Source organism: Mycobacterium sp. pUA109 (genome assembly GCF_041287095.1).
In the GTDB taxonomy this organism is placed as follows: Bacteria; Actinomycetota; Actinomycetes; order Mycobacteriales; family Mycobacteriaceae; genus Mycobacterium.
Genome location: NZ_JBGGKS010000002.1, coordinates 113,242 through 343,927, shown reverse-complemented (window position 1 = coordinate 343,927; position 230,686 = coordinate 113,242). Strand labels below are relative to the sequence as shown.

The 230,686-nt window shown below is 69.5% G+C and carries 209 protein-coding genes, 1 tRNA gene and 8 pseudogenes (2 of these 218 running past the window's edge); 117 read left to right on the top strand and 101 right to left on the bottom strand.

Features of this window, described 5'->3' with window-relative positions:
* Positions 1-672: the 3' portion of a deoxyribose-phosphate aldolase gene (gene deoC / locus ACAG26_RS03855; protein WP_370479531.1), read on the top strand. Its footprint begins 24 nt before the window's first position; the window shows 672 of its 696 coding nt (coding positions 25-696); its start codon lies off the left edge, out of view; the stop codon is at positions 670-672.
* Here deoC and ACAG26_RS03850 read toward each other — a convergent pair.
* From ACAG26_RS03850 to ACAG26_RS03835, 4 genes are all read right to left on the bottom strand, one after another.
* On the bottom strand, positions 648-1,418 hold the full coding sequence (locus ACAG26_RS03850; RefSeq protein ID WP_370479529.1) for a DUF2993 domain-containing protein: 771 nt from the start codon (positions 1,416-1,418) through the stop codon (positions 648-650). The genes deoC and ACAG26_RS03850 overlap by 25 nt on opposite strands.
* Positions 1,419-1,469: 51 nt before the next feature.
* Entirely contained in the window at positions 1,470-2,525 is a 1,056-nt protein-coding gene (locus ACAG26_RS03845; RefSeq protein WP_370479527.1) for an LmeA family phospholipid-binding protein, read from the bottom strand.
* A 22-nt stretch (positions 2,526-2,547) separates the two neighbouring features.
* A complete protein-coding gene (locus tag ACAG26_RS03840) occupies positions 2,548-3,345 on the bottom strand; it encodes a carbon-nitrogen hydrolase family protein (RefSeq protein ID WP_370479525.1) in 798 nt (265 codons plus the stop codon).
* Positions 3,346-3,483: 138 nt separating this feature from the next.
* On the bottom strand, positions 3,484-3,990 hold the full coding sequence (locus ACAG26_RS03835) for a DUF2505 domain-containing protein (protein WP_370479523.1): 507 nt from the start codon (positions 3,988-3,990) through the stop codon (positions 3,484-3,486).
* A 26-nt stretch (positions 3,991-4,016) separates the two neighbouring features.
* Here ACAG26_RS03835 and ACAG26_RS03830 point away from each other — a divergent pair, with 26 nt between their 5' ends.
* Positions 4,017-5,081, top strand: a complete 1,065-nt coding sequence (locus ACAG26_RS03830; RefSeq protein ID WP_370479521.1) for a UDP-N-acetylmuramate dehydrogenase — start codon at positions 4,017-4,019, stop codon at positions 5,079-5,081.
* 108 nt (positions 5,082-5,189) lie between these two features.
* Positions 5,190-6,458, top strand: coding sequence for an Ig-like domain-containing protein (locus ACAG26_RS03825; RefSeq protein ID WP_370479645.1), 1,269 nt, complete (start codon positions 5,190-5,192; stop codon positions 6,456-6,458).
* Here ACAG26_RS03825 and ACAG26_RS03820 read toward each other — a convergent pair.
* A complete protein-coding gene (locus ACAG26_RS03820) occupies positions 6,436-7,182 on the bottom strand; it encodes an SDR family NAD(P)-dependent oxidoreductase (protein ID WP_370479518.1) in 747 nt (248 codons plus the stop codon). The two genes, ACAG26_RS03825 and ACAG26_RS03820, sit on opposite strands and share 23 nt — an antisense overlap.
* A 269-nt stretch (positions 7,183-7,451) precedes the next feature.
* On the opposite strand from ACAG26_RS03820, the gene ACAG26_RS03815 reads away from it, so the two are divergent.
* Genes ACAG26_RS03815 through ACAG26_RS03805 form a run of 3 tightly spaced genes read left to right on the top strand, consistent with a single transcriptional unit; the run spans position 7,452 to position 10,689 of the window.
* On the top strand, positions 7,452-8,750 hold the full coding sequence (locus ACAG26_RS03815) for an ROK family protein (RefSeq protein ID WP_370479516.1): 1,299 nt from the start codon (positions 7,452-7,454) through the stop codon (positions 8,748-8,750).
* Between the two features lie 45 nt (positions 8,751-8,795).
* Entirely contained in the window at positions 8,796-10,136 is a 1,341-nt protein-coding gene (gene mshA / locus ACAG26_RS03810) for a D-inositol-3-phosphate glycosyltransferase (RefSeq protein ID WP_370479514.1), read from the top strand.
* A 49-nt stretch (positions 10,137-10,185) separates the two neighbouring features.
* Positions 10,186-10,689 carry a YbjN domain-containing protein gene (locus ACAG26_RS03805; RefSeq protein ID WP_370479512.1) on the top strand — a complete coding sequence of 168 codons (504 nt, stop codon included), beginning with the start codon at positions 10,186-10,188 and terminating at the stop codon, positions 10,687-10,689.
* On the opposite strand, the gene ACAG26_RS03800 is transcribed toward ACAG26_RS03805, so the two are convergent.
* Positions 10,690-11,457 carry a cutinase family protein gene (locus tag ACAG26_RS03800; protein WP_370479510.1) on the bottom strand — a complete coding sequence of 256 codons (768 nt, stop codon included), beginning with the start codon at positions 11,455-11,457 and terminating at the stop codon, positions 10,690-10,692.
* Positions 11,458-11,528: 71 nt separating this feature from the next.
* On the opposite strand from ACAG26_RS03800, the gene ACAG26_RS03795 reads away from it, so the two are divergent.
* The 3 genes from ACAG26_RS03795 to regX all read left to right on the top strand — a co-directional run bounded on the left by ACAG26_RS03795 (position 11,529) and on the right by regX (position 14,366).
* Positions 11,529-12,275 (top strand): phosphoglyceromutase, encoded by a 747-nt coding sequence (locus tag ACAG26_RS03795; protein ID WP_370479508.1) that lies wholly within the window; start codon positions 11,529-11,531, stop codon positions 12,273-12,275.
* Positions 12,276-12,427: 152 nt separating this feature from the next.
* Complete coding sequence (locus ACAG26_RS03790; RefSeq protein WP_370479506.1) at positions 12,428-13,633, top strand: sensor histidine kinase; 1,206 nt, start codon at positions 12,428-12,430, stop codon at positions 13,631-13,633.
* Between the two features lie 49 nt (positions 13,634-13,682).
* A complete protein-coding gene (gene regX / locus ACAG26_RS03785; protein WP_370479504.1) occupies positions 13,683-14,366 on the top strand; it encodes a two-component sensory transduction protein RegX in 684 nt (227 codons plus the stop codon).
* Positions 14,367-14,448: 82 nt separating this feature from the next.
* Here regX and ACAG26_RS03780 read toward each other — a convergent pair whose 3' ends face one another.
* On the bottom strand, positions 14,449-15,225 hold the full coding sequence (locus tag ACAG26_RS03780) for a hypothetical protein (RefSeq protein WP_370479642.1): 777 nt from the start codon (positions 15,223-15,225) through the stop codon (positions 14,449-14,451).
* Positions 15,226-15,345: 120 nt separating this feature from the next.
* Here ACAG26_RS03780 and ACAG26_RS03775 point away from each other — a divergent pair, with 120 nt between their 5' ends.
* From ACAG26_RS03775 to ACAG26_RS03735, 9 genes are all read left to right on the top strand, one after another.
* The gene (locus ACAG26_RS03775; protein ID WP_071029456.1) at positions 15,346-16,380 is read left to right on the top strand and encodes a Ppx/GppA phosphatase family protein; all 1,035 of its coding nucleotides are present in this window, start codon (positions 15,346-15,348) and stop codon (positions 16,378-16,380) included.
* A complete protein-coding gene (locus ACAG26_RS03770) occupies positions 16,377-17,408 on the top strand; it encodes a hypothetical protein (protein WP_370479500.1) in 1,032 nt (343 codons plus the stop codon). The genes ACAG26_RS03775 and ACAG26_RS03770 overlap by 4 nt, the downstream gene beginning before the upstream one ends.
* 28 nt (positions 17,409-17,436) lie before the next feature.
* Positions 17,437-18,273 (top strand): sugar phosphate isomerase/epimerase family protein, encoded by an 837-nt coding sequence (locus ACAG26_RS03765; RefSeq protein WP_370479498.1) that lies wholly within the window; start codon positions 17,437-17,439, stop codon positions 18,271-18,273.
* 19 nt (positions 18,274-18,292) lie between these two features.
* Positions 18,293-19,099, top strand: a complete 807-nt coding sequence (locus ACAG26_RS03760; RefSeq protein WP_370479496.1) for a thioesterase family protein — start codon at positions 18,293-18,295, stop codon at positions 19,097-19,099.
* A gap of 27 nt (positions 19,100-19,126) precedes the next feature.
* Positions 19,127-19,987 (top strand): pyrroline-5-carboxylate reductase, encoded by an 861-nt coding sequence (proC, locus tag ACAG26_RS03755; RefSeq protein ID WP_370479493.1) that lies wholly within the window; start codon positions 19,127-19,129, stop codon positions 19,985-19,987.
* A gap of 140 nt (positions 19,988-20,127) precedes the next feature.
* Entirely contained in the window at positions 20,128-20,391 is a 264-nt protein-coding gene (locus ACAG26_RS03750; protein WP_071028478.1) for a helix-turn-helix domain-containing protein, read from the top strand.
* A gap of 387 nt (positions 20,392-20,778) precedes the next feature.
* The gene (locus tag ACAG26_RS03745; protein ID WP_003402602.1) at positions 20,779-20,880 is read left to right on the top strand and encodes a 30S ribosomal protein bS22; all 102 of its coding nucleotides are present in this window, start codon (positions 20,779-20,781) and stop codon (positions 20,878-20,880) included.
* Between the two features lie 67 nt (positions 20,881-20,947).
* Complete coding sequence (locus ACAG26_RS03740; RefSeq protein WP_370479491.1) at positions 20,948-22,039, top strand: SDR family oxidoreductase; 1,092 nt, start codon at positions 20,948-20,950, stop codon at positions 22,037-22,039.
* A gap of 28 nt (positions 22,040-22,067) precedes the next feature.
* Positions 22,068-23,123 (top strand): lysophospholipid acyltransferase family protein, encoded by a 1,056-nt coding sequence (locus ACAG26_RS03735; RefSeq protein ID WP_370479488.1) that lies wholly within the window; start codon positions 22,068-22,070, stop codon positions 23,121-23,123.
* 74 nt (positions 23,124-23,197) lie between these two features.
* Here ACAG26_RS03735 and ACAG26_RS03730 read toward each other — a convergent pair whose 3' ends face one another.
* From ACAG26_RS03730 to ACAG26_RS03720, 3 genes are all read right to left on the bottom strand, one after another.
* Entirely contained in the window at positions 23,198-24,085 is an 888-nt protein-coding gene (locus ACAG26_RS03730) for a cyclopropane mycolic acid synthase family methyltransferase (protein WP_370479486.1), read from the bottom strand.
* A gap of 11 nt (positions 24,086-24,096) precedes the next feature.
* Positions 24,097-24,612, bottom strand: coding sequence for a MaoC family dehydratase N-terminal domain-containing protein (locus tag ACAG26_RS03725; RefSeq protein ID WP_370479483.1), 516 nt, complete (start codon positions 24,610-24,612; stop codon positions 24,097-24,099).
* Between the two features lie 215 nt (positions 24,613-24,827).
* On the bottom strand, positions 24,828-25,736 hold the full coding sequence (locus ACAG26_RS03720; protein WP_370479481.1) for an HAD family hydrolase: 909 nt from the start codon (positions 25,734-25,736) through the stop codon (positions 24,828-24,830).
* Positions 25,737-25,819: 83 nt separating this feature from the next.
* On the opposite strand from ACAG26_RS03720, the gene ACAG26_RS03715 reads away from it, so the two are divergent.
* From ACAG26_RS03715 to ACAG26_RS03675, 9 genes are all read left to right on the top strand, one after another.
* On the top strand, positions 25,820-26,083 hold the full coding sequence (locus ACAG26_RS03715; RefSeq protein WP_370479478.1) for a glutaredoxin family protein: 264 nt from the start codon (positions 25,820-25,822) through the stop codon (positions 26,081-26,083).
* Positions 26,084-26,298: 215 nt separating this feature from the next.
* A complete protein-coding gene (locus ACAG26_RS03710) occupies positions 26,299-27,696 on the top strand; it encodes a glutamyl-tRNA reductase (protein ID WP_370479476.1) in 1,398 nt (465 codons plus the stop codon).
* A gap of 24 nt (positions 27,697-27,720) precedes the next feature.
* On the top strand, positions 27,721-28,647 hold the full coding sequence (gene hemC / locus ACAG26_RS03705) for a hydroxymethylbilane synthase (RefSeq protein ID WP_370479639.1): 927 nt from the start codon (positions 27,721-27,723) through the stop codon (positions 28,645-28,647).
* 35 nt (positions 28,648-28,682) lie between these two features.
* Positions 28,683-30,320, top strand: a complete 1,638-nt coding sequence (locus ACAG26_RS03700; protein ID WP_370479473.1) for a uroporphyrinogen-III synthase — start codon at positions 28,683-28,685, stop codon at positions 30,318-30,320.
* Positions 30,321-30,324: 4 nt separating this feature from the next.
* On the top strand, positions 30,325-31,305 hold the full coding sequence (hemB, locus tag ACAG26_RS03695) for a porphobilinogen synthase (protein WP_370479471.1): 981 nt from the start codon (positions 30,325-30,327) through the stop codon (positions 31,303-31,305).
* Positions 31,306-31,416: 111 nt separating this feature from the next.
* Positions 31,417-31,953: a DUF3093 domain-containing protein gene (locus ACAG26_RS03690; protein ID WP_370479468.1), complete on the top strand. Its 537-nt coding sequence runs from the start codon at positions 31,417-31,419 to the stop codon at positions 31,951-31,953.
* Positions 31,950-32,207, top strand: a complete 258-nt coding sequence (locus ACAG26_RS03685) for a hypothetical protein (RefSeq protein ID WP_370479466.1) — start codon at positions 31,950-31,952, stop codon at positions 32,205-32,207. The genes ACAG26_RS03690 and ACAG26_RS03685 overlap by 4 nt, the downstream gene beginning before the upstream one ends.
* Positions 32,208-32,211: 4 nt before the next feature.
* The gene (locus ACAG26_RS03680) at positions 32,212-34,332 is read left to right on the top strand and encodes a heavy metal translocating P-type ATPase (protein WP_370479463.1); all 2,121 of its coding nucleotides are present in this window, start codon (positions 32,212-32,214) and stop codon (positions 34,330-34,332) included.
* Positions 34,333-34,478: 146 nt separating this feature from the next.
* Positions 34,479-34,835 carry a hypothetical protein gene (locus tag ACAG26_RS03675; RefSeq protein WP_370479461.1) on the top strand — a complete coding sequence of 119 codons (357 nt, stop codon included), beginning with the start codon at positions 34,479-34,481 and terminating at the stop codon, positions 34,833-34,835.
* Between the two features lie 10 nt (positions 34,836-34,845).
* Here ACAG26_RS03675 and ACAG26_RS03670 read toward each other — a convergent pair whose 3' ends face one another.
* Both ACAG26_RS03670 and ACAG26_RS03665 read right to left on the bottom strand, forming a co-directional pair.
* Complete coding sequence (locus ACAG26_RS03670) at positions 34,846-36,990, bottom strand: acyltransferase family protein (protein ID WP_370479458.1); 2,145 nt, start codon at positions 36,988-36,990, stop codon at positions 34,846-34,848.
* Between the two features lie 30 nt (positions 36,991-37,020).
* Positions 37,021-37,878 carry an alpha/beta hydrolase gene (locus ACAG26_RS03665; RefSeq protein WP_370479456.1) on the bottom strand — a complete coding sequence of 286 codons (858 nt, stop codon included), beginning with the start codon at positions 37,876-37,878 and terminating at the stop codon, positions 37,021-37,023.
* A gap of 124 nt (positions 37,879-38,002) precedes the next feature.
* Between ACAG26_RS03665 and ACAG26_RS03660 the strand changes: the two genes are divergently transcribed.
* The 5 genes from ACAG26_RS03660 (at position 38,003) to ACAG26_RS03640 (ending at position 42,722) form a co-directional block, all read left to right on the top strand.
* A complete protein-coding gene (locus ACAG26_RS03660; RefSeq protein WP_370479453.1) occupies positions 38,003-38,857 on the top strand; it encodes an oxygenase MpaB family protein in 855 nt (284 codons plus the stop codon).
* Entirely contained in the window at positions 38,835-39,437 is a 603-nt protein-coding gene (locus tag ACAG26_RS03655) for a TetR/AcrR family transcriptional regulator (protein ID WP_370479451.1), read from the top strand. The genes ACAG26_RS03660 and ACAG26_RS03655 overlap by 23 nt, the downstream gene beginning before the upstream one ends.
* 141 nt (positions 39,438-39,578) lie before the next feature.
* A complete protein-coding gene (locus ACAG26_RS03650) occupies positions 39,579-40,799 on the top strand; it encodes an FAD-dependent monooxygenase (protein ID WP_370479449.1) in 1,221 nt (406 codons plus the stop codon).
* Positions 40,800-40,828: 29 nt separating this feature from the next.
* Positions 40,829-41,476 (top strand): TetR/AcrR family transcriptional regulator, encoded by a 648-nt coding sequence (locus ACAG26_RS03645; RefSeq protein ID WP_370479447.1) that lies wholly within the window; start codon positions 40,829-40,831, stop codon positions 41,474-41,476.
* Between the two features lie 10 nt (positions 41,477-41,486).
* A complete protein-coding gene (locus ACAG26_RS03640) occupies positions 41,487-42,722 on the top strand; it encodes a hypothetical protein (RefSeq protein WP_370479445.1) in 1,236 nt (411 codons plus the stop codon).
* Here ACAG26_RS03640 and ACAG26_RS03635 read toward each other — a convergent pair.
* Positions 42,664-43,314, bottom strand: a complete 651-nt coding sequence (locus tag ACAG26_RS03635; protein WP_370479443.1) for a TetR family transcriptional regulator — start codon at positions 43,312-43,314, stop codon at positions 42,664-42,666. The two genes, ACAG26_RS03640 and ACAG26_RS03635, sit on opposite strands and share 59 nt — an antisense overlap.
* A gap of 150 nt (positions 43,315-43,464) precedes the next feature.
* On the opposite strand from ACAG26_RS03635, the gene ACAG26_RS03630 reads away from it, so the two are divergent.
* From ACAG26_RS03630 to ACAG26_RS03610, 5 genes are all read left to right on the top strand, one after another.
* On the top strand, positions 43,465-43,899 hold the full coding sequence (locus tag ACAG26_RS03630; protein ID WP_370479440.1) for an MmpS family transport accessory protein: 435 nt from the start codon (positions 43,465-43,467) through the stop codon (positions 43,897-43,899).
* Positions 43,896-46,760 (top strand): RND family transporter, encoded by a 2,865-nt coding sequence (locus ACAG26_RS03625; RefSeq protein ID WP_370479438.1) that lies wholly within the window; start codon positions 43,896-43,898, stop codon positions 46,758-46,760. The genes ACAG26_RS03630 and ACAG26_RS03625 overlap by 4 nt, the downstream gene beginning before the upstream one ends.
* 120 nt (positions 46,761-46,880) lie before the next feature.
* Positions 46,881-48,098 (top strand): MFS transporter, encoded by a 1,218-nt coding sequence (locus ACAG26_RS03620; RefSeq protein WP_370479636.1) that lies wholly within the window; start codon positions 46,881-46,883, stop codon positions 48,096-48,098.
* A gap of 63 nt (positions 48,099-48,161) precedes the next feature.
* The gene (locus ACAG26_RS03615; RefSeq protein ID WP_370479435.1) at positions 48,162-49,991 is read left to right on the top strand and encodes an amino acid permease; all 1,830 of its coding nucleotides are present in this window, start codon (positions 48,162-48,164) and stop codon (positions 49,989-49,991) included.
* A 20-nt stretch (positions 49,992-50,011) separates the two neighbouring features.
* Positions 50,012-50,785 carry a DUF2127 domain-containing protein gene (locus ACAG26_RS03610; protein WP_370479433.1) on the top strand — a complete coding sequence of 258 codons (774 nt, stop codon included), beginning with the start codon at positions 50,012-50,014 and terminating at the stop codon, positions 50,783-50,785.
* 59 nt (positions 50,786-50,844) lie between these two features.
* On the opposite strand, the gene ACAG26_RS03605 is transcribed toward ACAG26_RS03610, so the two are convergent.
* The 6 genes from ACAG26_RS03605 to ACAG26_RS03580 form a co-directional block, all read right to left on the bottom strand.
* Positions 50,845-51,282, bottom strand: a complete 438-nt coding sequence (locus ACAG26_RS03605; RefSeq protein WP_370479430.1) for a hypothetical protein — start codon at positions 51,280-51,282, stop codon at positions 50,845-50,847.
* Between the two features lie 50 nt (positions 51,283-51,332).
* Complete coding sequence (locus ACAG26_RS03600) at positions 51,333-54,230, bottom strand: RND family transporter (RefSeq protein ID WP_370479427.1); 2,898 nt, start codon at positions 54,228-54,230, stop codon at positions 51,333-51,335.
* Entirely contained in the window at positions 54,227-54,631 is a 405-nt protein-coding gene (locus ACAG26_RS03595) for an MmpS family transport accessory protein (protein WP_370479425.1), read from the bottom strand. Before ACAG26_RS03595 ends, ACAG26_RS03600 begins: the two co-directional genes overlap by 4 nt.
* A gap of 199 nt (positions 54,632-54,830) precedes the next feature.
* Positions 54,831-55,430 (bottom strand): TetR/AcrR family transcriptional regulator, encoded by a 600-nt coding sequence (locus ACAG26_RS03590; protein ID WP_370479422.1) that lies wholly within the window; start codon positions 55,428-55,430, stop codon positions 54,831-54,833.
* A 224-nt stretch (positions 55,431-55,654) separates the two neighbouring features.
* Positions 55,655-56,038 carry a nitroreductase family deazaflavin-dependent oxidoreductase gene (locus tag ACAG26_RS03585; RefSeq protein WP_370479420.1) on the bottom strand — a complete coding sequence of 128 codons (384 nt, stop codon included), beginning with the start codon at positions 56,036-56,038 and terminating at the stop codon, positions 55,655-55,657.
* Positions 56,039-56,040: 2 nt separating this feature from the next.
* Positions 56,041-56,424 carry a nitroreductase family deazaflavin-dependent oxidoreductase gene (locus ACAG26_RS03580; RefSeq protein ID WP_370479417.1) on the bottom strand — a complete coding sequence of 128 codons (384 nt, stop codon included), beginning with the start codon at positions 56,422-56,424 and terminating at the stop codon, positions 56,041-56,043.
* A gap of 190 nt (positions 56,425-56,614) precedes the next feature.
* On the opposite strand from ACAG26_RS03580, the gene hemL reads away from it, so the two are divergent.
* The 7 genes from hemL to ACAG26_RS03545 all read left to right on the top strand — a co-directional run bounded on the left by hemL (position 56,615) and on the right by ACAG26_RS03545 (position 63,978).
* The gene (gene hemL, locus ACAG26_RS03575; RefSeq protein WP_370479414.1) at positions 56,615-57,925 is read left to right on the top strand and encodes a glutamate-1-semialdehyde 2,1-aminomutase; all 1,311 of its coding nucleotides are present in this window, start codon (positions 56,615-56,617) and stop codon (positions 57,923-57,925) included.
* Positions 57,925-58,533 carry a histidine phosphatase family protein gene (locus ACAG26_RS03570; RefSeq protein ID WP_370479411.1) on the top strand — a complete coding sequence of 203 codons (609 nt, stop codon included), beginning with the start codon at positions 57,925-57,927 and terminating at the stop codon, positions 58,531-58,533. Before hemL ends, ACAG26_RS03570 begins: the two co-directional genes overlap by 1 nt.
* 2 nt (positions 58,534-58,535) lie before the next feature.
* The gene (locus tag ACAG26_RS03565; protein WP_370479409.1) at positions 58,536-59,147 is read left to right on the top strand and encodes a TlpA disulfide reductase family protein; all 612 of its coding nucleotides are present in this window, start codon (positions 58,536-58,538) and stop codon (positions 59,145-59,147) included.
* On the top strand, positions 59,144-59,926 hold the full coding sequence (locus ACAG26_RS03560; RefSeq protein WP_370479406.1) for a cytochrome c biogenesis CcdA family protein: 783 nt from the start codon (positions 59,144-59,146) through the stop codon (positions 59,924-59,926). Before ACAG26_RS03565 ends, ACAG26_RS03560 begins: the two co-directional genes overlap by 4 nt.
* A gap of 55 nt (positions 59,927-59,981) precedes the next feature.
* Positions 59,982-61,592: a cytochrome c biogenesis protein ResB gene (locus ACAG26_RS03555; protein WP_370479403.1), complete on the top strand. Its 1,611-nt coding sequence runs from the start codon at positions 59,982-59,984 to the stop codon at positions 61,590-61,592.
* Complete coding sequence (ccsB, locus tag ACAG26_RS03550) at positions 61,589-62,563, top strand: c-type cytochrome biogenesis protein CcsB (RefSeq protein ID WP_370479400.1); 975 nt, start codon at positions 61,589-61,591, stop codon at positions 62,561-62,563. The genes ACAG26_RS03555 and ccsB overlap by 4 nt, the downstream gene beginning before the upstream one ends.
* Positions 62,564-62,664: 101 nt before the next feature.
* The gene (locus ACAG26_RS03545) at positions 62,665-63,978 is read left to right on the top strand and encodes an AAA family ATPase (protein WP_370479397.1); all 1,314 of its coding nucleotides are present in this window, start codon (positions 62,665-62,667) and stop codon (positions 63,976-63,978) included.
* Between the two features lie 6 nt (positions 63,979-63,984).
* Here ACAG26_RS03545 and ACAG26_RS03540 read toward each other — a convergent pair whose 3' ends face one another.
* Entirely contained in the window at positions 63,985-64,143 is a 159-nt protein-coding gene (locus ACAG26_RS03540; RefSeq protein WP_370479395.1) for a hypothetical protein, read from the bottom strand.
* Positions 64,144-64,191: 48 nt separating this feature from the next.
* Here ACAG26_RS03540 and ACAG26_RS03535 point away from each other — a divergent pair, with 48 nt between their 5' ends.
* The 3 genes from ACAG26_RS03535 (at position 64,192) to ACAG26_RS03525 (ending at position 65,421) form a co-directional block, all read left to right on the top strand.
* Positions 64,192-64,500 carry a DUF4229 domain-containing protein gene (locus ACAG26_RS03535; RefSeq protein WP_370479393.1) on the top strand — a complete coding sequence of 103 codons (309 nt, stop codon included), beginning with the start codon at positions 64,192-64,194 and terminating at the stop codon, positions 64,498-64,500.
* A gap of 123 nt (positions 64,501-64,623) precedes the next feature.
* On the top strand, positions 64,624-64,851 hold the full coding sequence (locus ACAG26_RS03530) for a helix-turn-helix domain-containing protein (RefSeq protein WP_370479390.1): 228 nt from the start codon (positions 64,624-64,626) through the stop codon (positions 64,849-64,851).
* Between the two features lie 3 nt (positions 64,852-64,854).
* Positions 64,855-65,421, top strand: a complete 567-nt coding sequence (locus ACAG26_RS03525; RefSeq protein WP_370479388.1) for a Clp protease N-terminal domain-containing protein — start codon at positions 64,855-64,857, stop codon at positions 65,419-65,421.
* 178 nt (positions 65,422-65,599) lie between these two features.
* On the opposite strand, the gene ACAG26_RS03520 is transcribed toward ACAG26_RS03525, so the two are convergent.
* A complete protein-coding gene (locus ACAG26_RS03520; RefSeq protein ID WP_370479385.1) occupies positions 65,600-66,475 on the bottom strand; it encodes a 1,4-dihydroxy-2-naphthoate polyprenyltransferase in 876 nt (291 codons plus the stop codon).
* Positions 66,476-66,514: 39 nt separating this feature from the next.
* On the opposite strand from ACAG26_RS03520, the gene ACAG26_RS03515 reads away from it, so the two are divergent.
* Both ACAG26_RS03515 and ACAG26_RS03510 read left to right on the top strand, forming a co-directional pair.
* Positions 66,515-67,291 (top strand): S-methyl-5'-thioadenosine phosphorylase, encoded by a 777-nt coding sequence (locus ACAG26_RS03515; protein WP_370479383.1) that lies wholly within the window; start codon positions 66,515-66,517, stop codon positions 67,289-67,291.
* The gene (locus ACAG26_RS03510; protein ID WP_370479380.1) at positions 67,288-68,322 is read left to right on the top strand and encodes an NAD-dependent epimerase/dehydratase family protein; all 1,035 of its coding nucleotides are present in this window, start codon (positions 67,288-67,290) and stop codon (positions 68,320-68,322) included. Before ACAG26_RS03515 ends, ACAG26_RS03510 begins: the two co-directional genes overlap by 4 nt.
* Here ACAG26_RS03510 and ACAG26_RS03505 read toward each other — a convergent pair.
* Both ACAG26_RS03505 and ACAG26_RS03500 read right to left on the bottom strand, forming a co-directional pair.
* Positions 68,319-69,041, bottom strand: coding sequence for a cutinase family protein (locus tag ACAG26_RS03505; protein WP_370479378.1), 723 nt, complete (start codon positions 69,039-69,041; stop codon positions 68,319-68,321). The genes ACAG26_RS03510 and ACAG26_RS03505 overlap by 4 nt on opposite strands.
* A 77-nt stretch (positions 69,042-69,118) precedes the next feature.
* Positions 69,119-69,733 (bottom strand): TetR/AcrR family transcriptional regulator, encoded by a 615-nt coding sequence (locus ACAG26_RS03500; protein WP_370479375.1) that lies wholly within the window; start codon positions 69,731-69,733, stop codon positions 69,119-69,121.
* A 69-nt stretch (positions 69,734-69,802) separates the two neighbouring features.
* On the opposite strand from ACAG26_RS03500, the gene ACAG26_RS03495 reads away from it, so the two are divergent.
* The gene (locus ACAG26_RS03495; RefSeq protein ID WP_370479373.1) at positions 69,803-72,871 is read left to right on the top strand and encodes an MMPL family transporter; all 3,069 of its coding nucleotides are present in this window, start codon (positions 69,803-69,805) and stop codon (positions 72,869-72,871) included.
* On the opposite strand, the gene ACAG26_RS03490 is transcribed toward ACAG26_RS03495, so the two are convergent.
* Positions 72,858-73,337: an SRPBCC family protein gene (locus tag ACAG26_RS03490; RefSeq protein ID WP_370479370.1), complete on the bottom strand. Its 480-nt coding sequence runs from the start codon at positions 73,335-73,337 to the stop codon at positions 72,858-72,860. The two genes, ACAG26_RS03495 and ACAG26_RS03490, sit on opposite strands and share 14 nt — an antisense overlap.
* 43 nt (positions 73,338-73,380) lie before the next feature.
* Between ACAG26_RS03490 and ACAG26_RS03485 the strand changes: the two genes are divergently transcribed.
* From ACAG26_RS03485 to ACAG26_RS03475, 3 genes are read left to right on the top strand one after another with little or no spacing between them, the layout of a single operon-like run.
* Entirely contained in the window at positions 73,381-74,391 is a 1,011-nt protein-coding gene (locus tag ACAG26_RS03485; RefSeq protein ID WP_370479367.1) for an LLM class flavin-dependent oxidoreductase, read from the top strand.
* Position 74,392: 1 nt separating this feature from the next.
* A complete protein-coding gene (locus ACAG26_RS03480) occupies positions 74,393-75,043 on the top strand; it encodes a glycosyltransferase family 2 protein (protein WP_370479365.1) in 651 nt (216 codons plus the stop codon).
* The gene (locus ACAG26_RS03475) at positions 75,040-75,711 is read left to right on the top strand and encodes a DUF2064 domain-containing protein (protein ID WP_370479362.1); all 672 of its coding nucleotides are present in this window, start codon (positions 75,040-75,042) and stop codon (positions 75,709-75,711) included. Before ACAG26_RS03480 ends, ACAG26_RS03475 begins: the two co-directional genes overlap by 4 nt.
* Here the strand turns inward: ACAG26_RS03475 and ACAG26_RS03470 are convergent.
* Positions 75,683-77,032: a hypothetical protein gene (locus ACAG26_RS03470; protein ID WP_370479360.1), complete on the bottom strand. Its 1,350-nt coding sequence runs from the start codon at positions 77,030-77,032 to the stop codon at positions 75,683-75,685. The two genes, ACAG26_RS03475 and ACAG26_RS03470, sit on opposite strands and share 29 nt — an antisense overlap.
* 140 nt (positions 77,033-77,172) lie before the next feature.
* On the opposite strand from ACAG26_RS03470, the gene ACAG26_RS03465 reads away from it, so the two are divergent.
* The gene (locus ACAG26_RS03465) at positions 77,173-78,021 is read left to right on the top strand and encodes a hypothetical protein (protein WP_370479357.1); all 849 of its coding nucleotides are present in this window, start codon (positions 77,173-77,175) and stop codon (positions 78,019-78,021) included.
* Positions 78,022-78,081: 60 nt separating this feature from the next.
* On the opposite strand, the gene menE is transcribed toward ACAG26_RS03465, so the two are convergent.
* From menE to ACAG26_RS03400, 13 genes are all read right to left on the bottom strand, one after another.
* Positions 78,082-79,146 carry an o-succinylbenzoate--CoA ligase gene (gene menE, locus ACAG26_RS03460; RefSeq protein ID WP_370479633.1) on the bottom strand — a complete coding sequence of 355 codons (1,065 nt, stop codon included), beginning with the start codon at positions 79,144-79,146 and terminating at the stop codon, positions 78,082-78,084.
* A gap of 68 nt (positions 79,147-79,214) precedes the next feature.
* Positions 79,215-79,517, bottom strand: a complete 303-nt coding sequence (locus ACAG26_RS03455) for a DUF3349 domain-containing protein (RefSeq protein WP_370479355.1) — start codon at positions 79,515-79,517, stop codon at positions 79,215-79,217.
* Positions 79,518-79,556: 39 nt separating this feature from the next.
* Complete coding sequence (locus tag ACAG26_RS03450) at positions 79,557-79,838, bottom strand: hypothetical protein (RefSeq protein WP_370479352.1); 282 nt, start codon at positions 79,836-79,838, stop codon at positions 79,557-79,559.
* Complete coding sequence (locus ACAG26_RS03445) at positions 79,835-81,049, bottom strand: anion permease (protein WP_370479350.1); 1,215 nt, start codon at positions 81,047-81,049, stop codon at positions 79,835-79,837. Before ACAG26_RS03445 ends, ACAG26_RS03450 begins: the two co-directional genes overlap by 4 nt.
* A gap of 61 nt (positions 81,050-81,110) precedes the next feature.
* Positions 81,111-81,383, bottom strand: a complete 273-nt coding sequence (locus ACAG26_RS03440) for a hypothetical protein (RefSeq protein WP_370479347.1) — start codon at positions 81,381-81,383, stop codon at positions 81,111-81,113.
* Entirely contained in the window at positions 81,380-82,576 is a 1,197-nt protein-coding gene (locus ACAG26_RS03435; protein ID WP_370479345.1) for an anion permease, read from the bottom strand. The genes ACAG26_RS03440 and ACAG26_RS03435 overlap by 4 nt, the downstream gene beginning before the upstream one ends.
* A gap of 88 nt (positions 82,577-82,664) precedes the next feature.
* Positions 82,665-83,081: a VOC family protein gene (locus ACAG26_RS03430; protein ID WP_370479342.1), complete on the bottom strand. Its 417-nt coding sequence runs from the start codon at positions 83,079-83,081 to the stop codon at positions 82,665-82,667.
* 34 nt (positions 83,082-83,115) lie between these two features.
* Positions 83,116-84,000: an SDR family oxidoreductase gene (locus tag ACAG26_RS03425; RefSeq protein WP_370479339.1), complete on the bottom strand. Its 885-nt coding sequence runs from the start codon at positions 83,998-84,000 to the stop codon at positions 83,116-83,118.
* 116 nt (positions 84,001-84,116) lie between these two features.
* Positions 84,117-85,019: a 1,4-dihydroxy-2-naphthoyl-CoA synthase gene (locus tag ACAG26_RS03420; protein ID WP_370479336.1), complete on the bottom strand. Its 903-nt coding sequence runs from the start codon at positions 85,017-85,019 to the stop codon at positions 84,117-84,119.
* On the bottom strand, positions 85,016-85,714 hold the full coding sequence (locus tag ACAG26_RS03415; RefSeq protein ID WP_370479334.1) for a hypothetical protein: 699 nt from the start codon (positions 85,712-85,714) through the stop codon (positions 85,016-85,018). The genes ACAG26_RS03420 and ACAG26_RS03415 overlap by 4 nt, the downstream gene beginning before the upstream one ends.
* Positions 85,715-85,738: 24 nt before the next feature.
* Positions 85,739-86,419 (bottom strand): sensor domain-containing protein, encoded by a 681-nt coding sequence (locus tag ACAG26_RS03410; protein ID WP_370479331.1) that lies wholly within the window; start codon positions 86,417-86,419, stop codon positions 85,739-85,741.
* A gap of 171 nt (positions 86,420-86,590) precedes the next feature.
* Positions 86,591-88,192, bottom strand: a complete 1,602-nt coding sequence (fadD8, locus tag ACAG26_RS03405; protein WP_370479329.1) for a fatty-acid--CoA ligase FadD8 — start codon at positions 88,190-88,192, stop codon at positions 86,591-86,593.
* A gap of 33 nt (positions 88,193-88,225) precedes the next feature.
* Positions 88,226-88,918 (bottom strand): sensor domain-containing protein, encoded by a 693-nt coding sequence (locus tag ACAG26_RS03400; RefSeq protein WP_370479327.1) that lies wholly within the window; start codon positions 88,916-88,918, stop codon positions 88,226-88,228.
* 99 nt (positions 88,919-89,017) lie between these two features.
* Here ACAG26_RS03400 and ACAG26_RS03395 point away from each other — a divergent pair, with 99 nt between their 5' ends.
* Positions 89,018-89,977, top strand: coding sequence for an o-succinylbenzoate synthase (locus tag ACAG26_RS03395; RefSeq protein WP_370479326.1), 960 nt, complete (start codon positions 89,018-89,020; stop codon positions 89,975-89,977).
* Between the two features lie 4 nt (positions 89,978-89,981).
* Here the strand turns inward: ACAG26_RS03395 and ACAG26_RS03390 are convergent, their stop codons facing one another.
* Positions 89,982-90,665, bottom strand: a complete 684-nt coding sequence (locus ACAG26_RS03390) for a sensor domain-containing protein (protein WP_370479324.1) — start codon at positions 90,663-90,665, stop codon at positions 89,982-89,984.
* A gap of 132 nt (positions 90,666-90,797) precedes the next feature.
* Here ACAG26_RS03390 and ACAG26_RS03385 point away from each other — a divergent pair, with 132 nt between their 5' ends.
* The 3 genes from ACAG26_RS03385 to ACAG26_RS03375 are packed head-to-tail and all read left to right on the top strand — an operon-like array spanning position 90,798 to position 93,789.
* Positions 90,798-91,586 (top strand): alpha/beta fold hydrolase, encoded by a 789-nt coding sequence (locus ACAG26_RS03385; protein ID WP_370479322.1) that lies wholly within the window; start codon positions 90,798-90,800, stop codon positions 91,584-91,586.
* A gap of 35 nt (positions 91,587-91,621) precedes the next feature.
* Positions 91,622-93,259: a 2-succinyl-5-enolpyruvyl-6-hydroxy-3-cyclohexene-1-carboxylic-acid synthase gene (menD, locus tag ACAG26_RS03380; RefSeq protein WP_370479320.1), complete on the top strand. Its 1,638-nt coding sequence runs from the start codon at positions 91,622-91,624 to the stop codon at positions 93,257-93,259.
* Positions 93,256-93,789 carry a DUF3592 domain-containing protein gene (locus ACAG26_RS03375; protein ID WP_370479318.1) on the top strand — a complete coding sequence of 178 codons (534 nt, stop codon included), beginning with the start codon at positions 93,256-93,258 and terminating at the stop codon, positions 93,787-93,789. The genes menD and ACAG26_RS03375 overlap by 4 nt, the downstream gene beginning before the upstream one ends.
* On the opposite strand, the gene ACAG26_RS03370 is transcribed toward ACAG26_RS03375, so the two are convergent.
* The gene (locus ACAG26_RS03370) at positions 93,747-94,457 is read right to left on the bottom strand and encodes a thioredoxin domain-containing protein (protein ID WP_370479316.1); all 711 of its coding nucleotides are present in this window, start codon (positions 94,455-94,457) and stop codon (positions 93,747-93,749) included. The two genes, ACAG26_RS03375 and ACAG26_RS03370, sit on opposite strands and share 43 nt — an antisense overlap.
* A 139-nt stretch (positions 94,458-94,596) precedes the next feature.
* Here ACAG26_RS03370 and ACAG26_RS03365 point away from each other — a divergent pair, with 139 nt between their 5' ends.
* On the top strand, positions 94,597-95,724 hold the full coding sequence (locus ACAG26_RS03365) for a glycosyltransferase family 4 protein (RefSeq protein WP_370479314.1): 1,128 nt from the start codon (positions 94,597-94,599) through the stop codon (positions 95,722-95,724).
* 14 nt (positions 95,725-95,738) lie between these two features.
* Here the strand turns inward: ACAG26_RS03365 and ACAG26_RS03360 are convergent, their stop codons facing one another.
* The 6 genes from ACAG26_RS03360 to ACAG26_RS03335 are packed head-to-tail and all read right to left on the bottom strand — an operon-like array spanning position 95,739 to position 103,131.
* A complete protein-coding gene (locus tag ACAG26_RS03360; RefSeq protein ID WP_370479312.1) occupies positions 95,739-97,295 on the bottom strand; it encodes an MCE family protein in 1,557 nt (518 codons plus the stop codon).
* A complete protein-coding gene (locus tag ACAG26_RS03355; RefSeq protein WP_370479310.1) occupies positions 97,295-98,518 on the bottom strand; it encodes an MCE family protein in 1,224 nt (407 codons plus the stop codon). Before ACAG26_RS03355 ends, ACAG26_RS03360 begins: the two co-directional genes overlap by 1 nt.
* Positions 98,515-99,858 (bottom strand): MCE family protein, encoded by a 1,344-nt coding sequence (locus ACAG26_RS03350; protein ID WP_370479308.1) that lies wholly within the window; start codon positions 99,856-99,858, stop codon positions 98,515-98,517. Before ACAG26_RS03350 ends, ACAG26_RS03355 begins: the two co-directional genes overlap by 4 nt.
* Positions 99,855-100,931 carry an MCE family protein gene (locus ACAG26_RS03345; protein ID WP_370479306.1) on the bottom strand — a complete coding sequence of 359 codons (1,077 nt, stop codon included), beginning with the start codon at positions 100,929-100,931 and terminating at the stop codon, positions 99,855-99,857. Before ACAG26_RS03345 ends, ACAG26_RS03350 begins: the two co-directional genes overlap by 4 nt.
* Complete coding sequence (locus ACAG26_RS03340; protein WP_370479304.1) at positions 100,916-101,941, bottom strand: MCE family protein; 1,026 nt, start codon at positions 101,939-101,941, stop codon at positions 100,916-100,918. Before ACAG26_RS03340 ends, ACAG26_RS03345 begins: the two co-directional genes overlap by 16 nt.
* Positions 101,938-103,131, bottom strand: a complete 1,194-nt coding sequence (locus tag ACAG26_RS03335; RefSeq protein WP_370479302.1) for an MCE family protein — start codon at positions 103,129-103,131, stop codon at positions 101,938-101,940. The genes ACAG26_RS03340 and ACAG26_RS03335 overlap by 4 nt, the downstream gene beginning before the upstream one ends.
* 199 nt (positions 103,132-103,330) lie before the next feature.
* On the opposite strand from ACAG26_RS03335, the gene ACAG26_RS03330 reads away from it, so the two are divergent.
* From ACAG26_RS03330 to ACAG26_RS03265, 14 genes are all read left to right on the top strand, one after another.
* On the top strand, positions 103,331-104,932 hold the full coding sequence (locus ACAG26_RS03330) for an AMP-binding protein (RefSeq protein WP_370479300.1): 1,602 nt from the start codon (positions 103,331-103,333) through the stop codon (positions 104,930-104,932).
* Positions 104,917-105,753, top strand: coding sequence for a mycofactocin-coupled SDR family oxidoreductase (locus ACAG26_RS03325; protein ID WP_370479298.1), 837 nt, complete (start codon positions 104,917-104,919; stop codon positions 105,751-105,753). Before ACAG26_RS03330 ends, ACAG26_RS03325 begins: the two co-directional genes overlap by 16 nt.
* Positions 105,754-105,763: 10 nt before the next feature.
* A complete protein-coding gene (locus ACAG26_RS03320; RefSeq protein WP_370479296.1) occupies positions 105,764-106,825 on the top strand; it encodes a phosphotransferase family protein in 1,062 nt (353 codons plus the stop codon).
* A complete protein-coding gene (locus ACAG26_RS03315) occupies positions 106,822-108,042 on the top strand; it encodes a CaiB/BaiF CoA transferase family protein (protein WP_370479294.1) in 1,221 nt (406 codons plus the stop codon). Before ACAG26_RS03320 ends, ACAG26_RS03315 begins: the two co-directional genes overlap by 4 nt.
* Positions 108,039-108,446, top strand: a complete 408-nt coding sequence (locus ACAG26_RS03310; protein ID WP_370479292.1) for a Zn-ribbon domain-containing OB-fold protein — start codon at positions 108,039-108,041, stop codon at positions 108,444-108,446. Before ACAG26_RS03315 ends, ACAG26_RS03310 begins: the two co-directional genes overlap by 4 nt.
* A complete protein-coding gene (locus ACAG26_RS03305) occupies positions 108,443-109,639 on the top strand; it encodes a thiolase family protein (protein ID WP_370479290.1) in 1,197 nt (398 codons plus the stop codon). The genes ACAG26_RS03310 and ACAG26_RS03305 overlap by 4 nt, the downstream gene beginning before the upstream one ends.
* Positions 109,640-109,699: 60 nt before the next feature.
* A complete protein-coding gene (locus tag ACAG26_RS03300) occupies positions 109,700-111,166 on the top strand; it encodes an aldehyde dehydrogenase family protein (RefSeq protein WP_370479288.1) in 1,467 nt (488 codons plus the stop codon).
* Positions 111,163-112,362, top strand: coding sequence for an amidohydrolase family protein (locus ACAG26_RS03295; RefSeq protein WP_370479286.1), 1,200 nt, complete (start codon positions 111,163-111,165; stop codon positions 112,360-112,362). Before ACAG26_RS03300 ends, ACAG26_RS03295 begins: the two co-directional genes overlap by 4 nt.
* Positions 112,363-112,366: 4 nt before the next feature.
* The gene (locus ACAG26_RS03290) at positions 112,367-113,149 is read left to right on the top strand and encodes an SDR family NAD(P)-dependent oxidoreductase (protein WP_370479284.1); all 783 of its coding nucleotides are present in this window, start codon (positions 112,367-112,369) and stop codon (positions 113,147-113,149) included.
* The gene (locus ACAG26_RS03285) at positions 113,146-114,396 is read left to right on the top strand and encodes a cytochrome P450 (RefSeq protein ID WP_370479282.1); all 1,251 of its coding nucleotides are present in this window, start codon (positions 113,146-113,148) and stop codon (positions 114,394-114,396) included. The genes ACAG26_RS03290 and ACAG26_RS03285 overlap by 4 nt, the downstream gene beginning before the upstream one ends.
* A gap of 18 nt (positions 114,397-114,414) precedes the next feature.
* Entirely contained in the window at positions 114,415-114,849 is a 435-nt protein-coding gene (locus tag ACAG26_RS03280; protein ID WP_370479280.1) for a nitroreductase family deazaflavin-dependent oxidoreductase, read from the top strand.
* A 59-nt stretch (positions 114,850-114,908) separates the two neighbouring features.
* Positions 114,909-115,511: a TetR/AcrR family transcriptional regulator gene (locus tag ACAG26_RS03275; protein ID WP_370479631.1), complete on the top strand. Its 603-nt coding sequence runs from the start codon at positions 114,909-114,911 to the stop codon at positions 115,509-115,511.
* Positions 115,512-115,579: 68 nt separating this feature from the next.
* Positions 115,580-116,848, top strand: a complete 1,269-nt coding sequence (locus tag ACAG26_RS03270) for a cytochrome P450 (RefSeq protein ID WP_370479278.1) — start codon at positions 115,580-115,582, stop codon at positions 116,846-116,848.
* Positions 116,849-116,850: 2 nt separating this feature from the next.
* On the top strand, positions 116,851-117,357 hold the full coding sequence (locus tag ACAG26_RS03265) for a hypothetical protein (RefSeq protein ID WP_370479276.1): 507 nt from the start codon (positions 116,851-116,853) through the stop codon (positions 117,355-117,357).
* A gap of 98 nt (positions 117,358-117,455) precedes the next feature.
* Here the strand turns inward: ACAG26_RS03265 and ACAG26_RS03260 are convergent, their stop codons facing one another.
* Positions 117,456-118,754, bottom strand: coding sequence for a PE-PPE domain-containing protein (locus tag ACAG26_RS03260; protein WP_370479274.1), 1,299 nt, complete (start codon positions 118,752-118,754; stop codon positions 117,456-117,458).
* A gap of 128 nt (positions 118,755-118,882) precedes the next feature.
* On the opposite strand from ACAG26_RS03260, the gene ACAG26_RS03255 reads away from it, so the two are divergent.
* Positions 118,883-119,284 (top strand): hypothetical protein, encoded by a 402-nt coding sequence (locus ACAG26_RS03255; protein ID WP_370479272.1) that lies wholly within the window; start codon positions 118,883-118,885, stop codon positions 119,282-119,284.
* On the opposite strand, the gene ACAG26_RS03250 is transcribed toward ACAG26_RS03255, so the two are convergent.
* From ACAG26_RS03250 to ACAG26_RS03215, 8 genes are all read right to left on the bottom strand, one after another.
* Positions 119,281-119,724: a nitroreductase family deazaflavin-dependent oxidoreductase gene (locus ACAG26_RS03250; protein ID WP_370479270.1), complete on the bottom strand. Its 444-nt coding sequence runs from the start codon at positions 119,722-119,724 to the stop codon at positions 119,281-119,283. The genes ACAG26_RS03255 and ACAG26_RS03250 overlap by 4 nt on opposite strands.
* A gap of 4 nt (positions 119,725-119,728) precedes the next feature.
* Complete coding sequence (locus ACAG26_RS03245) at positions 119,729-120,418, bottom strand: class I SAM-dependent methyltransferase (RefSeq protein ID WP_370479269.1); 690 nt, start codon at positions 120,416-120,418, stop codon at positions 119,729-119,731.
* Positions 120,419-120,611: 193 nt separating this feature from the next.
* Positions 120,612-122,324, bottom strand: coding sequence for an acyl-CoA dehydrogenase family protein (locus tag ACAG26_RS03240; protein WP_370479268.1), 1,713 nt, complete (start codon positions 122,322-122,324; stop codon positions 120,612-120,614).
* 82 nt (positions 122,325-122,406) lie between these two features.
* Entirely contained in the window at positions 122,407-124,467 is a 2,061-nt protein-coding gene (locus tag ACAG26_RS03235; protein ID WP_370479267.1) for an MMPL family transporter, read from the bottom strand.
* Between the two features lie 13 nt (positions 124,468-124,480).
* Positions 124,481-124,930, bottom strand: a complete 450-nt coding sequence (locus ACAG26_RS03230; RefSeq protein ID WP_370479264.1) for a hypothetical protein — start codon at positions 124,928-124,930, stop codon at positions 124,481-124,483.
* Positions 124,931-124,954: 24 nt separating this feature from the next.
* Positions 124,955-125,722 (bottom strand): oxygenase MpaB family protein, encoded by a 768-nt coding sequence (locus tag ACAG26_RS03225; RefSeq protein WP_370479262.1) that lies wholly within the window; start codon positions 125,720-125,722, stop codon positions 124,955-124,957.
* 2 nt (positions 125,723-125,724) lie between these two features.
* Positions 125,725-126,636, bottom strand: coding sequence for an oxygenase MpaB family protein (locus tag ACAG26_RS03220; protein ID WP_370479260.1), 912 nt, complete (start codon positions 126,634-126,636; stop codon positions 125,725-125,727).
* 30 nt (positions 126,637-126,666) lie between these two features.
* Complete coding sequence (locus tag ACAG26_RS03215; protein WP_370479258.1) at positions 126,667-126,858, bottom strand: hypothetical protein; 192 nt, start codon at positions 126,856-126,858, stop codon at positions 126,667-126,669.
* Positions 126,859-127,184: 326 nt separating this feature from the next.
* On the opposite strand from ACAG26_RS03215, the gene ACAG26_RS03210 reads away from it, so the two are divergent.
* A complete protein-coding gene (locus ACAG26_RS03210; RefSeq protein ID WP_370479628.1) occupies positions 127,185-127,877 on the top strand; it encodes a demethylmenaquinone methyltransferase in 693 nt (230 codons plus the stop codon).
* A gap of 111 nt (positions 127,878-127,988) precedes the next feature.
* On the opposite strand, the gene ACAG26_RS03205 is transcribed toward ACAG26_RS03210, so the two are convergent.
* The 14 genes from ACAG26_RS03205 to menJ all read right to left on the bottom strand — a co-directional run bounded on the left by ACAG26_RS03205 (position 127,989) and on the right by menJ (position 141,303).
* Positions 127,989-128,264 carry a hypothetical protein gene (locus ACAG26_RS03205; RefSeq protein ID WP_370479256.1) on the bottom strand — a complete coding sequence of 92 codons (276 nt, stop codon included), beginning with the start codon at positions 128,262-128,264 and terminating at the stop codon, positions 127,989-127,991.
* A gap of 136 nt (positions 128,265-128,400) precedes the next feature.
* Positions 128,401-129,201, bottom strand: a complete 801-nt coding sequence (locus ACAG26_RS03200; RefSeq protein ID WP_370479254.1) for a mannan-binding protein — start codon at positions 129,199-129,201, stop codon at positions 128,401-128,403.
* Positions 129,198-129,806: an Mce protein gene (locus ACAG26_RS03195; protein ID WP_370479252.1), complete on the bottom strand. Its 609-nt coding sequence runs from the start codon at positions 129,804-129,806 to the stop codon at positions 129,198-129,200. The genes ACAG26_RS03200 and ACAG26_RS03195 overlap by 4 nt, the downstream gene beginning before the upstream one ends.
* A gap of 28 nt (positions 129,807-129,834) precedes the next feature.
* On the bottom strand, positions 129,835-130,491 hold the full coding sequence (locus tag ACAG26_RS03190; protein WP_370479250.1) for an Mce protein: 657 nt from the start codon (positions 130,489-130,491) through the stop codon (positions 129,835-129,837).
* A gap of 19 nt (positions 130,492-130,510) precedes the next feature.
* Entirely contained in the window at positions 130,511-131,782 is a 1,272-nt protein-coding gene (locus ACAG26_RS03185) for an MlaD family protein (protein WP_370479248.1), read from the bottom strand.
* A complete protein-coding gene (locus ACAG26_RS03180) occupies positions 131,779-132,894 on the bottom strand; it encodes an MlaD family protein (protein WP_370479246.1) in 1,116 nt (371 codons plus the stop codon). Before ACAG26_RS03180 ends, ACAG26_RS03185 begins: the two co-directional genes overlap by 4 nt.
* Positions 132,891-134,033, bottom strand: a complete 1,143-nt coding sequence (locus ACAG26_RS03175) for an MlaD family protein (protein WP_370479244.1) — start codon at positions 134,031-134,033, stop codon at positions 132,891-132,893. The genes ACAG26_RS03180 and ACAG26_RS03175 overlap by 4 nt, the downstream gene beginning before the upstream one ends.
* Entirely contained in the window at positions 134,030-135,049 is a 1,020-nt protein-coding gene (locus ACAG26_RS03170) for an MCE family protein (RefSeq protein WP_370479242.1), read from the bottom strand. The genes ACAG26_RS03175 and ACAG26_RS03170 overlap by 4 nt, the downstream gene beginning before the upstream one ends.
* A 5-nt stretch (positions 135,050-135,054) precedes the next feature.
* Positions 135,055-136,104 carry an MlaD family protein gene (locus ACAG26_RS03165; protein ID WP_370479240.1) on the bottom strand — a complete coding sequence of 350 codons (1,050 nt, stop codon included), beginning with the start codon at positions 136,102-136,104 and terminating at the stop codon, positions 135,055-135,057.
* Positions 136,101-137,630: an MlaD family protein gene (locus tag ACAG26_RS03160; protein WP_370479238.1), complete on the bottom strand. Its 1,530-nt coding sequence runs from the start codon at positions 137,628-137,630 to the stop codon at positions 136,101-136,103. The genes ACAG26_RS03165 and ACAG26_RS03160 overlap by 4 nt, the downstream gene beginning before the upstream one ends.
* 2 nt (positions 137,631-137,632) lie before the next feature.
* Complete coding sequence (locus ACAG26_RS03155) at positions 137,633-138,490, bottom strand: ABC transporter permease (RefSeq protein ID WP_370479235.1); 858 nt, start codon at positions 138,488-138,490, stop codon at positions 137,633-137,635.
* 3 nt (positions 138,491-138,493) lie between these two features.
* Positions 138,494-139,420: an MlaE family ABC transporter permease gene (locus tag ACAG26_RS03150; protein ID WP_370479233.1), complete on the bottom strand. Its 927-nt coding sequence runs from the start codon at positions 139,418-139,420 to the stop codon at positions 138,494-138,496.
* A 40-nt stretch (positions 139,421-139,460) separates the two neighbouring features.
* Positions 139,461-139,706 carry a hypothetical protein gene (locus ACAG26_RS03145; RefSeq protein ID WP_370479230.1) on the bottom strand — a complete coding sequence of 82 codons (246 nt, stop codon included), beginning with the start codon at positions 139,704-139,706 and terminating at the stop codon, positions 139,461-139,463.
* A gap of 370 nt (positions 139,707-140,076) precedes the next feature.
* On the bottom strand, positions 140,077-141,303 hold the full coding sequence (menJ, locus tag ACAG26_RS03140) for a menaquinone reductase (protein ID WP_370479226.1): 1,227 nt from the start codon (positions 141,301-141,303) through the stop codon (positions 140,077-140,079).
* Positions 141,304-141,318: 15 nt separating this feature from the next.
* On the opposite strand from menJ, the gene grcC1 reads away from it, so the two are divergent.
* From grcC1 to ACAG26_RS03120, 4 genes are all read left to right on the top strand, one after another.
* The gene (gene grcC1 / locus ACAG26_RS03135) at positions 141,319-142,326 is read left to right on the top strand and encodes a nonaprenyl/(2E,6E)-farnesyl/geranylgeranyl diphosphat synthase (RefSeq protein WP_370479220.1); all 1,008 of its coding nucleotides are present in this window, start codon (positions 141,319-141,321) and stop codon (positions 142,324-142,326) included.
* A 71-nt stretch (positions 142,327-142,397) separates the two neighbouring features.
* The gene (gene htpX, locus ACAG26_RS03130) at positions 142,398-143,258 is read left to right on the top strand and encodes a zinc metalloprotease HtpX (protein ID WP_370479218.1); all 861 of its coding nucleotides are present in this window, start codon (positions 142,398-142,400) and stop codon (positions 143,256-143,258) included.
* Positions 143,259-143,373: 115 nt separating this feature from the next.
* The gene (locus ACAG26_RS03125; protein WP_370479216.1) at positions 143,374-143,718 is read left to right on the top strand and encodes a type II toxin-antitoxin system HicB family antitoxin; all 345 of its coding nucleotides are present in this window, start codon (positions 143,374-143,376) and stop codon (positions 143,716-143,718) included.
* A 154-nt stretch (positions 143,719-143,872) separates the two neighbouring features.
* Positions 143,873-144,883, top strand: a complete 1,011-nt coding sequence (locus ACAG26_RS03120; RefSeq protein ID WP_370479214.1) for an LLM class flavin-dependent oxidoreductase — start codon at positions 143,873-143,875, stop codon at positions 144,881-144,883.
* Here ACAG26_RS03120 and ACAG26_RS03115 read toward each other — a convergent pair.
* The 3 genes from ACAG26_RS03115 to ACAG26_RS03105 all read right to left on the bottom strand — a co-directional run bounded on the left by ACAG26_RS03115 (position 144,880) and on the right by ACAG26_RS03105 (position 147,971).
* Positions 144,880-146,364 (bottom strand): SulP family inorganic anion transporter, encoded by a 1,485-nt coding sequence (locus ACAG26_RS03115; protein WP_370479212.1) that lies wholly within the window; start codon positions 146,362-146,364, stop codon positions 144,880-144,882. The two genes, ACAG26_RS03120 and ACAG26_RS03115, sit on opposite strands and share 4 nt — an antisense overlap.
* A 265-nt stretch (positions 146,365-146,629) precedes the next feature.
* Positions 146,630-147,655 (bottom strand): NAD(P)H-dependent glycerol-3-phosphate dehydrogenase, encoded by a 1,026-nt coding sequence (locus tag ACAG26_RS03110; protein ID WP_370479210.1) that lies wholly within the window; start codon positions 147,653-147,655, stop codon positions 146,630-146,632.
* A 49-nt stretch (positions 147,656-147,704) separates the two neighbouring features.
* Complete coding sequence (locus ACAG26_RS03105; RefSeq protein ID WP_370479208.1) at positions 147,705-147,971, bottom strand: hypothetical protein; 267 nt, start codon at positions 147,969-147,971, stop codon at positions 147,705-147,707.
* A gap of 140 nt (positions 147,972-148,111) precedes the next feature.
* Here ACAG26_RS03105 and ACAG26_RS03100 point away from each other — a divergent pair, with 140 nt between their 5' ends.
* Positions 148,112-149,467, top strand: a complete 1,356-nt coding sequence (locus ACAG26_RS03100) for a hypothetical protein (RefSeq protein ID WP_370479206.1) — start codon at positions 148,112-148,114, stop codon at positions 149,465-149,467.
* Positions 149,468-149,533: 66 nt separating this feature from the next.
* On the opposite strand, the gene ACAG26_RS03095 is transcribed toward ACAG26_RS03100, so the two are convergent.
* Together ACAG26_RS03095 and ACAG26_RS03090 are read right to left on the bottom strand one after the other, a co-directional pair.
* Positions 149,534-151,003: a flavin-containing monooxygenase gene (locus ACAG26_RS03095; RefSeq protein WP_370479204.1), complete on the bottom strand. Its 1,470-nt coding sequence runs from the start codon at positions 151,001-151,003 to the stop codon at positions 149,534-149,536.
* Positions 151,004-151,077: 74 nt separating this feature from the next.
* Positions 151,078-151,569, bottom strand: coding sequence for a YajQ family cyclic di-GMP-binding protein (locus tag ACAG26_RS03090; protein ID WP_370479202.1), 492 nt, complete (start codon positions 151,567-151,569; stop codon positions 151,078-151,080).
* 86 nt (positions 151,570-151,655) lie between these two features.
* On the opposite strand from ACAG26_RS03090, the gene ACAG26_RS03085 reads away from it, so the two are divergent.
* Positions 151,656-151,741: transfer RNA gene (locus ACAG26_RS03085), tRNA-Tyr, on the top strand.
* A gap of 51 nt (positions 151,742-151,792) precedes the next feature.
* Positions 151,793-152,662 (top strand): annotated as a pseudogene (locus ACAG26_RS03080) (glycosyltransferase 87 family protein); the annotation flags it as partial.
* 339 nt (positions 152,663-153,001) lie between these two features.
* Here the strand turns inward: ACAG26_RS03080 and ACAG26_RS03075 are convergent.
* Complete coding sequence (locus ACAG26_RS03075) at positions 153,002-153,448, bottom strand: pyridoxamine 5'-phosphate oxidase family protein (RefSeq protein WP_370479625.1); 447 nt, start codon at positions 153,446-153,448, stop codon at positions 153,002-153,004.
* Between the two features lie 39 nt (positions 153,449-153,487).
* Here ACAG26_RS03075 and ACAG26_RS03070 point away from each other — a divergent pair.
* The 4 genes and pseudogenes from ACAG26_RS03070 to ACAG26_RS03055 form a co-directional block, all read left to right on the top strand.
* Positions 153,488-154,222, top strand: a pseudogene (locus ACAG26_RS03070) (Mut7-C RNAse domain-containing protein); the annotation flags it as partial.
* Between the two features lie 21 nt (positions 154,223-154,243).
* Positions 154,244-154,711, top strand: coding sequence for a DUF309 domain-containing protein (locus tag ACAG26_RS03065; protein WP_370479622.1), 468 nt, complete (start codon positions 154,244-154,246; stop codon positions 154,709-154,711).
* 18 nt (positions 154,712-154,729) lie between these two features.
* Positions 154,730-155,662 (top strand): SAM-dependent methyltransferase, encoded by a 933-nt coding sequence (locus ACAG26_RS03060; RefSeq protein ID WP_370479200.1) that lies wholly within the window; start codon positions 154,730-154,732, stop codon positions 155,660-155,662.
* 423 nt (positions 155,663-156,085) lie between these two features.
* The gene (locus ACAG26_RS03055) at positions 156,086-156,874 is read left to right on the top strand and encodes a PIG-L deacetylase family protein (RefSeq protein ID WP_370479198.1); all 789 of its coding nucleotides are present in this window, start codon (positions 156,086-156,088) and stop codon (positions 156,872-156,874) included.
* On the opposite strand, the gene ACAG26_RS03050 is transcribed toward ACAG26_RS03055, so the two are convergent.
* A complete protein-coding gene (locus ACAG26_RS03050; protein ID WP_370479196.1) occupies positions 156,861-159,050 on the bottom strand; it encodes an FUSC family protein in 2,190 nt (729 codons plus the stop codon). The genes ACAG26_RS03055 and ACAG26_RS03050 overlap by 14 nt on opposite strands.
* A 21-nt stretch (positions 159,051-159,071) precedes the next feature.
* Here ACAG26_RS03050 and ACAG26_RS03045 point away from each other — a divergent pair.
* The 3 genes and pseudogenes from ACAG26_RS03045 to ACAG26_RS03035 all read left to right on the top strand — a co-directional run.
* Positions 159,072-159,137: pseudogene (locus tag ACAG26_RS03045) on the top strand (galactose-1-phosphate uridylyltransferase); the annotation flags it as partial.
* The gene (gene galT, locus ACAG26_RS03040; protein ID WP_370479620.1) at positions 159,114-160,142 is read left to right on the top strand and encodes a galactose-1-phosphate uridylyltransferase; all 1,029 of its coding nucleotides are present in this window, start codon (positions 159,114-159,116) and stop codon (positions 160,140-160,142) included. The pseudogene ACAG26_RS03045 and the gene galT, both read left to right, overlap by 24 nt.
* Entirely contained in the window at positions 160,139-161,218 is a 1,080-nt protein-coding gene (locus ACAG26_RS03035; protein ID WP_370479194.1) for a galactokinase, read from the top strand. The genes galT and ACAG26_RS03035 overlap by 4 nt, the downstream gene beginning before the upstream one ends.
* 96 nt (positions 161,219-161,314) lie before the next feature.
* On the opposite strand, the gene ACAG26_RS03030 is transcribed toward ACAG26_RS03035, so the two are convergent.
* Complete coding sequence (locus ACAG26_RS03030) at positions 161,315-163,681, bottom strand: YbhN family protein (protein ID WP_370479192.1); 2,367 nt, start codon at positions 163,679-163,681, stop codon at positions 161,315-161,317.
* 141 nt (positions 163,682-163,822) lie between these two features.
* On the opposite strand from ACAG26_RS03030, the gene ACAG26_RS03025 reads away from it, so the two are divergent.
* The 4 genes from ACAG26_RS03025 to ACAG26_RS03010 are packed head-to-tail and all read left to right on the top strand — an operon-like array spanning position 163,823 to position 167,579.
* Positions 163,823-164,644: a hypothetical protein gene (locus ACAG26_RS03025; RefSeq protein WP_370479190.1), complete on the top strand. Its 822-nt coding sequence runs from the start codon at positions 163,823-163,825 to the stop codon at positions 164,642-164,644.
* A 5-nt stretch (positions 164,645-164,649) separates the two neighbouring features.
* Complete coding sequence (locus ACAG26_RS03020; protein ID WP_370479188.1) at positions 164,650-165,636, top strand: hypothetical protein; 987 nt, start codon at positions 164,650-164,652, stop codon at positions 165,634-165,636.
* 24 nt (positions 165,637-165,660) lie between these two features.
* Entirely contained in the window at positions 165,661-166,950 is a 1,290-nt protein-coding gene (locus tag ACAG26_RS03015; RefSeq protein ID WP_370479186.1) for an adenylosuccinate synthetase, read from the top strand.
* The gene (locus tag ACAG26_RS03010) at positions 166,947-167,579 is read left to right on the top strand and encodes an NUDIX hydrolase (protein ID WP_370479184.1); all 633 of its coding nucleotides are present in this window, start codon (positions 166,947-166,949) and stop codon (positions 167,577-167,579) included. Before ACAG26_RS03015 ends, ACAG26_RS03010 begins: the two co-directional genes overlap by 4 nt.
* Before the next feature lie 171 nt (positions 167,580-167,750).
* Here the strand turns inward: ACAG26_RS03010 and ACAG26_RS03005 are convergent.
* From ACAG26_RS03005 to ACAG26_RS02990, 4 genes and pseudogenes are all read right to left on the bottom strand, one after another.
* Positions 167,751-168,212, bottom strand: a pseudogene (locus ACAG26_RS03005) (helix-turn-helix transcriptional regulator); the annotation flags it as partial.
* Positions 168,209-168,451: pseudogene (locus ACAG26_RS03000) on the bottom strand (hypothetical protein). The pseudogenes ACAG26_RS03000 and ACAG26_RS03005, both read right to left, overlap by 4 nt.
* A gap of 82 nt (positions 168,452-168,533) precedes the next feature.
* Entirely contained in the window at positions 168,534-169,010 is a 477-nt protein-coding gene (locus ACAG26_RS02995) for a hypothetical protein (protein WP_370479182.1), read from the bottom strand.
* Between the two features lie 10 nt (positions 169,011-169,020).
* A complete protein-coding gene (locus ACAG26_RS02990; RefSeq protein WP_370479180.1) occupies positions 169,021-169,881 on the bottom strand; it encodes an acyl-CoA thioesterase in 861 nt (286 codons plus the stop codon).
* A gap of 545 nt (positions 169,882-170,426) precedes the next feature.
* Here ACAG26_RS02990 and ACAG26_RS02985 point away from each other — a divergent pair.
* Positions 170,427-171,368: a hypothetical protein gene (locus ACAG26_RS02985; RefSeq protein WP_370479178.1), complete on the top strand. Its 942-nt coding sequence runs from the start codon at positions 170,427-170,429 to the stop codon at positions 171,366-171,368.
* Positions 171,369-171,464: 96 nt separating this feature from the next.
* Here ACAG26_RS02985 and ACAG26_RS02980 read toward each other — a convergent pair whose 3' ends face one another.
* Positions 171,465-171,866: a hypothetical protein gene (locus ACAG26_RS02980; RefSeq protein ID WP_370479176.1), complete on the bottom strand. Its 402-nt coding sequence runs from the start codon at positions 171,864-171,866 to the stop codon at positions 171,465-171,467.
* A gap of 76 nt (positions 171,867-171,942) precedes the next feature.
* Between ACAG26_RS02980 and ACAG26_RS02975 the strand changes: the two genes are divergently transcribed.
* The 5 genes from ACAG26_RS02975 to ACAG26_RS02955 all read left to right on the top strand — a co-directional run bounded on the left by ACAG26_RS02975 (position 171,943) and on the right by ACAG26_RS02955 (position 175,680).
* On the top strand, positions 171,943-172,254 hold the full coding sequence (locus ACAG26_RS02975) for a hypothetical protein (protein WP_370479174.1): 312 nt from the start codon (positions 171,943-171,945) through the stop codon (positions 172,252-172,254).
* 189 nt (positions 172,255-172,443) lie between these two features.
* Positions 172,444-173,214, top strand: a complete 771-nt coding sequence (locus ACAG26_RS02970; protein WP_370479172.1) for a hypothetical protein — start codon at positions 172,444-172,446, stop codon at positions 173,212-173,214.
* Between the two features lie 263 nt (positions 173,215-173,477).
* Entirely contained in the window at positions 173,478-174,293 is an 816-nt protein-coding gene (locus tag ACAG26_RS02965; RefSeq protein ID WP_370479614.1) for a transglycosylase SLT domain-containing protein, read from the top strand.
* Positions 174,294-174,374: 81 nt separating this feature from the next.
* Entirely contained in the window at positions 174,375-174,857 is a 483-nt protein-coding gene (locus ACAG26_RS02960; RefSeq protein ID WP_370479170.1) for a nuclear transport factor 2 family protein, read from the top strand.
* Position 174,858: 1 nt separating this feature from the next.
* Positions 174,859-175,680: an SDR family NAD(P)-dependent oxidoreductase gene (locus tag ACAG26_RS02955; protein ID WP_370479168.1), complete on the top strand. Its 822-nt coding sequence runs from the start codon at positions 174,859-174,861 to the stop codon at positions 175,678-175,680.
* Positions 175,681-175,734: 54 nt separating this feature from the next.
* On the opposite strand, the pseudogene ACAG26_RS02950 reads toward ACAG26_RS02955, so the two are convergent.
* Positions 175,735-176,715 (bottom strand): annotated as a pseudogene (locus tag ACAG26_RS02950) (ATP-binding protein); the annotation flags it as partial.
* A gap of 125 nt (positions 176,716-176,840) precedes the next feature.
* On the bottom strand, positions 176,841-177,962 hold the full coding sequence (locus ACAG26_RS02945) for a DUF6880 family protein (protein WP_370479166.1): 1,122 nt from the start codon (positions 177,960-177,962) through the stop codon (positions 176,841-176,843).
* Positions 177,963-178,129: 167 nt separating this feature from the next.
* Between ACAG26_RS02945 and ACAG26_RS02940 the strand changes: the two genes are divergently transcribed.
* The 9 genes from ACAG26_RS02940 (at position 178,130) to ACAG26_RS02900 (ending at position 194,589) form a co-directional block, all read left to right on the top strand.
* The gene (locus ACAG26_RS02940) at positions 178,130-178,633 is read left to right on the top strand and encodes a helix-turn-helix domain-containing protein (protein WP_370479164.1); all 504 of its coding nucleotides are present in this window, start codon (positions 178,130-178,132) and stop codon (positions 178,631-178,633) included.
* Entirely contained in the window at positions 178,630-179,304 is a 675-nt protein-coding gene (locus tag ACAG26_RS02935; protein ID WP_370479162.1) for a hypothetical protein, read from the top strand. Before ACAG26_RS02940 ends, ACAG26_RS02935 begins: the two co-directional genes overlap by 4 nt.
* On the top strand, positions 179,301-180,023 hold the full coding sequence (locus tag ACAG26_RS02930; protein ID WP_370479160.1) for an RES family NAD+ phosphorylase: 723 nt from the start codon (positions 179,301-179,303) through the stop codon (positions 180,021-180,023). Before ACAG26_RS02935 ends, ACAG26_RS02930 begins: the two co-directional genes overlap by 4 nt.
* 166 nt (positions 180,024-180,189) lie before the next feature.
* The gene (locus tag ACAG26_RS02925; RefSeq protein WP_370479158.1) at positions 180,190-181,653 is read left to right on the top strand and encodes a YdiU family protein; all 1,464 of its coding nucleotides are present in this window, start codon (positions 180,190-180,192) and stop codon (positions 181,651-181,653) included.
* A gap of 209 nt (positions 181,654-181,862) precedes the next feature.
* Complete coding sequence (locus tag ACAG26_RS02920) at positions 181,863-182,348, top strand: XRE family transcriptional regulator (RefSeq protein ID WP_370479155.1); 486 nt, start codon at positions 181,863-181,865, stop codon at positions 182,346-182,348.
* Positions 182,348-182,671, top strand: a complete 324-nt coding sequence (locus ACAG26_RS02915; protein WP_370479153.1) for a hypothetical protein — start codon at positions 182,348-182,350, stop codon at positions 182,669-182,671. The genes ACAG26_RS02920 and ACAG26_RS02915 overlap by 1 nt, the downstream gene beginning before the upstream one ends.
* A gap of 431 nt (positions 182,672-183,102) precedes the next feature.
* Positions 183,103-186,198, top strand: a complete 3,096-nt coding sequence (locus ACAG26_RS02910) for a DUF3427 domain-containing protein (RefSeq protein ID WP_370479151.1) — start codon at positions 183,103-183,105, stop codon at positions 186,196-186,198.
* 1,523 nt (positions 186,199-187,721) lie between these two features.
* The gene (locus ACAG26_RS02905; protein ID WP_370479149.1) at positions 187,722-191,294 is read left to right on the top strand and encodes a hypothetical protein; all 3,573 of its coding nucleotides are present in this window, start codon (positions 187,722-187,724) and stop codon (positions 191,292-191,294) included.
* Between the two features lie 109 nt (positions 191,295-191,403).
* The gene (locus tag ACAG26_RS02900; RefSeq protein ID WP_370479147.1) at positions 191,404-194,589 is read left to right on the top strand and encodes a helicase-related protein; all 3,186 of its coding nucleotides are present in this window, start codon (positions 191,404-191,406) and stop codon (positions 194,587-194,589) included.
* A 78-nt stretch (positions 194,590-194,667) separates the two neighbouring features.
* Here the strand turns inward: ACAG26_RS02900 and ACAG26_RS02895 are convergent, their stop codons facing one another.
* Positions 194,668-194,949: a hypothetical protein gene (locus ACAG26_RS02895; protein ID WP_370479145.1), complete on the bottom strand. Its 282-nt coding sequence runs from the start codon at positions 194,947-194,949 to the stop codon at positions 194,668-194,670.
* Between the two features lie 47 nt (positions 194,950-194,996).
* Here ACAG26_RS02895 and ACAG26_RS02890 point away from each other — a divergent pair, with 47 nt between their 5' ends.
* Complete coding sequence (locus tag ACAG26_RS02890; RefSeq protein WP_370479143.1) at positions 194,997-196,199, top strand: helix-turn-helix domain-containing protein; 1,203 nt, start codon at positions 194,997-194,999, stop codon at positions 196,197-196,199.
* A 122-nt stretch (positions 196,200-196,321) separates the two neighbouring features.
* Here the strand turns inward: ACAG26_RS02890 and ACAG26_RS02885 are convergent, their stop codons facing one another.
* Positions 196,322-197,461, bottom strand: a complete 1,140-nt coding sequence (locus ACAG26_RS02885; protein WP_370479141.1) for an HNH endonuclease — start codon at positions 197,459-197,461, stop codon at positions 196,322-196,324.
* Between the two features lie 270 nt (positions 197,462-197,731).
* Between ACAG26_RS02885 and ACAG26_RS02880 the strand changes: the two genes are divergently transcribed.
* On the top strand, positions 197,732-197,902 hold the full coding sequence (locus tag ACAG26_RS02880; RefSeq protein WP_370479138.1) for a hypothetical protein: 171 nt from the start codon (positions 197,732-197,734) through the stop codon (positions 197,900-197,902).
* Positions 197,902-199,339, top strand: a pseudogene (locus ACAG26_RS02875) (NERD domain-containing protein). The gene ACAG26_RS02880 and the pseudogene ACAG26_RS02875 overlap by 1 nt, the downstream one beginning before the upstream one ends.
* A 42-nt stretch (positions 199,340-199,381) precedes the next feature.
* Here ACAG26_RS02875 and ACAG26_RS02870 read toward each other — a convergent pair.
* Complete coding sequence (locus ACAG26_RS02870; RefSeq protein WP_370479136.1) at positions 199,382-199,768, bottom strand: hypothetical protein; 387 nt, start codon at positions 199,766-199,768, stop codon at positions 199,382-199,384.
* A 170-nt stretch (positions 199,769-199,938) separates the two neighbouring features.
* On the opposite strand from ACAG26_RS02870, the gene ACAG26_RS02865 reads away from it, so the two are divergent.
* Positions 199,939-200,928: a hypothetical protein gene (locus ACAG26_RS02865; protein ID WP_370479134.1), complete on the top strand. Its 990-nt coding sequence runs from the start codon at positions 199,939-199,941 to the stop codon at positions 200,926-200,928.
* A gap of 900 nt (positions 200,929-201,828) precedes the next feature.
* Here ACAG26_RS02865 and ACAG26_RS02860 read toward each other — a convergent pair.
* The gene (locus ACAG26_RS02860) at positions 201,829-202,164 is read right to left on the bottom strand and encodes a hypothetical protein (protein WP_370479132.1); all 336 of its coding nucleotides are present in this window, start codon (positions 202,162-202,164) and stop codon (positions 201,829-201,831) included.
* Positions 202,165-202,240: 76 nt separating this feature from the next.
* A complete protein-coding gene (locus tag ACAG26_RS02855) occupies positions 202,241-202,567 on the bottom strand; it encodes a hypothetical protein (protein WP_370479130.1) in 327 nt (108 codons plus the stop codon).
* Between the two features lie 269 nt (positions 202,568-202,836).
* Between ACAG26_RS02855 and ACAG26_RS02850 the strand changes: the two genes are divergently transcribed.
* A complete protein-coding gene (locus ACAG26_RS02850) occupies positions 202,837-203,361 on the top strand; it encodes a hypothetical protein (RefSeq protein ID WP_370479128.1) in 525 nt (174 codons plus the stop codon).
* A 59-nt stretch (positions 203,362-203,420) separates the two neighbouring features.
* Complete coding sequence (locus tag ACAG26_RS02845) at positions 203,421-204,911, top strand: bifunctional phosphatase PAP2/diacylglycerol kinase family protein (RefSeq protein WP_370479126.1); 1,491 nt, start codon at positions 203,421-203,423, stop codon at positions 204,909-204,911.
* 4 nt (positions 204,912-204,915) lie between these two features.
* On the opposite strand, the gene ACAG26_RS02840 is transcribed toward ACAG26_RS02845, so the two are convergent.
* Complete coding sequence (locus tag ACAG26_RS02840) at positions 204,916-205,326, bottom strand: hypothetical protein (RefSeq protein ID WP_370479124.1); 411 nt, start codon at positions 205,324-205,326, stop codon at positions 204,916-204,918.
* Between the two features lie 331 nt (positions 205,327-205,657).
* On the opposite strand from ACAG26_RS02840, the gene ACAG26_RS02835 reads away from it, so the two are divergent.
* Positions 205,658-207,244 carry an FMN-binding glutamate synthase family protein gene (locus ACAG26_RS02835; protein WP_370479122.1) on the top strand — a complete coding sequence of 529 codons (1,587 nt, stop codon included), beginning with the start codon at positions 205,658-205,660 and terminating at the stop codon, positions 207,242-207,244.
* A 9-nt stretch (positions 207,245-207,253) separates the two neighbouring features.
* Here the strand turns inward: ACAG26_RS02835 and ACAG26_RS02830 are convergent, their stop codons facing one another.
* Positions 207,254-208,405 carry an FIST N-terminal domain-containing protein gene (locus ACAG26_RS02830; protein WP_370479120.1) on the bottom strand — a complete coding sequence of 384 codons (1,152 nt, stop codon included), beginning with the start codon at positions 208,403-208,405 and terminating at the stop codon, positions 207,254-207,256.
* A 168-nt stretch (positions 208,406-208,573) separates the two neighbouring features.
* Here ACAG26_RS02830 and ACAG26_RS02825 point away from each other — a divergent pair, with 168 nt between their 5' ends.
* Complete coding sequence (locus ACAG26_RS02825; protein ID WP_370479118.1) at positions 208,574-209,140, top strand: nuclear transport factor 2 family protein; 567 nt, start codon at positions 208,574-208,576, stop codon at positions 209,138-209,140.
* 37 nt (positions 209,141-209,177) lie between these two features.
* Here ACAG26_RS02825 and ACAG26_RS02820 read toward each other — a convergent pair whose 3' ends face one another.
* Positions 209,178-209,411, bottom strand: a complete 234-nt coding sequence (locus tag ACAG26_RS02820) for a hypothetical protein (protein ID WP_370479116.1) — start codon at positions 209,409-209,411, stop codon at positions 209,178-209,180.
* A gap of 247 nt (positions 209,412-209,658) precedes the next feature.
* Positions 209,659-211,596 (bottom strand): annotated as a pseudogene (locus ACAG26_RS02815) (SEC-C domain-containing protein); the annotation flags it as partial.
* Positions 211,597-211,741: 145 nt separating this feature from the next.
* On the opposite strand from ACAG26_RS02815, the gene ACAG26_RS02810 reads away from it, so the two are divergent.
* Complete coding sequence (locus ACAG26_RS02810) at positions 211,742-213,109, top strand: FAD-binding oxidoreductase (RefSeq protein ID WP_370479113.1); 1,368 nt, start codon at positions 211,742-211,744, stop codon at positions 213,107-213,109.
* Here the strand turns inward: ACAG26_RS02810 and ACAG26_RS02805 are convergent.
* The 8 genes from ACAG26_RS02805 to ACAG26_RS02770 form a co-directional block, all read right to left on the bottom strand.
* Positions 213,106-214,098, bottom strand: coding sequence for an NAD-dependent epimerase/dehydratase family protein (locus ACAG26_RS02805; protein WP_370479110.1), 993 nt, complete (start codon positions 214,096-214,098; stop codon positions 213,106-213,108). The genes ACAG26_RS02810 and ACAG26_RS02805 overlap by 4 nt on opposite strands.
* A gap of 5 nt (positions 214,099-214,103) precedes the next feature.
* Positions 214,104-219,377 (bottom strand): amino acid adenylation domain-containing protein, encoded by a 5,274-nt coding sequence (locus tag ACAG26_RS02800; RefSeq protein ID WP_370479108.1) that lies wholly within the window; start codon positions 219,375-219,377, stop codon positions 214,104-214,106.
* Entirely contained in the window at positions 219,374-226,441 is a 7,068-nt protein-coding gene (locus tag ACAG26_RS02795; protein WP_370479106.1) for an SDR family NAD(P)-dependent oxidoreductase, read from the bottom strand. The genes ACAG26_RS02800 and ACAG26_RS02795 overlap by 4 nt, the downstream gene beginning before the upstream one ends.
* Before the next feature lie 20 nt (positions 226,442-226,461).
* On the bottom strand, positions 226,462-227,433 hold the full coding sequence (locus ACAG26_RS02790; protein WP_370479105.1) for an ATP-binding cassette domain-containing protein: 972 nt from the start codon (positions 227,431-227,433) through the stop codon (positions 226,462-226,464).
* Between the two features lie 3 nt (positions 227,434-227,436).
* Positions 227,437-228,480, bottom strand: coding sequence for an ABC transporter permease (locus ACAG26_RS02785; protein WP_370479610.1), 1,044 nt, complete (start codon positions 228,478-228,480; stop codon positions 227,437-227,439).
* Between the two features lie 15 nt (positions 228,481-228,495).
* Positions 228,496-229,455 carry a DUF1028 domain-containing protein gene (locus ACAG26_RS02780; protein WP_370479102.1) on the bottom strand — a complete coding sequence of 320 codons (960 nt, stop codon included), beginning with the start codon at positions 229,453-229,455 and terminating at the stop codon, positions 228,496-228,498.
* Complete coding sequence (locus ACAG26_RS02775; protein WP_370479100.1) at positions 229,452-230,318, bottom strand: NYN domain-containing protein; 867 nt, start codon at positions 230,316-230,318, stop codon at positions 229,452-229,454. Before ACAG26_RS02775 ends, ACAG26_RS02780 begins: the two co-directional genes overlap by 4 nt.
* 83 nt (positions 230,319-230,401) lie before the next feature.
* Positions 230,402-230,686: the 3' end of a hypothetical protein gene (locus ACAG26_RS02770; RefSeq protein ID WP_370479097.1), read on the bottom strand. Its footprint extends 480 nt past the window's final position; 285 of the gene's 765 nt are visible here — the last part of the coding sequence; its start codon lies off the right edge, out of view; its stop codon occupies positions 230,402-230,404.

Sequence of the window (230,686 nt, the reverse complement as noted above, 5' to 3'; positions counted from 1 at the left end):
GCCGCCGTCGTCGACCACACCCTGCTCAAACCCGAGGCCACCGCCGCCGCGGTGGTCGCGCTGGTGGGGGAGGCCGCCGAGCTCGGCGTCGCCGCGGTGTGCGTGTCGCCGTCGATGGTGCCGGTCGCGGTGGCGGCCAACGCCACCGCGGTGCCGATCGCCGCGGTGGCCGGCTTCCCGTCCGGCAAACACCTGCCGGCGGTCAAGGCGCAGGAGGCGGCGCTGGCCGTGGCCGCCGGCGCCGCCGAGATCGACATGGTCATCGACGTCGGCGCCGCGGTGGCCAAGGACCTGGCCGCGGTGCGGGCCGACATCGCCGCGGTGCGCGCCGCGGTGCCGGCCGCCGTGCTCAAGGTGATCGTGGAATCCGCGGTGCTGCTGGATCGGGCCGGGGACGCGGTGCTGGCCGACGTGTGCCGCGCCGCCGCGGACGCCGGCGCCGACTTCGTGAAGACCTCCACCGGGTTTCACCCCGCGGGCGGGGCGTCGGTGCAGGCGGTGACGCTGATGGCGCAAACCGTCGGTGACCGACTCGGAGTCAAGGCCAGCGGCGGGATCCGCACCGCCGCCGACGCCGTCGCGATGCTGGAGGCCGGCGCCACCCGGTTAGGCCTGTCCGGCACCCGCGCGGTGCTCGACGGGCTGGATCAGAGCCCGCTGAAGCAGTCCTGACCCGACTGCGGCTGCGACGACGACGCCGGGATGGTGGCGTTGCTGCTGGAGAAGGTGGCCTGCACCCCGCTATCGGTCACCTTCACGTTGTCGGCGTGGATGCCCAGCGGGTAGTTCTTGGTGGCCTTCGAGGTCAGGTCGTCCAGGTGCTGCTGCACCGACTGGGTGGACTTGTCGGAGCCCAGCGCCTTGAGCTGGACCACCTGCAGCGACAGCCCGTTGTCCACGATCTGCGGTTTGACGGTGGCGCTGTCCAGCAGGCCCTTGAGCTTGATGGTGCCGTCGCTGGGGTTGGTTTCCACGCTGCTGGTCACCAGGTCGCCGAGCACCGGGATGGTGTCCTGGATCGACTGTTTGATGCCGTCCGCCGACCAGGTGATGGTGCCGTTCAGCGCGCCGATGGTGCCCTTGGAGTCCCCGGAGCGGTTCACTTCGATGTTCTGGAGGTCCAGGTCGACGGTCATGCCCTTGGCGTCGCGCACCTGGTTGCCGGCGGTGTGCACCGAGATGTTGGTGTAGTGCCCGGTGAGGTACTGCCACAGCACCGGCGGTGTGGAACTGAACGACACCTTCGCGGTGTCTTGGACCTCGCACTGCACCGCGTCGGTGATCAGGCTGGCCGCGTGGTGCCGGGCGTAGACCTCGGTGCCGACCAGCCCGACGACCACCACCGCCAACGCGATCGCCACGATCAACACGATGGACTCCGGGCCGCGGATCAAACCGCGCTTCTGGGGTGTGGTCATCCGCGTGATTCTGCCCGATCAACCTGAACCGTCACTGAAGGGCTCCGTCGCTTAGAGGTTGGCAAAGCACGGGTTTTGACCGTGCGACGGGATGCTGGCGTTGCGGGACGAGAACTTCGCGATCACACCGGTATCGGTGATCTGCACGCTGTCCGGGTGCACACCCAGCGGATATTTGCTGGTCAACTTATTGGTGAACATGTCCAGCTCGGGCTGGATGTTTTCCGTCGCCAACGCCCCCGCGAAGCTGGCCAACCCCGTCAGCTTGACCAGCTGCAGCGACAGCTGGTTGTTCTGCACCTGGGGTTTGACGATGACACCGCCCAACGTGCTCTTCAGTTCGACGGTGCCGTCGTCGGGGTGGGTGGTGACGCTGTCCACCATCTTGCCCAACAGCGGAACCATGTTTTGGATGGTCTGCTCGATGCCGTTGGCCGACCAGGTCAGGGTGGCGTCCAGCGCGCCGATGGTGCCGCCGGAGTCGCCGGTGTCGTGCAACCGGACGTCGGAGATGCTCAGCTCGGCCGTCATCTCCTTGGCGTCCTTGAGCTGGTTGCCGGCGGTCTTGATGGAGATGTTGGTGTAGTGGCCGGTGATGTGCTGCCACAGGAACGGCGGCGACACCCCGAACGACGCCTTGGCCTTGTCTTCCACCTCGCACTCGGTGGCCTTGGTGATCTTGTCGTCGGCGATGTGCCGGGCGTACAGCTCGGCGCCGATCAGGCCGGCGACCACCAACGCCAGCGTGGTGACGAACACCAAAAAGATCGACAGCGGATCGCGCAGGAAGCCGAACAGGTTGCGCTTGGGTGGGGTCGGCGGCGCCGAGAAATCCATCGTCGTCGTCTGGCCGGTCGGTGGCTCCACCGGCAGGTCCTGCGTGGTGATCGGCGGCGGGCCGGGGATCCGACTGGTGGGGGGTTCGTGGGCGTCCCGGCCCACGTTCATCTGCCGGGTCGGGGACTCCGACGGCCGGCTGGACGACGGGCGCGGTTCCGGACCGGACGGCGGCTGCGGGTCCGGCGCGGGCCGCTTCGGCATCGGGGCGGTCGGGCGGGCCCAGGGCGAATGATCGCCGCCGTGCGGAGGTCCTGGTGGGTTGCTCACGTGCGCGATTCTGCCTTATCGGTTAATTGATGCGAACGAAGTCTGCGCGGTTACGCAGCACCGCGAGGGTGTCACGGGCGGCGACGACGGCGTCGACCTCCAGGTCGGCGACCACGAGCTCCGGCCCGGCGCCGGCGGCGGCCACCACCTCACCCCACGGGGAGGCGACCAGGCTGCCGCCAACCCCGGTCGGCGCTTTGGAGGCCAGGGCGCGACCCGGATCGGCCTGCCCGGCCGCGGCGATGTAGCTGGTGGAGTCCAGCGCGCGGGCGCGGGCCAGCAGCGTCCACTGCTCCAGCTTGCCCGGCCCGGACCCCCACGACGCGCACACCGTGATCAGCTGCGCGCCGCGGCGGGCCAACTCGGTGTAGAGCTCCGGGAACCGGATGTCGTAGCAGGTGCTCAACCCGACCCCGATGCCGTCGACGGTGATCACCACCGGCTGCGCACCCGGCGCCACCGTGCGGGATTCGGTGAAGCCGAACGCGTCGTAGAGGTGGATCTTGTCGTAGTGGGCGTCGGTGCCCGGACCGGTCGCGATCAGCGTGTTGGCGACCCGGCCGTCCGTCGCCGGGGTGAACATCCCGGCGACCACCGTGACGCCGGCCTCCGCGGCGATGCGCCGCACCCCGTCGGCCCACCGCCCGTCGGTGGGTTCGGCGATCGGTGTGAGCGGAACCCCGAACCGGCACATGGTGGCCTCCGGGAACACCACCAGCGCCGCGCCGGCCTCGACGGCCCGGCCCGTGTACTCGCGCACCAGCTCCAGGTTGGCCGCCGGGTCGGTGCCGCTGAGGATCTGCGCCAATGCGATCCGCATGCCCGCCACCCTACGAGGTCGCCGGGGGCGGTGCGCGCCGCGCGTCATTTGCGCGAGATTGCGTTCAGGTAGGAAAAGTTCGAGTGCGGACCTGCAGGGTTGCACTTTCGGCGCAGTTGGGCGGTCGGGGTCGGGGCCCTAACCGGCGTCGGCCACCCACCGCGTGGTGAACCGCTGCTCGGCGGTCATCAGCTCGGACAGCTTGGTGCCGATGATGCTCTCAATCTTGCCGCCCACCAATGGGATATCGACGTGGACCGTCGCGGTGAACGTCAACCGGCAGCCGGTCTCGGTGGGCGCCAGCTCCGCCTCACCCGACAGCGACACCGGCGCCGCCAGCACCTTGCCGGTGACCTGGGCGGACGCCTTGCCGCCGCGGACCGGGCTCCACGTTTCGCTGCGGACCACCTCCAGGTCGCCGCGGTGAAACTGGGTGGCCAGCGCCGGCAGCCGCTCCCGGTACAGGGCCTGCGTGGTGGTCACCGCGACCTGCCCGTCGGGCTCCACGGTCATCGAGTCCAGCGTCGCGGTGTCGGCCCCGGAATCGGCCAGCCGGGCCAGCCAATACGCCTCGTCGCAAAACGCCGCATGCACCTGTTCAACGCTGGCGTGGTATTCGGCCGACAAGTCGAATGAACGCGGCATAGCAGGTCAGGCTACCGTTACGGCCCGTGGTGGGAACACTGTTCGCCGGTGCGCGCGTCGCGGACGCGGTGCCGTTGGCGCCGTTGACCACGCTGCGGGTCGGTCCGGTGGCGCGGCGGGTGATTACCTGCACCAACGCCGACCAGGTGGTCGCCACGCTGGGCCACCTCGACGCCCACGCCGACGGCCCGGTGCTGGTGCTGGCGGGCGGCTCCAACGTGGTGATCGCCGACGACCTGACCGATCTGACCGTGGTGCGGCTGGCCGCCGACCGCATCCACATCGACGGCGTCGCGCTGCGGGTGGAGGCCGGCGCGGTGTGGGACGACGTGGTGGCCGCGACGATCGAGCGCGGTCTGGGCGGGCTGGAGTGCCTGTCCGGGATTCCCGGCTCGGCGGGCGCCACCCCGGTGCAAAACGTCGGCGCCTACGGCGTCGAGGTGGCCGACACCCTGACCCGGGTGCGGCTGCTGGACCGGCGCAGCGGTGCGGTGCGCTGGGTGCCCGCCGCCGAGCTGGGCTTCGGGTACCGCACCAGTGTGCTGAAACACTCCGCGGACGCCGTGGTGCTCGAGGTGGAGTTCGCGTTGGACGCGACGGGGGCCAGCGCGCCGCTGCGCTACGACGAGCTGACCGCCGCGCTGGGCGCCACCGGCGGGGACCGCGCCGACCCGGCGGCGGTGCGGGCCGCGGTGCTGGCGCTGCGCACCCGCAAGGGCATGGTGCTCGACCCCGCCGACCACGACACCTGGAGTGCCGGCTCGTTTTTCACCAACCCGGTGGTGGCCCCGGGGGTGTATCACCGCCTGGCCGACAGCCTCGACACCCCCGTCCCGCACTATCCGGCGCCGGACGGGGTGAAGTTGGCCGCCGGCTGGCTGGTCGAGCGGGCCGGGTTCGGCAAAGGCTATCCGGACACCGACGGGGCGCCGTGCCGGCTGTCCACCAAGCACGCGCTGGCGCTGACCAACCGCGGCCGCGCCACCGCCGCCGACGTGTTGGCGTTGGCCCGCACCGTCCGCGACGGGGTCGCCGATGTGTTTGGCATCACCTTGACCCCCGAACCGGTGCTGGTCGGCTGCGTCCTGTAGCTGGCGAATTTCCGGGGTGGTCGTCGCTGCCCGGTATCTTGGTTGCTCGTGAGCACCGCCAGCGACCCGCAGCCGATCAACCGGCGTAAGGCGTTGGCGGCGCTGACGATGGGGATCGCGGCGCCCGGGCTGCTGGCCGCCTGCTCCAAGGAGTCGGGCAAACAATCCGAGGACAGCAGCGCCCCGGCGGCGCCCAGCCTGACCTTTGCGCCGCAAGACGCCGCCACCGACGTGTTGCCCACCGCGCCGATCAGCGTGGAAGTCCGCGACGGCTGGTTTCAGCGGGTCGCGTTGACCAACCCGGACGGCAAGGTGGTGGCCGGGACGCTCAACCGGGACCGCACCCGCTACACCGTCATCGAGCCGCTGGGCTACGGCGCGGCCTACACCTGGTCGGGGTCGGTGGTCGGCCACGACGGCAAGGCCGTCCCGGTGGCCGGCAAGTTCACCACGCTCACCCCCACCAAGGTCATCGACGGCGGGTTTCAGCTGGCCGACGGGCAGACCGTCGGCGTCGCCGCCCCGATCATCATCCAGTTCGACGCCCCCATCTCCGATAAGGCCGCCGTCGAGCGGGCGCTGACCGTCACCACCGACCCGCCGGTGGAGGGCAGCTGGGCGTGGCTGCCCGACGAGGCACAGGGCGCGCGGGTGCATTGGCGCACCCGCGAGTACTACCCGGCCGGCACCAAGGTCAACGTCGACGCCAAGCTGTACGGGCTGGCGTTCGGCGACGGCGCCTACGGCAAGCAGGACTTCAGCCTGAGCTTCGCGATCGGTCGCCGGCAGGTGGTCAAGGCCGAGGTCTCCTCACACCGCATCCAGGTCGTCACCGACGCCGGGGTGATCATGGACTTCCCGTGCAGCTACGGCGAGGGCGACCTGGCCCGCAACGTCACCCGCAACGGAATCCACGTGGTCAGCGAGAAATACGCCGACTTCTACATGTCCAACCCGGCGGCCGGCTACTCCAACATCCACGAGCGGTGGGCGGTGCGGATCTCCAACAACGGCGAGTTCATCCACGCCAACCCGGCCAGCGCCGGCGCCCAGGGCAACAGCAACGTCACCAACGGCTGCATCAACCTGTCCACCGGCGACGCCGAGCAGTACTACGCCAGCGCCATGTACGGCGACCCGGTGGAGGTGACCGGCAGCTCGATCGAGCTGTCCTACGCCGACGGCGACATCTGGGACTGGGCGGTGGACTGGGGCACCTGGGTGTCGATGTCGGCGCTGCCGCCCAAGGAGGGCACCAAACCGGCGCCGGAAACGAAAATCCCCAGCACCGCGCCGATCACCCCGACCAACGCGCCCACCCTGTCGGGCACCCCGACCACGACGTCGACGTCGCCTAGCGCCCGACCCGGCGGGTAGCGCTGGCCTGATCGCGGGGCCGGATGACGATCTGGTCCAGGTTGACGTGCGGGGGCCGGGACGCCACGAACCCGATCACCTCGGCGATGTCGGCGGCCACCAGCGGGGTCATCCCGGCGTAGACGGCGTCCGCGCGCTGCTGGTCGCCGCCAAACCGCACCAGGGAAAACTCCGTCTCCACCGCGCCCGGTGCAATCTCGGTGAGCCGCACCGGTTTTCCGAGCAGTTCGCCGCGCAGGGTGCGGTGCAGCGCGCCCTGGGCGTGTTTGGCGGCGGTGTAGCCGGCGCCGCCGTCGTACACCTCGAACGCCGCGATCGAGGTGATGGTGACGATCAGCCCGTCGCCGGAGGCCACCAGCTTGGGCAGCAGCGCCCGGGTCACCCGCAGCGTGCCCAGCACATTGGTCTCCCACATCCAGCGCCAATGCTCCAGGTCGGCCTGTTCGACCGGCTCCAGGCCCTTGGCGCCGCCGGCGTTGTTGACCAGCACATCGACCCGGCTCAGCCCGGCCGCCAACGCGTCGACGGCCGCGGCGTCGGTGACATCGGCCACCACGGCGGTGCCGCCGATCTCGTCGGCCAGCGCGGTGATCCGGTCCGCCCGGCGGGCCACCGCGACCACGTGAAAACCTTGCGCGGCAAGGGTTCTTGCGGTCGCTTCGCCGATTCCGGCGCTGGCGCCGGTGACCACGGCAATCTTTTCGTGCGCCTGCGATGTCGCCATCTGGCCAACCTTAAGGCGTGTCGGGCGTCACCGCGCTGCGTGCTGCCCGGCGGCCCGGCGCCGCGCCGCCGGGGCCCCCTTACGGCCCGCAATGTCGGCACGCTAAATTTCTCGGTGTGTATCGCAGTGCCGAGTTCTCGCTAACGGCCGCCTGTCCCATGGGCGGTGCGTGTTGTTGCGCACCCCGCCGCACCTGACTTAGCACCGTCCCGCTGAGTCGCCAGGTGTGGCCCGAGCCCACCGTCGGAACTCAGGACAAAGGACATCGCGTGCGCACCACCTCCCTCACCACCCACTCCCACACCGCCACCGTTCGTCGGGCCCGGTCCCACCCGCACGTCGTGGCGCCGTCGCTGCATTTGGCCGACGGGGCCGCGGCGTCGGTGTTCTGGGCCGCGCGGGTGCGCGGACCGATCGCCCGGGACGCCATCGCCGGCGCCACCTCGCTGTCCATCGCCACGGTGAACCGCCAGGTCACCGCGCTGCTGGACGCCGGGCTGCTGCGGGAACGCGCCGATTTGGCGGTGTCCGGCGCGATCGGCCGCCCCCGGGTGCCGGTCGAGGTCAACCACGAGCCATACCTGACGTTGGGCATCCACATCGGGGCGCGCACCACCAGCATCGTGGCCACCGACCTGCTGGGCCGCACCCTCGACGTCGTCGAAACCCCGACGCCCGGCGGCGGGCACGCGCCGGCGCTGGCGGCGCTGGCCGGCAGCGCACGCCGCTACCTGAGCCGCTGGCACCGCCGCCAGCCGCTGTGGGTGGGGGTGGCGATCGGCGGGGCGGTCGACGGCGCCACCGGCCACGTCGACCACGCCCGGCTGGGCTGGACGCAGGCGCCGGTGGGGCCGGTGCTGGCCGAGGCGCTGGGGCTGCCGGTGTCGGTGGCCTCCCACGTCGACGCCATGGCCGGCGCCGAGCTGCTGCTGGGGATGCGACGGCTCGCGCCCAGCCCGGCAACCAGCCTGTACGTCTACGCCCGCGAAACCGTCGGCTACGCGCTGGTGATCGGGGGGCGGGTGCACACCCCGGCCAGTGGGCCGGGCACCATCGCCGGGCTGCCCGCCTCCTCGGAGCTGCTGGGCGGGTCGGGGCAGCTGGAGTCCACCGTCAGCGACGAAGCCGTGCTGGCCGCCGCCCGCCGGCTGCGGATTTTGCCCGCCGGCGCCCGCGCGGGCGGCTCCGGGGCCGCCCTGACCGGGCTGCTGAAGGCGGCGCGCGGCGGCGATGAGCAGGCCGTCGGGCTGCTGGCGGAGCGGGCCCGGGTGCTCGGGGAAGCCGTCGCGCTGCTGCGTGACCTGCTCAACCCCGACGACCTGGTGGTCGGCGGGCAGGCGTTCACCGAATATCCGGAGGGCATGGCGCAGGTGGAGGCGGCGTTCACCGAGCGTGCGGTGCTGCCGCCGCGGGCCCTGCGGGTGACCGCGTTCGGCAACCGGGTGCAAGAGGCCGGGGCCGGCATCGTGTCGCTGGGCGGGCTGTACGCCGACCCGGTCGGCGGGATGCGCCGGGCCCGGGCCCGCCGGCCCGGGCTGGTCACCGAGGTTCCGGAGGCAAGCGCGTGACCTGCGCCGTCGGAGCCCGTCGCGGCGGGCTGCAAAGATGGCCGTGTGTGGTTCGGCGAGATTTCCGAAATCGATGACCCGTTGAGCAGGCTGCGGCGGGTGGCGGTGTTGTCGGTGCACACCTCGCCGCTGGCCCAGCCCGGCACCGGCGATGCCGGCGGCATGAACGTCTACGTGCTGCAGAGCGCGCTGCACCTGGCCCGCCGCGGCGTGGAGGTGGAGATCTTCACCCGGGCCACCTCGTCGGCCGATCCGCCGATCGTGCGGGTGGCGCCCGGGGTGGTGGTGCGCAACGTGGTGGCCGGTCCGTTCGAGGGCCTGGACAAATACGACTTGCCCACCCAGCTGTGCGCCTTCGCGGCCGGGGTGCTGCGCGCCGAAGCCACCCACGAACCGGGCTACTACGACATCGTGCACTCGCATTACTGGTTGTCCGGCCAGGTCGGCTGGCTGGCCCGGGACCGCTGGGCGGTGCCGTTGGTGCACACCGCGCACACCCTGGCCGCGGTGAAGAACGCCGCGCTGGCCGACGGCGACACCCCCGAGCCGCCGCTGCGCGCGGTCGGCGAACAGCAGGTTGTCGACGAGGCCGACCGGTTGATCGTCAACACCGACGACGAAGCGCGCCAACTGGTTTCGCTGCACCAGGCCGACCCGGACCGCATTGACGTCGCGCATCCCGGGGTCGACTTGGACGTGTTCACCCCCGGTGACCGGGATGCGGCGCGGGCGGCGCTGGGGCTGGCGGTGGGCGAGCCGGTGGTGGCGTTCGTCGGCCGGATCCAACCGCTGAAGGCCCCCGATGTGCTGCTGCAGGCCGCCGCCAAACTGCCCGGGGTGCACATCGTGGTGGCCGGCGGGCCGTCCGGCAGCGGGCTGGCCGCCCCGGACGGGCTGGTGGCGTTGGCCGCCGAACTGGGTATCACCGACCGGGTGACGTTCTTGCCGCCGCAGTCCCGGGAGAATCTGGCCACCCTGTTTCGGGCCGCCAACTTGGTGGCGGTGCCGAGCTATTCGGAGTCGTTCGGGCTGGTCGCGGTGGAGGCGCAGGCGTGCGGGACGCCGGTGGTGGCCGCCGCGGTGGGCGGGTTGCCGGTGGCGGTGCGCGACGGGGTCAGCGGCACCCTGGTGCCCGGCCACGACGTGGACCGCTGGGCCGCGGCCATCGACGAGCTGCTGCAAGCCGGGGCCGGGCCGCGCGGCTGGGCGATGAGCCGGGCCGCGGTCAGCCATGCCGCGAAATTCTCCTGGGAACGCACCGTCGACGCCCAACTGGCTTGCTACGCCAAGGCGATCGACGACTTCACTGCCGGTCGCGCCGTGCGCGACTTCGGGGCGGCGCGGCGGGCCCGGCGCTGGACGGCGCGTCGGGAGGTGCGGGCATGAGCGGCGCCGGCGACGATGCAGAGCGAAGCGATGAGGAGGAGCGGCGCCTGTGAGTGACGTGCAGCAGCTGATCGAGGACACGCTGCAGGCCAACGAGCTGACCTACTCGCCGCACCAGGGTGCGCACGGCGGGCTGCCGGGGCTGATCGTGGAACTGCCCGGGGAACGCAAACTCACCACCAACACCTTGTTGAGCATCGGTGAGCACTCGGTGCGCGTCGAGGCGTTCGTGTGCCGCAAACCCGACGAGAACCACGAGGGCGTCTACCGGTTTCTGCTCAAACGCAACCGTCGGCTGTACGGGGTCGCCTACACCTTGGACAACGTCGGCGACATCTACCTGGTCGGCCGCATGTCGTTGGGGTCGGTGACCGCCGAGGAGATCGACCGGGTGCTCGGCCAGGTCCTCGAAGCGGTGGACACCGACTTTAATACGTTGCTGGAGTTGGGTTTTCGTTCCTCGATTCAGAAGGAATGGGAGTGGCGGGTGTCGCGCGGTGAGTCGCTGAAGAACCTGCGGGCCTTCGAGCATCTGATCGACGACGACGACTGATCAGCGGGCGTGCCAGCCGTGAAAGATGACGGGGGGAGCCGAGTCGGCTTCGATGCGGCGCGCCGCGAACGCCGCGGCCTCGGCGGGCATGCCGTTCGTCGGGTAATCCATATGCCCGAGCGGGAGGCCGTCGCCGCCGTCGCAGACGGTGTCGTTGCGGGCGCAGTACTCGCGGGTCTTGGCCGCATACAGTGGGCCGACCGTGACCGGCGGTGCGTCGTAGCGGCGGATGAACCTGGGTGAGGGTTTCCCGAACAGGATCACCGCCGCGACGTGATCGGCCACCACCTCCGGCATCGGCTGCGGGAGGTCCGGCACCAGCTCGGCCGGCACCCCGGTCGGCACCGACGGCGACGTGGTATACCCGGTGACGGCGGCGCCCTGGGAGTAGCCGCCCAGCACGATCCGCGTATCGGGGCAGTCCAGCGCCGTCCACTCGATATGGCTGGCCTCGTCGCGGATCCCGGCGATGACGCTTCGGTCGAAATCGATTCCGCTGCTCAAAGCGCTGGCGGCAGCGTAGTTGACCGGGTACACCGCGATCGACTGGTCGGTGTGCGCGGAGCGCAGCGCGTCGACGAACGCCTGCCCGACCTTGCCGACGCCGGGTGGCTCCTCGCTGCCGCGGGCGAAGATCACCTCGGTGCCGGCGCACGGCTTGGCGGCTGCGATCGGGGCCGCCAGCGTCGGCAGCACCGTCGACGTCGCCAGCAGCGCGACGGCCACGAGGCGGGGGCCGGGGCGCAATCGGCGTACGTTCACCGCCATACCTCCGATCCACCATGTTGGACCTTCCTACGACGGTAGCGCGAATTCGCGCTCGTGAGAGACTGTCGCGCATGACAGATTCCACGTTGGTGCTGCTGCGCCACGGCGAAAGCGAATGGAACGCGAGCAACCTGTTCACCGGGTGGGTGGACGTCGACCTGACCGACAAGGGCCGCGCCGAAGCGGTGCGCGGCGGGCAGCTGCTGGTCGACCACGACCTGCTGCCCGATGTGGTCTACACCTCGCTGCTGCGCCGGGCCATCACCACCGCCAACCTGGCGCTGGACACCGCCGGGCGGCACTGGATCCCGGTGCACCGCAGCTGGCGGCTCAACGAGCGCCACTACGGCGCGCTGCAGGGCCTGGACAAGGCGCAGACCCGGGACCGCTACGGCGACGAGCAGTTCATGGCGTGGCGGCGCAGCTACGACACCCCGCCGCCGCCGATCGAGGCCGGCAGCCAGTACAGCCAGGACACCGACCCGCGCTACGCCGACATCGGCGGCGGCCCGCTGACCGAATGCCTGGCCGACGTGGTGGCCCGGTTCCTGCCGTACTTCACCGACGTCATCGTGCCGGATCTGCGGGTGGGCAAGACGGTGCTGATCGCCGCGCACGGCAACTCGCTGCGCGCCCTGGTCAAACACCTGGACGGCATGTCCGACGAGGAGGTCGTAGGGCTAAACATCCCCACCGGCATCCCGCTGCGCTATGACCTGGACGCCGACCTGCGCCCGCGGGTGCCCGGCGGCACCTACCTGGACCCGGAGGCGGCGGCCGCCGGCGCCGCCGCCGTCGCCAGCCAAGGCGCCAAATAGGGCGGCCCGCCACGACGAGCGGCGTTACCGGTGGCTGTCCTGGGCAAACACCGCGTGAACGGCGGGGGAACACCTGCGCCCGGGACTGTGACATGTCCCGATTTGGCCGCACGCTGACCAGGTGACGTTCATCGGATGCGTACGATTTTGTCGTGTCTGTGATGTCAGCCCTGGTGCTGGCTGGAGTGTCGGCGATGCTGGCGCTCGCGGTCGGCGTCCTGGTGGGGGTCCGGCTGACGCCGCGGATCGTCGAGCGCCAACGGCGCGAGGCCGCCGAACGCGCCGGGATCACCGTCGGTCAGATGCTGCAGCGCATCGTGGCGCTGGCGCCGGTGGGCACCGTGGTGGTCGACAGCCATCGCGACGTGGTGTACCGCAACGACCGGGCCGGGGAGCTGGGCCTGGTGCATGACCGGCTCGTCGACGACCGGGCCTGGGTCGCGGCGCAACGGACGCTGGCCAGCGGCCAGGATGTCGAGTTCGACCTGTCGTCGAGCAAACGCGCCGCACCGGGCCGGTCCGCCTTGTCGCTGCGCGGCTACGCCCGGCTGCTGTCCGAAGACGACCGCCGCTTCGCGGTGGTCTTCGTCGACGACCAGTCCGAGTACGCCCGGATGGAGGCCTCCCGGCGTGACTTCGTGGCCAACGTCAGCCACGAACTCAAAACCCCGGTCGGCGCGATGGGCGTGCTGGCCGAGGCGCTGCTGGCGTCGGCGGACGACCCCGAGACCGTGCGCCGGTTCGGCGAAAAGGTGCTCGTGGAGGCCAACCGGCTGGCCGACATGGTCGGCGAACTGATCGAACTGTCCCGGCTGCAGGGTGCCGAGCCGCTGCCGGCGCTGGCCGAGGTCGAGGTCGACACCGTGGTCTCCGAAGCGATCTCACGCCACAAGGTGGCCGCCGACAACGCCGACATCAAGGTCAGCACCGATGCGCCCAGCGGGTTGCGGGTCCTCGGCGACGAGGCGCTGCTGATCACCGCGCTGGCCAACTTGGTGTCCAACGCGATCGCGTACTCGCCGCACGGGTCGTCGGTGTCGATCAGCCGGCGCCTCCGCGGCGAAAACGTGGAGATCGCGGTCACCGACCGGGGTATCGGGATCGCCCGCAAAGACCAGGAACGCGTCTTCGAGCGGTTCTTCCGCGGTGACAAGGCCCGGTCGCGCGCCACCGGCGGCAGCGGGCTGGGGCTGGCCATCGTCAAACACGTGGCGGCCAACCACAACGGCAGCATCAGGCTGTGGAGTCAACCCGGAACCGGGTCGACGTTCACCCTGTCGGTACCGGCGTACCAGGACAACGGGCAGCAGCACTCGGATCCATTGCCCGCCCAACGAAAGGAAGAAGTACGGCGATGACCCGCGCTTACGACGATGCAGAGCGAAGCGATGAGGAGGAGCTGCGCCGATGACCAGTGTGCTGATCGTGGAAGACGAGGAGTCGCTGGCCGATCCACTGGCGTTTCTGCTGCGCAAGGAGGGGTTTGAGGCCACCGTGGTGACCGACGGTCCCGCCGCATTGGCGGAATTCGACCGGGCTGGCGCCGACATCGTGCTGCTCGACCTGATGCTGCCGGGCATGTCGGGGACCGAGGTGTGCAAGCAGCTGCGCGCCCGGTCCAGCGTGCCGGTGATCATGGTCACCGCCCGGGACAGCGAGATCGACAAGGTCGTCGGCTTGGAGCTGGGCGCCGACGACTATGTGACCAAGCCGTATTCGGCGCGGGAGCTGATCGCGCGGATTCGGGCCGTGCTGCGGCGCGGCGGCGAGGACGACGCCGGTGTCGGCGACGGGGTGCTGGAGTCGGGCCCGGTGCGGATGGACGTGGAGCGCCACGTCGTCTCGGTGAACGGTGAGCAGATCACCTTGCCGCTCAAAGAGTTTGACCTCCTCGAATACCTGATGCGCAACACCGGTCGGGTGTTGACCCGCGGCCAGTTGATCGACCGGGTGTGGGGCGCCGACTACGTCGGCGACACCAAGACGCTCGACGTGCACGTCAAACGGTTGCGGTCCAAGATCGAAGTCGACCCGGCCAACCCGGTGCACCTGGTGACGGTGCGCGGCCTCGGCTACAAGCTCGAGGGGTAGCGGCGCAACGCCGAGCAGACGCAAAAGCCCCCATTTCGGCCCGGAAATGGGGGCTTTTGCGTCTGCTCGCGGGCCTCGGCGGCTACTCGGCGGCGCGGGTGGCCGGGTGCACCGCGATCAACCCCAGCCCGCTGCGCCGCCGGCACATCGCGGCCAGCTCGGCGTAGGCCTTCTCGCCGAGCAGTTCGGTGAGTTCGGCGGCCAGGCTTTCCCACACCTGCTGGGCACCGACGTGGGCGGCCGGGTCGCCGGTGCAGTACCAGTGCAGGTCGGCGCCGCCGGCGCCCCAGCCGCGGCGGTCGTATTCGGTGACCGTGGTCTTGAGGATCTCGCTGCCGTCCGGGCGGGTCACCCACTCCTGGCTGCGCCGGATCGGCAACTGCCAGCACACATCCGGCTTCATCGTCAGCGGTTGCACCCCCAGCTTGAGCGCCTTGCTGTGCAGCGCGCAGCCGGGCCCGGTCGCAAATCCGGGCCGGTTCAAGAAGATGCAGGCGCCCTTGTGCTTGCGGGTGCGCCACGCGGGTTCACCGTCGTGTTCGTCACGTTCCAGATACCCCTTGCGGCCCAAGCCCTTCTCGCGGAACTGCCAGTCGTCGTCGGTGAGCTGCGTCACCGCGGCGTCGAGCCGGGCGCGGTCGTCGTCGTCGGACAAAAACGCCCCGTGCGAACAACATCCGTCGTCGGGGCGGTCGACCACCGTGCCCTGACAGGCCGGGGTGCCGAACACGCAGGTCCACCGCGACAGCAGCCAGGTCAGATCGGCGGCGATCAGGTGTTCGGGGTTGTCCGGGTCGTAGAACTCCACCCATTCGCGGGGGAAATCCAGTTCGACCTCGCCCGGGTGGGCTGGATCCAGGGTTGCCACGGCTCCCACGGTACCGGCTGAACGGACGCAAAATCGCACGGTCACGGCCACAAACATGCGATTTTGTGTCTGCTCGCCGGGTGACGCCGCGCACCGGATAGGTTGTCTTTCGTGCGATTGGGTGTGCTCGACGTGGGCAGTAACACGGTGCATCTGCTGGTGGTGGATGCCCGCCGGGGCGGTCATCCGACGCCGATGAGCTCCACCAAGGCCGCGCTGCGGCTGGCCGAGGCCACCGACAGCTCCGGCAAGATCACCCGCAAAGGCGCCGACAAACTGATCTCCACGATCGACGAGTTCGCCAAGATCGCGGCCAGTTCGGGCTGCGCCGAGCTGATGCCGTTCGCCACCTCCGCGGTGCGCGACGCCTCCAACTCCGAGGACGTGCTGGCCCGGGTCCGGGCCGAGACCGGGGTGGAGTTGCAGGTGCTGCGCGGGGTCGACGAGTCCCGGCTGACCTTCCTGGCGGTGCGCCGCTGGTACGGGTGGAGTGCGGGACGCATCATCAACCTCGACATCGGCGGCGGCTCGCTGGAGGTGTCCAACGGCGTCGACGAGGAACCCGAGGTGGCGTTGTCGCTGCCGCTGGGCGCCGGGCGGCTGACCCGGGAATGGCTGGCCGAGGATCCGCCCGGCCGGCGTCGGGTGGCCATGCTGCGGGACTGGCTGGACACCGAGCTCGCCGAGGCCAGCGCCACCGTGCTCGACGCCGGGCGCCCCGACCTCGCGGTGGCGACCTCGAAAACGTTTCGCTCGCTGGCCCGGCTCACCGGGGCGGCACCGTCGGCGGCCGGGCCACGGGTCAAGCGGACACTCACCGCCAGCGGTCTCAGACAGCTCATATCATTCATCACTAGGATGACCACTGCTGACCGTGCCGAATTGGAAGGAGTCAGTGCCGAACGAGCGCCGCAGATCGTGGCAGGAGCTTTAGTAGCGGAGGCGAGCATGCGAGCGCTGTCGATTGAGACGGTGGACATCTGCCCGTGGGCGCTGCGAGAGGGCCTGATCTTGCGGAAACTCGACAGTGAAGCCGACGGAACCGCCTTTATGGAAACTTGGTCCATGGAGACCTCCGTGCGCGATGCTGGAAGCCTGGCAGTTGATCGGAACGTGGCTGACCGATCGAGAGGCGACAAACGATGACTGGACCACACTTCGACACCGAGGACCCGGGGACCGGTGGGACCCGGCCGATTTCGGTTGCCGAGCTCCTGGCCAAAAACGGCACCATCGGCTCCCCGCCGGTCACCGGGCGCCGCCGCCGTCGGCGCGGCAACAGCGATGCGGTGACGGTCGCGGAGCTGACCGGTGAGATCCCGGTCATCGACGGCGAGGACGACGAGGACCACCCGCCCGACGACCAGCCCGACCCCGGCCCGCAACCGCGCCCGCAGCGACCCAACGGCACCGCGCGGCTCGACGACGCCCCGCCGCCCCGGCCACCCCGCGAGGTCGAGCGCCGCCCCGAGCCGGTGACCTGGTCCGAGCCCGGCCCGCGGTGGCCGTCGTCGCCGCCGCAGCCCCGGCGCGGACCCGGCCCGGAGCGCAGCGCCTACCCGCGCCCGATCCGCCGCGGCGAGGCATACGGGCGACCGGGCGTGGAATCCGGCGCCGAGCAGATGAGCCCGGATCCGGTCGACAACTACGCCGACATGGAAGTCGACGTGATGGACACCGACGTCCGCGACGCCGAGCTGCCCACCGACGATTCCGCCTACGTGCGGTCCTACCTGGGGTCGGCCCGCAACTTCTTCGGCAAGCGACGCGGCGGCCACGACGTCGACGACGACCTGGCCGACCTCGACGAGGATCTCGGCGATGAGGACCTGGTGGACCTCGACGAGGACCACGACGATATCGAGGACGACCTGGTCGACGACGTCGCCGACGCGCACCCGCTGACCCGGCGCGAGGAGGTGCTGCGCGGCGGCTGGGTGGTGTTGCAGTCCATCCTGGCGGTCGCGTTCGGCGCCGGGCTGTTCTTGGCCTTTGACCAGCTGTGGCAGTGGAACAAGATCGTCGCGCTGGTGCTGTCGGTGCTGGTCACCTTGGGCCTGGTCGCCGCCGTTCAGGTGGTCCGCAAGACCGTCGACACCACCAGCACGCTGATCGCAGTGGCCGTCGGCCTGCTGATCACGTTGGGACCACTGGCCCTGTTGCGATCCGGCTAGGCGCCCGCCAGACAACTAAGACAACCCAGTGCGCCCCGCCATCAAGGTCGGCCTGTCGACGGCCTCGGTCTACCCGTTGAGGACCGAGGCCGCCTTCGCGTACGCCGCCAAACTCGGCTACGACGGCGTCGAGCTGATGGTGTGGGGGGAGGGGGTCAGCCAGGACATCGCCGCGGTCGCCAAGCTGTCCCGGCGCTACGGGGTGCCGGTGCTGTCGGTGCACGCGCCCTGCCTGCTGATCTCGCAGCGGGTGTGGGGCGCCAACCCGATTCCCAAGCTGGAGCGCAGCGTGCAGGCCGCCGAACGGCTCGGCGCGCAGACCGTCGTGGTGCACCCGCCGTTTCGCTGGCAGCGGCGCTACGCCGAGGGCTTCGCCGATCAGGTGGCGGCCCTGGAAGCCGGCAGCGACGTCATGGTGGCGGTGGAGAACATGTTCCCGTTCCGGGCCGACCGGTTCTTCCGGGACTCGATGGAGCGGATGCGGCGCCGCGGCGGCGGGCCGGGGCCCGCGATCTCGGCGTTCGCACCGTCCTACGACCCGCTGGACGGCAACCACGCGCACTACACGCTGGACCTGTCGCACACCGCCACGGCGGGCACCGATGCGCTGGAGATGGCCCGACGGATGGGCTCGGGGCTGGTGCACCTGCACCTGTGCGACGGCAACGGGATGCCGGCCGACGAGCACCTGGTGCCCGGGCGCGGCAGCCAACCCACCGTCGAGGTGTGCCAGATGCTGGCCGGCGGGGACTTCGCCGGCCACGTCGTGTTGGAGGTGACCACCTCGGGGGCGCGGTCGGCGCACGAGCGCGAAGCGCTGCTGAAAGAGTCGTTGCAGTTCGCCCGCACCCACCTGCTGCGCTGACCGGCCAAGGAGATTCTCGATGAGCTCGACGCTGTTCACCGACGCCATGAAGCTGGCGCGGGTCGACGACGACACCTTCGCCGGCGAGCTCAACGAACACTGGACGATCGGCCCCAAGGTGCACGGCGGGGCGATGCTGGCGTTGTGCGCCAACGCCGCCCGCACCGCCCACGGTGATGCGTTGCAGCCGGTCGCGGTGTCCGGCAACTTTCTGTGGGCGCCCGACCCGGGCCCGATGCGACTGGTGACCTCGATCCGCAAACGCGGCCGCCGGATCAGCGTCGTGGACGTCGAACTCAACCAGGGCGACCGCACCGCCGTGCACGCCGTCATCACGCTGGGGGAGCCCGAACACCACGCGCCGCCGCTGCTGTCGTTCAACCCGGTGGTGCCGCTGATGACCCCGGAACCCCCGCCGGGGCTGGCCGCGATCGGGCCGGGGCATCCGATGGAGCACATCGTGCACCTGGCGCACGGCTGCGACATCCGGCCCGCGCTGACCACGCTGGGCCCGCGCACCGACGGCGGACCGCCGGTGATCGAGATGTGGGTGCGGCCCAAAGACGCCGCGCCCGACGTGCTGTTCGCGTTGCTGTGCGGCGATGTGTCGGCCCCGGTGACCTTCGCGATCAACCGCACCGGCTGGGCGCCCACCGTGCAGCTCACCGCCTACCTGCGGGCGATGCCGGCCGACGGCTGGCTGCGGGTGATCTGCACCACCGTGCAGATCGGGCAGGACTGGTTCGATGAGGACCACACCGTGGTGGACTGCGAGGGCCGCATCATCGTGCAGAGCCGGCAGCTGGCGATGGTGCCCGCGCCGTAGCCCGTGTGGTCTGCCATGCTGTCGGCCATGGCCAGAATCGCACTCATCGGTGGCGGCAGCATGGGCGAGGCCCTGCTGTCGGGCTTGCTGCGGTCCGGGCGCCAGGTCAAAGACCTGGTGGTCGCCGAGAAGCTGCCCGCCCGCGTCAAGTACCTGTCCGAGACCTATTCGGTGCTGGTGACGTCGCTGGCCGATGCGGTGGAGACCGCGACGTTCGTCATCGTCGCGGTCAAACCGTCCGACGTGGAAGCGGTGATCGGCGAGGTCGCCGACGCGGCCGCCCAAGCCGCCGAGGACAGCCCCGAGCAGGTGTTTGTCACCATCGCGGCCGGTGTCACCACCGGCTACCTGGAATCCAAGCTGCCGGCCGGGACGCCGGTGGTGCGGGCGATGCCCAACGCGCCGGCGTTGGTCGGCGCCGGGGTCAGCGTGCTCGCCAAGGGGCGCTTCGCCACGCAGGAGCAGCTCAAGGAGGTCGCGGCGCTGTTCGACAGCGTGGGCGACGTGCTGACCGTGCCCGAGACGCAGATGGACGCGGTGACCGCGATGTCGGGCTCGGGACCGGCCTACTTTTTCCTGATGGTGGAGGCCCTGGTGGACGCCGCCGTCGGCGTCGGCCTGACCCGCCGGGTGGCCACCGACCTGGCGGTCAAGACCATGGCCGGTTCGGCGGCGATGCTGCTGGAGCGCATCGAGCAGGACCGGCAGGCCAGCGAGGCGGGGCTGGACACCACCCCGGCGCAGCTGCGGGCGACAGTTACCTCGCCGGGCGGTACCACCGCGGCGGCGCTGCGCGAACTCGAGCGCGGGGGTTTGCGGGCGACGGTCGACGCCGCCGTGCAGGCCGCAAAAAACCGCTCTGAGCAGCTAAGAATTACAACGGAGTAATTCAGGAATTTTTGACTAATTACCCCACACCAGTCGCAGTAACCCCATTGGTCCCGCTATTCTCCTTTCTGGAAGCACTTGTGCGTGCCAGCGGAGGGGAAGCCGCTGGGGCTGCAGGTGCCTGATTGGATTGGGTTGCGATGACGTCAATGAACGGGCCTTCGGCGCGGGATTCGGCTAGTGGAAAATCGGTGCGAGACTCCAATGCACCAGACAGTCAGCAGGGCAGAACTCAATTTCTCACCGTGGCCGAGGTAGCCGCGCTGATGCGGGTCAGCAAGATGACGGTGTACCGCTTGGTGCACAACGGTGAGCTGCCTGCGGTACGAGTCGGGCGATCCTTCCGGGTGCACGCCAAAGCCGTGCATGACCTGTTGGAGAGCTCTTTCTTCGACGCGGGCTGAGCTTCGGCGACCACACCACACCCGGCCCGTGGGGGCCGGGCGATCGGCATGCCCATCGACCCTGCGGCTGCGGCGGCGAGTCTGCGGCTGCGGCGTCGAGCCTGCGGTCAGGGCTACATCCGGCCTCGACGGCGCGCCCTCATCGCAGAGTCGACGCCCCCACCGCAGCCTCAAGACGGTGGACGCAGCCTCGAGACCCCCACCGCAGCCTCGCCGCGGCCCAGGAGCGCGACGGCGGCACCCGCCCGTCCGGCCCACCATCGCCGACCCCCACGCCCGCGGCCGGGTGCGCGGTTTTCCGTTCCGTGCACCCGCCCAGGTAAGGTAGCCAGGTCGATTCAGCAGCCAGCCACAGTTAGGCGCAGGCAGAGTTAGATAGCGGAGTTCATGGGTTCAGTCATCAAGAAGCGGCGCAAGCGCATGTCGAAGAAGAAGCACCGCAAGCTGCTTCGTCGCACCCGGGTGCAGCGCAGAAAACTCGGTAAGTAGCCCCCGCGTTTTGCCGCGGTTCGCGGCTCGTCCTGCCCAACTGCCGTCCGGCCGTTAGGCTATCGGCGTGGATTCGGCGGGGCCCCCAACCGGCGGCGGCAGTGACATCCGGCATTACCCCAAGGTGGTGTTGGTAACCGGCGCCTGCCGGTTCCTGGGTGGCTACCTGACCGCGCGGTTGGTGCAAAACCCGTTGATCAGCCGGGTCATCGCGGTGGACGCGATCGCGCCGAGCAAGGACATGCTGCGCCGGATGGGCCGCGCCGAGTTCGTCCGCGCCGACATCCGCAACCCGTTCATCGCCAAGGTGATCCGCAACGGCGAGGTCGACACCGTGGTGCATGCCGCGGCGGCGTCCTACGCCCCGCGATCCGGGGGCGGGGCGGCGTTGAAAGAACTCAACGTGATGGGCGCGATGCAGCTGTTCGGGGCCTGTCAGAAGGCGCCGTCGGTGCGCCGGGTGATCTTGAAGTCGACGTCGGAGGTCTACGGGTCCAGTTCGCGCGATCCGGTCGCCTTCACCGAGGACAGCACCAGCCACCGTCCGCCCAGCGAGGGGTTCCCGCGGGACAGCATCGACATCGAGGGCTATGCCCGCGGGCTGGGGCGGCGCCGGCCGGATATTGCGGTCACCATCTTGCGGTTGGCGAACATGATCGGCCCGGCGATGGATACCGCATTGTCGCGGTACCTGGCTGGCCCGCTGGTCCCGACGGTGCTCGGCCGCGACGCGCGGCTGCAGCTGCTGCACGAGCAAGACGCGCTGGGCGCGCTGGAGCGCGCCACCATGGCCGGTAAACCCGGCACCTTCAACATCGGCGCCAGCGGCATCATCATGATGTCGCAGGCGATCCGGCGGTCGGGTCGAATCCCGGTGCCAGTGCCGGGTTTTGGGCTGTGGGCGGTGGATTCGTTGAGACGGGCTAACCGCTACACCGAGATCAATCGTGAACAACTTGAGTATTTGAGCTTTGGTCGAGTGATGGACACGACTAGAATGCGTGACGACCTTGGCTACAGCCCGAAATGGTCCACAGCCGAGGCCTTCGATGATTATTTGCGGGGTCGTGATCTCACTCCGATCATCGACCCGCAATGGGTACGCTCGTTGGAGCGCCGCGCCGTGGCGGCAGCTCAGCGTTGGGGCAGCCGCGCATAGTTTCTCGATCGGGGGAGGGGAGGTAGGCATGGTGGCGGGCGATTCGAAGGCGAAAGTCATTCCGTTGCACTCGAATTCGAGTCGTGCAACGGCGCAGCGGCGCGCCGACGCGGCGCGCCGGCATCCCTCGGTGGCCCACGACGGCAAGGGCCGGGCCTCGGCCGAGGAGATCGCCGCCGTCGTCCGCGAGATCGACCAGCGCCGCGCCGCCAGCGGTGCCATGGCGGCGCAACCCTCCGCCAACGAATTCGCTGAACGGGTCGCCGCGATCGCCCAGTTCATCCGGGAACGGATCACCGGGGACTACAGCGTCGACGAGTACGGCTTCGACCCGCACTTCACCAACGCCGTCGCGCTGCCTTTGCTGCGGTTCTTCTTCAAGTCATGGTTCCGGGTCGAGGTCAGCGGTGTGGAGAACCTGCCGGACACCGGGGCGGCGCTGGTGGTGGCCAATCACGCCGGGGTGCTGCCGATCGACGCGCTGATGACCTCGGTGGCTGTGCGCGACGAACACCCGGCCCACCGGGATTTGCGGCTGCTGGCCGCCGACCTGGTTTTCGACCTGCCGGTGATCGGCCCGGCCGCCCGCAAGGCGGGCCACACCATGGCGTGCACCGCCGACGCCCACAAGTTGCTGGCCGCCGGCGAACTGACCGCGGTGTTCCCGGAGGGTTACAAGGGGCTAGGCAAACGCTTCAAGGATCGCTACAAGCTGCAGCGCTTCGGCCGCGGCGGTTTCGTGTCGGCCGCGCTGCGGGCCAAGGCGCCGATCGTGCCGTGCTCGATCGTCGGCTCCGAGGAGATCTACCCGATGCTGGCCGACGTCAAATTGCTGGCCCGGCTGCTCGGGGTGCCGTACTTCCCGATCACCCCGCTGTTCCCGCTGGCCGGCCCGGCCGGGCTGGTGCCGCTGCCGTCGAAGTGGCATATCGCGTTCGGTGAGCCGATCCCCACCGTCGACTACGACGAGTCCGCCGCCGACGACCCGATGGTCACCTTCGAGTTGACCGACCAGGTGCGCGAGACCATCCAGCAGACGCTGTACCGGCTGCTGACCGGCCGGCGCAACGTGTTCTTCGGCTGAGTTCCGCGGCCGAGCAGACGCAAAAGCACCCTATTTCGGCACGAAATGGGTGCTTTTGCGTCTGCTCGCGGGGGCTACTTGACCAGGGTGAACTGGCAGACGTTGGTGTTGCCGTTGCGGAACAGGTCGGCGCAGCCGGTCAGGTACTTCATGTAGCGGTCGTAGACCTGCTGCGACTGGATCGCGATGGCCTCGTCGCGGTGCGCCTCCAGCGCCGCGGCCCACATGTCCAGCGTGCGGGCGTAATGCGGGCGCAGCGGGTGCACCCGCGCCACCGTGAAACCCGCCTTGGTGGCGTGCGATTCCACGTTGGCCACCCGCGGTAGCTGACCCCCGGGAAAGATCTCGTCCATGATGAACTTGATGAACCGCACCAGCGTCATGGTCAGCTTCAGCCCGAGTTCCTCGGCCTCTTCCGGGCTCACCATCGTGATGGTGTGCAAGAGCATCACGCCGTCGGCGGGCAGCAGCCGGTAGGCCCGGGCGAAGAAGTCGTCGTAGCGGTCGTAGCCGAAGTGCTCGAACGCGCCGATCGACACGATCCGATCCACCGGCTCGTCGAACTTCTCCCAGCCCTCCAGCAGCACCCGTTTGCTGCGCGGGCTGTCGATGGTGTCGAACAGGTTCTCGACGTGAACCTGCTGGTTTTTGCTCAGGGTCAGGCCGATGACGTTGACGTCGTAGCGTTCGATGGCCCGCGCCAGGGTGGCGCCCCAGCCGCAGCCGATGTCGAGCAGGGTCATGCCGGGTTGCAGGCCCAGCTTGCCCAGTGACAGGTCGATCTTGGCCAGCTGTGCCTCGTGCAGCGTCATATCGTCGCGTTCGAAGTAGGCGCAGCTGTAGGTCTGGGTCGGGTCCAAAAACAGCCGGTAGAACTCGTCGGACAGGTCGTAGTGCGACTGGACGTCCGCGTAATGCGGTACCAGTCCGGCGTCGGGTGAGCGCTCTCCCCGGTCGGTCATAGCCGCCGAGGTTAGGCCTGGCCGCGGATCGATGCAATCGCGGCGATGGTCGCCGCTTCGGTGTCGGCGTCCTGGTTCGCCGACTCACCGAGCATGGTGACCACGCTGGTCATCACCGGCTGACCGTCGGCGTCGGTGACCTCGCTGCGGATCTCGCTGATCACCGTGCCGTGCGACTCGATCACCGAATCGAGGTAGGTGTCGAAGTACAGCTTGTCGCCGGCCTGGATCGGCCGGTGGAACTCGAACTTCTGGTCGCGGTGGAAGACCCGGGCGATGTTGATCGGGATGTCGAACTTGGTGAAGATCTCCAGCTGCACGCGACGCCCGGCGACCGCGAGGAACGTCAGGGAGGCGACCAGGCTGTCGTAGCCGGCCTCCTGGGCCGCGGACTCTTCGAAGTGGGTCGGGTGGTCGTCTTTGACCGCGGCGGCGAACTCGCGGATCTTTTCCCGGCCGACCTGGAAATAGTCCGGGAACCGGTAGTGAGTACCGATGATTCCCTGCGATTCTGTGTGCACTGACATGCCCGGTCGCCCTCCGCTCGCAATAGTGCCCGGCGGCGGAAGCCTATCAGCGCGCAGGAGCGCCCCGCCTAGCCGCGACGCAGCCGCGGCCTCACCTGCCCCCGCCGTCCGCGAATGGCACTTTCACGACGCGTCTCCGGCGAGTCGCATCGTGAAAGTGCCACTGGGCACCATGCGTCCTGCGACAGCCGCTTGCGAACGGAAATCGCGCCCTCTCAGCGGTCGTGGCGACGCGACACGGCTGCCGCCAGCGCCCCGCCGGCGGCCCCCAGCGCCAGCGCCGACGGCACACCGATCCGGGCCGCCTTGCGGGCGGTGCGGAAATCGCGGATCTCCCAGCCCCGCTCCCGGGCCAGCTCCCGCAGCGCGGCGTCGGGGTTGATCGCCACCGCGGTGCCGACCAGCGACAGCATCGGCACATCGTTGAAGCTGTCGGAGTAGGCGGTGCACCGTTTGAGGTTGAGCCCCTCCCGGATCGCCAACGACCGCACCGCGTGCGCTTTGCCCGCGCCGTGCAACAGTTCGCCGACCAGCCGGCCGGTGAACACCCCGTCCACCGACTCCACCACGGTGGCCAGCGCCCCGGTCAGCCCCAGCCGGCGGGCGATGGTCTCGGCCAGCTCGTAGGGGGTGGCGGTGACCAGCCACACCTGCTGGCCGGCGTCCAGATGCATCTGGGCCAGCTCCCGGGTGCCCGGCCAGATCTTGTCGGCGATGATCTCGTCGTAGATCTCCTCGCCCAACGCGGCCAGCTCCGCGGTGGTGCGGCCCTCGACGAACGCCAGCCCCTGGCGCCGACCGGCCGCGACGTCGTCGCTGTTTTCCCGCCCGATCACCTGGAACTTGGCTTGCGCGTACACGAACCGCAGCACGTCGCGGTAGGTGAAGTAGTGGCGGGCCGCCAAGCCTCGGCCGAAGTGCAGCAGCGAGGACCCCTGCACCAAGGTGTTGTCCACGTCGAAGAACGCGGCGGCGGTCAGATCGACCGGTGACGGGCTGTCCGCCGGGGGCACGGCCGCGTCGGCGGCCACGCCCTCCACCGCGCGTTCGGCGCTGGCGTCGGCGGCCACCGTGTCGGCAGCGGCCACGGCCGGATCCGCGCTGCCCGGGTCGGAGAACGCCATCACGGACTCCTTCAAATGTGTGCCGCAGTGTTGGCTCAACCTTATCTGGCACCCGCGTGGCCACCGGTGCCACACTGGTCGCCGTGAACCAGCCGCAGCGCCCGCAGGTGGAGTTGCTGACCCGCGCCGGCTGCGCGGTGTGCGCCCGGGTGTACGCCCGGCTGGGCGAGTTGGCCGGCGAGCTGGGCTTCGACCTGACCGCCACCGACGTCGACGCGGCCGCCGCGGCGGGTAACGCCGCAGCGCGGGCCGAATACGGGGACCGGCTGCCGGTGGTCCTGCTCGACGGCCGCGAGCACAGCTACTGGGAGCTCGACGAGGACCGGCTGCGCGCCGACCTGGCCTGATCCGCCGGCCTGTGAGCAACCTCGCAGCGGCTGTGCGGTCTCATACGCTTTCGGCGGCCAAACCGTATGAGATCGCACACTCACCGGCCGGCAGCCGCCGGCCCGGGCGAGCAACCAACGGGCACGCAAATTTGGTAGCCCAGCTGGTAAACGTTTACCGTGGAGGTCAGTTCGTTCACTGGTGAATGCGAGGGAGCAGGCCAGGTGATTAAGCCGTGAGCGTCCTGCTCTTCGGGGTTTCGCACCGCAGCGCGCCGGTCTCCATCCTGGAGCAGCTGAGCACCGACGAAGCCGATCAGGTCAAGATCATCGACAAGGTGCTGCAGTCGCCGCTGGTGACCGAGGCCATGATGCTGTCCACCTGCAACCGGGTCGAGGTCTACGCCGTGGTGGACGCCTTCCACGGCGGGCTGTCGGTGATCGGGCAGGTGCTCAGCGAGCACGCCGCCATCTCGATGGCCGACCTGACCAAATACGCCTACGTCCGCTACAGCGAGGCCGCCGTCGAGCATCTGTTCGCGGTGGCCAGCGGCCTGGATTCGGCGGTGGTCGGCGAACAGCAGGTGCTCGGGCAGGTGCGCCGCGCCTACGCCTCCGCCGAGACCAACCGCACCGTCGGCCGGGTGCTGCACGAGTTGGCGCAGCGGGCGCTGTCGGTGGGCAAACGGGTGCACTCCGAAACCACGATCGACGCCGCCGGGGCCTCGGTGGTGTCGGTCGCGCTGGGCATGGCCGACGCCAAGCTGGGCGGGCTGGCCGGGAAAACCGCCGCGGTGATCGGCGCCGGGGCGATGGGCGCGTTGTCCGCGGCGCACCTGACCCGGGCCGGGATCGGTCACATCCACGTCGTCAACCGGTCCTTGCCGCGCGCGCAGCGGCTGGCCCGCAAGATCCGCGAATCCGGCACCCCGGCCGAGGCCCTCACCCTGGACCGGCTGGCCGCCGCCCTGGCCGACGCCGACGTGGCGGTGAGCTGCACCGGCGCGGTGCGCCCGGTGGTGACGCTGGCCGACGTGCACCACGCGCTGGCCGGCGGCCACCGCGACGAGGTGGCGCAGCCGCTGGCGTTCTGCGATTTGGGCATGCCCCGCGACGTCGACCCGGCGGTGGCCGGGTTGCCCGGCGTGTGGGTGGCCGATATGGACCGGATCCAGCGGGAACCGTCGGCGCGGGCGGCCGCCGCCGACGCCGAGGCCGCCCGCCAGCTCGTCGCCCGCGAGGTTGCCACCTACCTGGCCGGGCAGCGGATGGCCGAGGTCACCCCGACCGTGACCGCGCTGCGGCAACGCGCCGCCGACGTCGTCACCTCGGAGTTGCTGCGGCTGGACAACCGGCTGCCCGGGCTGGACAGCGCCCAGCGCGAGGAGGTGGCCCGCACCGTGCGCCGGGTCGTCGACAAGCTGCTGCACGCCCCCACCGTGCGGGTTAAACAGTTGGCCGGCGCCCCCGGCGGCGACAGCTACGCCGAGGCGCTGCGTGAGCTGTTCGAGCTCGACCCGCAAGCCGTCGACGCGGTGGCCACCGCCGGCGAATTGCCGCTGGTATCAACGGGGTCCGACATCCCCGACCCTACGGACAGCATCTCGGGTGGCAGCACCGAGTCGCGGCAGTAGCCGCGTGGAGCCGTCTTGGCCGATGTGATCCGGATCGGAACGCGGGGCAGCGCGCTGGCCACCACCCAGGCCGGTACGGTGCGCGACGCCCTGATCGCCAACGGCCATCCCGCGGAGTTGGTGATCATCCGCACCGTCGGCGATCAGTCGATGGCGCCGATTGCCAGCCTCGGGGTGGGGGTGTTCACCGCCGCCCTGCGCGAGGCCATCGACGACGGCCGCGTCGACGCCGCCGTGCACTCCTACAAGGATTTGCCCACCGCCGCCGACGCCCGGTTCGCCATCCCGGCCATCCCGGCGCGGCAAGACGCCCGCGACGCGGTGGTGGCCCGCGACGGGCTGGTGCTGGCGGAGTTGCCGACGGGCTCGCTGGTGGGCACGTCCTCCCCGCGGCGGGCCGCACAGCTTAGAGCACTGGGTCTCGGTTTGGAAATTCGCCCCCTACGAGGCAACCTAGATACCAGGTTGAACAGGGTAAGCAGCGGTGATCTCGACGCCATCGTGGTAGCCCGGGCGGGTCTGGCCCGGCTGGGCCGCCTCGAGGAAGTCACCGAGACGCTGGAGCCGGTGCAGATGTTGCCAGCCCCGGCTCAAGGTGCGCTCGCCGTCGAGTGCCGCGCCGGCGACACCGCGCTGGCGGCGGCATTGGCGGAGCTCGACGACGCCGATAGCCGCGCGGCGGTCACCGCCGAGCGAGCCCTGCTCGCCGAACTGGAGGCGGGTTGTTCCGCACCGGTGGGCGCGATCGCCGAGGTGGTCGAGTCCATCGATGAGGACGGGCACGTCTTCGAGGAGCTGTCGCTGCGCGGCTGCGTGGCGGCGCTGGACGGATCCGATGTGATCCGCGCGTCCGGCATCGGCACCGTGGGCCGAGCCCGGGAGCTGGGGCTCTCGGTGGCCGCGGAGTTGTTCGAGCTGGGTGCGCGGGAACTGATGTCGGACGCGCGGTGAGACACCCGCGTACGAGAGGTGACTGGGAGTAACTGATGACGACGCGAGGGCGTAAGCCGAAGCCGGGCCGCATCGTGTTCGTGGGGTCGGGTCCTGGTGACCCGGGCCTGCTGACCATGCGGGCGCGGACGGTGCTGACGAACGCCGCCCTGGTGTTCACCGACCCCGACGTGCCCGAGTCGGTGCTGTCGCTGATCGGTGCCGACCTGCCGCCGGTCTCCGGACCGGCACCCGCCGACGCCGAGGCCGCCGACGACGCTGCGGCGGACGCCGCGGTGGCCGGGGGTCCCGACATCCGCCCCGCGTTGGGGGACCCGGCCGAGGTGGCCAAGACCCTGACCGCCGAGGCGAAAGCCGGGGCCGACGTGGTGCGGCTGGTCGCCGGCGACCCGCTGTCGGTGGACGCCGTCATCGCCGAGGTGAACGCGGTGAGCCGCAGCCACCTGCACTTCGAGGTGGTGCCCGGGCTGCCGGCCAGCAGCGCGGTGCCCACCTACGCGGGGCTGCCGCTGGGTTCGTCGCATACCGTGGCCGACGTGCGCGGCGACGTGGACTGGTCGGCGTTGGCCGCCGCCCCCGGCCCGCTGATCCTGCAAGCCACCGGCTCGCATCTGGCCGAAGCCGCACGCACCCTGGTCGAATATGGGCTGGCCGACTCCACCCCGTGCGTGGTGACCGCCAACGGCACCACCTGCGCGCAGCGGTCGGTGGAGACCACCCTGCAGGGCCTGACCGACCCCGCCGTGCTGGGCGGCACCGACCCCGCCGGCCCGCTGACCGGTCCGCTGGTGGTGACCATCGGCAAGACGGTGAGCAACCGGGCCAAGCTGAACTGGTGGGAAAGCCGGGCGCTGTACGGCTGGACCGTGCTGGTGCCGCGGACCAAGGACCAGGCCGGCGAGATGAGCGAACGGTTGGTGGCCCACGGCGCGCTGCCGATGGAGGTGCCCACCATCGCCGTCGAGCCGCCGCGCAGCCCGGCCCAGATGGAAAGGGCCGTCAAGGGTTTGGTCGACGGCCGGTACCAGTGGGTGGTGTTCACCTCCACCAACGCGGTGCGCGCGGTGTGGGAAAAGTTCGGCGAGTTCGGGCTGGACGCGCGGGCGTTCTCCGGGGTGAAGATCGCCTGCGTCGGCGAGGCCACCGCCGATAAGGTCCGCGCCTTCGGGGTCAGCCCCGAGCTGGTGCCGGCCGGAGAACAGTCCTCGCTGGGGCTGCTGGATGAATTCCCGCCGTACGACAGCGTTTTCGACCCGGTGAACCGGGTGCTGCTGCCGCGCGCCGACATCGCCACCGAGACGCTGGCCGAGGGTCTGCGCGAACGGGGTTGGGAGATCGAGGATGTCACCGCCTACCGGACGGTGCGCGCCGCCCCGCCGCCGGCGGCCACCCGCGAGATGATCAAAACCGGTGGGTTCGACGCGGTGTGCTTCACCTCGTCGTCGACGGTGCGCAACCTGGTCGGCATCGCTGGTAAGCCGCACGCCCGCACCATCGTCGCCTGCATCGGCCCCAAAACCGCCGAGACCGCCGCCGAATTCGGGTTGCGGGTCGACGTGCAGCCGGAGACCGCGGCGGTGGGCCCGCTGGTGGAGGCGCTGGCCGAGCACGCCGCCCGGCTCCGCGCCGAGGGGGCGCTGCCGCCACCGCGTAAGAAGAGCCGCAGGCGCTAGCTCGATGGCGTATCCGCGGCAGCGTCCGCGCCGGCTGCGTTCGACGCCGGCGCTGCGCCGCTTGGTTGCGCAAACCTCGCTGGAGCCACGGCAGTTGGTGCTGCCGATGTTCGTCGCCGACGGGATAACGGAGCCTCGCCCCATCCCGTCTATGCCCGGCGTGTACCAACACACCCGGGATTCGTTGCGGGCGGCGGCCGCCGACGCCGTCGCCGCCGGGGTGGGCGGGCTGATGCTGTTCGGGGTGCCCCGCCCGGGCGACAAGGACGCGGTGGGGTCGGCCGGCACCGACCCCGACGGCATCCTCAACGTCGCACTGCGGGATTTGGCCAAGGACCTTGGCGATGCCACGGTGTTGATGGCCGACACCTGCCTCGACGAGTTCACCGACCACGGGCACTGCGGCGTATTGGACGCGCGCGGCCGGGTGGACAACGATGCGACCTTGGCCCGCTACGTCGAACTGGCGGTGGCCCAAGCCGATTCGGGGGCGCACGTGGTGGGGCCCAGCGGCATGATGGACGGCCAGGTCGGCGTCATCCGGGACGGGCTGGACGCGGCCGGACACACCGACGTGGTGATCCTGGCGTACGCCGCCAAGTTCGCGTCGGCGTTTTACGGCCCGTTCCGCGACGCGGTGGACTCCAGCCTGGCCGGCGACCGGCGCACCTACCAGCAGGAGCCCGGCAACGCCCGCGAGGCGCTGCGCGAGGTGATGCTGGACCTCGACGAGGGCGCCGACCTGGTGATGGTCAAACCCGCGCTGGGCTATCTGGACGTGGTGGCCGCGGCCGCCGAGGTGTCGCCGGTGCCGGTGGCCGCCTATCAGGTGTCCGGGGAGTACGCGATGATCTCCGCGGCGGCGGCCAACGGCTGGATCGACGGGCCGGCGGCCGCGCTGGAGTCGCTGATCAGCATCCGGCGCGCCGGCGCCGACATCGTGCTGACCTATTGGGCCGCCGCGGCGGCCGAGTGGCTGACGTGATGCGCGCCGTTGGCGCCGTTGAGACTGCGCGGAGGGCTGTTGATTCGCGAAATTCGCGACCCTGGATGCAATCTCACCGCAGTGACCCGAGCCCGCTACTCTGACCCGAGCATGCAAGCCGACCCGCCCGTCCCGCCGCCGCATCCCGCGCCGCTGTTCCACGAACGCGGCGCCAGCTGGTATTGGGTGCTGGCCGGCCCGGCGTCGGCGGTGACGATGCTGCTGATCCAGGCGCACAGCGGCTACGGGTTCAACCTGTTGATGCCCAGCATCTTCCTGGTGCTGGTGTCGGGGTTCGTCGGCCTGCAGGTCAAGGCGGCCCGGATCCACACCTCGGTCGAGTTGACCGCAGACACCCTGCGCCAGGGCACCGAAACCATCCCGGTCGGCGACATCATCAAGATCTATCCGGAGGCCGACAACAAGGCGGCGGCGGAGGAAGAGGTGGTGGCCTGGCAGTCGGCCCGGGCGCTGGGCGAGCTGACCGGGGTGCCGCGCGGACGCGTCGGGATCGGGTTGCGGCTCACCGGCGGCCGCAAGGCGCAGGCCTGGGCCCGGCACCATCGTCAACTGCGGGCGGCGCTGGCCCCGCTGGTGGTGGAGCGCACCGAACCGGTTAACGACGACGACGAGGAGTCGCGGTGGTGACCGCCAAGGTCCGCGCCGCCGTCGAACTCGGTTTGGCCGCGGCGGCGGCGGTGGGTTGCGCGCTGAGCTGGTCGCAGGTGCGCTCGACGGTGGCCGTCGCGCCGATCAGCGCCGGGCAGCCGGCCACCACCTCGGTGGTCTACGACCCGCCGATGTTGCTGCTGACCCTGCTGCTGGCGACGCTGGCCGGGGTGTTGGCCGTGGTCGGGGTGGCCCGGCTGTGGCGAAGCAGACATACCATTAATACCCCCTAGGGGTATGATCGTCGGCATGGTGACCACCGATCTGCAGCTGCGCGGCATGACCTGTGCCGCGTGCGCGGCGCGGATCGAGCGGGGCCTCAACCAGCTCGACGGGGTGCAGGCCACGGTGAACTTCGCCGTCGAACGCGCCCACGTCCAACACGAATCCGGCGTGTCGGTCGCCGACCTGATCGCTGCGGTGCAGTCGTCGGGCTACCAGGCATCGGTGGTGGGCGCCGCCGCCGACCAGGACACCACGGGGACCGGGCTGCGGCCCCGGCTGATCGGGTCGGCGGTGCTGGCCGTGCCGGTGGTCGCGCTGTCGATGGTGATGGGCTGGCAGTTCCCCGGCTGGCAGTGGCTGGTGTTCGCGTTGACCACGCCGATCGTGCTGTGGGGCGGTGCCCCGTTCCACCGCGCCGCGCTGCGCAACGCCGTGCACGGCGCCTCCACGATGGACACCCTGGTGTCGCTGGGGACGCTGGCCGCCTACGGCTGGTCGGCGGTGGCGGTGCTCGCCGGCCGCGGCCATGTGTATTTCGAGGTCGCCGCGGCGGTCACGGTGTTTTTGCTGGCCGGGCGGTACGCCGAAGCGCGCGCCAAACGGTCCGCCGGGGCGGCGCTGCGGGCGCTGCTGACCCTGGGCGCCAAGGACGCCGCGGTGCTGCGCGACGGGGTCGAGGTGCGGGTGCCGGTCGACGAGCTGCACGTCGGCGACGTGTTCGCGGTGCGGCCCGGCGAGCGGGTGGCCACCGACGGGGTGGTGGTCGACGGCGCGTCGGCGTTGGACACCGCGGCGCTGACCGGGGAGTCGGTGCCGGTCGACGTCGGCCCCGGCGACCAGGTGTTGGGCGGTGCGCTGAACACCTACGGCCGAGTGCTGGTGCGCGCGGTCAAGGTCGGCGCCGACACCCAGCTGGCCCGGATGGCCAAACTGGTCAGCGACGCCCAGAGCGGCAAGGCCGCCGTGCAGCGGCTGGCCGACCGGGTCTCGGCGGTGTTCGTGCCCGCCGTGTTGGTGATCGCCGCGCTGACGTTGGCCGGGTGGCTGCTGGCCGGGCAGGGCGCCGCGGCGGCGTTCACCGCGGCGGTGGCGGTGCTGATCATCGCCTGCCCGTGCGCGCTGGGGCTGGCCACCCCGACGGCCATCCTGGTCGGCACCGGCCGCGGCGCGCAGCTGGGCATCCTGATCAAGGACCCGCAGGTGCTGGAGACGGTCCGGCACATCGACACCGTCGTGCTGGACAAGACCGGGACGGTGACCACCGGCGTGATGGCCGTGACCGACGTGGCGCCCCGGCCCGGCGAGGACGCCGACCTGCTGCTGGCCCGCGCCGCGGCCGTCGAATCCGCCTCCGAGCACCCGGTGGCCGCCGCGATCGTGGCCGCCGCCCGCGATCGGGGACTGGACCCGGCGGTGCCCGACGCCTTCGTCAACGAGCCGGGCACCGGGGTGTCCGGGCTGGTCGACGGGGTGCGGGTGCGGGTGTCGCGGGCCGGGTCGCTGGCCGGGGTGGACCTGCTGGCGCCGGCGCCGGCGCAGCGCGGCACGACGGTCGAGGTCGGCTGGGACGACCGGGTGCGCGGCGTGATCACGCTGGCCGACACCGTCAAACCCAGCAGCGCCGCCGCGATCGCCGAGCTGAAGGGGATGGGCATCACCCCGGTGCTGCTGACCGGCGACACCGCCGCCGTCGCGCAGCGGGTGGCCGCCGAGGTCGGCATCGACCGCGTCATCGCCGGGGTGCTGCCCACCGATAAGGCCGACGCCGTCAAGGCGCTGCAGGCCGACGGCGCCCGGGTGGCGATGGTTGGCGACGGCGTCAACGACTCGGTGGCGCTGGCCACCGCCGACATCGGGATGGCGATGGGCACCGGCACCGACGCCGCCATCGAGGCCGGCGACCTGACCCTGGTGCGCGGCGACCTGCGCACCGTGCCGACCGCGCTGCGGTTGTCGGCGCGCACGCTGCACACCATCCGGGTGAACCTGCTGTGGGCGTTCGGCTACAACGTCGCCGCGATCCCGCTGGCCGCCGCCGGGCTGCTCAACCCGATGATCGCCGGCGCGGCGATGGCCTGCTCGTCGGTGCTGGTGGTCACCAACAGCCTGCGACTGCGCCGGTTTGGCCGCTAGCCTGCGCTCATGGCGCCGAGCCTGTACTCAGAGCGTCTGGGCGCCGCGAAACACGCCCTGATTACAGTCTCGGCGCCGTAGATTCAGCCTCGACGGTCGGCATCGACCAGGAACACGACCGAGGGAGCAATACGGTGAATCCTGCAATGGTTTCCGGTGTCCGTCGCCGCATCGCCAAGACCGCGGCGCTGGCCGTCGTGATCGCCGCACCGGTCCTCGCCGTGGCCGGCCCCGCGCAGGCCGATCCCGCCAACCCCGACCCGTTCAACCCCGGCGATTGCATGGCCAATGCGAACGCGGTCTGCAATCTCGGGCCGTACGGCCCGAACAGCCCGACGAACCCGGCGAATATCAATAGCCCGCTCAATCCGAATAATCCGGCCAACCCGGCCAGCCCGATGAACCCCAATAATCCGGCCAACCCGATGAGCCCCGATAACCCGGCCAACCCGGCGAGCCCGCTGAATCCGAACAACCCGGCGAACCCCAGTTTCCCGGGCTAATGGCTAGCGGCTAGTTGGGGGCCTGCGCGCTGTCGACCAGTTCGCCGATCGCGGGCCCCAGCGTCGTCGCGTACTGGCCGGTGAGGTGGTTGTCGTCGCGGAACACCAGCTGGTCGCCGACGATCACCGGGCACACCTCGGCGGTGCAGAACAGCGCGGTCAGATCGGCGTAGTGGCCGCCGCCGGCCGTGGTGGCGGCCCGCTCGGCGTCGATGCCGGCCTGGTGGACCGCCGCCGACCGGGTCGGCGCGCAGGCGCTGGCGTCGTCGAGGTGCGCCGACAGGCAGGCCGGCACCGCGGTCTGCGGATCGGGCACCGGCCCGAGCACCACCACCGACGCGCCCAGGCCGCGCAGTGCCGCCACCGCGCGGGTCAGCGCGCCCAGCCACGCCGCATCGTAGGAGGCGAAGCTGAAGTCCGGGGCGTAACGGCGGCTCATGGTCAACACGACCAGCTGCGGGTGCTCGGCGGCTAGCCGCGCCATCATCTCGCCGCGCCACTGTTCACACTCGCGGTACGGCCGACCCAGGTACGGGCTGAGGATCGGCAGGCCCAACAGCGGGCAGGTGACCTTGGTCAGCGTCTCCAGCCGCCAGCCGCGCTGCGCGGCGACGGACTGCAGGGCCGGATCCCACATCGCGGCGTGCGAGTCGCCGACCAGCACCACCCGGGTGGGGGAGCCGGGGTCGCCGGACGCGCAGTCGCCGTGCCCGACGTCCAGCCAGGACCGCAGGCAGCCGTCGACGAACACGGCCGGTTTATCGGCGGCGGCGTCGGCCAGCGGCGGCGACAGGTTGGCCGGGACCGGCCGCGCGGTGGTCGCCGCCGCCACCGCCGCCTGGATCTGCGCGGTCGGGGACCGCGGGACCGCATCGGTGCCGGGCGCCGCGGTCACCGCCGGCGCGGCGGCACCGTGGCCGGCCGGAACGGGGACCAGCATCTGCAACACCAGGGCGGTGCCCACCCACACCGTGACGGCGCCGGCGCCCACCGCCAGGCTCTTCCCCGGCGAACCGCGCAGCGGCGCCGCGAACCGGGCCGGGTTCTCGATCAGGTGCAAGGTCAGCACGGCCAACCCGGCCGCGACGCCGGCCGCCGCCACCCGGCCGGCCAGCCCGAGCGGGTGACCCAGCGCCAGCGGCGCCAACAGCAGCACCGGCCAATGCCACAGGTACCAGGAATACGACATCCGGCCGACCGCGCGCAGCGCCGGCACCGCCAGGACGCGGCCCGCCCCGGCCGCCGGGTTTGGGCCGCCGGCGCCGAGCACCAACGCGGTGCCCAGCACCGGCGCCAGCGCCGCGGTGCCCGGATAGGCGGTCGTGGGCCCCAACTGGACACAGGACAGCGCCACCAACCCCAGGCCGCCCCAGCCGGCGACCGCGGCGCACGGCCCGGGCAGCCGCCGCCACCGGCCGGCGCTCAGCGCCACCAGGCCGCCGGCGGCCAACTCCCAGGCCCGGGTGGGCAGCGAAAAGAACGCCCACGGCGGCGACGTGCGGGTCCAGGTCAGCGACAGCACCAACGACCCCGCCGCGACCAGGCCCAGCGCCAGCAGGTACGGGCGCGTCGACGTCGCGGCCCGGATTCCCAGCTGGCGCCGCAGATGCCAGGCCGTGCCGAGGATCAGGACCGGCCACAGCAGATAGAACTGCTCCTCCACACCCAGCGACCAGTAGTGCTGAAACGGCGACGGCGTCGCGTCGGCGGCCAGGTAGTCGGTGCCAACGATGGCGAACCGGTAGTTGCCGACGTAGAGCGCGCTGGCGATGCCGTCGCCCAAGACGCCGCGAGAGGACAACGGCGGCAGCAGGATTGCCGCGCTCACCGCGGTGGCGACGCCGACGGTGGCCGCCGCCGGCAACAGGCGGCGGGCGCGGGCCGCGTAGAACCGGCCCAGCCGCACCGTGCCGGTGTCGGCCACGTCGGCCCACAGCAGCCCGGTGATCAAGAACCCGGAGATCACGAAGAACACGTCGACGCCGACGAAACCCCCACGGACGCCGGGGACCTCGGCGTGAAACAGCACCACGGCCAGCACCGCGACCGCCCGCAGCCCCTCGATGTCGGGGCGAAACCCGGGCCGTGGGACCGCTCCACCGGGCTCTTCCCGGCGGGAAGCGCGAGCGTGGTCGAGCTGTCGCACTGTCACCAAATAGCGGTGACCTCGTTTCCGGTTGGCGCGTTAGGAGCCCAACCAGGCTAGCTCGTCGGGCAGGTGTTGCCGCCAGAACGACACGTCGTGTCCGCCGGGGGAAAACCCGCCGGCCGGTTTGGTGGGCAGCTGGTCGACGAATTGTTTGGTGGCCGCCGAGAAGCGGTCGCCGGTGCCGCAGTCGACCCGGATCGGGATCGACGCCAGCGCCGGCTGGCCGAACACCGAGTTGCTCCGCCAGTCCTCGACGCTGTCGAACGCCGTCTGCCCGGAACCCCAATACGTCAGGAACAGCGCCGGGCTGACCGCGCAGATCCCGGCGGTGCGCGCCGGACCCAGCCGCGACCCCAGCAGCAACGCCCCGTAGCCGCCCATCGACCAGCCGATGAAGCCCACCCGCGAGGTGTCCAGCCCCTTGCTGGCCAGCATCGGGATCAGCTCGTTGAGCACCATCGCCCCGGAGTCCTCGCCGGAGGCGCGTTTGTGCCAGTAGCCGTCGCCGCCGTCGACGCTGACCACCGCGAACGGCGGTCGGCCGGCCCGGGCCAGCGCGGCCAGGCCGTCCTCCACGCCGAGGTCCATCACCCCGGCCGCGTTGCCGCCGAAGTGGTGCAAGGCGATCACCGGGCGCAGCGTGCCGGTCTGGCCCGGCGGCCGCGCGATGATCCAGTTGGTTTCGACGCCGCCGCGCGCCGCGGACACGAACGAGCCCGAGTCGCGGGTCGGCAGCGCGCTGCTCGCCGGCGCGGGGTCGCTGGGGCCGGGGGCGGCGCGGGGTCGGGGCGGATCGAGCAGGGCGCCCAGCGCGAGGAGGCCCGCGGTGCCGGCGCCCGCGACCGCACCGGTGACACTCAGACGCAGTGCGTCCCTGCGGGTCAGCGATTTCACCAGCGCATCATGCCAAGCCGACGCGAGCCGCGGGTCTCGGTGCGCCACACGATCCGGCCACAGCCCGATAACGGTGACCCGCACCACGTTGGTACAAAGTGCAAAATGTGTAACACTGTTCCGCATGACCGAGCTCGCGGAAACCACGCCGGACACCGACGCCCTGCCGCTGGGCCCGCAGTCGCTGGTGTGGCGGTACTTCGGGGACAACCGGATGTTCTTGATCGGGCCCCGCCCGGCGGTGCTGCAGAACATGCTGGCCGAACTGGGCCAGGGCGTGCTGGATCACTCGGTGTTCTTTGCCGACACCGCCGCCCGGGTCAAGCGATCGCTGCCGCCGATCTTCATGACCGTCTACGGCTCGGAGTCCGACAACACCGGCCAGCGGGTGCGCGACTTCCACCACAACATCAAGGGCGAGATGCCCGACGGCAGCCGCTACCACGCGCTGGACCCCGACACCTACTTCTGGGCGCACGCCACCTTCGTCGACCAGGTGCTGTACTTCGCCGACACCTTCGTCAAGCGGCTGACCCGCGCCGAAAAAGAGCAGATCTACGCCGAATCCAAGACCTGGTATCGCCGCTATGGCGTCAGCGACCGGCCGATGCCGGTCGACTACGCCGCGTTCGAGCAGTACTGGAACCGGATGCTCGACGAGGTCGTGGTGCCGCACAAGACCGCGCGCTACGGCGTCGGGTATGTCACCAAGGGATTCCCCTGCCCCAAAGGGGTGTCCCCGGCGGTGTGGCGGGTCGTGTCGGCGGTGTTCAACCCGATCGCGGCGTTTTTGACCACCGGCGGGATGCCGCCCAACACCCGCGCGCTGCTGGGGCTGCCGTGGAGCGACCGGCAGGACCGCCGCTACCGGCGCTTCGCCGCGGTGTGCCGGTCGCGGCCGGTCAACTGGATGTGGGATCATCTGCCGATGCGGCTGCGCTACAACAAGTTCGCCTGTGCCGGCTACGCCCGGGGCTGACTCCGCCACCACCGCCATCCTCGACGCCGCGGTCGTCGAGTTCGAGCGGCACGGCTTCCGCCGGGTCGCCCTCGACGACGTGGCCCGGCGCGCCGGGGTCAGCCGCACCACCATCTACCGCCGGTTCGCCGGCCGCGACGAGCTGGTCGCCGCCGTCATCGACCGGGAGAACGCGGTGCTGTTCGCCGACATCGCCGCCGAGTTGAAAAATACTGGGCCGCAGTCGAATTACTACGTCGAGGCGTTTGTCTCGGCGATTCTGCGGTTCCGCCGGCATCGGGTGCTGAACCGGATGATCAACGACGAACCCGGGCTGATGCTCGAGCTGGCCGGGCAGCACTGGGCTCCGGCGGTCGGGCGAATTGCGGCCGCGTTGCGGGTGATATTTCCCGCCGGGTTCGCTGAACGCATCGGCGAGCAGGCCGTCACCGACCTGGCCGACACCATTTTGCGGTACGCCGCGATGGCGCTGTTGTTGCCGACGCGCGAGCCGTTGGCGACCGCCGAGGACATCCGCGCGTTCGCGACCACGCATTTCCTGCCCAGCCTGCCGGCGGCACTGCGATCCGTGCCGGTGTAACGGGAGACGCCGCGCCGCTCATCACCTTCCTGTAACGGTGCCCACATCGTGGTTGGCAACAGGTTGCGCACCAGCCGCCGTCACCCTAATATCGGAATCGATATTCGCATTCTGGTTTCTGATAGAGGGGTTCACGGGGCGATGGCAAACACCTCCGCGGGGCGGCGCGCCCTGGTCGTGGGGCTGGGTATCAGCGGTATGGCCACAGCGTTGCGGTTGCATCAGCTCGGGTGGACACCGGTGCTGGTGGAGCGCGCCGCGGGCCGGCGCACCGGCGGCTATTTCGTCGGGATCTTCGGTTCGGGCCGGGCGGCCGCCCAACGGTTGGGCCTCGCCGGGCACCTGCACGACCGCCGCCCGCCCGGGGTCGCCTTCGACTATGACCGGCGCGGCAACCGACGGGTCGGGATGAGTTTCGCCGACCTTCCCGGCGAGGCGTGGACGGCGCTGCGCGGCGACGTGGAGGCCGCGGCGTTTTCGGCCCTGCCCGATGACGTCGAGATCCGGTATTGCACGGTGCCGACCAAGATCGACCAGCACGAAACCGGCGTCACGGTGACGTTGACCAACACCGCCGACGGCACGGTGACCAGCGAGGAATTCGATCTGGTGGTAGGTGCCGACGGGCTGCGCTCCACCGTCCGCTCGTTGGTGTTCGGCCCGCACGAGAAGTACCTGCGCCGACTCGACCACATGATCGCCACGTTCGAACTGCCCTCCAAGCTGAGTGATCTGGCGATCGGAGATGGCGCATTTCTGATGGAGTCCGGTCGCTCACTGATCGTCTACCCGTTCAAGGATCACCCGCCGACGGCGTTGTTGACCTATCACACCGACGATGTCGACGCCGAGTTCGGTGAGGCTCCCGCGGCGCGGCTGCGCACGGTGTTCGGGCCGCAACCGTTGGGGCGGCTGCTGAGCGAGGTGATCGATGCGTTCGAGGCCGCCGACGAATATCTTTTCGACTCGGTCGAACAGGTGCACATGGACAGCTGGCATGACGGCCGGGTGGTGCTGGTCGGCGACGCGGCGTGGTGCGAGACACTGTATTCGGGGTTGGGGGTGTCCTCGGCACTGGCCGGCCCCGACCTGCTGGGCAGCATGCTGGAGCGCTACCCGCACGACCTCAACCGGGCGCTGATCGAATGGGAGCGCGGCCTGCGCCCGTTCGTCGACGCCTACCAGCGCTTCGGTGTGCGGCAGCGGTTCTTTTTCAGCCCGGACAACCGGATCGAGCTGCTATTCCGGCAGGGGATGGCCCGGCTGCGGCAAATCCCGCTCGCGATGCCGCTGTTCACGCGTCTCGCCCAAGGCAGCACCACCGCGCAGCTCAAAGACCAAGACATCGCGTCGGTGGCCTGACCCGGCGCCAGCGAGATAAGGAGCAGGCTATGTCACCCACAGCAGCACCGCGGGCCTCCTCGGGGGTGCGCCCGCCGCAGCAGGCCCGCAGCCGCGCGGCGCTGCAACGCCTCCTCGCGTCGGCCGAGCACGTGCTGATCAACGACGGCTTCGAGGAGTTCACCATCGCTCGGGTCGCCGAGCACGCCGGGGTGTCGGTCGGTGGCGTCTACCGGCGCTTCGCCAGTAAAGAGCAACTCATCGACGCGGTACGGCGGGAGTTGTTGGCGCGGTTGGAAACCGGCATGACCGACGCGCTCGATGCGGCGCAGCCGTCGCTGGCCGGCGTCCTGGATGCGCTTACCGCGGCGCTGAGCCAGACCCTGGCAGACAGCGGCCGCGTCATTCCCGCGATCTTGGCCGGTGGACCCAGCGCCGAGGCGCCCGAGCAAGCGCTGCGCATGCTCACCACCCTGCAGCGACGATTTTTCGATGCGGCGGCGCCGCACCGTGACCAGATCCGACACCCCGATCCCGACACCGCGCTGACCCTGGCTTTTCGCAGCGTGATCGCCGCCAGCGTACACCGCGCCGCTGTATCACCGGTGTGGCCCGACGGCCTGACCTGGCCGCAGTGGGCCCGCGAAATCGCCGGCATGACAACGGCTTATCTGACCGCAGAGCGCCCGCACCGTTAGGACGTCCACCATGACCACCGTGGCACCATCCACCGCACCGCCGGCCAAGCCGTGGCTCAAGCCGCTGGCCGCTGTCGGAGGCACCGCGATGCTGTTGGCGATTCTGGTGATCGCCTTCGCCCTGCCCGCGTCCAAGTCCGGACCTCATGACGTGCCGATCGGCGTCGTCGGGGCACCCGCCCAGATCGTCGCCTTCGAAAAGGCGGCGCAGGGATTCGACGTCCACATCTACGCCTCGGAATCCGACGCCCAAGCCGCGATCACCGACCGGGAGATCTACGGCGCACTGATGCTGGACTCACCGAGCGACGTCAACGTGCTCTACGCCACCGCCGCCAGCCCGGCGGTGGCCGCCATGGTGCAGTCGGTCGGCCAGCACCTCGCCGATGCCACGCACCGCACCGCGCACCTGACCGACCTGCGGGCCTTTCCCGACCGCGATCCCAAGGGCACCGGACTGGCGGCCGGCGCGCTGCCGCTGGCGCTGGGCGGCTGGATGGGCGCCATGATCATCATGTTGTTGGTGCCCAGCCCGCGCGGCCGGATCCTGTCCGCCCTCGGGGTAGCCGTCGTCGGCGGGCTGACCATCGTCACCATCTTGCGGTTTGTGATCGGCACCTTCGACACCAACTTCTGGCTCATCAGCGTGGCCGGCATGTTCGGTATCGCCGCAACCTGTTTCACCGTCCTGGGATTGCGTGAACTGCTCGGCGGCGCCGGGCTGGGCGTCGCCGCGGTGCTGCTGGTGCTGCTCGGCAACCCGCTGTCCGGGCTGGCCAGCGCCCCGGAGATGCTGCCCCGGCCCTGGGGGCGGCTGGGGCAACTGCTGCCGCCCGGGGCCACCGGCGCGTTGATGCGCGACGTCGGCTTCTTCGACGGCCACGGTGCCACCCGACCTCTTATCGTCCTGGCTTGCTACCTGATCGTCGGCGTGGACCTCTACCTGCTCGGTTTGGCCCGCGCCCGACAAAACGACACCGTCGACGTCGACAAAATCGAATTCGACCACCGGCCAAGGCATCCCGCCGTGCCGCCGAACGGGGCTCCGGCGATCACCGAACCTATCGATGCTCGGTGCCCGCAGGGCCCGAGCCGGCGGGTCGGTCCCGCCGCGGCCGCAGTCGCCCGGCCACCGCACGCATCGCCGCGTCAGCGACAGCCGAGCTTCCGGGACGAAGGCCGAAGCTTCAGCCCCGCCGGTCCGCACGCGTACGCACCGCGGCCGCTGGTTCGGGATCGCTGGTGAAGAAGGTCTGCAGGAGCGCGGCGGCTCGTTGGATGTAGGGGGCGGGGGAGTCGTCGTTGCCGTCGACGGGCTGGGTGGCCCAGCGCTCCAGCCCGGCGCGCACCGTGGCGATGGCCAGCGCGGCGATCAACACCGGTACTTCGTCGTCGGGGGCAACGTTGATGCGTTGTGCCACCACCGACGCTAGGCCCTGGTGCAGGGTTTCGAACTGGGTCAGCGCCGCCGAGGTCACCGCCGCGCTGCTGTGCGCGATGGCCAGCATGTCGGCCATGTCGGTGCGGTGCGGTGGGTTGCGTTCGAACTGTGTTGCGGTTAAGCCGATTAACTCGGCGAGCACCACCGGGTTCGGTGCCGGCCCGGCGGCGATGAAATCGCTGGCCAAATCCGCGGACATGTCCAGGGGGACGTAGACGATCGCCGATTCCTTGTTGGGGAAGTAGTTGAAAAAGGTGCGGGGTGATACGCCGGCCGCGCTGCTGATTTCCTCGACCGTGACGTTGTCGAAGCCGCGTTCCCGGGCGGAACGCAGTGCCGCGTCGTGTATTTCGAGCTTGGTCTGCCGGCGACGTCGCTCGCGTAAGGAAGGCGTCACACCTGCATGGTCGCACATCATCGGCTCACTTCCGTCAAGGGCCGCGCCAACAAAGCTGCACTTGCTGTAATTACTGCACATACTGCAAAATAGACGGGTGATGCAATCAGGTGGGTTCGCGGGGCCGTCTGGATACGGGTGGGACGGTCGATGATCGCGGCGATACGGCGGTCCTGGTTGCCATTGCTGGCGCTGCTGGCGGTGGCGGTCGGTGGGTTCGTGGTGTTCCGGTTGCACGGGGTCTTCGGGTCGACCGACCAGACCAGGCGGGAAGGTTCCGGGATCCTCAACGACGCCAAACCGTTTAACCCCAAGCGGGTGACCTACGAGGTGTTTGGCCCGGCGGGCGCGGTCGCGACCATCAACTACCTCGACCTGTCGGCGAATCCGCAGAGTCTCAAGGACGCGCCGCTGCCGTGGTCGCTGACCCTGACCACCACCGCACCAGCCACCAGCCCGAACCTGATCGCGCAGGGCGACGCCGAGACCATCGGGTGCCGCATCACCGTCGACGGTGAGGTCAAGGACGAGAAAACGAGCCACGGTGTCGACGCGTTCACTTTCTGCCTGGTGAAGTCGGCATGACCCGCCGCGACGCGGCCTCACGTCCGATCCTGCCCCGGTTCATCCGAATCTTCGCGCTGCCGATCCTGCTGGGCTGGGTGGCCTTGACCGTGCTGGTCAGCATCGCGGTGCCCTCCCTGGAAGAGGTGGGCCAGGAGCAGTCGGTGTCGCTCAGCCCCGACGACGCCCCGTCCATGCAGGCCATGAAGCACATCGGGAAGGCATTCGGAGAATCCGATTCTGACGCCTCGGCGATGGTCGTGCTCGAAGGCGACCAGCCGTTGGGCGATGAGGCGCACCGCTTCTATGCCGAGTTGATCAAAAAATTCCGCGCCGATCCCACCCACATCACCCATGTGCAGGACTTCTGGGGTGACCCGCTGACATCGGCCGGTGCCCAAAGCGGCGACGGCAAAGCCACCTACGTGCAGCTCAACTTAGCCGGCAACCAGGGCCAAGCGCTGGCCAACGAATCCGTCGCCGCCGTGCGCAACATCGTGGCCAGCACACCGGCACCGCCCGGTATCCACGTGTATGTCACCGGATCGACCGCCCTCATGTCCGATCAGCACAACGTCGGCGACACCAGCCTGAAATTGGTTACCGCGCTGACCCTGCTGGTCATCTTGATGAGTTTGTTCATCGTGTACCGCTCGGTGATCACGGTGGTGCTGGTGCTGGTGATGGTGATTCTGGAAGTGGCGGCCGGTCGCGGGGTGGTTGCAGCCCTCGGGCATTACCACCTGATCGGATTGTCGACGTTCTCGGTGAATCTGCTGACCATGCTGGCGATCGCCGCGGGCACCGACTACGCGATCTTCGTGCTGGGCCGCTACCACGAAGCCCGCAACGCCGGCGAGGACCGCGAAACCGCCTACTACACCATGTATCGGGGTACCGCCCACGTCGTCCTCGGTTCCGGCCTGACGATCGCCGGCGCCACGTTCTGCCTGCATTTCACCCGGCTGCCGAATTTCCAGACCCTCGGGATCCCGATGGCGATCGGCATTGTGGTGGCGTTGGCCGCGGCGCTGACGATGGCGCCGGCGATGCTGGTGATCGGCAGCCGGTACGGGTTGTTCGAACCCAAACGCGCCACCCAGACGCGGGGTTGGCGGCGGATCGGCACCGCGGTGGTGCGGTGGCCGGGCCCGATCCTGGTGGCGACGCTGGCGGTGTCGCTGGTGGGCCTGTTGGCGCTGCCGGGCTATAAGACCAGCTTCAACGAACGCAAGTTCATGCCGAAGAGCATCCCGGCGATGCAGGGTTTCGCCGCCGCGGACCGGCATTTCTCCCAGGCCCGGATGAACCCGGAAGTGTTGATGCTGCAAGCCGATCAGGATCTGCGCAACTCTGCGGACATGCTCATCGTTGAGCGGATCGCCCGCAACATCTTTCACACCCCCGGGATCGCGCGGGTGCAGACGATCAGCCGCCCGTTGGGCACCCCGATCGACCACAGCACCATCCCGTACCAGATGGGTATGCAAGGTGTCGGACAGCAGATGCAGCGCGACTACATGCAGTCCGAGATGGACAACATGCTGGTGATGGCCAACCAGATGGAAACCATGATCGGCACCATGGAAAAGATGATCGCGATCATGAAGGAGCTCACCGGTATCACCGGTGAGCTCACCCGGCAGGTCAAGGACATGGTGGCCCTGACGAATGAGTTGCGGGACGGCATCTCCGATTTCGACGATTTCTTTCGGCCGATCCGCGCCTACTTCTACTGGGAGCCGCACTGTTTCGACATTCCGTCCTGCTGGGCGTTTCGGTCGATCTTCGACTCGCTCGACGGGGTGGACACCCTCAGCGATGCCATTACCGACATGATCCCGCTGATGGACAAACTCGACGCGATCATGCCGGAAATGATGAACCTGCTGACGCCGATGGTCGCGATGCTGAAGTCGATGCACACCATGATGCTGTCGATGCACAGCACCATGGCCGGTATCCAGGATCAGGGTGCCGCGGCGGGCGGCAAGGGCAACCAGATGGGTCAGGCGTACGACGAATCCAAGAACGACGATTCGTTCTACCTGCCGCCGGAGGTGTTCGACAACCCCGACTTTAAGCGGGGGATGAACATGTTCTTCTCCCCGGACGGCAAAGCGGTGCGGTTCATCATCTCGCATCAGGGGGATCCGGCCAGCCTGGAGGGCATCGCCCACATCGACGCCATCCGTAACGCCGCCTTCGAAGCCATCAAGGGCACCCCGCTGGAGAACTCCCACATCTATATCGCCGGCACCGCGGCCAACGCCAAGGACATGAAGGAGGGAGCCACCTACGATCTGCTCATCGCCGGGGTGGCGGCGCTGATCCTGATCTTCCTCGTCATGCTGGTCGTGACCCGCGCCATTGTCGCCGCCGCGGTCATCGTCGGCACCGTGGTGCTGTCGCTGGGGACCTCGTTCGGGCTGTCGGTGTTGATCTGGCAGTACCTGTTGGGCACCCAGCTGCACTTCATGATCCTGGCGATGTCGGTGATCATCCTGCTCGCGGTGGGATCCGACTACAACCTGCTGCTGGTCGCCCGGTTCAAAGAAGAGATCGGTGCCGGCATCAAAACCGGCATCATCCGATCCATGGCCGGCACCGGCGCCGTGGTCACCTCGGCCGGGCTGGTGTTCGCCTTCACCATGCTGTCCTTCGGGCTGAGCGCGCTGCTCATCCTCGCCCAAGTGGGCAGCACCATCGGCATGGGCCTGCTCTTCGACACGCTGATCGTCCGGTCCTTCATGACACCGGCGATCGCCACACTGCTGGGTCGCTGGTTCTGGTGGCCCCAAGTGGTTCGCACCCGTCCGGCGCTGACCCCGACCGACATCGCCGATACGGTGCCGGTCGCGGTGACCACCGGGGGTGGGTGAACTTCTGCAGCCCCCGGAGCCGGACGCTAGCGTCACCTACGAGAGGGGGCGCCCGAATTGGCGATAGGGATTTGGCAGCGACGGCATCGGGAGTCGATCGGTACCGCCGCGCGCTGGTCCATGCTGGCGATCGCGTCGTTGGCGACGCTGTCGTCCTTCCTGTTCATCAACGGCGTCGCGTTCCTGATCCCCGCGCTGCAGGCCGACCGCGGCGTCACCCTGACCCAAGCCGGCGTGCTGTCGTCGATGCCGAGCTGGGGCATGGTGGTCACCCTGGTCGCCTGGGGCTATGTGGTGGATCGGGCTGGGGAGCGCATCGTGCTGCGGCTGGGGTCGGCGCTGACCGCGGCGGCCGCGTTTGCCGCGGCGTCGGTGCACTCGCTGATGGCGGTGGGGGTGTTGCTGTTTCTCGGGGGCATGGCCGCCGCGGGCGCCAACTCGGCCACCGGCCGGCTGGTGACCGGCTGGTTCCCGCCGAACCGGCGCGGCCTGGCGATGGGCATCCGCCAGACCGCGCAACCGTTGGGAATCGCGTTGGGCGCGACGGTCATGCCCGAGCTGGCCGAGCACGGAGTCGGGGCGGCCCTGGTGTTTTCGGCGGTGATGTGCCTGGTGTCGGGGATGGCATGTGCCCTGGGCGTGCTCGACCCGCCACGCCGGTCACGCAAGACCGCTACCGACGCCGAGCTGTCCAATCCGTACCGGCAGGGTCACGTGCTGCGGCGCATCCACGCCGCCTCGGCGCTGCTGATGATGCCGCAGAACATGACCGTGACCTTCATGCTGGTCTGGCTGATTGACCGCCATGGCTGGTCGATCGGCGCGGCCGGGGCGCTGGTCACCGTCTCGCAGCTGCTCGGTGCGGTGGGCCGCCTGGCGGTGGGCCGATTATCCGACCGGATCGGCTCCCGAATGCGGCCGGTGCGCGTCATCGCTGCTAGCGGCGCGGCGATCCTGCTGTCGTTAAGTTTCACCGACTACCTGGGTTCGGCAGTCGCCGTGGCACTTATGGTGGCCGCGGCGGTAATCGCGATGCTGGACAACGGGTTATCCTCCACCGCGATCACTGAGTACGCCGGTCCGTTCTGGAGTGGACGCACGCTGGGCGCCCAAAACACCTACCAGCGGCTGGCGGCCGCCGCGGCGCCGCCACTGTTCGGGGCGCTGATTACCGGAGCCGGCTACCCCGTCGCGTTCGCGGTGTGCGCACTGTTCCCGCTGGCGGCGGCCCCGTTGATCCCGGCCGGGTTGCTCCCACCCGGGCTGGAAACGACAGCGCGGGCGCACTCGGTGCGTCGCCATCGGTGGCGCAACGCCATTCGGACCCGCACGCGGTGACGCGCGGGACCCGGGTGTAAGCATTCCGGGTCGCGGCGACGAATGCGGTGCTAGCGTCCCGTCATGTCGCGCACGCGAGGCCGCACCGAGGCCCGGCGCCGCAGCGCGCCCACCACGTTGCACCAGGGGCTTTCGCAGCGCCAGCTCAACATGATCGCCATCGGCGGGGTGATCGGCGCTGGGCTGTTCGTCGGATCCGGGGTGGTGATCGCGGCCACCGGCCCCGCCGCGATCCTGACCTACGCGATCTGCGGCGCGCTGATCATCCTGGTGATGCGGATGCTGGGCGAGATGGCGACCGCCCACCCGTCGACCGGATCGTTCGCCGACTACGCCCGCGACGCGCTGGGCGGCTGGGCGGGCTTCTCGGTCGGCTGGCTGTACTGGTACTTCTGGGTCATCGTGGTCGGCTTCGAGGCCGTCGCCGGCGCCAAGGTGCTGACCTACTGGTTCGACGCGCCGCTGTGGCTGCTGTCGCTGCTGCTGATGGCGACCATGACCGCGACCAACCTGATCTCGGTGGCGTCCTTCGGCGAGTTCGAATTCTGGTTCGCCGGAATCAAAGTCGCGACGATCCTGGCCTTCCTGGGCCTGGGCAGCTGTTACGCACTGGGCATCTGGCCGGGTGGCCGGAGGGATTTTCACCACCTCACCGCGCACGGGTTCTTCCCGCACGGGGTCGGCGCGGTGTTCGCCGGCATCGTGGTGGCGATCTTCTCCATGGTCGGCGCCGAGGTGGCCACCATCGCCGCCGCCGAAACCGCCGACCCGCGCCGCGCCGTGCACCGGGCCACCAACACCGTGGTGGCCCGCATCGCGATCTTCTTCGTCGGCTCGGTGTTTTTGCTTGTGGTGATATTGCCCTGGAACTCAAGCGAACTCGGCACCTCGCCGTACGTCGCCGCGTTCAAGGCGATGGGCATCCCCGGAGCCGATCACCTGGTGAACGCGGTGGTGCTCACCGCGGTGCTGTCCTGCCTGAACTCCGGCCTGTACACCGCGTCGCGGATGCTGTTCGTGCTGGCCGCCCGCCGCGAAGCCCCCGCCCAGCTGGTGGCGGTCAGCGCGCGCGGCGTCCCGCACGTGGCGATCCTGGCCTCCTCGGTGGTGGGTTTCGGCTGCGTGCTCGTCGCCTGGATCGCGCCCAACACCGTGTTCAGCTTCCTGCTCAACTCCTCGGGCGCGGTGATCCTGTTCGTCTACCTGCTGATCGCGCTCTCCCAGATCGTGCTGCGCCGACGCACCCCGGCGGCGGCGCTGCGGGTCACGATGTGGTGGTTTCCCGGGCTGTCGCTGCTCACCGCCGCCGGCATGGTCGGGGTGCTGGTGCAGATGGCCTTCGACCGCACCGCCCGCACCCAGCTGTGGCTGAGCCTGCTGTCCTGGGCCGTCGTGCTGGCGCTGTACTGCGTGGGTCTGCGGTGGCGTGGCCCGGCCCCGACACCCGAGGTGGCGCCGACCGGCACCGCCCGTCGGGTCCTGGTGCTGGCCAACCAAACCCTGTCGGCCACCGCATTATTGGAGGAGTTGACCCGCGTCGACGCGGACCATCACGCCGAATACTTCCTCTGCGTGCCGGCCAACCCGATCGACACCGGACAAGCCGAGCACACCGGCCCGCTCTATGTCTCCGACGCGACCGTGGCCGCGGCGCAGCAGCGCCTCGACGACATGTTGGCCGCGCTGCATGATCTGGGCCTGTCGGCCAGCGGGGCGCTCGGCGATCACCGACCCGCCCACGCCCTGCACGGCGCGGTGACCGGCTTTGCGCCCGATCAGGTGGTCATCTCCACGCTGCCGGTGGCGCGGTCGGTGTGGCTGCGGCACGGCCTGATCGAGCACGCCCGCGCCACCTATCCGATCCCGATCACTCATGTGCTGGCCGACGCCTGATCGAGCATTAGTGTGCTCATATGGTGGATTTCGCCCTGCGCTCGTGCGGGCTGCGCGGCCACGCGACCTTTGCTCCCGATGAGCCGACGCTGCGGGAGCGGCTGAAGGCCGACACCCCGGCCGGGGAGGCGTGGCGGTGCCTGCGCTGCGAGACGTTTGTGGTCGGCCCGCCGCGCGGCAGCGGCCCGGCCGACACCGCACCGGAGGTGCCGCGCGGGCGGCTGTTGCGGGACCGCACCCTGATGCGCCTGCTCGCCGCCGAACGCGCGCTGCGGTGCGTGGTCTTCCTATTGTTGGCCGTCGGCGTGGTGAAGGTCCGGGGATCACGCGCCCAGTTGCAGCAGGCATTCGAACAAGACCTGCCGTTGCTGCGGCCGTTGGCCGACCAGATCGGCTGGAACCCGGACGAATCCAAGATCGTCGCGCACATCGCCGCCGCGTTCACCCTGTCCTCGGCGACGCTGCTGTGGATCGCGGTGGGCCTGGTCGGGTACGCCCTGATTGAGCTCATCGAAGCCGTCGGGTTGTGGCTGATGCGGCGCTGGGGGGAGTACTTCGCGGTGATCGCCACCAGCGTGTTCATTCCGCTGGAGATCTACGAGCTCACCGAAAAGCTGACGGTTCTGCGGTTGGGTGCGCTGGTGGTCAACGTGATTGCGGTGATCTGGCTGCTGTGGAGCAAACGGCTGTTCGGGCTCAACGGCGGCGCTGCGGCCTACCGGGCAGAACATGCCACCGAAAGCCTGCTGACCGTCGAACGCGCCGGGCTGGAGGGCGCGGCCGGGACGCAATGACTCTGCGCTGAGGGCGCGGTCCACTCGAACTTTTGTCTGGTGGACGCAGAGTCAGCGCGTCACGGCTGAGTCACGGCAGCCTGCTGCAGGCGTCCCTTCAACCGCGCGACCCTGCGTAGCTGAATGGTGATGTTGGTGGCCCCCAACATGGGGAGCAGCCCGATGAACGTTCGGACGGAGGGCGTGGCCCCGTGCAACTGTTGCAGACACCCAACGATATAGAAGCATCCCATGGTGAAGATGGTCGCGGGTATCGCGTACGCGGGTAATGATCGGGCATCGGAAATGAGCTCCGCCGCGTAAGCCACCTCGCTCGGCGACATCGGCTCGCGTTTGCGCACTTTATCCAAGACCGCTTTGTGGGCCCCCACTACCTCACCTAACGGAGCCGGTGTTCGACGTTCCAACCGCTTGATGAATGAGAACGCACGACCGGCGAACACCAATCCCAACACAGCGGCCAGTATCGTCAGACCACCCCACAGGCCGAAATCCACCCACCCGCTCCCTTACTCGAACGTTACGTCACGCCTGAAAATGCGGGACCTCACGGTGGCGTGTCGGAGGTCACCGCCGCGTCGTCGTCTTCCCACAGGAGCAGTTGCCGCACCGCGGGGCGGGATCCGTAGGGCTGCAGCATTTGGCTGGCCGGGCGGGGCCGCACCCGTTGCGGCCACCAGAACCAGCGCCCGAGCAGCGCGGCGATCGACGGCGTCATGAACGACCGCACGATCAGCGTGTCGAACAACAGACCCAACGCGATGGTGGTCCCGATCTGAGCAAGCACCTGCAACGAGGCGAAGACGAAGGAGGCCATGGTGGCGGCGAACACCAAGCCGGCGGAGGTCACCACCGAGCCGGAGCCGGCCATCGCCCGGATGATGCCGGTGTTTAACCCGGCGCCGATTTCCTCCTTGAACCGCGAAATCAGCAGCAGGTTATAGTCCGATCCCACCGCCAACAGCAGGATCACGGCCAGCGCCAGCACGATCCAGTACAGCTGGATGCCGAGGAGGTCCTGCCACACCAGCACCGACAGCCCAAACGAGGCGCCCAAGGACAGCGCCACCGTGCCCACAATGACGATCGCGGCGACCAGACTTCGCGTGATGAACATCATGATCAGCAAGATCAGGCTCAGCGCGGCCAATCCGGCGATCATCAGGTCGTATTTGGCGCCGTCCCGGATGTCTTTGTAGGTGGCCGCGGTGCCGGTGAGGTAGATGTGGGAACCCTCCAGCGGAGTGCCCTTCACGGCCTCTTTCGCCGCGTTGCGGATCGGGTCGATATGTGAGATGCCCTCCGGGGTCGCGGGGTCACCCTCGTGGGTGATGATCATCTGCACGGCCTTGCCGTCCGGGGAGAGAAACAGTTTCATGCCCCGCTTGAACTCCGGGTTGTTGAAGGCCTCCGGGGGCAGGTAGAAGGAATCATCGTTTTTGGCTTGGTCAAACGCCTGTCCCATGGCGGCCGGGTTGTCGTTCGCGACCACCGACTGGTCGTTGATCCCGGAGTTGGTGGCGTAGTTATTCAGCGTCAGTCCCAAATTCTCCAGCTGGCTGTCGATCTGGGGCGGCAGCAATGCAACCAGTTGCGGCTGGAGCGCATCCAATTTATCGAGACTGGCTGTGATACTGGCGAACTGATCGCTCAGCTGGTTGATACCGTCGAGTGCGTCAAAGACCGACCGGAACGCAAAACAAGCGGGTATGTCGTAGCAGTGCGGCTCCCAATAGAAGTAGTTGCGCACCGGCCTGAAGAAGTCATCGAAATTCGCGATCTTATCCCGGAGGTCGTTGATCACCGTGATGGTGTCGTGAAAGCTCTGGGTCTGCTCGTGGGTGGCGGCGGCGCTCTGCTGCTGCAGCGCGTACTGCTGCCGCAAAATGCCGATCGTCTCCTTCAGCACGCCGGCCTGCTTCAGCAAGTCGGCAGCGCGATCCGCCTGATAACTGAGGTTCTGGGTCTGCGCGACGTTGCCCTGGCTGATCTGAAACGGTATCGAGGTGTGCGACAGCGGGGTGCCCAACGGCCGGGTCATGGACTGCACCTTGGCGATACCGGGCAGGTGAAAGATGGCCTTGGCGACGCGTTCCAAGACGAGAAAGTCGGCCGGGTTACGCAGATCGTGATCCGCCTCGAGCATCAGCAACTCCGGATTCAACCGGGCCGTGGAAAAATGCCGCTCCGCGGCCGCGTAGCCGACATTGGCCGGGGCGCTGGCCGGCATGTAGGGGCGGGTGTCGTAACTCGTCTTGTACCCCGGCAGGGCGATCAGCCCGATCAGCGCGATCGCGATCGTGACCAACAGAATCGGCCCCGGCCAGCGCACGATCGCCGTGCCGATGCGCCGCCAGCCGCGGGTACTCAGCGCGCGCTTGGGGTCGAACATCCCGAAATGCCGGCCGACGGCGAGCATGGCCGGCGCCAGGGTGAGCGCGGCCACCAGCGCGACCAGGACGCCGATCGCGGCGGGAATGCCCAGGCTCTGAAAGTACGGGAGCCGGGTAAAGCGCAGACACAGCACCGCGCCAGCGACGGTTAAGCCGGAGCCCAAGACAATGTGGGCGGTCCCGCGATACATCGTGTAAAAGGCGGTTTCCCGATCCTCGCCGGCCCCGCGCGCCTCTTGATATCGACCGAGGACAAATATGGCGTAGTCCGTTCCGGCGGCGATGACCAGCAACGTGAGCAGATTGGTCGAGTACGTCGACAGCCCGATGATGCCGGAGTTCGCCAGCAGGGCGACGACGCCGCGGGAGGCGGTCAACTCAACCATCACCGTGAAGAGGACCACCACCACGGTGACCGACCGGTAGATGAAAAACAGCATGATCGCGATGACCGCGATGGTGATGAGAGTGACCTTCAGGGTGCCTTGGCTGCCCACCTCGAACTGATCGGTGATCATCGGCGCGGCGCCGGTGACATAGGCTTTGACCCCCGGTGGCGCCGGCGTGTGGTTCACGATGTCGCGCACCGAATCGACGGACTCATTGGATAACGTCTCGCCCTGATTGCCGGCGAGGTACACCTGCGCTAGTGCGGCTTTGCCGTCGGCGCTCTGTGAGCCCGCCGCCGTCAGCGGGTCCCCCCAGAAATCCTGGATGTGTTCGACGTGCTTGGTGTCTTGGGCGAGTTTACGCACCAGGGTGTCGTAGAACCGGTGCGCGTCGGCGCCGAGCGGCTGATCACCCTCCAGCACGATCATCGCCGCGCTGTCGGAATCGAAGGTTTGGAAGACCTTGCCGATGCGTTTGCTGGCCTGCAGCGACGGCGCATCCTGGGGGCTCATCCCCACGTTATGTGCTTCGGCGACCTTCTCCAATTGCGGCACAAAAACATTCGTGACCGTCGCCAGGGCCAACCAGAACACCGCGATCGGCACCGAAAGCCGCAGGATCGTCCGCGCCACCGCGGACCGTGGGCTCTCCTCGTTGCTCATCCGGACTTGTCCAAGCAGAAGGTGTAGGCGCGCACTTCGTGGACGGTCCTTTCGTCTTTGAGTTCGCCGTCGATGATGATGCGGCAGCCGAGGGTGTTGCCGTCGCCCTGCGCCACCAGGTTCCCGATCACCGCGGGCTCCGTCGTCGTCGCCTCGTACCGCCACGGCAACGGGGCGTCGTTGACTTGCTGCGGCGCAGCGTTGACGTCTAAGTAATGGATGGTTGCGACGGCGCCGGGGGCGCCGAAAACCTCGTAGACCATGTCCTTGGGGTTAAAAGGAATGATCTCATTCTCGCCGCCGGTACCGGTCGAGGTGACGTCGTGTGAGCCGAAGATGCCGTGCAGTCGATCGATGCCGAACGCCGCGACGCCGACCACGACCGCCGCGACCAGCAGCATCCACCCGCGCCTGACCAGTCGGGCTACTGAAATCCCCTTCACCCGTTAGCCTTTCGATATCCGGTGCCACGACGATAGCCGAGGTCAGCGTTGTTGCGCAGCGAACCGCAAATCTCGGCTCACAACGGTACGGTACGGTACTGGACCGGACTGGACAAGGGGCGCGACCGTGGGGCTGCGGGAGCCCGAGGCGGCCGCGTTAGCGGGTCAGGCTGGGCAGGACGACGTCGTCGACCAGGGTTTGCACGGTCCGTGGGGTCGGCGGCCGGTTCTGGATGACGTTCCGGAAGATCAGGTAGCCGGGCAGCAGATCCCACAGGTCGTCGTTGATGGCGGTGGCGTCGATCTCACCGCGGTCCACGGCCTGCTGCAGGATGTGGCGGAACAGCGCCTTGCGTTGCTCGATGAACTGGTACTGCATGACGTCGTTGAGGGCGGGGTTGCGGGAGACCTCGACCAGTACGGCGCGGATGGTGCTGGCGTGCTGGCGGGTCTCGTGGGAGATCAGCTCCCCGAGCCGCAGCAAATCGCCCCGCAGGGTGCCGGTGTCGGGTGGGACCGCGATCTGACGGATGCCCTCGACCAACGCGGCCAACACCAGCTCGGCTTTCGACGGCCAGCGCCGGTACACGGTGGCTTTGCTGGCCCGCGCGGTGGCCGCCACCGCGTCGACCGTCAACCGGTCGTAGCCGTGTTCTTGTAGCAGTTGCAGCGTGGTCGCCAGCAGTTCGTTCTCGCGCGGCGACCACGGCGACGGCTCGGCGGCGCGATCGGCGGTTTGGGTCACAGCGTCCACCATAGAAGTGTCGGGGTAGTACCGACCAGTACCGTACCGTGTCGGTTTCGCGTCGCCCGACGGGCCGGCGCCGAACTATTGGCTACGCGCCTCCATCCAGTGTGAATTTGACGACGCGACCCTCGCGTGTCGCGTCGTCAAATTCACGGTCGCGGCTGTGCGCGTTTAGTGTCAGTCGGCTGACACGGGCAGTTCCGCGGTCACCGCATCCTCGGCCGGCTCGCGCGTTAACCGGCCCGCGTCAGCAATAGGGTGGACTCCACCCCGGCGTGCGGTAGCAGCTGCCGCCACGGCGCCTTGAGAAACCCGACTGCCTCCGAGGTCGGCACCACCCGCGGGTTGGTGACGTCAAACGTCTTGCCGCTCAGCTTGACCCGGCCGCCGCCGGAGGTCTGCAGGTTCTTCAGCCAGTCGCGGTCGGGTCCGTACACCAGCAGCACCGCGACACCATCGGGCGTGCTGAACATCGTCACCGGCGTGCGGTAGGTCTTGCCGGAGCGCCGGCCGGTGTGTTCGATGATCGACCACGCCGGCACCCAGCCGGAGACCGGGCGCACCAGCGGGTTGGTCACCACCCGGTTGAACCGGGCGCGTCGCTGTGAGAACTGCATTCTTAGCTCGCTTTGGCGAGCAGCACCGCCTGCTCGAACGGCAGCCGCGCGAAAACCGCCTGCGCCCGTCCGCGCACGTGGGTGGCCGCCTCGGCCTTGGTGACCTGCCGCGGGTCGGTCACCGCGAACGTTTTGCCATTGCGCCGCATCCGGCCCCCGCCGGCGGCGGTGATGTTCTTCAGCCAGTCGCGGTTGGGGCCGTAGGTCAACAGGATCGCCACCCCGTCGTCGGTGCTGAACACACTGAGCGGGGTGCGGTAGGGCTTGCCGGAGCGCCGCCCGATGTGTTCGAGGATCCCGAACGTCGGCGCCCAGCCGGCCCACAGCCGCTGGATGGGGTTGGTTACGTAACGGTTGAACCGGGCCAGCCATTGGGGGAGTTGCATTCCCTCATCCAACCCGTCGGTCGCTGCCCTGCCAACACCGAAATCGACGCCGGCGTGGAAAAGGTCGAGTGGCTAGCTCGCCAACGTCGATCTCGGCGCGGCAGGCGGCGCGCAGGGGGCCCAGGGCACCACCACACGAGAACTACACCCTGTAGTCGACGGGTTTTCCGCGGCTGGGACACTGGTAGTCATGCATGTTGACCAGGCCACCGCGGCCTCCGCGCGGCTGTTCGACGAGGCCTGCGCGGTCATCCCCGGCGGGGTGAACTCGCCGGTGCGGGCCTTCGCGGCGGTCGGCGGCACCCCGCGGTTCATCGAGCGCGCCGAGGGCTGCCGGCTCACCGACGCCGACGGCAACCGCTACGTCGACCTGGTCTGCTCCTGGGGTCCGATGATCCTGGGCCACGCCCACCCCGCCGTCGTGGAGGCCGTGCAGCGGGCCGCCGCCGGAGGCCTGTCGTTCGGCGCGCCCACCGCCGCCGAGGTGGAGTTGGCCGCCGAGATCGTCGAGCGGGTCACGCCGGTGCAGCAGGTCCGGCTGGTCAACTCCGGCACCGAGGCCACCATGAGCGCGCTGCGGCTGGCCCGCGGTTTCACCGGCCGGCCCAAGATCGTCAAGTTCTCCGGCTGCTACCACGGCCACGTCGACGCGCTGCTGGCCGACGCCGGCTCCGGGGTGGCCACCCTGGGGCTGCCGTCCTCGCCGGGGGTGACCGGCGCCACCGCCGCCGACACGATCGTGTTGCCCTACAACGACGTCGACGCCGTGCACCAAACGTTCGCCGCGCACGGCGCCCAGATCGCCGCGGTGATCACCGAGGCCAGCCCCGGCAACATGGGGGTGGTGCCGCCGGCGCCCGGCTTCAACGCCACGCTGCGCGCGATCACCGCCGAGCACGGGGCGCTGCTGATCTCCGATGAGGTGATGACCGGTTTCCGGGTCAGCCCGGCCGGCTGGTACGGCCTCGACCCGGTGGACGCCGACCTGTTCACCTTCGGCAAGGTGATGAGCGGCGGGCTGCCGGCCGCCGCGTTCGGGGGCCGCGCCGAGGTGATGGCCAAGCTGGCGCCGCTGGGTCCGGTGTATCAGGCCGGCACCCTGTCCGGGAACCCGGTGGCCACCGCCGCCGGGCTGGCCACGCTGCGCGCCGCCGACGCCGCCGTATATGAAGCGCTGGACGCCAACGCCGACCGGCTGGCCGCGCTGATCTCCGCGGCGCTCACCGACGCCGGTGTGCCGCACCAGATTCCGCGGGCCGGCAACATGTTGAGCGTGTTCTTCACCGAGACACCGGTCACCGATTTCGGCACCGCCCGGGACAGCCAAACTTGGCGCTACCCGGCGTTCTTCCACGCCCTGCTGGGCGCCGGGGTGTACCCGCCGTGCAGCGCCTTCGAGGTGTGGTTCGTTTCGGCCGCCCTCGACGAGGCGGCGTTCGACACCATCGCGGCGGCGCTGCCCGCGGCCGCGGCCGCCGCCGCCCGAGAGGAGAAGCCCTGATGGCCGAGCCCACCCGCATCCACCTGGTGCGCCACGGCGAGGTGTACAACCCGGACGGCATCCTGTACGGCCGGCTGCCCGGGTTTCGGCTGTCCGACAAGGGCAACCGGCAGGCCGCCGCGGTCGCCGACGCGCTGGCCGGCCGGGACATCGTCGCGGTGATCGCCTCACCGCTGCAGCGCGCCCAGGAGACCGCCGCCCCGATCGCCGCCGCCCACGGCCTGCCGGTCGACACCGACGACAACCTGATCGAGTCCACCAACTTCTTTGAGGGCCGGCGGGTTTCGCCCGGCGACGGCGCCTGGCGCGACCCGCGGGTGTGGTGGCAGCTGCGCAACCCGTTCACCCCGTCGTGGGGCGAGCCGTACGCGGCGATCGCGGCCCGGATGACCACCGCGGTGGACAAGGCCCGGGCCCGCGGCGCCGGCCACGAAGTGGTGTGCGTCAGCCACCAGCTGCCGGTGTACACCACCCGGCTGCATCTGACCGGCAAGCGGCTGTGGCACGACCCGCGCGGGCGCCAATGCGCGGTGGCCTCGGTGACCACCCTGGTCTACGACGGCGACCGGTTCGTCGACGTCGAATACTGCACCCCCGCGGACGCGTAACGATGCGGCGGCTGGTGATCCTCGGGGCGGCGCTGGTCGCCCTGGGCTGCACTGGCTGCTCCACCGGCGACGACGCCGTCGCCCGCGGCGGCACCTTCGAGTTCGTCGCGCCCGGCGGCAAGACCGACATCTTCTACGACCCGCCCGCCGACCGCGGCCGCCCCGGCCCGGTGTCCGGGCCGGACCTGCTGGACCCGGCCCGCACCCGCGCGGTCGACGACTATCCGGGCCAGGTCGTCGTGCTCAACGTGTGGGGCCAGTGGTGCGGGCCGTGTCGCACCGAGATCGGCCAGCTGCAGCAGGTGTATGACGCCACCCGCGCCCAGGGCGTGGCGTTCCTGGGCATCGACGTGCGCGACTACAACCCGCAGGCCGCCCAGGATTTCGTCACCGACCGGCACGTCACGTTTCCGTCGATCTACGACCCGGCGATGCGCACCCTGATCGCGTTCGGCGGCAAATACCCGTCCTCGGTCATCCCGTCCACCCTGGTGCTGGACCGCGACCACCGGGTCGCCGCGGTGTTCCTGCGGGAGTTGCTCGCGCAGGATCTGCAGCCGGTGGTGCAGCGGCTGGCCGCCGACAACACCGCGGCTGCGCCGGGGCCGCCATGAGCAGCGGGTTGACCGACACCGCCGCCACCGGGCCGCTGCTGGTGGCGCTGGCGGTGTCGGTGCTGGCCGGGCTGGTGTCGTTCGCGTCCCCGTGCGTGGTGCCGCTGGTGCCCGGCTACCTGTCCTATCTGGCCGCGGTCGTCGGCGTCGACGAACAACCGCCGCCGGGCGCGATCAAAGCGCCCCCCGCCGCGCGCTGGCGGGTCGCCGGGTCGGCGGCGCTGTTCGTCGCCGGGTTCACCGCGGTGTTCGTGCTGGGCACCGTCGCGGTGCTGGGCATGACCACCACGCTGATCACCAACCAGGTGGCCCTGCAGCGGGTCGGGGGAGCGCTGACCATCGTGATGGGGCTGGTGTTCGTCGGCTTCGTCCCGGCCCTGCAGCGCCAAGCCCGGTTCAGCCCCCGGCAGCTGTCCACGGTGGCCGGCGCTCCGCTGCTGGGGGCGGTGTTCGCGCTGGGCTGGACGCCGTGCCTGGGGCCGACGCTGACCGGGGTGGTCACCGTCGCCTCGGCCACCGACGGGGCGACCGTGGCCCGCGGGGTGGTGCTGGTGCTGGCCTACTGCCTGGGGCTGGGCATCCCGTTCGTGGCGCTGGCGTTCGGGTCGGCGTCCGCGGTGGCCGGGCTGTCCTGGCTGCGCCGGCACACCCGGGCCATCCAGATCCTCGGCGGGGTGCTGCTGATCGCGGTCGGGGTCGCGTTGCTCACCGGGGCGTGGGGGCAGTTCGTCGGCTGGGTGCGCGACGGGTTCGTCTCCGATGTCAGGCTGCCAATCTGATGGTGACCCTGGCCACGACTGTGCGGTTTGATCCGCGACACGCCGGGGTGGGCGGATGAAACCGCACAGTCGGCGCGCGAACGTGGGGCTCGCGCTGCTCCGCAACACCTGGCGCAGCTTGACGTCGATGGGCACCGCGCTGGTGCTGCTGTTCCTGCTGGCGCTGGGCGCGGTGCCCGGCGCGCTGCTGCCGCAACGCAACCTCAACGCCAGCAAGGTCGACGAATACCTGGTGCAGCATCCGGTGATCGGGCCGTGGCTGGATCGGGTGCAGGCATTCGACGTGTTCTCCAGCTTCTGGTTCACCGCCATCTACGTGCTGCTGTTCGTGTCGCTGGTGGGCTGCCTGACCCCGCGCACCCTTGAACACCTGCGCGGCCTGCGCGCCACCCCGGTGCCCGCCCCGCGCAACCTGGCCCGGCTGCCCAAACACGCCACCGCCGAGGTCACCGGGGAGCCGGCGGCCACCGCGACGGCGATCGCCGGGCGGCTGCGCGGCTGGCGCACCACCATCCGGGAAGCCGACACGGCCGAGGTGTCCGCCGAGAAGGGTTACCTGCGCGAATTCGGCAACCTGGTGTTCCACTTCTCGCTGCTGGGCCTGCTGCTCGCGGTCGCGGTCGGCAAGATGTTCGGCTACGAGGGCAACGTCATCGTGATCGCCGACGGCGGGCCCGGCTTCTGCTCGGCGTCCCCGGCCGCGTTCGACTCGTTCCGGGCCGGCAACCTGGTCGACGGCACCGCGCTGCACCCGATGTGCATCCGGGTCAACGGCTTCGACGCGCACTACCTGCCGTCCGGGCAGGCCACCTCCTACGCCGCGGACATCGACTATCAGGCCGGCGCCGATTTGACCACCGGCCAATGGCGGCCCTACCCGCTGGAGGTCAACCACCCGCTACGGCTCGGCGGCGACCGGGTGTACCTGCAGGGCCACGGCTACGCGCCGACCTTCACCGTCACCTTCCCGGGCGGGCAGACCCGCACCGCGACCGTGCAGTGGCGCCCCGACAGCCCGCTGACCCTGCTGTCGTCGGGGGCGGTGCGGATCGACCCGCCGGCCGGCAGGTACCCCGATCCGCGGGAGCGCCGCCAGCACCAGATCGCGATCGAGGGCCTGTTCGCGCCGACCAAGCAGCTCGACGGCACCCTGCTGTCGTCCAGCTTTCCCGCCCTCAACGACCCCGCCGTGGCCATCGACATCTACCGCGGCGACGCCGGGCTGGACACCGGCCGACCCCAATCCCTGTTCAACCTTGATCCCCGGCTCAAGGCGCAGGGCCGGCTGACCAAGGTCAAACGCACCAACCTGACCGCCGGCCAGCAGGTCACCCTCGACGACGGCACCGTGGTGCGGTTCGACGGCGCGGTGCCGTTCATCAACCTGCAGGTGTCGCACGACCCCGGCCAGCTGTGGGTGCTGGTCAGCGCGATGACGATGATGGCCGGGCTGCTGGTGTCGCTGGTGGTGCGGCGCCGACGGGTGTGGGCACGGATCACCCCGGCGACCCCGGGTACGGTGAACGTCGAGCTGGGTGGGCTGGCCCGCACCGACAACTCCGGATGGGGTGACGAGTTCGAGCGGCTAACCACCCGGATGCTGGCCGGACTCGACACCACGACGCAGCCCGTAGTGACGGCCGGTAAGGAAGGCCCCCGAACATGAACACCCTGCACGTCGACGCCGCACTGGCCCGCTATTCGGACTGGGCGTACACCTCCTCGCTGGTGGTGCTGGTCATCGCGCTGCTGCTGCTGGCCGTCGAACTCGCCTACACCCGCGGCCGGGTCGAGCCCCGCGAGCTGGTCGCCGCCGGGTCGGTGACCGCCGACAGCGCCACCCCCGGGGTGGTGCTCGACACCGGAACCCGCTCCCTCGACGAACGGGTGGGCCGGGCCGGCCTGGCGCTGGTCTACCTGGGCATCGCGCTGCTGGTGGGCTGCGTGGTGCTGCGCGGGCTGGCCACGCTGCGGCCGCCGTGGGGCAACATGTACGAGTTCATCAACCTGACCTGTTTATCCGGCCTGGTGGCCGCCGCGGTGGTGCTGCGCCGCCCCCAGCATCGGGCGCTGTGGGTGTTCGTGCTGCTGCCGGTGCTGATCCTGCTGTCGATCTCGGGCCGCTGGCTGTACGCCACCGCCGCCCCGGTGATGCCGGCGCTGCAGTCCTACTGGCTGCCGATCCACGTCTCGGTGGTCAGCCTCGGCTCGGGGGTCTTCCTGGTCGCCGGGGTGGCCAGCCTGCTGTTTCTGCTGAAGACGTCGCCGCTGAGCGACCCCGACCGGCCCGGGGTGCTGGCGCGCGTCATGCAGCGGCTGCCCGACGCCCAGACGCTGGACCGCATCGCCTACCGGACCACCATCTTCGCGTTTCCGGTGTTCGGGTTCGGGGTGATCTTCGGCGCGATCTGGGCCGAGGAGGCCTGGGGCCGGTACTGGGGCTGGGACCCCAAGGAGACGGTGTCGTTCGTCGCCTGGGTGGTCTACGCCGCCTACCTGCACGCCCGGTCGACGGCCGGGTGGCGGGACAGCAAAGCGGCCTGGATCAACGTGGTCGGGTTCGTCGCGATGGTGTTCAACCTGTTCTTCGTCAACCTGGTGACGGTGGGGCTGCACTCCTACGCCGGAGTGGGCTGACCTGCGGCCAGGCGCCGCGCCGGGGTGCTGCGCTACTCTTCGTTAACAAGCATTCTGTGCGGAGCATTAGCCAAGCGAACCGAAACACAAGGGGAGTGCAGGTGTCTGTCAATCCGCCGCATGGCGGCGATGCTGCCCGAGGCCGCAACGTCACTGACCATCCGACCAGGGAGTTCCCGCCGTACGAGCAGTCCGGCGAACCGGCACCCGAGACGCAATCGTTCGGTCCACCCGAGGGCGGTGCGCCCGAGACCCAGTCCTTCGGCGGGTTCCGCACCGAGCGGCGCTTCGCCGAGCCGCTGGAGACCCGCCCGGTGCCGCCCCTGGAGACCCAGGTGCAGCCGCGGGCCTGGACGGCCACCCCGGCCACCGGAATCCCGCACGCCATGGAGAACCCGCCGCCGGCCTACTACCCCGGCGCGTCTGACCTGCTGCCCGCCGACATGCCGTACCGGCAGCCGGCGCCGCCCGGGCCGTACTCGGATCTGTCCACCAACTCGTTGCTGCGGCAGGTCAAGCCGCCGCCCTCGAGCGGCTGGCGGCGGGCGCTCTACGAGCTGTCCGGGCATCTGATCAACGTCGGGGAGAGCCCCCGCACGGTGCGCTACAACGACCTGGTGGTCCAGGCCAACCGGCCGCTGCAGGGCTGCTACCGGATCGCGTTGCTGTCCCTGAAGGGCGGGGTCGGCAAGACCACCATCACCGCCACGCTGGGCGCCACCTTCGCCTCGATCCGCGGCGACCGGGTGGTGGCGGTGGACGCCAACCCCGACCGCGGCACGCTGAGCCAAAAGGTGCCGATGGAGACCCCGGCCACGGTGCGGCATCTGCTGCGTGACGCCGACGGCATCGAGCGCTACAGCGACGTCCGCAGCTACACCAACCAGGGGCCCAGCCGGCTGGAGGTGCTGGCATCGGAGAGCGACCCGGCGGTGTCCGAGGCGTTTTCCGCCGAGGACTATGCCGGCACCCTGCGGGTGTTGGAGCGGTTCTACAGCCTGGTGCTCACCGACTGCGGGACCGGGCTGATGCACTCGGCCATGTCGTCGGTGCTGGCCAAGGCCGACACGCTGATCGTGGTCAGCTCCGGCTCGGTGGACGGGGCCCGCAGCGCCTCGGCGACGCTGGACTGGCTGGACGCGCACGGCCACGAGGAGTTGGTGAAAAACTCGATCGCGGTGATCAACGCGGTGCGGCCCCGGTCCAACAAGGTCGACATGCAAAAGGTCGTCGACCACTTCTCCCGGCGTTGCCGGGCGGTGCGGCTGGTGCCGTTCGACCCGCATCTGGAAGAGGGCGCCGAGATCCACCTGGAACGGTTGAAGCGGGAGACCCGCGAGGCGTTGATGGAGCTAGCGGCCGTGGTCGCCGACGGGTTCCCCGGCAACGAGCGGTTCCACCAGCGCTTCGTCTGAGGGCGTCTACGAGTTGTTGTCGCCGTGGCTGAGCCGCCACAGGAACTCCGGATCGTCGTCCGGTCCGATCACCCGAGTTTTCGGCCGCTCGGCTTGGGCTCGCGCCGCACGCACACCGAGGTAGACCAGCGTCCCCAAAACCAGGACGAGGAGCAGGTAGAACACTCAACACCTCCTTGGCCCGAATATACCTGCACGCTCTAGGCTCGTCGTGTGTCGGAACCGCAGACCTCCACCCGCCGCGCGGTCGGCGACATCGCGCTGTACGCGGCGGCGCGGTTGCTGCTGGTGGCGGCGCTGAGCGTGGTGATCTACGTGGTGGGCCGGCTGCTCGGTATCCGTGATTTCCCGCCGATCGTGGCGCTGCTGTTCGCGTTGATCGTCGCGCTGCCGATGGGGATTTGGGTGTTCGCGCCGCTGCGCCGCCGCGCCACCGCCAGCGTCGAGGCGGTCAGCGAGCGCCGCCGCCGCGACCGCGACCAGTTGCGGGCGCGGCTGCGCGGCGAGGAGTCCCCGGAGTAGCCCTCGTCGCTGACTGTGCGTCTACCACGCCGTCCACTCGCACTTTGCCGTGGTGGACGCAGACTCAGCCCGGTTGTCAACGTTTATTGACAGCTTGATGCCTGTCAAGTTATCTTGACGGGTATGAGTGAGGTGTCCGACGCGTCGTTGGGTGCCGCCGCCGACGGGGCGGCCAGCGCCGATCCGGCCGTCGGCTTGCGGGCGGTCCGCGCCCTGCAGCGGCTGCAGGAGCGGTTGGAGGCCATCCACGTCGTCAACGCCCGCGAGCAGGGCTGGAGCTGGCAGGCCATCGCCGACGCGCTCGGGGTGAGCCGGCAGGCCGTGCATCAGAAGTACAACCGGAGGAGATGAACCATGGTCTTCGAGCGGTTCACCCGCGATGCCCGGGTCGCGGTCGTGCTGGCCCAAGAGGATGCCCGGGAATTGGTGGCCGGCGAAATCGGGTCCCAGCACTTACTTCTCGGGCTGCTGCAAGCCGCCGAGCCCGACTTGTCGGCGGTGTTGGGCGGTTTCGGGCTGACCGCCGACGCGGTGCGGGCCCGGCTGGCGGCGGGGGAGGCCAGCGGCGAGTCGTTCGACACCGACGCCGAGGCGCTGCGGTCGCTCGGGATCGACCTGCGCGCCGTGCGTGACAGCGTGGCCCGTACCTTCGGCGCCGACGCGTTCGACAACGCGCTGCGCAAATCCGGGCGGCGCCGCCGTCGGCGCGGACATATCCCGTTCACCCGGGCGGCCAAGAAAGCCCTGGAGTTGGCGCTGCGGGAAGCGTTGGCGCACAAGGACAAAGAGATCCGGTGTGAACACGTCGTGCTGGGCCTGCTGCGCGGTGGTGATCCGGCGGCGCTGGCGCTGATCACCGAGCATGTCGACCCGGGGCGGCTGCGGGCGTCGGTCGTCACCCTGTTGGACCGGGCGGCCTAACCGGCCCGGCGCCCGGTCACAGCCGTCACTTGCGTACCGGCACCCGGGCGGGGTGTGACTGCGGAATCGGATAGCGCGGGCGATACCAGTCGGTCGAGTGGAGGCCGTGGTAGCGCAGGCGCCATCGTTTTCGAGCGGGCATGTGCCCCCGAGACAGGGACGCCTGCGACCGGTGAGGCTAGTGGTGCGCAGCCAGCGCCGCAGCCACCGCAAAAGACCACACCAGCATGGTCAGCCCGGTGTCGCGCAGCACCGGGATCAGTGCGGCCCCGCCCAGACCGGTCCGCACCGGGCGTGCGGCCCGCACCGCCGGCGGGACCGCGACCAGGCCCGCCGCGCACCACGGCGTGGCCAGCAGCATCAACACCACGGTCAACACGCCGGCCACCGCCAGCAGCCCCTGATACAGCACCCGGGTGCGCGCGTCCCCGAGGCGCACCGCCAGCGTGGTCTTGCCGGCCTGGGCATCGGTGGGGATGTCGCGCAGGTTGTTGGCCACCAGCACCGCTGACGACAGCGCCCCGATCGCCACCGCCAACGTCAACCCGACCCAGTCCACCCGCAGCGCCTGGGTGTACTGGGTGCCCAACACCGCGACCAGCCCGAAGAACACGAACACCGCGACCTCGCCCAGCCCGGCGTAGCCGTACGGCCGCGACCCGCCGGTGTACAGCCAGGCCCCGGCGATGCAGGCCGCCCCGACGGCGATCAGCCACGGCGCGCTGACCACGGCCAGCGCCAGCCCGGCCACCGCCCCGACGGCCAGGCTGGCCACCGCGGCGGCCAGCACCGCGCGCGGCGCGGCCAGCCGGGAGCCCACCAGCCGCACCGGGCCTGCCCGGTCGTCGTCGGTGCCGCGGATGCCGTCGGAGTAGTCGTTGGCGAAGTTGACCCCGATGATCAGTGCCACCGCCACCGCCAGCGCCAGCAGCGCCTTCCACCACAGCGCGGCACCCAGCCACGCCGCCGCCCCGGTGCCGGCGATCACCGGCGCGACCGCGTTGGGCAGCGTGCGCGGCCGCGCCCCCTCGATCCACTGCGCGAAACTGGCCACCGCACGATCCTTGCACGGCGATACCGGACAATGATCGCCATGCTCGCAGTCATCGGCGGTAGCGGTTTCTACACGTTTTTCGGACCCGACGCCCGCAGCATCACCCTGGACACCCCCTACGGTGCGCCCAGCGCCCCGATCACGGTCGGCGCCGTCGGCGACCACGAGGTCGCGTTTTTGCCCCGGCACGGCGCCCGGCACGAATACTCGGCGCACACCGTGCCGTACCGGGCCAACATGTGGGCGCTGCGCGCCCTCGGGGTGCGGCGCATCTTCGCGCCGTGCGCGGTCGGCAGCCTCACCCCGCAGCTGGGGCCGGGGTCGGTGGTGGTGCCCGATCAGCTGGTGGACCGCACCAGCGGCCGCGCCGACACCTACTTCGACTCCGGCGGCATCCACGTCGAATTCGCCGACCCGTACTGCCCGACGCTGCGGGCCGCGGTCACCGGGCTGCCCACCGTGGTCGACGGCGCCACCATGGTCGTCATCCAGGGGCCCCGGTTTTCCACCCGGGCGGAAAGCCAGTGGTTCGCCGCCGCCGGGTTCCAGCTGGTCAACATGACCGGGTATCCGGAGGCGGTGTTGGCCCGCGAACTCGAAATGTGTTACGCGGCAATCGCGTTGGTCACTGACCTGGACGCCGGTGTGGCGGTCGGGGACGGGGTGAAGGCCGTCGACGTGTACGCCGAATTCCAGCGCCACATCGAGCCGTTCAAGAAGTTGGTGCAGGAGGCGATCGGTCAGCTCGCCGCCGAGCGCAGCTGCACCCACTGCCTGACCCACCAGGGCATCGAGTTGCCGTTCGAGTTGCCGTGAGGGTGTTGCTGACCGGGGCCGCCGGGTTCATCGGGGCCGCGGTGCACGCCGCGCTGGCGGCCGCCGGCCACGACGTCGTCGCCGTCGACGCCATGCTGGCCGCCGCGCACGGACCCGACGCCCCCGCCCCGGACGGCTGCCGCCGGGTCGATGTTCGCGACGCCGACGCACTGGCCCCGCTGCTGGCCGGCGTGGACGTGGTGTGCCACCAGGCCGCGGTGGTGGGGGCCGGGGTGGACGCCGCCGACGCCCCGGCCTACGGCAGCCACAACGATTTCGCCACCGCCGTGTTGCTGGCCGCGATGAACGCCGCGGGGGTGCGCCGGCTGGTGCTGGCGTCCTCGATGGTGGTCTACGGACAGGGCCGCTACGACTGCGCCGCACACGGAGCCGTCGACCCGGCGCCGCGCCGGCGCGCCGACCTGGACGCCGGGATCTTCGAGCACCGCTGCCCGGTCGGCGGTGAACCGCTCACCTGGCGGCTGGTCGGCGAGGACGCGCCGCTGCGCCCGCGCAGCCTGTACGCGGCCAGCAAGACCGCCCAGGAGCATTACGCGCTGGCCTGGGCCGAGGCCACCGGCGGGTCGGTGACCGCGCTGCGCTACCACAACGTCTACGGGCCGGGGATGCCGCGCGACACCCCGTATTCGGGGGTGGCGGCGATCTTTCGCTCCGCGCTGGAAAACGGCCAGCCGCCAAGGGTTTTCGAGGACGGTCAGCAGATGCGCGATTTCGTCCACGTCGACGACGTGGCGGCGGCCAACGCCGCCGCGGTGACCGCCGAGCGCGGCGGGTTCACCGCGGTCAATGTGTGCTCCGGGCAGCCGATCTCGATCCTGCAGGTGGCCACCGTGTTGTGCGCGGCGCGCGGATCGCACACCGCGCCGGTGATCACCGGGGGATACCGGCCCGGCGATGTGCGCCACATCGTCGCCGACCCGGCCCGGGCCGTCGACCTGCTGGGTTTCCGGGCCGCGGTGGATCCCCGAGATGGGTTACGCGAGTTCGCGTTCGCGCCGCTGCGCGGCTAGAGGTGGCTGGCCGCGAAATCGGCGGCCTGGTCGGTCATCCCGTTGACGCCGTAAGAGGCGTGCGCGATGGGGGGCCCGCCGGCCGGGCTGCCGTTGCAGATGGTGTCCCCGTCGGCGCACAGCTCCAGCGTCTTGGGCGCGTACAGCGGGCCGATCCGCACCGGCGGGGCGCCGTTGGGCTGCAAGAACTCCGGCGACGGGGTGCCGAACAGGGTGACCGCGGCGACGTGGTTGGCCACCTCCGGCGGCATTGGCTGGGGGACGTATGACCGGTATTCCGCGGGGATTTCCTTCGGGATCTCCGCGGAGGTGACATAGCCGGCCAGCGCCGCCCCCTGGGAAAAGCCGCCGAGCACGATCCGGGTGTTGGGGCAGTTGGCGGCGGTGTTCTCGATATGGGTGCCCGCGTCCCGGACCCCGTCGACCACGGTGCGGGCGAACTCGATGCCGCCGCTGAAATCGCTGCTGGCGGCGTAGTTGACCGGATACACCTGGTAGGACCGGTCGCCGACGCGGGAGTGCAGCGCGTCGACGAACGACTGCCCGATTCCGCCGACACCGGGCGGTTCGCCGGTGCCGCGGGCGAACACCACCTCCACGTCGGGGCAGGGCTGGGCGGTGGCGGACGGGGGCGGCGGTCCCAGCAGCGTCGCCCACACCACTGCCACCGCGCCGATACGGCGCGCCCACGTCGTGCAACTCACTTCGGTGACGTCCATCGCTACCCCAAGGGTTCGCCCAGCCGACCTTGGCTGATTGTAGGGCTCGGTGGGTCGGCGAATCTAGAGTGGACGCGCTACCGGACGGCCGAGGTGAGCAGCACGTCGAGTTCGGCGAGCACCTCGTCGAGCGGCTGGGTGGATCGCTGCGCCCGGCACAGCACGACCGCACCCTCGAGCGCGGCGAGCACTATCGTCGCCAGGCGGTGCGCGCGGGCCGCCTCGACGCCGTCGGCGCGGATGCCCCGCTCGAGGGCGTGCTGCCACCGCTGGAAGATATCGGTGGCGGCCGCGTGGAGCTGCTGATCGTCGGGTGAGCCGCCGACCGCTACCGACATCACCGGACAGCCCGAGCCGAAGTCCGAGTCGTGCAGGATCGCCGACCAGAAGTCGCCGAAGCGTCGCAGGCCGGCGCTGGCCCCCTCGGTGCTTGCCTGCTCGATCAGCGAGCTGATGGCGTCGCCGGCGAGCGCTAACGCGTCGGACATGATCTCGCCGCGGCCGCCCGGGAAATGGTGGTAGACCGAGCCGCGCGGTGCTTGGCTGCGGGCCAACACGGCGTCGACGGTGACGGCGGCCGCACCTCGCTCCCGCAACAGTTCGACCGCGCTGACCAGCATCTTTTGCCGAGTGGTGGTGCGCGCTCCCACGTGTGATCCCTTCCACAACGGCTTGCCGAACCGGCCCGTCATTATGCTATGTTGCCGACCATAAAAATGCTATGTCACATAGCATAATCGTTCGGGGGTCAGGGCACGCTGATGACGCATAACCTCGCCGTTTTCGGCACGCTCAGCCGGGCCTGCAGCCGGCACGCCGGCTGGGTGCTGATCGGCTGGCTCGCGATCGCCGGCGCACTCAACCTGGGCATCCCGCAGCTGGAACGCACCGTGGCCGAGCATTCCGCCCCGTTCACCCCGGAAAGCGCCGCGACCGCGACGCTGCGCCAGATGTCGCGCGACTTCGGCGTCCCCGACTCCACCGCGGTCGGGTCCGTCGTGGTCTCCAGCGACCGCGCGCTGGGGCCCGCCGACCTCGACTACTACCACCACTTGGTGCGGCAGCTGCTCGCCGACCACGACGACGTCGCCTACCTGCTGGACACGTTCAGCAACCCGGGCCTGGGCGGGCTGGGCATGAGCCCGGACGGCAAGGCCATCCAGCTGCTGCTGGCCACCACGGGCGACGTCGGATCGACGCGGGCCCACCGCGCGACCGAACACGTGCGCGCCGAGCTCGCCGCGCTGCCGCATCCGGCCGATCTCCAGGTGAACTTCACCGGGCCCTCGCCGACCCTGTCGGATCTGTTTTCGGCGATCGACACCTCGCTGCTGATCATCACCGCGGTGTCGGTGGGGCTGATCACGCTGATGCTGCTGGTGGTGTACCGGTCGCTGCTGACGGCGTTGGTCCCGCTGCTGACCGTGGGGGTGTCGTTGGCCGTCGCGCGTCCGATCGTCTCCGTGCTGGGCGGCCACGACCTGCTGTCGGTGTCGAATTTCACCATCGCGCTGGCCACCGCGATGGTGTTGGGCGCCGGCACCGACTACGGCATCTTCCTGCTGGCCAGCTATCACGAGGGCCGCCGCCGCGGGCTGGCGGTCGAGGACGCGGTGGCCCGCTCCGGGGCCCGCACCGCCGGGATCATCATCGCCTCGGCGCTGACCATCGCCGGTGCGGGAATGGCCATGCTGTTCGCCAAGGTGGGGATGTTTCACACCGCGGGCCCGCCGATCACGTTGTCGATCGCAATCACCGCCGCAGTCAGCGTGACCCTGACCCCCGCGTTGATCGCGGTGTGGGGGCGTCGCGGCTACGCCGAACCGCGTCCGCTCAACGAACGGGCGTGGCGCCGCCGCGGGGCGCGCATCGTGCGCCGCGCGCCGGCGGTGGTGGCGGCGTCGTTGGTGTTCCTGATCGCGACCAGCGCCGTGCTGCTCACCCATCGGCCCAACATCGACGAGAACGCCATGCAGCTGCGGGCCACCGACAGCAAGCGCGGCTACCAGGCGGTGGACCGGCACTGGGGGGTCAACGAGGCCGCACCGGAGTTCGTCGTGATCCGGGCCGACCACGACATGCGCAACACCAGCGACTTGGCCGCGCTGGACCTGATCGCGATGGCCATCGGCAGCCTCCCCGAGGTCGCCTACGTGCGCTCGCTCACCCGTCCGGACGGAAAACCGTTGCCGGAGACCGCGATCGGCTACCAGACCGGGAAAGTGGCCGACGGGCTGGGGGAGGCGCACCGGCGCATCGACGACGCCATCCCCGAACTGCGCCGGCTGGCGTCGGGCGTCACCCAGCTGCGCGACGGGACCGCCGAGGCGGTCGCGCGCATCCCGCGGCTGACCGAGGGCACCCGCGACATCGTCACGCTGGCCCGCGCCCTGCTGTCCACCCTGCAATCCGCCGACCGGCTGATCGGGGTGCTCTCCGACGGTTCGTTCGACGTCGCCGCGGTGGTCACCCAGCTGTCGACGACGACCGCGGCATTGGACACCGTGGCCGGCGACATCACCAGCGGCCGGGACAAGATGGCCGCCTCGGCGGCCGCCCTGCACGCCGTGTTCGACCCGCTGACCTCCGCGCAGCCCACCGCCGCCTGCACCGCCGACCCGGCGTGCCTGCGCGCCCGCCAAGCGTTCACCGACCTCAACGACGCGACCGGCGGGCGGGCGCTGACCGCGATCCTCGGCGCCCAACTGGTGGCCCCCGCCGTGCCCGACGACGCCGTCACCGCCGCCCTGGACGCGCTGCCCGACCTGCGTGCCACCCTCACCGGCCTGCGCGCGCTGCTCGATCAGCTCGGCGGCCGCACCCCGCAACAGGCGCGCGCACAACTGGATTCGCTGATGTCCGGGATCGGTGAACTCTCCGGCGGCATGGGCCGACTGCACGACGGGCTGAACCAGGTTAAGACCGGCACCGACACCATGCTGGCATTGACCACCGAACTGGGCGCCGGGCTGGAACGGGCCGCCGACTACCTGCACGGCCTGTCGGCGCACACCACCGACGGCGCCGGCCGCGGCTTCTATCTTCCCGAAGCGGCGCAACAAGATCCGCGGTTCACCGCCGGCCAGCGGCTGCTCATCTCGCCGGACGGGCGCACCGCGCGGATGATGGTGATCTGGGCCGTCAACCCCTACGGGCACCCCGCCCTGCAGGCCGTCCCGGAGCTGCTCGCCGCCGCCCGCAACGCCGCCGGCGGCACCGTGCTGTCGCACGCCAGCATCCAAAGCACCGGTTTGGCGTCGCTGTCGCAGAGCCACCTCAACCAAACCTGGCGTGACTTCGCGTTGTTGGCGGCGGTCGCCGTCGCCGCGGTGCTGCTGGTGCTGGTCGTGATCCTGCGCAGCCTGGTGGCGCCGTTGCTGATGATCGGCGCGGTCGTGCTGTCGTTTGGGTCCGCGGCCGGCGTGTCCACCCTGCTGTGGCAGCACCTGCTCGGCATCGACGTGGACTGGGCGGTGCTGCCGGTGTCGTTCATGGCGTTGGTGGCCGTCGGCGCCGACTACAGCATGTTGTTCGCGGCCCGGATCCGGGAGGAGTCGCACAGCGGCGTCATCAGCGGCATCATCCGTGGTTTCGGCAGCACCGGCAGCGTCATCACCACCGCCGGAATCGTGTTCGCCATCACCATGTTTGCGCTGACCAGCGGAACCGTGCTCAACCTGGTCCAGATCGGGTCGACCATCGGCATTGGCCTGCTGCTCGACATCACCGTGGTCCGAACCTATCTCGTCCCGGCGGCGATGAGCCTGCTAGGCGAGCGGATGTGGTGGCCCTCCTCGTCGACGGCCGGTGCCGATGTCAGCCTTCGATAAGCGCTTTGATACCAGCCAGATTGGCGCGGATCCCGGTCTCGAACTCGGCCAGCCGGCGGGCGATGATCCGGGCTTCTTTGGCGGGCATGGCCTCGATCGCCGGGCTGAGCCCCGAGGGTCCGGGCCCCAGCCGGGCCCACTGCCGCACGATCGCCCCGTCGCTGGTGGGGTCCACTTCGAAGCCCCAGGTGGCGCCGCCGCCGACCGCCCACACCCACCGGGTGCCGTCCTCGACCTCCACCACCTCGGAGTCGGTGTGCCATTCGCCCAGCGCGGGGTGTTTGTTGTAGCCGCGGAACCGGGCGCCCACCCGGACGCGGTCGGCGCCGTCGAGCCATTCGACCTTGTGCAGTTCGGGGGAGAAGCGGACCGGCAGCGTGATATCGGTGACCGCGGCCCAGATCGCGGCCGGATCACCGACGATTCGTTCGGCGACCTCGACGGTCGGACAGTCCCGGTAGCGCATCGGCGTTATGGTAGCTCGCATCTCCGGTGCAGAGGGGAGGGTCATGCGGGTCGGTGTGGTGATCGAACCGCGGCTGCCCGGCGCCGTTGAATTCGCCCAGGAGGCCGAACGATTGGGGGTGGCCTCGCTGTGGGTGCCCGAGGTGTGGGGCTATGACGCGTTGACCGGCCTGGCCTACCTGGCCGCGCACACCGCCACGATCGGGTTGGGCACCTTCGTGGTCCAACTCGGTTCGCGCTCGCCGGCGCTGCTGGCCACCTCGGCGTTGAGCCTGCAGCAGCTGTCGCACGGCCGGTTCACCCTGGGGATCGGGGTCTCGGGCCCGCGGGTGATGGAGGGCTGGCACGGGGTGCGGTTTACCAAACCGGTGCAGACCACCCGCGAAACCATCGAGATCGTCCGGATGATCAGCCGCGGCGAGCGGCTGCAGCACGACGGCGAGATCTACCCGCTGCCGCTGCCGGACAGCGCGGGCGCGCCGCTGCGGCCGATGGTCGCCCCGCAGCCGCTGCCGGTGTACGTCGCCGCGATGGGGCCGGCGAACCTGCGGCTGACCGGCGAAGCCGCCGACGGCTGGCTGGGCAACGCGTTCATCCCGGAGTCGGCCGAGGTCTTCTTCGCCCCGCTGCGGGAGGGCGCCGCACGCGCCGGCCGCAGCCTGGCCGACCTGTCGCTGGTGGCGCCGGTGGCGGTGGAGTTCACCGACGACGCCGAGGCCGCCGCCCGCCGGCACGCCGACGGCTACGCGTTCACCGTCGGCGCCATGGGCTCGGCCCGCAACTTCTACAACGAGGCCTTTACCCGGCTCGGCTTCGGCGACGCGGTGGCCCGGGTCGGCGCGCTGTGGGCGGCCGGCGACCGGGACGCCGCCCGCCGGGCGGTGCCGATCGAACTCGGCGCGCTGACCAACCTGCTGGGCACCCCGGACGCCGTCGCCCAGCGCATCCAGGCCTACCGCAGCGCCGGCATCGACACCCTGCTGGCGAAGCTGGACGGGCCCTTCGAGCAGCAACTCGCCACCCTGCAACAGCTGATGGCGGCGGTCGCCGACTGAGATGCCCGACGTCACCGTGGTGCTGCCCTGCCGCAACGAGGCGGAGTCGCTGCCGGCGGTGCTGGCCGCGGTCCCGGACGGCTACCGGGCGCTGGTGGTGGACAACAACAGCACCGACGCCACCGCCGCGGTGGCCCGCCGGCACGGCGCCGCGGTGATCACCGAACCGCGGCCCGGGTACGGGTCGGCCGTGCACGCCGGGGTGCTGGCGGCGGGCACGCCGGTGGTGGCGGTGCTCGACGCCGACGGCTCGCTGGACCCCGGTGACCTGCCGGCGCTGGTGGCCGAGTTGGACCGCGGCGCCGACCTGGTGACCGGCCGGCGGCGCCGTCGGCGCGGGGTGCGCTGGCCGTGGCACGCCCGGCTGGGCACCGCCGCGGTGTGCTGGCGGCTGCGCGCCCGGTACGGCCTCGACGTGCACGACATCGCCCCGATGCGGGTCGCCCGCCGCGACGCGCTGCTCGGCCTGGGCGTGACCGACCGGCGTTCCGGGTATCCGGTGGAACTGCTGGTGCGCGCCGCGGCCGCCGGCTGGCGGGTAGTGGAACGCGACGTGGGCTACCGCGCCCGCACCGGGGGGAAGTCCAAGGTCAGCGGGTCGCTGCGCGGCAGCGTGATCGCCGGGTACGACTTTTGGCGGTCGATCACGTGAGCCTACTGCCGGTGACGGTGCTGGTGGTGGCCAAGGCGCCGGTGCCGGGCCGGGTCAAGACCCGGCTGGCCGCCGCCGTCGGGGACCGGGTCGCCGCCGAGATCGCCGCCGCCGCCCTGCTGGACACCCTGGACGCGGTGGCCGCCGCGCCGGTGGCCGCGCGGGTGGTGGCGCTGACCGGTGATCTGGACGCGGCGGTGCACGCCGCCGAAATCGCCGACCGGCTCACCGGTTTCACCGTGGTCGCGCAGCGCGGTGCCGACTTCGCCGCGCGGCTGGCCAATGCGCACGCCGACGCCGCCGACGGGTGGCCGGTGCTGCAGATCGGGATGGACACCCCGCAGGCCGGCCCGGGGCTGCTGGCCGGGTGCGCGCGGGCGCTGCTGCGCGCCCCCGCGGTGCTGGGGCCGGCCCGCGACGGCGGCTGGTGGCTGCTTGGGGTGCATCGCCCCGCCGACGCCGACTGCCTGCGCACGGTGCCGATGTCGCGACCGGACACCGGGGCGTTGACCCTACAGGCGTTGCGCCGCACCGGGATCGAGGTGCAATTCGTCGACGAACTCACCGATGTGGACACCGTCGCGGACATCGCCGCGGTCCGTGGCCGGTGTGCGCCGGGCAGCCGGTTCGCCGCGGCGACTACCAGTTGGTCAGGATCAGGTGGTTGATCAACAGCGCCCCAACCACGTTGAGCGCCAGCCACAACCGGTGTGACCGGGGCGGCAGCAGCGCGGGGGCGGCGGTCAGCCACACGGTGAACGGCAGCCAGATCCGTTCGGTCTCGGCCTTGCTCAGCATGCTCAGATCGGCGCACACCATCGCGGTCAGCGCGGCCAGGATCAGCAGGTGCAGGCCGCAGCGGCGCCGGATCGCGGCGACGTCGACCACTTGGCTCAGCCCGGCGACGCTGCCCAACCCGATCGCGCACACCACCGCCGCCAGATCGCCCCACACCCAGTAGCCGAACGGCCGGATCTGGGCCACCCCTTGCCAATACCGTTGCTGCACCAGGGTGTACCCGTCGACCCAGCAGAAGCCCGCGGCGGTGAACACCGCCGCCACCGCGAGCGCGGGCACCGCGGCCGCGGCCGCGGCCCGCAGCGCGGTGCGGGCGTCGGCGGCACAAGCCAGCACCGCGGCGGCCGGCAGCGCCAGCAGCGCCAGGCCGTAGTTGAGGTACACCGCCCAGCCCAGCAGCAGGCCCGCACCGGCCGCGGCCAGCAGCGGTGCCCCGGTGTGGCCCCGCACCGCCAACGCCAGCAGCGCGAGACCCCACGCCGCCACCCCGGCGAAATAGCCGTCGGCGGAGACCGCCACCCAGATCGCCGTCGGCGCCACCGCCACGAACGGGGCGGCGCGGCGCGCGGTGGCCTCGTCGGCCGCCACCCGCAGCGCGACCAGCACCGCCGCGGCAGCGCTGGAACCGACCAGCAGGCACAGCAGCCCGGCCCACGCGCCACCGCCCAGCCCGAGCCGGTCCAGCCACACGAACGTCAACAACGCCCCGGGCGGATGCCCCGAGACGTGGGTGACCCACGAGTCCGGCTGGAAGTCCAGGATCCGGCCGGTAAACGTGCGCAGCGTCGCGGGGATGTCGGTGATGCCGGGCACCTGGCGCAGGTACTCGTGCGGGTCGGTCAACCGGCCGGTGAAGCCGCGCCGCCAGCCGTCGACCATCGCCAGCGCGAACGCCCAGCCGCACGCCGTCGCCCAGGTCACCCAGGTCAGCGGCCGCCACGCCAGCCGCCGCGCCAGGTCCGGCCCGTAGCGCACGGCGGCGGCCCCAATCACCACCGCCGGGATGCTGCCCCAGCCGGCGTGCGGTTTGCGCTGCCCGAACAGCGGTGCGGCGTCGCCGAAGGTGCGCCGCAGCGCCGGCAGGTGGGTGTGCACCGGGGTGACCCAGCCCAGGTGCGGTAGCAGGAACGCCGCCGCCACCAGCGCCGCGCCGACCGCCACCGCGGCCGCCTCGCCGCGCCCGACTCTCACAACCGGCCAGCCTATGGGGTGCTCACCCAGATCGACGTTTCCGGGCGAAAGTGCGGGTGAGGCGCACGCAAACGTCGATCTCGGCGAAAGACCGTCAACGCCTAACCGTTGTTGTCGGTGCCGGTTGGCAGGATGCCGCCATGGGGGAAGTGTTTGTCGGCAGTGAAGCCATTGAAGCCGGCGTGCTCACCGACCACGACCTGCGACGACGGTGCCGCCCCATTTTCCGCGGCGTCTACCTGCCGCGCCAGCAGGAGCCGTCGCTGCGTGACCGTACGGTGGGCGCCTGGTTGCGCACCCGACGCCGCGGCGTGATCGCCGGTGTCGCGGCGTCGGCGCTGCACGGCGCACGGTGGGTGGACGCCGACATCCCCATCGAACTGATCGCGCCGAATGTCCGTCCGCAGCGAGGGCTGGTGGTGCGCGACGAGGCGCTGGGTAGCGACGAGATCACCAAGGTTGCCGGTCTGCCGGTGACCACCCTGGCGCGCACCGCCTACGACCTGGGGCGTCACCTGCCGCGGAACCAAGCCATCGCCCGGCTGGACGCGTTGACGCGAGCTACACCGTTCTCAAACGAGGATGTCCTACTGCTGGTCAAGCGTTATTCCGGCGCGCGGGGTGTGCAACGGCTGCGGGCAGCGCTGCCGCTGGTGGACGGCGGTGCCGCGTCACCGAAGGAGACCTGGCTGCGTCTGCTGCTCATCGACGCTGGTTTTCCAATTCCGTGCACCCAGATACCGGTATTGAAAGGCTTTACGCCGGTGGCGTTTCTGGATATGGGATGGAAAGAGTTCATGGTGGCCGCGGAATACGACGGAGACCAACACCGCACGAACCGCGAAAGCTACCGCAATGAGCACTGGCGTCGTGAGTACGTCGACGAGCTGGGCTGGCTGGTGGTGCGGGTGATCAAAGAAGACCGGCCCGATTACATCATCGAGCGTGTCGACCGGGTGATGCGGCGCCGCGGCTGGCGCCCAGATTGACGTTTCCGGGCGAAAGTGCGGGTGAGGCGCACGCAAACGTCGATCTCGGCGAAAAGATGCTCAGGCGCCGAACCGGCGCGCCAACGCTTTGCGGTCCACCTTGCCGATGCCGCGGCGCGGCAACGCGTCGACGAGATGCAGTTCCCGGGGTGCCGCGGTGGGGTCCAGGGTGCGTGCGACGTGCGCGCGCAAGGCGTCCAGCCCGGGTGGCATACCCGGGTCGACGGCCACCACCGCGGCGACCACCCGCTGGCCCAGCCGGTCGTCGGCGACACCGAACACCGCGCAGTCGGCCACCGCCGGGTGGGTGAGCAGCGCCGCCTCCACCGGCTGCGGCAGCACCGTCAGCCCGCCGGTGCTGATCGCGTCGTCGACGCGGCCCAGGATCCGCAGCATCCCCGAATCGTCCACCGCGCCAAGGTCGTCGGTGGAAAACCAGCCCGGCTCGGCGAACGGGTCCGGGACGGTGGGGTTGCGGTAGCCCTTGGCCAGTGTCGCCCCGCCGATCACCACCCGGCCGTCGGCGATGCGCACCCGCACCCCGTCCAGCGGCACGCCGTCGTAGACGCAGCCGCCGGCTGTCTCGCTCATGCCGTAGCTGCGCACCACCGCGATCCCGGCGGCCGCGGCGGCGTCCAGCACCGGCTGCGGGGCGGGCCCGCCGCCGAGCAGCACCGTGTCCAGCCCGGCCAGCGCGGCCGTCGCGGCCGGGTCGGTCAGCGCCTTGGCCAGTTGGGTGGCCACCAGCGACGCGTAGCGCCGGCCGCCGCCCAGCCGTGCCACCGCGGCGGGCACGGCGGCGATATCGAAGCCCGCCGCCACATCCATCTCGACCGGCGTGGTGCCGGCCAGCGCGCTGCGCACCAGCACCTGCAGCCCGGCGATGTGATGGGCGGGCAACGCCAACAACCAGCGGCCCGGGCCGCCGAGCCGGTCGTGGGTCGCGGTCGCGCTGGCCCGCAGCGCCGCCGCGGTCAACAGCGCCCCCTTGGGGGCGCCGGTGGTGCCCGACGTGGTGACCACCACGGCGACGTCGTCGTCGATGGCCTCACCCACCCGCAGCGCGGCGGGGGCGGTGTCCCCGGCCGGCACCGGAACCAGCGCGGCGCCGCGGCCGTCCAGCACCTCGGCCAACGCCGGCAGCAGCGACGCCGCGGCGGCGGCGGGGGCCACGGGTACCGCGCGCAGGGTGGCTATGGGAGGTCTCCGCTGCCGGGGCGTTCGTCCAGCGGCCAGCCCTTGGCGGCCAACCGCTCCCGAACCCGCTCGATGTCTTCGGCGGTGGGCAGCTCGTCGGTGATCTGGGTGATCAGCACCCCGATGTCGACCTGGTCGAACTCGCCGCGGCGCATCAGTTCGCTGGCCACCGCCTTGACCTCGTCGGCGGTCAGCCGCCGCGACAGCAGCGCGAGCAGCGGGATGTAGTCGTTGCGCGGGACGCCCTCGGGATAGCCCGCGCGCAGCCACGCCACGATCGAGTTGAGGAATCGGTTCACTTTTGCCTCACCAGTCCCTGTCCGGCTCGATGGTACGTGTTAGTCGAGGTCGAAAACGTCGTCCCAGCTGCCCCAGTCGTCCCACTGCCAGCCGATGCGGTGCTCGATGAAGTCGCGGGCGATGAACAGCACCCCGGCGATGACGATCACCAGCAGCAGCGCGAAGATCGCCCACCGCGCCGCCAGCAGCCCCGGACGCTCGCCGCCGGCGGCGGACCCGAGCCGCACCCCGACCGCGAACAGCGCGGGCAGCGCGGCACCGGCCAGCAACCCGAAGATCAGGATCTTGGCCGTCGCGGCGTAGTTGAACCAGGTGCTCATGCCTCGCCGGCCTCCCGTACCGCCACCGTGTCCAGCGGCGTGTTCGCCAGCAGCGATTCCACGGTGTCGGTGGCATCGAGCCCGTCGGTCAGGTGCGCGCCCCACTCGGCGTTGACGTTGGTGTGGTCGACGGGCGCCTTGCGGGACCGCAGCCAGATCGCCAGCGCCACCGCGACCAGCAACGCGAAGCCCACCACGGCGCCGGCATAGCCGCCGATGGCGTGGACCAGCTTGTAGGTCAGCGCGCCGACCGCGCCCGCCGACGGCAGGGTGACCAGCCACGCGATCACCATCCGGCCGACCACCCCCCAGCGCACCCGGGCGCCGGGTTTGCCGACCCCGGAGCCCAGCACCGAGCCGGTCACCACCTGGGTGGTCGACAGCGAGTAGCCGAAGTGGCTGGACAGCAGGATGATCGCCGCCGACGACGATTCGGCGGCCATCCCCTGCGGGGATTCGATCTCCACCAGCCCCTTGCCCAGGGTGCGGATCACCCGCCACCCGCCGCAGTAGGTGCCGGCCGCCATCGCCACCGCGCAGCACACGATCACCCACAGCGGCGGCAAGATGTCGCTTTTTTTGGCGGCGCCGTAGGAGATCAGCGCCAAAAAGATCACGCCCATCGTTTTCTGGGCGTCGTTGGTGCCGTGCGCCAGCGAGATCAGCGCCGTCGAGCCGATCTGGCCGCGGCGAAATTCGCGGTGCAGCCGCCGCTCGGGAACCTGCCGGGTGAGCCGATACACCAGCCAGGTGGCGACCGCGCCGATCAGCATGGCCGCCGCCACGGCCACCACCGCCGGCACCATCACCTTGGACACCACGCCGCCCCACAGCACGCCGCGGGTGCCGACCGCGGCCAGCATCGCCCCGACGACGCCGCCGATCAGCGCGTGCGAGGAGCTGGACGGAATGCCGAACAGCCAGGTCAGCAGGTTCCACACGATCCCGCCGACCAGGCCGGCGAACATGATCTCCAGGGTCACCAGGTGGGTGGCGACCAGGTCCTTGGCGATCGTCGCGGCCACCTGGGTGGACAGGAACGCGCCGAGCAGGTTCAGCGCGGCGCAGAGCGTGACCGCGGTCTTGGGTTTGAGGGCCCCGCTGGTAATCGCGGTGGCGATGGCGTTGCCGGTGTCGTGGAAGCCGTTGGTGAAGTCGAACGCGAGAGCGGTGCAGACAACGATGATCAGCAGGAAGAACTCGAAGGACACTGCGCTCATTGTGGTGGTCGCGCACTCGGCGTGTCGAACCGGGGGCAGCTCGCCGGGCCGGCTAGGGCTTGGCGCCCAGGATGTACCAGCCGGTGTGCTGCCCGATGAACTCGCGCGCGATGAACAGCACCCCGAGGACCACCACGGTCAGCACCGCCGCGAAGATCACCCAGCTCAGCGCCACCAGCACCGGTTTGCGCCCGGCGGTCGGGTCGGCGCCGCCGGCGGCACCGACCCGCACCCCGACCGCGAACAGCGCCGGCAGCGCGGCGCCGACCAGCAGGCCGAACACCAGGATCTTCGCCGTCGCGGTGTAGTTGAACCAGTCGCTCATAACCGGGTCACCCCGGCGGCGTCGGCCAGCGGCGGCGCGGCGGGCTGCGGCACCGCGTCCAGGCCGCCGGTCAGGTTGCCCTCCCAGTCGGCGTTGACGTTGTGGGCGTCGATGCGCACCCGGCGCGAACGCAGCCAGATCGTCAGCGCCGTCGCCACCAGCAAAACGAAGCCGATGGCCACGCCGAGGTAGCCGCCGATGGCGTGCACCAGAAAGTAGGTGGCCGCGCCCACGGCACCGGCCAGCGGCAGGGTGACCAGCCAGGCCGTCGCCATCCGGCCGGCGACGCCCCAGCGCACCTCGGCGCCGGGCTTGCCCACCCCGCTGCCCAGCACCGAACCGGTCGCCACCTGGGTGGTGGACAGCGAGTAGCCGAAGTGGCTGGACAGCAGGATCACCGCCGCGGCCGCCGACTCGGCGGCCATGCCCTGCGGCGGCTTGATCTCGACCAGGCCCTTGCCCAGGGTGCGGATGATGCGCCAGCCGCCGAAGTAGGTGCCGGCGGCCATCGCGCCCGCGCAGCACACGATCACCCACAGCGGCGGCAGGGTGGCGGTTTTGCTGACCGCGCCGTAGGACATCAGCGCCAAAAAGATCACGCCCATGGTCTTCTGGGCGTCGTTGGTGCCGTGCGCCAGCGACACCAGCGCCGCCGAGCCGATCTGGCCGCGCCGGAAACCCCGCTCGGTGCGCTTGATGTCCAGGCCGCGGGTGATGCGGTACACCAGCCAGGTGCCGGTCGCGGCGACCAGGGTGGCGACCAGGGCCGCGACCACGGCCGGCACCACCACCTTGGAGACCAGGCCCGCCCAGTTCACCCCGTGCCCGCCGACCGCGGCGATCATGGCGCCGACGATCCCGCCGATCAGCGCGTGCGAGGAGCTGGACGGAATCCCGAGCAGCCAGGTCAGCAGGTTCCACACGATCCCGCCGACCAGCCCGGCGAACACCAGCTCCAGGGTCACCAGGTGGGCGTCCACCAGATCCTTGGCGATGGTGGCGGCCACCGCGGTGGACAGGAACGCGCCGACCAGGTTCAGCGACGCCGACAGCGCCACCGCGGCCTTCGGCGACAGCGCGCCGCTGGCGATGGAGGTGGCCATCGCGTTGCCGGTGTCATGGAACCCGTTGGTGAAGTCAAAACCCAAAGCCGTGATCACCACGATGATCAGGAGGAAGAGCTCAATGCTCACAGGGCATCACGGCGCTAATTGTGGCGGGTGACAGCCCGCGTTGTCGAACACTGGCGACGGCAAAACCCCTGCAAACCTCGACTCGCCTTCAACTGTTACCCCCCGGTTCACCTGGCGCATCGCGGCGGGTGTCGCGCCGCAGCGGGTGCTCGGGGGGCACCTCGACGAAGATCAACGTCACACCGTCGGGATCGGTGACGTGCATTTCGTGCAGCCCCCACGGTTCGCGGCGGGCTTCCCGGGCGATCGGCACGCCGCGGCCCTCCAGCTCGGCCTGGGTGGCGCGGACGTCGCGCACCTGCAGCCACAGCGCCCCGGGGAACCGGCCCTCGGGCTCCTCGGGCCGGCCGTGGCCGGCCAATTCGATCAGCGACTGGCCGGCGTACAGCACGGTGCCCGCCCCGTAGTCGCGGGCGACGGCCAACCCGATCTCGTCGCGGTAGAACCTCAGCGACCGCTGATAATCCGCCGGCCGAAACAGCACCCGACTGGCCAGGACCTCCATGCCCTCGTGTTTATCACACGGCCTCTCCCGCGGCTTACTTGTTGGGTTGCAGGCGTTGTCGCTTCATCACCGCGGTGACCCAGCCCGGCGCCAGCACATCCAACGCCCGCACGGTGACCGCCATCCGCGGCGCGATCCGCACCGGTCGGCTGCGCGCCGCGGTGATCATCCACTCGCCGGCCTCCTCGGCGGTCAGCGCCGGCAGCCCGTCGTAGGCCTTGGTCGGCTCGATCATCGGGGTGGCCACCAGCGGGTAGTACAGCGTGGTGGAATGCACCCCTTTGGTGCCCCACTCGGTTTCCATCACCCGGCTGACCGCCGACAGTGCGGCCTTGGACGCGTTGTACACCCCGAACAGCGGTGAGGCCTCGCTCATCACGCCCCAGGTGGCGACGTTGATGATGTGCCCGTCGCCGCACTCGATCATGGCCGGGGCGATCGCCCGGACCAGCCGCAGCGGCGAGTAGTAGTTGAGCACCATGGTGCGTTCCACGTCATGCCAGCGTTCCAGCGACTCGGCCAGCGGCCGCCGGATGGACCGCCCGGCGTTGTTGATCAGGATGTCCACCCCGCCCAGGCGCTGCTGCACGTCGGCGGCCAGCGCGTCGACGGCGTCCAGGTCGGACAGGTCGCAGGGGATCGCGGTGGCGTCGCCGCCGGCGGCGGTGATCCGCCCCACCACCGCGTCCAGCAGGTCCTGGCGGCGGGCCACCGCCACCACGGTGGCGCCGCGGGCGGCGAACTGCTCGGCGGCGGCCTCGCCGATGCCCGACGACGCCCCGGTCAGCAGCACCCGCTTGCCGCGCAGGTCCACCGGCTTGGCCAGCGGCCGGTACATCAGCAGCTGCGGCGCGACGGGCGGCCGCATGCTGGCCAGCGTGACCGCCTCACTCAGACGGCGTAACGGGCTTTTGCTCATGGTTGGGCAGTCTAGGTGGGCCCTTTTTGCGCCGAGATCGACGCCAGCGTGGAGCCCACTCGCGGTTTTGCGCGCTGCCGTCGATCTCGAGGAGCAAACCCCGCAGAGTTAACCCGTCAGAAGTAGCGGGGGAACCGGCTCCAGTCCGGGTCGCGCTTCTCCAGGAACGCGTCGCGGCCCTCCACGGCCTCGTCGGTCATGTACGCCAACCGGGTCGCTTCCCCGGCGAAGATCTGCTGGCCCACCAGCCCGTCGTCGAGCAGGTTGAACGCGAACTTCAGCATCCGTTGCGCCTGAGGCGATTTGGCGTTGATCTCCTTGGCCCACTGCACGCCGGTGTGCTCTAGGTCGGCGTGGTCGACGACCTCGTTGACCGCGCCCATCGCATGCATCTGCTCGGCGGTGTAGGCGCGGCCCAAAAAGAAGATCTCCCGGGCGAATTTCTGGCCCACCTGCCGCGCCAGATACGCCGACCCGTAGCCACCGTCGAAGCTGCCGACGTCGGCGTCGGTCTGCTTGAACTTCGCGTGCTCGCGGCTGGCCAGGGTGAGATCGCACACCACGTGCAGGCTGTGCCCGCCCCCGGCGGCCCACCCGTTGACCAGGCAGATCACCGGCTTGGGCATGAAGCGGATCAGCCGCTGCACCTCCAGGATGTGCAGCCGCCCGGCGCGGGCCGCGTCCACGGTGTCCGCGGTCTCCCCGGCGGCGTACTGGTAGCCGCTGCGGCCGCGGATGCGCTGATCGCCGCCCGAACAAAACGCCCAGCCACCGTCTTTCGGCGACGGCCCGTTGCCGGTCAACAGCACCACGCCGACATCCGAGGACATCCGGGCGTGATCCAACACCCTGTACAGCTCGTCGACGGTGTGCGGCCGAAACGCGTTGCGCACCTCCGGCCGGTCGAATGCCACCCGTACCGTGGCGTCGGTGACGTGCCGGTGGTAGGTGATGTCGGTCAAATCGTCGAAACCGGCGACCTGCTGCCACACGCTGGGATCAAAGGGGTTGTCGCTCAAGGCTCGTGCACTCCATCCTGGTCGATGCTGAGGTCCCCGCAGCTGATCGTGTGCGCCGACGTCACGACGGGATCCTGCGCGGAATCCGCTGTCACGGTATCGGAGCGGCCGATGCTGGCGGTGGTGCCGTCCAGGTCGATCGCGGTGCGGCGCACCGTCCAGCGGCTGCCGTCCGGCAGCGCCTGCAGCCCGGCCAGGCGGCGGCCGTCGCCGAGGTCGACGCAACCCACCCCGGTGCCGGTGCCGCGCACGTTCTCCAGATCGAACACGAACGGCACCCCCCGGTCGTCGACGACGGTCTGGATCCGGCACTGCGCGAACGCATACAGGTTCGCCCCGCGGCCGTGACTGACGATGATCTGGTGGGCGTCGTTGTTTTGCGCGTCAACAGCCAAGGCGTCCAACGTCATCGGGCTTCCGGTGACGATCTGCACCTCGCTGTTGGCGGCGCTGGCGGTGCTGACGCCGACGAACCGGTCCGGGGCCCCGCCGTCGGTGTCCACCTTCGCGATCCACAGCGTGTCGGGTCGGCCGTCGCCGTCGAGGTCACCGACCTGCCGTTGCGCGGCCCCCGGCGGGGCCGGGTCGCCGGCCGGCGGGCACCCCGCCGCGGCAGCGGCGGGCGTGGCGGGCCCGCCGCACAACCCCAGGGTCAGGGCGACCGCCAGCAGCGGGGGAGCGAACCGCGACGACATCACCCCATTGTGCGCGGCGCCCGATCACACGCTGGGCAGTTTGGCGTCGATGTCGTTGACGATGGTCTTGGCCTCGTCGTCGCCGTTCATCTTGCAGGCCAGCACGTCGATGATGACGTTGTTGGTGGCCCGCATCGCGTGCTGGCAGGACCAGCCGTTGGTGTGCAGTTGGGTCTGGTTGACCACCAGGGTCGAGTCGGTGGTATCCACCGCACCGAACTCCCATTCGGCGGGGTCGCCGTCGGGGTCGTGGTTGGTGAAATGGCGGTCGCCGCAGCTGGTCCAGTCGTCGGTGAGCCGGTGGAAGAAGTCGGCGACGGCCTTGCGGGACAGGTACACCACGGCCGCCTCGACGACCAGGTGATCGTCGGGCCCGTTGACGTCGCCGCCGCGCACGGTCTGCGCGCGCAACGCCGAGAAGCCGCTGTCGGAATACACCGACCGCTGGATCGGGTACCAGATGGCCAAACACGACCGGTCCCAGTCGTCGTCATCGTCGAACAACTCGGTGCGGGTCTTCTGGATCTCCAGATCGGAGGCACCCATGACGGTGTTGAGGTCGTGGCCGTCAAGCAACACGCTGCGCAGCGCCGACTTCGGCACCGGCACCGGCCCGTCGTGATCGGCCGGCTTCGCTTGCCCGGGGACCAGCGTGGAGCATCCGGCCAGCAGCAGGCACAGCAGGGGCGCGATCGGCCTGCGCATGCTCGCCCCTCTCCGTGACCCGCGGAATCGTGTCGACGATACCCGGGCAATGCCCACGGCCGAGCACCACGTCGCGAAAGTGCGCGCACGCAGCAAAAGATCGAGTGACCCCCTGCGTGGGTGCACTTTCGCGCGACCATCGGCGACGAGGGCCGCCGGGCGGCAACGAACTCAGCCGATGGCGCGGCCGGCGCCCTCCCAGAACTGGGCGCGCACGGCCTTCTTGTCCGGTTTGCCCAACGCGGTCACCGGCAGCGCATCGACCACGATGACCCGCTTGGGGGACTGCACCGACCCCTTGCGGTCCTTGACCGCGGCCTGAATCTCGGCGGTCATCGCCGCGACCGCGTCCTCATCGGAAGGCGCGTCGGCGCGCAGCACCACCACCGCGGTCACCGCCTCCCCCCACTTGTCGTCGGGGGTGCCGATCACGCACACCTGCGCCACCGCGGCGTGCTCGGCCACCACGTCCTCGACCTCGCGGGGGAACACGTTGAACCCGCCGGTGACGATCATGTCCTTGACCCGGTCGACGATGAACCAGAACCCGTCTTCGTCCTCGCGGGCCATGTCGCCGGTGTGCAGCCAGCCGTCCTTAAACGTGTCGGCGGTCGCGTCCGGCAGCTGCCAGTAGCCGCCGGCCAGCAGCGGCCCGCCGACACAGATCTCGCCGACCTCGCCCTGCGGCACCGGCTGGCCGTCGGCGCCCAGCAGCGCGGTCCGGGCGAACAGCGTCGGGCGCCCGCAGGAGGTCAGCCGCTTCTCGTCGTGGTCGGCCTTGGCCAGGTAGCTGATCACCATCGGCGCCTCGGACTGCCCGTAATACTGGGCGAAGATCGGCCCGAACCGCTCGATCGCCTCGGCCAGCCGCACCGGGTTGATCGCCGACGCCCCGTAGTACACGGTCTGCAGCGACGACAGGTCCCGGGTCCGCGAATCCGGGTGGTCCATCAGCGCGTACAGCATCGACGGCACCAGCATGGTCGCGGTGATGCGCTGCTCCTCGATGACCCGCAGCACCTCGGCCGGGTCGAACTTGGCCATCACCACCATCTGCCCGCCCTTGATCAGCGTCGGGGTGAAAAACGCCGCCCCGGCGTGCGACAGCGGGGTGCACATCAAAAACTTCGGGTTCGCCGGCCACTCCCACTCGGCCAGCTGAATCTGGGTCATGGTGGTGATCGACTGCACGGTGCCGATCACGCCCTTGGGTTTCCCGGTGGTGCCGCCGGTGTAGGTCAGCCCGCCGATGTGATCCGGCGGCAGGTCGGCGGCCACCAGCGGCCGCGGCGCATACTTGTCGGCCGCGGCGGCCAGGTCGTGCGCCACGTCCGTCAACGCCTCGGGCACCGGGCCGATCGTCAGGATCTGCCGCAGCGAGTCGACCCGCTCCAGCAGCCCGGCCGCGCGTTCCACGAACGCCGGGGTGGGGTCGATGATCAGGGTGGAAATCCCGGCGTCGGCCAGCACATAGGCGTGGTCGTCGAGGGAGCCCAGCGGGTGCAGCGCGGTGCGCCGATACCCCATGGTCTGCCCGGCGCCGACGATCATCAGCACCTCGGGCCGGTTCAGCGACAGCAGCCCCACCGCGCTGCCGGTGCCGGCGCCCAGCGCTTCGAACGCCTGGATGTACTGGCTGATCTTGTCGGCCAGCTGGCCACCGGTCAGCGTGGTGTCGCCGAGGAACAGCACCGGCTTGTCGCTATGCCGTTTCAGCGCACCGGCCAGCAAGTGGCCCATATGGACGGGATTGCGCAGCAGATCGTCGGTCATACCAGCCAGACTAGAACGTGTTCCAGTTTCATCTCAATCGGGGATCTTGGCCAGGATCCGATCGGTGATCTCATCGGTCTGACGTGCGGTCTGACCGTCGTTGCCGCACACCTCGGTTTCCACCATGTAGTTGCCTTTGCCGGCCATCACGTGCTGGCAGACCCGGTTGGGGTTGGCCTGGCTGTGCATGGAGGCGCTGATCCGGGTGGCGTTGGTTTCGTCGCCGGTCACCGGGTCGGGGACCACCTGGGAGGCCCCGTCGTCTTGCTTGACGGTGAAGGGCTGCGCGCAGTCCTTCCATACGTGCAGCGCATAGGACACCGACCATTTGCTGTCGTTCTTGTACAGCGACACCACCTGCGCGACGTTGTGTTTGCCGTCCCCCTTGGACAGATTCCCGGTGATCTGCATCCAGGAGCTGTACACGGTGTCCTGGGCGGGCAGCGCCAGCGGTGCGCATTCGCTGGGGTCGACGGTGGAGGTGTCGTTGACCGGTTCGGTGATGGCCATGGACTGCGTCATGGCGGCTTCCCCGACGATGCCGGCGATCTCGGGCTGGCCGAGCAGTTTGTCCTGCAGCGACGACGACGGGGTCGTGGTGGTGACGACGACGCTGGGCAGCGGCCCGAGCCGGTCGGCGGGCTGGGCGGTGCCGTCGACGACGGTCTGACACCCGGCGGTGCACAGCAGCACCCCCAGCGCCGGTAACCCGCAGCGCAGCCGCATCGCGTGTCCTCTCGGTCGGGGGTTGCGGCCAAGTCTATGGCCCGTCCCCGGCCACCGGCGCCGTTGCACGCGGTGACCGGCGGGCGGCACCATGGTCCGATGCGGCCGCCGCTGGACGACATCCTCGACCGGATGCACGTGGTGGCGCTGCCGATGCGGGTGCGGTTCCGCGGCATCACGGTCCGCGAAGTCGCGTTGATCGACGGCCCCGCCGGCTGGGGCGAGTTCGGCGCGTTCACCGAGTACGGCCCGGCCGAGGCCGCGCACTGGCTGGCGGCCGCGCTCGAATCGGCCTACACCGCGCCGCCGCCGACCCGCCGCGAGCGCATCCCGATCAACGCCACCGTGCCCGCCGTCGCCGCCGGGCAGGTGCCCGAGGTGCTGGCCCGGTTCCCGGGGGCGCGCACCGCCAAGGTCAAGGTCGCCGAGCCGGGCCAGACCCTGGCCGACGACGTCGCCCGCGTCGAGGCGGTCCGCGCGTTGGTGCCGACGGTGCGGGTGGACGCCAACGGCGGCTGGACCGTCGAGCAGGCCGTCGCCGCCGCGGCCGCGCTGACCGCCACCGGCGCGGTGGAATACCTGGAGCAGCCGTGCGCGACGGTGCCCGAGCTCGCCGCACTGCGCCGGCGCATCGACGTGCCGGTCGCCGCCGACGAGAGCATCCGCAAAGCCGACGACCCACTGGCCGCGGTGCGGGCCCGGGCCGCCGACATCGCGGTGCTCAAAGTCGCCCCGCTGGGCGGCATTTCGTCGCTGCTGGCGATCGCCGCCGGCATCGACATCCCGGTGGTGGTCTCCAGCGCGCTGGATTCCGCGGTCGGCATCGCCGCCGGGCTGCGTGCCGCCGCCGCGCTGCCCGCGCTGCGGCACGCCTGCGGGCTGGGCACCGGCGGGCTGTTCGCCGAGGATGTGGCCGAGGTTGCACCCCCGGTCGACGGCTACCTGCCGGTCGCGGCGGTGACCCCGGACCGGCAGCGGCTGGCCGCGTTGGCCGTCGCACCGGATCGGCGCAAGTGGTGGATCGACCGGGTGACCGGCTGCCACGCGCTGCTGCGCTGAGGCCTCACACGCTGGGCAGCCGGGCGTCGATCTGGTCGATGATCGCGGTGCCCTCGTCGGCGGCATGCATCTTGCAGGCGATGACGTCGATGGCGACGTTATTGCTGACCCGCATCGCGCGCTGGCACCCCCAGCCGGGGGTGTTCTGCTGGGACTGGGTGACCGTCAACGTCGAATCCTCGTTGGTGGTCTCGCCGAAGTCCCAGCGGGTGTCGGTGTTGTCGCTGTGGTGATGATTGGTGAACGTCTGGTCGCCGCACGAGGTCCAGTCCTTGGCGGTCTTCTCGAAGAAGTCCTGCGCCTCGGTGTGCGACTTGAAGCCGACCAGCGCCTGGATGACATAGTGGTCGGTGGGGGCGTCGGTGTCGTCGGCGAGCACCTGGCCGCGCAGCGACGTCCAGCCGGAATCGGCGTAGGCGCTGTCCTCCACCGGCATCCACGCGGCCGTGCAGGTGGTGTCGGGGAAGTCCTTCTCCTCGTGCAATTCGTCGAGGGTGGATTGGACCGTCATCGCCGAGGAGCCCATGATGTCGCTGATCTCGCCGGTGTCCAGCAGTGCGTGGCTGAACGCCGATTTGGGCACCGGTTTGGGTCCGTCGCTGTCGGCGGGCACCGCCTGCCCGTTGACCATGGTCGAGCAGCCGGTCAACACCAGGCACACCCCGCACACCGCTGCCCAGTTCCGCATAACCGCCCCTCACGCGCCGATACCGACATCGTCAGCCTAAGGCGGCGGTGCGCCTCGGATGACACTTATTGTCGACGGCCGGGCGGGGCGGGGGTGCGGCGCCGCTCGGGTCGGTCGCGTACCTTCACACCCGTGATCAACCTGGCTTACGACGACCGTGGGACCGGGCAACCGGTCCTGTTCATCGCCGGCCGCGGCGGTGCCGGACGCGGCTGGCACCTGCACCAGGTGCCGGCGTTCCTGTCCGCGCGCTACCGCGCCATCACCTTCGACAACCGCGGGATCGGCGCCACCGAGAACGCCGACGGGTTCACCACCGAGACCATGGTCGCCGACACCGCGGCGCTGATCGAATCCCTGGGAATCGGCCCGGTCCGGGTGGTGGGGGTGTCGATGGGGGCGTTCATCGCCCAGGAACTGATGCTGGCCCGCCCCGAGCTGGTCAGCGCGGCGGTGCTGATGGCCACCCGCGGCCGCGAGGATAAGGCCCGCGACTTCTTCCGCGGCGCCGAAGCCAAGCTGGCCGCCTCCGGGGTCACGCTGCCGGCCGAATTCGACGCGAAAATCCGTCTGCTGGAAAGCTTTTCCCCCCGGACGTTGAACGACGACGCGGCCGTCGCGGAGTGGATCGCGATGTTCACCATGTGGCCGATCAAGTCGACGCCGGGGCTGCGGTGCCAGCTGGACATCGCGCCGCAAAGCAACCGGCTGGCCGCCTACCGGTCGATTCGGCAGCCGGCGCTGGTGATCGGCTTCGCCGACGACGTGGTGTTGCCGCCGCACCTGAGCCGCGAGGTCGCCGACGCCCTGCCCAACGGCCGCTACCTGCAAATTCCCGACACCGGGCACCTGGGTTTCCTGGAGCGGCCGGACGCGGTCAACGCCGCGGCGCTGCAGTTTTTCGCCGAGACGCCGGGCTAGGGTCGCCGCACCACCCGACTAGGCTGGGACGGGTGGTGAACCCCTCGACGACCCAGGCCCGGGTCGTCGTCGACGAGTTGATTCGCGGCGGCGTGCGCGACGTGGTGTTGTGCCCGGGTTCGCGCAACGCGCCGCTGGCGTTCGCGCTGGCCGACGCCGATCGGGCCGGGCGGATCCGGCTGCACGTGCGCATCGACGAGCGCACCGCCGGCTATTTGGCCGTCGGGCTGGCCAGCGCGGGCGGGGCACCGGTGTGCGTGGCGATGACGTCGGGCACCGCGGTGGCCAACCTGGGTCCGGCGGTGGTGGAGGCCAACTACGCCCGGGTGCCGCTGATCGTGTTGTCCGCCAACCGGCCCTACGAGCTGCTGGGCACCGGCGCCAACCAGACGATGGAACAGCTGGGCTACTTCGGCACCCAGGTGCGCGCCACCATCAGCCTGGGCCTGGCCGAGGACGCGCCGGAGCGGATGGACGCGCTGAACGCCACCTGGCGTTCGGCCACCTGCCGGGTGCTGGTGGCCGCCACCGGGGCGCGCACCGCCAACGCCGGCCCGGTGCACTTCGACATCCCGCTGCGCGAGCCGCTGGTGCCCGACAGCGACGACCTCGGCGGTTGCCCGCCCGGGCGGCCCGGCGGCAAACCGTGGACGCTGACCCCGCCGGTCAGCTTCGATCAGCCGCTGGACATCGACCTGGCCCCGGACACCGTCGTCATCGCCGGCCACGGCGCCGGGGTGCATCCCAACCTGGCCGCGTTGCCGACCGTCGCCGAACCCACCGCCCCGCGGCCGGCCACCCCGCTGCACCCGCTGGCGCTGCCGCTGCTGCACCCGCAGCAGGTGATCATGGCCGGCCGGCCCACCCTGCACCGCCCGGTCGCCGCGCTGCTGGCCGACCCGGCGGTGCCGGTGTACGCGTTGACCACCGGGCCGCGCTGGCCGGACGTGTCGGGCAACTCGCAGGCCACCGGCACCCGGGCGGTCACCACCGGCGACCCGAACCCGGCCTGGCTGCAGCGCTGCGCCGAACTCAACCGGCACGCGGTCGCCGCGGTGCGCGGCCAGCTGGCCGCGCACCCGCTGACCACCGGCCTGCACGTCGCGGCCGCGGTGGCCGACGCGCTGCGGCCCGGCGATCAGCTGGTGCTGGGCGCGTCCAACCCGGTGCGCGACGCGGCGCTGGCCGGGCTGCGCACCGAAGACGTGGTGGTGCGGTCCAACCGCGGGGTGGCCGGCATCGACGGCACGGTGTCCACCGCGATCGGCGCCGCGCTGGCCCACGAGCGGATGAGCGGCGCCGGGGTGCGGACCGTGGCGCTGATCGGGGACCTGACCTTCGTGCACGACAGCTCCGGGCTGCTGATCGGGCCCACCGAACCCTGCCCGCAGCGGCTGAGCATCGTGGTGGCCAACGACAACGGCGGCGGCATCTTCGAGCTGCTCGAGCAGGGCGACCCGCGCTTTGCCGATGTGTCGTCGCGGATCTTCGGCACCCCGCACGACGTCGACGTCGGCGCCCTGTGCCGCGCCTACCACGTGGAGCACCGGCAGATCGAGGTCGACGACCTCGCCGAAGCCCTGGCCGAACCCGGCACCATGCGGGTGCTGGAGGTCAAGGCGGACCGGTCCTCGCTGCGGGCGCTGCACGCCGCGATCAAGGCCGCGCTGTGAGGCTCGACCGGCTCAAAGCGGTGTGGCATCTGCTGATTCACGGCCGCACCGACCCGGACCAGGCCACCGGGGCCCGCCGGGTGCTGCGCTGGATGCGGATCGGGGTGCTGATCGTCACCGGGCTGGTCACCCTGCAGTCGGTGCTGCTGGTGGCCGGCGCCTGGCGCAACGACCTCGCCATCCAACACAACATGGGGGTGGCGCAGGCCGAGGTGCTCTCCGCCGGGCCGCGCCGCTCCACCATCGAGTTCGTCACCCCGGAACGCATCACTTACCGCCCCGAGCTCGGCGTGCTGTACCCCTCCGAGTTGGCCACCGGCATGCGGATTTACGTCGAGTACGACAAGAACGATCCCGACCTGGTGCGGGTGCAGCACCGCACCGCCGCGCTGGCGATCATCCCGGCTGGCTCGATCATGGTGGTGGCGTGGCTGGTTGCCGCGGGGCTGCTGGTCGGTTTGGCGTTACTGGATCGCCGGCCCGGCGATCAGGGCGACACGACCAGTTTGTCGAGCCAAGCGGCGTCCTGAGTGTCGACCACCCGGTGCGCGTTGAGGTCGTACACCGTGGGGGTGCCCGGGTTGTCCGGGTTGGCGGCGGTGAGCCGGTCCCTGTTGGCGGTGTTCATCGCGGCGGTGTCGACGACCGGGAGGGCGGCCGCGATCCGGGCGATCGCCATCGGGCCCACCCGGTTCTGGGCCGCCATCGTCGCCAGGTCGGTGGCGCTGCGACCGTCGGCGTCCTGGTGGCGGTACAGGTCGGCCACGAACTCCTGGTAGGCCGTCGCCGGGGTGGTGGGGTCGGCGGCCGCGATCAGCGCGGTGGCGGCCCGCGCGGAGGCGTCGTTGTCGTGTTTGCCGTCCAGGAAGGTCAGCCACCGATACGTCACCGCCACCTGGCCGCTGCCCAGGTGGCGGGCCAGGTCGGCGTCGGAGGCCGCCTCGAACTGCGCGCAGTGCGGGCACTGCGGTTCGCAGAAGATCTCCAGCTGCACCGGGGCGTCGGGGGCGCCGACCAGCACGCCGTAGCCGTCGCCGGTCACCGTGGTGCCCGGTGCGACGTCGGCGCGCGCCAGCGGTATCCCGGCCACCAGCCCGCACAGCGCCATCACCGCGACGGCGGTGATGGCGGTGATGGCGGTGAGATTGCGTCTATGGTCGTGGTTTCCAAAGAAACACGACCATAGACGCAATCTCAACACGCTCGCGGTGGATGAGAATCGGCGATTCACGTACCAGCCCCCTTTCGGGCGCCCAACAGGGTGCTTTTGTGTCTGCTCGCGAGCTGTATGCCTGTCCGTAACCCTATCGACAGCCGGTGCTGGCAGCATCGGGGCCATGCGGGTGGCGATTGTCGCGGAGAGTTTCCTGCCCCACGTCAACGGCGTCTCCAACTCGGTGCTGCGGATCCTGGAGCATCTGCGCCGCACTGGCCACGAAGCCCTGGTCATCGCGCCCGACACCCCGCCCGGCCAGCCGCCGGCCGACCGGATCCACGACGGGATCCGGGTGCACCGGGCGCCGGCCCGGCTGTTCCCGAAGGTGACGTCGCTGCCGCTGGGCATCCCGCTGCCCCGGCTGCTGCGGGTGCTGCGCGGCTTCCAGCCCGACGTGGTGCATCTGGCGTCCCCGGCGCTGCTCGGCTACGGCGGGGTGCTGGCCGCCCGCCGGCTTGCGGTGCCCACGGTCGCGGTCTTCCAAACCGACATCGCCGGTTTCGCGTCCAGCTACGGCGTCGGGGGATTGTCCCGCGCGGCCTGGGCGTGGACCCGACACCTGCACTCCCGCGCCGACCGCACCCTGGCGCCGTCCACCGCGGCGATGGAGGCCCTTGCCGCCCACGAGGTTCCGCGGGTACACCACTGGCCCCGCGGGGTGGACGTCACCACCTTCGCGCCGTCGGCGCGCGACGAGGCGCTGCGGGCGCAGTGGTCGCCGCACGGTAAGCCGATCGTCGGGTTCGTCGGCCGGCTGGCGCCGGAAAAACACGTCGAACGGTTGGCGGTGCTGTCCCGGGACGACGCGGTGCAGCTCGTCGTGGTCGGCGACGGCGTCGACCGCGCCAAACTGCAATCCACCTTGCCCACCGCGGTGTTCACCGGCGCTTTGTATGGCGCCGAGCTGGCGGCGGCGTACGCCAGCATGGACGTCTTCGTGCATCCCGGCGAGCACGAGACGTTTTGTCAGGCCGTGCAGGAAGCGCTGGCGTCGGGGCTGCCGGTCATCGCCCCCGACGCCGGCGGCCCCCGCGACCTGGTCACGCCGCAACGTACCGGCCTGCTGCTGGGCGTTGACGAGTTCGAGGATCGGCTGCCCGTGGCGGTGCAGCACCTCATCGACAGCCGGGCCCGGTATGCGCGGGCCGCCCGGCGCAGCGTGCTGGGCCGGTCCTGGTCGGCGATCTGCGACCAGCTGCTCGAGCACTACCACGCGGTGCGCGGCGACCGCGCCGCGCTGGCGGCGTAGGCGCGCCGCAGAAATCAGTGCGGCAGCAGGTCGGTCCACGTCTTCGCCGACGCGGTCGGGACCAGGCTGGACTGCTGGTACACCAACCCGTCGGGGGCGACGTAGCGCCCGGTCCGCGGGTCGTACTTGGTGACGGCCACCGACGGCCCGGCCGGCCCGCCGGTGAACGCCGACGGCGCCGCGGGGTCCGGTGGTCCCGGATCGGCTGGCGCTGGCTCGGGTGGCGCCGGCGCGGGTGGCGCCTCGGCCGGCCCGGGCCCCGGCGGGGGAGGGGTGCCCTCGGTGGGGCCGTAGATGTTGTCGTTGAACGTCACCCGGTCATCGGGCGGAACACCCTGCGCGATGAGGTTGGGGTCAAACGGGTAGGGGCCCAGCGCGTGTTCGCGCATCGCTAGCGGCACGTACGGCCGGTCGCTGTTGCAGATCTCCACGGTCGGCGCGCGCTTGCCGGGGTGCCCCATGCACGGATAGTTGCGCGCGCCCCGCACCGCGATCGGCGAATCCTGCGGCAGTTTGCAATACAGATCATCGGGGGTGTCGACCACGTCGGTTTCGGCCGGTGATCGCCACGCCGACGGCGGCAGGAAGCCCACCGTGCACGCCGGCGGGTCGGCGATGCTCAACGCGAACCCGCCGACCGCGTGACCGGTGGCGTTGTTGCCGGCGCCGTAGGAACCGGTGGCGGCCACATACGGGGGCAGCAGGAGCAGCAGCTGCTCCAGCGACGGGTGGTAGGTGACGCCGATCTGGCCGACGGTCGTCAGGTTGGCCAACAGCACCGGTAGCGTGGGTTTGACCTGGACCAGCAGCCGCGAAACCTCCTCGGTGAAACCCGGGCCGGTGTGCAGCACGGCCCGGAACGGCCGATCGTCGTGCACCATCTGGTCGGTCACGCCGGCCAGGCTGCGCGCCCACGCCCGCACCTGGTCGGTGGTCTGGGCCTGCGCGTCGAGGAACGGCCCGGTGTCGTCGATCAGCGTTTTGGTGTGCCCGGACGCGGCGTTGGCGCTGTCGGCCACCCGGGAGGCCGAGTCCAGCAGCGAGCTCAGGTCATCGCCGGCCCCGTTGAACGCGTTAAACGACTCGTCGAGCAGCGTGCTCAGCTGGTCCTGCGGGATGGTTTTCAGCAGTGCGCTCAGCTGGTCGAGCACCGGGCCGATCTGTTGCGGCACCGTCGTATTGGCGCGGGCGATGATCGCACCGTCCCGCAGGAACGGCGGCCCGTCACCGCGCGGGATGAGGTTGACGTACTGCTCGCCGACCGCGGACATGCTGTGCACCTCGGCCCGCACGTCGGCCGGGATGTGCGGGGTGGCGTGCAGCGACAGCACCGCCCGCGCGCCGTCCCGGGTGGGCCGTACCGAGGTCACCTGCCCGACCTGCACCCCGCGGTAGGTGACGTTGCTGAACCGGTACAGCCCGCCGGTGCCGGGCAGTTCCACGGTGACGGTGACCCGGCCGATGCCGAACCAGGTCGGCACCTGCAGATAGTTGATCACCATCGCCGCGATCCCGCAGAGCGAGGCCACCGTGAAGAGCGCCAATTGGATGCGCACCAGCCGCGTCAGCATCAGCGCGGCCCCGGCTCGCTGGGATACGGGCCCGCGAACAGGGCGCCGGTCGGGGCGGCGGGCGGTGGGCCCGGCGGTGGCGCGATGGGCAGCACCGGCCCGGCCACCGGCGGCGGCGCCACCGGTGCCGCGGGCGCACCCACGGGTTCGTAGCTGTAGTTCAGGTACCAGGGATCACCGGGTGCGGGCACCATTTCGGCGTTCGGATCGCCCCACCGGGTGCCCAGAAACATCGACCGCTTCAGCCGGGGCACGGTCAAATCGGCGATGGCGAACACGTTGAAGTAGTCGCCGCGCAGCGCCCGGTCCAGGAAATTCTGCGTGAACGGGAAGGTCGGCACGTAGGCCAGCACGGTGTCCAGGCCGGGGCCCACGTCGGCCAGCGCCTGCAGCGTCGGCGCCAGGTTCCCCAGGTTGGTGACCAGGTCGTCGCCGGCGTCGATGACGAGCCGGGTGGTGGTGTCGCTGAACACCCGCAGCTTGTCTAAGGCGGTGGTGATGGCCGGCCGTTCCCGCAGCAGCACGTCGATGGCCGGCGGAATCTTGGCCAGCGCCTCGGTGATGGTGTCGCGTTGCGCGCTGAACGTGGCGGCCAGCCGGTTCATCGCCGTAATCGCCGCCACCAGCCGGTCGCGCTGCTCGTCGACCGTGGCGACGAATCGGTCCACCCGGGTGAGGAATTCGCGGATCTGCGGGGCCCGCCCCGACAGCGCCGCGGCCGAGCTGTGCACGATGTCGCCGACCTGTCCCAGCCCGCCAGCGTTGACCACCATCGACAGCGCCGACAGCGTCTGTTCGGTGGTCGGGTACGTCGACGACCGGTTGAGCCCGATCGTCGCTCCGGGCGCCAGCCGGCCCGCCGGCCGCTGACCGACGGGCGGGTCGAGCGCCAAATGCATCGAACCCAGCAGGCTGGTCTGCCCGATCGAGGCCACCGCGTTGCCCGGTACCGCGACGTTGGGCAGCACCGAGACGTCGACCACCGCGTGCCAGTTCTTCACCCCGATCTTGGCGACGCTGCCGACGAACACGTTGTTGATCATTACCGGCGAATTCGACTCCAGGATCGCGACATTGGCGATCTCCACATGGTAGATGTCGGCACCCGCCCCGCGGCCGACCGCGCCGGGCAGCGGCAGCGAGTTCACCCCCTGGAACGCGCAGGCGCTACCGGTCACCGCGATGACGCCGCCGATCGCGGCGACCCGGCGCAGCGACCTCATGACGGCGGGCCCGGCTCGGGTGGGGTGCTGGGCAGCAGCAGCTCGGGCAGACTCGACGGCCCCGGCCGCAGCAACTCGGACAGGCTCGGCCCCGGCGGCACGTCATTGTTCAACCCGGTGTAGGCCGAGACCGCCGGCGGAATCTCCGGTGCCGCCGGGCCCGGACCCGCACCGTCGGGCGCCAGATTCGGTTCGGCGTAACGGATTTTGTCCGGCGGCGCCACCCGCTGCAGAAACGGATTGGTGGGGAACGGCAGATAGTTGACGTTGAGCAGCCGCAGTGCGGGCCCGAGGTATTGGGCGCACAGTTTGGCGGTTTCGGGGGCGGTGGTGTTCTCCACGGCGCCGATCGCGCCGCAGATGAACTGCACCGGGTTGGAGATGTCGATCAGGAAGGTGCCGATGGCGCCCGGCACCACCGGGTTGTAGATGTTGTAGCCGTTGGAGAACGCGGTCGGCGCCCCGTGCAGAATATTTTCGACGTCCAGCCGATGGTCGACCAGCACCTGGGTGACGTTGGTCAGCCGCTGGATCTGCTCGGTGGTCTTGTCACGGGTACCGGCGATGAACCGTTGCACCTCACCGGTGGTGACCGACAGTTCGTTGAGCATCGCGTCCAGATCCGAGCGGCTGTCGTTGATGACGCTGCTGAACGTGGCGAGCCGGTCCTGGAATTCGACGATCTGCTCGGTGCTGGACCGCAGCGTGGTGACGAACGTTTGCAGGTTCTTGATGGTGCCGACGATGTCTTGGTTTTTGTCGGCCAGGATCCGGCCCACCCCGGACAGTTGCCGCAGCGTCTCGCGCAGCTTGGCGCCGTTGCCGTCCATGGCGTCGGCGGCGCTGTCGATGAAGTGGCTGACCGAGGTGGACGAATCCTCGTTCACCCGCCCCAAGTCGGTGGCCAGCCGGGCGAGCTGGCTTTTGACCTCGTCCCATTCCACCGGCACCGCGGTGCGGTCGCGGGGGATGACCGCCCCGTCCGCCAAGGTGGCGGTGGGGTGGCTGGACTCGTAGGCCGGGGCGAGTTGGACATACCGCGCGGCGACCAGATTCTGCTCGACGATGATCGCCTTGGCGTCCGCGCGCACCGGCACCGACCGGTTGACCTGCAAGGTGAGCTTGACCTGGGCGGCCTGCGGTTCGATGCCGGTGATGGTGCCGACCTTCACGCCGGCGACCCGGACCTCGTCGCCGGGATAAATCCCGGTGGCGCTGGTGAAGTAGGCGGTGAGGGTGGTGGGGTGCAGCACCGCGCCGCGCACCACCGCGGCCCCGGTGCCCGCCAGCGTGAGCAGGGCCGCGGCGGCGACGATCCGCAGCCGTCGGGTGGCGGTCATCGGGAACCCCCGGGAATGCCGTTGCGAAACGGTGGGAACAGGGCGCGCGGCGCATCGGGGTCGCCAGCCCTAAACCCGAACGCATAATCCAGGAACGGCTGCAGCGCTTCCGGGATCGCCAAATTCGGTACATAGGCGCTGTAGTAGAAGCCGTTGGACACCGTCTCACCGGAGGTGATCTGGAACTTCTTCAGCCCGGGCAGCGCTTTGGCGAGGTTGTCGCGGTTCTTTTCCAGCATGGCGGCGATCGCGTTCAACCGGTCCAGGGTCGGCGCCAGTTTGGCTTCGTTGTCGGCGACCAGCCCCGACAGTTCCCGCGCCACGGCGGTGGTGTTGGCCAGCAGTTCGCTGATGGCTTGGCGCCGCTGCACCAGCACCGCGAGCAGGTCGTTGCCGTCCAGGAGCAGCGCGTTGACCTGTTGGCTGCGCTCGGACAAGACGGCGGTCACGTCGGCGGCGTTGCTGAACAGATCGGCGAGCGTGTCGCTTCGGGTGTTCAGCGACCGCGAGAGCCGGGTCAGCCCGTCGAACGTCGGCCCCAGCTGGGGCGCCACCTGATCCAGCGTCGCGGCCAGGGTGTCCAGCGACTGGTTGAGCGACGCGGTGTCGGTGCCTCCGATATGGGTGGTCAGGTCGGTGACGGCCTCGTTGAGCGAATACGGCGACGACGTCTGCGACACCGGAATGGTGGCCGAGGCCCGCAATCGCTGCGTCCCCGCGGATTGCAGGACCAGGATCCGTGCCCCCAGCAGCGAGCCGGTGCGGATGTGCGCGGTGGTGCGATTGCCCAACCGCACCGTGCCGGTTACCACGAACGACACCCGCGCCTTGCCGTCGTCCAGCGCGACGTCGGCGACGTGGCCGACCTTGATACCGGCGACCATGACGTCGTTGCCGGCCGCGATGCCGCCGGCTTCGGTGAACAGCGCCTGGTAGCGCAGCGTCGTCGCCCACGCCGTCAGCTGCTCGGGATGCAGCCCGACCGCGACGACCAACAGCAGCAGGACCACACCGATGAACCCGGACTTGAACAGATTGGCGTTGCGGTATTTGAGCATCAGGGCTCCGCGCACCTTCCGGTTTCCTGTTTGAACCATGGGAAGACCACGGTGCGGCCTTGCAGGTCGCTGGCCCGCACCGAGACCCCGCACAGGTAGTAGTTGACGAAGCTGCCGTAGGCGCCGGTGCGGGCCAGCTTGCGGAAGTTGTCCGGGGCGCGCTGCAGCGACGCGTCGATGAGGCCCTTGTCCTGGTCGATCAGCGGGCCGAGGCGATTCAACTGGTCCACCGCGGCGGCGAGCGCCGGCCGGCCGTTGCCGAGAAGCTCTGCCACCGAGGCGGTTCCGTTGCTCAACGACTCGATGGCGGCGCCGATCATGTCGCGCTCGCTGGACAGCTCGCCGACCAGCCGGGTGAAGCGATCCAGGGCGCCGGAAAACTTCTCGCCGTCCTTGCCCAGCGTCGCGAGCACCGTGTTGAGGTTGTCGATGACCTGCTCGATGACGTCGTTGTGGTCGGCCAGCGTGCTGGAAAACGACGACGTTTTCGACAGCAGCGACCCGATGGTGTCGCTTTGGCCCTGAAAGATCTGCAGCAGCGCCGAGGTCAGCGCGTTGACGTCCTGCGGATCCAGGCCGCGGATCACCGGGCGCAACCCGCCTAGCAGCAGATCCAGGTCCAGCGCCGGCCGGGTCCGTGCCACCGGGATCTGCGCCCCGCGGGACAGCACCTGGGTCGAGCCCGGCCCGTCGGCGAGCTCCAGGTAGCGGTCCCCGACCAGGTTGAGGTATTTCACCGCGACGGTGGTGCCGGTGGTGAGCACCACCTCGCGGTCGGCGTCGAAGTGCACCAGGGCGGTGTTGTCGTCGCGCAGCACGACGCGGTCGACCGTGCCCACCCGCACGCCCGCGACCCGCACCGAGTCGCCGGCCCGCAGGCCGGACGCGTCGGCGAACACCGCCGAATATCCCGCCGTAGGTCCGCTGCGGAAACCCTCGAACACCAAGAACAGCAGGATCGTTGCGGTCAGCATCACCGCCGCGAACGCACCGAACTTGACCGCCACCGGCGCCGTGCGGGTCATCCGGGTTGCCCGATCTGGGCGGAGTTGCGGGGCGGTCCGTCGATCGGCCCGAACAGGAACTGTTTGAGGGCATCGGAGTTCAGGACGATCGCGTCGTTGCCGTACGCCCACGGGTTGGCGCCCACATCGGAGACCAGGAACGGGGGGAAAGTGCCCTTGGGGACCGGCAATTCACCCTCGCATTGCGGGCCGCCCTTGGCCGCGACCTTCGGCAGGTTCTGCGGGTAGCGGTAGCGTTCCATGCCCAGGCTGAGCCCGGCCAGCACCACCAGGCCGGGCAGCGTTTCCGGCGGTTGGGTGGCCAACGGCGTCATCGCCTTCAGGCCGCAGGTCAGTGCGGGATGGTACGCGTTGGTCAGCTCGGTGGTCGGCACCAGCAGGTGCAGGGCGTCGGTCAGCGCCTGCCGGTTGGTGCCCACCACGTCCTGGCCGACCTCAGCCATGCCGATGGTGCCGAGCAAAAACGCGTCCAGGCGGGATTCCTCGGCGACGAGCGTGGTGCTGATGCGGCTGGTATTGGCCACGGTGGCAAGCAGATCCGGCGCCGCGTCGGCGTAGGCGTCGAGCACCGGCGTGCTGGTCTCGATGTCGTGGCCCAGCTGCGGCAGGCTGGGCTCCAGGGTCGCCAACAGGGAGTTCAGGTCGGTCAACGTCGTCCCGAACTTCTCCGCGCGACCGGTGAAGGCCGCGGACAGCGCGCCCAGGGTTTCGTTGAGTTTGGCCGGGTCGACCCGGGCCAGCACCGCGTTGAGCTGACCGAAGATCGTGTTGACCTCCACCGTCACATGCTCGGCGGTCAGCACCTGCCCGGCGGCCAGGTTGATCGCCGAAGGTTGTGGCGGCGAGACGAACTCGACCGACTTGGCGCCGAATACCGTGTTCGATCCGATGCCGACGGTCACGTTGGCCGGGATGAGCCGCAACTGGGCGGGTTCGATCGCTAGGTGCAGGGCCACCGCGCCGTCGTCGGTGTCGTCGATCGCGGCGACCGTCCCGATTTGCGCGCCGTTGAGTTTGACCTTGGCGCCCGGGTTCATCAGCAGGCCGGCGCGCCCGGACAGCACCGTCAGCGGCACGGTGTCGGTGAAGTGGCCGCGAAACTGGGCGATGGCGAGCGCGACGATTACGACGATCGCCACCAGGGTGGCGACGCCGGCCAGCGGGCTCCGGTAACGGGGTCCGCCGGTCACCGGGACGGGTCTCCGGTGCCGGGCGCCGGGCAACTGGCCAAAACCACCCCTGACTGTGATGCAACTCTCATACTTGTCTGGACGCGAAGGCTACATCCGAAATTAAAGAATCACAAGATGTTATAAACAAGAATTAGGTTCTATCTTTAGCTGCACAGTTATTGACGCACCCGACCGGTTGAGAGGTGATCCGGGAACCATGCGCGCCATCCCCGCCCCGCTGCGGCGGCACTACGAAGACATGGGCTGGTGGACCTCGGAGTCGCTGGGGGCGCTGCTGGCGCGCGGGCTTGCCGCCCGCCCGGACACCGCGATCCGGGTGCACTCCACGGTCCGGCCGTACACCGGGACGTTCGCCGAGGTGGAATTGCTGGCCCGCCGGCTGGCCGCGGGGCTGTCCGCGCGGGGCGTTCGGGCCGGCGACGTGGTGGCGTTCCAGCTGCCGAACTGGGTGGAGGCCGCGGCCACCTTCTGGGCGTCGGCGTTTCTCGGGGCGGTGGTGGTGCCAGTGGTGCACTTCTACGGGCCCCGGGAACTGGGTTTCATCCTGCGCCACGCCGTGCCGCGGGTGTTCATCACCGCGCAGCAGTTCGGCCGGCACCGCTATGATCCCGCGCTCGCAGCCGAGGTGCCGGTCGTCGGGGTGGTCGGCGGCGGGCCGGGCACCGAGTTCGTGGAGCTGCTCGCGGACCCACCGATGCCGGGCACGTTGGACGTCGACCCGGCCGGCCCGGCGCTGATCGCGTTCACCTCGGGAACCACCACCGCACCCAAGGGCGTCATCCACTCGCACCAGACCCTGGTATGTGAAACCCGCCAACTGGCCGCCAATTACCCGCCCGACCGGGGGCGTCAGCTGACCGCGCTGCCGGTGGGACATTTCATCGGCATGCTCGGTGCGTTTTTGATCCCCGTCCTCGACGGCACGCCGATCGACCTGTGCGATGTATGGGATCCCGGGCTGGTGATCGCGCTGATGGACAGCGACGGCGTCGGCATCGGCGGCGGACCGCCCTACTTTGTGACCAGCCTGCTCGACCATCCCGCGTTCCGCGACGCGCACCTGCGCTACCTCACCCACATCGGTCTGGGCGGCTCGGCGGTGCCCGCGGCGGTGACCACCCGGCTGGCCGGTCTCAGGATCAGCGTCACCCGCTCCTACGGCAGCACCGAGCATCCGTCGATCACCGGCTGCGCGCACGCCGACCCGGAGCCCAAACGGCTGTTGACCGACGGCAGGCCGCGGCCCGGCGTCGAGGTCCGGCTGGCCGCGGACGGCGAAATACTCAGCCGCGGACCGGATCTGTGCCTGGGCTACACCGACGCCGCGCTGACGCGGCGCGCCTTCGACGACGACGGCTGGTATCACACCGGCGATATCGGGGTCCTCGACGCGGACGGCTACCTCACCATCACCGACCGCAAATCCGACCTGATCATTCGCGGCGGCGAGAACATCAGCGCCCTGGAGGTCGAGGAGGTGCTGCTGGGTGTGCCCGCGGTGGCCGAAGCCGTCGTGGTGAGCGTGCCGGATCCGCGGCTGGGGGAGCGGGTCGCCGCGGTGCTGCGGATCCGGCACGGCCACTCGATGCCGGGGCTCGACGAGATCCGGGCGCATTTCGCGGACGCCGGGGTGGCACGCCAGAAGTGGCCCGAGCAGCTGCACCAGGTGGACGACTATCCCCGCACTGCCAGCGGAAAGGTGCAGAAGTACCTGGTGCGGCAGTCGATTACGGAATCGCTGGTGGCATCGGCCCCCAGCACCCACGAGGAAAAGGGGTCGCCATGGCTGGTCGGGTAGCGGGCAAGGTCGCGCTGGTGACGGGGGCGGCGCGCGGCCAGGGCCGCAGTCACGCGGTTCGGCTGGCCGCCGAAGGCGCCGACATCATCGCCGTCGACATCTGCAAACCCATCGACGACGTGCCCGAACCGTCCTCCACCCCAGCAGATCTCGCCCACACCGCGGAGCTGGTGAAGAATCTGGGCCGGCGAATCGTGACCGCCGAGGTCGACGTCCGCGACTACGACGCCCTGTCGGCCGCGGTTGACGGCGGCGTCGAGCAGCTGGGCGGGCTGGATGTGGTGGTGGCCAACGCCGGCGTCGGAACCCCCGGCGCCATGCTCGACGAGATGGACGAAAAGCGGTGGCAGGACATGCTCGACATCAACCTGAGCGGGGTGTGGAAAACCGTCAAGGCGGGCGCCGGTCATCTCAAAGCCGGCGGGCGCGGCGGGTCGGTGATCCTGACCAGTTCGGTCGGCGGGCTGAAAGCCTATCCGCACGTCGGTCATTACGTGGCGGCCAAACACGGAGTGGTCGGGGTCATGCGCAGTTTCGCCGTCGAGCTCGGGCAGCATTCGATCCGGGTGAACTCGGTGCATCCCACCCACGTCAACACGCCGATGCTGATGAACGAATCCACCTATCGGTCGTTTCGCCCCGACCTGGACAACCCGGGACCCGACGACCTGCGCCCGATCTGCTCGATGTTTCACATTCTGCCGATCCCGTGGGTGGAAGCGGTCGACATCAGCAATGCGGTGCTGTTCTTGGCCTCCGACGAGTCGCGCTACCTCACCGGGGTCACCCTGCCCATCGACGGCGGCAGCGGCCTGAAATGACGGTGCCCGCATGCAGTTGAGACAGGATCCCGCACCAGCTGTCCCGGACAGTCTCGCCGAGGCGCTGTCACCGCAGTGGCTGACGGCGGCGCTGGGCGTCGAGGTGCGCAACGTGGTGCCCGGCCCGGTGGTCGACCGGATCTCCACGAACGCGCGCTTCACCATCGAGTGCGACGAGCCGCTGCCCGCCGGGTTGTCGACCCGATTGTGCGTGAAGGGCTATTTCAACGAGATCGGCAGGGCGGCACGATTTGTCGGCGAACCGGAAGCGTACTTCTATCGCGACCTGGCACCGGCCGTCGGGGTACGCACCCTGCAGCCGGTTTACGCCGACGTCGATCCCGAGACCCGGCACGGCGTGGTGGTCAGCGTGGACGTCGCCGCGCACGGGGGCCGGTTCCTCGACGGCACCAGCCCGTTCACCGCCGATCAGGCCGCGGACAGCCTGGGGGAGCTGGCCGCGCTGCACGCCGCGACCTGGTGTGCACCGCATTGGTCGACAGCGTCGTGGCTCGCGCCCCGGATGGGCCGGGTATTCCAATCGTGGGGACTGCCGCGCACGATGTCGATTATCGCAAGCAACCTGCACGGCCCCAACGGATCCGGGCTGCCCCGCGAGCTGCGCGACGCGGATCGGCTCGTCGACGCCTACCGCGCCATGATCGCCGGCAACGAACCGGGCCCGTGGTGTGTGATTCACGGCGACGCGCACGTGGGCAATCTGTTCGTGGACGCGTCCGGCCGACCCGGCCTGCTCGATTGGCAACTGGTCCAACGCGGCGGGTGGTCGATCGACGTCGGCTACCACCTGGCCTCCGCCTTGACCGTGAAGGACCGCCGCAGCGCCGAACGGGACCTGCTGCAGCACTATCTGGACCGCGTGCGTGCCTGCGGCGTCGAACCACCCGACTCCGACAGCGCCTGGTGCAGCCTGCGGTGCGGGATCCTGCACGGCCTATTCCTGTGGTCCATCACCACCCAGGTCGATCCGGCCATCATCGAGGTTCTGCTGCATCGACTGGGCACGGCGGCCGCCGACCACTCGGCGCTGGAACTGGGGATACCGCGATGACGTCCACAGCGCCGGGCCCCTTCGACGGGCTGCGGGTCGTCGAGTTGGCGCAGTGGGTGTTCGTGCCGGTCGCCGGGGCGCTGCTGGCCGACGGGGGCGCCGACGTGATCCGCGTCGAGCGCCTCGACGGCGACCCCTACCGCGGGCTGGCCACCCAAGGCATCGGCACCGACAGCGGCGGCGTGAATCTGTCGATGGCGCTGGCCAATCGGGGCAAACGCTCGGTGGCGCTGGACCTCCGACACCCCGACGGGCTCGCGGTGCTGCACCAGCTGCTGGCGACCGCCGATGTGTTCCTCACCAGCCTGCGCCCCGGCGCGCTGGAACGGCTGGGCTTGCACGCCGACGCGCTGCAGGAACGCTATCCGCGACTGATCTACGCCCGTGGCCACGGCTTCGGGATCCGCGGCCCCGACGCCGACCAACCCGGCTACGACAGTTCGGCGTTCTGGGCGCGCGGCGGTGTCGGGCACGTGCTGACCCCGACCGAACGGGACTATCCGATCAGCCAGCGCGGCGCCATGGGCGACCGCAACGGCGCGATGGCGTTGGCGTTCGGCATCGCCTCGGCGTTGCTGCGGCGGCACCGCACCGAGCGGGGGTCGACCGTCGATGTGTCGCTGCTGGGCACCGCCATGTGGACGCTGTCCTCGGATATGTTGGCGGCCCTCAACGGCGGCGACGTGGCCCCGGTCCGCGGGCGCGGACCGCAGGTCAACCCGCTCACCGGCAGCTACCGCACCCGCGACGGCCGCCACATCCAACTGATGTTCCTGCAGGGCGACCGGTATTGGCCGCAGTTCTGCGCGCTGATCGGCCGCGACGACCTCGCCGCCGACCCCCGCTTCCGCGATCTGGCGGCGCGGCGCGCCCACAGCGCCGCCTGCGTGGCCGAACTCGACGCCGTGTTCGCCGCGCACACGCTGCCCGAGTGGAGGCAGATCCTGGCCGACCTCGACGCGCCGTGGGCGCCGCTGCAATCGGTGGCCGAGGTGACGACCGATCCGCAGGTGCTCGCCAACGACTACATCGGCACCGTCACCCTCGACGACGGCGAGCACTACCGGCTGCCGAACGTGCCGGTCCAACTCGACGAACGTCCCGCCGAGCTGCGGCGCGCCCCCGAACACGGCGAGCACACCGAATCGGTGCTGGAAGAACTCGGCTACGACTGGGAGGAGATCGGCGGGCTCGCCGAGGCGGGGGTCATCCCGTGACGCGGCCGCTGCCGGTCCCCGACGACACCTCGGCACCGTACTGGGCGGCGGCCGCCCAGCACCAGTTGACGATCGCCCGCTGCGCGCGCTGCGCTATGTTCACCGTGCCGCCCGAGGTGGTGTGCCCGCACTGCGGCACCACCGACCCCGATTTCACCTTCACCGCGGTCGGCGGGCGCGGCGTGGTGCGGTCCTGGACGGTGGTGCGCCAGTCGTTTCTGCCCGGATTCGATGTGCCGTTCGTGCTCGTCGACGTGGAACTGGCCGACCAAGCCGAGCTGCGGCTCATCGGCCGGCTGCTCGACGGCGTCGGCGCCGGCCTGCGCGTCGGGGCACCGGTGTGCGCCCGGTTCGAGGACCTCGCCCCGGGTGTCGCGGTGCCGGCGTTCGAGCTGCAGCGATGAGTTTCGCGGCCCGCAACCAGGTCGCCGTCGTCGGCTACGCGCACAGCCCGGTGCGGAGGTGCGCGGGAAAGCCGTTGGGCGCGTTGGCGGTCGACACCGCCCGGGCCGCCATCGGCGATGCCGGGCTGACCGTCGCGCAGGTCGACGGGTTCGTGGGCGCTAGCCTGCTGCCCAGCGCGCGCGGCCACCCAGCCGAGGACGGCGTCAGCGTGGTGTCCGCGGCCTGGCTCGCCCGGCACCTCGGCGCCGAGCCCCGCTACGTCGCCGGGTTCGACGGCATCGGCCAGCTCACCGGGTCGGTGGCGATCGCCGTCAACGCGGTCGCCAGCGGTGCCGCCGACTACGTCGTCGTGCACCGCGCGCTGCACAACCCCGGCGGCCGCTATCACGCCAACCCGCTGCGCCAGGCCGGCGGGCCGCTGCAGTGGACCGCGCCCCAGGGCTTTTTCGGGCCGCTGGCCGCGATCGCCTTGCCCTACACCGAATATTTGCAGCGGTTCGGCGCCCGGCGCGAATCCATGGCCGCGGTGGTGATCGAAGCCCGCAAGAACGGGGCGCGGATCCCGTGGTCGTATTGGCACGATCGCCCGCTGGCCGTCGACGAATACCTCGCGGCGCCACCACTGTTCGACCCGGTGTGCAAATTCGATTGCGACCTGCCCGTCGACGGCGTGGCGGCGTTCGTGTTCACCCGCGCCGACCGGGCGCGCGATCTGCCGCATCCGCCGGTGTACGTCGCCGGCTACGCCACCGGCGCCCCGCCGCGGCGGCGGCTGCCGCTGCACTGGCCGCTGGACGACATCCTCGACGGCGGGGCGGCCTTGGCCCGCCAACTGGGCGCGCACGCCGGCATCGGCATCGCCGAGGTTGACCTGCCCCAGGTGTACGACGGCTTTGCGCCGTTGGTGTGGTTCTGGCTGGAAGCACTGGGGTTGTGCCCGGTCGGTGAAGCGCATCGGTTCGTCGCGGCCGGCGGTATCGACAGCGACCGTGCCGCGGCGATACCGGCCCTGTCCGGGGGCGGGGCCCTGGGAAACGGGCGCATGCACGGCGTCCCACAGATGCTCGAGTGCTATCTGCAGTTGTCGCGGCGCGCGGGCGACCGGCAGCGCCGCGACGCCACCGTCGGGCTGGCGTGCCATTCCTCGCCGCACTACGGCGGTGCGGTGCTGTACGCCGCTCAGCCGTATTGAGAGTTGTGGTATTGGTAAAACGAGAATATAGTTCTACTTCGAACAGCGGTTAGGAGTCCGGTGAAGGTTCTCTTGGAGCAGCGCAGCTACGTCGCCGGTCGCTGGATCAGCGGCGAGAAGGCGGTGGCGGTCGAGAACCCGGCTGACGAAACCCCGGTCGCCGAAATCACTGCCACCCCGATCGGCGAGGTCGAGCGGGCCATCGCCGAAGCGCGCCGCAGCTTCGACGAGGGAACGTGGGCCGACGGGTCCGCCGCCGACCGGGCCCGGGTGCTCGGCGCCTTCCTCGACTACATCCACAGCCGCCGCGACGAACTCGTCGCCACCCTGGTCGCCGAGGCCGGGCAGCCGGTCCGCTTCGCCGAGCTCACGCAGCTGCAGGCGGGCCTGGCGATGGCCCGCCAGACGATCGACCTGTACCAGTCCCTGCCGCACGAGCAACCCAGCCCGGTGCCGGCCGACGACCTGGTCCGCGGCCGGGTCGCGCTGTCCATCCGGCGCCACGAACCCGTCGGTGTCGTCACCGCGATCACCCCGTACAACGCCGCGCTGATCATGGGACTGCAGAAACTGATTCCCGCGCTGATGGCCGGCAACTCGGTGATCCTGCGGCCCAGCCCGCTCGCCCCGATCTCGTCGCTGGTGTTCGGTGCCGCCGCCGACGCCGCCGGCCTGCCGCCGGGAGTGCTCAGCGTGGTCGTCGAATCCGGCACGGCCGCAGCCGAACTGCTCACCAGCCACCCGGCCGTCGATATGGTGTCGTTCACCGGGTCCACGCTGGCGGGCCGCAAGATCCTCGAGCAGGCCGCCCCCACCATCAAGCGGGTGTCGCTGGAACTCGGCGGCAAATCAGCCCAGATCTATCTGCCCGATGCGGTGCACAAGGCCGCGGCGGGCGCACTGGCCGTGGTGGCCAGTACGGCTGGGCAGGCCTGCGTGGCCGCCACCCGGATGCTGGTGCCGCACGACCGCAAGGGCGACGTGCTCGACGCGGTGAGCGCGGCCTACCGGTCGCTGACGGTCGGGGCGCCGACCGCCGCGGGGGTGAACATGGGCCCGGTGATCAGTGCGGCGCAACGCGAAAAATGCGAGCACTTCGTCAAACTCGCCGAAGCCCACGGCGGCGCGGTGTGCACCGGCGGGCGCCGGCCAGCCGGTCTGGACCGCGGCTACTACTTCGAACCCACCGTGCTGGACCTGCCCGCCAATGACAATCCCGCCGCCCAGGAGGAGATCTTCGGGCCGGTGATCGGGGTGTTGGGCTACCGGGACGTCGACGAGGCGGTGGCGATCGCCAACGACAGCCGCTACGGGCTGTCCGGGCAGGTGTACGGCGCCGACGTCGCCGCCGCCCTCGGCGTCGCTCGGCGGCTCCGCACCGGCGCCGTCAACGTCAACACCACCGTGTTCAGCGCGTATGCGCCCAGCGGTGGCTACAAACAAAGCGGCCTCGGCCGCGAACGGGGTCCCGACGGGATCCGCGAATTTCAGGAGGTCAAACACATGTCGATTGGGGAGCTGAAATGACGCCGAGCCTCGACTGGCTGGTATCGGTCGACGATCACATTCTGGAGCCGCCGAATCTGTGGGTGGACCGCGTCCCGGCCAAAGACCGCGACCGCGCCCCGCACATGGAGCAGGACGACACCGGCATGGACTTCTGGGTCTATGACGGAAAGCGCATGCCCAGCAGCGGATTGAGCGCGGTCGCCGGCAAATCTAAAGAGGAGTTCAGCCCGGAGCCGTTGCCGTACCGGGAGATGCGGCCGGGCTGCTATGACCCGCTGGCCCGCGTCGAGGACATGAACCGGGCGGGCATCTTGGCCTCGTTGTCGTTCCCGACCGTGACCCGGTTCTGCGGGCAGCTGTTCATGGAGGCCAGCGACCGCGAATTCGGCTTCACCTGCCTGCAGGCCTACAACGACTGGCATATCGAGGAGTGGGCGGGTGCGGCGCCGGGCCGTTTCATCCCGCTCATCTTGATCCCGATGTGGGATCCGGCGTTGGCCGCCAAGGAGATGGAACGCTGTGCAGCCAAGGGGGCCACCGCGTTTTGCTTCTCGGAGAACCCGGAGCCGCTCGGCTTGCCGACCATCCATGACAAGGACCGGTACTGGGACCCGGTGATGGCCGCCGCCAACGACCTGGAGATGGTGGTCAGCATGCACGTCGGCTCCTCGTCGACGGTGCCGCGCATCTCCAACGACTCGCCGTTCATGGCGAATTTGACCTGGGGGGCGATCCGCACCTCCGGCGCCATGCTGACCTGGTTGTTCAGCAGCATGTTCCAGCGCTTCCCGAAACTGAAGATCGCGTTGTCGGAGGGCGAGATCGGGTGGATGCCCTACTTTTTGGAGCGCGCCGAGCAGGTGCTGGACAAACAGCGGTACTGGGTGCAGCGCGGCGCCAAGTTCATGGGCCACGCCGGCACCGACGCTGACCTGGACACCCTGAACATCCGCGAGGTGTTCCGCGAGCACATCTTCGGCTGCTTCATCGACGACACGCACGGTGTCGCCAGCATCGACGAGATCGGCGAGGACAACATCATGTGCGAAACCGACTATCCGCATTCGGATTCGACGTGGCCCAACTGCATCACGGTGGTCAAGGAGTGCATCAAGGACTTGACGCCGGACCAGCAGTACAAGATCCTGCGCGGTAACGCCGAACGCCTGTACCGATTCACCCCGGCCGAGCCGCCGGTGTTGGCGAGCGCGTGACCCGATGCCCGTTCTGAGCGGTAAGTCCGCGATCATCACCGGTGCCGGTTCCGGGGTGGGCCGGGCGTCGGCGCTGCGGTTCGCCGCGGAGGGCGCCGCGGTGGTCTGCGCCGACATCGACGTCGAGCACGCCAAAGACACCGCGAGCCAGATCGAGGCGGCAGGGGGCACCGCTACCGCGATTGGTACCGACGTCGCCAACGAGCAACAAGTCCGCGAGATGATCACCGCAGCGGTCGACCATTACGGTCGGCTGGACGTCCTGTTCAACAACGTCGGTGTCCCCACCCCGCGGTTGGGTGCGCTGCTCGAGGACCACTCCCTCGAAGAATTCAACCGGCTAGTGGCGGTCAATCTCGGCGGAATCTTCCTGGGCTGCAAGTACGCGGTGCTGCGGTTCAAAGAGCAAGGCACGGGCGGGGTGATCCTCAACACCGGCTCGGTGGCCGGGTTGGTGGCCTGGGGCGGCTCGGTCTACGGCGCCACCAAAGGCGGTGTGCTGCAACTCACCCGGGCGGTGGCCATCGAGGCGGCGCCGTTCGGGATCCGGGTCAACGCGATCTGCCCGGCCGCCATGCCGCTGACCGGCTTCATGGCCGCCGGTGGTCTCCAGGTCGACGAGGCTCAGCGCGACGCGATCGCCGCGAAGGTCGGTGCCCAACACCCGCTGGGCCGCGCCATCACCGCTGAGGACTGCGCGGAGGCCGCCCTGTACCTGGTGTCGGACGCCGCCGCCAATGTCACCGGCGTGGCGCTGCCGGTCGACGGGGGGTATGTGGCCCGATGACCGCCTCGACGTTGCACCGTGCCCGGCTGCGGGAACTGTTCGACCTGCGCAGCTCCTACAACGTGTTCAGCGGCGGGGGATACGAGGACGATCCCTACCCGGTATGGCATCGGCTGCGCGAACAGGGCCCGGTGCTGCCCGGCACCCTGCACGAGCTGACCGGGTGCACCGACTCGATGTATTTTCACGGGCTGCCCTACCCGGACCGGCCGCACTTCACCCTGTTCAGCTACGACACCTGCTTTACCGCCTACCGCAACCCGGAGGTGTTCGCCTCCTCACCCGAACCCGTCGACCTCGACAACGGCCCGCTGGGTTTGACCAACAGCATGCTGTCGATGGGCGGGGAGCAGCACAAACGCTACCGGGGCCTGGTCCAGCCGTCGTTTTTGCCGGTCAAGGCGCAATGGTGGATCCAGAACTGGATTGCCGACACGGTGCAGCTGCTCATCGACGGGTTCATCGCCGACGGGCGGGCCGAACTCAATGTCGACTTCTGCGCCGCGATCCCGGTGTTGACGATCACCGGCAGTTTCGGGGTCCCCGTCGAGCAGGCCTTGGAGATTCGCGCCGCGCTCAGCAGCGATCCGGGCAAGGTGATCGACCTGGTCCGCCCCATCATCGAGGCCCGGCGGCGACAGCGGCAAGACGATCTGATCAGTGTGCTGGTGGGCGCCGAACTGACCGACGACGCTGGTGTCACCCACCGGCTGTCCGATCGCGAAATCCACTCGTTCGTGCTGCTGTTGCTGGGCGCGGGATCGGGCACTACCTGGAAGCAGATGGGTACCACGCTGACCGCACTGTTGCAGCGCCCCGAGCTGTTGGCGACGATCCGGGCCGACCGGGCGCTGCTGCGGCCGGCGATCGACGAGGCGCTGCGCTGGATGCCCACCGATCCGATGTTCTCCCGCTGGGTGATATCCGACACCGAAATCGCCGGGGTCGACATACCGGCCGGGTCGGTGGTGCACATGAATATCGGTGCGGCAAACCGCGACCCGGCCCGCTGGGAGCGGCCCGACGACTACGACATCTTCCGGCCCCTGAAACCCTCGCTGGGTTTCGGCCAGGGTGCCCATATCTGTCTGGGCATGCACGTCGCCCGTGCCGAGATGAGCGTCGGGATCAGTGCGTTGCTGGACCGCTTGCCGAATCTGCGGCTTGACCCCGCAGCCGAGCCACCGCGGTTCGTGGGTATGTACGAACGCGGCGCCACCGCGATACCGGTGTTGTTCGACACATGAGGAGGAGGCAGAACGACGATGGCCGAACTCGACTACAAACCACCCGATCTCGCCCTGGTGGGCGCCGAGCATGTGCGGGCCTACCAGCGAACCGGTGGGCAGACCGGCTACCTGTGGAACGGGGTGCCGACACTGCTGCTCAGCGTGACCGGACGGCGCAGCGGGGCGACACACACCTCGGCGCTGATCTTCGGTCGCGACGGCGCCGACTACCTGGTGGTGGCGTCGATGGGCGGCGCGCCGCGCCATCCGTCGTGGTATGTGAACCTGCAGGCCAATCCGCAGGCAACCATCCAGGTCAAAGACGTGCGGACCCCGGTGACAGCCCGGTCGGCCACCGCCGCGGAAAAACCCCGGTTATGGAAGATCATGACGGAGCTGTGGCCGAACTACGACGTCTACCAGTCGCGCACCGACCGGGAAATCCCCGTCGTCGTCCTGGCGCCGACATGACAGACGCTAGTATTTCTCCGGTGTCGTGGGTAGAGCGGGCCGTCGAGCGGTCGGCGGCCGTGCAACGGTCCCGGATGCGCATCGCCGAACAGGTGCGGGTCATGCTCGACGCCGCCCGCCGGCTCATCGCCGCCAAGGGCGACGAATTCACCACCCAGGAACTGGTGGCCGAAGCCGGTGTCGCGTTGCAGACCTTCTACCGCTACTTCGCCAGCAAGGACGAACTGCTGCTGGCGGTCATCGGCGACGCGATGACCGATGCCTGCGAGCGCTGGGCCCAGGCCGGCGCCGAGCTGGATGATCCGCTGGCCCGGTTGCGGCTCTACATCACCTCCACCCTGGAACGGTTGAACAGTAGCGACGCGGCCACCGCACGGTTCATCGTCTCGACCCACTGGCGGCTGCACCGCCATTTTCCCAAGGAACTCGCCGAGGCCGAGAAGCCGTTCGTCGACCTGCTGCGCACCGAGGTCGACGCCGCGGTGAAAGCGGGGTTGCTGAAACCCGCTGGCTCCGAGTGGGACTCGTGGTTCCTGGCGGAACTGGCCCGGTCGGTGTACCACTACTACGCCTTCGCCGCGCAAAGCGACACCGACATGGACCTGGTGAAAGAACAGCTGTGGCGCTTTTGCCTGACCGCCCTCGGCGGCAGCCCGAACTGATCTCCGCCCCGGGATAACCCCCGGCGAGCGGTACCCCCCTCTTCGGCACCTACCGAAAGGTGTTTTCCGTGACCGATTTTGATTCCCGGGACTTCTTCACCGACCCGTCGTTCGTGCCCGACCCGCAGCCCTACTTCGACCATCTGCGGTCGAAGGGGCCGGTGGTGCGCGAACCCCATCACGGGGTGATCGCGGTGACCGGATACGACGAGACGCTGGAGGTGTACAAGGACGCCGACACCTACTCCAACTGCGTCGCGCTGGGCGGACCGTTCCCGCCGTTGCCGTTCGAACCCGTCGGCGACGACATCGACGCGCTGATCGGCCAGCACCGCCACAAGATGCCGGCCCATGAGCACATGGTGACGATGGACCCGCCGCAGCACACCCGGGCCCGGTCGCTGCTCAGCCGGCTGCTCACGCCGGCCAGGTTGAAGGAGAACCAGGAGTTCCTGTGGCGGCTGGCCGACGCCCAGCTCGACGAATTCGTCGCCGACGGCGCCTGCGAATTCCTCACCGCCTACAGCAAGCCGTACTCGCTGTTGGCGATCGCCGACCTGCTCGGCGTGCCGGAAGCCGACCACCGGGAGTTTCGGGCGGCCCTGGCGAATCCGCACACCGCCGGCAACCTCGACCACGACCCGGCCGCCACCAACCCGCTGCAATTCCTGGACGACAAGTTCAGCGCCTACATCGAAGACCGCCGCAGCCGCCCCCGTGACGACGTGCTCACCGATCTGGCGTTGGCGAAGTACCCGGACGGGTCGACCCCACCGGTGACCGACGTGGTGCGCACGGCCACGTTCCTGTTCGGTGCGGGGCAGGAGACGACGGCCAAGCTGCTCGGTTTCGCGCTGCGGATCCTGTGCGATCAGCCCGAGCTGCAGCACGCCCTGCGCCGCGATCCCAGCCTGATCCCGGCCTTCCTCGAGGAGACGCTGCGGCTGGAGAGCCCGGTGAAGGCCGACTTTCGGCTGGTCCGCAAGACCACCAGCCTGGGCGGCGTCGACCTGCCGGCCGGCACCGTGGTGATGGTGACACCCGGCGCGGCCAACCGCGATCCGGACAAGTTCGGCTGCCCCCACGAATTCCAGTTGTACCGCAAGAACGTTCGCGAACATGTGGCGTTTGCCCGCGGCGTCCACTCGTGTCCGGGTGCCCCGCTGGCCCGGGTGGAGGGTCGGGTGTCGCTGGAACGGATCCTGAAACGGATGACCGACATCACCGCCGAGGAAGCCCACCACGGCCCGCCGGGGGACCGCAGCTACCGCTACGAACCCACCTACATCCTGCGTGGGCTCACCGACCTGCATCTGCGGTTCACCCCGGCGGGTTGACGATGGGTCCCCGGTCCGCGCTGGCGATCGCGGTAGGGCTGCTGGCCGCCGGTGTGGCGGCGGCGCCCGCGGCTGGCGCGGACGGGGACCAGTGGGCGCTCAACGGCGTCTATTTGGCCACCTCCAACGGGGAGTGGGCCCAGACCAATGACGTCTACCACGACGAGGCCAGCCTGCGCAGCACCTGGACAATCAGCACGGTGTGCAGCGACGCGGTGACCTGCTCCGGCCAGGTGCACAGCGATGCCGGGTGGGATGCCGACATCCAATCGGGCACCGGCGAATACGTCGTCAAGCGGAATCTGCCGGACTGGGAGCGGTGCGAGGACGGCAGCGTCGCGCCCGGCCTGCAGATCTACCGGTTCTACCCGGTCAACGGCGAGGGCTACGTCAGCCCCGGATCCCCGACCCTGGCCGGGGTGAACAAGACCTACGGGGTCAGCGGGGCGTGTCGGCTGAACCTGCCGCTGATCATCGAAATGCCGTTCCGGCTGCAGAAAATCGGCTGACACTCAGGCGGCGGGTTCGCCTTCGCGACTGTGCGGTTCCATACGCTTTTCGGCGGCGAAGCGTATGACACCGCACAGTCGGCGCCGTCGTCCCGGGCTCAGCCGGTGACCAGCCCGCCCAGGGTCCCGATCAGCTCCAGCACCGGATCGATGGCCTGCTGAATCCCGGTGAGGTCCAGCAGATTCTGGATGTCCAGGCCCAGCGGGCCCTCCAGATCCAAGACCGCGGTGAACGGGTTGAAGTTGTCGTTGAACCAGGTGGCGGCGTCATAGTAGGGCACGCCGATCTCATGGGCAGACCAGGTCTGCAGCTCGGTCAGCATGCTCTCCAGCCAGTCGGCGCCGGGCATCGGGACGCCGAACAGCTCGAACGCGTTGTTGGCGCCCTGCACCACCGCTTTGGCGAACTCCGCGCTGAACGTGACCGGGTCCAGCGTCGGAATCAGTTGGAACGGGGTGGGATCCCCGAACGGCACGGACCGGTCGTAGCCGGCTTCGACGATCACCTGCAGCGCCGGTTGCACGATGTTGAGCACCGGCTCGGGCACCCCCAATTGCCGCAGCGGCTCGAGCAGCGGCAGCTCGGTCGTCGGGATGAAGTAGAAGGTGGTGTCCCCGTCCACCTGCTCGACGATCTGGGTGGAGCCGAGCACGTATTGATCGGCGTACGGCCCGGCCAGCGGCGTCGACGGGTCCGTCCAGCCGGGGATGGCGCCGTCGCCGTAGCTGGTGTGCCGGTAGATGACGCCCAGGACCGCGTTCAGGTCGGACACCAGGTTGACCGGGAACTGCGGGGTGTCCGCCAACCCGTCGTACTGGTTGGCGACGTCGAGGGTGGGGATGCCCAGATCGGTGGGCTCGGCGCCGTTGGCGTCGACCTGCAGACCCGGGACGAACAAGCCGTCCAACCGCTCGTAAATACCGCCGTCGGGTCGGTTGCCCGAGCCGAACAGCGCCACCGTGACGTCGGGGACCGGCTGCCCGGCCTGGGCCGCCGCCGCCAACTCGCGCTTCAACTCCACGGCGATCAACGCGCTCAGCGAATAGCCCGCAACCAGGTACGGCTGGCCCGGATCGGCCGCCTGCAGCTGGTCCATCGCGGCGTGCAGATCCGTCAACCCGAGCTGCACGGTGTGGTCGACGGGCAGACCCGCCGGGTAGTCGACCCCGACCGGCGTGTAGCTGGTGCCGGTGGCGGGGTCGATGTAGTCGGCGAGCAGCGAGTCCATCCAATCGGCGCGCGCCACCGGCATCCCGGTGCCGCCCATCATCAGGGCGGTCAGGTCGGCGTCGTCCTCGGCTTGCGCCGCGGCAATCGAGGTGAGTGAGGCGAAGGTCAGCGTGGCGAATACGACGCTCACCCCGCGGCTCGCCTGCCGCATCCATGGCTGGCTCACGGCGACTCCTCCGAATTTCCGGCCCGCCCCCGGCGAAAGAGTACTACGCTCTTGCAGCGAATGATGTGTGATTCTACTTCGACATCGTATTTTCCCGTGAAGTACCGGACAGAGAGGGTCGGGACGCCATGCCGCACGCCAAACCGCTGGAGCTGCCGAACGGCGGGGGAGGTCGCTGGCCGGCGACCGTGGACCGGTTCCGCTCGGTGCAATGGGGCGACCTCGAGGTGGGCTACACAACCGTCGATCACCCGCTGGATTGCAGCGACGTCAACCGGCTGGGTGGGCTACCGGGCGGTCTGTGCCCGTGCCCGCATTACGGGTACGTCTTCGAAGGCTCAATCCGCGCCACCTATCCCGGCACCGACTGGCCCGACGACGTCGTGGAAGCCGGTGAGGTGTACTTCTTTCCGGCCGGCCATGTGCTGGTCTATCCCGGCCCGACCAAGCATCTCGAGTTCAACCCGGCGTTTGCGTTGCAGCAGTGCATGGACGCGATGCAGCGGGTGGCCGACCTGGCGGCGCGTTAGCCCGTCGGATCGAAGCGGAACACCGCGATCTGCCCGGCCAGCGCCTCGACCTCCTCGGGGGTGCCGTCTTGCACCAGGCCGGCCCGTTTGAGGAAACCCGCCCCGATCGGCACCTGCACCGGGAACGCCCGCAGCACCGGGCGGGCCTCCTCGGGGGCCAATTCGACGATCCGCACCGGCCGCGTCGTGCGGCCGTGCCGCAGCGTGCCCGATCCGGCCGCCCGCGCGTTGCGGGCCCAGTCGGCGTTGGGGAACCCGGCCACCGTGTAGAGCTGCCCGTCCAGGGTGAACGGGGTCATCGGGGTGCTGCGCGGCTGACCGGTTTTGCGGCCCGGGACCGTCAGGATCATCGGCGGCCCGGTGGGGATGCCCAGCTTTTGCATTGCGATCATCACTTTGTTGACCGGCTTGAGCCAGCGCGGCGGCTTGGTGGCGGCCATGGTGTCAGTCCCGGTGCGCAGTGAGCAGCCAGCCGGCGACCGAGGCCCGGCCGTCGGGTTCGGTGCGGACCTCGGCGCCCAGCTGCGCGCCGATCTCGGCGAATCCGGCGTTGGCGTACAGCCGGGCCGGCGTGATCTCGTCGACCACCCAGTACTTGGCCACCGCGTCGCGCAATTCGTCGGCGGTCACCGCGTAGGGCGGGCCCTGCGGGATGGCCGCCTTGTCGAAGACCAGCACGAAGTACGACGCGCCCGGTGCGGCGGCGCGCACGATCGAGCGTTGGTAGCCCGCTCGGGCTTTCACCGGGATGGAGTGAAACAGGGTGGAGTCCACGATGGTGCCGAACCGGCCGTCAGAGCCGGGTGGGTAGCCGCTGAATTCGCTGATGTCGGCGACCTCGAAGGTAGCGTTGGTCAGGCCGCGCTCGGCGGCGGCGCGGCGGGCCAGGTCGATGGCGGTGGGGGACAGGTCCAGGCCCACGGTGGTGTAACCGCGCTCGGCCAGATGCAGCGAGATGGCGGCTTCGCCGCAGCCGACGTCGAGCACGTCGCCGTGGAACTTGCCGGCCTCGATTAGCGCCGCCAGCTCGGGCTGGGGTTCGCCCAGGCTCCACGGCGGCTTGGCGCCCAGGCCGAGTTGGGTGGACTCACCGCGGTAGGCCGTGTCAAATGCGAAATCCGAGGGTTCAGTCATCACCCTGGTATATCAAGCCCATTGATACATGTCAATGGTCCTGATATACGGGGCGTCGCCGCGAAGGTGCGCAGAATGCCAGGATTTTGCGCGGTGACCGTACAACTGCGCACCCTCGCGCCGGGCGGCGACGCGGGCGCCGGGCGGCGACGCGGGCGCCGGGCGGCGCCGCTGGCGATCGCGGCGTCGATCGCTACGGGTTCATCTGATACTCGCCGGCATGCGCACAGACCTGGTGGTACACCCAGGTGGAGCGCTCCGCGTCGATCACCGGCTTCCGGATCACCGACAGTGCCCAATCCTGCTGCGCCGGCGTCGAGGATGCTTTCGAGTGCAGCTCGAGGGCGAACGCGGAGAAGTCGCGGACCAGCACCTCGAAGATCGAATCGAGAATGTCGCTGGACGTGCCCTCGATCCTGGCCTGCTCAACAATGAGCTGGCCGTAGGGAATCAGGGTGAACAGGTCGCCGACGGCCAGCAGGTAGTCGAGGTCGGTCAGTTGCTGTTCGGTGGGCGGCGCCTGCGTGGCGAGCCGACCGAGTGCCTCGGCTTGCTCGACGAAGGCGGCGACGTTGGGCAGGTGCACAAATTGTTGATAGGCCGGCCGCCAGTCGGCGAACTGCACCTTGCCGAGCCCTTGGGCGGGCGGCTGGTTGAACAGGGCGTCGTCGCTGGCGGTGTCGCGGCGGACCGGGACCGGCGGCACCTGGCCGGGGTTGAGCAGGTAGCTCGGCATGAACTTCAGCGTGAGCGCCATATTCACGTGGGCGGTGCCCTCCAGCCGTGGCATGGACGCGATGATCGACCGGGCGCCGTCGAAGTAACTGTCGCGTTCGAAGCCGCGGGCGGAGATGACGTCGAGCAACTCGGTCACCACCCGCTCGGCTTCCCGGCTGACCTTCATCTTCGCGATCGAGTTGAACATGACGAAACGGCGATCGTCGGGTGTGCCGCTGCGCATGTAGTCGATCGCCCGGTGGTGGTAGAGCCGTGCCGCGGTCAACCGGAGGTAGCTGTCGGTGAGGATTCGGCGGACCTGGCCGAACTCGGTGACCGGGTGTCCGAAAAGGATTTTGGTGCTGGCTTGGTTGATGGTCTCGTAGAAGCAGTGTTGGGCAATGCCGGCCGCCACCATGCCGATGTTGAACTTGCCGCAGTTGACCGCGGCCAGTGCGACATCGAAGCACCGCGGGCCGGTGTGCAGCACGTCGTCGGCGGCGACCGGGTAGTCCTCGAGGTCAAAGGCGCTGACGAAGTTCTGTCCGTGGATGACGTTCTTGCGTAGCCGGTAGTTCGGGTGTTGGCTGTCGGCGATGAACCAGACGTACGCGTCCGGACCGTCGAGGTCCGTGCGACGGGCCAGGGTGGGGATGATGCGCGAGACGTTGCCGTTGCCGATGTAGTACTTGCCACCGGTCGCGGTGAAGCCACCCTTGCCGTCCGGGGTGAGCAGCATGTCGGTGGCGTAGATGTCGGCGCCGTGGTCGCGCTCGGATAGGCCGAAGCCGATGATGCCGCCACGATCCAGCTCGGCGGCGGCCCGCTTGTGCGCCACTGCGTTGTCGCTGGAGTAGATGATCACCAGCCCGAGAGTGGAAACCCCCCACGCGTACCAGTACGCGGACCCGTAGAAGCCGGTGATCTCGTTGAACTTCGCGATCCGCGCGGTATCCCAGCGCTTGTCGGGATCGCCATCGGCATGGGCGGTCGGCGTCGCGAGGTAGGCGAGCACCCGGGAGTCGGCCAGAAACTGCATCCAGTCGTCGTACCAGCGGTCGGAATAGCCGTCGGCGACCAGCTTTTCCTTGCCTTTCGTCTCAAAGAAGTCGACGGTCGCGGTGAGGAGTTCGCGGGTCTTCGGGTCGAACTCGTCGAAGGTGTCGGTCTTGGGGTTGAACAGGGGCATCGGGGGATCTACCTTTCGTACTTCGGGGGTCAGGCCGGGAGGCTCGTCGACTTGCGGCGGCCGCCCGGTGAGAAGGTGAGGTTCAATGGCGTACCTGGACTTTCGCCAGCGCGGGACGGAACCATCGGGGTGTCCACCAGTTCCAGGTGCCCGCCACGCGCATGAATGCGGGCACGAGCAGGGTCCTGATCACGGTGGCGTCGACGAGGACGGCCATCATCATCCCGAGGCCGAGCATCCTCAACATCAAGATGCTGCTGGCCGCCACTCCGGCGAACACCACCGCCATCAGCACCGCCGCCGCCGTCACCACCGGACCGGAGCGGGCGAGCCCGAGGGCGACGGCGCGGTCATTGTCCGCGCGGGTGCGCCCGGAGTGTTCCCATTCCTCGGCGAACCGGGACAGCAGGAAAACCTCGTAGTCCATGGACAGGCCGAAGGCGAAGCAGAATAACAGCACCGGCACGTAGGCGACGGTGTAGCCCGCGCCGCTGGTCCCCAGCCCGCCGAGATGCCCGTCTTGGAAGATCCAGACCAACGCGCCGAATGTCGTGGTGAGCGAAAGTGTGTTCATCAGCAGCGCTTTGAGTGGAAGCACCACACTGCCGGTGAGCAGGAGCAGCAGCACCAACGTGGTCGCCGCGATCCAGGCAAGCGTCTTCGGAAACGCGGTCGCGATGCCTTGCGCGGTGTCCCGGTTCTGTTGTGCCAGGCCGCTAAATAGCGTGGGTGCGGGTGCGGGGACGGCGCGCAGCTCGGTGAGCAGTCGTTGACCGGCGGTGGAGTAGGAATCCAGATGCGTAAAGACCTGCAGCCGCATCGTGTCGGCCGCGGTGAAGCGCGGGTCCCCGGGGCCGCGCGCATGCCCGCGCGCGTAGCTCCCGGTCGGGGCCACCACCAGATCCACCTCGGCCACCCGTGACAGTTGTTTGGCATAGTTGCCGACGGTCCACTGATCGGCGGTCCCGACGTGTTGGAGCACGATCGGCACGGTCCCGGTGGGGTTGTCGGCGAACCGCTGGCGAATCATGTCACCCACCTGCCGCGACTGCACCGACGCCGGCAGCACCCGGTCGTCGGGGAGCCCGAGCCGCACACCGAGGAACGGAACTCCCAGCACCAGCAGAACGGCCAGCACGGATAGCCCGACCAGCGCGGGGTGTCGCTGCACCAGGGTCGCCACGCGGTACAGCGGCCGGGATTCTGGTGCGGCGGCCTCCCGTAACGGTTTGCGGTTGATCCGCGCACCGAAGACCGCGAGCAGCGCGGGCACGCAGATCAGGGTCAGCAGGATCGACAGCACGACCACCGCGATCCCCGCGTAGCCGAGGGAACGCAGGAACACCATCGGAAAGAACGTCATCCCGATCATCGAGATCGCGACCGTCAGGCCGGAGAACAGCACCGCGCGGCCCCCGGTGCGCATGGCCACCGCGATGGCCGTTGACTGGTCGGTTCCTTGGGCGATCTCCTCGCGGTAGCGGGCGATAATCAGCAGCGAGTAGTCGATCGCCAACGCCAGTCCGAGCATGGTCGCGATGTTGAGTGCGAACACCGACAGATCCATCACGAGGCTCAGGGCGAACAACACGGCCGTCGTCGCGGCGATCGCTAAGCCGCCGACCAGAACCGGGATCATCGCTGCCAGCGTGCTGCGCAAAAACCACACCAGCAGTAGGAACGTCACCGCCATGGCGATCGGCTCGACCAGCGCTACATCGCGGGGTGCGCGGGTGTTGATCTCGCTGAGCAGCATCGCTTGGCCGCCCGCGGTGACGGTGACCCCGTCGGTGGTACCGACATAGCGTGCGGACAGATCGGCGGCGACTTTCTGTGCCTGGTTGTCGTCGCCGATCAAGTTGGCCACGATCAAACCGACCCGGCCGTCGCGGTCGCTCAACCGCGCCCGCAGCTGCGGGTCGGTCCAGGCCGACACCACCGTGCGCACCCGGCTATCCGAGCGCAGCCCCTCGATGATCGGCCTTGCCCGGCGCTCGGCCGGTGCCCCGCCGACACCGTCGTCGGATTCGACCGCAAAGATCAACTGCATCCCCGACACGCCGAAATCGCTGGCCAGAACCGCGTTAGCGCGCGACGATTCGGCTTCCGGGTTGATCGCGCCCCCCAGCGACAGCCGATCCACCAGCTGCGTGGCGCTAAGACCGCAGAGCACGAACACGACGGCCGCGACCGCGAGCGTTACCTTGGGAGCGCGTGTCGCTAGCGCGGATAGTTGATCGATCACGCGGTCCTTTCCACATTTCGGCCACGGCCTCATCGATGCGCCATTGCCGCACAATCTCTTCCACGCTGTCGCGAATGCCGGCGTTGTCGGAATCCGCGAGCACATCGAGATCCCCGTCAAACCATGCCAGCCGTCGCGCCAGCCCAAGCAACGACGCCGGGTCCCCGGAAGCGGCTACCCGCCGCCCGGTCGGGGTATGCACCAGGGTGAAGCCGCCGTCGAACACCGGGTTCCCCGACGGGGTGGTGCGCACCGACGGCGCCAGAACCAATTGCGAACACGGGGTGCGCTGGGCGCTGACGTCGAGGCGTCCCCCACTGGGATTCTGAATCGTCACGGTGATGAACCCAGGCTCTGTCATCAATGCACCCGCTTCGCTCTAGTGCTAACTTGCCGCGCTTAACGCGATGCGCGCGCGGGCATTCCAGATGTGCCGCGGTGCCAGGTGGGAGGTGCGGGCCAGCTGCACGAACCGCCACAGTGCCCGGCGGTCCGCCGCGCTGGCCGTCACCCCGGTGAGTTCTTGGGCCCGCGGATGCTGCAGGGCGCGGATGGCGCGGTGCGGCACCGTTTTCTGCCACCAGCTCGACGGGTGGAAGATCTCCGCGCGAAACGGCTCGAAGTGCTTACCGGCCCGCAACTCCGCGCGGGTGAAATCCTCGAAGTACTCGACGAACTCCGGGTAGCTGCCCGGCATCGGCCGGGTGGAGATGCCGTAGCGCCGATACCAACTGCAGCATTCGGCGTAGAGCTGTTCGTGTTCCTCGGGGTCGAGCTTCTTGATGAACGTATTCACCAGCACGAACAGGCATTCCACGTAGGTGGCGTGCTGGAAGTGGAAGATGTCGGGGGTCAGCGCGTGGTATTTGTTGCCGAAGCCGTCGCGGCCCTTGACGTGTTCGTGGGAGAAGCGCATTTGCGGCGCCATGTCGATGCTGCTGTAGGCGATGGTGACCGCCTGGGTGACGGTGCGCTTCTTGTGCTGCCAGATCCGTTCGCGCATCAACGCGTGCTGGCTGATGCCCGCGGCGATGCTGGGGTGCAGCAGCTGCAGGCACACCGCGCGGGGCAGGGTGAACAGGTAGCGCCGATCCCCCAGGTAACGCCACAGCATACTGTCGGGGCCGAGGTCGGCCCCGTTGCGTACCACCATTCCTAGACCAGCGCCTTGTGCCGGCGGATCCGTCGACGGATATCGGTCATCAACACGGTGTAGTTGTAGGTGCGCAGGAAGCGTGGCAGGAACCGATTGACGAATGACACGAACAAAAACAGGTTCTCGAACTGGCGCTGCTCGGTCTCGCTCCAGCTGACGCCCAACATCTCCCGAAAGTGCGGGGCCAAGAATCCGACGGTCAAGAACCGCAGCAGCGGCGCCAGGATGATACGCAGGATCGGGGTGATCATTTTCAGGTTGATCAGCTTGAAGGCGTATTCGCGGATCGGCTCGTCGATGCGCAGGTGCGCGCACTGGGTGTTCCAGTAGACATCGAATTCGGCGCGGGTGGCCGGCCAGTCCTTATCGGTGACCTGCAGGGTGGTGCCGATCGGCCGGGCGTGCTGATAGAAGTTCTCCGCCTGCTCCTCGGTCATCCTGCCGTGCAGCAGCTGATAGGTGTCCTCGTAGAAGATGAACAGGCAGGCCGCCACCCACAGCTGCAGATCGCGGTCAAAGGCGTTGTATTTCACCGGGCTCTCGCTGGTGGAGCGGACCTGGCGGTGCACGACGTTGACCGCCTCGCGGTAGGCCGCGCGCTCTTCTTCGGTGCCCAGCACCGCGACCGCGAGATACTGCGCCGTGGTGCGCAACCGCTTCCACGGGTGCTCCATCAGCGCACCGGATTCCACCCGGCTTTCCACCACGCCGTAGCCGACCCCCGGGTTCGCCATCTGCATGATGACGTTGGCGGCCGACGCCGCGGCCGTCCAGAAATCGAGCGCGTCGGTGGGGTCGACGAGTTCTTCGGTGTTCCACCGGCGGGTGTAGGTCCCGATCTGGATGCGGGTCTGCGCGGTGGTCAACCGGGACGGCGCCTCGGCGTCCGGGGCCCAGTGCGGAGTCGACATGCAGCGTTCCTTTCGGCTGGGTTTGGGCGGCTATTGCCCGGCGGGTACGGGCCCGGCGAGCAGTGCCGGCAATTGGGCTAGTAGCCAGATGACGCCGGCCGCGCCGATCAGCGCGCCGCAGACCGCCACGGTCACCAGACCGGCCCGCAAAAACCGGGCCTCGGGGGTGGCCAGGTATCTGATCACGCGGACCACCAGGTCGATGATCCGCACCAACGCCATCACCGGCGCACCTCCTGGCGTCGGCGGGGCGGGCTCACGGGCGTGCTGCGTGTCAACGTGTCCCCTCCGGAGCTGACGACCTGACCGACCCCTCGGTCGGATATGTGCAGCATGTCACATTTGGCGGCACCTCCGCAAGCATAAGTTAATGATGATTCTGTCTCGATGTGGGCTAACCAGACCGGCGCTGACCATCCATGACCTGGCATTCCATGGCGTCTGGCGCCAGCCGATCTGAGCAGGGGTTCGAGGATGGCATCCGGGCGGGTTGGGTGCGGCTCACGTCGCCGCCGGGCTCGTCGGCGCGGGCGGGTAGCGTCGGCCGGGTGAGCCGCGCCGCCCTGGACAAGGACCCCCACGAGGTCGCCTCGATGTTCGACGGCGTGGCCCGCCGCTACGACGTGACCAACACGGTGCTGTCACTGGGCCGGGACCGCTCCTGGCGACGGGCCACCCGGTCGGCGCTGCGGATCGGGCCCGGGGAAAAGGTGCTGGACCTGGCGGCGGGCACCGCGGTGTCGACGGTGGAATTGGCCCGCTCGGGGGCCTGGTGTGTGGCCACCGATTTTTCGGTGGGGATGCTGGCGGCCGGGCGGGCCCGGCAGGTGCCCAAGGTCGCCGGGGACGCCACCCGGCTGCCGTTCGGCGACGCCGTGTTCGACGCGGTCACCATCAGCTTCGGGCTGCGCAACGTCGTCGACCACGAGGCCGCGCTGGCCGAGATGGCGCGGGTCACCCGGCCCGGCGGGCGGCTGGTGGTGTGCGAGTTCTCCACCCCGACCCACCCGCTGTTCGCCACCGCCTACAAGGAGTATCTGATGCGGGCGCTGCCGCGGGTGGCCCGCGCGGTGTCGTCCAACCCGGAGGCCTACGTGTATCTGGCGGAGTCGATTCGGGCCTGGCCCGACCAGGCGGCGCTGGCCGGCCAGATCGGGCGGTGCGGGTGGACGGCGGTGCGGTGGCGCAACCTCACCGGCGGCATCGTGGCGCTGCACGCCGCCCACAAACCGCTGGATTAGCACGCCGTCGCCGCGCGTCGTTGAGATTGCTCCGGTGGTCGTGCATTGGCGAAAACCACGACCCTCCAGGCAATCTCGACGTCCTCGGGCGGTGACCTCGCGCCCCTAAACTCAGGCGTCGCGCCACCGGTTGCGGATGTTGTGCCGCACGTAGGCCAGATAGCCGAGGAAACCGACGGTCGCGAGCCGGCGGCTGCGCGGCCGGGTGAACCCCAGCCCCAGCAGCGTCTCGACGCCGCCGTTGAGGTACACGTGCCGTCGGGTGGCCCGCGGATGGGTGAAGGTGGTGATCCGCTCAAACACGCGTGGCTTGATGAAGTGGGCAACTCCGACACCGGCAAGGCTCAGCCCAGACAGCTGGGCCAGCCGGGAGTTCTTGGTTGACATCTGGTACCGCTCCTTGTCTCGTTGTTCGGTTTGGCCGAAGCTCATGCAGCCCCCGCGCCGAGCAGACGTAAAAGTCCCCAAATCAATGGCGATTAAGGGGCTTTTGCGTCTGCTCGCCGCCCTAACCCGCACACGGCTAGGTGCCGCCGTATTCCGGGCGCAGCGACCCGGCCAGCGCGGCCAGCGGCACCCGCGCGGTGACGGTTCCACCGTCCATCGACCACGCCAACCGGTCGGGGGGACTGGGGTTTTCCCGCAGCAGCGGGGCGTCGGGCATGTACAACACCAGCTGGTCGGGGGCCAGCCCGAAGGCGCGGTAGTCGCCGGTGTAGCCGGGACCGTTGGGGCCGGGCTGGAACTCCTCCACGGTGAACGGATAGGTGCCCGGCGCGTGTGGGGGAGCGGCGGCGTCCAGCGCCGCCGGCAGCACCGGTGCGGCCGCCGCGGGGATCACCGCCTTGGGATCGACGCCCGGCTTGAACAGATCGGCCAGCATCAACCGCTGTCCCTTGGCGCCATCGAAAACGAAGGTCCGGTAGGCGTTGTTGGGTTGCATCCCGAACGGTTCGAGATCCTCGTGCACCACCAGGGTCTGCACCGCCCCGGGGCCGGGATAGACGTCGTAATAGGCCGACGCGCTGCTGTCCCGGATCGCCTCGGATCCCGATTTGCGCCAGCCGTTCATCAGCCGGTGATAAAAGTCGCGCACCACCGGCCCGGCGGTCGGGTCGTCCAGCAGCGGCGGCAAGTCGAAGGAGATGAGCCGCTCCGCCTTGCGGGGGGAGACCACCACCGTCGTGCAGTGGCCACCGTCCCAGGCCGCACCGAGTTCCCCGCAGAACTGCTCGGCGGAGGCGGCGGCCCCCGGCGCGGTCACCATCAGCGCGGTCGCGGTGGCCAGCATCGTCAGCAACGCAGCGGGTTTCACGGCGCTCACCCCAGCTGCTCGGCCGGAACGACGTTGCTGACCAGCCACCGGTGATCGACCTTCTGCAGGGTCACCGCCATGCTCGTCACGTCCGGTGGCGGATCGCCCGGCTGACCGTCGGGCCACTCGGGCAGGGCGGCGCTGGTGAACGTCTGTTTGACGAACAGCAGCACGGTGACCTGCTGCGGGGTCACGGATTTGACGGCGGAGTCGACGACCTTGCCGCGGGTGGTCACCTTGTTGGCGAGCAGCATGCCGCGCAGTTCCGCGCTGTGTTTGGTGTACCGGTCGTGAAAGTCGCCGGTGGAATTGTCGATGATCGCGGTGATCTGGTGATCGATGGTGGCGGGGTCCGCGGTGGTCAACGTCACCGCATAGCTGCGCGCCGCATCGAGGGCTGCGCGGGCGGCGACATCGCTGCGGTGCTGCTGAAACAGCAGCCAGCCCTCGAACAGCGCCGCGGCGAGCACGGCGGCAGCCGCCACGATCGCCGTCCAGCGGCGGGCCCGCCGCACCCAACCGCGCAGCCGGGCCCGTCGGCTGGCCACGGGCGCGGCGTCGGCCTCGTCGTCGACCTCGTCGGTCACGTCGACGTCGTCACTGATTGCGGTCACGGGGTACTCCTGAATTTCTGTGGCCGGCTCAGACCAGGTCGACTTTGCTTGCCAGCCAACGGCCATCCACCAATTCCATGGTCATCTGTATCCGGTTGCGGTCGATGCGGGGTTCGGAGCGCACGGAGTTGGTGATCGATTGATCGACGAACAGCAAAACCTCCACCTTGGTCTTGGTCGCCGACTTCACCGCCGCGTCGATCACCACGCCCTTACCGGCGGCGTTGTTGTCGATCAGGGTCTGCCGCAATTGCGCCGAACCCAGGCCGTAGGCCTCCTTGAACTCGCCGGTGGCGCCGTCGATGGCCTGGGCGTAGTTGTCGTCGATGCTCTTCGAGTCCAAGGTGGTCAGCACCAGCGCGTAGCTCTTGGCCGCCGCGAGGGCGGCCGCACCGGCCGCCGTGGTGGCGTGCACCTGGTACAGGCGCCACCCCAAAAACCCCGACAGCCCCAGGGACGCCACGACAATGCCGGCGACCAGCACCAGAACCGCCCGGCGCCGACGGGGACGCTGGCCGGCGTCGGCCGGGCCGGCGGCGTCCTGGTCGGCGGGCTCGGCGGCGTCGTCGGCGGGGGTGTCGGTGCGCTGGTCCTCGCTCGCGGCGGGGACCTCGGTGCGCTCGGCCGCCTCGTCGAGGTCCTCGGCGAGCCGGTCGAATACGTCGGTGGCGGGTGTTTTGGCCATGGGGTTGCCTGTCTTTCGGTTACTCCGGCACCCATGCCGGCAGCGGCGGCCCGCCGTAGGTGGTGGGCAGCGAATACGGCGGATACACCGGGGGCGGTTCAAGGGTCTCCAACGGGTCAGAGCCCGGCGGGGGCCCGGCGGTGTCGTCGCCGGGTGGCCGCGGCGCGTTGCGGGCACCGCGCACCAGCAGCGACGGGTCGGGGTTGTTGCAGTAGGTGTTCCGATACGGCGCCGGGAAGTCCGCGGCCGACGGCGGCTGGCGCGGCAGGTCGTAGTCGCAGCGGTATCTCGGGTACAGGTCACCGAGCACCCAGATGCCGCCGTCGTGCACCACGCTGGCGATGTGATCGACCAGCGACTCGTGATCCGGGCGCCACAGATCCCGCAGCGCCGGCAACCGCAGGTACATGACCTGCGCGACGGTGGTGAGGTTGCCCAGCAGCGCGTAGACGTTTTCCCGGTTGTCGGCGATGAAGCTGTCCACCCGGCCCAGCTCGGCCTCACCCTGATCGACCAGGGTCCGAAAACCGCCGTCCATCTTGTTCACCCCGGCCAGCACCTTCTGCAGATCCGCGGAGGTGCCGCCCAAACCCGCGGAGGTGTCGTTGAGCGTGGTGAAGGTGACCTGGGTGTTGCGCAGCATGCTGACGGTCTGCGGCAGCACCCCGTCGAGGGTGGACGCCAGCAGCACCGTGCCGTCCAACAGCGACGACAGCTTCTGGGGTCCTTGCCGGCTGACCCGCAATTCCCCGAAGACCGCGGTCAGCTTCTCGGCATCGATCTGGGCCAGCGCACCCTTGCTGTCGTCGATGATCTGCGGCAGCGACACCGGGACGGTGGTCTGATCCCGGCCGATGACCGATCCGTTGGTCAGATACGGCCCGTGGTCGTGGTCGGGCCGAAAGTCGAGGTATTGCTCCCCGGCCACCGACAGTCCCGACACCCGCACCTGGGTGTCCCGCGGGATGGGGGTATCGGCCCGGATGGCGGCCACCGCCTCGGTCCCGCGCTCGGTGAGCCGCACCGCGGTGACGTGCCCGATCGGGATGCCGCGCAGGGTGACATCTTGGTTCCCCAGCAGCCCACCGGATTCGGGTAACACCACCCGCACCGAGATCATCTTCTGGGCGGGGTTGATGCCGACCCCCCACAGGGTGACGTAGGTCGCGGCGATCGCGGTGGTGAGCAGCAAACCGATGCCCGACACCAGGATGCGGCGGCGGTAGCCGCCCTTGACGATCCAGATCAGGAATTCGCAACCGAGGTTGAGCAGGTCGAGCAGCGGTCTCATTGGCGCGCTCCGTAGATCTGGTAGAGCAGCATGTTCCATTCGTAGCGCAGCGCGCCGATCATCAGGTGCCAGTCGGTGCCGTCGGTCCAGTGCATGCCGGGATCGCCGGGATAGTTCTTGTCGGGCCACGGCGCCAGCGTGATCTTGGTGACCTCACCTTCGAGGTGCATCGCGGTGCCGTTGAAGGTTTTCATCATGATGCCCAGGAACCGGTTAAACGGGGTCAACGACAGCTCGGGGTCGACGGTGATCTCGTTGAACACCCGGGCCAGCTTGTTGAGGTCGACGCTGAGGCTTCGGGTGTCGGTGCCCGCGATCGAGGGGAAGCGGGCCAGCTGGTTGGTGATGCGCGCGCCGGTGTCGATCAGTTCCGTCAGGTCGTTGGTGTTGTCGGCGATCACGTTCAGCGCCGGCGCCAGGTCAGTCAGCGACTCGTCGATGGTGGCCTGCCGCGCCGACATGGTCTGCGCCAAGGCCGCCGAATGCTGCAGTGCCGCATTCAGTTGCTCGGACCGCGCGCTCATCCGCGACAGCAGCGTCCCGGACTGGTTGATCAACAGCGCGAGTTTTTCGCCTCGGCCGCCCACGGCCTTACCGGCACCGTTGAGCATCGAGACCAGATAGCGGACGGTGCCGCCGTTGACCAGCATCGCCATCGAGGCGATCAGCTCCTCGATCGTGGGGGCGTTCGCGGTCGCGGTGAGCGGCAAGGTGTCGCCGTTGCGGAGCAGGGCCGCATCCTTCGGCTGGTTCGGGTCGGGTTTGATCTGCAAGAAGATGTCGCCCAGCGGGGTGGCGGCGCGCAGCTCGGCGGTGCTCCCGGCGTACAGCGGGACGTCGTCGCGGACCTTGAACGTCACCAGCGCCTTGAAGTCTTGGGCTTCGATGGATTGGACTTCGCCGATCTGCGCCCCGTACAGCCGGACCTTGGCCTTGATCGGCAGGTTCAGCGCGTCGGAGAACACCGCGGACAGCGTGTAGAAGCTGCCGCCGCCGCCCGGTGCGGGCAGCGCCACGCTCTCCAGGTTCAACCCGCAGCCGGCCAGCAGGGCCGCCGTGGCGGTGGCCAGCACGCCGCGGATACCGCGGCGCAGGGTTCCCGCGCGTGTCACGGTTGGTCGATCCCGTCTTGCATCACGTTAAGCAGCGCGGTCAAGCCGAAGTCGGGGCCGTAGTCCGCGATTGTTCCGGTGGCGCAGGCGAGTTGCTTGAGCCCCATCAGGTTGCAGATTTCCTTTCCGAACTGGCTATGGAAGATCGTCTTGGAGACCAGCAGGTGGGCGCGCAGGCTGCCGGCGCCGGCGTCGATGATGTTGTAGAAGTTGTCGACGAACAGTGGTCCCACGTCGAGGATCTCCGCCAGGTCGCGCTGATTGTTGGTCAGCACATCGGCGACGGTCCGCACGTTGGTGAACGACGCCTTGAGCCCCTCTTGGTTGTTTTCCAGCAGCCGGGACGCCTCGGCGAGCAGGGCGTTGATCTTCGCCCCGGTGTTGCCCGCACCCAGATCCTCCTCGGCGAGGATGTCGGACAGGGTGTGCACGTAGGAGCCGAATTCCCGCAGTGCGGCGTCGTTGTCGGTGGTCGCCTGGGCGAGGTTGGCCACGTTGTCGATGATGGCTTGGATGCTCTTTTTGCTGTGGGCTCCCTTGTCGGACCCGACCCGCAACGCCTCCGACATCTTGTCCAGGGTCTCCTTGATCTCGGGACCGTTGCCCAGCGTGATCCCCGATCCGAGTTTGACGAATTCGCCGAGCGGCCCCTGGGATTGGTCGTCCTCATCGGCGTGCAGGGCACTGCCCAGCTTGTCCATCATGGCCAGCGTCCGTTCGAACTCGACCGGGGTGCGGGTCCGGTTGAGCGTCAACACGTCGCCGCTCTTCAGCTTGGGTCCACCGTGATAGGGCGGGGTGAGTTCCACATGGCGGTCGGTCAGCACCGAGGTGGACACCGTGACGGCCTCGGCGTCGGCGGGAATGGGGATGTCGGCATCGATGGACAGCTTCACCTCGACGTAGCCGCCCTTGGGCGTGATGCTGGTGACTTTGCCGACTTCCATGCCCAGCACCGAAACCCCGTTGCCCGTGTACAGCCCGACAGCGTCCTGGAATTGGGCGGTCACCCGGATCTTGTGCAGCGAGAAGTGCGGGATGCGCTCGATGAGTCGCGGACCGACCGTGAGCAGGGCGATGAGCCCGACCATGCCGACCACCAGCAGGGTCCACACCGCCTTTTTGATGTGCTGTTTCATTCGCAGTCCTTGAAGTACTCGACAAGGTTGAACTGCTTGGCGCGCCCACTGATCGCGCACATCCACGAGTCGACGAAGATCCCGGCGGGCAGGAACACATCGGCGGCGTTACCGCTGCCGGTGGCGTTGGCGAAGTTGCGCAGCGCGACCGGAGTCGACTGCAAGAAGCTGCGCAGCAGCGCGTCGTGGTCGGCGGTCATCTTCATGAAATCACGGAAATCGACGATCATCTGGTTGACGGCGGGTTCGTCGCCCAGGATCGTCCGGGCGCGGTCGACGATGGTGGTGGCGCTGTCGAACAGCCGCTGCACCGAGGCACGCCGGGTGGCGATCTCCCGCAGCACATCCCGCCCCTGCAAGACCAGCACCCCCAGGTCGGCGCGCTGGTTGCGCAGCATGGCGGTGAAGGTATCGGTGGTGTTGAGCAGGGCGCCGAGTTGTTCACGCCGGTCGGCGAGGATGGTGGCCATCGATTGCAGGTTGGCCAGGGCCGCCGGCAGCGCTTCTTCGACGCCGCCGAGGTTGGCGTTGAGCAGCTTGATCGAATCCACGAAGCGGTCCGCGTTGACCGGGCCCAGGGTGCGGGTGGCCCCGGCCAGGGTGTGCTGCAGGTCGTAGGGGACTTGGGTGTTGGACAGCGGGATCGTTTTGTGCTGCAGGCTGCCGGCGCCGGCCGGGCTCAATTCGAGGTAGCGCGATCCCAAGATCGTGGTCAGTTTGATGGCCGCCCGGGTGTCGGCGCCCAGCGGCAGCCCCCGGCGCACGTTGAAGCCCACCGTCACGTGATCGCCGGCGAGTTTCACGAATTCCACTTCGCCGACCTTGACCCCGGCGACGGTCACCGCGTCGCCGCCGTGGACCTGCGCGGCTTGGGCGAATTCGCCGCGGTAGCGGGTCTTCCCGACGCCCAGGCTGGAGTACACGACGATGGCCACCAGCACCGCACCGAGGACGACCAGCGACAGCACGCCCAACCACGGCCGGTTGTAGGACTCCAGGGAACGCTTTTTCGCCACGGTGCTCACCTACAGGCCTGGGTGTGCCAGACCTCGTTGCCGTTGCCGGGGGTGGCCGCGGCGACGAAGGCGCGGAACCAATAGAACAACCCGCGCCACAGCGAGATATCCACATCGCAGGCGTAGACGTCGACGTAGCTGCCGCCCTGGCCGACGCGGGCCATGCCCTGCAACACGAACGGCAGGTTCGCCGCCATGTAGGCGAACCGATCGTGCCCGTCGTGCATGCCGTAGTTCAACAGGCCCGGTTGACGGTTGACGAAGTCGGTCAGGTCCGGGGCGACGTTATCGACGATGGTCGCCAAGCGGCCCATGGTCGCGTTGACCGAGCCCACCGAGGTCACCAGGTCGTCGCGGCGGTCGTTGAGCGTCGCCACCGCCTGCCGGGATTGATGGATCATTTTTTGCATGTTGTCCGTCTGTTGGGCGAGATCGGTCATCAGCTGGTTCATGTTGGTGATCAGCACGCCGAGGGACTCGTCGGGTCCGGCGAACGTCTGAGCCAGCGCCGACGCCTGGGTGATGACCGTCAGCATCGAGGTGGTGTTGCCCTGCAGGGCGAGAACGGTTGCGTTGGAGAGGTTGTCGACCTGTTCGGGATCCAGTTCGGCGAACAGCGGCTCGAACCCGTTGAGCATGTAGGAGATGTCCAGTGACGGGTTGGTGCGCTGCACCGGGATCTGGTCGCGGTTCTTCAGCAGGGTGTGGCCGTCGCCGGGGCCCTGCGCCAGCGCGAGATAGCGCTGGCCGATGATGTTCTGGTAGGTCACCGACGCCAGGGTGTTGCTGTACAGCGGCTGGCGGCGTTGCACCCGGAAGGTCACTTTGGCTTGGGTGCCGAGCAATTCGATCTTGTCGACGCGGCCGACCCGCACCCCGGCCACCCGGACATCGTCACCGGGCGCCATGCCGGACGCGTCGGTGAAAATCGCCGAGTAGGTGTTCGTCGGCCCGGCGATGTCGCGGCGCAGCGTGTTGTACACCATCCAGGTCACGCTGAGCGCGAACGCGGTGAACACGGCCATCCCGACCACCGATTTGCGGCGTATCTTCATCGCCCACCCTCCTCGGCGACCGGCGTGATGTGGACCGTCGTGCCGCGCGCCAGCGGCCCCAGCAGCAGCACGCTGCTGGGATCGGCGTTGCCCACGATGCGGGCGATTTGGGTCTTTTCCTGATCGCTGCCGACCAGTCCGACGTTGCCGCCGACGATCGCCGCCTGCGGCTGCACCTCGGCGGGCAGCGGACCCGGCAGCGGCCCGGGCGCCGACACCGGCCCGGGTGCGGGTCCCGGCGCCGGCAGCGGCGGCGGGGGCGGGGCGTCCGGCGGCGGTTCCACACCCGGCGGCGGCGGGATCGGCGGCCCCTGCGGATCGCCGGGCATCGAGTGCCGCGGTGGCGTCACGTTGGGGCGGTTCTCGGTCATCCCGGGTGCGGGGGGAACCCCCATGGACGCCAACCCGGGGAACAGATCCGGCGCGGTCGGCACCTCCGGTGCGGTAAAGCAGCTGGGGCCGACCATATCGCCGTAGCGGGGGCAATCCTCGCGCACGTAGCTGCGGCTGGGTGTCAGCGCGATGGCCGCCTTGCCTCCCCGCAGCACCTTGATGTCGGGATCCCAGGCGATGTCGTAGACCTTGTTGGCCAACACCTCCAGCTTGGTCGACACGCCGTGGAACTCGTCGGCGTGATCGGCCAGCACCCCCACCACCGGGGTCATTTGGGTGCTGATGGTGATGATCCGCTCGGACTGATTCTCCAGCGCGGTAGCCAGCGTCCCGGTCGTCCCGAGACCGCCGGTCAGCAGATGGCTCAACTGCTGGGACTTCTCGGCGATGGTCTTCATCGGTTGGATCGACTGGTCCAGCGCGTCAAGCAGATCCGGTGCGACCCGCTGCAGGCTTTCGGTGGCGGCCGCCAACGCCGACAGCGTGCTCGGCCCGGTGTCGTCGGTGGCCACCACCTCGTTGAGACGCGCCAGCACCTCGTTGAGGCTGTGTCCGGTGTCGGTCAATTCCTTGCCACGGCCGTGGGTGGCTTCGCCGAGGGCGGCGATCAGCCCGACGGTGGTGTCGTCGGCCTTGCGGCCCAGCGGGGCGACCAGCTGGCGCAGCTTGTTCAACACGTTCTGGAAGATCACCGTCGGTAACGTCTTGTCCTCGTGGATGATCGCACCCTCGCGGAGATGCCCCGAGCCGTCGCCGTTGTCGACCAGCTGCACCGCCGACACCGCGAACAGGTTGGCCGGGACCACCCGCGCGGTGACGCTGGCCGGGATGTGCGCGGCGTATTCCGGTTTGAGGAACACGTGGACCACGTTGGGTGACCCATGCGTGGACGTGGTGACGTCGACGACCGAGCCGACCAGCAGGTTGCGGAACTTCACGTCGGAGCGCGGCGGCAGGCCGTCGCCGATATTGACCAGCTCGATGTCGACGTTGACCAAATTGTCCAGTTTGCCTTGGGATTTGGCGACCATCAGCGCGGCGGTGGCCACGGCGACCACGATGAAGATGACGCCCATCATGAACAGCCGTGGGTCGGCGGGGCCACGGGGGTCGGTATCGAACGAGTTCGCCATCGCTACCCGCCGAACCTTGCGCCGGACTCCACACCCCACAGCGCCATGGTCATCAGCATGTTCACCACCACGACGGCGGTGACGCTGGTGCGCATCGCGCGTCCGGCGGCGACGCCGACCCCGGCCGGCCCGCCGCTGGCCACGTAGCCGTAGTAGCTCTGGATGGTCGACGAGATGAACACGAACACGGTGGCCTTGAAGGTGGCGTAGATGACGTCGCGGCCGTTGACGAACAGCGAAAAATAGTGCAGATACGACCCGTTGGACTGGCCGGACGCCAACACGACCGAGCCTTGGCAGGCCAAATACGCGATCCCCAGCGCGACCAGGAACAGCGGGACGACCGCGATCACCGACGCCACCGCCCGGGTGGTCACCAGGAAGGGAACGGGGTTGATCGCCATGGACTCCAGGGCGTCGATCTCCTCGTTGATCCGCATGGCGCCCAGCTGCGCGGTGAACCGGCATCCGGCCTGGGCGATGAACGCCATCCCGACCATGATCGGCGCCAGTTCACGGGTGGTGGCGAACGACGAGATCAATCCCGTCGCCGGTCCCAGGCCCAGCAGGTTCAACACGTTGTAGCCCTCGACGGCCACCAACGCACCGGCGATCCCGCCGAGGGCGACCGCGACGGCGATGGTGCCACCGCCGACCACGACCGACCCGTTGCCCCAGGAGATGTCGGACAGCAGCCGCAGCATCTCGCGCCGGTAGTAGCGGAACATGAGGGGAATGGAGAACAGGGTCCGGCCGAAGAAGTACAGCATGTGGCCGACCTTGGCCACACCGTGGAAACTCGCGGTGACTCCGTCGACGAACGGTCGGACGGGTGGGGGAAGCATGCTGGAAGCGGTCATGGTTTACAGGGTTTGCCGGGGGAACAGGATCACGTAGAGCTGGCTCATCAACACGTTGACCAGCATCAGCAGCAGAATGGATTCCACCACCGCCGCATTCACCGAGTTCGCCACCCCGGCCGGGCCGCCGTGGGTGTCTAGGCCCTTCTGGCAGCTGACGATGGCGACGATGACTCCGAACACCGCCGCCTTGGCGAACGCCAGCCACATGTCGCCGACATCGGAAAACGAGGAGAACGTGGCGATGAACGAACCCGCGGTGCCGTTCTGCAGGAACACGTTGAAGATGTAGCTCGCGACGTAGCCGACGAAGAAGGTGATCCCGGTCAGCAGCAGGCCGACCACGATCAGCGCGGCCAGCCGCGGCACCACCAGCCGCCGCACCGGCAGCACCCCCATCACCTCCATGGCCTGGATTTCCTCGCGCATGGTCCGCGAGCCCAGGTCCGCGGTCACCGCGGAGCCCACGGCCACCGCCAGCAGCATCGCCGCGACCAGCGGGGCGGCCTGGCGGATGATGACCAGGCCGGTGGCCGCACCGGCCAGCGATGAGGCACCGACTTGGCCGGCCAGCACGCTGAATTGGATCGACAGCGTCACCCCGACCGGGATGGTCACGAACACCGTGGGCAAAAAGGCTGCCCCGGCCACGAACGCGGTCTGCTCGATGAACTCCCCCCATAGGAACCGGCCGGTGACCAAGTCGAGGACCAGGTACTGCAGCGCCCGGATACCCATCACCACTTGGCTGCCGCCGGTGCCCAGCGCCGTGATCGGGTGGTTCTTCAGGTAGCCGACGAGCCAGCCCAGGGCCTCGCGCAGGCTGGGCCGGGTGGCCAATTGCTCGGTGACGAGTTCGGTCAGCTGCCCGGTCAGGGTGGGCGGGGTGTCGATGTCGATCCGGGTCACCGGCTTGTCTTCGATGCTCATCTGCGCGGCCTATCTGCGGTGCTCACCTGGTTGGACCGATTCACTGCATGCACACGTTGGAGAACAGCAGCACCGGCCACGACACGATCGAGCCGAGGAAGGAGATCACCACGTCCAGGTCGCTCAGATGCATGCCCGGGTCGTGCAGGTGCGAGGTGTGAGTTAACGACCAGATCAGCCCCACGATCAGGTACGGGGTGCCGAGGATCAGTCCGAGCCCGATGAACTCGGCGATGGACATTTTGTAGGCGAGCAGCCGGCCGAGCCGTTCCAGCAGTCCTAGCATTCGTCGGTCCCCTTGGGCGTCATCGGTTCTGGGGTAGCTCATCGCGTGGTCGCGACCATCCGGGTTGGGGATCCACCCCGACCCGGACGTGTGCAGCATGTCACAGCTGGGGACCGCGCCGCAACAAAAAGTTAATGATCAATCTGGACCGCGGGCCGGATCAAATCGTCTCGGGACCAGTACGGCTCGTTCCGTGAGCTGATCGAAGCTAGTTGTTATTCCGGGCCCGTCGCCGTGGCGGGGCTTTGGCCGCGAGCGTGCGCAGAATGCCAAGTTTGGGCGGTTTCGGCGTACAACTGCGCACCTTCGCGGCGGGCGAGGCGGCAGGCGGGCGGCGGGCGAGGCGGCAGGCGAGGCGGCAGGCGAACCCTCAGCTGAACGGCGGGCGACGGTCGGCCAGTCGCGATGCGCGACCGCCGCCGCGCCACGCCCGGGCCAGCCAATCGGTGTCCTCGTCGGTGACCAGGTTGGCCATCACCCGCACCGCGATCCGCATCAGCGTCGCCGAACGCATCGCCACCGGGCCGGTGGCGGGCAGAAACCGTGGGAAGGTCAGCAGCAGCGCCAGCCGGCGCGCCACCGAAAAGCCGCGACCGTAGTGCTGGTGCAGCACCGCCGGCCAGGCCTGCGACAGGTCCCCGGTGTCGAGCATGTCCACGGCCAGCCGCCCGGTCTCCAGTCCGTAGTCGATGCCCTCGCCGTTGAGCGGGTTCACGCAGGCCGCGGCGTCGCCGATCAGCATCCAGTTCGGGCCGGCCACCCCGGAGACCGCCCCGCCCATCGGCAGCAGCGCGCTCGACGGGGCCTGCGGCGCCCCGACAAACCCCCACTCCTCGCGGCGCAGGTCGGCGTAGTAGCTCATCAGCGGGCGCAGCGCCAGGTCGGCGGGTCGCTTGGCGGTGGCCAGCGCGCCGACGCCGATGTTCACCTGGCCGTTGCCCAGCGGGAAGATCCAGCCGTAGCCGGGCAGCACCGCACCGTCGGGGGAGCGCAGCTCCAGGTGTGAGGTTAGCCACGGTTCGTCGTGCCGCGGCGAGGCCAAATAGCCGCGGGCCGCCACCCCGTACACGGTGTCCTGATGCCACACCCGACCCAGCGCCCGGCCCAGCGGGGAGCGGGCGCCGTCGGCCACGATCAGCGTCCGGCAGCGGACCTCGGCGCCGCCCGTCAACGCCACCGAGGTCACTCGTCCCGACGAGTCGTGGTGGGCGCCAACGGCTTTGATGCCCAACATCATCCGGGCGCCGGAATCCTCGGCCACCTTGCGGATTCGCTCGTCGAGCTCGACGCGCGGGGCCGCGCTGCCGGTCGACGGGAACGACGGGCCGGGCCAATCCACCTGCACCTCACCGCCGAAGCCGCTCAGCTTCAGGCCGCGATGCCGGATGTGGGCGTCCAGCCAGTCACCCAGCCCCAGCCGCTCCAACTCGTCGACCGCGCGGGGGGTCAGCCCGTCGCCGCAGGCCTTGTCGCGGGGGAAGCTGGCCGCGTCGATCACCAGTACGTCGCGACCGGCGCGGGCGGCCCAGGCCGCGGCCGCCGACCCGGCCGGTCCGGCGCCCACCACCACCACGTCGGCTTCTGGGTTCACATTCACCAGTATGTTGGAGCCGTGAGGACTCCGGCGACTGTGGTGGCGGGCGTGGACTTCGGCGATCCCGGGTTCGCCGCCAGCGTCCGCGACGGGGTGGCGCGCATCGAGCAGCTGATGGACACCGAGTTGCGCGGCGGCGACGAGCTGATGACCGAGGCCGTCACCCACCTGTTCGAGGCCGGCGGGAAACGGTTCCGGCCGCTGTTCACGGTGCTGTCCGCGCAGCTGGGGCCCGAGCCGGACGCCTGGCAGGTGACGGTGGCCGGCGCGGTCATCGAGCTGGTGCACCTGGCGACGCTGTACCACGACGACGTGATGGACGAGGCCCAGGTGCGCCGCGGCGCACCCAGCGCCAACGCCCGGTGGAGCAACAACATTGCGATCCTGGCCGGGGATTACCTGTTCGCGACGGCCTCGCGGCTGGTGTCGCGGCTGGGCCCGGAGGCGGTGCGGATCATCGCCGAGACGTTCGCCCAGCTGGTGACCGGGCAGATGCGGGAGACCCGGGGCGCCGCGCAGGGCGTGGAGGCCGTCGACCACTACCTGAAGGTGGTGTACGAGAAGACGGCCTGCCTGATCAGCGCGTCGGGCCGGTTCGGGGCCACCTTCTCCGGCGCCAACGCCGAGCAGGTGGAGCGGCTGTCCCGGCTGGGCGGCATCGTGGGCACGGCGTTTCAGATCTCCGACGACATCATCGACATCGATTCCGACCCCGACGAGTCCGGCAAGCTGCCCGGCACCGACCTGCGCGAGGGCGTGCACACCCTGCCGGTGCTCTACGCGCTGGCCGAATCCGGGCCCGACGCCGACCGGCTGCGGGAGCTGCTGGTCGGGCCGATCGACGACGACGACGCGGTGGCCGAGGCGCTGCGGCTGCTGCGCCGCTCTGCCGGCATGGTCAAGGCCAAGGAGACGGTGGCCGACTACGCCGCGCAGGCCCGCGCCGAGCTGGCCGAGCTGCCCGACGTGCCCGGCCGCCGCGCGCTGGCCAGCCTGGTCGACTACACCATCAACCGGCACGGCTAGCCGCACACGCGGAACCAACCGCTTCCGAGGGGCGTTGAATCAGCAATATCGGGTGCACGGAGGAGGAGCTGATGACCTGGCATCCGCATCACAACACGTTCAAGACGTTCACGCTGCTGGTCGGGATGTCGGCGCTGATCGTGTTCGTCGGCGCCCTGTTCGGTCGGACGGCGCTGTTCCTGGCCGCGCTGTTCGCGGTCGGCATGAACATCTACACCTACTTCAATAGCGACAAGCTGGCGCTGCGGGCCATGCACGCCCAGCCGGTCACCGAGCTGCAGGCCCCGGCGATGTACCGGATCGTGCGCGAGTTGGCCACCACCGCCCACCAGCCGATGCCGCGGCTGTACATCAGCGACACCAACGCCCCCAACGCGTTCGCCACCGGCCGCAACCCGCGCAACGCCGCGGTGTGCTGCACCACCGGGATCCTGGGCATCCTCGACGAGCGGGAGCTGCGCGCGGTGCTGGGCCATGAGCTGTCCCACGTCTACAACCGCGACATCCTGATCTCGTGTGTGGCCGGTGCGCTGGCGTCGGTGATCACCGCGCTGGCCAACATGGCGATGTTCGCCGGCATGTTCGGCGGGAACCGTGAGGGCGGGAATCCCTTTGCGATGCTGCTGGTTTCGATGCTGGGCCCGATCGCGGCTTCGGTGGTGCGGCTGGCGGTGTCGCGGTCGCGGGAGTATCAGGCCGACGAGTCCGGGGCTGAGTTGACCGGCGACCCGCTGGCGCTGGCGTCGGCGCTGCGCAAGATCTCGTCCGGGGTGCAGGCCGCGCCGCTGCCGCCGGAGCCGCAGTTGGCCAGCCAGTCGCACCTGATGATCGCCAACCCGTTCCGGGCCGGCGAGCGGATCGGGTCGCTGTTCTCCACCCACCCGCCGATCGCCGACCGGATCCGCCGGCTGGAGGACATGGCCCGGGGGTAGGGGCATCGCGCATCGCCCGCCGCGCAGGCCCCACCGGCCTTACCAGCCTCACCAGCCCCAAATCCTGGGGATATGTGGCTTGTCGAAACGGATAGCGCATGCGCTACTACCGGGCATGAACCACTTCACCTATCGCGCGGAATGGTCCCGCGAGCGCAACCAATACGTCGGCCTGTGCCTGGAATTGCCGCGGCTGACGCATTGGGCGTGGACGATGCAGGAGGCGATGGCCGGGATCGAGCAACTCGTCGACGAAGTCATCGCCGAACGGGAGGCGGCCGGCGAGAAACTGCCGACGCCCATCACCGACCGGCCGTTCAGCGGCAAGTTCATGGTCAGGACGTCGCCGATGCTGCACGCGCGGCTGGCCGTTGAGGCCGCCGATCAAAATGTGTCGATGAACTACTGGGTGGCGTTGAAGCTGGCCGAACGCCCGCCGCCCAGCCTGCTCGACTGGTGATATCGCCGGCGCCATCCGTTTCGCGCGCACCTACATGGTCCGAAATTCGGTACGGGTGGGGCTGCTGTGGCGGGCGTGGCCGGCTGATATCGCGGGCGCCATCCGTTTCGCGCGCACCTACATGGCCCGACCAGAGTGGCTAGCCTGATCAGACATGAGCACCTACGGCGTCGCGATCCTCAGCTCGGACCTCAAAACCCTCGCCGAAGACGCCAAAAAGGCCGACGAGATGGGCCTCGACGCCGTGTGGGCCTCGGAGTTCTACTCCCGCTCGGCCACCATCTCGATGGCCGCCATGGCCACCGCCACCCAAAACTGCCGGGTGGGGTCGTCCATCCTGTACGGCATCGGGCGCAGCCCGCTGGTGCTGGCCACCGAAGCCCGCGACCTCGACGAGCTGTCGAACGGCCGGCTGGTGCTCGGCATCGGCAACGGCACCAAACGGATGATGAGCGACTGGCACGGCGTGCCGGACACCTCCGCGCCGGCGCTGCGGATGGAAGAACTCGTCCCGCTGGTGCGGCGCATCTGGAACCTGCACGAGGGCCCGATCCGCCACGACGGCCGCTTCTACAAGATGAACCTGATCCCCACCGAGCGGGTGCCACCGCCCAAACGCGACATCCCGATCGTCACCGCCGGGGTGCGACCCCGGATGTGCGAAGCGGCCGGCCGGGTCGCCGACGGGCTGGCCGGCCACCCGCTGTTCACCACCAAGTACGTCGAGGAGATCGTCAAACCCGCCATCGCCAAGGGCGCCGCGCACGCCGGCCGCAACCCGAACGACGTCGAGATCATCTCCATGGTCATGTGTTCCATCCACGACGACCCGCAGATCGCCCGCCGCGAGTTGGCCCAGCAGATCGCGTTCTACGCCTCGGTGAAGACCTACGACACGGTGCTCGACGTCAACGGCTTCACCAAGGAGGGCCAAGCCATCCGCGAGGCCTTCGCCCGGCGCGACCTGCCCGCCATGTTCGACGCGGTCTCCGAGGACATGATCGACACCATGGGGGTGGCCGGCACCGCCGAGCAGGTCCGCGGCGGGCTGCGCCGCTACGAGGGCGTGCTGGACCACATCATGGTCTACCCGCCGTCGATCGGCATTGCCCCCGACCGGGTGCGGGACAACTTCGCCGCGCTGCTGACCGCCTGCGCCCGCTAAGCGGGTAACGGGCGTGAATCACGGTGGCGGATACTGACCGTCCCGCCGGCGCCGCGATGCTGGCGCTGCCAGTCGTCGATCGCCTGCTGCGCGGCGTGATCGAGATAGTTGGTCACGATGTCGACGGTGACGGCGCTGCGCGCCGGGATCTCGGCCAGCACCCGGGTCAGCTTGGGCAGTGCCAGGAAGGTGCACGCCCCGGCCACGGTCACATGCCACTGGTCACCGATGTGCTCGGCGGTGATCTTGGCCCGGATCACCCGCCACCCGGTCACCGCGATGGCCAGCAGCAGCCCGACCAGCACCCCGTGCAGCAGGTTGACGAACACCACGCACAGCACCGTCACCAGGTACACCATGAAATCACCGTTGCGCCGGGCGGTTTCGATGTGCGCCAGGTTCACCAGCTCGATGCCGATGACGATCAGCAGACCGGCCAGCGCCGCGGTGGGGATCTTTTGCACCAGCGCCGCGAACGGCAGCGTGAACAGCAGGATCCACACCCCGTGCAGCACCGCCGAGGCGCTGGTCCGCGCGCCGGCCTTGATGTTGGCCGAGCTGCGCACGATCACCCCGGCGATCGGCAGCCCGCCCAGCGCCCCGGACGCGATATTGGCGGTGCCCTGCCCGATCAGCTCCCGGTTGAAGTCGGTGCGCGGCCCGGTGTGCATCCGGTCCACCGCGGCCGCGGTCAGCAGGCTTTGCACGCTGGCGATCAGCGCCACGGTCAGCACCCCGGTGGCCACCGCGCCCCAGTTGCCGTCGGGCAGCTGCGGCAGCGCCAGCGCGTCCAGCAGCGACCCGTCGAAGGTGATCCGGGCCACGTCGAACGGGAACACCAGGGAGATCACCGTCACCCCGACGATGGCCACCAGCGGCCCGGGCACGTAGGACACCGGCGCCGGCACCCATCGCCAGGCGATCAGCGTGACGATCACCAGCGCCCCCAACACCAGGCCGCCGCCGTGCGCGCCGACGATCTGATCCGGCAGGCCGATGACGTTGTGCCAGGCCGAGCTCTTGGACTCCCCGCCCAACAGCACATGCGCCTGCTGCAACACGATGGTGAGCCCGATACCGGCCAGCATGGCGTGCACCACCACCGGGGAGATCGCCAGCGCCGCGCGCGCCACCCGGCTCAGCCCCAGCACCACCTGCAGCACACCGGCGGCCACGGTGATGAAACACGTTGTCGCCCAACCGAACTGGGCAACCAGGTCGGCGACGATGACGGTCATCCCGGCCGCCGGTCCGCTGACCTGCAGCGGCGACCCGCCGATCAGCCCGCCCAGGATGCCGCCGACCACGGCGGCGATCAGCCCGGCCAGCACCGGCGCATCGGAGGCGATCGCGATGCCCAGCGACAACGGCAGCGCCACCAGGAACACCACCACTGAGGCGGGCAGGTCGTAGCGGCAGACCGAGCGCAGCCGCTCGGGGAGGGACGGCGCCGGGTCTTGGTCAACGGGATGGCTGGCCAATGGCTCGGTGTGAATGGGTCGCTCCCTTGTTCGGTGACGTTCGCTTTGGACACGGAGCCTAACGACGTGCGGTTACCCCGCGGTTTACGACGTTGCGCCGACGTAAACACTTCGTACACAGGGCTTTACTGACGCTGTGAGCACGGTCGCCGTCGGCCCGGCGCCCAATAGCTATGTGCCAGGCTATTTATCGAGCAAACGGGGCGGCAACCTGGAGGCGCCGACACATAGAGAACCCAAATCTTTGCGGTTGAGATCACACCGATCAGAACCCGGCGCCGTGCACCTCGTGGCCGGGGGTTTCGGCGATCAGCCCGCGGTAGGCGTCCTCGACGGTGGCGCCGTGGTTGATCACCGCGTCGACCTCGCGGGCGATCGGCATGTTCAGCCCGTACTTGTTGGCGAACTCCATCACCACGCTGGCGGCCTTGACCCCCTCGGCGACCTGGTTCATCGCCGCGATGATCTCGTCGATGGTCTTGCCGGTGCCCAGCTGCTCGCCGACGTGCCGGTTGCGGCTGCGCTGGCTGGTGCAGGTGACGATCAGATCACCCATACCGGCCAGGCCGGCGAAGGTGTCGCGCTGCCCGCCCATCGCCTCACCCAGCTTGGCCATCTCGCGCACCGCCCGGGCCATCACCATGGCCCGGGTGTTCTCCCCGATGCCCAGCGAGTACCCCATGCCGACCGCGATCGCATACACGTTCTTCAACGCGCCGGCCATCTCCACCCCCACCACGTCATCGGTGGTGTAGGTGCGAAACCGTTTGGTGCGGAACAGGTTCGCCAGGTTGGCGGCTATGTGCTGGTCGGGCATCGCCAGCACCGCCGCGGCCGCGTAGCCCTCGCCGACCTCGCGGGCGATGTTGGGGCCGGCCAGGATGCCGGCCGGATGCCCGGGCAGCACCTCCTCGACGATCTGGCTCATCCGCATATTGGTGCCCTGCTCTAAGCCCTTGACCAGCGACACCACCGGCACCCAGGCCCGCAGCTGGGCGGCCAGCTCGGTGAGCACCCCGCGGAAGCCGTGCGAGGGGACCGCCATCACGATGACGTCGGCGCAGCGGGCGGCCTCGGCGAAGTCGGTGGTGGCCCGCAACGTGTCCGACAGCTCCACCGCGTCGCCCAGATAGCGACTGTTGCGGTGGTTGTCGTTGATGTCGGCGGCGGTTTCCGCCGAACGCACCCACTGCAGCGTCGGGCCGCGGCGCGCGCAGATCGATGCGACGGTGGTGCCCCAGGAGCCCCCGCCGAGGACGACGACGTTGGGTTCGCGCTGTGCCGGTGCCATGGCGATCAGGGTATGGCCGACACCGGCCCGCCACGGCGAGTTGGCGAACTCAGCCGTCGCGGGGCGCCAGCAGCCGCGCGTTGGTCGCCTCCAGCACGGAAAACCGCAGCGCACCGGTGTGCAGGTCGGTGGCGTGCGCGCCCACCCGGCCCACCATCGCCGTCGACGCCGCCGCCCAGCGCGCCGCCCGGGCGCTCAGCGCGGCGGCCGACCGACCGGCCCATCCGGGCGCCGCCGCTTCGATGCGGTTGTCGGCGGCCAGGTGCCGCGCGGCCAGGTCGTCGCCGTGCCCGCCCACCTGCACCGCCGCCGTCATCAGGTGCTCCACCGAAACCCGCAACACCGTTTGTGCATAGCAAGGCCGCGCCGGGCTGTCACTTCAGCCCGGCGCGGTGCTGCACAGGGGTGAAGTGACGGCGGCCGGGCCCGCTGCCACACTCCCGCCAAAGGGGAGCCATGAGCGGGAACGGGATCTCGGTCGCCGAGTTGCAGCGCTGGAACGCCGAATCGGTGCGGGCGGTGTTCCACGCGGCCCGCGAGCGCGGTCGGGCCGCCTTCGACGTGGCCGACGGGTTGGCCGCCCTGGACGTGTTCGACAGCTGGGGCGGGGACACCGCGGTCGCCGCCAAGACGTCGCTCAGCCAGACCCGCCGCGACCTCGACGCGCACGGCCGGGAGGCGATGGCCGTCGCGCACGCCGCGAAAACCGCCGCCGACGGCATCGAAGCTTTACAGGCCCGGCTCAGCGCCTTGATCACCGAAGCCGACCGGCATGCGCTCACGGTGAACCCGCTGACCAGCCGGGTGGAATTCAGCGACCGCGTCACCAATCCGGTCGACGCGCTGATCACCGCGCTGGACCTGCAGGACCGCCTCGACGCGCTGCTGGCCGACGCCGACGCCGTCGACGACACCCTGGCCACCGCGATCAACATGGCCGACGGCGACGCCGTCATCCCGAGCATGCCCGGGGCACCGGAGCACGCCGAGACCCGGCTGCAACACCAAATCGACGCGTTCGCACAGGTTTTCGGCCGGCCACCGGCGTCGGCGGCGGACTGGGAAACCGCGGCGGCGCTGGATCCGCACAGCTATGAGACCCAGAACGCCGGCGCCACGCCGCACATCGTGGTGGGCCGCATCCGGCCGGTGCCCGGCCAGGGCGTGGTCCGGGCGAACCTGTTCATCCCGTCGGCCAGCGTCAAGGACCCGACGTTGTCGCGGTGGCCGCCGTTCGACGACAACGCCGGCGACCACCGCGGCTTCGACCCGGCGGCCGGCCCGGAACGCGCCCGGGTGTCGGTGGACGTCGACTACGAGAACGGTGTGGTGGTGGTGCGGCAGAATCCGTCGGTCAACCTGACCACCGGGCAGGTCCGGGCCGGCACCCCGACGGTGAAGGTCGCCCAGCGCCGCGACGGGTCGGTGTATCTGCGCTACGCGGCGGCCGACCCGTTCTCGCCGGGCGGGGAGACCCTGGCCAAAAACACGCTGTGCGTGCAGGGGGAGCTGGTTGTGCAACCCGGCGCGGCGACACCCCGCATCGGTGGCGTGGTCAGCGCGTTCCCGGCGCTGGAGGTCTACCACGACCGGGCGACTCCGGGCGCGGTGCCGACCACCGCGACGCTGGGCCAGATGTGGCCGGCCAACACCGGCGAATGGGGCCCGATGCTCGGCTTGCCGTTCACCCGCACCGTCGGAGACGAACGGCTGCTGAACGACTTCGTCACCGTCGCCACCGGGACCACGGTGCCGCCGCCGACCCCGCTGGGCCCGCCCGCGCATCCCCCCGCGGTGGTGCTGGTCAAGTAACCACCGCGAGCAGACGCAAAAGCCCCCTTCCGGGGCCGAAATTGGGTACTTTTGCGTCTGCTCGCGCTAGACGGCGACCCGGTCGGCGGCGCGACCGAACACCATCGCCTCCTCGATGCGGTCGAAGCGGTAGTCAATCGCGTCGGCGAAGTAGTTCTGCCGCACATTCCACGGCCGCCGGGTGCCCGACTTGGGCAGCGCATGCAACGCGCGCTGCACATACCCGGCCTGGATGTCCCAGGCCGGCTTCTCCGGCATCGGTTCGCCACCCAGATGCGGGTAGGCGTGGGTGTAGCCGCGGGTCCGCATGTAGGCCAACAGTTTCGCGGTGGCCCGGGCGGTCATGTCGGCGCGCAGCGTCCACGAGGCGTTGGTGTAGCCCACACACCAGAACAGGTTCGGCACGTCTTCGAGCATGTGCGCCTTGTAGACGAACCGCTCCTGCGGCTTGATCTCGGTGCCGTCCAAGCTGATTCGCACCCCGCCCAGCGCCTGCAGCTGCAGGCCGGTGGCGGTGACGACGACGTCGGCGTCCAGGTGCGCCCCGGAGCGCAGCGCGATGCCGGTGGCGTCGAAGTGGTCGATATGGTCGGTGACCACCGCGGCGCGGCCGTCGCTGATCGCTTCATACAGGTCGGCGTCGGGGATCAGGCACAGCCGCTGATCCCACGGGTCATACGGCGGCTTGAAGTGGGTGTCCACCGCGTAGCCGGGCGGCAGGTTGTTGACGGCCTGGCGGCGCAGCAGCCACTTCATCAGCGGCGGGGTCTTGCGCGCCAAGAACCAGATCAACCCCTCGAACAGCGCGTTCCGCATCCGGATGATCGGGTGCGCCCAGCGGCGCGGCAGCACCGTGCCCAGCACGTCAGCGAACGGGCTGAACTTCGACGCCGAGATCAGATACGTCGGGGTGCGCTGCAACATGGTGACGTGGGCGGCCTTCTCGGTCAGCGACGGGATCAGCGACACCGCGGTGGCGCCGGACCCGATCACCACCATCTTCTTGCCGGTGTAGTCCAGCTCCTCGGGCCAGTGCTGCGGGTGCACGACGGTGCCGCCGAACTGCTTGATGCACGGGAACTCCGGGGTGTAGCCGGCGTCGTAGTTGTAGTAGCCGGACCCGAAGAACACGAACCGGCTGCGGTAGGTCCGCACCGCGCCGTCCTGCTCGACGGACACCGTCCAGGTGTCGGTGGTGGAATCCCAATCGGCCGCGCGCACATAGCTGTTGAACCGGATGTGGCGGTCGATGCCGTATTTGTGCGCGGTCGTTCTCAGGTATTCGCGGATGTGCGCCCCGTCGGCCACGCCTTCCTTGCGGGTCCACGGCTCATACGGGAAGCACAGCGTGAAGATGGACGAGTCGCTGCGCACCCCCGGGTAGCGGAACAGGTCCCAGGTGCCGCCGATCTGCGCCCGTCGTTCCAGCACCACATAGCGGGTGTCCGGGTTGCGCTGGGTGATGCGGTAGGCCGCGCCGAGGCCGGAGATCCCGGCCCCGATGATGACGACGTCGACGTCTGCGTGCACCGTCATGGCCCACCCTCGCTTCCCGGCAACTGTGGTGCCTATCACTGTAGGCACCCACCGGTTGATCGGGCCAGCGACGGCTACCGGTAGTTGACGAACTGCAGCGCCACCGGCAGGTCGGCGCCCTTGAGCAACGCGATGACGGCCTGCAGGTCATCGCGCTTTTTGGAGCTGACCCGCACCTCGTCGCCCTGGATCTGGGTCTTGACGCCCTTGGGGCCCTCGTCGCGGATCAGCTTGGTGATCTTCTTGGCGTTCTCGCCGTCGATGCCCTGCTTGAGGCTGCCGGTGACCTTGTAGGTCTTGCCGGAGGCCTGCGGCTCGCCGGCGTCGAACGCCTTCATCGAGATGTCGCGGCGGACCAGCTTCTCCTTGAACACGTCGATGGCGGCCTTGACCCGTTCCTCGGTGGAGCTGGTCAGCTCGATGTTCTCCTCGCCCTTCCAGGCGATGGAGGTGTCGGTGCCGCGGAAGTCGAATCGGGTGGCCAGCTCCTTGGCGGCTTGGTTCAAGGCGTTGTCCACCTCCTGGCGGTCGACCTTGCTGACGACGTCGAACGATGAATCCGCCATGTGAGGACCCCTCTCGGTGTTGTTTCGAAGGCCGTGGGCATTTGTATCCGAGGTACATCTTCGTTGTAGTCTGCTAGGCGCGATACGGCAGGTTGTCCGAGCGGCCAATGGAAGCGGACTGTAAATCCGTCGGCGAAAGCCTACGCAGGTTCGAATCCTGCACCTGCCACCAAGCGCCACCGAAGTACTGTCTTTCGACCGGGAACGCAGCGGGGGGCACACGATGGGCGGCGCGAACCGCACGCTGGTGGTGCGACGACCGGCCGTGCTGGTGCTGGCGGCCTGGGCCGCGGTGTCGGTGACGTTGCTGGTGACCACGGTGCCGTTGTGGCGAAAGTGGGTCGGGCTGTTCGCCGGCGGCATCGACCTCGAGGTGTACCGGGTCGGCGCCGAACAGGTGTTTCGGGCCGGCGGATCGCTGTACGACGGGCCGCTGGTCGGGCAGCTGTACTACATCTACACTCCGTTCGCGGCGTTGACGTTCCTGCCGATGCAGCTGCTGCCGCACGGTTCGGAGAAATACGTCTGGATGGGCATCAACGTCGCGCTGCTGGTCGCCGCGGTGGTGCGGTGCTGGCAGCTGCTGGGCTACCGGATCACCCGGGGCGTGGTCGGGGTGTCGGTGCTGCTGGCGGCGATCTGCCTGTTCCTCGACCCGGTGCGCAGCACCCTGTTTTGGGGCCAGATCAACCTGGTGCTGCTGTTGCTGGTGCTGTGGGACACCGGGCAGCCCAGGTCAAGCCGGCTGGCCGGCGTCGGCGTCGGGCTGGCGGCCGGCATCAAGCTGACGCCCGGCTACTTCCTGCTGTACTACCTGGCGCTGCGCCAGTGGCGGGCCGCGGCCGTGGCGGTGGCGACCGTTGCCGCGACGATCGGACTGGGCTTTGCCGTGTTGCCGCGGGATTCGTGGAAGTTCTGGACCGGGACGTTTTTCGACTCGACCCGGATCGCGCGAACCACCCACCTGTCCAACCAGTCGCTGCGCGGCGCGCTGTTCCGGCTGGCCGGCGGGGTGCCGCCGGCGTGGTGGTGGCCGGTGGCCGCGGTCGCCGTCACTGCGGTCGCGCTCGGCATCGCGGTGGCGCTGTACCGCGGCGGGGAGCGGCTGCTGGCGGTCACCATCGTCGGCCTGGGATCCACCGCGGTGTCACCGTTTTCGTGGATGCACCACTGGGTGTGGTTCGTGCCGCTGATGGTCTACCTGGTGCACCGCGCGTGGCACGCCCGGTGGTGGTGGCTGGGCGTCGCCGCGGTGTTCGCGGTGATGGGCACCTGGCCGCACACCTACCCCTATGACCGCACCCCGCGGCTGGGGCTGTACCTGTTCCCGCCGACCTGGCTGCCCACGCTGGTGGTGGCCAACCTGTACCTGGTGGTCTACGCGGTCATCCTGGTGGGCGCGGCCGTCATCGCGGTGGCCGCCCGGCGCTCGCTACAGGTCGTCGGAGAAGTCGGCGCTGAACCAGCGGTCGGGCCGGATGGTGAACAGCACGCTGGTGGCGCCGTCCATCTGGCGGACGAACTCGCGCCCACCCTGCTCACCGAGGTAGCGGATGGCGATGGCCTCGCGGGGCTCGGTCGGCGCCGGTGAGGCCGCGTCGACGACGGTGCCCTCCACGATCACGTACTGGTACGGCAGTTCCTCGCGCTGCACGACCAGGGTCACCGCGCCGGCCCGCTCGATGAGTCTGGCCTTGCGGTTGCCGGCCCCGGTGTTGACCCGGATGACCCCGCCAGGGGTGTAGTCGTACCAGATCGGCACGCTGGCCGGCGGGCGGCCGTTCTCGGCGGCCACCGACAGCACCGCGACGTGCTTGTCGGCGAGAAATTGCTGACGTTCGGTTTTCGGTGAAGGCTTTGGGCATGCCGTCTCGAACATCGCGGCGCCGCCCGCTATTCCACGTGCCACCATGGGGGGATGGCCGGCTACGTGGATGTCCGGGCATACGCCGAGCTCAACGACTTCCTGGGCGCCGACGCCCGCGGGGTGACGGTGCGCCGCCCGTTCCGCGACCACCAGACCGTCAAGGATGTGCTGGAGGCGATGGGCATCCCGCACACCGAGGTCGACCTCATCGTGGTCAAGGGGGTGCCGCGGGGTTTTAGCCACCGCCCTATCGCCGGGGACCGCATCGCCGCCTACCCGATGTTCGAGGCGCTCGACATCGCGGCCACCGCCCGGCTGCGGCCGGTGCCGCTGCGCGACCCGCGGTTCGTCGTCGACGTCAACCTCGGTCGGTTGGCGCGGCTACTGCGGCTGCTCGGCTTTGACGTGTGGTGGTCCCACGAAGCCGACGACGCCGCCCTCGCCGAGATCAGCCTGACCCAGCAGCGGATCCTGCTGACCCGGGATCGGGGCCTGCTGAAGCGTCGCGCGATCACCCACGGCCTGTTCGTGCACGCCGACCAGCCCGACGCGCAGACCCTGGAGATCCTGCGGCGGCTGGACCTGGCCCCGCGGCTGGCGCCGCTGACCCGGTGCGTGCGGTGCAACGGCGTGCTGGCCGCGGTGGCCAAGGCCGAGGTGGCCGCGGAGTTGGCGCCGCTGACCCGGCGCTACTACCACCAGTTCAGCCGCTGTGCGGACTGCCGGCGGATCTACTGGCCGGGCTCGCATTACGCCCGGCTGCTGGCGTTGGTCGAGGGATTCCGGGCGTCTTGCCATGATGGGCGGATGGCCGAGCGTGATCGCGACGAATCGGGCCGCCCGCGCAGCGCGCGGCCGCGGGACGCACTGGGCCGCCCGCTGCCGCGGGGCAGCGCCGGGGTGCCCCGCGTCCCGGACGATCTGCGGCTGTCGCCGGCCGACACCCTGGCCTACGCGCAGCAGCTGCTGGACGGCGGGCTGGCGTTCAACGCCCATGAGGTGCTGGAGGCGGCGTGGAAGAACGGGCCCGCCGCCGAACGCGACCTGTGGCAGGGCCTGGCCCAGCTCGCGGTCGGCATCACCCACATCCAGCGCGGCAACCCCAAGGGCGCGGTGGCGTTGCTGTCCAGCGCGTCGGCCCGGCTGTCCGGCCCGGCCCGGTATGGCATTGACGTCGACGGGCTGGTTGGCTTTGCCGCTGCGCTGATCGACGACCTGGCGGCGGGTGCCGTCATTCCGCCGGAGCGGCTGCGGCCCCGGCTGCGCGGGCGGTAATTCCCGTACCGTCGTGGCATGGCCCGAACCGACGACGACAGCTGGGACATCACCGAAAGCGTGGGCGCGACGGCGCTGGGGGTGGCGGCGGCCCGCGCCGCCGAAACCGAAAGCGCCAACCCGCTGATCTCCGACCCGTATGCGCGGGTGTTCCTCGACGCGGCCGGGGAGGGCGTCTGGAATCTGTTCGCGCCGACCGCGCTGCCCGCCGAGCTGGCCGAGGCCGAACCCGACCTGCCGGCGCGGATGCAGGCGATGGGCGACTACATGGCGTGCCGCACCGCGTTTTTCGACGACTTCTTTGCCGCCGCGGGCGGTGCCGGGGTGCGGCAGGTGGTGATCCTGGCGGCCGGGCTGGACGCGCGGGCGTGGCGGCTGGACTGGCCGGCCGGCACCACGGTGTACGAGCTCGACCAGCCCAAGGTGCTCGAGTTCAAGGCGTCGACGCTGCGGGCGCACGGCGCGCAACCGACGGCGCAGCTGGTCTCGGTCCCGGTCGATCTGCGGCAGGACTGGCCGGCGGCACTGCGGCAGGCCGGCTTCGACGCGTCGGCGCCCAGCGCGTGGCTGGCCGAGGGGCTGTTGCCGTTTCTGCCGGCCGCGGCGCAGGATCTGCTGTTTGAGCGGGTGCAGGCGTTGACCGCGGCGGGCAGCCGGATCGCGGTCGAGGCCACCGGCCCGGACTTCCTTGACCCCGACATCCGGGCCCGGCAGCGCGCGCTGATGCAACGCTTCCGGGCGATGTCCACCGGGGCGACCGAACTGCCCGACTTCGAGGAACTGTGGTACTTCGAGGAGCGCACCGATGTCGGCGCCTGGCTGGCCGGGCGCGGCTGGCAGGTGTCGGTGGAGCCGGCCGCCGAGATGATGGCCCGCTACGGTCGCCGCCCGCCCGCCGACCTGGAGGACCCGGCGCCGGGCAGCCTGTTCGTCTCCGCGCAGCGGTCGTAGTCCGGGCCATTGGCCGCCGGCCCCTGCGGTATCACTCCTGCCACACCAGTCCCGGCGCGGGGGGCATGTGGTGTTGCGTCCGCGTCTGAGCGACAACGCGGCCATTTACCCCGGAAACCCGACGATTGAACGCCCGCCCGCGACACAGGCGTCTCTGGTGTCGCAGTCGTCACGGATTGTCGCTGGTGGGCGGCTGCCCGCCTACGAGCGACAAGCGGTGGCGGCGCGGAGCTTTCGTGGGCCGAGCCTGCCGCGACGGCGTCGAGCCTGTGGCGAGGACCTCGAGCCTGAAGTGAGAGCGTCATCCGAGCCGAAATCACGCTCTGAGTACAGGCTCGCCGCCGCCAGCTCAGGCTGGGCGCCACCACCGCAGCCTCGACGCCGACGCAGCCACCCCCGCACCCGACCGGCATACTGCAAGCCATGGCAACTGTCGTCGCATTCCACGCCCACCCCGACGACGAGGCGATCCTCACCGGCGGCACGCTGGCCCGCGCGGCGGCGGCCGGGCATCGGGTGGTGATCGTCACCGCCACCGACGGCCACATGGACGACGGCGACAACCCGCACCGGCTGGACGAATTGCGGTCCAGCGCGGCCATTCTCGGCGCGCACCGGGTGGAATGCCTGGGCTACGCCGACAGCGGCTACGGCCCCGACTTCTATCCCGACCCGCCGAACCGGGTCCGGTTCGGGCGCGCCGACCGGGAGGAGGCCGCGCAGCGGCTGGCCGCGATCCTGCGCGACGAGGACGCCGACCTGCTGCTCAGCTATCAACCCAACGGCGGCTACGGCCACCGCGACCACGTCCAGGTGCACCACGTCGGCAAGCGGGCCGCCGAGATCGCCGCCACCCCGCGCCTGCTGGAGGCGACCATGCCGCGCGAATTGCTGTGCCGCATCGCCGATATCGCCCGCCTGCTGCGGCTGCCCGCCCCCTACGAACGCGACGTCGCCCGCACCGCCTACGCGCCGCGGGCGACCATCACCCACCGGATCAACGTGTTCCGGTTCGCCCGGCAAAAGCGCGACGCGTTCGCCGCGCACCGCTCCCAGATCGGCGACACCGGCCCGGCCGCGCGGCTGTTCGGGGTGCTGCTGGCGTTGCCGCCGCAGGTGTTCGGGCTGCTGTTCGCCCGCGAATGGTTCGTCGACCCGACCGCGCGCCCCGGCACCGTGCACCGCGACATCTTCGCGGTCACCACAGCGTGATCTGCCCGGCGCCCAGGTCCACGGCGGCGTCGACCACGGCCCGGTCGATCTGGCGCAGCGCGTGTGAGGCGCCCAGCAGCCGGCGGCTGTCCGGGCCGACCAGGGTGTCGACGGCGTCGAGCAGGTCGGTGGCGGGCATGACGTCCGGCGCCTCCCGCTGATCCAGGGTGGCGACCAGCGCGCCGATATTGCGCCGGGTCTGGGCGGCCGCGGCGGCCACGGCGTCGGCCAATTCCGCTGACACCGAGGGCGTTTCCACGCTGGCGCGGGCCAGGGCGCGCGCGTAGTGGTCGCAGGCGGTCAGCAGCCGCAGCCCGCGACGGATGCTGCGCCGCCCGGCCAGCCCGGCGAGCCCGACGGTGCGCGGTTTGGCGGTGTCCCGGAACTGCTGCAGTTTGCGGTCCAGCCCGCGGGCCTGTTCGGTCAGCGCGGCGGTGGCGTCGTCGTCGGCCAGGGTGTCGACGCAGGTTGCGATCAGCTGCGACAGCGCGGTTAAGAAGGCGCGGGCGTCGGTGCGGATCGAGGCGCCGGTCCGCGTCGGCAACACCAGCAGCGCCACCGTCACCCCGATGACCGCGCCGATCGCGGTCTCCTCGATCCGCAACAGCAGCAGGTCCACGCTGAATTGGCCGAGCAGCCCGTACAGCAACGCCAACATGGTGGTGATCCAGAAGATCATCAGGCTGTAGGCCACCTTCATCAGGTACACCGCGCAAAACAGGCACACGAAGATCAGCGCCAGCGCGACGCCGCCGTGCCCGGACACCAATGTCGCGACCAGCACCCCCGACGGCACCCCCAGCACGGTGCCCAGCAGCCGCTGCCAGCCCTTGGTCAGCGTCTCGCCCCACGAGGTGGTGCCGGCGAAGGTGACGAACGCGGTGATCACCGCCCAATACCAGCGCGCCGGTGACACCAGCTCGCCGACCACGATCGCCAACGACGCCGCGATGGTGACCTGGATGGCTTGCCGGGTGGTGGGCCGCAGCCCGCGCCGCGGCTGCTCCTCGTCGTCGGCGCCGACGTCCCCGGCCAGCGGCGCCCCGGCTGCCACGCCCTCGGTCGCCGCCCGCTCGATCATGGCCCGGATCGCCGCGCCGGCCGCGGCGGTGTCCAGGATCGCCATCGCCAGCCGGCGGGCCTGCAGCCCGGCGTCGGGCAGGTCGCGCACCGACCCCGCCAGCGCGGCGGCGCGCGCCAACCCGCCCGAACCCGGCGCGCGCATATCGAACGCGAGCTGGGCCAGCGCCTCGGCCAGCTCGGTGCGGCCCGGAATGTCGGCGGTGGCCGCCCGGGCCGCCGCGGCGGCGACGCGCTCGACGGTCAGTTCGGCGTCGAACAGCCGCAGCGCCAGCTCCCCGCCGCCGACACCGGGCCACACCAACCCCGGGTCGACCTTGTCCTCGATCTGGTTGTGCACCATCAGCGCGGTCTCGTTGAGCCGGGCGACCCGCACCCGCAGCTGGTGGCGGCGCCGCTCGTCGAACCGGCCGGTGCGCACCGCGTCGGCGGCGGCGTCGACGACCACGGCCATCCGCGCCCGCAGCGAGGCCACGGTGCGGCGCAACACGTGCTCGGGCCGGTCGGGCAGCAGGTAGCTGCTCATCACGAAGCTGCACAGGGTGCCCACCGCCACCGCCACGATCAGCCACGGCAACTCGCCGGTGCCGGCCCGGAAGAACAGGGTGAAGAAATACGCCATGAACGCGACCATCCCCAGCGCGATGCCGCGGCTGCCGAACCGGCGGATGTACACCGCGCCGAAGATGATCACCACGAACACCGCGTCGGCGGCGATCCGGTGCGGGGCCAGCACCGCCGCCGCGGCGATCGCGGCGCTGGCCGGCAGCGGCAGCAGCGCCAGGGTGATCTTCTGTTGCCGCGGATCGGGGTCGTTGACCGAACGCGCCGACACCATCGCGATCACCGCGCCCAGCAGCGCCACCGTCAACGGCTGATGGGTGAGCCGGGTCAGCAGGTACAGCAGCCCAAGCGCGACACCCAGCCCGATCGTGGTGCGGGCCGCCAGCTGCAGCCGCAGCAGCCCGGGATCGGACTCGATCGCCCAATGGCGGGCCCGCTCGTACAGGGCTGCGCCGGCGGCGGGTCGGGTGCCGACGACCTCGTCTTCACCCAACACTCGCGCCGCCTTTCCGCTCACCGCCCCGTGTTCCATGGTGCATTAGGGTGGCTGACCGTGACGGCGCCGACGCGGTGGACCCTGGCCGACGGCCGCGACCTGCTGTTTTTCGCCCTGCCCGGGCGCAGCCCGGCGCCGGTGCCCGACCGGCGGCCGCTGCCGCCGCGCCCGGCCGACCCCACCCAGCTGCGGTTTGACCGCGCCACCGGACAGTGGGTGATCATCGCCGCGGCCCGCCAAGACCGCACCTACAAGCCGCCCGCCGAGGCGTGCCCGCTGTGCCCGGGGCCGACCGGGCTGACCAGCGAGGTACCCGCCGCCGACTACGACGTGGTGGTCTTCGAGAACCGGTTCCCCAGCCTGGCCGGTGCGGCGGCCATCCCGGCGCCGGACGGCGACGGGTTCGTCTCGGCGCCCGGATCCGGCCGCTGCGAGGTGATCTGCTTTTCCGCCGACCACACCGGATCGTTCGCCGACCTGCCGCCGGCGCACGCCCGGCTGGTGGTGGAGGCGTGGCGGCACCGCACCGCCGACCTGCTCGCCCAACCCGGCATCGAGCAGGTGTTCTGCTTCGAGAACCGCGGCGAGGAAATCGGGGTGACACTGGCGCATCCGCACGGCCAGATCTACGGCTACCCGTTTGTCACCCCGCGCACCGCCGCCATGCTGGAGCAGGCCCGCATGCATCGGATACACCACGGCCACAACCTGTTTGCCGACCTGCTGGCCGCCGAGGTGGCCGAGGGCATCCGGGTGGTGCTGCGCAACGAGTGGTTCACCGCGTTTGTGCCGTTCGCCGCCCGCTGGCCGGTCGAGGTGCACCTGTACCCAAACCGGTTGGTGCACAACCTCACCGAACTGACCGACGTCGAACTGGACGCGTTCACCGTGATGTACCGGGAGCTGCTGGCGCGCTTCGACCGGCTGTACGCCGCCCCGCTGCCGTACATGGCGGCGCTGCACCAATACACCGCGGCGCAGCCCGACGGCTACTTTCACGTCGAGCTGATGTCGATTCGGCGCAGCGCCACCAAGTTGAAATACCTGGCGGCCTCCGAGTCGGCGATGGACGCCTTCATCGTCGACGTGACCCCCGAGGCCGTGGCCGCGCGGCTGCGCGAGCTGTGATCCGCTACGCCGCGCCCGGCCGGATCAACCTGATCGGCGAACACACCGACTACAACCTCGGTTTCGCGTTGCCGATCGCGCTGCCGGCCCGCACCAGGGTCACCTTCGACCCCGCCGACACCGACGTGATCACCGCCCGCAGCGACCGCGCCGACGCCGCGGTGCGCATCCCGCTGGACACCACCCCCGGCGCGGTGACCGGCTGGGCGGCCTACGTCGCCGGGGTGATCTGGGCGCTGCGCGCCGCCGGGCACCCGGTGCCGGGCGGGACGCTGTCGATCACCAGCGAGGTGGCGATCGGGTCGGGGCTGTCATCGTCGGCGGCACTGGAATGCGCGGTGCTGGGCGCGCTGCTGGCGGCGACCGGGACGGGCCTGGACCGCCTCGAGCAGGCCCGCATCGCGCAGCGCGCCGAAAACGATTATGTGGGGGCGCCCACCGGGTTGCTGGATCAGCTGGCGTCGCTGTTCGGGGCGCCGGACACCGCGCTGCTCATCGACTTTCGCGACACCGCCGTCACCCCGGTGCCCTTCGAGCCACGCGGCGCCGTCCTGTTGCTGATCGACTCGCGCGCCGCACACGAGCACGTCGGCGGCGAGTACGCGGCGCGGCGGGCGTCGTGCGAACGGGCGGCCGCCGACCTGGGGGTGGCTTCGCTGCGCGACGTGCAAGACGCCGGTGTCGCAGTGCTGGACGGGGTCACCGACCCGGTCGACGCCCGGCGGTCCCGGCACATCGTGACCGAAAACCAGCGGGTGCTGGATTTTGTGGCGGCGCTGGCCGATTCGGATCTGGCGGCCGCCGGACGGTTGCTGACCGCCTCGCATGCCTCGATGCGCGACGACTTCGCGATCACCACCGACCACATCGACCTGATCGCCGCGACCGCGGTGACCGCCGGCGCGTGGGGGGCGCGGATGACCGGCGGCGGGTTCGGCGGCTGCGTCATCGCGCTGGTGCCCGAGGATCGGGCGGCGGCGGTCGCCGACGCGGTGCGGCAGGCGGTGACCGCGGCCGGCTATGTCGCGCCGATCATCACCACCACCCATGCCGCGGCGGGCGCGGCCGCTCGTTGATGACTCTGCGCTCACCAGGCACCCCACTCGCACTTTAGCCTGGTGGATGCAGAGTCAGCGTCACCGAAATTGGTGCAGCCCCTCACCGCGCACTAGTCAGATCATCTCGTTGGTGGTCAACCACCGCATCACCGGCCACCCGATAAACACCGGCAGCCAGCAGGTCAGCACCCGATACAGCAGCACCGACGGCACCCCGACCGCCGCCGGCACCCCGAAGGCGGCCAGCCCACCGATCAGGGCGGCTTCCACCGCGCCGACCCCGCCGGGCGTGGGCGCCGCCGAGGCCAACGTGCCACCGACCATGGTCACCACCGTGACGGTGACGAACGACGTGTTGCCGCCGAACGCCTCCACGCTGGCCCACAACGCCAGCGCCGCACCCAACGTCGTGCCGGCCGCGCCCAGCACGATCAACGCCAGCCGGCGCGGTTCGCGGGCCAACTCGATCAGGTCGCTGGACACCTCGGTCAGCCGCGGTCGCACCGCGGTGGCCAGCCAGCGGCGCAGGTTGGGCACCAGCAGGAAGGTGCCGACCGCCCCCAGCGCCACCCCGGCGATCAGGTACAGCATGGTGGGGCTGGGCACGAAATGGGACAGGTCGGCCGAGGCGCCGGCGGCGGTGCTGAAAATGATCAGCAACGCGACGTGCACGATCACCTGCACCGACTGCTGCAACGCGACCGCGGCGGTGGCCCGCAGCGTGCTCAGCCCGCCCTTGACCAAAAACCGGGTACTCAACGCCAACCCGCCGACCCCGGCCGGGGTGGTGGTGGCCGCAAACGTGTTGGCCACCTGCATGATGGACAGATTCCGGAAGCTCACCGCCCCGTTGGCGCAGGCCCACAGCGCCCCGGCCGCGCCGACATACGTCAGCGCCGACACCGCCAGCCCCACCAGCGCCCACCACCAATTCGCGGTCCGCAGTTGGGAAAAGAACGTCGGCACCGCGCTGATGAACGGGTAGGCGACATACACCAGCGCCACCAGCAGCACCAGCTGGATCAGCTGGCTGCGGGTGAACCGGGTGATCGTCTTGGCCTGGATCTGGTCGGCGCCGGTTTGGCGTTTGACCTCCTCGCGGGCGGCGGCGATGACGGCTTTGGCGTCGGGCACCGCGTCCCGGACCCGGGCCGGCACCGCGGTTTTGGTGAGCCGGCGCGACGCGGCCAGCACGGTGTCCTTGCCGAACGCGTCGATCGCGGCGGTCACCGCCGCGCCCGCGTCATACAGCGCGGTCGTCGTCACCAACAGCTGGGCGATATCGGATTGCAGCTGCGCGTCGGTGGCGCCGTATTCGGCGTTGCCGAACCCGCCGAACAGCACGGCGTCGTCGGCGGCGGTGATCTCCTTGGCGCGCAGGTCGCCGTGGGCGATGCGGTGGTGGTGCAGCCGGTGCAGCGACTCCCAGATCGCGGCCACCGGGGTGCTGTCGACGCCCTCGGCGATCGGCAGACCGCGCGGCAGGCTGTGCGCATAGAGCGTCCACCCCCGGTCCAGGGCGGCCAATGCGACCGTGACGGTGTTGGCGACCCCCACCTCCCCGATGGCCACCGCCATCAGCGCCCGATGTTCGACGGCGCGGTGCAGCGAGGCGTGCAGCGGCGAGGTTTCGGTGGCCCGCAGCCGCAGCTTGCGCCACAGCTGGCGCACCGCGCCGCCGCTGCGCTGATTGGGGCCGTACAACTCGATCAGCGCCGGGGTGTCGGCCGCCCCGGACAGCACCAGCGGTCCGCGCCCGGCCGGCCGCAGCACGGTCAGCCCGGACACCACGCAGCCGCGCGCGGCCAGCGCCCGCACCGCCCCGTCCAGCGGCACCTCCAGTGCCGGGGTGCCCACCACCAGCACCACCAGGGCGCCGACGAACCAGCCCACCGTCAACCCCAGCAGCGAGCGGGCCGGCACGATCGCGGACACCACCAGGTGGATCGGCACGAACGCCAGCAGCAGCGTCCACCACCAGCGCCGCCACCGCGACGGCAGCCACGGCCCGGACACGGTCAGCACCGCGGCCAGCATCGCGATCCAGCGCGGGTCGTCGAGGAACTGGGCCAGCGTGGTGGCCAGCCGTTCGGACAGGTCGAAATGCCAGCGCGGCGCGGCGATGCCCTTGCCGGTGATCGACAGCGGCAAAAACGCCAGCAGCGCGGCCACCGCGTAGGCGCCCAGCAGCTTCCACTGCCGCCCGGCGATCAGCCCGATCAGGATCATGAACGGCAACGCCAGGATGGCCACCCCGTAGCCCAGGTACACCAGGTTGGACTGGGTGGGGGACAGCACCCCGACGATCCGGGAGATCGAGCGTTCCAGCGCCACCCACTCGTACCGGGTGACCAGCGAACTGGTGATGACGACCGCGAGGAACACCGCCGCCAGCGCCAGCCGCAAGATGTCGTTGGTGCGCCGGGTCAGCGGCTGCAGCAGGTTGCCGGTAATCGCGATATCGCGCCCGTCAACTCGCATGATCACTTCCGGTCGGCTCGATGCCGCGGTCGGCGGCTTGCCGACAACTTAACTGGCGGGTGGCGCCGTTGGGGTGAGTGATCGCGGTTGTGGCGGCGAATTGTGTCGCCAAGGATTGTTTTAGTCGTATACACTAAAACAATGAACACCGACCAAGCCGCCCTGGCGTCGAGCACCCAGAGCTACCGGCTGGGCCCGCTGCACCGGCGCGGCTCGGTGGCCAACCTGTACACCGCCACCACCGCGGACGGCACCCCGGTGATGCTGAAGCTGCCCCGAAAACCCAGCTCCAACATGCTGATCGAGGCCGAACAGGCCGCGCTGCGCGACCTCGCCACGCTGGCCACCACTGAGACGTGGCTGCCGGCGTATCTGACCCGGCTCACCGACACGCTCACCCACCACGATGACGCCACCGGCGCCGCCCGCCGGGTCAGCGTGCTGGCCCCGCTGCTCGACGGGTTCGTCACCCTGGCCGACGTCGCCGCCGCCTACCCGCAGGGCCTGGACCCGCGCGACTACGCCTGGATGCACCGCCGGCTGCTGCGCGCGCTGGCCGCCGTGCACGCCGCGGGCTGGGTGCACGGCGCGCTCACCCCCGCCAACATCCTCATCCACCCCCGCGAGCACGGGGTGGTGCTGGCCGGCTGGTCGTTCGCCACCCAACCCGGGCAGCGGCTGGCCGCCCGCACCAGCACCGACGCGCGGCTGTATCCGCCCGAGGCACTGGCCGGCGAACCGGTGTCCGGCGAATCCGACGTGTACATGGCCCACACGCTGATGGACCAGATGCTCGGGCCGCACGCCCCCGAGCCGCTGCGCCGGTTCAGCCGCGGCTGCCGGCAACGCTCGCCGCGCCGCCGCCCCGACGCGGCCGGCCTAATCGGCGAATTCGACGACCTGCTCGACCGGCTCTACGGGAAGCGCCGCTTCCGGCCGTTCGAGATGCCACAAGGGAGGTAAGGAAAATGGGATATGGACGCTGGGACGACGACACCTACCGGGCCGCACACACCTACCGCGCCGCGCGGGGCCAGTCGGACTTTTCCTACAGCGACGAGCTGCGGGCGCGGCCGCGTTCGCAATGGCGGGTGGACCCCAGCCTGGACCCGCACCGGGTGACGGCGCGGGAATCCCGGGATTCGGCCGATCACCCCGACGCGCTGCCGGTGGTGGTGCTGTTCGACGTGACGGGGTCGATGGGCACCATCCCGCGCATCATGCAGCAGAAGCTGGGCAAGCTGCACGGACTGCTGCAGCGCAAGGGGTATGCCGCCGACCCGCAGATCCTGTTCGGGGCGATCGGCGACGCCGACACCGACATGGCGCCGCTGCAGGTGGGTCAGTTCGAAGCCGACAACGCCATGGATGACCAGCTGCGCACCGTCTTCCTGGAAGCCGGTGGGGGAGGCCAAAAGTCGGAAAGCTACGAGCTGGCCGCCTACTTCCTGGCCCGGCACACCGCCACCGACGCCTGGGATAAGCGCGGCAAGAAGGGCTACGTGTTCATCGTCGGCGACGAACTCAACAAGCCCCGGCTGGCGGCCCGGCACGTGCGGGCGGTGATCGGCGACGACGTCGCCGAGGACATCGACGTCGCCTCGATCTACCGGGAGCTGCAACGCCGCTGGAACGTGTACTTCGTGCTGCCCGGCTCGTCGTACTACTACGACGACACCGAGATCGCCGACCACTGGCGCGGGCTGCTCGGCGAACGTTTCCTGTGCCTGGACGACCCGGCGGCGGTGTGCGAGCTGATCGCGCTGACCATCGGCGTCGAGGAGGACCGCGTCGATCTGGGTGCGGGGCTGGCCGACCTGATCGACGTCGGGTCAACCAGCGAAGCCGCGTCGGTGCACAAAGCGCTGACCCCGGTGGCCGGTTCCCGCGGTACGGTCAGCAGCACCGCGCTGCCGGCCGACCTCGACGGCGACGACGATGTCGTCACCGCCTAATCCCCCCCGAGCAGAGGAGTTATGATGTCCGACAACATCTTCGACGACCGGCACCTGATCGTGGTGGACCTGGGGTTCGGGGACGCCGGCAAGGGCGCCACGGTGGACTGGTTGTGTTCGCCGGACGCCGGGCTCGACGTGGCCGCGGTGATCCGGTTCAACGGCGGCGCCCAGGCCGCCCACAACGTCGTCGTCGGCGACACCCACCACACCTTTTCCCAATTCGGGTCGGGCACGCTGTCGGGCATCCCAACCTTCTTGTCCGCGCACATGCTGGTCGAACCGATCGCGCTGGCCGCCGAGGCCCGCCGGTTAGCCGCGCTCGGTGTCGCGGACCCGCTGGGGCTGCTGGCCGTCGACGCGCAGGCGTTGCTGACCACCCCGATTCACGTGGCCGCCAACCGGGCCCGCGAGGACGCCCGCGGCGCGGCCCGACACGGCTCCTGCGGCAAGGGGATCGGGGAGACCGCCGGGTATGCGCTGGGCCACGACGCGCCCACCGTCGGCGACTGCCGGCACCCGGACGTGTTGGCCGCCAAGTTGACGGCGCTGGCCCAGCATTACGCCGGCCTGCTGGCCGGCACCGGGCACCGCTATCCCGCGCTGGACGCGATGGTCGACCTGTACCGCGAATTCGCCCGCACCGTCAAGATTGTCGGCCCGGGCCATCTGGGTGCGCTGGCCGGCCGGGGCCGGCTGGTGTTCGAGGGCGCCCAAGGGGTGCTGCTCGACGAATGGCGCGGCCTGCACCCGCACACCACCTGGTCGACGGTGGAGCCGTCCAACGCCCGGGCCATGCTCGCCGGCCTCGGCCAGCCCGGCTACCTGCTCGGGGTGACCCGCAGCTATCTGACCCGGCACGGCGCCGGCCCGTTTCCGACCGAGGACCCGGCGTTGGGGGAGCTGCTGCCCGAACCGCACAACGGCACCGGCACCTACCAGGGGGCGTTTCGGGTGGGCGCGTTTGATCCGCTGTTGCTGCGCTACGCGATTGCCGCCTGCGGCGGGGTGGACGGGCTGGCCGTCACCCACCTCGACGCGCTGGCTCGGACGCCGCTGGCGGCCGCCGTTGGCTACCGCACCGCCACCGGGCCGGTGCGCGGCGTCGACTGCGGGCCGTGGCGGGACCTGGACTATCAGCGGCGGCTGACCGACCTGCTGGCCACCGCCGAGCCGGTGCTGGTGCCGGCCCCGGCGTCGGTCGAGGGGTTCGTCGGCTACGTCGAGCGGGCGCTTGGCGCTTCGGTGGTGCTGGGTGCCACCGGCCCGGACCGGGCCGATCGGGCGGTGCGCGCGTTGGCGGTGGCGGCGTGACCCCTGGCGAGCTGTCGCTGACCTCGGTGGACGTTGTCGCGCTGCACTTTCCGGTCAGCGAGCCGCGGCCCGCCGTGGCGGTCGCGCCGCGGCCGTGGGATCCCGAGGAGGGCACGCTGGCGTTGCCGGGGGTGCTGCACGGCCGCGGTGAACTGCTGACCGAATCGGCGCAGCGGGCGCTGACCGCCAAGCTGGGCGCCCCGCCCGACGCGGTGCGGACGGTGGGACAGCTGCGGGTGTTCGACGCCCCGCACCGCGACCCGCGCGGCCCGACGCTGTCGATCGCCATGTTCGCGGTGCTCGCCCCGGACTGGGTGCACCCGGCCGTCACCTGGATCGACCTCGACCACCAGCCGACGCTGGCGTTCGACCACAACCGCATCCTGCACGACACCCGGGTGATCCTGGCCGACAAGCTGTTTCACGACCTGCCGTTCACCCGGGCGCTGCTCGGGGACCGGTTCCCGGTGACCCGGGCGCTGGCCGCCGCCGAGACGCTGCACGGCCGGCCGGTCGATCGGGGCAACTTCAACCGCACCCTGGCCGCCACCGCGGGGCTGGCCCGCACCGGCGACACCGAACGCGCCCGCGGCACCGGCCGGCCGGCGTCGGTGTGGCAGTGGGAGTGAGCCGCTATGGGCCGCCGTTGGCGCCGGTCATGGCGGGGGCCTGGGCCCAGTCACATCTGCCCCAGGAGCCACGGCAGGGGAGGGGTGTGGTGTTTTGCCCGCCTCTGAGCGACAAACCGGTGGGTTTCTTGCGGGTCACGAGCCTCATGCGGCCCGTTACCTGCGTACCCGCGGCCGGCCGGGCTTGCGCTCCCATCCCTCGGCGAACTTGCGCACGGCAACCGCATCCCACACCGCGCCGCCACCAAGCTCGGCCAACGGCGCTGGGAACGTTGGCAATTCGCGTAGCTGGTGCACACGCTGACGCGATACGTCGAGCTCTGCGGCGATTTCGGTCGCCGACATGAGTTCGGGCATGGTCGGCGCGGCGGCCCGGCGTTGCCACTCCGGTTCGCGGAGCACTTCCATGCCGACCGGCTGGGCGTGGACCACCCGGCCGACGGTGTCGGCTGCCTTTGCTGCTGCATCCAACAACGCTAGATCGCCCGGCACATACATCGTCACGTCAACACCACTGCCCGGGATACGGGCGACCGATCCGTCGGCCGAGGTCAGTTCGTTCTCCCAGGAGTCCATGGCCTCCATTGAAGGGTCGGCGTCGAACGTGAGCGTGATGACCCAATCTGCAGTCACCTCGTGCCTCCCCTCTGGCGTTGTGCGCGCTGTTTTTTTCTTGCTCGGCGGGGGCCAGGTGAGCCCCGCCTTCTTTAGCTTCCCGTGCAGGTCTTGCATCCGTCGGCGTGCGTTGCGGGGTAGTGGGTTACGTAGTTGCCCTGAGGGTCATAGAACCGGGTGTAGCCCTTGGTGTCGTCTTCGATTCGCCAGCCCTGTGATCGCGCCCACTTAGCGATGTCGGTGATGTCACTGTTCATCCTGCCCTTTCCCTAGCTACCTGTCAAGGGTTATTGATCCGGTGCGGCATCGCCAAGTCTCGACCCGATGCGCTGGTCCCGTTTACCGCCATCCACAACGTGCCGTTGCTGTCGCTTGCCGCCATGCGAAAGCACCGGCCTTGTCGGTGCCCCCGATACCGTGATGCCGGCAAGGGCCTTTGCATTCGCATAGGGGGCACACCTCCAGGTCGAGCCGGCGCACGTCCTCGTAGCACCGCACCCGCGCGCCCGCGTCGGCGAACATCGCGTAAAGCCCCGCCGGGGCAACCGAGTTCAGCCCCCGCTCGACCAGGACGGTGTGCAGCCCCTCCATCGCGGTGGCGATGGCCGCATCGACGGCGTCGATCGCGGTGTCGGCCCCGTGCACCGCCCGTTCCACCGCGGCGCGGGCTGTGGTCGCCGCACGGCCGACGCGGTGCCGCACGCCGCGGGTCCAGTCCCCGAAGCGGAGGGACTCGCTGCGTCGTTTGTCGGCGTCGGCCAGCAGGGCGTCCCAGGCGTCGCGTTCGTAGCCGGACATGTTCGCCGAGGTGGCCATGCCGCGGACCTTACGACGCGGTGCCGCGGCCGAAGTACAGCTCCTGGGTCGCGACGGCCACCAACTGCCCGGCCCGGTTGTACATCGTCGACGTCGCCAGGCCGCGCCCGCCGATGCCGCTGGGCGAAAACTGGTCCGACAGCACCCAATCCGACAGGTCGATGGGCCGCTGGAACCACAGCGCATGGTCGATGAGCGCGTTGAACGTGCTGACCGGGGTGGCCCGCCGCATGGCCAGCGCGGTCTCCACCATGGTGGTGCCGGACAGGTACGTCAGCAGGCAGCTGTGCAGCACCTCGTCGGCCGGGACGGGTTCGGCGGGTTTCCACCACAGCCGGATCCGCGGCGAGGGCTCCGGGTTTTCGAGCGCCAGGCGCGGCGGCGGATCGATGTAACGCTGCTCGAAGGGGCGTGGCTGCACCCAGTGCCCGCCCAGCTCGTCGGCGTAGTCGGCCAGCTGCTGCTGCACCGGGGGCAACGACGCCGGTTCGGGCACCTCTGGCGGGGGCTGGTGGTAGTCGGGCGCCTCGACGGCGGCGGTGAACGATGCCAGCGTCTCCAGCAGGATCTGGTCGTCTTGGCGGGCGGTGACCTGCCGGGTCGACAGTGTGCCGCCGTCGCGGACCGCTTCGACGTGCAGGTCGACCGGGCGGCGCGCGTCGCCGGGGCGCACGTAGTAGACGTGCACGCTGTGCGGGGTGCGGCCCGGGGCGGTGCGGCTGGCCGCCATCAGGGCCTGGGCGGCGATGTGGCCGCCGACGATGTGGTGGTTGGGATTGTCCAGTTGGGTGGCGACGAAGTGGTGGTCGCCGCCGCGGTCGACATCGAGGGTGGCGATGATGTCGGCCAGGGTCGGGGAGCGGTAAGACACCCGGCCATGATGCCGTAGCCGGGCGGGGCGGCCATGCCGCGGTTGTTCCAGGCGTCGCCGCGGGGATGGGTCGCGGTGCCCGGCTTGCAAGCGCCCCAGACGCGAGCGCCGCGCCGAATGGCACCTACCCGACACGTCGCCGGCGTGTTCCGTCGGGAAAGTGCCACTCGGCGAGCAACGCGCGAGCAAGGGTTGCCCGTCCTAACCCTGACTAGCTTGTCCCACTTCTGTCCGCCGAACGCAAGGCACATGCGCCATCTAAGAATGGATTGCGCCCGTGATACGGCCGGCTATCACTGCCGTGATATCGGATGCGCCATCCTTTTCCAGCGTCGGCCCATGGTCGGAGATTCGGGGCAGATGTGGCGGATGTGGCGAAAGCGCAGAGGCGATCTTGATGGCGTCCATCGCTCGGTCACGAAACCCGCCCCGACACCAAGCTCCGACCCGGGGCGCCAGCAACCACCCCGGCGCGCTATCGGTAGCCTCGGATGCGGTCCGCAGACGATCGGAGGCCATCCATGGACCGGGTGCTCGGTCTTTCGATGACATCGACCGTTGTTCGGTGGGTGCTGGTCGACGGTGTCACCGGCGACGGCGAAGCCGTCGACCGCGGCGTCAAACGCATCGCCGACGTCGACGCCTTTGACGCCGACGCCCTGCTCGCCACGCTGGTGGACGGCGCCGATCTGCACGCGGTCGGCCTCACCTGGACCCCGGACGCCGACGCCGCCGCCACCAAGCTGCAAACCGCGCTGCACGGCAACGCGCACGCGGTCACCGACATCGCGGCCACCGAACTGCTCGCCAGCGGCCTCGCCGACCTCGCCGGCTACGACTTCCTGGTGGTGTGCGCGGTGGAACCCGAGGCCACGGTCGTCGCGACGGTCAACGCCCGACGGGTGACCGCGCAGCGCATCCCCGGCACGGATGACGGCCCGCCGATCGCGCGGATCCGGGCGGCGGTGCACGGGGTGCGGCCGCGGCCCGACGCGATCTTCGTGCTGGGCGCCGGGGACGCCGACGCCGTCGTCGCCGCGCTGCAGGACCAGACCGGGGTCCCGGTCATCACCGCCGCCGAAGCCGACTTCGCGCTGCCGCGCGGCGCCGCGTTGGCGGCGGCGCGCGCGGGCACCGTGCCCGTCGCGCCGGTGGCGCCGCCGCGGAATCCGCGGGTGCGGCTGCTGGCCTCGGTGCTGGCCGCCGCGGTCGTGGTGCTGGTCGTCGCGCTGTCGCTGGCCGTGGCGCCGCGCCTGAACCCGCCGTCGCACCGGCACCCGCAGCACAGCACCGCCGCACACCAAACCCCCGCCACCCCACCGGGTCCCGCGGCCAAACCCACGGTGGCCCCGGCCGCGCATCCGTCGATGCTGCAGCCGCTGCTCGAACAGCAGCCGGTCTACGTGCCGCCGGCCGCGCCGCCGCCCCCGCCACGCATCCGCGACCGCATCAAAGAAAAACTCCCGCGGCTCAACCCCTTCCACTAACCCCTGAGCCGGTGTTCGGTGACCGCAACGGCCTGGCCGCGGCCACCAGCTACCGGGCGGTGCTCAACGCCGACCGCCGCCCGCGGGGGAGGCCGTTCAGTCGGCGAGCAGCCGTGCCGCCGCGCCTATTTCGCGATGCCGGCGGATCTCGTAGCTGCCCGGCGCGATCCCCATGTAGCCGTGCTCGGGATGCCCCAGGTAGGCGATGGAGCCGTCCGGCACGGTCAGGCTGGCTTCGCGAAGGTCGTGGGGTGCGTCGGTGTCGCAGTACACCGGCCCGCCGGCGGCGTAGATGACGTGGGTGTTGCCGCCGTCCTCGGCGCGCACCACCGGTGTGCCCGACGCCGGCACCGCGGTGGTCGCCGGGTACGCGGCCGGTAACACCAAAACGTCGCCCTGGCGCTGCATGCCGGACAACACCGGGATGTCGACATCGCCGTCGTGCGGCGTGCACACGCTGACCCCGGTCGTTCGGACCAGCTCACTGATGGTTGCCACCTAGTGTTTCCTTTCGGTTGGGGGCTCGCGGCTCAGGTCGCGCGGGCCATGTGGGCGATCGCCCCCCGGAGTCGTGGTGCAGCCGGTAACGGTCGGCGCCGATTTCGACGTGCAGTTCGCTGGGCCGGTCGCCGACCATCGCGAAATCGCAGGTCGGCCACCGCCAGTGGGTCGGCTGGGTGTCTCGATGGCGACGGATTTGCTGGCGGGGTTGGTCATCCGCGCACGGCGGACCTCGTCGCCGCAGAACGCGAACGTCATCGGCCGGCGGATGGTGCGGTGCGCGGACTGGCAGACCTCTTTGCCCGGTACGGCATGTAATGCCATGGTCACCGGCCCCGACCGGGGCTTGGCCGATACGGGTTGCCGCGCTTTGCTGTTCGGGTGATCCGCGACGGGCGGCGGGGTAGCGTCCAGCGCGCCGCTCATCGCCGAGCACGCCGCTGTGTGCACCGGCGCACGATACCGCAGCCATTGTGGACCCGATCACCGGGGTGCTACCGGGTTGAGCGCCCGGACTTGTCGGTGCCCCGGCCTAGCGTTGGGGTCCGCGATGTCCAGACAGCGGGAGGTAACCATGCGGCATTGTCGGCACCAGGCGACGGGGGAGATCCGGGTCGTTCTGCTCGGTGACCACGAGACCGTGGGCGGGCACCGGGACGACTTGGCCGCGCTGGCGGCCCAGCAGTCCTGTGTCGTCGCCGACGCGTTCGGGTTCGCGCCGGGCGAAGCCGGCGCGCACGACGAGCTGACCGAGGTCGACGCGGTGGTGTCGGCGCTGGGACGCGCCATCGCCGACCGCGCCGACGTCTGGGTGCCATTCTTGGGCGCCGACCTCGGGCGTGAACAGCATTGGCGGCGGCTAAGTCTGGTGCTGCAGCGGCACGGGCTCACGTTGCGGGCGGGGCGCGACCTCGACCCGTTCCCGACCGACGGCGGGGCCAGCGAAATCGACTACGCGCTGCGCCGGGAAGTCCAGGCGGTCGACGAACTCGACCACGCGGCGCTGGCGGCGGTGGGAGCCGAAAGCCTGGGCCGCGAAATCGAGCAGGCCCTGGCGGGTGCGGCGCCGGATGCCCGCTGTGAGCTGGCCGGCGCCGGCCCGGCCACCGACGTCGGTGCACCGCCGCAGCTTCCGGCGCCGACGACGCCGTGGGCGCAGCGCCAACCGATGCTCAAGCGCTACGCGCGCTGGCTGGTGCACGGCTGCGGTGTCACCCAAGCGGCGACCGCGCGGGTGCTGAACTCGACCGGACAGCGCACCGCGAAGGGCCGCGAGTGGCAGGCGGGCACGGTGTCCAAACTGCTCAACGGCCGCTACGACCACGCCGCGCAAACGGGCCAGTAACGGGGCCTACCGGTCGATCTCGGCCAGGGCCGCGGACGCACGCATATATGCCCAAGCCCGCGAGATCGCCGAATGCTGCCGATGCCGACCGAGTGCCCTCGGGAAAAGGCGGCGCTCGGGTAGCCTGAGGCCCCTCGGTGTCGCGCACGATCACCGGCATTTTTCGGGACCCCAGGTGGCGACGCTCGACCCGGCGAGCGAGGGAGAAGCATGTGACCGGTACGCCCACGCCGCTGTCCCGCTTGACGGTCCGCGGCAGCGCACTGCTGCTCGCGCTCGCGCTGGCCACCGCCGCGCCGACCCGCGCGGAGCCGCCGCCGGCGGACCCCGTGGCCCTCGCCGACAGCCTGGTCGCCGCCGAGCAGACCCTGCGTGACCCGTCGTCGCCGGATGCGGCGCTGACCGAGGCGGCGCACCACCAGCAAGCCGCCTACCGCGCCCTGGGGTGGCATCCGGACTGGGACGCCGTGGTGCGCCCGCGGATTCCGGCGCCGCTGCTGGACGGCTATGACCACAACCTCGACGCGCGCCGGCAGATGGTCGCGCTGGTGGCCAGTGACGCGAAGGCCGCGCTGCCCGCGTGGCGCATCGACCCGCCGGCGCCGGCCGACGAGCTGCTCGGCTACTACCACGAAGCCGAGGCGGCCACCGGGGTCGGCTGGAACTACCTGGCGGCGATCAACTTCATCGAAACCACCTTCGGCCGGGTCGTCGGCGCCAGCAGCGCCGACGCCCGCGGCCCCATGCAGTTCCTGCCGGCGACGTTCGCCCGATACGGCGACGGCGGCGACATCTCCTCACCGCACGACGCCGTCCTGGCCGCCGGGCGCTACCTGGCCGCCAACGGCTTCGCCGCCAACCCCGACCGCGCCGTGTTCGCCTACAACCACTCCGAGAAGTACGTGCGCGCGATCAGCGACTACGCCACGGTGATGGGCGCCGACCCGGCCGCGTTCGCCGGCTACTACCGCTGGGATGTGTACTGCCACACCACGGCCGGGGACGTGCTGCTGCCGGTCGGGTACGCCGCCAGCGCGCCGATCCCGGTGGGGGAGTATCTGGCGAACCACCCGCAGTGAGCGTGGGCGGCCAGCACCGCCCCCCACCCGACCCGGAGCAAACCGTAAGGTGGCAGCCACGGCGATCGGGAGGACCACGGGATGACGCGCACCGTCGAAGAACGCCTGGCGGCACTCGAGCAGATCGAGACGATCAAGGCCCTTAAACACCGGTACTTTCGGGCCTGCGACGCCAAGGATCCCGACGCGATGCGGTCCTGCTTCATCGCCGACGGCGCCGACATCGACTACGGCCCGCTGGGCGACTTCGCCGACGCCGACCACCTGGCCGCGGTGTTCCGCCGCATCGCGCTGCACACCGTGGACGGGCACCCGGTGATCCTGGACATGCACCACGGGCTGCACCCGGACATCACGCTGACGGGGCCCGGCCGCGCCACCGGGCGCTGGACGCTGAAGTTTCGGCAGCTCAACCTGATCGAGCGCACCGAGCGGCTGCTCACCGGCGACTACGACGACGACTACGTCCTGGCCGACGGCGCCTGGAAGATGGCGCGCAGCCATTTCCGGCAGCGCTGGTCGATCACCCGCCCGCTGGGGCCCGACGCGGTCGTGGAGCGCTGAGATGACCCGGGTCGCGCTGGTCACCGGCGCCAGCCGCAGCGTCGGCAAGGGCATCGCGGTGGCGTTGGGTGCCGACGGCTGGACCGTTTACGTCACCGCCCGCGGCGACGTCGGGGTCGGCGGCCCGCTGGATGCGACCGCCGCCGCGGTCACCGAGCGCGGCGGGACCGGGATCGCGGTGCGCTGCGATCACCGCGACGACGACCAGACAGCGGCCCTGTTCGCCCGCATCGCCGCCGACCAGGGCCGACTCGACCTGCTGGTCAACAACGTGTGGGCGGCGCCCAAGGGCTTCGCCGGGTTCACCGACCCGTTCTGGAAACGCCCACTGACCGATTGGGATTCGCTGATCGGGGTGGGGTTGCGGGCGCATTATGTGGCCGCGGTGCACGCCGCGCAGCTGATGGTGCCGCGCGGGTCGGGCCTGATCGTGAACATCTCGTCGTTCGGCACCCGCGGGCATCTGCACTCGGTGCTCTACGGCATGTCCAAGGCCGGCCTGGACAAGATGGCCGCCGACATGGCCGTGGAATTGGCCGGCACCGGTGTCAGTGCGCTGTCGCTGTGGCCCGGGCTGGTGAAAAACGAGGCGATGGAGGCGTTGGGGCTCACCGAGTTTCAGGGGTTCTCGCTGGCTAACGCCGAGACGCCGGAGTTTATCGGCCGGGTGATCGTCGCGCTGGCCAACGACCCGGAGGTCGGGGCGCGCAGCGGGCACACGCTGATCACCGCCGAAACCGCGCTCGACTACGGGGTCACCGACGTCGCGGGCAACCAGCCCGACTCGCACCGGGACCTGTTCGGCGGCGGCCCGCTGTACTGAGAGGCGGTTGGGTGGCTCGGCGTCTGCCGCGGTCGGTTTCCCAGTGCGGGCGGATCAGACCGCCCACAGCGCACTGACCGGTAACGCTGCAAGCTTCGGGCCGAACGGCGTGGCTTCCGGTGCGGCGGTGAGCAGGACACCGAACTGAAACCGATCACCAAGCCGGTCAGCGAGGTAGCGAAGACCGCGCAGGTCGTCGGCCCGCGGCGTGCTGGTCGCCTTGACTTCGATGCCACAGACGCGACCATCGGGATGTTCGAGAACCAGATCGACTTCGGCGCCGCCGCGGTCGCGAAAATGCCACAGACTTGCCCGTTCCGCCGACCAGGTCAGTTGCTTCCGAATCTCGTTCGCCACAAACGTCTCGAGCAGGGGGCCGAGCGGACCGCCGGGACGGTCCAGCGTCGCGCCGGTCACGCCGAGCATGTGACACGCCAGCCCGCTGTCCGACACCATCAGCTTCGGTCGGCGAATAACCTTGCGGCTCAGATTGGTCGACCACGCGGGCATCCGGTGGATGAGGAAGGCGGTTTCCAGCAGAGCCAGGTAGCCATCGGTGGTGCGAGCCGGAATCGAGAGCTCGTTCGCTAACGCGCTCACATTGAGCTCGGTGCCGGACCGTGCGGCGCACAGCCGCAGCACTCGCGGGATTTCAGCAAGGCGCTCGATCGCCGACAGCTCGCGGATGACCGACTGCGTGGCGGTGGTGACATAGTTCTCAAACCAGGCCCGACGTCTCGACGGCGCGCGGGCGACGACATCCGGGAAGCCTCCGGCCACGATGCGGTCGACCAGATCGCTGCGGTGCATCTCCGATCCATGCAGCAGCTCGCGCGGCTCGACGAACAGCCGATCGACGAAGTGCTCAGCAATTCCGGCGCGCTCACCTTGGGAGAACGGCCACAGCTCGATGATTTCGACCCGGCCGACCAGTGCGTCGGCCATGTCCGGGGCCGACAGCAGCCGCGCCGAACCCGTGAGCAGGAAACGACCGGGCCGACGATCCCGATCGACCTCGGATTTAATCGCGCGAAACGGACAGAATACACTGCGGATTTGTCGCAGGTTGTGCTGCGGATCTGTCCCTATCGCTGCTGCGGATTCGTCCGCCTAGGTGCCGCGGATCTGTCCGGGCCTGGTCGTCGGGAGCGTCGATGGCCTCAGGGCAGTCCGGCCTGGTCGAATTCTTGTTGCAGCCGCGGGCGGCGACGGTATGTCTCGCGGAGGTCGGCGATGAACTCGTCGACTTCCGCGGAATCGCGTGAGCCCGCAGCCAGTTTGCGCATCTTCTTCAACCGACGGGCGGCGCCGAGGTAGCGCCGCGCGTCCGCATCCACCAGCTCCCGTTCGACGAGCCGGGTGTAGACGGGCAGAACGGCGATCGGGTCGAGCTTCTCGTAGGCTTTGGCCAGATCGCTCCAGGTGCTCGAGCACCTCGTCGCGGTAGTCCGGCCAGGCGGCCCCGGCGTCCCGGTACAGCTGACCTGCGCTGCTCGACGACGGCCAGCGGCGGAAGACCTCGACCCGCGCACCCAGCAGGTCGTCGGGCCGATGCTCGGCCAGCAGTTCGCACCAGTAGTCGGCCGCGCGCCGTGCCTGAGGGCCGGCGTCGAAGTCGGTGGCTTGCTTGGCCCAGTCGATCGCGGCGTCGATCTCCCCGATTTCGGCGAGTGCCACCGCAGTGTCCTGGAGCCACGCAGCCACAGCAGGCCTCGGGCGTGGGTGGCGATGATCGCGTCGACGTCGCGGTCAAAGACGGCCAGGCGCCGCGCATTCCAATCCAGCGTGAACCACGCACCGGCATGGGGCGACGAAAACGGTTGATCGTCGGGCGGTCGCGGACCCAGGGTCGCCGCGTGTTCGTCGAGTTTGGCGCGGTAGGCGGCCATGCCGTCGGCGCCCAGTGCCGGTGCGTAGGCGACCGGGTCGATGGTGAAGTAGTCACAGTGATTGTCGAACTGGAACTTCACCATCCAGTCAACGAGTTTGGCGGCGGCCGGGCGGGCCCGGGCCGCCACGCTCGAGTGCAACTCCAGCAGGTCGCGGCAGGCATCGCCGATGATGCCGCTGGAATCATCGGCCCGCATGATCACCTTCAGCGCCGACGCGATCGCCCGTTGCGTCACCGCAAACACCTCGGCGGGGTCGCCGTCCTGGGCGGCGTGCTGCAGGATCGCCACGGCCTCGTGCATCCGGGCGCCGTGGGCGTTGGCGACGTTCCACCGCCAGACGTCGGCCCGGGTCCGGATCAAGGGGAGAACGACGTCGGCGAGAGCGGTCACCGGGTCATCATGGTGAGCACCGACGCGCGGCCGCAAGCACCGACCACGCTGTCGACGGTCACCGTTTCCCGCATTCCTACCTGAGGCACCGAGGGTGTTTCGCGGGCTCGTTTCGTGAGTCAAGCCGCTACGTTGTGTTTTTTGTGGTTAATCCCTACCCTGATGCTATGCCCGCCGACCGTCTACTGCGTACTGGCGAGGCCGCGAGCCGGCTTGGTGTATCTCGACAGCACGTGGTCGACCTGTGCAAACAGGGCAAGCTGCCGTACGTCATGGTGGGTGTGCACCGACGGATTCCCGAGCACGCCATCACCTCGAAGTTGACGTATATGCGTCATCCGCGCAACGACGGCAAGCAACAGTCGTTGTGGTTGCATGCGGCGTTAATCCCGAAGCTAGTCAACGATCCCGACACAGTTCTTGAGATTGCGCGACGCAACCTGGCCAGGCAGCGGCAAAGCGGCTCCACGCACAGCGCGGCCTACACCGATGAATGGGCCTCGATCTTGGATGCCGGTGTGGGGCGGGTGATCGAAGCGATTCTGGACCCGTCAGATCACGGGGCGACGCTGCGCTCCTGCACGCCGTTCACGGGTGTGCTCAACGAGGAGGAGGTGCGCTCGATCAAAAAGGCGTACCGCGAAGTTCGTGATGCGGTGTCGTCGGGGTGAGACGACAGGAACTCGCGCAGATCCTCCGGGCGGCCTGCGCCATCGCCGGAGACAATGACGTTCTTGCCTTGGGTTCGCAGGCGATCCTGGGGAGCTACGACGAAGCCGAGCTGCCCGATGTGACCACATTGTCACGGGAGGCCGACATCGCCTTCTTCAATGATCCTGACCGTCGGAAGCGGGGACAGCGTCGATTACTCTGCCCTACAGATGAGGATTGCGCGAGTGGTAGCGTTAGGGTGCCTGTTAGGAGGTGCATGATGGATGGCGCTGTGGTACATCCGTCGCCTGCCGTCGCGGACGCCTGGGAGGCGGCATATAAGGAATCGGTGGTGACGCCGCCATGGGAACAGGCACGTCACCTGGTTGGATCGGTCGGGGTGCGCTACACGACCGCTGCTCTTGGGTTGAAAGATGCCCGCACCGTCCGCAACTGGGTCGAGCGTCAGGCCGAGCCCCGCGAACACGACGTTGTCAGCCGACTCGCCGTCCTGTTTCGGGCCGTCAGGGCTATCGAGTCCATCTACAGCCCGGCGGTAGCCGCGGCCTTTCTCCGGTCATCCAATCCTCAACTCGACGACGAAGCACCACTGGTTGTGCTCGCCACCCAACCCGTCGGCGAAGCCGAACCGGCGGTGCTCGCGGCGGCACGAGCATTCCTCGAAGGGTGACCCGCCTGCGTCCCGTTCCGCCGCCCGATTCGGGCGCGGTTCGGGTGCACCCCGCGCCCGAGGCGCTGCCGCAGTTGCGGCACGAGGGTCCCGGACGCAACAGGTTTGACGACCCGCACGGACGGTTCTTGATGCGGTATACCGCGGAGAGCCTTCGTGGCTGTTTGGTCGAGACTATGGCACGCTTCCGGCCCAGTCCGGCTGCTGACGCACTCCTGGCCGCAGTGGAGTTCGTTGACGCTGACGTTGACCCGCCTGTGCCAGCCGCCCAAGCCGTCGCGGAGTGGCTGGCCGCGCAACGTGTCGGCCGGGTAACTCTCGTGACGCCGCAGCCGCTTCTCGTTGACATCGAAGCCGCCGACCTCCTGGTCGATCTGGACACCCATCCCCTGGTACGTGAGGCCATCGACAACTCCCCGCTTCGCGACGGCCCGACTCGGGTGCATCTCGATGCAGGGCTTGTTCGGCTGGGAGGCGATGTCGGCCGTCCCATCACGCAGCAGGCCATCTCTCGCGCACTGCATGAGCTGCATCCAGAGGTGGATGGAATTGCCTACTGGTCGAGGATCGATCCCAGCGAGCGATGCTGGGCCATCTTCGGTCACGTGCCGGTAGATGTAGCGATCGCAGATTTGTCCGCCGAGAACCCGGTTCACCGCAGTGCTGTGCAAGAGGTGGCCGATTTGCTGCGAGTGCCACTGCCGCGTGCGTGGCGGTAGTGAGTCACACGCCACCGCTGACCACGCGTTCCGGCGGCAAGGGGATCGAATAGCGACCGCGCGGCATCGGGCACCTCGCTGGCGGCGCGACGCAGCCGGTCTTTGGTGGCGGCGCAGTTGAACGGGCGCAACCGGTAGCCACGTCCGCCCCCCGTAGCCTAAAGACGTGCATCCGGCACCGATCATCCCCACCCTCGACGGGTGCTTCGCGCGCGAATTCCCGGAGCTGACGGTGCCGTGGCAGGCCGAGGCGCCACCGGATCCGCGGCTGCTGGTGCTCAACGAGGCGCTGGCCGCCGAGTTGGGCCTGGACCCGGACTGGCTGCGCAGCCCGGACGGGGTCGGCCTGCTGGTCGGCAGGACCGTTCCCGACGGCGCCACCCCGGCGGCGCAGGCCTACGCCGGACACCAGTTCGGCAACTATGTTCCGGTGCTCGGCGACGGCCGTGCCCTGCTGCTCGGGGAACTCGGTGACGGCGACGGCCGTCGCCGCGACCTGGCCCTCAAGGGGTCGGGGCGCACCCCGTTCGCCCGCGGCGGGGACGGCCTGGCGGTAGTGGGGCCGATGCTGCGCGAGTACCTCGTCAGCGAGGCCATGCACGCGCTGGGCATCCCCACCACCCGCTCGCTGGCCGTGGTGGCGACCGGACGTGACGTGCAGCGCGACACCGTGCTGCCCGGGGCGGTGTTGGCCCGGGTCGCCGCCAGCCACCTGCGGGTGGGCAGCTTCCAGCTGGCCGCCCAGCAGGCCCGGGCCGCCGGTGATCCGGGGCTGCTGCGCCGGCTGGCCGACCACGCGATCACCCGGCATCATCCGGACGCCGCGGACGCCGAAAACCGGTATGTCGCACTGTTTGAGGCGACGGTCGAGGCGCAGGCGGCGCTGGTGGCGCGCTGGATGCTGGTCGGGTTCGTGCACGGGGTGATGAACACCGACAACATGACGATCTCCGGGGAGACCATCGACTACGGGCCGTGCGCGTTCATGGAGGCCTACGACCCGGCCACCGTGTTCAGCTCGATCGACTACGCCGGGCGCTACGCCTACGGCAACCAGCCGCGGATCGCGCAGTGGAACCTGGCCCGGTTCGCCGAGGCGCTGCTGCCGCTGTTCGCCGACGACGAGGACGAGGCGGTCGCGGTGGCGACCCACGCCCTGGACGGGTTCGTGCCGCGCTATCAGGCCCGGTGGTCGGCCGGGATGGCGGCCAAGTTCGGGCTGCCGGAAGGGGAGGCGGCCGCCGGTGTCGTCGGTGATGCGCTGGTGCTGCTGGCCGGCAACGCCGTCGACTACACCTCCTTCTTCCGGTCCCTGAGCGCGGCCGGCCGGGGCGACGACGCTGCCGCGCGGGCCATGTTTGTCGATCCTGCCGGGTTCGATGAGTGGCTGGGACGTTGGCGCGCGTTGGGGCCCGACGTCGACGCGATGGACCGGGTCAACCCGATCTACATTCCACGCAATCACCTGGTGGAGCAGGCACTGACTGCCGCGACGGACGGCGATCTCGCGCCGGTCCAGCGACTGCTGGACGCTCTCGCCGACCCGTATCGGCAGCGCGCCGGCCTGCAGGCGTACGCCGCGCCCGCGCCCCCGGAATTCGGTGCGTACCGGACGTTTTGCGGGACGTGAGAGCTGCGCTGTCGGCTCGGGGGTAACCAGCGTCAGCTGCCACGGCCCGCAACCACGGAGTTATCAACGGCGGCGAGCCGGTGGCGAGGATCGCCCGGTTGGGTGACTTCCAGCTCGGCGAGCCAGCACGGGATTACCCGCAAGCTAGGCTATAGTATTAGGTGCTATAGTTTCTCATGGGCAGTCGCATTGAAACGCTTGGCCAAGTCATGGCCGCAACGGGTACCACCCAGTCGCGGTTGGCTCGCCTCAGCGGTGTTCACCAGCCCAGCATCAGCCAGTTTCTTGCGGCCAAGATCGATTTCAGTGACGAACAGCTGGACCGGCTACTGTCCTGTATGGGATATCGCCTCGAGGTCACTCGGCGGGCAGTCACTCCCGAGTTGACCCGCTCGGAGTGGCGGTCCTGGAAGGTTCATCGCCAGCTGGCAACGCACCTGACCGGAGCAGCGCTGGCCCAGTGGCGGCCGACCATTCTGGCCAACGTCGAGCGGCTGCGCGGCGGGGTGCGCGGCCAACCCCACACCCGGAACCTCACCCGGTGGCAGCAGGCGGTGACGGCGGGCGATCTGGCTGTCGTGCGCCGCGCATTGACCGGGCTGGACCGCGACTCGATCGAGATGCGCGAAGTAACGCCCATGAGCGGCCTACTCCCAGACGCCGAACGGCTCGAGGCGCTGCAAGGTGCGACCTAATGCGGCGTGATCAGCTAGAGCACGCAATCCGTACCTCATGCCGGATCACCGGGATGGCCGAGGTCATTGTGATTGGCTCGCAAGCGATCCTGGGGAGCTACCCGGAGAACGAACTACCGGCGCTGGCCACCCGATCCATGGAGGTCAACATTCTGCCCGTCGCCGGTGACAACGACAGGGCAACAGAGCTTGCCGATCTGATCGCCGGCGTCGCCGGTGGGCTCTCCCCGTTTGAACAGCTACATGGATTCAGCATCGACGGTGTGGACATGACAACCGCAGCCCTCCCGGACGGCTGGCGAGACCGACTCGTCAGGGGCTGAGCCACCGAAGCAGTTGTGGGCGGGGAGCACGGCCGTTGCTTTACTCTGAACAGGGCCTGTTGCGTTGAGCTTCAGGAAGTGAGCCCGGCGGCCGTCCGGACGGTCGGTGAGCCGGGTTTCGTGGCGTCTTGGGTCAGGTCGCGTGGCCTATCGCGCGCCAAGGACTGGACGCTCGCGGACAATCCCGGCATTGAGCGTGCGGATCTGGATGACCGTGGGTAGGCATCGGCAGCAGCGGCGCCACGACCGTGCAGAGATGCTCGACCTCGGCCGTAGAGGGCTGCATTTCGTAGGTGCGCAGATGACCTGCCACAGATGAGCCGACTCCACGCCGCCCCCTGGAGTCGGGTGGTGACGGACAGGGCAACTGCCCGAGTGCATGATGCTGTTTCGGTGCTCATTTGTCCGACCCATCCGCTACCCTGCGCGGCGTGGACGAGGGTCTCTACGAGTCGCTGCTGACCGACCGGCCGTATCAGGCGCTCGCCGCGCAGACCGACTTGCGCGCGAACATGGACACGGTCGATGAGGCCGAGCAGCCGCTGACCCTCGCCCGGCACCTGGCGCCGCTGATCGAACGCGCACTGCGCACGGCCAGAACAGCGGAAGCCCGTGCCGAGCTGATGCGGTCGATCCTGGCCGTTCTGCCCGACCCCGATCTGCAGGCTGAGGCGCCCCACGAACGCGAGCCCGGTCGCCTCGAACGGTTGGAGGCGGTCATCGCCACCAGCCGGTTGACCGCACTACCGCCCCGGCCGGCCACCCCACTGGCGGACGCCGCGCTAATGACCAACGCCCGCCATGAGCCAACCTTGGCCGCCGAACTACGCGCCGAGCTGGCCAGCGCCGACCGGGTCGATCTGCTGTGCGCGTTCGTTAAATGGCAAGGGCTGCGACTGCTGGAAGGCCCGCTGACCGAGCTACGTGAGCGCCAGGTTCCGCTGCGGGTCATCACCACGACCTACTTGGGCGCCACCGACGCCCGCGCCCTGGATGCTTTGGTCAACGAGTTCGGTGCGCAGGTGCGAGTCAATTACGAAACCGACCGAACCCGGTTGCACGCCAAGGCCTGGCTGCTGCGCCGCAATACCGGTTTTCACACCGCCTATGTGGGGTCAAGCAACCTGTCGCATGCGGCGCTGGTCGACGGGCTGGAGTGGAATGTGCGGCTCTCGGCGGTGGCCACCCCGCACCTGTTGGAGAAGTTTCGGGCGACCTTCGACTCGTACTGGGAAAATCGTGAATTCCAGCCGTACCGACCAGCAGCTGACGGGGAACGGCTGCGTGACGCGCTCGAAGTCGCGGCCGGTCGCCGCCAACACGACCCGACGACGATCACGCTGTCCGGGCTGGAAGTTCGGCCCAAGCCCTTTCAGGCCGAAATGCTCGAAGAACTCGACGCCGAACGCAGCCTGCACGATCGACACCGCAACCTGATTGTGGCCGCCACCGGCACCGGCAAGACCGTGGTCGTCGCGCTGGATTACCGCCGGCTGGTCCGCGAGGTGCACGGCCGCGATCTGACCCTCTTGTTCGTCGCGCACCGCAGGGAAATCCTCACCCAAGCTCGCCGGATGTATCAAGAAGTGCTCACCGACGCGACGTTCGGGGAGCTGCTGGTCGGTGGGGACCAGCCGAGCAGGTGGCGACACGTGTTCGCCAGCATTCAATCGCTGTCCGCGGACCGCCTGTCGAAGCTGGCGCCCGACCAGTTCGACGTCGTGGTGGTCGACGAGTTCCACCACGCCGAAGCCGCCACGTATCGTCGGCTGCTCGATCACGTGCAGCCCGTCGAGTTGCTGGGTCTGACCGCGACCCCCGAGCGCGGTGACGGAGTGGACGTGCGGGAGTTCTTCGCCGGCCGGGTCGCCAGCGAACTGCGGCTGTGGGAGGCGCTCGAGCAAAACCTGCTCTGCCCGTTTCACTACTTCGGGGTGTACGACGGCACTGATCTGGATGAGCTGGGGTGGAAGCGCGGCGGATATGACCTGGCGGCGCTCAACACCATCTACACCGGCAACGACGCGCGGACGTCGATCGTGCTCAAGGAGCTGCGCGACAAGGTCGATGACATCGCCGCGATGCGGGCCTTGGGGTTTTGTGTCAGCGTCGAACACGCCCGCTACATGGCGGAGAAGTTCGTGGCCGCCGGCATCTCGGCGCGAGCGGTTTGGGCGGACACCGCCGCGGCCGAACGACACACGGCGTTGCGGGAGCTGCGCAACCGGCAGATCAACATCATCTTCGCGGTCGACCTGTTCAACGAGGGCCTCGATATCCCCGAGGTGGACACGGTGCTGTTTCTGCGCCCGACCGAGAGCGCCACCGTGTTTTTGCAGCAGCTGGGTCGCGGCCTGCGGTTGACGCATGGCAAGACGGTGCTGACCGCGCTGGATTACGTGGGGCATCAGCGCCGGGAGTTTCGCTTCGACCGACGGTTCCGGGCGTTGACCGGCCTGGGCGGCAAGGATCTGGTGCGACAGCTGGAGCAGGGCTTTCCGTTCTTGCCGTCGGGCAGCCAGATTGTGCTCGACTCGGTGGCGCAGCAGGTGGTGCTGGAGAACGTTCGCGAACAGGTGGCGCCGCGGTGGGCGACGCTGGTCTCCGAGGTGCGTGCTCATCCGGGCGACGATCTCGCGGCGTTCCTGGATTCGTCCGGCCGCGCGCTGGAGGATGTGGTACGCACCGACCGGTCGTGGACCTCGCTATGCCGCGACGCCGGCAAGGTCGCCGCAGAACCGAGACCACACGAGCATCAACTGGTTAAACGGGTGCGCGCGCTGGCCCACGTCGATGACCGGCGGCGTCATCAGGCTTACCGCGCCGCGCTGAGCGGACAGGGGCTCGGTGGCGGTGCGGCCGACGGGCGCCTGGCCGAGATGTTGTTCTACTCGCTGTTTCCCGACGGCGGCGGTTTCGACAGCCCCGCAGCGGGTCTGGCCGCGCTAGCGGGGGAGCCTGTGCTTTCTGAGATGCGCCAGGTCATCGATATCGCGTTCGACGCGGCGCATCGCAGCACCTGCGGGCTGGGGGAGTTGATTCCCGATCTGACTGAGGTGCCGCTGGCGGTGCACGCCCGCTACTCACGTGAAGAGATCCTCGCCGGGCTCGGGGTGGCTGCGCGCCGTAAGCCGAGTAGCTTCCGGGAAGGGGTGGTGTGGTGCGAGGAGGCCAACACCGACGCGTTCTTCATCACGATGAAAAAGACCGACACCGACTACTCGCCGACCACGATGTACCGCGACTTCGCCCTCAGTCCCGAGCTGTTCCACTGGGAGTCGCAGTCGACGACCTCGGAAGCGTCGCCGACCGGCCAGCGCTACATTCATCACCGCGATCGCAGCTCGCGCGTGCTGCTGTTCGTTCGCGCCGCCAAGCAGTACGCGCTGGGAACCTCCCCGTATGTGTTTCTCGGGCCTGCCGAATACGTCTCGCATGAAGGGGAGCGGCCGATGGCGATCACCTGGCGGCTGCAGCGGGCGATGCCGACGGAGGTGTTTATGGCTTCGCGGGCGGCGGTGGCGTGAGGTGGCGGCGGCTGTATAACAGCGTCTGTATTTCCGACTACTGCTGCGTTTGTTTGGTGTTCCTTCCGGGAGCGAGACTTATTGAAATACCATCTTTGGCAGCGATCGGCAGATTCACTTGCGGCCGGGTGTTCTCGATGGTGAAGTGAACTGCAGTCGGTGATTTGTCGTCGACGGTACCCTGTCTGATCTGAATTTGCGCAGCTGCGAACTACCTGGCTCTATCGCGGTTTGCGAATGCTACCCAGCGGTAAAGGATCGCTGACTTGAGTAGCATATTAAACGAATGGTCAAATAGAATCAACACAGCGTCCAATCGGTTGATAATGCACGGGAACTGTGAAAGTGGTCGATACTGAGCAAGGGTGAGCGTTTCGCTCTGTCCCTTAGCAATTTTGACTCTTTCTTCGATCCGAGCATCTTGTGGTGTGTTTCCTTTTGCAGATTCTGCTCTCTGCAGCCAACCGTGGCAGTCGCACTCGACTTGGCCCAGAGTTAATGGAGCCAGGTGATCGAGTAGCGCGGTCGACGGTTACCTTTTTTATAAACTCATGACCGACCAGCTCGATTTTCCTGATCGACGCCGACGGCTTCTGCGGCTCTATTGCCAATGGCGTGCTGAAGAGTGCGAAAACTTCTCAGCTCCGGGGATGCTGAACCAGGGATGTCAGTTGTCGGATATTGCGGCGTCCGCTCGTAGTGATGGCGGGGGCCATAGCGTCGTCTTGAGTAGCGCCACTGATGCTGCGACGAACTCGCCACCTGTCACCGGCACGAACATCAACAGCAGCGCACCACTATCTGGCCCCATCGCGCGGCCAGCCAGGCCAGGGCTCCGACGCCGTGGGCGCCGCCGCGAGCAGCGGGACCCAGCGAAGGCCGTTGAGGAATTGCGGGAGGCGTGGCCAGGTCCGCCTATGGAACCGGATGCACCACTTGTTCGCCTAATACGGTATGAATCATCAGCGGGTGGTGGCTCCAGCCCACGGCTTGGGCAATCACGGGCAATGGGGCTCAACAACCTCACCGAGGTACATGGGTTTGCGATGATCGCGAATCGCCATCGTGCCATAACGCGGCCTGTCTCGTTTCGCCTACTAGGGTTGGGACATGCGCCGGGGCTTGGATGTGGAATGAACGCGGCTGATCTTCTTTCGGCTCTTGGCGCGCGCGAGACGCCCACGGATCAAATGCTTGCTGCTGTGGCAAGCAGCGGGCCGGTGGAGGTGGTTCAGGCGCGCAGTGGCGCGGACGTGACCTTGCGAAAGGTGTGGCGCGAGAGAAGCCATGGACGAGCTACGCCGCTACTCGTCATACATGACTCCCCTTCCGGCTCCGGGTTGATCCGTGTAGTCGGACCGAGCGACGACCGATCGCCTGTTCGTGAGGTGCTCACAGATCGCCTACTCGCCCTGCTGCAGGGAGTCGACTCTTCCCCACAGCTGTCTGCGGCACGTGTGATTGGTGAGGAGCTTCAGCGGCTAGACGAGAGTGGCACCCCGGGTCTAGTTATCAAGGACTTGTTGACCCGGCACCTTTTGCAGGAACGGTTGCGCAAGGCCGACGATTGGCGCCAGCTAGACGAGTGGGCCTCGATGGTCCCGCCTAATGCGGACTGGAAGGAGCTGCTCTCCGCCCTTGGGTACATTCTCGAACGTCGTAAGCACCGTGGATGGCTGGCACGTGCCGATGGCGCGCCCTTGCTTGTGGTTCACCCACTGGCTGACCCTGCGGCGTTTTCCCGGCTAGATGCGGATGGTCGCCCCCCTGAGGGCACGCTGGCGCTCGACTGCCACGCTGAGGGTGTTGCTTATGGTGTGCTCGCCAGTGGTACTCGTCTACGCCTCTTTCGCTCAGGCGTTATCGAGGAACCCGGCGCTTCTGCGGCCACAACAAGTTACTTGGAGTTGGACTGCGCCGATCTTCGTCACGCCGACCTCCCACTGATCGGGCTGCTGGCCCCGGGGTCTCTCAATTCCGGCGGCCTATTCGCGCGGTTGCTGGAGCAAGCTCGGCTATTCGGGGCGCAGCTAAGCACCCGCCTTGATGAGGAAATTCGTTCTCACGTTCTACCCGAGTTGGCCCGCGGGTTGGGTGACTGGGTGTCGGCTGAGCAGGGGCGGGAGCTGGCTGATCCGGTGGTGCGTCGCGAAGTGCAGCACGCATGTTTGACCTGGGTTTTCCGAGCACTTTTCGTGTTATACGCCGAAAGCGCCGGCTACTTGCCTATTGACCATCCGGGTTATAGGGCCAACGCCCTTACTATCCTTGCTGGCGAAGCCGCGGATCACCTCGATGATCTCGATCCGCATTCAACCAGCCTGTGGGACAGGTTCATGGTCCTTGTCAGGACGTTGCGCACGGGGGACACCGCGTCAAATGTGCCGCCCTACAACGGCGACCTATTTTCTGCCGCGGAGTTACCCGGTGCGGCCTTGCTTGAGTCTGTGGTCATACGGAATGCTGTGTTCGGTCGGGCGTTAGCCGCGTTGGGCCGCGATCCGGAGACGGGTAGCGGTGTTGATTATTCCAGTTTGCAGATCGCCCACCTGGGACACATCTATGAAGGCCTGCTCTCACTGCAGCTGACGCTTGCCGACGCCGATCTTGGTCTATTTCCACGGGGAAGCGGCGCGCGTAGGGAATTCATCTTCGCGCCAACAGGCAACGTCGACGAGATTTTTATTCGCAGGGGTGAGCTGTTTTGGCAATCGCACACTGGCGCGCGCAAGGCGGGCGGCGTTTACTACACGCCCACTCAGCTGGTTGAGCACCTGGTTGCCCGCGCCGTACTGCCTTCGCTGGAAGAGCATCTCGCTAAGGTGCGCCGCGTAGCCCAGAACGATCCTCTGGTCGCCGCGACCATGCTGTTCGAATTTCGAGTGCTCGATCCCGCCTGCGGCAGCGCGCACTTCTTGACGGCGGCGTTGCATCGGATGGCTGAGCGTATCGATCGGTTTCTTGCCGAGGTCCCGCTACCCGGCGTGAGGGATGAGCTAGAGGCGTTACGTGCCGCCGCGGGCATCGGTCAGCAGACGCACATCGAGCATGCGGATCTCCTACACCGTCTCGTGCTTAAGCGCTGCGTGTACGGTGTGGACCTTTCGCCCATGGGGGCTGAGGTCGCCAGGCTTTCATTGTGGCTTGCCGCGTTCGTTCCTGGCTTGTCGTTGGCGTATCTGGGTCACAACATCCAGGTTGGCGATTCACTCATCGGCGTTGGTGACCCATCTGTCGTCGCCAACACTGGCGGCGTCTTCGACGATTTGGTGGACGGCGCAGTGGCGCGAGGCGCTGCGGCTGCAGCCGAACTCGTACGTCTCACCGACAGGACACCCGACGAAGTAGAGTCCAGCCGCGGAGCGGACATTGCGTTGCGCGAGGCGACCGCTGGGATACGGCGACTCTACGATGCATGGACGGCTGGACCGCTTGGTGCCCCGGATGCGCGAGCATTGGCGGACGGCAATCCGCTCGGCCTGATCCAGGGCGATGTGCCTCTACCTGAGGCTGCAAAACGGATTGTTGCCGAGATGAAGCCTCTGCACTGGCCGCTGGCGTTCCCCGAAGTGTTCGCCAAAGAGCCGCCTGGGTTCAATGTCGTTATTGGCAATCCTCCATGGGAAGAGGTGACGGTTGAGGAACTCGCCTTCTACGCTCGCTACTCGCCGCGCTTGCGCGGCATGTCACCAGCGGAACGCGACGCCGCGCTCGATGAACTTAAAGTGGCGCGGGCGGAGCTAGCCGACGAACTACGCTTTGAGCAGGCCAGAGTTGCGCGCTTACGCGCATTTCTCGGGCCGCAAGGGGGCTACGCGAGCAGCATCGGGGATCCGGATCTCTACAAGTTTTTCTGCCAGCGCTACCGGACGCTCCTCGCCGAAGGTGGCCGCCTTGGTGTGGTGCTGCCACGGAGCACGTTCCTCGCTGCCGGATCACGAGGTTTCCGCAATTGGTTGTTCGGATCAAGCACGGTCGAAAGGTTGGATTTCCTGGTCAACCGACGCCTATGGATGTTCGAGACTCACCCCCAGTACACAGTCGCATTGCTTGCGGCGGCTGCGACCACGCCGGACTCCGACCACAAGATCGAAGTAGCGGGGGTGGCGGATTCGGCTGCCGCGTTCGAGCGACAATCGCAGTCGCGCGGCATACAGTTAGTGCGCGCGGCGATGGGCGCGGGCGATGTCGTGCCGCTGCTTCCTTCTCAGGCAGCTGAGCTGGTGCTTGCCACGATGCGGAAGGCAGGCCTCTTTCCGTACGGCGGCGGACGGTGGCGCTGCTTTCCGGTCGCAGAGTTTCACGAGACAAATGACAAGTCCCTCTGGGAGAACCAGACCACGGGCTGGGCGCTGTGGAAGGGGGAGTCATTTGATCAACATAACCCGCATGGGGCTGAAGCGCGGTGGTGTCCGCCGACGGATGCGGCGCTGAAGAAAGCGCGAAAGCCGCGTCCCGGAGCAGATTCCATGCTTGCCGATGAATTAGCCGTTGCAACTCGCCGCGCAGCTGTCGCAGCCGAAATCGGGAGCGTCCGGCTCGCATTTCGTGACGTCAGCCGCTCCACCGATTCCCGAACCGCACGCGCGAGCCTGATTCCGCCGCAGACGTTTCTCCTAAACTCAGCACCCTACTTGGCCTTTGTAGATGGCGACCACCGCCAGCGGGCAGCATGCTGCGCCGTCATGAACTCGCTGCCCTTTGATTGGCAGGCCAGACGTTTTGTGGAAAACCATCTCAACTACTTTGTCCTGGAACTCCTCACCGTGCCGCTGTTGACGGACGCTGCCTACGACGAGCTTGTAACCCTTGGCACCCGCCTCTCTTGTCCAGACGAGCGATTCAACGACGTCACTGATGCTTGCGGCACGACGGTGGGGCCGCTTGCTGATGATAAGCGTCTACAGCTGCGCGCCCGTGTCGACGCGCTAGTTGCCCACGGGTACGGCCTCTCCCTACCCGACATCGACGTCGTCCTTGCCGACTTCACGACCGAGGCGGTGTCATCCGCACACCGCAAGGCGCTGCGCGAAGAGTTGGAAGCGCTGATGACACCAGCGGCAGCTGTTTCGCGCCGATCACGCAGCAATGACTAGCAAGGCACACTAATCTGGCATTTACCATGACCACGAGGTGCCCCATGCTAGGAGATTGGTCAGCGGACACCGATCGCTTTGTACGCCGCGTTTCGGTGGAGAAGTAACGATGCCATTGAACGCGCGGCCGTACCTCGTCGACAATGACCAGGTCGAGCACGCCGAAGCCCTGGAATACCTCCTGAAGGACCATGACGAACGACACCCCCTGGCTGTCGCGACTGGCTACGTCAACCTCGGGGGCTTGCGGGTCCTGGCCGCCGCAGTGAGCGACGGCCGTGCCACTCGTCTGCTCTTAGGGGCAGCGCCATCGCCTGGGCTGGACGCTGAGCTGCCGTTGTCCAAGTTCACGGATCAACTGGCGGCGCTCCGAGGTGAACGTGATTTTAGCCGCTTCCCCCCCAGCCGAGCCGCACAGGCACTGGCTAGCGTCGACGAATACCTCTCACGCGATGACGTCGAAGTGCGCAGGTACACAACGACATTCCTCCATGGCAAGGCATATCTGCTCGGCACCTCTAGCGATGGTCGAGCAGCGCTGGTCAGTTCGGCAAATCTGACCGGCGCAGGGATGTACAGCAACCGCGAGCTCGGCCTCGTTGACTACCAGCCGCCAGTGGCCGCAGAGGCTATCGCATGGTTTGACCGGATGTGGGCTGACGCCAACCCGTACAAAGACCAACTCCGCGATTTGTTGTTTCCCTCGCCACCGGTTGTAACGCCGGAGGATATCTATCTGCGGACGCTTCTCGAGCTCTATGGCGATGAATTGTTCGAGACATCGTCGCCACCACCGCGCGAGTCTCATGTGGTGCTCGCGTCCTTCCAGCGTGACGGTTACGAACGGGCCAGAGCAATCCTCGAGCGTCACCACGGTGTTGTTTACGCCGATGGCGTAGGCACAGGTAAGACCGAGGTCGGATTAGCTCTAATCGAGGAATATGCCCTGCGTCAGGGTCGACACGCCCTTGTGATCGCGCCTGCGCAATTGCGCAGCATGTGGGAACGTCGGATCAGCGAAACCCGATTGCCCGCACAGGTCGTGTCCTTCCAAGAACTGACCTCAGATGAGCAACTTGCCGACAGGGATCGACCGAATATGCGGCGGCTCCACGTCGCAAAAGACTCCTACCGCCTGATTATTGTCGATGAAGCACATGCTCTGCGCAACGCGGGGACAACTTGGTATCGCGCCATGGCCAGGCTGCTCGGCGGGGAACGCAAAGACATCGTGCTACTGACTGCCACCCCGATCAACAACGGTCTGTGGGATTTGTTCAACCTCGTCATGCTCTTTGCCCGTCACGACAGAGCGCTGGCTCCAGCAGGGATCGACTCGATCCGGGCACTGTTCCTTGCGGCAGGCGCCAATGAACGCGACGCTGAGGCACTAAACCCTGACCGACTATTTCCACTCGCGGATGCCGTTAGCGTGCGCCGAGATCGAACTTTCATAGTCGAGAACTACCCTGGAGCAACCTTCCCCGACGGCACACCACTTCGTTTTCCGACCCCAGTTCTCCGGACTCGGCGATATGATATCGACGCGGCCCACCCTGGCCTCGTTGAGGCCGTCGCCGTCGCCATCGGCGCGCTCACCATGGCTCGCTATCGGCCCAGCGCCTACGAACGAGGTGTTAGCGACGATGCGGGGGAACGAGCATTGGCCGGCTTGCTGCAATCGGCCGTACTGAAGCGCTTCGAATCATGTTGGGCTGCATGCCTTGCAACAGTGAGGCGCATGATCGTCGCTCATAAGGCGTTTCTGACTGCCTGGGACGCCGGGCAACTGCCGTCCCTCGCCACGCTGCGCGATAGTGCCAGACTTGAAACGGAGGGGACTGACCTCGCTTCATGGCTCGATGAGTTGGCATCCGATGAAGGTAGTCGCCCAGCTACAGACTTCGAGCCCATCTACCGTGAACACATCGCAGCTGACCTAGAGCAGCTACGCGCGATTGAGTCTGCCCTCGCGGAGTTACAGCCCGAGGACGACCCGAAGCTCGCGTTGCTAGCGGACGTCTTACGAGCCACCCCGGGCAAGGTGATTGTCTTCGCTACTTATGGTGAGACGGTCAAATATTTGGATGACTATCTGGATTTGGCGCTGGGAACCCAACGTGAGCGGGTAGTGATCGTTGGCAGTGACACCAGTCCCGACGAGCGCACCGCACGGCTTGCGCGACTCTGCCCCAACACCGTCGTTGAACCCGGGTATCAACCGCCCGACGGCGAAGTAGACCTCGTACTGTCAACTGACGTGGTATCTGAAGGCCAAAACCTTCAGCAGGCCGGAGCAGTTGTCTCGTATGACATGCCATGGAATCCGCAACGAGTCGTGCAACGCAATGGCCGAGTTATTCGTCTGCGGTCGCCCCACGAAACCGTCGCGCTCACCACAATGTTGCCGAGTCCTGGGGAGCTCGAGACGTTGCTCCGACTGGAGGCACGGATACAGGCAAAAATAGCCGCTGCGGGCGTCTTTGGTATGGAAACGGCGGTGGTCGAAGGCGCCGAACACCTTGCGGGACAGGTATACGCCGACATGTCATCGCTGGCCGAACGGCTTGCAGCGGGTGACGAATCGCTCTTGGACGAGGGAGAAGATTTGGGCGGTAGCTTCGCCGGCGAGCACCTCCGCGCAATGCTTATCAGGGCCGCTGCAGAGGGCGAGCTAGACCGGCTGCGCAATCTGCCCTTCGGAATCGGTGCCGCTTTTCGCCAAGGGATGGGCGTGCCGTCACGGGGCCCATCCGGGGTGTTTTTCGCTTGCAGGACCACCGAGGCCAAAGGCAACCGGCGTTACTGGCGCTACGTCACTGAGGAAGGCATCGACACCGAGGAGTTGGTTCTGCTGCGTCGCATCGAACCGGGCCGTGCCGGTGGTGTCACGGTGACCGACGACCTCGAGCCTGCGTGGTCGCGGGCAGCGGCCGACATCGTGGCTGAGCACAATGCCCGAGCAGACCCTGCCGTCACTGAAGATCGGCTACCCCCGTCCCAGCGTTGGGCACTTGCGCTCATGCGTGACCCATCCGTGCCCCTTCCGGCTGGGGCGGACGAAGCGTACGATCTGCTGGCTGTTCCAAGAGGCGCGGCGGTGAAGACCGCATTGGCAGAAGTTCAGCGAGGTGTTGTAAGCAGGTCGTTGAGCCGCGACCAGGCCGCCGAAGCTATCGTCGCAATAGTGCGGGAATTCGGGCTTACACCCGTACCGCCGCAACCGGTTCTGGAGCCGATCACCGAAGACGACATTGGCGTTGTGTGCTGGATGCGTGTGTTACCACCGGCGTAGCGGCGACGAAGTGTCAGACCAGTTCGAGTTCATTGCGGCAGCTGCGCAGCTCCCTTCCGATGTCAGACCAGTTCGAGTTCATTGCGGCAGCTGCGCAGCTCCCTTCCGACTGGCGGCATCACCCGACATGCGGCGCGGTACTGACACCCACCCGGATCCACCACTGTGGGTGTGATGTCCAGGCGCGTCGTCTGACGGTACCCCGACCAGGTCGGCACGCTGGGCACCCCCGCGGTAGAGCCCGCGGGCAGCGACGATCACCCGCTGGTACTGGGTGGGCCAGCCGATGTCGGCGGCGATCTGCTCCAGCACGTCGCGGTCGCGGCCAAGCACCCGGTCGACGATCTCCAGCGACGGCAACGCGTGGCGTTCTTAGCTAGGGTGGGTGGCGACGGGCAGGGAGGGCGATGACAAATCCAGGTGCCGGATGGCGGCCGACGACCTTGGAAGAGGTCGAAACCGCGATCAAGAATGGGCTGGTTGAGGAGAACCACTTTCTCGACCTCAAGCGCGAACTGAGCTCGGCGCAGAGTGCGACCAGGGACATCGCGAAAGACATTGCGGCGTTCGCCATCGACGGTGGGCTAGTTCTCATTGGTGTTGATGAAGGTCCGCCCGTGGCGATCAACCCTATTTCGTTGAATGGGTTAGCCGAGCGTGTGGAGCAGGTAGGGTTGATGGCCGTTAGCGAGCCCGTCTCTGTGACAACCAGACTGCTCAGAACTGCGAACGACCCTGAATTGGGCGTCCTCGCGGTCTCCGTTCCCGCTTCGCCACGGGCACCTCACATGGTTGATGGGCGCTATTACGCCAGGGGAGACAAGACCAACTTCAGATTGTCGGATCAGGAGGTCTTCCGCTTTCACCAGCGCCGAGTCGAAACACGTTCTGATCTTATTGCGGACGCGGAAGCTGTTCTGGAAGGCGCAGCGCCCGAACAGTCGCTGGTTGCTGTGGTGGCCGAGCCCCTGTCCTCCACCACCGACTTCCTCGAGAGTCTAAGTGCTCACCCCAGCTGGAACGATGAGGTCCGCGCATTGGTGTTGAGTGCCGTCACCAACCGGCAGCATGGCTACTCGCCCTCTCTAGCATCGCCCCTTCGACCTCAGCGAAGGCCGAATGGAGTCGCTTTGACCACGAGTGGCGAGCCTATCGGGTCGGGCCAGCAGCGGACTGCAGAAGTAACCTTCAATGAATCTGGTCGGATAGGGCTCATCTCCGAGCGGCCAACCGATACAAGAAGTTTCGCCAATGTCAACCCGCGGCCACCAGACGTCAAGGTAGTCTTGGATGACTTGATTGTGGGCAACGTTGAACTCGTAGTGCGGCTTACAGCCCAGGTCGGGAGAAAGTACAGCTACTACGGTGGCTGGCAGATTGCTGTCGTAGTAAACGGTCTTAACGGGGCGACATCGATCAAAGCGGTAGATCAGTGGGGCGATCCGGGACCGACGTACACGGAAGCCACATATGGACGGGCGACCGAGGCCATGTTCAACGAGCTTGATGCGGAGCCTGACAAAGTCACGGCACGACTTGTGTTGCGGCTGTTGCGGTCATTGGGTGTACATACACACCCGAACTGGCAACACCTCCAGCCTCGTAGCTAACGTCGCGGTCCATCGCGTCGCAGCGCGAACGCGGCGCGCGGGGGTGATGTTGGCCGTACCGACGTCGTGCCGACAGCGTGCTCGCAACGGCCAAAAGCAGCTCCGAATAGGCGATTTGCAAGTCATAAGTCCGGCCGATCCATGTTGCGCCATCCATAGCCATGCTCGTGCCAGTCACCAACGCCCGCCCGAACCCACCACTGCGGAAGACTGATATCCAGCCGTGTGCTCTGCCGATACCCCGCCCACGTCGGCATACCGGACGCCTGTCCCCGATAAACGCCGCGGGCGGCGGCGACCACCCGCTCGTACTGGGTGGGCCAGTCGATATCGGTGGCGATCTGCTCCAGCACGCCGCGATCGCGCCCGAGTGCTCGGTTGACGATCTCGACCGATGGCAACGCATGGCGTTTGTCGCCGTTGCATCGCGGGCAGGCCAGCACCAGGTTGGCCAGCCCGTCGATCCCGACCAGCGACCAGGGCAGCACGTGGTCAATCGGGTTGTCCGCACGCAGGTCGGTGTCGCAGTAGAAGCACCGCGCCCCGAACGCATCCTTGAACGGTTCCCGCACGGCCGCCAGCGAGATCCGTTCCCGGCCGAACAGGTGTCCGGCGACGTCGGGCAACTCGGCGTCGAGGAACTTGTTCATCCGGCGTACGTCGTCGACCCACATGATCTCCAGCGCCGGCTTGAGCAGCCCGGCCAGCCGCGCCAGTGCGTGGGCGACACCCGGCTTGAGCTCAATGGCGTCGCCCCGGGCGCGCAAGGCGGCCCGCGAAAGGTGGTCGTGCAGAAACGCGTCGTCATAGAGGAACGGATCGGTGCTGCCGCCCGGAAGATGTTGCAGTCGGTGCAACGGCTGCTGGGCCAGGCACAGCGTGATCTCGTCGATCGCCGCCCGGTATGCCCCGGGCGCCCGCACCATCGCGACCTCCAGCGCTGCGCCGCCATGGACGACACCCGCCGCGACGCGAAACGCGCTGGCGGCGGCGAGAATGCGGGCGCGGGGCTGGGTGGACTGGCGCAACTCGTGGCCGTCGAACAGCCGTACCTGCCGCCAGTAGATCTCCAGGACCCGGTGCGCCAGGTCGGGGATAGGCACCGTCAACGGCGCGTCGGGCATATCCGGGAGATGTTCTATGCACTGATCGATCAGCGCGGTCAGCGTGGCCAGCTTGTAGGTGGCGGTGCGCAGCCCGGTCTCCAGAACGGCCACCACCCGCTGACCCAGCAGCAGCGGGTCGATCAGCCCGTCAGCCACGACAACTCCCGAAGCCGACACGGCGCCGAACGGCCCGCGCTGTCGGACCCCGGCGGTAGAAAGACACAAACCGCAGTATCGCAGGAGGCGCCGACACCCATAGGCAAGCTCGTGCGGGACAACATTCCCGGCCTCATCCGCTAATCCGGCCGCGTCCCCGAGGTTCGCGCGCTGGACGCCGACACCTACGCCACCGCGCTGCACGACAAGCTGCTGGAGGAGGCCGCAGAGCTGCGCAACGCACCGACCGCCGCGGAAGCGCTCACCGAGATGGCCGACATGCTGGAGGTGCTCGCCGCGCTGGCCGGCCTGCACGACGCCACCGTCGACGACATCATTGCCCTCGCGGCCAAGAAGCGCTGCGAGCGGGGCGGTTTCGGCAACCGGTTGTGGCTGGAAACCGCCGACGCCAACCCCGCACCTTCGACTAGGGTCCGCTGATGCCAAGCCGACACCCGGACACCCCGCGCTTCGGCAGCAGCGCCGAGGCGCGGGTCTGGCAGCGGTTGGACCAGCAGCTCCAGGACGGTGACCTCATCATCGCCGGCCAGCGCGTCACCGACCATCTCAAGGATCACGAGGTCGACATCGTGGTCGCCATCGAGGGCGCCGGCATCGTGTGCATCGAGGTCAAAGGTGGCGACGTCTGGCACGACGGCACCGGCTGGTGGCAAGACCGAGGCGGTACGCCAACCCCAATCGAGCCGGTGCGCCAGGCCCGCGGCGCCTGCTATGCGCTGCGCGACTTCGTCGAGTCCGATCCGCGCTGGACGCAGGGCCGGCTGCGCTGGGATCACGTCGTCGTGCTGCCGCACACCGAGCTTCCGGCCGACTTCGGCCTGCCGGAGTGCCCGCGCTGGAAGGTTATCGACCGCACCGATCTGCCTCAGCTGGCCGACCGGCTACGCCAGGTACTGATCGGCCAGGAGCTCGACCGCCCGCTGCTGGACCAGACCGGCATTCACCAGCTGCAAACCACGTTGAGCGGGCGCGGATTACCGCAACGCGACATCGTCGCCCGCGCCCTGGGCAACGAGGACGCCGCCGACGTGCTCACCGAACATCAGGCCGTCATCCTCGACGCGATCCGGCTGCTGCCCCGGGTGGAGGTGCGCGGGGGAGCCGGCAGCGGCAAAACCTTCCTGCCACTGGGAACACGACCTGCCTCGCCAGATGGCCGAGCTGGCCGCCGGTCTGCCGCCCGGGCAGCGCTTCGATTCGGTGGTGATCGATGAGGCCCAAGACTTCGCCGACTCGTGGTGGGAGCCGATCCCCGCGTCGCTGCGCGACCCCGAGGGCGGTGGGCTGTTCGTGTTCACCGACGAAGGCCAACGGGTGTTCGATCGGCACGGCGCCCCGCCGGTGCCGCTGGTCCCGCTGATCCTGGATCACAACCTGCGCAACACCCGCCAGATCGCCACCGCCTTTCAACCGTTGGTCGATCAGCCGATGCGCTTCCTGGGCGGCGAGGGCCCCGAGGTGCGGTTCGTGGCGTGCGCGCGCGGCGAGGCGCTCGATGTCGGCGACGATCAGGTCGAGTCGCTGCTCGAGGAGGGCTGGCGCCCCGAGGATGTGGCGCTGTTGACCACCGGCAGCCGCCATCCCGAACAGGTGGCCCGCCAAGCCGACGGCAACCAGGCCTACTGGGACAGCTTCTGGGACACCGAGCAGGTGTTCTACGGCCACGTGCTCGGCTTCAAGGGCCTGGAGCGCCGCGCGGTCGTGCTGGTCGTCAACGAGTCCGGCGCGTTCGAACGCTCCCGAGAACGCCTGTATGTCGGGCTGTCTCGCGCCCGGGATCAACTGGTGGTGTGCGGAGACCCGGAGTTCCTCGCCGAGGTCGGCGGGCCGGATCTGGCCCGGCGGCTCGGGTTGTGAACATCCGCGCCATCAGCGGTGCGTGTCCACAGGCAGGGCCGCTCAGGCCGAACCTTTGTCGCCTTGGGCGTCGATGACGGTTTGGATCAGCTCGACGATGCGCTGCTGCCCGGCGGCGGTCATGTCGAACTTCGCCCGCATTTCGGCGAAGCCGCTGTCGACCAGGGCGAACTTCTCGTCGATCCGCGCGAACCCTTCGCCGACCCGCCGAAAACCGTCGTTCAAATCCTGGCGCAGTGCGTTGAAGCTGGCGGTGGTGGCCTGCCGGAAGTCGCGAAGTTCGTCCCGGATCTCGTTGACGTCGCGGTCGGCGGCGCCGGCCAGGACGCGGGCGGCGGCGTCCTGTTTGGTGGCTCGCACTTGCCCGGCGAGGTCACGCACTTGGGTCTCGAGCACCGTGACGCGGGCCTCAAGGTTCTCCGGCGGCATGCCGGCAGCCTACGCCCGCGTCGCGGTACCGGAACCGCGTCATTTCATCCCCAAGCCCCGCCCGCTGCGGACCCCAGATCGACGGGTGAATCCACACGCCCGCGGATGGGGTGACTACCGGATCTCGACGGCGCTGAGCAGACTCGCCGCCAACCGAACGGGGGACGGATATGGGAAACCGGGCGAACTTCGTCGTTGTCGCAGACCAGGACTGGCGGTTGTATTACGCGCACTGGGCGGGCTGCCGGATGCTTGACGCGCTGATCGGCGGGCCGGAGTTGGCGCTGCGCTACGTGGCGTCGCTGCGGGCCTGCCCCAAAAACGAGTGGGTGAGCCCGGTCTGGGCTGACGGCGGGGCGCTGATCGATCTCGACCGGCGCCGGCTGCTGTTCTTCGGTGACGAGCTGATGGTCACCATGGCCGAGCGTCGCGCGATGCTGGCGGTGCTCGGGGCCGTCTGGCCGGGGTACGCGGTGGGCTGGGCCTATGACGGCCCGGCGGAGTTGGCCGGGTATGTCGGCGCCGTCTGGCGCGATGACCCGCGGCCCGTCGACCCGACCACCAAGTTGACCGCGAATCGGTCGGCGCTGTGCCAGGTGGTGTCGGTCGTCGATGCCGGCGGGCGGCTGCGGCTGTGGCCGCTGCGGTGGACGTTCAGTCAGGCCTGGCACGGTCCGGCGCTGCTGGATAAGCTTCCCGGCCGCGGGTTGACCCGCATGACCTTGCGCACCCACCCGGAAGGCGGTGTCCACATCGATGTCGGCCGCCAGACGATGGGTGAGTGGCACACCGCCGACGAGTTGGGCATCTGCCGGGAGCTGGCCGGCCTGTGGCCCGGCTGGCAGACCGAGTCGTGGGGCGATGGCTTCGAGCAGCAGGCCGAGCGGTGCGGGCGGGCGCTGCGGTTGCCCGAGTTGGACCTGGCCGCCGGCGCGGACAGCGCCCGCGCCTGGATCCGCAAACGCGTGTACCAGAGCTTCGCCGACAGCCCGGCCGGCCACATCGCCGAACTCTTCAAGCTGCTGGACCCGTTGGCGCCCGGGCTGGTCGTCAGCTCGGACGCGGCGGTCAACGGCGGGACCCGGCCCACCGCCGCCGAGTGGGACCGGTTCGCGGCGGCCTGCCGCGAGTTGCGCACCCGGCCGGCGCAATCGGCGTGAGTCGCCGCCGGCTGCGGCATCACCGGGGGCCGGACGGAGCTCAGGCCCAGGCAGATCATCGCTCCGCGGCGGAATCGAGGCTGACGCGAATGTCCTTGATGCGCCGGTAAAGCCGAAGCGGATGCTCGGATGCCCGTACGAAGCCGTGCCGCTCGTAAAAGGCCCCAACGGTCCCGGCGTATTCCGCCGAATCACACCAGTCTCACCGGCATCTGGAGGAGGAATGGGTGCCTTCCGGAAACGGATAGCGCATGCGATAGCACAGCGCGGTTGGTGCGCCGTGATATAGCCCGCGCCATCATATTTCGGTGAAGGTATATGTCCCCTGACCGGTGCGCATGTGACGCATGAGATCCCGTGGGTTTACGGCACAGGGGCTAGCGGCCGAGCTTCAATGTATCGGCCGGATCACCGCTTGGACGGCCGATCGGAGTGAGTCTGTACGCGTCCAGGAGAACCGCTGGATGAGTGCTTCGTCGATGTCCGGAAGGCGCGAATGCGCAAGATGGTTACGCAGGTCATACAAATTCGCCCAGAGTCGATTCTCGCGGACCGACCTGCGTGTGGCTGTGGCATACGCCAGCGCTTCATTTCCGACCGCAATCCACAGGCGATGCAGCACCCACCGATAGTGAGTGTCGGCGGTATAGCGGGCGGGGTCCCCGGCGGTCCCAGCGTATCCCGCTGAATCACACCAGCCTCACCAGCATCTGGGGGAAGGATGTGTGCCTTCCGAAAACGGATAGCGCATGCGATAGCACAGCACGGTTGGCGCACCGTGATATCGCCGGCGCCATCGTATTTCGACAGACATACATGCCACCTTGTCGGTGCGCATGTGACGGGTGAGACCCCGCAAGTCCACAGCGCCGGGACGCACCAAGACAGCACGGTCGGCCTTCATGCCGCCGCAGCCCGCCGCACCGCCCCAGACCAGCCGTTGATCTCCTGCATCAGCGCGGCACCGTCGGGTCCGTAGACGCCGCGGTCGTCGCCCTGTAATACCCAGGCGTGCTGTTGGTTGGCCCGGGCCGCGATCTGCGCGCGACGGTGCGCGCGGGCCACGACGGTGGCTCGGTGGTGTCGGATCAGAGCCCTAGCGAGAATGACTACGGCAACGACGGCGAGCGCGCCCAGGATCCACCAGATGAACTTGATGATCAGCCCGATCAGGCACAGCACACCGATGATGGCCGCGCCACCGCCGCCGCCGGACTGATCGCGTCTCCGACTCATGGCTGCTCCTTCGCCGTCCCGATACTCGGCATGCTGCCAGCAGGCACCGACAACGATCGGGGCTCGGCGGGACCGCTCAGGCGGAGTCTTTGCCGCCTTGGGCGTCGATGACCGTTTGGATCAGCTCGACGATGCGCTGTTGCCCGGCCGCGGTCAGGTCGAACTTGGCGCGCATCTCCTGCCGCATGTCGATCATGTCCTCCCGCAGCGCATTGAAGCTGGCGATTGTGGCGGTGCGGAAGTCCCGGACCTCGTCGCGGACCTCGCCGACGTCGCGGTCAGCTCCGCCCGCGAGCACCCGGGCAGCCGCCGCGTCGCGCTCACTGGCGCGTACCCGACCGCGCAACTCGCGCACCTGCCCCTCGAGCTGGGTGACACGGGACTCGAGGTTCTCCGGTGGCATGGCGGCAGCCTACGCCGCTGCCGCGGTTGGCGAACTTTGTCTCGTCGCCCCATCCACAGCCGGCGAAGGCGGCGTAATCGATCTACCCCCACCGGTCGGCGATCGCCCGCAGCGAGGGATGCACGCTGCCGAAGCTGACCAGCCGGATGTCCAGACCAGGCCGGGGAGGCCGTGGCAGGCGTGGTGGCACGGATCGCGGCGGAGTGGGCGCAGCGCCCGGCTCGGGCGGGCACACTGGGCGGAGTTCGCGGGACCGGGAGGGAGCGGCCATGGTGGGCGAGCAGCTCGGTGCGCGTCGACTCGCGACGGCCACGGTAAGCTTCCTCGGCTACACCGCGGTGATGCTCGCGGTGGAACGACGCGTGCGCGCCGGTGGCGGCCCGGGCATCATCTCATTTGAGTTGGCCGGCAACACCGTTCGGGCCGAGGACATCATGAACCGGTGGGGCCGTGCCGGCCAGCGGGCCGCGCAGCTATCGCTGTGGCTGGATTTCGGCTATATGACCAGCTACGGCGCGCTCACCGCGCTGCTGGTCGACCGGGCGCGTCGACGCCGCGGCCACCCGGCCGCCCTGCCCGCCGCGGTGGCTGTCGCCGTCGCCGCCGATGCGGTGGAGGGCGTCGCGCTGCTGAAGGTGCTCAGCCGCACCCGCGTGGGTGTCCACGCGCGCCGGGCCCGGGCCGCGGCCCTGCTCAAGTTCGCCGTGCTCGCCGGCGCCCTCGGATACGTTGCCGGAGACCAGCTTTATCGTCCGTTCCCAGCCCGGTGCAGCACGCCGAGGACTGAGAACTAGCACCCTCGCTTGATCCGGATCGCTGCGCGCCCCACCGCGCAGCACCTAAGTTATCGTTCATGCCCCGTCAGCTGCCGCACTCGTCGCGCGGAATCCGCCAGATCGCCGCGGGCCTCGGCGCCCTGGACACCGAGGTGTTCGAGGCGGTCGCCACCTCGCACGGCCCGGTCCTGGACACCGCCATGCCGGCGCTGACCCGCGCCGCCGACCACAGCAAGCTGTGGCTGGCGATCGCCGCGGTGATGGCGGTGACCGGCAACCGCTCGGTGCGCCGCGGCGCCGGCCGCGGCGTGCTCAGCCTGGGCGTGACCAGCCTGATCACCAACCAGCTGGCCAAACGGGTGTGGCGGCGCCAGCGGCCGGTGTTCGGGTCGGTGCCCGCGGCGCGGCGGCTGCTGTGCTACCCCACGTCGTATTCGATGCCGTCCGGGCATTCGGCCAGCGCCGCCGCCTTCACCGTCGGTGTGGGGCTGGAGAACCCGACGCTGGGTTTGCTGCTGGCGGCGCTGGCCGGCCTGGTCGGGTTCTCCCGGGTGGCGACCGGCGCGCACTATCCCGGCGACGTGCTGGCCGGGTTCGGGATCGGCGCGGCGATCGCCGGGCTGGGCGGGCGGCTGGTGCCGCCGATCGTCGACCGCCGGCTGCCCAGCGCCGACCCGCTGCACGTCGACACCCCGCCACGCCCGGACGGCGCCGGGGTGGTGCTGGTGGTCAACCCCGCCGCCGGCAGCGGCACCGGCGCCCGGGTGATCGACCAGGTCCGCGAGGAACTGCCCCGCGCCGAGATCGTCGAAATCGACGGCGACGACGACCTGGAGCAGGTGCTGCGCGACGCGGCCGCGCGCGCCGAGGTGCTGGGCATCGGCGGCGGTGACGGCACGGTGGCGTGCGCGGCCGCGGTCGCGGTGGACACCGGCCGTCCGCTGGCGGTGTTCCCGGCCGGCACGTTGAACCACTTCGCCAAGGACATCGGCTGTGACCGGGTCGGCAAAACCGTGCGCGCCATCCGGGAGGGCTCGGTGTCGTGCGTGGACCTGGTGTGCCTCAACGATTCCCGGCTGGTCATCAACACCGCCAGCATCGGCGACTACCCGCGGCTAGTGCAGACCCGGGAACGCCTCGAGCACAAGGTCGGCAAACCGTTGGCGGCGGCCTACGCCATGTGGCAGACGCTGCGGCACGAAAAGCCGGTGCGCATCCGCTACGACAACACCACCGTGCAGACCGGCCTGTTCTTCCTGGGCAACTCGTCGTATGCCCCGTCCGGGTTCGCCCCCGCGTACCGCAACCGCCTCGACGACGGGCTGATCGACGTGCGGATCCTGGAGACCGGGCGGCGGTTCAGCAAGCTGCGGGTGATGACCGCGCTGCTGCTGGGGCAGCTGGAACGCAGCCCGCTGTATCACGAGTTCCACGTCCCGGAGTTCAGCTTCATGGCGCTGGACGGGCCCACCGCGCTGGCCCACGACGGCGAGGTCGGCGGGCGCTACCAGCACGCCAGCTTCCGGGTCCGCTACCGGGTGCTGCCGGTGTTTAGCCAGCTCCCGTGACCGCTCAGGTCGAGCCTTTGTCGCCTTGCGCGTCGATGACGGTTTGAATCAACTCGACGATGCGCTGCTGCCCGGCGGCGGTCACGTCGAACTTCGCCCGCATTTCGGCGAAGCCGTTGTCGACCAGGGCGAACTTGTCGTCGACCCGTGCGAACTTCTCGTCGACCCGCCGAAAACCATCGTTCATGTCCTGGCGCAGGTCGAGCATGTCCTGGCGCAGCGCGTTGAAGCTCAGGGTGGTGGCCTGTCGGAAGTCGCGGAGTTCGCCCCGGATCTCGGTGACGTCGCGGTCGGCGGCGCCGGCCAGTACTCGGGCAGCGGCGGCGTCCTGTTTGGTGGCGCGCACCTGCCCGGCGAGGTCCCGCACTTGGGTCTCCAGCGCCGAGACGCGGGCCTCAAGGTTCTCCGGCGGCATGCCGGCAGCCTACGCCCGCGCCGCGGTCCCGGAACTGCGTCACCTCATTCCATGTCGGCCGCCAGACGGTCGCAGCGTATCCCGCTGAATCACACCAGCCTCACCAGCATCTGGGGGAGGAATGTGTGCCTTCCGAAAACGGATAGCGCATGCGATAGCACAGCGTGGTTGGAGCGCCCTGATATCGCTGGCGCCATCGTATTTCGGCAAAGGTCTATGCCACCTGGCCGGTGCGGATGTGACGCATGAGATCAAGCGGGTTCACGGCACCGGGGCGCGCCGCGATGCGCGCCGGCGGGCGTGATGCCACCCGGTAGTGTGCGGAGGACCCATGTACAGGTTCCTCACCTTTGCCGCCCTCGGCGTCGTCGCGCTGCTCGCCGGGGTGGCCGCCGCGCTCACCTCGCCGGCCTGGCTGGCGCTGGCCGCCCCGGCCGCGCTGCTGTTCGCCGTTGGGCTCTATGACCTTGTCCAGCCGCGGCATTCGGTGCTGCGCAACTACCCGGTGCTGGGGCACCTGCGGTATCTGATGGAGGCGCTGCGGCCCGAGCTGCAGCAGTACTTCATCGAACGCGACTACGACGGGCGCCCCTACGACCGGTCGCGGCGCTCGATCATCTACGAACGCGCCAAGGGGGTGCACGCCGAGCAGGCCTTCGGCACCGAACGCGACATCGACGAGGTCGGCTACGAATACCTGGCGCAGTCGGTGGCGCCGGTGCCGCTGCCCGAGCAGCCGCCGCGGGTGCTGGTCGGCGGGCCGGACTGCACCCGGCCGTACTCGATGGCGCTGCTGAACGTGTCGGCGATGAGCTTCGGGGCGTTGTCGGCCAATGCGATTCGCGCGCTGAACAAGGGCGCGGCACTCGGCGGGTTCGCCCATGACACCGGGGAGGGCGGGCTGACCCCGTATCACCTGGAAAACGGGGGAGACCTGGTCTGGGAGATCGGCTCGGGCTACTTCGGCGCCCGCACCGCCGACGGCCACTTCGACCCGCACAAGTTCGCCGACAAGGCCGCCCACCCGCACGTCAAATGCCTGTCGCTCAAACTCAGCCAGGGCGCCAAACCCGGCCTGGGCGGGGTGTTGCCGGCGCCGAAAGTCAGCGCCGAGATCGCCCGTTACCGCGGGGTTCCGGCCGGCCAAAAGTGCGTCAGCCCCGCCTACCATTCGGTGTTTTCCACCCCCCGCGAGCTGATCCGGTTCATCGCCGAAATGCGTGAACTCGCCGACGGCAAACCCACCGGGTTCAAACTGTGCGTCGGCACCCGCACCGACGTCCTGGCGATCTGCAAGGCGATGCTGGCCGAGGGCACCGCCCCGGATTTCATCATCGTCGACGGCGCCGAGGGCGGCACCGCGGCCGCGCCGCTGGAATACGAAGACCACGTCGGGGTGCCGCTGACCGACGGGTTGATGACCGTGCACAACGCGCTGGTCGGCACCGGGCTGCGGGACCGGATCAAACTGGGCGCCAGCGGCAAGGTGGCCGGCGCCACCGACGTCGTCAAACGCCTGATCCAGGGTGCGGACTACACCAACGCCGCGCGCGCCATGATGATGGCCGTCGGCTGCATCCAGGCCCAGCGCTGCCACACCAACACCTGCCCGGTCGGGGTGGCCACCCAAGACCCCAAGCGGGCGCGGGCACTCAACATCGCCGACAAGAGCCTGCGGGTGCAGCGCTACCAGCAGGCCACCGTGCATCAGGCCATGCAGATGATCGCCTCGCTGGGCGCGCACGGCCCGCAGGAGCTGTCCCCGCGGATGCTGCGCAAGCGCGTCGCGCCGTCGATCGTGCAGTCCTACGCCGAACTGTACGAGTGGCTATCGCCCGGCCAGTTGCTCGTCGAGCCGCCCGAATCGTGGCTGGCGGACTGGTCGGCCGCCGACGCCGACAGCTTCGTCCCGCACTAAGACGGCGGCTCAGTCGACGAACAGCGCCAGCGAGGCGGTGAACCCGTGCAGCGCGTTGTGGCCGGCGATCGGGCCGATCTCGCCGGCGGCGAAGAACCCGGCCAGCGGAATCCCGCCCAGCAGCTCATCGATCGTGGTCGCGTCGTGGTCGGCGACCCCGAACATCCGCCGGCCCCGCCCGTTGCAGGTGAACAACAGCGCCCCGGCCGGGCGGCCGGGCAGTTCGGCGGCCGCCCGCTCCAGGGTGTGCCGCAGATCCTTGTCGGCGCCCACCGCGTCGCGGACCTGGAACTGCAGGGTGGCGCCGACCTCGACGATCTCGCCGATCTCGATGGCCTCGGCGGTGGGGTCCACGCCGAGCAGCCCGCGGATCAAAAAATCGCCCTGTCCGGGTGAGGCCAGGTGCTCGTCGACGACGATGCCGACCTGCAGGCCCGCGCTGATCAGTTCCTGTTCCTCGGGCGGCAGCGTCGCGACGATCTCGCGCAGCCGCTGCACCGGCGGCCGCCCGCCGAGTTCGGTGATCAGCGCGCCGTCGGCGCCGGTGACGATGTAGGGATGCCCGATCGGCCGGCAGCCCTGCGACACGATCGGCACCCCGTGCGCGCCGGGCAGCCGCACCCCGACCAGCCCGGACTCCAGCACCTCGTAATCGCGGAACAGCCGGGTCTCGCCCGGACCGCGGCCGCCGCTGACCAGCCCGCCCACCACGGTGGTGTCCGGCAGCTCGTCGTTGAGGTGGTCGATGAGCAGCTCGGCGGGGAAGGTGTACGGGTCGGGCAGCAGCAGGTGCAGATCGGGGGTGTCGCGGTCGAACCGATATCCGGTGATCAGGCCGCCGGCCTCGGTGCGGACGAAGTCCAGCTGGAACGTCTCGGCGGTCAGACCGGCCGCCAGCCACACCGCGATCGCAGGCCCGTGCTCGATCTCACGGCGCCCGGCGATGACCGCCTGGGCGACGCAGCCGATCAGCGCGGGCGGCGCGGCGATCTCGTGCACGGCGGCCAGCACCTCGTCGGCCTGGGCGGTGTGGGCGCGCGAGGCGACCAGCACGGCCAGCGACGGCGCCGCGCCGGCGAGCGCGTCGCGCGCCTGCGTTGCTGCCTCCACCGCGGCCTGTCGTGCGTTCGGCGCGGTGGAGATTCCGACTCCGATCCGCACCCTTCCATCATGCGCCGCCGCGGGGCGCCGGAACCGCGCTGCGCGCCGGCCATGCGCTCCTGTCACCTGGCTGTGAGTTAACTGCGGCCCACCTTTAGGTGAACGACAGGTGAACCAAGATCGTTTAGGCTGTAAAAAGAACGCGCCACCAACGGGAAGGGGTAGTCCATGACCAGCTTGCCCGCGATCAAGCTCGACAGCACCGTCGACGTCACCGACCGCAGCACCGCGATTGATTTCATCAACCGGGTCAACTTGCTGTACGACGCCTACGAGATCGACGCGATGGTCGGCGCCTTCCTACCGGACAGCACCATCTTCCACACCCAGGGCATCGTGCACGGCCAGACCGAAATCCGGCGCTTCTTCCAGCAGGCCTACCCGTACAGCGGGCCCGGGGTCAGCCGGATCGCGACCAACCCGATCGTCGACGCCGACGAGGACGGGCTGGTTGTCCGCTACCACAACCTGCTGGTCCGCTACTCGACGGAGCCGGCGTCGAGCATGGTCACCGGCCAGGTGCAGCAGCCCCCCGAGGACCTGCCCGGGATCTGGGTGTACTCGGCCATGACCGATCGGCTGCGCCGCGCCGAGCACGGCTGGCGGATCTTCGAACGCTACATCGGGGCGACCACGATGAACGACCGGCTGCGCCCGGTCGCCTCCCGGACGCCGCACCTGGACCCCTACCGGGGCCCGACGGCCACGGTGCTGCCCCGCCAGTTGGTGTTCTGAGCGTCGGGTCTGGAAATCGCCGCCGGGCGGCGCTGATCTACCGACGCGCGCGCAGACGCGGGATGAGTTCCACGATGTGTTGTTGACCGGCCAGCAGTTCATCGAATCTGGTGTGCATTTCGCCAAACCAGCCGTCAACGCGCCCGAACCCCGCGTTCATCTCCGCGCGAAGGGCGTTGATGTCCGCGCGAAGGGCGTTAAAGCTGGCGACGGTGGCTCGGCGGACGTCACGGAGTTCTCGGAGGCATTCGTTGAAATTCTCCGACTCCACGGGGAAAGCCTAGCGTTGATAGTTCCGACGTGGGCAATTCAGTTCCGGTGGCCGGGTCTGGGCCGGCCGCGCGGCCCGCGGGCGCCGTCAGTCAGAAGGCATGTGACCTTCCCGAATTGGATAGCACCGGTGATACTGCGCGGCCGGTGCGGGCGGCGGCCCCGCGGGGTGGTATCGGATGCGCCACCGTATTTCAGCAGCGGGTCATGGTCGAGATTCGGTACGGATGTGGCGGATGAGGCTAGCCGCTCAGCTCCGCCACCAGCCTCGCCGCATCGGGTTCGTTGTCCAGCAGCGCGATCAGCGCATCGCGGTCATCCGGGTCAACGGGTTCCAGCCCACCGAGCCACACCATGGCGTCCCCGCCGGCGGGCACCACTCGGGTGCAGACCAGCTGCCCGGCTTTGACCCGGCGGCCGACGGGGCGCTGCACCTCGTGGGTATTCCCGGTGCGCACGTCGCGCACCCGAACACTCGCGCCGGTGACCCGCTCGATCTCGAAGACCGACCGCTCCACCTGCACCCATTGCTCCGCCAGCGCCCGCTCGTCATCGGGTAGCAGCGACCCCCGCACCGCGAGGAACTCCGCGAACGCGCCGCCCTCGAACAACACCGCGTCGATCACCAGCGGATCGGCCAGGGCGTCGAGCAGCGCGTCGGTGATGGTGTCCTCGGGGTCGGCGTGGCGGGCGCGTTCGTAGGCCACCGCCATCAGCAGCTCATCCCAGCCGCCCAGCCGCGCGTGCTGGCTTGCCTTGGCGTACAGCCAGGCCACCCGCTCGGACAGCGGCAGCTGCTCGTGCCCGAGATGACACTTCTTGTACTTGCGGCCCGACCCGCACCAGCACGGCTCGTTGCGGCCCAGATCGCCGCGCGGCTCAACCCGGTACCGCTGCAACAGCTCCACGAGCGGGTGATCGGGCGGCGCCTCGGCGCGGTGCAGTAACGCCAACCCGTGTTCGGCGTCGCCGCGGTCGGAGGCGAACCGGGCCAAGTCCAGCAGCGGCAGCGGCCAGTCGACGTCCATCGCCTCGGCCGCCAGCAGCTCACGTTCGGCGGCGGCGATGTCACCGGTGCGCTCCAACGCCACCGCGCGCAACCAGCGGCACGCCACCCTGGCCGCGGCCGGAACCTTGGCTTCCAAGACCTCCGCGAACCTCCCCAGCGCACCGGAGCCGTCCGTCTCCTCCGCCAGCGCCGCCGCCAGCCGCGGGTCGACGAGCGTGGCGCCCAGTTCGCTGAGCAGATCCGGGGCCGCGTCGGCGTCGGGATCCGCGCCGCCCCCGTCCGGTGCGGCCAGCGGCTCGGCCTCCTCGGCGTCGGTTGCCACCAGCTCCCGCTCCATGTTGTCGTACACGCGGAGCAGCGCGTACAGCACGACCGCGTCGTCCTCGTCGAGATCGTGCTGCTCGGCCAGCCGCGCGCAGTCACGCGCCACACTCTCGCGGCCGAAGTCGAACCCGGCGGGCGCCAGCCACGCCTCGCGGCGGGCCAGACCGCAGCCGTCGGCGATTTCGCTCAGCGGCGGCAGCGGCTCGGTGAACAACGCCGGGTCTTCCTGGCACGCCGTCCAGGTCGCGGCGTCGAAGAATTCCGACTCGTCGGGCTCCAGCGTCGCGGCCAGCCGTGCGCCGGCCGTCGCCCCGTCGCCGACCCCGGCGACCGGCTCCACGACCAGACCGTCCGCGGACAGCCGCAGCCCGACCAGATCGTCCACGCCGACGCCCAGCGCCGCCAGCGTGCCCGGCTCCAGCAGCAGCGCCGGCGAGCCGGCGTAGAGCAGTTCGAGCGGGATACCACGCTCCTCGAACAGCTCGTCGTCATAGTCGGCGACCGCGAACTGCACCGGCGCCCCGTCGGCCAGCCGCTGGTAGGGCTCCCGCATGCACAGCGCGGTGATCGGGTCCAGGTCCGGGGTCGTCAGCAGCAGGTCGTGGGCCAGTTCGTCGGCGCCGAGCCGGTGGGTGAACACCCGGCCGGCCAGCAGCGCCGGCAGCCACACGAACCGCTCGTCGACCAATTCACCCACCGGGCAGTGCAGTTCGAACTGTTCGCCGCGCAGCACGGTGTCGGGATCGGGCACGCCGGCCTCCCGCAGCAGCTCGGCGAGATCGTCCTTGCGCAGGGGACCGTGTTCGGTGAGAAGTGTTTCCAGGGTCGTCGCCGCCTCGAACGTTTCCGCCACGTCGGCCACCCTATGCCGTGCGGCGCGGGCGGCGAGAGCGCGATCCACGGGCCCGGTCGGTGTGGCCGGCGTGTGCCTATGATCGTTTGGTCTGGCTGGCGGCCGCCTGACGCGGGCAGTCCCGCGAGAGAACCCGGAGACCCCGATGCCCCTGGATGCCCCCACCGTGCCCGGTTTCGCCGGTGACGCGGTATACCCCGGCACCGCCGACTACGAGCGGCTGCGGCAGGTCTTCAACGGGCTCATCGATAAACGGCCCCGGGCATTGCTTTTGTGCCGTTCCCGGGCCGACATCGTCGCCGCGGTGCGCTACGCCGTCGAATCCGGGGCCGAGATCGCGGTGCGCGGCGGCGGGCACAGCGTGGCCGGGCACTGCTCCACCGACGGCGGTGTCGTCATCGACCTGTCCCTGATGCGCGAGGTGCGGGTGGACCCCGAGCGCCGGATCGCGGTGGTTGGGCCCGGCGCGACCTGGGGCGACGTGGACCAAGCCACCGCCAGGTACGGCCTGGCCTGCCCCGGCGGGGTGGTGTCCACCACCGGGGTGGCGGGGTTCACCCTCGGCGGCGGCATCGGCTGGCTATCCCGCGCCTACGGGCTGACCTGCGACAACCTGATCGGCGCCGACCTGGTGGTGGCGAGCGGGGAGGTGCTGTCGGTCAGCGAGTCGCAGCACCCCGAGGTGCTGTGGGGGCTGCGTGGCGGCGGCGGCAACTTCGGCGTCGTCGCCCAGTTTGTGCTGCGCCTGCATCCGATTGACGACCTTCTGGTCGGGGTGCGCAGCTACGACGAGGCCGCGGCCGAGGCCGTCCTGCGACATTTCCGCACCCGCATGGACGACGCCCCCGACCACCTGGCCGCCATCCTCGACTTGTCGACCGACAGCAGCGCGGGACGCCGCCTGGTCACCATCCTGGGCTGCTCGACCGACGGCACCGGCCGGGCCGATCTGGCGGCGCTGCTCGACGTCGCCGACGCGGGCGCCGCGCCGGTGGCGGCGGTGCAGCAGCAGGTGAGCTACCCGATGTGGCAGCAGGCCATCGACCACACCGCGCAATCCGGTTGGCTCAATTACTGGAAGTCGCTGTATCTCACCGAATTATCCGACGAGGCGATCCGGCGCATCGCCCTGCTCGGCCGGGCCCGCCCCACCGCCGAGACCCGGCTGCACCTGATCCGGCTCGGCGGTTTCCCCGGCCGTGTCGCCCCGGAGGCCACCGCCGTCGGCGCCCGCCACCACCCCTACATCATTCACCTGATGACGACCTGGACCGACCCCGCCGACACCCAACGCTGCACGGCGTGGGCCGGTCAAGCCTACGAGGTGCTGCGCCCGCTCGGTCCGGCCGGCGCATACCTGAATTTCGTCGGCGATGAAGGCCAAGAACGGATCCGGGCCAGCTTCGGTGACGCCAGCTACGCGCGGTTGGCCCGGTTGAAGGCCCGCCTCGACCCGGACAACCGGTTCGCGCTCAACCACAACATCGAACCCGCGTCCGGCAGCGGGGATTAAGCGGTCAGGTACCCGTTGTCGCGATACCAGTCGTAGGCGCTTTGGACGGCCGCACGAAACGGCGTGAGCGGCACCCCCAGCTCGGTGCGGGCCTTGGTGCCGTCGGCGTAGATACCGCAGGCGGACAGCCGCATCTGGTTTTCGTCGATCGGCAGTCGGGGACCGACCACGATGCGCGCCGCGCCCACCGCGGCGGCGGCCACCGGGATGGTCCACCGCGGCAGCACCACCGCCGGCCCGGGCCGGCCGACGACGTCGCACACGGTGCCGAAAGCCGCTCGGAAGCTGAGGTTCTCACCGACCAGCAGGTAGCGCTCCCCGACGCGGCCGCGTTCGGCGGCGGCGATGTGGCCGGCCACTACGTCGGCGACCGACACGAAATTGGTGCCGCCGGGCGCGGCGAACCGCAACCGGCCGCGCGCGGCCTGCACCACCATCGCGGCGGCGATGCGGTTGACGTCGCGCGGCCCGATGACCACCGACGGGTTGACGGTCACCGCCGGCAAACCGGCGGCGACCACGGTGCGCAGCTGTTCCTCGGCCAGATACTTGCTGTGCCCGTACGGGAACTGGCCCGGGCGCAGATTGAACCGGTCGGCTTCGGTGAGGGCCCGCCCGGGTGCTGGGATCCCCAGTGCGGCAAGCGAGCTGGTGAACACCAAGCGCCGCACGCCGGCGCGCAGCGCGGCCTCGGCCACCCGGCGGGTGCCCGTCACATTGGTGCGGTAGAGCCGATCCCGCCGCCGGTAGCGCCAATAGTCCGCGATCGCGGCGCTGTGAAACACCCAGTCGCAGCCGTCCATCGCGGCGGCCAGCGCGTCCACCTCGTCCAGGACGTCACCGAGCCGGGTCTCATAGTCCAAGCCGGCCAGCGCCGCCGGCGACGAGGTGGGGCGGCGCAGCACCCGCACCCGGATGCCGCGTTCGATCAAGGCGGCCACCAGATTCGACCCCACGAACCCGGTTCCGCCGGTGACCAGCGCCCGCATCGCCATCAGAACCGGTAGGTGGCGCAGCCCACCTCGACCCCGGAGCCGACGGTGAGGATCAGCGCGATGTCACCCGGGCGGGTCAGCCCGCGCCGGCGGGCCTGCTCAAGGCCGTACGGCAGCGACGACGTGAACGGGTCGGTGGCGGACTCGAGGGCGACGAACCGGGACTCCGGGATGCCGATCGAGGCGGCCAGGTCCGCCAACGCCGGCCGCGGCAGGTGCGGCGGGAACACCAGCGCGATGTCGGCGGGATCGAGTCCCTCGGCGATCAGCAGTTCCTTGACCGCCGAGCGCAGGCAGCCCAGGTAGACGGCCGCCAGGTCGGGGTCGCGGTCGATGCGCAGCCAGGTGCGGCCCTGGTGTTGCTGGGTGTAGGTGCTCAGCGCGCCGGCGTATTCGGGGTGGTGGCCGAACACGAACCGGCCGAACCCCTCGGCGCCGTCGCTGGGGCAAAGCAGCAGCGCCGAGCCGGTCTGGCTGATGCCGTGCCGCGGATAGCCGCTTTCGGGGGTGTTGTTTTCGATCTCGGAGGCCAGCACCAGTGCGTGGCCGGCCTTGTCCGCCCCGATCATGGACGCGGCGACGTGGCAGGCGTTGAGGAAGCCGACCGCGCCGTTGAGCACGTCGAACGCCAGCGTCTTGGTGGCGTCGGGGGATTGCACCTCGGTGTTGATGCCGAGTTCACCGGCGACCAGCGCGGCCACCGCCGGCTCGGACAGGAAGTCGTCGCGGTAGATGCCGGCGTGGATCAGCAGGCCGACCGCGCTGGGTTCCAGGCCGCTGCGCGCCAGGCACGCCGCCCCCGCCTGCACGGCGAGCTGGACCGAGCTCGGCGGCGCCGACCCTGCGGCTGGGGCGATCCCGACGCCGGCGATGCGGACCCGCGGCGCCGCCGGAATGTCCCTGCGGGGACCGGCGGTGCGGCCACCGGAACGGGTGCTGGTCGGTCGACGCATCCGGTCGGGCAGGTCGTCGAAGGTGTACAACGCGGTGCCCACGGTCTGCCCGGAGCCGGTGATCGCAAAGACCACGTTGTCCCCGGAGTTGATCCGGTTGCCGCGGATCTGGTCGGCCAGCGCCACGAAATGTGTTGTGGTGGCGGTGTTTCCCCGCTCGGCCAGGTTGTCGATGGTGTTGCCGCGGTGCATCGCGTCCGCACCGAACACCCGGTTGACGGCGGTGATGGCGTCGTTGATGGAGGCCGCCGAGGTTTGGTGCAGCACCAGGTGATCACAGGTTTCCGGGCGCCACCCGTGCCGGCGCATCACGGCGGCCACATACGGCACCGAATGTTTGACCGCGATCGCGGTCTGCGCGACCGAGTCCGCCAGCATGATGGCCCCGCCGTCGGTGGCTTTCGCGACGCACAGCGTGGCGTACCGGCTCAACGTGGCCATATCGATGTCGTGGAAGCCGACCCGGTCGTTGGCTCCGCGCTCCAACACCACCGCCGCGCCGGCGTCGCCGAGGGTCAGGCAGGCCAGCCGCGGATCCATCGGCCCGTCGATCTCGTGCTGGGCGGTATCGGTGAGGTGGCTGATGTATTCGCCGCTGACCACCAGCGCGCACCGGGCCAGCCCGGCCTGCAGGAACGCGTCGGCCACGGTGATGCCGGTGAACATCCCCGCACACGCATTGTTGATGTCGAAACACACCGCGTTGTCCAGGCCGCACTGGGCGCGCAGCCGCGCCGCGGTGCTGGGCTCGAAGGAAAACGCCGGCCCCGGCCCGTCGCAGCGGGAAATGTTGCAGGCGATCACCAGGTCGATGTCGGCCGGGGCGTAGCTGGACCGGGACAGACAGTCGGTGGCGGCGTTGCGGGCCAAGTCGATGGAGTATTCGCCGTCGCCGACCATCCGCCGATGCTTGATGCCGGTCAGGCGTTCCAGTGGGATGCCGACCTCGTTGACGCATCCGGCCAGCACCGCCGCGGTCGACACCGCCCGCTCCGGCAGGTACACCCCGAGGCTTTCGATCACCGTGTTGTGGGTGGGCCGCGGCCTGGTGACCGGCGCCGGGGCGTGGCCGGCGGCGTCGGCCGACGCGGTCGGTGCGGGTGGGCCCGGGGTGGGGTCGTCGGGGATGGGACCGTATTCGGCGGCCAGCGCGGCGACGGTGCCGTAGACGAACATCGCCTGTGGTTGCAGGGCCAGCCCGGCGTCGTTGGCGCGCAGCGCGACCTCCAGGGCCTGGCTGGAGGCGCCGCCGAGCGCGAAAAAGTCGTCGTCGACCCCGACCCGGTCCACCTCCAGTACCGCACACCAGATCTCGGCCAGCACCTGCTCGGTGCGGGTGCGCGCGGCGACAAACGTCGGCTGCGGCCGGTGCGGCGCGGCCTGGGCGTCCCGCAGGGCGCGCCGGTCCACCTTGCCGCTGGCGGTCAGTGGCAGCGCCTCGGTGATGTGGAAAACCGCCGGCACCATCGCGGCCGGCAGCCACTCCAGCAGGAAGCGGCGCAACTCCGCGGTCGACGGCGCCTGGGCGCCGTCGGCGATCACCAGGTGGGCGATCAGCAGGGCGCGGTCGCCCGCCACCACCGCGTTCTCGGCGACCGCGGGGTGTCGGGCCAGCGCGGCCTCCACCTCGCCGGGTTCGATGCGGAAGCCGTGGATTTTCACCTGATTGTCCCGACGCCCCAGGTATTCGATGTTGCCGTCGGGCCGATACCGGGCCAAATCGCCGGTGCGGTACAGCAGTTGGCCGGGGGTGGCGGTGAACGGGTCGGCGACGAAGCTGGCCGCGGTCGCCTCGGGCCGGTTGAGGTAGCCGCGCCCCACCGCGACCCCGCCGATGAACAGCTCACCGACCACCCCGACCGGCACCGGTTGGCGCTGCGCGTCGAGCAGGTGGATGCGGGTGTTGGCGATCGGGCGACCGATCGGCACCGGACCGGAATCCCCGCGCGCACAGCGGTATGCGGTGACGTCGATGGCGGCCTCGGTGGGGCCGTACAGGTTGTGCAGGTCGGCGCCGCAGCCGGCGAAAAACGCGTCGCGCACCTCCGGGGACAGCACCTCGCCGCTGCAGAACACTCGGCGCAGCCCGCTGGTCGCGGCGGCCGCCCCGGGTTCGGCGAGGAACCGGCGCAGCATCGACGGCACGAAATGCAGGGTGGTGACGCCGTATTCGGCGATCGTCGACACCAGGTACGTGGGGTCCTTGTGGCCCTCGGGTTTGGCCAGCACCACCCGCGCGCCGGTGCTCAGCGGCCAAAAGATCTCCCAGATCGCCGGATCGAACCCGATCGGGGTCTTGTGCAGCACCCGGTCGTCACCGGTGAGCCGGTAGGTGTCTTGCATCCACAGCAGCCGGTTGCGGATCCCGGCGTGGGTGTTCAGCGCCCCCTTGGGGGCGCCGGTGGACCCGGAGGTGTAGACGACGTAGGCCAGGGTGTCGGCGGTGGCGCCGGCGTCGGGGGCCGTGTCGGGGTCCGGGTTCGTCGACGGCCGGTCCAGGCACAGCCGCTGACCGGTGAAACCGGTGGGCACCTGGCCCAGATGCCGCTGGTGGGTGAGGCAGACCGGCGCGTCGGGCACGTCGGCCAGCATGGCGGCCATCCGCCCGGTGGGCTGGGCCGGATCCAGCGGCAGGAACGCGCCGCCGGCCTTGAGCACCGCCAGCAGCGCGACGACCAGATCCGCGCTGCGCTCCAGCAGCACCGGCACCACCACCTCGGGGCCCACCCCCAGCCGCCGCAGCCGGTGGGCCAGCCCGTTGGCCCGCCGCTCCAGCTCGGCGTAGCTGAGGTCTTGGCCGGCGCCGGTCACCGCGACGGCGTCGGGGCTGCGGCGCGCGGTCGCGGCCACCATCTCGTGCAGGCACTCCGGGGCCTCGGAGTAATCGACGTCGGTGCGGTTCCACGCCTGCAGCTGGTCGCGTTCGGCCGCGGTCAGCAGCGGCAGCCGCGACAGCGGCCGGTCTGGGTCGGCGGCGATACCGGCCAGCAGGGTCGCGAAGTGTGCGGCCATCCGCTCGATCGTGGCGGCGTCGAACAGGTCGGTGTTGTACTGCAGGGCGGCCTCGAGGCCGTCGCCGTGTTCGCCGACCTGCATGGTCACTTCGAACGGGGCGCCGCCCTGCCCGATGTGCAGCGTCTGTAGCGGCAACGCGGTCGCGTCCTCGGAAAAGCGGCGGGTCTGCTCCCAGGCGAACGACACCTGAAACACCGGGGTGCGCCCGGCATCCCGGGTGGGCTGGAGACGCTGCACCAGCAGCGGCAGCGGATAGTCCTGGTAAGCCAGGGCGCCCAGCACGGTGTCTTTGACCCGGCCCAGCAGCGCGGTGAACGACGGGTCGTGGCCCAGGTCCACCCGCAGCGCCACCGGATTGGCGAGATAGCCCACCACACCGGTCAATCCGGCCCGGTCCCGGCACGCGAACGGGGAACCGATGAGCACGTCGTCTTGGCCGCTGTAGCGCTGCAGCAACACCGCATACGCCGCCAGCAGCGTCATGTAGGGGGTGGCGCCGGCGGCCCGGCCGACCCGTTTGAGCCCGGCGGCGACCTGGGCGTCGATGCGGAAGCGGTGCAGCGCACCGGCATAGGTCTGCACCGCCGGGCGGGGCCGGTCGGTCGGCAACGCCAGCACCGGCAGCTCGCCGGCCAACTGTTGGCGCCAGTAATCCCAGAGCCGTTCCCCGTCGGGCCCGTCCAGCAGGCGGGCCTGGTTCTCGGCGTGGTCGACGTAGCGTTCGGCCGGCGGCGGGGGTGGGGTGGCGCCGTGTTCGGCGGCATACAGCAACCGCAGCTCGTCGAGGATGACGTCGATGGACCAGAAGTCGACGGCGATGTGGTGCACCGCGAGCAGCAGCACGTGCTCGTCGGCGCCGCGCTGCAGCAGCGTAAACCGCAAAAGCGGGCCGGTGGTGAGGTCGAAGGGCCGATCGGTTTCGGTGTGGATCCAGTGCTGCAGCTCGGCCTCGTCGTCGAGGCGGTGGCAGGCCACCCGCACCGGCCAGTGCGGGTGCACCAGCTGCACCGGTTGCCCGTCGCGTTCGGTGTAGGTGGTGCGCAGCATCGGGTGGCGGTCCACCAAGGCCTGGGCGGCGCGCTGCAGCGCCGCCACATCCAGCTCGCCGCGGATGCGGCCGGCATAGGCGATGGTGTAGGCGGCGCTGTGCGGGTCCAGGTGGTGCACGAACCACAGCGAGCGTTGCCCGTGCGACAGCGGATACGCGGTGGCCGACTTTTGGGCTTTGGCCAATAGCAGCTGGGTGAGCAGTTCGCGTTTCTTGTCCGGGGACAGCCCGGCGAGGTCGATGCGGCTCTCGGTCATGGGGTTCCCTCGTTCCCGGCGATGACCTGCCGCAGCAGGTCATCGACCGCATCATCGGAAAGTTCGGGCACCGTGGCGAGCAGCTCGATCTCGTGGGCGCCTCCCGCCACTTCGCCTCCCGCCACGTCGCCGAGATCGACGCTAGCGGGCGAGGTACTCGCATTTTCCCGCGCTGGTGTCGATTTCGGTGACGCGGCCGCGGGGGAGGCGAGCTGCTCGGCCAGCCAGCCGGAAACACTGGCCACGCTGGGCCCATCCAGCAGCCGGGCGACCGGCACCACGACGCCCAGGTCGCGTTCGATCTGGATGCGCAGCTCCAAGGTGATCAGCGAGTCCACGCCCAGACCGCCCAGCGGTGCCGCAACGTCCAAAGCCGATGGGGCCACACCCAGTTTGGCGGCGGTCAACTCGCGCAGATAGGACTCCAGCAGCCGTTGGCGCTCCTCGGGCGGCGCGCCGTGCAGCGCCTCGGCCAGGCCGCGACCCGGCCCGCCCGCCGCGGCGTCGCCATCGGCGGCGTACACCTGGCTCAGCAGCGGCGGGGTGCCCGAACCCAGTCCCGCGCACCACCGCGCCCAGTCGACGTCGAGCACGGCCACCTGGGCGGCACGGCACGTCAGCAGCGATGCCAACACCCGCAGACAGTCCTCGGCCGCCATGGCGGCCACCCCGTAGTGATCGAAGTGGCGGTGCAGCTCGGACCGGGTGAAAAACCCGAGCCCGGCCCACGGCCCCCAGTTGACGCTCAACGCCGGCTTGCCTTCGGTGCGGCGCTGCCACGCCAGCGCGTCCAAAAACGCGTTGGCCGCCCCGTAGTTGGCCGCACCCGGGGAACCCAGCACCGACGCCGCCGAGGAAAACAGCACGAAAAAGTCCAGCGGCGCGTCGCGGGTCAGCGCATGCAGATGCCACGCGCCCTTCACCTTGGGTGCCAGCACGCCCCGCAGCTGCCGCTCGTCGAGGTAGGCCACCAGCGCGTCGTCGACGGTGCCGGCGGCATGCAGCACCCCGCGCAGCGGCGGCATCGACGCCGCGATGCGATCCAGTGCGGCCGCGACATCCTGCGCGCGGGTGACATCGCCGCGCACGAGGTGCACGTCGGCGCCGTGGGCCCGCAACTGCTGCACCGTCGCCTGCGCGGACTCCGAGGCGCCGCTGCGCCCCATCAAAACCAGATGCCGCGCCCCATGTTCGACCAGCCACCCGGCCAGCTGCAGCCCCAGCGCGCCGAGCCCACCGGTGATCAGATAGCTGCCGTCCGCGCGGATCTCGACGCGGTCGCTGGGTGGGGTGGCGTCGTCGCGGGTCAGTCGCGCGACGTAGCGGCGGTAGCCGCGCAGCGCCACGTCGGTCTCGGGGCCATCGGCGCGAAGCTCGCAGAACAGCGCGCGCAGTTCTTCGGGGCCACCGCCCACCGACAGGTCGACCCGGGCGCAGCGCAGCTCGGGGTGCTCGTGGTTGATGCTGCGGGCCAGGCCCCACACCGGTGCCTGCGCAACGGATACCGGCGCGGTGTCGGTGTCGAGGTGTTGGGCCCCGCGGGTCACCAGCCACAGCCGCGGCGGGTCTGGCCAGCCGGCGGTCGTCACCGCCTGCACCAGGTGCAGCACACTCAGCGACCCCAGGCTGGTGGCGGCCTCCAGCGCCGCAGCGTCGATGGTGTCCGGCGCCGCGGCCAGCAGGCTCCACAGGTGCACCACCCCGCGGCACGGCGCCCGGTCGTGCCCGACGGCGTCGGTCAGCAGCTGGTGAAAATGTTCGGGCCGGGTCGGGTTGAGCCGGTAGGTGTCCGGGCCGAGGCGTTGCAGCCGGTCGAGGCCGACGTCGGCCTCGATCACCACGCAGGACTGCGCCTGCGATTCGAGGTGATCGCGCAGGGTGTCCGCGGCGGACCCCCCGTCGCTGAACAGCAGCCAGGTCCCGGGTGTGCGGGCGTGGTTGGGCGTGTCACCGTCGGCGGGGATGGAGGTCGGCTGCCAGCGCAGCTGGTGCAGGGTGTCGCGCAGGCGCGCCGGCAGCGCTCGGGCGGCGCCGGCATCGAGCCTGCCGCCGGCCAACAGCGTCCACGACCCGTCGGATTCGGCGCGGTAGCACTCGAAGGACCGGCGGTCGTGCCAGACCAGCTGCACGGTGGCCGGCGCCGGCCCCAGCGGCCGGTGCACGCTGAGCTCGCGCAGCGCGCGCGGTTCTGGACCGAAAACCTTTGCGGCCCCGGTCAACGCCAGCTCGGTCAGCAGCTCCTCGGCCGGTTTCGCCAGCGGCTCGGTGCCCAGGTCGACCTCGGCCAGCACCGTGCCCGGGTGCACCGCCGAGCGCAGCGGACCCCGCCACACCACGGCGTCGGAGCCGTCGGCCGCGGCGGTGATCGGCGCGGCGTCCAGCCAGGACCGGCTGCGCTGCCACCGGTAGGTCGGCGCGGGGATGCAGCGCCCGCCGTCGGGGTAGAGCCGCTCCCAGGCCACCGGCAGGCCCCGCGTGTACAGGGCGGCCAGCGAGGCCAGCGCGGTGGCGCGCCCGTCGTCGTCGCGGCGCATCGACGCCAGCACGGTGGCCGGCCGGCCCAGCTCCTCGGCGTCCTCCCTCGCCGCGGTCACCAGGATGGGGTGCGGGCTGATCTCGACGAAGGTGTCTCGCCCGTCGTTGAGCAGGTGGCGCATCGCCGGGGAAAAACGCACCGGTGCACACAGATTCGCGACCCAGTAGTCGGCGTCGAGCAGCCGCTGGCCCAACGCGTCGCCGGTCACCGCGGAGTAGAACGGCACCCGGGGCGCGCTCGGTTGCAGCCCGGCGAGCCTGTCGCGCAGCTCGCCGGCCAGCGCCTGCAGCTGCGGGTGGTGGGAGGCCGCATCGACATCGATGAAGCGGCAGAACCGGTCCCGCTGCTGCAGTACGGTCATCAACTCGGCCAACACGGCGCGATCCCCGGACAGCACCGTGGAGCGGCAGCTGTTGCTCGCGGCGATCGCGACCTGGGGCTCCCGGCCGGCGATGAGCTGCTGGGCGTCGGCGACGCTGACCTCGGCCACCATCATCGCGCCGGCACCGCGCATCCGGTGCAACAGCGCCCCGCGGGCGCAGATCACCCGGGCGGCGTCGTCGAGGCTCAGCGCCCCGGCGACGTGGGCGGCGGCGACTTCGCCCATGCTGTGCCCGATCACCGTGGCCGGCTGCACCCCCCACGAACGCCACAGCGCGGCCAGCGCCACCTGGATGGCGAAGATCGCCGGCTGGATCCGGTCGATGCCGGTGAGCCCGGAACCGTCGTGTCCGGCGGTCAAGGCGCCCAGGTGCGGGGTCAGGGCGGCATCGCAGGCGGCCAGGGCGTCCCGGAACACCGGTTCTTCCTGCTGCAGCCGCCGGCCCATGCCGAGCCACTGTGAACCCTGCCCGGAGAACACGAAGATCACCGACGGGGCGTGCCCGGGTTGGCAGCGTCCCCGCGACAGCCCGGGCCGCGGCTGGTCTTGCCGGTAGCCGGCCAGCGCCTCGAACAGCGCGGCGGGCGACTCGCCGACCACGCACACCCGGTGCTCGTGGTGGTCGCGGCGCGCACCGGCGGTGTAGCACAGATCGCGCAGCGGGGTTCCGGTCATCAGCGCCAGCTCGTAGTCGCCGACCAACGCCTCCAGCGCCTCGGGGGTGCGCGCCGAAATCGGCAGCAGCTCAACGCGACCGGTTGCGGCGTCGGGCGCGGTATCGCGCACGTGCGGGGCCTCGGTCAGCACCGCGTGCGCGTTGGTGCCGCCGAAGCCGAACGCGCTGACCCCGGCCACCGCCCGGGCCCCGGTGTCGGGCCACGGGGTCAGCGTGTGCGCCACGTCCAGCGCCAACGCGCCGAACGGGATGTGCGGGTTGGGGGTGGTGAAGTTCAGGCTGGGCGGGATGTGTCGGTGCCGCAGAGCCAGCGCCGTTTTGATCAGCCCGGCGATGCCGGCGGCCGCCTCCAGGTGACCGATGTTGGTTTTGACCGACCCGATCAGGCAGCGGCTGCCCGGCGGGCGCCCGTCGGCGAGCACCGCGCCCAGGGCTTTGGCCTCGATCGCGTCCCCGAGCGCGGTTCCGGTGCCGTGCGCCTCGACGTAGTGCACGGCGCCGGGGGACAGGCCCGCGCGACGGTAGGCCTCGGCCAGCACGGCTTCCTGGGCGCGCCCGCTGGGGGCCATCAGCCCGTTGGTGCGCCCGTCGGAGTTGGTGGCGGTGCCACGGATCACCGCATAGATCCGGTCGTTATCGGCCAACGCCGCGCTGAGCGGTTTGAGCACCACCACCCCGGCCCCCTCACCGCGGACATAGCCGTCGGCGTCGGCGTCAAAGGTTTTGCAGCGCCCGTCGGAAGCCATCACCTGCGCCTTGGTGAAGTTGATCATCAGCGCCGGGGACAGCATCACGTTCACCCCGGCGGCCAGGGCCATCGTGCACTCGCCGTCGCGCAGGCTGCGGCAGGCCAGGTCGACGGCCACCAGCGACGACGAACACGCGGTGTCGACCGCCATGCTGGGCCCGTGCAAGTCGAACACATACGACACCCGATTGGCGCTGATGCTCAACGCATTCCCGGTGCCGGTGTAGGCGTCGACCAGCTGCGGTTGAGCCATCCGCGGCGCGCCGTAGTCGTTGGTGGAGATGCCGACGAACACGCCGGTGCGGCTGCCGGCCAGCCGCCGCGGCACCTGCCCGCCGTCTTCGAGTGCCTCCCAGGCAGTTTCGAGCAGCAGCCGCTGTTGGGGATCCATGTGCGCCGCCTCGCGCGGGGTGATCCCGAAGAAGTCGTGGTCGAACTGGTCCACCCCGGACAAGAATCCGCCCTTGCGGGTCACCGCGGTGCCCGGCGCCGTCGGGTCCGGGTCGTAGAACGCCTCAACATCCCACCGATCCGCCGGGATGTCGGCGACCGCGTCGACGCCGCCGGACAGCAGCCGCCAAAACTCCTGCGGCCCATGAGCACACGGGAAGCGACAGCCGATCCCGACGATCGCGATCGGCTCGTCGGGCACCCGCTTATCGGCGGAAACGTTCTCGGCGGGCGGGTGCCCCTGAGCCAAATGCGCTGCCAGTGCGTCGATGCTGGGATAGTCGTAGGCCAGCGTCGGGGAAAGCTCCCCACCCAACCAGGCCTCCAACGCGGTCGTGAGCCGCACGGCGTGCACGGAATCCAGCCCGTAGTAGGCGAACGGACGCGACGAATCGATCTCGGCGGTCGGCACTGCGAGGGCACCGGCCAGGTGTGCGGTCAACCAGTCGGCGATCTGCGCGGCGCTCGGCCGATCGGCTGCGGCCGGTGGGCCCGGCGCGGCGGGCGGGGGCGGCGGGGCGGACGCCTGCCACGCGGTGACCACGGCCAGCTCGCCGTCGCTGAACTGCTGCCGGCAGGCGCTGCGCTGAATCTTGCCGCTGGAGGTGGTGGGCAGCCGCAACGGCTCGGTGAGCAGCACGGCGTCGGGCCGGATCTCGTGGCGTGCGGTGACCGCGGCCCGGATCGCTTGGGTGATCTCGGCCAACTCGGCCGCACCGACCCGGCCGGTGTCGATTTCCTGCACAACGGTGAGCCGTTCGGCGCCACCGGATTCCGGGGTGGTCGCGAACACCGCGCCGCGCCCGCGCAGCAGCGCCGGGTGACAGTCCTGCACGGTGAGCTCGATGTCGTTGGGGTAGTGGTTGCTGCCCCGGATGATGATGAGGTCTTTGCAGCGGCCGGTGACGAACAATTCCCCCGAGCGCACAAACCCCAAATCCCCGGTGCGCAGAAACGGACCCGCGCCGGTATCGGTTGTCGCGGCGAACGTCTCGGCGGACTGCTCGGGGCTGCCCCAATAGCCCCGTGCGGCGCTGGGCCCGCTCACCCAGATCTCGCCGATCCGGTCCGCTGGGCATTCCCGGCGGGTCTCCGGGTCCACGATGATCACCTGCTGGCCGCCCCGCGGCTTACCGCAGCCCACCAACGTCGCCGCGTCCGCCACGTCGGCGTCGGCCTGCAGCACCCGGTTGTCGCGCAGCGCCGCGCGATCCAGGTGTTCAACCCGCGGCGTGGGTAAATCCGAGCCGCCGGAAACCAGCAGCGTCGCCTCCGCCAGCCCGTACACCGGATGAAAGGCCTGGGGCCGGAACCCGGCCGGCGCGAAGGCGTCGGCGAAGCTCCGCAGCGTGGCGGTCTGCACCGGCTCGGCCCCGCACATGGCCGTCGACAGGCTGGACAAATCCAGCGCCGCCCGCTGTTCGGGGCTGCTGAGCTCCACGCACATGTCGTAGGCGAAATTCGGTGCGGCGGTGATGGTGCCGCGATGCCGGGAGATGGCTTCCAGCCACCGCATCGGGCGTTTGATGAACGCCGTCGGCGGCATCAGATACGAGGTGGCCGCGACATACAGGGATTCAAAGATGCTGCCGATCAGCCCCATGTCATGAAACGGCGGCAACCAAAACACCCCGACCGCGTCGTCGTCGCCGTTCCACGCCTGACGGATGGTCTCCAGGTTGTGCATCAGGTTGCCGTGGCTGAGCACCACGCCCTTGGGGGCGCTGGTCGAGCCCGAGGTGTACTGCACCATGGCCACGGTGTCGGCGTCGACGTCGGGCCGAACCCACGTACGCTCGTCGCCGTCGGCCGCGTCCAGCACACACCAGCGCAACGGACGCCCGCCGGCCAAATCATCCACCGTGGCGCCGATTCGGGCGTGCACCGCCGCGGTGGTCAGCGCGAAGTCGGGTTGCAGATCGGCCACGATCGACGCCACCCGCGGCACCAGATGCTCACGCATCGGCGGATGCACCGGGACGGCAATGGCCCCGGCGTACAAACACCCGAACATGCCGGCGATGAAATCCAGGCCCGGTGGGCATAACAGCAGGACACGGTTGCCCGCGGCGCCCTGCCGGGACAAGCCGGACGCGATGCGCCGGGCGGCGGCGTCGAGCTCCCGGAAGGTCAACTGACCGGTGTGGTGTTCGTCACCGTCGCACGAGAAGCCGAAGGCGACCTTGTCCCGGTAGCGGGCGGACTGCTGCTGCAGCAGATCCACCAGCGTGCGTCGGGCCGAGCCGTCCTGGTCGGGCATCTCAAGATTCATTGGTGTCTCGGTGTGTTGGTTTAGGGGTTAACGCCCGGTGGGTGCCCGAATTGTTTGCGGAAGGCTTCCACCGTGTAGCCGACGACCGTCGCTTCGGTCCGGGGATGCACCGAAGCCCCGCGCGGTATCCGGAACACCGGCCCGAGCTCGCCGGCGTAGGCGCCGGGGGCGCCGATTCTCAGCAAGCCGTGTTCTGCGTCACCGGTGGATTCAGGAACGATGTCCACTTCGCCGTCGGCGACGATATAGACCAGATCCTCGATGCTGCCCTGCTCCAGCAGCACCGCGCCGCGGGTTAGGCGGACGGGCTCCGGCTCACGATATGTGCGGGCAGAAGCCGATGCAAGCTGGATGACCACGTCGGCCAGGGGCAGGATCCGGGTGTCGTGGGTGGCGACCATCACAACGCGGTCGCCGGTGGCCAACCGCCGCAGCAGCTGCATCACTTCGTCGGCTCGGGCCACGTCGAGTTGCGCGGTGGGTTCGTCGGCCAAGATCAGCGGCGGGTCCAGGGCGAGCGCGCGGGCCACCGCCACCCGCTGCTGTTGGCCGCCGCTGAGCTGACCGGGCCGGTGCGTCAGGCGGTCACCGAGGCCTACGCGGGTCAGCAACTCCCCGGCGCGGCGTTGCGCCTCCCACCGCGTCCAGCCGGCCGCCCACAGCGGCACCATCACGTTTTCCAACGCGGTCAGGCTCGCCACCAGGTTGAACGCCTGAAAGATGATGCCCACGCTGCGGCGCCGGTAGTCGGTCAGCTCGCGGCGACTCAACGCGGTCACCTCGATCGATCCGAATCTGATGTTGCCGGCCGAGGGGCTGAGGATGCCGCCGATACACGACAGCAACGTGGTCTTGCCGCATCCGCTGGGGCCCAGCACGACCACCAGTGATCCGGCGTCGATGTTCAGGTTCAGGTGGTTGATCGGGCGCACCGCCTCGCCGCCGGCGGCGGCGTACTCGATGACGAGGTCGGTGACCCGCAAATCGCCCACGGATCAGCGCCCCCCGAACGCCAGCACCGGGTCGACGGCCACCGCGTGCCGCAGCCCCGCCAAGCTGGCTAACAGGCCGATCAGCACCGCGGTCACCAGCAGTAAGCCCAACGCCGCGGCGGTCACCGCCACCAGCATCGGGAACAGCGGTCCCAGCAGCACCGCCAGCAGCCCGCCGAGCAGGGCCGCGGCCACCGCGACCAGCACCGCCTGCAGCGCGAGCCCGGCCAGCACCACCCCGGTGGTGACCCCAAGCGCCTTGAACACCGCGAAATCCCGGGTGCGCTCCAGCGCGGACAGGTAGATCAGGGATCCCACGATCAGGGCCGCAACCCCCCACAGCAGCATCGATACGTACGACAGGGCCAGTTGCGCACCGTGCAGCGGGCGCACCATGTCGTCGACGGTAGCCTGGCGGTCCACCAGGCGGTAACCGTCCGGGACCTGCGTGGGGGTGCCGCGCACACCGATCGCCGAAACCACCGGCTGCCCGGAAAACATCAACCGCTGCGCCCCCGCGACCGTCACAAACGCGTTGGCTTGGCCCGCGAGGGTGGTCGACTTGTCGACCAGCCCCACGATCCGCAGCTTCGCTGTCCCGATCTTGACCTCATCGCCCACCGCGCGCCCCAGCGTGGTGGACATGGCCACCTCGTCGGGGTTCGACGGCGCCCGCCCGGAGCTCAGCGACGGCATGCCGGGCGTGGCCACCCCGTAGACATTGACGTTTTGCGGTGCCTGATCGTCCTGCAAGATGATGTTGCCGTAAACCACCGGGATGGCCGACTCGACACCGGAAAGCCGTTCCACCGCCTTCGTTTCGGACTGCGGGAACCGCGACGACCCCATGAACGGGCCCATCGCGCCGTCCGGGATGACGTAGTTGTCGATACCCAGCGAGTCGACCACCCGCTCGGCTTCCACCCGGAACCCGTGGGTCAGCCCGGTCAGGATCAGGGTCAGGCCGAACACCATCGCGGTACCGACGGCGGCAACGGCGAAGCGCCGCCGCCGCCACTGCAGGTCCCGCAACGCGGTGATCAACATGCGCACGCCCGGATGTTAACGCAGCTTGCCGCGTTTTCCCGTCGCCGCAGGGGCCGCCGAGACGGGGCACACACCCGCAGCGTCCTGCGGGGTCAGGACACCGGCGTCGACCAGCGGCCCGATCAGTTTCAGCAGCCGGGGGTTGTGGCGGCTGGCCTCGGCGAGCAGGTGTCGGGCGTCGTCGAGCCGGCCCCAGCGGGCGTGCAGCACCGCCGACCAGAACGTCGCCTCGGGGTTGGGGCCCAGCACGGCGGCGACGTCGGCCAGGCGGGCCGCGGCGTCGGCGAACTCCGTGTCCGAGCCGCGCCGGCCGAGCACCGGCCCGGCCGGTTCGAACGCCACCCGCGACAGCTCGTCGAACGCGCCGTGCAGCGCCAGGATGCGCGCCAATTCGCCGATCGGGTCGGGGTGGTCGTCGACCCGCAGGTCGCGCAGCACCCCGTTCCACGGGTCATCGGTGCGTTGCCGGTCGACGACCAGCAACGCGGCCGACTGCTGGCCGCGCAGGTCGCCGCCGGCGTGTTCGGCGCTGCGCAGCCCGGCCAGCAGCCGGGCCGCGAGATCGCCGCCGGCCTCCTGAAACCCGAGCAGCGCCGCGTCGAGCACCGCATCGTCGGCCAGGATGTTGCCCAGCACCGCGACATGACCGTTGCTGGCCATCCCGGCCGCGGCCACACAGCGCGTCCCGGTGTGCAGCCCGAGTCCGCCGGCCGCGTCGAGGTAGCCGATCTGGCGGAGCTCGCGGTCCGGGTCGGCCGCCAGCAGCCGGGCCAGCGCCTCGTCGGCCGGGATGCCTTGCCGCATCAGGTTCAATCCCCGCGGGCCGTAGGAACGGTCGGTAATCGCCTGGGTCGCCACCACTCCCACACCGGCTTCGCCCCACGTCACCATCGCCCCGACCGCCAGGTAGTGCGATTGGGTGGCCACGCCGAGGGCGCCGGTCTCGGGGTCGCGGGCCAGCAGCGAGTACGTCATCGCAGCCGCACCATCCGGGTGGTCGAACTCTCGTCGAGCTCCACCAGATCCGAGCGGGACCGCAGAAAATCGCTGAACGACCTGAACCCCAACGATTTTTCGCTGAACGACGGGTCCATCCGCTTCATCTGCGCCTTGACCGCCGAGTTGTGCAGCCACTCCACGTCGTCTTTTTCCAGGCCGATCTGCAGCGCCCGGGTCAACAACCCGGTGGCGGCGGCCTGCGGGTCCGGGGTCGGCGGCTCCTCGGGTTCGGCCTTGGCGCGGGTGCGTTTCTTGGGTTCGGCGTCGTCGACGGCGGGCGCGGGTTCGACGGCCGGCACCCCGGGCACCGCGTCGTAGTTGACGAAGTCGTCGCAGGCCGCCGCCAGCGCCCGGCTGGTCGACCCGGCCACCCCGATGCCGACCACGTAGCGGCCCAGCCGCTTGCAGCGCTGCGCCAGCGGGATGTAGTCGGAGTCGCCGGCCACGATCACCACATGGGTCAGATCCGGCAGCCGGAACATGTCCTCGACGGCGTCGACGGCCAGCCGGATGTCGGCGCCGTTCTTGCCGTAGGCCGCCGCCGGGAACAGCTGCACCAGGTCGACCGCGCGCCCCACCAGCTGTTCGCGGTAACCGGTGTTGACGTCGGCCGACCAGTCCGCGTAGGCGCGGGTGAGCACCAAGGTCCCGAACGAGGACGCGAAGTCGATGATCGCGCCGACGTCGACGGTGGCCCGGGCCACCTTCTCGGCGTGTTTGGCCAGGCCCTTGGCCTTGTCCCGCTGAAACGAGTTGCGGCCGTTGACCTGGTCGTAGCGCGAGATGACGATGTTGTCGAAGTCGAGGTAGACCGCCACCCGGGTATCGCCGGTGTCCATGCCCCCAGTGTGGGGGATGCGGGCCGGTGGCGGGCGCGGGTCCTGCAGATCGGCGTCTTCGCGCTACCGGTCAACCGAACTCGTCAGCGCCCAGGCAGCCGGGTGCCGCACGCCGGGCACCAGCGAACGTCGTGGCCGAGCAACGCTTCGAGTGCGGAAAGATTCTCGGTGTGCAGGGTGCAGGTCGTCTGGCTGAGATGGATCCGGATCGTGTCCACGATGAACTGCGCCCGCTCGAGGGGTGACCCGCCGTAGCCGTCTATATCGGTGGTGCCGTGGGCGACGACGTCGCCTTCATCGAGTTCGATGCGCCACTCCCCGCCGCGTTCACGGAAGTAGAAGGCGTGCCCGTCGACTTCCCCGTGCCA

Coding starts and splice junctions, on each gene's coding strand:
- ACAG26_RS03850 (WP_370479529.1), bottom strand. CDS start 1,418: ATGACCACACCCCAGAAGCGCGGTTTGATCCGCGGCCCGGAGTCCATC.
- ACAG26_RS03840 (WP_370479525.1), bottom strand. CDS start 3,345: ATGCGGATCGCATTGGCGCAGATCCTCAGCGGCACCGACCCGGCGGCC.
- ACAG26_RS03835 (WP_370479523.1), bottom strand. CDS start 3,990: ATGCCGCGTTCATTCGACTTGTCGGCCGAATACCACGCCAGCGTTGAA.
- ACAG26_RS03825 (WP_370479645.1), top strand. CDS start 5,190: ATGGGGATCGCGGCGCCCGGGCTGCTGGCCGCCTGCTCCAAGGAGTCG.
- ACAG26_RS03820 (WP_370479518.1), bottom strand. CDS start 7,182: ATGGCGACATCGCAGGCGCACGAAAAGATTGCCGTGGTCACCGGCGCC.
- ACAG26_RS03800 (WP_370479510.1), bottom strand. CDS start 11,457: ATGGCGGTGAACGTACGCCGATTGCGCCCCGGCCCCCGCCTCGTGGCC.
- ACAG26_RS03795 (WP_370479508.1), top strand. CDS start 11,529: ATGACAGATTCCACGTTGGTGCTGCTGCGCCACGGCGAAAGCGAATGG.
- regX (WP_370479504.1), top strand. CDS start 13,683: ATGACCAGTGTGCTGATCGTGGAAGACGAGGAGTCGCTGGCCGATCCA.
- ACAG26_RS03770 (WP_370479500.1), top strand. CDS start 16,377: ATGACTGGACCACACTTCGACACCGAGGACCCGGGGACCGGTGGGACC.
- ACAG26_RS03760 (WP_370479496.1), top strand. CDS start 18,293: ATGAGCTCGACGCTGTTCACCGACGCCATGAAGCTGGCGCGGGTCGAC.
- proC (WP_370479493.1), top strand. CDS start 19,127: ATGGCCAGAATCGCACTCATCGGTGGCGGCAGCATGGGCGAGGCCCTG.
- ACAG26_RS03750 (WP_071028478.1), top strand. CDS start 20,128: ATGACGTCAATGAACGGGCCTTCGGCGCGGGATTCGGCTAGTGGAAAA.
- ACAG26_RS03745 (WP_003402602.1), top strand. CDS start 20,779: ATGGGTTCAGTCATCAAGAAGCGGCGCAAGCGCATGTCGAAGAAGAAG.
- ACAG26_RS03735 (WP_370479488.1), top strand. CDS start 22,068: ATGGTGGCGGGCGATTCGAAGGCGAAAGTCATTCCGTTGCACTCGAAT.
- ACAG26_RS03730 (WP_370479486.1), bottom strand. CDS start 24,085: ATGACCGACCGGGGAGAGCGCTCACCCGACGCCGGACTGGTACCGCAT.
- ACAG26_RS03725 (WP_370479483.1), bottom strand. CDS start 24,612: ATGTCAGTGCACACAGAATCGCAGGGAATCATCGGTACTCACTACCGG.
- ACAG26_RS03720 (WP_370479481.1), bottom strand. CDS start 25,736: ATGGCGTTCTCCGACCCGGGCAGCGCGGATCCGGCCGTGGCCGCTGCC.
- ACAG26_RS03700 (WP_370479473.1), top strand. CDS start 28,683: ATGACGACGCGAGGGCGTAAGCCGAAGCCGGGCCGCATCGTGTTCGTG.
- hemB (WP_370479471.1), top strand. CDS start 30,325: ATGGCGTATCCGCGGCAGCGTCCGCGCCGGCTGCGTTCGACGCCGGCG.
- ACAG26_RS03690 (WP_370479468.1), top strand. CDS start 31,417: ATGCAAGCCGACCCGCCCGTCCCGCCGCCGCATCCCGCGCCGCTGTTC.
- ACAG26_RS03680 (WP_370479463.1), top strand. CDS start 32,212: ATGATCGTCGGCATGGTGACCACCGATCTGCAGCTGCGCGGCATGACC.
- ACAG26_RS03675 (WP_370479461.1), top strand. CDS start 34,479: ATGGTTTCCGGTGTCCGTCGCCGCATCGCCAAGACCGCGGCGCTGGCC.
- ACAG26_RS03660 (WP_370479453.1), top strand. CDS start 38,003: ATGACCGAGCTCGCGGAAACCACGCCGGACACCGACGCCCTGCCGCTG.
- ACAG26_RS03650 (WP_370479449.1), top strand. CDS start 39,579: ATGGCAAACACCTCCGCGGGGCGGCGCGCCCTGGTCGTGGGGCTGGGT.
- ACAG26_RS03645 (WP_370479447.1), top strand. CDS start 40,829: ATGTCACCCACAGCAGCACCGCGGGCCTCCTCGGGGGTGCGCCCGCCG.
- ACAG26_RS03640 (WP_370479445.1), top strand. CDS start 41,487: ATGACCACCGTGGCACCATCCACCGCACCGCCGGCCAAGCCGTGGCTC.
- ACAG26_RS03630 (WP_370479440.1), top strand. CDS start 43,465: ATGATCGCGGCGATACGGCGGTCCTGGTTGCCATTGCTGGCGCTGCTG.
- ACAG26_RS03625 (WP_370479438.1), top strand. CDS start 43,896: ATGACCCGCCGCGACGCGGCCTCACGTCCGATCCTGCCCCGGTTCATC.
- ACAG26_RS03620 (WP_370479636.1), top strand. CDS start 46,881: ATGCTGGCGATCGCGTCGTTGGCGACGCTGTCGTCCTTCCTGTTCATC.
- ACAG26_RS03615 (WP_370479435.1), top strand. CDS start 48,162: ATGTCGCGCACGCGAGGCCGCACCGAGGCCCGGCGCCGCAGCGCGCCC.
- ACAG26_RS03610 (WP_370479433.1), top strand. CDS start 50,012: ATGGTGGATTTCGCCCTGCGCTCGTGCGGGCTGCGCGGCCACGCGACC.
- ACAG26_RS03600 (WP_370479427.1), bottom strand. CDS start 54,230: ATGAGCAACGAGGAGAGCCCACGGTCCGCGGTGGCGCGGACGATCCTG.
- ACAG26_RS03595 (WP_370479425.1), bottom strand. CDS start 54,631: ATGCTGCTGGTCGCGGCGGTCGTGGTCGGCGTCGCGGCGTTCGGCATC.
- ACAG26_RS03590 (WP_370479422.1), bottom strand. CDS start 55,430: ATGGTGGACGCTGTGACCCAAACCGCCGATCGCGCCGCCGAGCCGTCG.
- ACAG26_RS03585 (WP_370479420.1), bottom strand. CDS start 56,038: ATGCAGTTCTCACAGCGACGCGCCCGGTTCAACCGGGTGGTGACCAAC.
- ACAG26_RS03580 (WP_370479417.1), bottom strand. CDS start 56,424: ATGCAACTCCCCCAATGGCTGGCCCGGTTCAACCGTTACGTAACCAAC.
- hemL (WP_370479414.1), top strand. CDS start 56,615: ATGCATGTTGACCAGGCCACCGCGGCCTCCGCGCGGCTGTTCGACGAG.
- ACAG26_RS03570 (WP_370479411.1), top strand. CDS start 57,925: ATGGCCGAGCCCACCCGCATCCACCTGGTGCGCCACGGCGAGGTGTAC.
- ACAG26_RS03565 (WP_370479409.1), top strand. CDS start 58,536: ATGCGGCGGCTGGTGATCCTCGGGGCGGCGCTGGTCGCCCTGGGCTGC.
- ACAG26_RS03560 (WP_370479406.1), top strand. CDS start 59,144: ATGAGCAGCGGGTTGACCGACACCGCCGCCACCGGGCCGCTGCTGGTG.
- ACAG26_RS03555 (WP_370479403.1), top strand. CDS start 59,982: ATGAAACCGCACAGTCGGCGCGCGAACGTGGGGCTCGCGCTGCTCCGC.
- ccsB (WP_370479400.1), top strand. CDS start 61,589: ATGAACACCCTGCACGTCGACGCCGCACTGGCCCGCTATTCGGACTGG.
- ACAG26_RS03530 (WP_370479390.1), top strand. CDS start 64,624: ATGAGTGAGGTGTCCGACGCGTCGTTGGGTGCCGCCGCCGACGGGGCG.
- ACAG26_RS03525 (WP_370479388.1), top strand. CDS start 64,855: ATGGTCTTCGAGCGGTTCACCCGCGATGCCCGGGTCGCGGTCGTGCTG.
- ACAG26_RS03515 (WP_370479383.1), top strand. CDS start 66,515: ATGCTCGCAGTCATCGGCGGTAGCGGTTTCTACACGTTTTTCGGACCC.
- ACAG26_RS03505 (WP_370479378.1), bottom strand. CDS start 69,041: ATGGACGTCACCGAAGTGAGTTGCACGACGTGGGCGCGCCGTATCGGC.
- ACAG26_RS03500 (WP_370479375.1), bottom strand. CDS start 69,733: ATGACGGGCCGGTTCGGCAAGCCGTTGTGGAAGGGATCACACGTGGGA.
- ACAG26_RS03495 (WP_370479373.1), top strand. CDS start 69,803: ATGACGCATAACCTCGCCGTTTTCGGCACGCTCAGCCGGGCCTGCAGC.
- ACAG26_RS03490 (WP_370479370.1), bottom strand. CDS start 73,337: ATGCGCTACCGGGACTGTCCGACCGTCGAGGTCGCCGAACGAATCGTC.
- ACAG26_RS03485 (WP_370479367.1), top strand. CDS start 73,381: ATGCGGGTCGGTGTGGTGATCGAACCGCGGCTGCCCGGCGCCGTTGAA.
- ACAG26_RS03480 (WP_370479365.1), top strand. CDS start 74,393: ATGCCCGACGTCACCGTGGTGCTGCCCTGCCGCAACGAGGCGGAGTCG.
- ACAG26_RS03465 (WP_370479357.1), top strand. CDS start 77,173: ATGGGGGAAGTGTTTGTCGGCAGTGAAGCCATTGAAGCCGGCGTGCTC.
- ACAG26_RS03450 (WP_370479352.1), bottom strand. CDS start 79,838: ATGAGCACCTGGTTCAACTACGCCGCGACGGCCAAGATCCTGATCTTC.
- ACAG26_RS03440 (WP_370479347.1), bottom strand. CDS start 81,383: ATGAGCGACTGGTTCAACTACACCGCGACGGCGAAGATCCTGGTGTTC.
- ACAG26_RS03430 (WP_370479342.1), bottom strand. CDS start 83,081: ATGGAGGTCCTGGCCAGTCGGGTGCTGTTTCGGCCGGCGGATTATCAG.
- ACAG26_RS03425 (WP_370479339.1), bottom strand. CDS start 84,000: ATGAGCAAAAGCCCGTTACGCCGTCTGAGTGAGGCGGTCACGCTGGCC.
- ACAG26_RS03415 (WP_370479334.1), bottom strand. CDS start 85,714: ATGTCGTCGCGGTTCGCTCCCCCGCTGCTGGCGGTCGCCCTGACCCTG.
- ACAG26_RS03410 (WP_370479331.1), bottom strand. CDS start 86,419: ATGCGCAGGCCGATCGCGCCCCTGCTGTGCCTGCTGCTGGCCGGATGC.
- fadD8 (WP_370479329.1), bottom strand. CDS start 88,192: ATGACCGACGATCTGCTGCGCAATCCCGTCCATATGGGCCACTTGCTG.
- ACAG26_RS03400 (WP_370479327.1), bottom strand. CDS start 88,918: ATGCGGCTGCGCTGCGGGTTACCGGCGCTGGGGGTGCTGCTGTGCACC.
- ACAG26_RS03395 (WP_370479326.1), top strand. CDS start 89,018: ATGCGGCCGCCGCTGGACGACATCCTCGACCGGATGCACGTGGTGGCG.
- ACAG26_RS03390 (WP_370479324.1), bottom strand. CDS start 90,665: ATGCGGAACTGGGCAGCGGTGTGCGGGGTGTGCCTGGTGTTGACCGGC.
- ACAG26_RS03365 (WP_370479314.1), top strand. CDS start 94,597: ATGCGGGTGGCGATTGTCGCGGAGAGTTTCCTGCCCCACGTCAACGGC.
- ACAG26_RS03360 (WP_370479312.1), bottom strand. CDS start 97,295: ATGCTGACGCGGCTGGTGCGCATCCAATTGGCGCTCTTCACGGTGGCC.
- ACAG26_RS03355 (WP_370479310.1), bottom strand. CDS start 98,518: ATGAGGTCGCTGCGCCGGGTCGCCGCGATCGGCGGCGTCATCGCGGTG.
- ACAG26_RS03350 (WP_370479308.1), bottom strand. CDS start 99,858: ATGACCGCCACCCGACGGCTGCGGATCGTCGCCGCCGCGGCCCTGCTC.
- ACAG26_RS03340 (WP_370479304.1), bottom strand. CDS start 101,941: ATGACCCGCACGGCGCCGGTGGCGGTCAAGTTCGGTGCGTTCGCGGCG.
- ACAG26_RS03330 (WP_370479300.1), top strand. CDS start 103,331: ATGCGCGCCATCCCCGCCCCGCTGCGGCGGCACTACGAAGACATGGGC.
- ACAG26_RS03325 (WP_370479298.1), top strand. CDS start 104,917: ATGGCTGGTCGGGTAGCGGGCAAGGTCGCGCTGGTGACGGGGGCGGCG.
- ACAG26_RS03320 (WP_370479296.1), top strand. CDS start 105,764: ATGCAGTTGAGACAGGATCCCGCACCAGCTGTCCCGGACAGTCTCGCC.
- ACAG26_RS03315 (WP_370479294.1), top strand. CDS start 106,822: ATGACGTCCACAGCGCCGGGCCCCTTCGACGGGCTGCGGGTCGTCGAG.
- ACAG26_RS03305 (WP_370479290.1), top strand. CDS start 108,443: ATGAGTTTCGCGGCCCGCAACCAGGTCGCCGTCGTCGGCTACGCGCAC.
- ACAG26_RS03295 (WP_370479286.1), top strand. CDS start 111,163: ATGACGCCGAGCCTCGACTGGCTGGTATCGGTCGACGATCACATTCTG.
- ACAG26_RS03290 (WP_370479284.1), top strand. CDS start 112,367: ATGCCCGTTCTGAGCGGTAAGTCCGCGATCATCACCGGTGCCGGTTCC.
- ACAG26_RS03285 (WP_370479282.1), top strand. CDS start 113,146: ATGACCGCCTCGACGTTGCACCGTGCCCGGCTGCGGGAACTGTTCGAC.
- ACAG26_RS03280 (WP_370479280.1), top strand. CDS start 114,415: ATGGCCGAACTCGACTACAAACCACCCGATCTCGCCCTGGTGGGCGCC.
- ACAG26_RS03265 (WP_370479276.1), top strand. CDS start 116,851: ATGGGTCCCCGGTCCGCGCTGGCGATCGCGGTAGGGCTGCTGGCCGCC.
- ACAG26_RS03255 (WP_370479272.1), top strand. CDS start 118,883: ATGCCGCACGCCAAACCGCTGGAGCTGCCGAACGGCGGGGGAGGTCGC.
- ACAG26_RS03250 (WP_370479270.1), bottom strand. CDS start 119,724: ATGGCCGCCACCAAGCCGCCGCGCTGGCTCAAGCCGGTCAACAAAGTG.
- ACAG26_RS03245 (WP_370479269.1), bottom strand. CDS start 120,418: ATGACTGAACCCTCGGATTTCGCATTTGACACGGCCTACCGCGGTGAG.
- ACAG26_RS03240 (WP_370479268.1), bottom strand. CDS start 122,324: ATGCCCCTGTTCAACCCCAAGACCGACACCTTCGACGAGTTCGACCCG.
- ACAG26_RS03230 (WP_370479264.1), bottom strand. CDS start 124,930: ATGACAGAGCCTGGGTTCATCACCGTGACGATTCAGAATCCCAGTGGG.
- ACAG26_RS03225 (WP_370479262.1), bottom strand. CDS start 125,722: ATGGTGGTACGCAACGGGGCCGACCTCGGCCCCGACAGTATGCTGTGG.
- ACAG26_RS03220 (WP_370479260.1), bottom strand. CDS start 126,636: ATGTCGACTCCGCACTGGGCCCCGGACGCCGAGGCGCCGTCCCGGTTG.
- ACAG26_RS03215 (WP_370479258.1), bottom strand. CDS start 126,858: ATGGCGTTGGTGCGGATCATCGACCTGGTGGTCCGCGTGATCAGATAC.
- ACAG26_RS03205 (WP_370479256.1), bottom strand. CDS start 128,264: ATGTCAACCAAGAACTCCCGGCTGGCCCAGCTGTCTGGGCTGAGCCTT.
- ACAG26_RS03190 (WP_370479250.1), bottom strand. CDS start 130,491: ATGGCCAAAACACCCGCCACCGACGTATTCGACCGGCTCGCCGAGGAC.
- ACAG26_RS03185 (WP_370479248.1), bottom strand. CDS start 131,782: ATGAGACCGCTGCTCGACCTGCTCAACCTCGGTTGCGAATTCCTGATC.
- ACAG26_RS03175 (WP_370479244.1), bottom strand. CDS start 134,033: ATGAAACAGCACATCAAAAAGGCGGTGTGGACCCTGCTGGTGGTCGGC.
- ACAG26_RS03165 (WP_370479240.1), bottom strand. CDS start 136,104: ATGAAGATACGCCGCAAATCGGTGGTCGGGATGGCCGTGTTCACCGCG.
- ACAG26_RS03160 (WP_370479238.1), bottom strand. CDS start 137,630: ATGGCGAACTCGTTCGATACCGACCCCCGTGGCCCCGCCGACCCACGG.
- ACAG26_RS03155 (WP_370479235.1), bottom strand. CDS start 138,490: ATGACCGCTTCCAGCATGCTTCCCCCACCCGTCCGACCGTTCGTCGAC.
- ACAG26_RS03150 (WP_370479233.1), bottom strand. CDS start 139,420: ATGAGCATCGAAGACAAGCCGGTGACCCGGATCGACATCGACACCCCG.
- ACAG26_RS03145 (WP_370479230.1), bottom strand. CDS start 139,706: ATGCTAGGACTGCTGGAACGGCTCGGCCGGCTGCTCGCCTACAAAATG.
- htpX (WP_370479218.1), top strand. CDS start 142,398: ATGACCTGGCATCCGCATCACAACACGTTCAAGACGTTCACGCTGCTG.
- ACAG26_RS03125 (WP_370479216.1), top strand. CDS start 143,374: ATGAACCACTTCACCTATCGCGCGGAATGGTCCCGCGAGCGCAACCAA.
- ACAG26_RS03120 (WP_370479214.1), top strand. CDS start 143,873: ATGAGCACCTACGGCGTCGCGATCCTCAGCTCGGACCTCAAAACCCTC.
- ACAG26_RS03110 (WP_370479210.1), bottom strand. CDS start 147,655: ATGGCACCGGCACAGCGCGAACCCAACGTCGTCGTCCTCGGCGGGGGC.
- ACAG26_RS03105 (WP_370479208.1), bottom strand. CDS start 147,971: ATGACGGCGGCGGTGCAGGTGGGCGGGCACGGCGACGACCTGGCCGCG.
- ACAG26_RS03100 (WP_370479206.1), top strand. CDS start 148,112: ATGAGCGGGAACGGGATCTCGGTCGCCGAGTTGCAGCGCTGGAACGCC.
- ACAG26_RS03095 (WP_370479204.1), bottom strand. CDS start 151,003: ATGACGGTGCACGCAGACGTCGACGTCGTCATCATCGGGGCCGGGATC.
- ACAG26_RS03090 (WP_370479202.1), bottom strand. CDS start 151,569: ATGGCGGATTCATCGTTCGACGTCGTCAGCAAGGTCGACCGCCAGGAG.
- ACAG26_RS03075 (WP_370479625.1), bottom strand. CDS start 153,448: ATGTTCGAGACGGCATGCCCAAAGCCTTCACCGAAAACCGAACGTCAG.
- ACAG26_RS03065 (WP_370479622.1), top strand. CDS start 154,244: ATGGCCGAGCGTGATCGCGACGAATCGGGCCGCCCGCGCAGCGCGCGG.
- ACAG26_RS03060 (WP_370479200.1), top strand. CDS start 154,730: ATGGCCCGAACCGACGACGACAGCTGGGACATCACCGAAAGCGTGGGC.
- ACAG26_RS03055 (WP_370479198.1), top strand. CDS start 156,086: ATGGCAACTGTCGTCGCATTCCACGCCCACCCCGACGACGAGGCGATC.
- ACAG26_RS03050 (WP_370479196.1), bottom strand. CDS start 159,050: ATGGAACACGGGGCGGTGAGCGGAAAGGCGGCGCGAGTGTTGGGTGAA.
- ACAG26_RS03030 (WP_370479192.1), bottom strand. CDS start 163,681: ATGCGAGTTGACGGGCGCGATATCGCGATTACCGGCAACCTGCTGCAG.
- ACAG26_RS03025 (WP_370479190.1), top strand. CDS start 163,823: ATGAACACCGACCAAGCCGCCCTGGCGTCGAGCACCCAGAGCTACCGG.
- ACAG26_RS03020 (WP_370479188.1), top strand. CDS start 164,650: ATGGGATATGGACGCTGGGACGACGACACCTACCGGGCCGCACACACC.
- ACAG26_RS03015 (WP_370479186.1), top strand. CDS start 165,661: ATGTCCGACAACATCTTCGACGACCGGCACCTGATCGTGGTGGACCTG.
- ACAG26_RS02995 (WP_370479182.1), bottom strand. CDS start 169,010: ATGGCCACCTCGGCGAACATGTCCGGCTACGAACGCGACGCCTGGGAC.
- ACAG26_RS02985 (WP_370479178.1), top strand. CDS start 170,427: ATGACATCGACCGTTGTTCGGTGGGTGCTGGTCGACGGTGTCACCGGC.
- ACAG26_RS02970 (WP_370479172.1), top strand. CDS start 172,444: ATGCGGCATTGTCGGCACCAGGCGACGGGGGAGATCCGGGTCGTTCTG.
- ACAG26_RS02960 (WP_370479170.1), top strand. CDS start 174,375: ATGACGCGCACCGTCGAAGAACGCCTGGCGGCACTCGAGCAGATCGAG.
- ACAG26_RS02955 (WP_370479168.1), top strand. CDS start 174,859: ATGACCCGGGTCGCGCTGGTCACCGGCGCCAGCCGCAGCGTCGGCAAG.
- ACAG26_RS02940 (WP_370479164.1), top strand. CDS start 178,130: ATGCCCGCCGACCGTCTACTGCGTACTGGCGAGGCCGCGAGCCGGCTT.
- ACAG26_RS02920 (WP_370479155.1), top strand. CDS start 181,863: ATGGCCGCAACGGGTACCACCCAGTCGCGGTTGGCTCGCCTCAGCGGT.
- ACAG26_RS02915 (WP_370479153.1), top strand. CDS start 182,348: ATGCGGCGTGATCAGCTAGAGCACGCAATCCGTACCTCATGCCGGATC.
- ACAG26_RS02900 (WP_370479147.1), top strand. CDS start 191,404: ATGCCATTGAACGCGCGGCCGTACCTCGTCGACAATGACCAGGTCGAG.
- ACAG26_RS02890 (WP_370479143.1), top strand. CDS start 194,997: ATGACAAATCCAGGTGCCGGATGGCGGCCGACGACCTTGGAAGAGGTC.
- ACAG26_RS02880 (WP_370479138.1), top strand. CDS start 197,732: ATGGCCGACATGCTGGAGGTGCTCGCCGCGCTGGCCGGCCTGCACGAC.
- ACAG26_RS02870 (WP_370479136.1), bottom strand. CDS start 199,768: ATGCCGCCGGAGAACCTTGAGGCCCGCGTCACGGTGCTCGAGACCCAA.
- ACAG26_RS02865 (WP_370479134.1), top strand. CDS start 199,939: ATGGGAAACCGGGCGAACTTCGTCGTTGTCGCAGACCAGGACTGGCGG.
- ACAG26_RS02860 (WP_370479132.1), bottom strand. CDS start 202,164: ATGAGTCGGAGACGCGATCAGTCCGGCGGCGGCGGTGGCGCGGCCATC.
- ACAG26_RS02855 (WP_370479130.1), bottom strand. CDS start 202,567: ATGCCACCGGAGAACCTCGAGTCCCGTGTCACCCAGCTCGAGGGGCAG.
- ACAG26_RS02850 (WP_370479128.1), top strand. CDS start 202,837: ATGGTGGGCGAGCAGCTCGGTGCGCGTCGACTCGCGACGGCCACGGTA.
- ACAG26_RS02845 (WP_370479126.1), top strand. CDS start 203,421: ATGCCCCGTCAGCTGCCGCACTCGTCGCGCGGAATCCGCCAGATCGCC.
- ACAG26_RS02840 (WP_370479124.1), bottom strand. CDS start 205,326: ATGCCGCCGGAGAACCTTGAGGCCCGCGTCTCGGCGCTGGAGACCCAA.
- ACAG26_RS02835 (WP_370479122.1), top strand. CDS start 205,658: ATGTACAGGTTCCTCACCTTTGCCGCCCTCGGCGTCGTCGCGCTGCTC.
- ACAG26_RS02825 (WP_370479118.1), top strand. CDS start 208,574: ATGACCAGCTTGCCCGCGATCAAGCTCGACAGCACCGTCGACGTCACC.
- ACAG26_RS02810 (WP_370479113.1), top strand. CDS start 211,742: ATGCCCCTGGATGCCCCCACCGTGCCCGGTTTCGCCGGTGACGCGGTA.
- ACAG26_RS02805 (WP_370479110.1), bottom strand. CDS start 214,098: ATGCGGGCGCTGGTCACCGGCGGAACCGGGTTCGTGGGGTCGAATCTG.
- ACAG26_RS02800 (WP_370479108.1), bottom strand. CDS start 219,377: ATGACCGAGAGCCGCATCGACCTCGCCGGGCTGTCCCCGGACAAGAAA.
- ACAG26_RS02795 (WP_370479106.1), bottom strand. CDS start 226,441: ATGAATCTTGAGATGCCCGACCAGGACGGCTCGGCCCGACGCACGCTG.
- ACAG26_RS02785 (WP_370479610.1), bottom strand. CDS start 228,480: ATGTTGATCACCGCGTTGCGGGACCTGCAGTGGCGGCGGCGGCGCTTC.
- ACAG26_RS02780 (WP_370479102.1), bottom strand. CDS start 229,455: ATGACGTACTCGCTGCTGGCCCGCGACCCCGAGACCGGCGCCCTCGGC.
- ACAG26_RS02775 (WP_370479100.1), bottom strand. CDS start 230,318: ATGGACACCGGCGATACCCGGGTGGCGGTCTACCTCGACTTCGACAAC.